Origin of the sequence: Vibrio sp. Y58_MX_L22 (assembly GCF_024181865.1) — a bacterium.
Classification (GTDB): Bacteria; Pseudomonadota; Gammaproteobacteria; order Enterobacterales; family Vibrionaceae; genus Vibrio; species Vibrio alginolyticus.
Genome location: NZ_JAMZAN010000007.1, coordinates 115,343 through 308,327, shown reverse-complemented (window position 1 = coordinate 308,327; position 192,985 = coordinate 115,343). Strand labels below are relative to the sequence as shown.

The 192,985-nt window shown below is 44.9% G+C and carries 175 protein-coding genes, 1 pseudogene and 1 riboswitch (1 of these 177 only partly in view); of the genes and pseudogenes, 81 read left to right on the top strand and 95 right to left on the bottom strand.

The window, feature by feature from the left end; genetic code table 11:
- Window positions 1–200: 200 nt before the first annotated feature.
- The 6 genes from NL626_RS17645 to NL626_RS17620 form a co-directional block, all read right to left on the bottom strand.
- A complete protein-coding gene (locus NL626_RS17645; RefSeq protein ID WP_005385892.1) occupies window positions 201–1,127 on the bottom strand; it encodes a LysR substrate-binding domain-containing protein in 927 nt (308 codons plus the stop codon).
- 247 nt (window positions 1,128–1,374) lie between these two features.
- Window positions 1,375–2,739 carry a TrkH family potassium uptake protein gene (locus tag NL626_RS17640; protein WP_025768536.1) on the bottom strand — a complete coding sequence of 455 codons (1,365 nt, stop codon included), beginning with the start codon at window positions 2,737–2,739 and terminating at the stop codon, window positions 1,375–1,377.
- A gap of 1 nt (window position 2,740) precedes the next feature.
- Window positions 2,741–3,394 carry a TrkA family potassium uptake protein gene (locus NL626_RS17635; protein WP_053320111.1) on the bottom strand — a complete coding sequence of 218 codons (654 nt, stop codon included), beginning with the start codon at window positions 3,392–3,394 and terminating at the stop codon, window positions 2,741–2,743.
- 151 nt (window positions 3,395–3,545) lie between these two features.
- Complete coding sequence (locus NL626_RS17630; protein ID WP_171342477.1) at window positions 3,546–4,244, bottom strand: response regulator transcription factor; 699 nt, start codon at window positions 4,242–4,244, stop codon at window positions 3,546–3,548.
- The gene (locus tag NL626_RS17625) at window positions 4,241–5,284 is read right to left on the bottom strand and encodes an ATP-binding protein (RefSeq protein ID WP_253657587.1); all 1,044 of its coding nucleotides are present in this window, start codon (window positions 5,282–5,284) and stop codon (window positions 4,241–4,243) included. Before NL626_RS17625 ends, NL626_RS17630 begins: the two co-directional genes overlap by 4 nt.
- Before the next feature lie 228 nt (window positions 5,285–5,512).
- Entirely contained in the window at window positions 5,513–7,366 is a 1,854-nt protein-coding gene (locus NL626_RS17620) for an ABC transporter ATP-binding protein (RefSeq protein ID WP_033906862.1), read from the bottom strand.
- A 145-nt stretch (window positions 7,367–7,511) separates the two neighbouring features.
- Between NL626_RS17620 and NL626_RS17615 the strand changes: the two genes are divergently transcribed.
- The 4 genes from NL626_RS17615 to fhuB are packed head-to-tail and all read left to right on the top strand — an operon-like array spanning window position 7,512 to window position 13,335.
- On the top strand, window positions 7,512–9,614 hold the full coding sequence (locus NL626_RS17615; protein WP_253657582.1) for a TonB-dependent siderophore receptor: 2,103 nt from the start codon (window positions 7,512–7,514) through the stop codon (window positions 9,612–9,614).
- A gap of 51 nt (window positions 9,615–9,665) precedes the next feature.
- Window positions 9,666–10,451: an ABC transporter ATP-binding protein gene (locus tag NL626_RS17610; protein ID WP_005383893.1), complete on the top strand. Its 786-nt coding sequence runs from the start codon at window positions 9,666–9,668 to the stop codon at window positions 10,449–10,451.
- The gene (locus tag NL626_RS17605) at window positions 10,442–11,371 is read left to right on the top strand and encodes an iron-siderophore ABC transporter substrate-binding protein (protein WP_151515354.1); all 930 of its coding nucleotides are present in this window, start codon (window positions 10,442–10,444) and stop codon (window positions 11,369–11,371) included. The genes NL626_RS17610 and NL626_RS17605 overlap by 10 nt, the downstream gene beginning before the upstream one ends.
- Window positions 11,368–13,335: a Fe(3+)-hydroxamate ABC transporter permease FhuB gene (fhuB, locus tag NL626_RS17600; RefSeq protein ID WP_213866737.1), complete on the top strand. Its 1,968-nt coding sequence runs from the start codon at window positions 11,368–11,370 to the stop codon at window positions 13,333–13,335. Before NL626_RS17605 ends, fhuB begins: the two co-directional genes overlap by 4 nt.
- Before the next feature lie 95 nt (window positions 13,336–13,430).
- Here the strand turns inward: fhuB and NL626_RS17595 are convergent, their stop codons facing one another.
- The 8 genes from NL626_RS17595 to NL626_RS17560 all read right to left on the bottom strand — a co-directional run bounded on the left by NL626_RS17595 (window position 13,431) and on the right by NL626_RS17560 (window position 22,331).
- A complete protein-coding gene (locus NL626_RS17595) occupies window positions 13,431–14,279 on the bottom strand; it encodes a mechanosensitive ion channel family protein (RefSeq protein ID WP_005375171.1) in 849 nt (282 codons plus the stop codon).
- Between the two features lie 95 nt (window positions 14,280–14,374).
- Window positions 14,375–15,715 carry an HlyD family type I secretion periplasmic adaptor subunit gene (locus tag NL626_RS17590; protein WP_005383906.1) on the bottom strand — a complete coding sequence of 447 codons (1,341 nt, stop codon included), beginning with the start codon at window positions 15,713–15,715 and terminating at the stop codon, window positions 14,375–14,377.
- Window positions 15,690–17,408 (bottom strand): type I secretion system permease/ATPase, encoded by a 1,719-nt coding sequence (locus NL626_RS17585; protein ID WP_053350060.1) that lies wholly within the window; start codon window positions 17,406–17,408, stop codon window positions 15,690–15,692. The genes NL626_RS17590 and NL626_RS17585 overlap by 26 nt, the downstream gene beginning before the upstream one ends.
- A 152-nt stretch (window positions 17,409–17,560) precedes the next feature.
- Window positions 17,561–18,151: a calcium-binding protein gene (locus NL626_RS17580; protein ID WP_005375168.1), complete on the bottom strand. Its 591-nt coding sequence runs from the start codon at window positions 18,149–18,151 to the stop codon at window positions 17,561–17,563.
- A gap of 206 nt (window positions 18,152–18,357) precedes the next feature.
- Window positions 18,358–19,014 carry a LuxR C-terminal-related transcriptional regulator gene (locus tag NL626_RS17575; RefSeq protein ID WP_005383910.1) on the bottom strand — a complete coding sequence of 219 codons (657 nt, stop codon included), beginning with the start codon at window positions 19,012–19,014 and terminating at the stop codon, window positions 18,358–18,360.
- Window positions 19,015–19,242: 228 nt separating this feature from the next.
- Window positions 19,243–19,911, bottom strand: a complete 669-nt coding sequence (locus tag NL626_RS17570) for a LuxR C-terminal-related transcriptional regulator (RefSeq protein ID WP_021707603.1) — start codon at window positions 19,909–19,911, stop codon at window positions 19,243–19,245.
- Window positions 19,912–20,157: 246 nt separating this feature from the next.
- The gene (locus NL626_RS17565; protein WP_005375165.1) at window positions 20,158–20,358 is read right to left on the bottom strand and encodes a restriction endonuclease subunit S; all 201 of its coding nucleotides are present in this window, start codon (window positions 20,356–20,358) and stop codon (window positions 20,158–20,160) included.
- Window positions 20,359–20,414: 56 nt separating this feature from the next.
- Complete coding sequence (locus tag NL626_RS17560) at window positions 20,415–22,331, bottom strand: methyl-accepting chemotaxis protein (RefSeq protein WP_253657581.1); 1,917 nt, start codon at window positions 22,329–22,331, stop codon at window positions 20,415–20,417.
- A 310-nt stretch (window positions 22,332–22,641) separates the two neighbouring features.
- Here NL626_RS17560 and NL626_RS17555 point away from each other — a divergent pair, with 310 nt between their 5' ends.
- Genes NL626_RS17555 through NL626_RS17530 form a run of 6 tightly spaced genes read left to right on the top strand, consistent with a single transcriptional unit; the run spans window position 22,642 to window position 29,414 of the window.
- On the top strand, window positions 22,642–23,598 hold the full coding sequence (locus NL626_RS17555) for a MoxR family ATPase (RefSeq protein WP_017635415.1): 957 nt from the start codon (window positions 22,642–22,644) through the stop codon (window positions 23,596–23,598).
- A 13-nt stretch (window positions 23,599–23,611) separates the two neighbouring features.
- On the top strand, window positions 23,612–24,538 hold the full coding sequence (locus tag NL626_RS17550) for a DUF58 domain-containing protein (protein WP_017821861.1): 927 nt from the start codon (window positions 23,612–23,614) through the stop codon (window positions 24,536–24,538).
- Between the two features lie 37 nt (window positions 24,539–24,575).
- Window positions 24,576–25,052, top strand: coding sequence for a DUF4381 domain-containing protein (locus tag NL626_RS17545; protein WP_017821862.1), 477 nt, complete (start codon window positions 24,576–24,578; stop codon window positions 25,050–25,052).
- A complete protein-coding gene (locus NL626_RS17540) occupies window positions 25,045–26,049 on the top strand; it encodes a VWA domain-containing protein (protein WP_025768550.1) in 1,005 nt (334 codons plus the stop codon). Before NL626_RS17545 ends, NL626_RS17540 begins: the two co-directional genes overlap by 8 nt.
- Window positions 26,042–27,763, top strand: a complete 1,722-nt coding sequence (locus NL626_RS17535) for a VWA domain-containing protein (protein WP_253657580.1) — start codon at window positions 26,042–26,044, stop codon at window positions 27,761–27,763. The genes NL626_RS17540 and NL626_RS17535 overlap by 8 nt, the downstream gene beginning before the upstream one ends.
- A 4-nt stretch (window positions 27,764–27,767) precedes the next feature.
- On the top strand, window positions 27,768–29,414 hold the full coding sequence (locus tag NL626_RS17530) for a BatD family protein (RefSeq protein WP_213901271.1): 1,647 nt from the start codon (window positions 27,768–27,770) through the stop codon (window positions 29,412–29,414).
- 129 nt (window positions 29,415–29,543) lie between these two features.
- Here NL626_RS17530 and NL626_RS17525 read toward each other — a convergent pair whose 3' ends face one another.
- From NL626_RS17525 to NL626_RS17505, 5 genes are all read right to left on the bottom strand, one after another.
- On the bottom strand, window positions 29,544–31,667 hold the full coding sequence (locus NL626_RS17525; protein WP_025768552.1) for a GGDEF domain-containing protein: 2,124 nt from the start codon (window positions 31,665–31,667) through the stop codon (window positions 29,544–29,546).
- 328 nt (window positions 31,668–31,995) lie between these two features.
- Entirely contained in the window at window positions 31,996–32,745 is a 750-nt protein-coding gene (gene pstB, locus NL626_RS17520; protein ID WP_005375156.1) for a phosphate ABC transporter ATP-binding protein PstB, read from the bottom strand.
- Between the two features lie 60 nt (window positions 32,746–32,805).
- The gene (gene pstA, locus NL626_RS17515) at window positions 32,806–33,669 is read right to left on the bottom strand and encodes a phosphate ABC transporter permease PstA (protein WP_005383923.1); all 864 of its coding nucleotides are present in this window, start codon (window positions 33,667–33,669) and stop codon (window positions 32,806–32,808) included.
- 22 nt (window positions 33,670–33,691) lie between these two features.
- The gene (pstC, locus tag NL626_RS17510; protein WP_005375154.1) at window positions 33,692–34,624 is read right to left on the bottom strand and encodes a phosphate ABC transporter permease subunit PstC; all 933 of its coding nucleotides are present in this window, start codon (window positions 34,622–34,624) and stop codon (window positions 33,692–33,694) included.
- Window positions 34,625–34,724: 100 nt separating this feature from the next.
- Entirely contained in the window at window positions 34,725–35,546 is an 822-nt protein-coding gene (locus NL626_RS17505) for a phosphate ABC transporter substrate-binding protein (protein ID WP_005375153.1), read from the bottom strand.
- A gap of 330 nt (window positions 35,547–35,876) precedes the next feature.
- On the opposite strand from NL626_RS17505, the gene NL626_RS17500 reads away from it, so the two are divergent.
- The gene (locus NL626_RS17500) at window positions 35,877–37,520 is read left to right on the top strand and encodes a methyl-accepting chemotaxis protein (RefSeq protein ID WP_154203997.1); all 1,644 of its coding nucleotides are present in this window, start codon (window positions 35,877–35,879) and stop codon (window positions 37,518–37,520) included.
- A 104-nt stretch (window positions 37,521–37,624) separates the two neighbouring features.
- Here the strand turns inward: NL626_RS17500 and NL626_RS17495 are convergent, their stop codons facing one another.
- The 6 genes from NL626_RS17495 to NL626_RS17470 all read right to left on the bottom strand — a co-directional run bounded on the left by NL626_RS17495 (window position 37,625) and on the right by NL626_RS17470 (window position 47,748).
- Window positions 37,625–38,200, bottom strand: coding sequence for a DUF1566 domain-containing protein (locus NL626_RS17495; RefSeq protein WP_031780859.1), 576 nt, complete (start codon window positions 38,198–38,200; stop codon window positions 37,625–37,627).
- A gap of 1 nt (window position 38,201) precedes the next feature.
- Window positions 38,202–39,653: a DUF1566 domain-containing protein gene (locus NL626_RS17490; protein ID WP_154203998.1), complete on the bottom strand. Its 1,452-nt coding sequence runs from the start codon at window positions 39,651–39,653 to the stop codon at window positions 38,202–38,204.
- Between the two features lie 25 nt (window positions 39,654–39,678).
- Complete coding sequence (locus tag NL626_RS17485) at window positions 39,679–41,931, bottom strand: proprotein convertase P-domain-containing protein (RefSeq protein ID WP_253657579.1); 2,253 nt, start codon at window positions 41,929–41,931, stop codon at window positions 39,679–39,681.
- A 9-nt stretch (window positions 41,932–41,940) separates the two neighbouring features.
- Window positions 41,941–44,082: a TonB-dependent hemoglobin/transferrin/lactoferrin family receptor gene (locus NL626_RS17480; protein ID WP_137283044.1), complete on the bottom strand. Its 2,142-nt coding sequence runs from the start codon at window positions 44,080–44,082 to the stop codon at window positions 41,941–41,943.
- Window positions 44,083–46,080, bottom strand: a complete 1,998-nt coding sequence (locus NL626_RS17475) for a prolyl oligopeptidase family serine peptidase (protein WP_033906726.1) — start codon at window positions 46,078–46,080, stop codon at window positions 44,083–44,085.
- A 324-nt stretch (window positions 46,081–46,404) separates the two neighbouring features.
- A complete protein-coding gene (locus NL626_RS17470; protein WP_253657578.1) occupies window positions 46,405–47,748 on the bottom strand; it encodes a DEAD/DEAH box helicase in 1,344 nt (447 codons plus the stop codon).
- Between the two features lie 550 nt (window positions 47,749–48,298).
- On the opposite strand from NL626_RS17470, the gene NL626_RS17465 reads away from it, so the two are divergent.
- A complete protein-coding gene (locus NL626_RS17465) occupies window positions 48,299–48,553 on the top strand; it encodes an Lpp/OprI family alanine-zipper lipoprotein (RefSeq protein WP_005375145.1) in 255 nt (84 codons plus the stop codon).
- 26 nt (window positions 48,554–48,579) lie between these two features.
- Here NL626_RS17465 and NL626_RS17460 read toward each other — a convergent pair whose 3' ends face one another.
- Genes NL626_RS17460 through NL626_RS17445 form a run of 4 tightly spaced genes read right to left on the bottom strand, consistent with a single transcriptional unit; the run spans window position 48,580 to window position 52,691 of the window.
- Window positions 48,580–49,506, bottom strand: coding sequence for a L,D-transpeptidase family protein (locus tag NL626_RS17460; RefSeq protein WP_005383933.1), 927 nt, complete (start codon window positions 49,504–49,506; stop codon window positions 48,580–48,582).
- A 6-nt stretch (window positions 49,507–49,512) separates the two neighbouring features.
- Window positions 49,513–50,928, bottom strand: a complete 1,416-nt coding sequence (phrB, locus tag NL626_RS17455) for a deoxyribodipyrimidine photo-lyase (RefSeq protein WP_213893276.1) — start codon at window positions 50,926–50,928, stop codon at window positions 49,513–49,515.
- A gap of 22 nt (window positions 50,929–50,950) precedes the next feature.
- Complete coding sequence (locus NL626_RS17450; protein WP_005375142.1) at window positions 50,951–51,751, bottom strand: MerR family transcriptional regulator; 801 nt, start codon at window positions 51,749–51,751, stop codon at window positions 50,951–50,953.
- A complete protein-coding gene (locus NL626_RS17445; protein ID WP_005375141.1) occupies window positions 51,741–52,691 on the bottom strand; it encodes a DUF1722 domain-containing protein in 951 nt (316 codons plus the stop codon). The genes NL626_RS17450 and NL626_RS17445 overlap by 11 nt, the downstream gene beginning before the upstream one ends.
- Window positions 52,692–53,089: 398 nt before the next feature.
- On the opposite strand from NL626_RS17445, the gene deoD reads away from it, so the two are divergent.
- The 9 genes from deoD to NL626_RS17400 all read left to right on the top strand — a co-directional run bounded on the left by deoD (window position 53,090) and on the right by NL626_RS17400 (window position 63,779).
- Window positions 53,090–53,800: a purine-nucleoside phosphorylase gene (deoD, locus tag NL626_RS17440; protein ID WP_253657577.1), complete on the top strand. Its 711-nt coding sequence runs from the start codon at window positions 53,090–53,092 to the stop codon at window positions 53,798–53,800.
- Window positions 53,801–53,870: 70 nt separating this feature from the next.
- The gene (locus NL626_RS17435) at window positions 53,871–55,340 is read left to right on the top strand and encodes a hypothetical protein (protein WP_005375138.1); all 1,470 of its coding nucleotides are present in this window, start codon (window positions 53,871–53,873) and stop codon (window positions 55,338–55,340) included.
- 166 nt (window positions 55,341–55,506) lie between these two features.
- Complete coding sequence (locus tag NL626_RS17430; protein ID WP_054729922.1) at window positions 55,507–56,991, top strand: hypothetical protein; 1,485 nt, start codon at window positions 55,507–55,509, stop codon at window positions 56,989–56,991.
- Window positions 56,975–58,558: a GGDEF domain-containing protein gene (locus NL626_RS17425; protein WP_213970649.1), complete on the top strand. Its 1,584-nt coding sequence runs from the start codon at window positions 56,975–56,977 to the stop codon at window positions 58,556–58,558. Before NL626_RS17430 ends, NL626_RS17425 begins: the two co-directional genes overlap by 17 nt.
- Before the next feature lie 244 nt (window positions 58,559–58,802).
- Window positions 58,803–59,183, top strand: a complete 381-nt coding sequence (locus NL626_RS17420; protein WP_005375135.1) for a DUF3302 domain-containing protein — start codon at window positions 58,803–58,805, stop codon at window positions 59,181–59,183.
- Window positions 59,183–60,313 (top strand): HlyD family secretion protein, encoded by a 1,131-nt coding sequence (locus NL626_RS17415; RefSeq protein ID WP_005375134.1) that lies wholly within the window; start codon window positions 59,183–59,185, stop codon window positions 60,311–60,313. Before NL626_RS17420 ends, NL626_RS17415 begins: the two co-directional genes overlap by 1 nt.
- Window positions 60,314–60,648: 335 nt before the next feature.
- Window positions 60,649–61,197 carry an ECF-type riboflavin transporter substrate-binding protein gene (locus NL626_RS17410; RefSeq protein ID WP_005375133.1) on the top strand — a complete coding sequence of 183 codons (549 nt, stop codon included), beginning with the start codon at window positions 60,649–60,651 and terminating at the stop codon, window positions 61,195–61,197.
- Window positions 61,198–61,203: 6 nt separating this feature from the next.
- A complete protein-coding gene (locus NL626_RS17405) occupies window positions 61,204–62,943 on the top strand; it encodes an ABC transporter ATP-binding protein (protein ID WP_047104520.1) in 1,740 nt (579 codons plus the stop codon).
- Complete coding sequence (locus tag NL626_RS17400) at window positions 62,940–63,779, top strand: energy-coupling factor transporter transmembrane protein EcfT (RefSeq protein WP_005383942.1); 840 nt, start codon at window positions 62,940–62,942, stop codon at window positions 63,777–63,779. Before NL626_RS17405 ends, NL626_RS17400 begins: the two co-directional genes overlap by 4 nt.
- Before the next feature lie 122 nt (window positions 63,780–63,901).
- On the opposite strand, the gene NL626_RS17395 is transcribed toward NL626_RS17400, so the two are convergent.
- The 4 genes from NL626_RS17395 to napG form a co-directional block, all read right to left on the bottom strand.
- Entirely contained in the window at window positions 63,902–64,183 is a 282-nt protein-coding gene (locus tag NL626_RS17395; RefSeq protein WP_025768568.1) for a YrhK family protein, read from the bottom strand.
- A 206-nt stretch (window positions 64,184–64,389) separates the two neighbouring features.
- On the bottom strand, window positions 64,390–65,571 hold the full coding sequence (locus NL626_RS17390; protein ID WP_206959048.1) for an MFS transporter: 1,182 nt from the start codon (window positions 65,569–65,571) through the stop codon (window positions 64,390–64,392).
- Between the two features lie 199 nt (window positions 65,572–65,770).
- The gene (gene napH / locus NL626_RS17385) at window positions 65,771–66,625 is read right to left on the bottom strand and encodes a quinol dehydrogenase ferredoxin subunit NapH (RefSeq protein ID WP_170894191.1); all 855 of its coding nucleotides are present in this window, start codon (window positions 66,623–66,625) and stop codon (window positions 65,771–65,773) included.
- Window positions 66,625–67,395, bottom strand: coding sequence for a ferredoxin-type protein NapG (napG, locus tag NL626_RS17380; RefSeq protein WP_064376387.1), 771 nt, complete (start codon window positions 67,393–67,395; stop codon window positions 66,625–66,627). Before napG ends, napH begins: the two co-directional genes overlap by 1 nt.
- A gap of 395 nt (window positions 67,396–67,790) precedes the next feature.
- On the opposite strand from napG, the gene NL626_RS17375 reads away from it, so the two are divergent.
- Window positions 67,791–68,291 carry a GNAT family N-acetyltransferase gene (locus tag NL626_RS17375; RefSeq protein WP_017820512.1) on the top strand — a complete coding sequence of 167 codons (501 nt, stop codon included), beginning with the start codon at window positions 67,791–67,793 and terminating at the stop codon, window positions 68,289–68,291.
- 46 nt (window positions 68,292–68,337) lie between these two features.
- On the opposite strand, the gene NL626_RS17370 is transcribed toward NL626_RS17375, so the two are convergent.
- Both NL626_RS17370 and NL626_RS17365 read right to left on the bottom strand, forming a co-directional pair.
- A complete protein-coding gene (locus tag NL626_RS17370; RefSeq protein WP_253657586.1) occupies window positions 68,338–69,315 on the bottom strand; it encodes an ecdysteroid 22-kinase family protein in 978 nt (325 codons plus the stop codon).
- Entirely contained in the window at window positions 69,312–69,587 is a 276-nt protein-coding gene (locus NL626_RS17365; RefSeq protein ID WP_213970652.1) for a GNAT family N-acetyltransferase, read from the bottom strand. Before NL626_RS17365 ends, NL626_RS17370 begins: the two co-directional genes overlap by 4 nt.
- Window positions 69,588–69,723: 136 nt before the next feature.
- Between NL626_RS17365 and NL626_RS17360 the strand changes: the two genes are divergently transcribed.
- A complete protein-coding gene (locus NL626_RS17360) occupies window positions 69,724–70,461 on the top strand; it encodes a flagellar brake protein (protein ID WP_005375123.1) in 738 nt (245 codons plus the stop codon).
- A gap of 123 nt (window positions 70,462–70,584) precedes the next feature.
- On the opposite strand, the gene NL626_RS17355 is transcribed toward NL626_RS17360, so the two are convergent.
- The 3 genes from NL626_RS17355 to NL626_RS17345 all read right to left on the bottom strand — a co-directional run bounded on the left by NL626_RS17355 (window position 70,585) and on the right by NL626_RS17345 (window position 76,246).
- Complete coding sequence (locus NL626_RS17355) at window positions 70,585–71,565, bottom strand: porin (RefSeq protein ID WP_213970654.1); 981 nt, start codon at window positions 71,563–71,565, stop codon at window positions 70,585–70,587.
- Window positions 71,566–71,963: 398 nt separating this feature from the next.
- Window positions 71,964–73,592, bottom strand: a complete 1,629-nt coding sequence (locus NL626_RS17350; protein WP_005375120.1) for a methyl-accepting chemotaxis protein — start codon at window positions 73,590–73,592, stop codon at window positions 71,964–71,966.
- A 293-nt stretch (window positions 73,593–73,885) separates the two neighbouring features.
- Window positions 73,886–76,246: a Lon protease family protein gene (locus tag NL626_RS17345; protein WP_005375118.1), complete on the bottom strand. Its 2,361-nt coding sequence runs from the start codon at window positions 76,244–76,246 to the stop codon at window positions 73,886–73,888.
- A 203-nt stretch (window positions 76,247–76,449) separates the two neighbouring features.
- Between NL626_RS17345 and NL626_RS17340 the strand changes: the two genes are divergently transcribed.
- Entirely contained in the window at window positions 76,450–76,947 is a 498-nt protein-coding gene (locus NL626_RS17340; RefSeq protein WP_005375116.1) for a hypothetical protein, read from the top strand.
- 85 nt (window positions 76,948–77,032) lie between these two features.
- Entirely contained in the window at window positions 77,033–78,664 is a 1,632-nt protein-coding gene (locus NL626_RS17335) for an ABC transporter ATP-binding protein (RefSeq protein WP_169628867.1), read from the top strand.
- 242 nt (window positions 78,665–78,906) lie between these two features.
- On the opposite strand, the gene NL626_RS17330 is transcribed toward NL626_RS17335, so the two are convergent.
- Both NL626_RS17330 and NL626_RS17325 read right to left on the bottom strand, forming a co-directional pair.
- Window positions 78,907–80,940, bottom strand: a complete 2,034-nt coding sequence (locus NL626_RS17330; protein ID WP_253657576.1) for a prolyl oligopeptidase family protein — start codon at window positions 80,938–80,940, stop codon at window positions 78,907–78,909.
- A 120-nt stretch (window positions 80,941–81,060) separates the two neighbouring features.
- Complete coding sequence (locus tag NL626_RS17325) at window positions 81,061–81,960, bottom strand: LysR family transcriptional regulator (protein ID WP_005375112.1); 900 nt, start codon at window positions 81,958–81,960, stop codon at window positions 81,061–81,063.
- 162 nt (window positions 81,961–82,122) lie between these two features.
- Between NL626_RS17325 and NL626_RS17320 the strand changes: the two genes are divergently transcribed.
- Both NL626_RS17320 and lldD read left to right on the top strand, forming a co-directional pair.
- Entirely contained in the window at window positions 82,123–83,814 is a 1,692-nt protein-coding gene (locus tag NL626_RS17320; RefSeq protein WP_005375111.1) for an L-lactate permease, read from the top strand.
- Between the two features lie 315 nt (window positions 83,815–84,129).
- Entirely contained in the window at window positions 84,130–85,269 is a 1,140-nt protein-coding gene (gene lldD / locus NL626_RS17315) for an FMN-dependent L-lactate dehydrogenase LldD (protein WP_005383962.1), read from the top strand.
- A 90-nt stretch (window positions 85,270–85,359) separates the two neighbouring features.
- On the opposite strand, the gene NL626_RS17310 is transcribed toward lldD, so the two are convergent.
- Entirely contained in the window at window positions 85,360–85,707 is a 348-nt protein-coding gene (locus NL626_RS17310; protein ID WP_005375109.1) for a helix-turn-helix transcriptional regulator, read from the bottom strand.
- 301 nt (window positions 85,708–86,008) lie between these two features.
- Between NL626_RS17310 and NL626_RS17305 the strand changes: the two genes are divergently transcribed.
- Window positions 86,009–87,112 (top strand): mechanosensitive ion channel family protein, encoded by a 1,104-nt coding sequence (locus NL626_RS17305; protein ID WP_005375107.1) that lies wholly within the window; start codon window positions 86,009–86,011, stop codon window positions 87,110–87,112.
- A gap of 72 nt (window positions 87,113–87,184) precedes the next feature.
- Here NL626_RS17305 and NL626_RS17300 read toward each other — a convergent pair whose 3' ends face one another.
- The 11 genes from NL626_RS17300 to NL626_RS17250 all read right to left on the bottom strand — a co-directional run bounded on the left by NL626_RS17300 (window position 87,185) and on the right by NL626_RS17250 (window position 100,898).
- Window positions 87,185–87,904, bottom strand: a complete 720-nt coding sequence (locus NL626_RS17300) for a carbonic anhydrase (RefSeq protein ID WP_042521660.1) — start codon at window positions 87,902–87,904, stop codon at window positions 87,185–87,187.
- A 141-nt stretch (window positions 87,905–88,045) separates the two neighbouring features.
- Window positions 88,046–89,014 (bottom strand): spore coat protein U domain-containing protein, encoded by a 969-nt coding sequence (locus NL626_RS17295; protein ID WP_158173227.1) that lies wholly within the window; start codon window positions 89,012–89,014, stop codon window positions 88,046–88,048.
- Complete coding sequence (locus tag NL626_RS17290) at window positions 89,011–91,419, bottom strand: fimbria/pilus outer membrane usher protein (RefSeq protein WP_253657585.1); 2,409 nt, start codon at window positions 91,417–91,419, stop codon at window positions 89,011–89,013. The genes NL626_RS17295 and NL626_RS17290 overlap by 4 nt, the downstream gene beginning before the upstream one ends.
- A gap of 17 nt (window positions 91,420–91,436) precedes the next feature.
- Entirely contained in the window at window positions 91,437–92,192 is a 756-nt protein-coding gene (locus NL626_RS17285; protein WP_025768578.1) for a molecular chaperone, read from the bottom strand.
- A gap of 20 nt (window positions 92,193–92,212) precedes the next feature.
- Window positions 92,213–92,710, bottom strand: a complete 498-nt coding sequence (locus NL626_RS17280) for a spore coat U domain-containing protein (RefSeq protein ID WP_017820521.1) — start codon at window positions 92,708–92,710, stop codon at window positions 92,213–92,215.
- A gap of 39 nt (window positions 92,711–92,749) precedes the next feature.
- Window positions 92,750–93,295, bottom strand: a complete 546-nt coding sequence (locus tag NL626_RS17275) for a spore coat U domain-containing protein (RefSeq protein ID WP_005375099.1) — start codon at window positions 93,293–93,295, stop codon at window positions 92,750–92,752.
- Window positions 93,296–93,684: 389 nt separating this feature from the next.
- Entirely contained in the window at window positions 93,685–94,716 is a 1,032-nt protein-coding gene (gene tdh / locus NL626_RS17270; RefSeq protein ID WP_005383983.1) for an L-threonine 3-dehydrogenase, read from the bottom strand.
- 44 nt (window positions 94,717–94,760) lie between these two features.
- Window positions 94,761–95,954 (bottom strand): glycine C-acetyltransferase, encoded by a 1,194-nt coding sequence (locus NL626_RS17265; RefSeq protein WP_005375095.1) that lies wholly within the window; start codon window positions 95,952–95,954, stop codon window positions 94,761–94,763.
- 212 nt (window positions 95,955–96,166) lie between these two features.
- Window positions 96,167–98,497 (bottom strand): bifunctional diguanylate cyclase/phosphodiesterase, encoded by a 2,331-nt coding sequence (locus tag NL626_RS17260; protein WP_005375094.1) that lies wholly within the window; start codon window positions 98,495–98,497, stop codon window positions 96,167–96,169.
- Entirely contained in the window at window positions 98,494–99,426 is a 933-nt protein-coding gene (locus NL626_RS17255) for a transporter substrate-binding domain-containing protein (RefSeq protein ID WP_005375093.1), read from the bottom strand. Before NL626_RS17255 ends, NL626_RS17260 begins: the two co-directional genes overlap by 4 nt.
- A gap of 62 nt (window positions 99,427–99,488) precedes the next feature.
- Window positions 99,489–100,898: an aminotransferase class V-fold PLP-dependent enzyme gene (locus NL626_RS17250; RefSeq protein ID WP_005375092.1), complete on the bottom strand. Its 1,410-nt coding sequence runs from the start codon at window positions 100,896–100,898 to the stop codon at window positions 99,489–99,491.
- Between the two features lie 541 nt (window positions 100,899–101,439).
- On the opposite strand from NL626_RS17250, the gene NL626_RS17245 reads away from it, so the two are divergent.
- Entirely contained in the window at window positions 101,440–101,955 is a 516-nt protein-coding gene (locus NL626_RS17245) for a superoxide dismutase family protein (RefSeq protein WP_047102368.1), read from the top strand.
- A 27-nt stretch (window positions 101,956–101,982) separates the two neighbouring features.
- Here NL626_RS17245 and NL626_RS17240 read toward each other — a convergent pair whose 3' ends face one another.
- The 4 genes from NL626_RS17240 to NL626_RS17225 form a co-directional block, all read right to left on the bottom strand.
- Entirely contained in the window at window positions 101,983–103,356 is a 1,374-nt protein-coding gene (locus NL626_RS17240) for a HAMP domain-containing sensor histidine kinase (protein WP_085569382.1), read from the bottom strand.
- A 116-nt stretch (window positions 103,357–103,472) separates the two neighbouring features.
- Window positions 103,473–104,204, bottom strand: a complete 732-nt coding sequence (locus NL626_RS17235; RefSeq protein ID WP_054574909.1) for a response regulator transcription factor — start codon at window positions 104,202–104,204, stop codon at window positions 103,473–103,475.
- Window positions 104,205–104,350: 146 nt separating this feature from the next.
- On the bottom strand, window positions 104,351–105,046 hold the full coding sequence (locus NL626_RS17230; protein WP_045413258.1) for a spondin domain-containing protein: 696 nt from the start codon (window positions 105,044–105,046) through the stop codon (window positions 104,351–104,353).
- A 9-nt stretch (window positions 105,047–105,055) separates the two neighbouring features.
- The gene (locus NL626_RS17225) at window positions 105,056–105,739 is read right to left on the bottom strand and encodes a spondin domain-containing protein (protein WP_005384002.1); all 684 of its coding nucleotides are present in this window, start codon (window positions 105,737–105,739) and stop codon (window positions 105,056–105,058) included.
- 288 nt (window positions 105,740–106,027) lie between these two features.
- Here NL626_RS17225 and NL626_RS17220 point away from each other — a divergent pair, with 288 nt between their 5' ends.
- The 3 genes from NL626_RS17220 to NL626_RS17210 all read left to right on the top strand — a co-directional run bounded on the left by NL626_RS17220 (window position 106,028) and on the right by NL626_RS17210 (window position 107,903).
- The gene (locus NL626_RS17220; RefSeq protein WP_253657575.1) at window positions 106,028–106,501 is read left to right on the top strand and encodes a hypothetical protein; all 474 of its coding nucleotides are present in this window, start codon (window positions 106,028–106,030) and stop codon (window positions 106,499–106,501) included.
- 77 nt (window positions 106,502–106,578) lie between these two features.
- Window positions 106,579–107,508: a LysR family transcriptional regulator gene (locus NL626_RS17215; protein ID WP_085569385.1), complete on the top strand. Its 930-nt coding sequence runs from the start codon at window positions 106,579–106,581 to the stop codon at window positions 107,506–107,508.
- A gap of 11 nt (window positions 107,509–107,519) precedes the next feature.
- Window positions 107,520–107,903, top strand: coding sequence for a VOC family protein (locus tag NL626_RS17210; protein WP_253657574.1), 384 nt, complete (start codon window positions 107,520–107,522; stop codon window positions 107,901–107,903).
- 51 nt (window positions 107,904–107,954) lie between these two features.
- Here the strand turns inward: NL626_RS17210 and NL626_RS17205 are convergent, their stop codons facing one another.
- The 6 genes from NL626_RS17205 to NL626_RS17180 all read right to left on the bottom strand — a co-directional run bounded on the left by NL626_RS17205 (window position 107,955) and on the right by NL626_RS17180 (window position 112,974).
- Window positions 107,955–109,394: a PepSY domain-containing protein gene (locus NL626_RS17205; RefSeq protein WP_253657573.1), complete on the bottom strand. Its 1,440-nt coding sequence runs from the start codon at window positions 109,392–109,394 to the stop codon at window positions 107,955–107,957.
- Between the two features lie 150 nt (window positions 109,395–109,544).
- Window positions 109,545–109,904, bottom strand: a complete 360-nt coding sequence (locus tag NL626_RS17200; RefSeq protein ID WP_063344780.1) for a hypothetical protein — start codon at window positions 109,902–109,904, stop codon at window positions 109,545–109,547.
- A 218-nt stretch (window positions 109,905–110,122) separates the two neighbouring features.
- Complete coding sequence (locus tag NL626_RS17195) at window positions 110,123–110,512, bottom strand: cytochrome b562 (protein ID WP_021035869.1); 390 nt, start codon at window positions 110,510–110,512, stop codon at window positions 110,123–110,125.
- Between the two features lie 156 nt (window positions 110,513–110,668).
- Complete coding sequence (locus tag NL626_RS17190; RefSeq protein ID WP_005375066.1) at window positions 110,669–111,421, bottom strand: phosphatase; 753 nt, start codon at window positions 111,419–111,421, stop codon at window positions 110,669–110,671.
- 83 nt (window positions 111,422–111,504) lie between these two features.
- Entirely contained in the window at window positions 111,505–111,951 is a 447-nt protein-coding gene (locus tag NL626_RS17185; RefSeq protein WP_005375065.1) for an SRPBCC domain-containing protein, read from the bottom strand.
- Window positions 111,952–112,050: 99 nt separating this feature from the next.
- Window positions 112,051–112,974, bottom strand: coding sequence for a DMT family transporter (locus NL626_RS17180; RefSeq protein WP_253657572.1), 924 nt, complete (start codon window positions 112,972–112,974; stop codon window positions 112,051–112,053).
- Between the two features lie 128 nt (window positions 112,975–113,102).
- Between NL626_RS17180 and NL626_RS17175 the strand changes: the two genes are divergently transcribed.
- On the top strand, window positions 113,103–113,996 hold the full coding sequence (locus NL626_RS17175; protein WP_033906699.1) for a LysR substrate-binding domain-containing protein: 894 nt from the start codon (window positions 113,103–113,105) through the stop codon (window positions 113,994–113,996).
- A 73-nt stretch (window positions 113,997–114,069) separates the two neighbouring features.
- Window positions 114,070–115,128, top strand: coding sequence for a trypsin-like serine protease (locus NL626_RS17170; RefSeq protein WP_213968248.1), 1,059 nt, complete (start codon window positions 114,070–114,072; stop codon window positions 115,126–115,128).
- A 16-nt stretch (window positions 115,129–115,144) separates the two neighbouring features.
- On the opposite strand, the gene fliJ is transcribed toward NL626_RS17170, so the two are convergent.
- The 8 genes from fliJ to NL626_RS17130 are packed head-to-tail and all read right to left on the bottom strand — an operon-like array spanning window position 115,145 to window position 123,168.
- Complete coding sequence (gene fliJ, locus NL626_RS17165; RefSeq protein ID WP_005384016.1) at window positions 115,145–115,585, bottom strand: flagellar export protein FliJ; 441 nt, start codon at window positions 115,583–115,585, stop codon at window positions 115,145–115,147.
- A gap of 24 nt (window positions 115,586–115,609) precedes the next feature.
- Window positions 115,610–116,956 carry a flagellar protein export ATPase FliI gene (gene fliI, locus NL626_RS17160; RefSeq protein ID WP_253657571.1) on the bottom strand — a complete coding sequence of 449 codons (1,347 nt, stop codon included), beginning with the start codon at window positions 116,954–116,956 and terminating at the stop codon, window positions 115,610–115,612.
- Window positions 116,949–117,704: a flagellar assembly protein FliH gene (fliH, locus tag NL626_RS17155; RefSeq protein WP_005375050.1), complete on the bottom strand. Its 756-nt coding sequence runs from the start codon at window positions 117,702–117,704 to the stop codon at window positions 116,949–116,951. The genes fliI and fliH overlap by 8 nt, the downstream gene beginning before the upstream one ends.
- Window positions 117,705–117,708: 4 nt before the next feature.
- Window positions 117,709–118,722: a flagellar motor switch protein FliG gene (locus NL626_RS17150; protein WP_005375048.1), complete on the bottom strand. Its 1,014-nt coding sequence runs from the start codon at window positions 118,720–118,722 to the stop codon at window positions 117,709–117,711.
- Window positions 118,691–120,442, bottom strand: a complete 1,752-nt coding sequence (gene fliF / locus NL626_RS17145; protein ID WP_005384024.1) for a flagellar basal-body MS-ring/collar protein FliF — start codon at window positions 120,440–120,442, stop codon at window positions 118,691–118,693. Before fliF ends, NL626_RS17150 begins: the two co-directional genes overlap by 32 nt.
- Window positions 120,443–120,445: 3 nt before the next feature.
- A complete protein-coding gene (gene fliE / locus NL626_RS17140) occupies window positions 120,446–120,802 on the bottom strand; it encodes a flagellar hook-basal body complex protein FliE (RefSeq protein ID WP_005375045.1) in 357 nt (118 codons plus the stop codon).
- Window positions 120,803–120,817: 15 nt separating this feature from the next.
- Window positions 120,818–122,149 carry a sigma-54-dependent Fis family transcriptional regulator gene (locus tag NL626_RS17135; protein WP_031778880.1) on the bottom strand — a complete coding sequence of 444 codons (1,332 nt, stop codon included), beginning with the start codon at window positions 122,147–122,149 and terminating at the stop codon, window positions 120,818–120,820.
- Entirely contained in the window at window positions 122,149–123,168 is a 1,020-nt protein-coding gene (locus tag NL626_RS17130; protein ID WP_253657570.1) for an OmpA family protein, read from the bottom strand. Before NL626_RS17130 ends, NL626_RS17135 begins: the two co-directional genes overlap by 1 nt.
- Before the next feature lie 379 nt (window positions 123,169–123,547).
- Between NL626_RS17130 and NL626_RS17125 the strand changes: the two genes are divergently transcribed.
- The 9 genes from NL626_RS17125 (at window position 123,548) to lafA (ending at window position 131,758) form a co-directional block, all read left to right on the top strand.
- Entirely contained in the window at window positions 123,548–124,366 is an 819-nt protein-coding gene (locus NL626_RS17125) for a FliM/FliN family flagellar motor switch protein (protein WP_206946679.1), read from the top strand.
- Window positions 124,363–124,734, top strand: coding sequence for a flagellar motor switch protein FliN (fliN, locus tag NL626_RS17120; RefSeq protein WP_005375038.1), 372 nt, complete (start codon window positions 124,363–124,365; stop codon window positions 124,732–124,734). Before NL626_RS17125 ends, fliN begins: the two co-directional genes overlap by 4 nt.
- A gap of 18 nt (window positions 124,735–124,752) precedes the next feature.
- A complete protein-coding gene (gene fliP, locus NL626_RS17115) occupies window positions 124,753–125,511 on the top strand; it encodes a flagellar type III secretion system pore protein FliP (RefSeq protein ID WP_005375037.1) in 759 nt (252 codons plus the stop codon).
- 12 nt (window positions 125,512–125,523) lie between these two features.
- Window positions 125,524–125,793, top strand: a complete 270-nt coding sequence (gene fliQ, locus NL626_RS17110; RefSeq protein ID WP_005375036.1) for a flagellar biosynthesis protein FliQ — start codon at window positions 125,524–125,526, stop codon at window positions 125,791–125,793.
- Window positions 125,793–126,569, top strand: coding sequence for a flagellar biosynthetic protein FliR (gene fliR / locus NL626_RS17105; RefSeq protein WP_005375027.1), 777 nt, complete (start codon window positions 125,793–125,795; stop codon window positions 126,567–126,569). The genes fliQ and fliR overlap by 1 nt, the downstream gene beginning before the upstream one ends.
- The gene (gene flhB / locus NL626_RS17100; protein ID WP_005375025.1) at window positions 126,566–127,693 is read left to right on the top strand and encodes a flagellar biosynthesis protein FlhB; all 1,128 of its coding nucleotides are present in this window, start codon (window positions 126,566–126,568) and stop codon (window positions 127,691–127,693) included. The genes fliR and flhB overlap by 4 nt, the downstream gene beginning before the upstream one ends.
- A gap of 31 nt (window positions 127,694–127,724) precedes the next feature.
- On the top strand, window positions 127,725–129,815 hold the full coding sequence (gene flhA, locus NL626_RS17095) for a flagellar biosynthesis protein FlhA (RefSeq protein ID WP_005375024.1): 2,091 nt from the start codon (window positions 127,725–127,727) through the stop codon (window positions 129,813–129,815).
- Between the two features lie 19 nt (window positions 129,816–129,834).
- The gene (locus tag NL626_RS17090; RefSeq protein ID WP_005375023.1) at window positions 129,835–130,605 is read left to right on the top strand and encodes an EAL domain-containing protein; all 771 of its coding nucleotides are present in this window, start codon (window positions 129,835–129,837) and stop codon (window positions 130,603–130,605) included.
- Between the two features lie 301 nt (window positions 130,606–130,906).
- Window positions 130,907–131,758, top strand: coding sequence for a lateral flagellin LafA (lafA, locus tag NL626_RS17085; RefSeq protein WP_005375019.1), 852 nt, complete (start codon window positions 130,907–130,909; stop codon window positions 131,756–131,758).
- A gap of 70 nt (window positions 131,759–131,828) precedes the next feature.
- On the opposite strand, the gene NL626_RS17080 is transcribed toward lafA, so the two are convergent.
- Window positions 131,829–132,116, bottom strand: a complete 288-nt coding sequence (locus tag NL626_RS17080; RefSeq protein WP_005375016.1) for a hypothetical protein — start codon at window positions 132,114–132,116, stop codon at window positions 131,829–131,831.
- 416 nt (window positions 132,117–132,532) lie between these two features.
- Between NL626_RS17080 and fliD the strand changes: the two genes are divergently transcribed.
- The 9 genes from fliD (at window position 132,533) to NL626_RS17035 (ending at window position 139,164) form a co-directional block, all read left to right on the top strand.
- Window positions 132,533–133,879, top strand: coding sequence for a flagellar filament capping protein FliD (gene fliD, locus NL626_RS17075; protein ID WP_031781075.1), 1,347 nt, complete (start codon window positions 132,533–132,535; stop codon window positions 133,877–133,879).
- Window positions 133,880–133,911: 32 nt separating this feature from the next.
- Window positions 133,912–134,298 carry a flagellar export chaperone FliS gene (gene fliS, locus NL626_RS17070; RefSeq protein ID WP_005375014.1) on the top strand — a complete coding sequence of 129 codons (387 nt, stop codon included), beginning with the start codon at window positions 133,912–133,914 and terminating at the stop codon, window positions 134,296–134,298.
- Window positions 134,282–134,602 carry a hypothetical protein gene (locus NL626_RS17065; RefSeq protein ID WP_005375013.1) on the top strand — a complete coding sequence of 107 codons (321 nt, stop codon included), beginning with the start codon at window positions 134,282–134,284 and terminating at the stop codon, window positions 134,600–134,602. The genes fliS and NL626_RS17065 overlap by 17 nt, the downstream gene beginning before the upstream one ends.
- Window positions 134,599–135,672 carry a flagellar hook-length control protein FliK gene (locus NL626_RS17060; RefSeq protein WP_206970606.1) on the top strand — a complete coding sequence of 358 codons (1,074 nt, stop codon included), beginning with the start codon at window positions 134,599–134,601 and terminating at the stop codon, window positions 135,670–135,672. Before NL626_RS17065 ends, NL626_RS17060 begins: the two co-directional genes overlap by 4 nt.
- A 22-nt stretch (window positions 135,673–135,694) precedes the next feature.
- Window positions 135,695–136,195: a flagellar basal body-associated protein FliL gene (gene fliL / locus NL626_RS17055; RefSeq protein WP_005375011.1), complete on the top strand. Its 501-nt coding sequence runs from the start codon at window positions 135,695–135,697 to the stop codon at window positions 136,193–136,195.
- Window positions 136,196–136,207: 12 nt separating this feature from the next.
- Complete coding sequence (locus NL626_RS17050) at window positions 136,208–136,936, top strand: FliA/WhiG family RNA polymerase sigma factor (protein ID WP_005375008.1); 729 nt, start codon at window positions 136,208–136,210, stop codon at window positions 136,934–136,936.
- Window positions 136,937–136,946: 10 nt separating this feature from the next.
- Complete coding sequence (gene motA / locus NL626_RS17045; RefSeq protein WP_005375006.1) at window positions 136,947–137,804, top strand: flagellar motor stator protein MotA; 858 nt, start codon at window positions 136,947–136,949, stop codon at window positions 137,802–137,804.
- Complete coding sequence (locus tag NL626_RS17040) at window positions 137,804–138,799, top strand: flagellar motor protein MotB (RefSeq protein WP_005375003.1); 996 nt, start codon at window positions 137,804–137,806, stop codon at window positions 138,797–138,799. Before motA ends, NL626_RS17040 begins: the two co-directional genes overlap by 1 nt.
- Before the next feature lie 77 nt (window positions 138,800–138,876).
- Entirely contained in the window at window positions 138,877–139,164 is a 288-nt protein-coding gene (locus NL626_RS17035) for a hypothetical protein (protein ID WP_005375002.1), read from the top strand.
- On the opposite strand, the gene NL626_RS17030 is transcribed toward NL626_RS17035, so the two are convergent.
- From NL626_RS17030 to NL626_RS17015, 4 genes are all read right to left on the bottom strand, one after another.
- A complete protein-coding gene (locus NL626_RS17030; protein ID WP_017634431.1) occupies window positions 139,161–139,379 on the bottom strand; it encodes a DUF6500 family protein in 219 nt (72 codons plus the stop codon). The genes NL626_RS17035 and NL626_RS17030 overlap by 4 nt on opposite strands.
- A gap of 10 nt (window positions 139,380–139,389) precedes the next feature.
- On the bottom strand, window positions 139,390–139,767 hold the full coding sequence (locus NL626_RS17025) for a PH domain-containing protein (protein ID WP_005386881.1): 378 nt from the start codon (window positions 139,765–139,767) through the stop codon (window positions 139,390–139,392).
- A gap of 112 nt (window positions 139,768–139,879) precedes the next feature.
- A complete protein-coding gene (locus tag NL626_RS17020; protein WP_054576599.1) occupies window positions 139,880–140,095 on the bottom strand; it encodes a TIGR02450 family Trp-rich protein in 216 nt (71 codons plus the stop codon).
- 138 nt (window positions 140,096–140,233) lie between these two features.
- The gene (locus tag NL626_RS17015) at window positions 140,234–140,707 is read right to left on the bottom strand and encodes an HPP family protein (RefSeq protein ID WP_064369614.1); all 474 of its coding nucleotides are present in this window, start codon (window positions 140,705–140,707) and stop codon (window positions 140,234–140,236) included.
- Window positions 140,708–140,806: 99 nt separating this feature from the next.
- Between NL626_RS17015 and NL626_RS17010 the strand changes: the two genes are divergently transcribed.
- Window positions 140,807–141,352 carry a TetR/AcrR family transcriptional regulator gene (locus NL626_RS17010; protein WP_064369613.1) on the top strand — a complete coding sequence of 182 codons (546 nt, stop codon included), beginning with the start codon at window positions 140,807–140,809 and terminating at the stop codon, window positions 141,350–141,352.
- Window positions 141,353–141,436: 84 nt separating this feature from the next.
- Here NL626_RS17010 and NL626_RS17005 read toward each other — a convergent pair whose 3' ends face one another.
- Together NL626_RS17005 and NL626_RS17000 are read right to left on the bottom strand one after the other, a co-directional pair.
- Entirely contained in the window at window positions 141,437–143,860 is a 2,424-nt protein-coding gene (locus NL626_RS17005) for a formate C-acetyltransferase/glycerol dehydratase family glycyl radical enzyme (protein ID WP_253657569.1), read from the bottom strand.
- Window positions 143,861–143,862: 2 nt separating this feature from the next.
- Window positions 143,863–144,804, bottom strand: a complete 942-nt coding sequence (locus tag NL626_RS17000; protein WP_237035907.1) for a glycyl-radical enzyme activating protein — start codon at window positions 144,802–144,804, stop codon at window positions 143,863–143,865.
- A 254-nt stretch (window positions 144,805–145,058) separates the two neighbouring features.
- Between NL626_RS17000 and NL626_RS16995 the strand changes: the two genes are divergently transcribed.
- Window positions 145,059–145,733, top strand: a complete 675-nt coding sequence (locus NL626_RS16995; RefSeq protein WP_253657568.1) for a fructose-6-phosphate aldolase — start codon at window positions 145,059–145,061, stop codon at window positions 145,731–145,733.
- Window positions 145,734–145,972: 239 nt separating this feature from the next.
- On the opposite strand, the pseudogene NL626_RS16990 reads toward NL626_RS16995, so the two are convergent.
- The 4 genes and pseudogenes from NL626_RS16990 to NL626_RS16975 all read right to left on the bottom strand — a co-directional run bounded on the left by NL626_RS16990 (window position 145,973) and on the right by NL626_RS16975 (window position 149,960).
- Window positions 145,973–146,405, bottom strand: a pseudogene (locus NL626_RS16990) (DUF2809 domain-containing protein).
- Window positions 146,392–147,732, bottom strand: a complete 1,341-nt coding sequence (gene creD, locus NL626_RS16985) for a cell envelope integrity protein CreD (protein ID WP_253657567.1) — start codon at window positions 147,730–147,732, stop codon at window positions 146,392–146,394. The pseudogene NL626_RS16990 and the gene creD overlap by 14 nt, the downstream one beginning before the upstream one ends.
- 75 nt (window positions 147,733–147,807) lie before the next feature.
- Window positions 147,808–149,250, bottom strand: coding sequence for a two-component system sensor histidine kinase CreC (gene creC / locus NL626_RS16980; RefSeq protein ID WP_213962502.1), 1,443 nt, complete (start codon window positions 149,248–149,250; stop codon window positions 147,808–147,810).
- On the bottom strand, window positions 149,250–149,960 hold the full coding sequence (locus tag NL626_RS16975) for a response regulator (RefSeq protein WP_213962314.1): 711 nt from the start codon (window positions 149,958–149,960) through the stop codon (window positions 149,250–149,252). The genes creC and NL626_RS16975 overlap by 1 nt, the downstream gene beginning before the upstream one ends.
- Before the next feature lie 259 nt (window positions 149,961–150,219).
- Here NL626_RS16975 and NL626_RS16970 point away from each other — a divergent pair, with 259 nt between their 5' ends.
- Complete coding sequence (locus tag NL626_RS16970) at window positions 150,220–150,732, top strand: DUF2799 domain-containing protein (RefSeq protein WP_005374970.1); 513 nt, start codon at window positions 150,220–150,222, stop codon at window positions 150,730–150,732.
- A 34-nt stretch (window positions 150,733–150,766) separates the two neighbouring features.
- Here NL626_RS16970 and NL626_RS16965 read toward each other — a convergent pair whose 3' ends face one another.
- Together NL626_RS16965 and NL626_RS16960 are read right to left on the bottom strand one after the other, a co-directional pair.
- A complete protein-coding gene (locus NL626_RS16965) occupies window positions 150,767–151,225 on the bottom strand; it encodes a GNAT family N-acetyltransferase (RefSeq protein ID WP_033906688.1) in 459 nt (152 codons plus the stop codon).
- Window positions 151,226–151,249: 24 nt separating this feature from the next.
- Window positions 151,250–151,720, bottom strand: coding sequence for a GNAT family N-acetyltransferase (locus tag NL626_RS16960; protein WP_033906687.1), 471 nt, complete (start codon window positions 151,718–151,720; stop codon window positions 151,250–151,252).
- A 132-nt stretch (window positions 151,721–151,852) separates the two neighbouring features.
- Between NL626_RS16960 and NL626_RS16955 the strand changes: the two genes are divergently transcribed.
- The 10 genes from NL626_RS16955 to NL626_RS16910 all read left to right on the top strand — a co-directional run bounded on the left by NL626_RS16955 (window position 151,853) and on the right by NL626_RS16910 (window position 163,052).
- Entirely contained in the window at window positions 151,853–153,043 is a 1,191-nt protein-coding gene (locus NL626_RS16955; protein WP_213873769.1) for an MFS transporter, read from the top strand.
- Entirely contained in the window at window positions 153,018–153,986 is a 969-nt protein-coding gene (gene yidZ / locus NL626_RS16950; protein ID WP_047102388.1) for an HTH-type transcriptional regulator YidZ, read from the top strand. Before NL626_RS16955 ends, yidZ begins: the two co-directional genes overlap by 26 nt.
- 141 nt (window positions 153,987–154,127) lie before the next feature.
- Window positions 154,128–154,997 carry a DMT family transporter gene (locus NL626_RS16945; RefSeq protein ID WP_047102389.1) on the top strand — a complete coding sequence of 290 codons (870 nt, stop codon included), beginning with the start codon at window positions 154,128–154,130 and terminating at the stop codon, window positions 154,995–154,997.
- 388 nt (window positions 154,998–155,385) lie between these two features.
- Window positions 155,386–157,560 carry an FUSC family protein gene (locus NL626_RS16940; RefSeq protein WP_253657566.1) on the top strand — a complete coding sequence of 725 codons (2,175 nt, stop codon included), beginning with the start codon at window positions 155,386–155,388 and terminating at the stop codon, window positions 157,558–157,560.
- A gap of 10 nt (window positions 157,561–157,570) precedes the next feature.
- Window positions 157,571–159,214: a TolC family protein gene (locus NL626_RS16935; protein WP_033906682.1), complete on the top strand. Its 1,644-nt coding sequence runs from the start codon at window positions 157,571–157,573 to the stop codon at window positions 159,212–159,214.
- Window positions 159,214–159,417 (top strand): DUF1656 domain-containing protein, encoded by a 204-nt coding sequence (locus NL626_RS16930; RefSeq protein WP_005374946.1) that lies wholly within the window; start codon window positions 159,214–159,216, stop codon window positions 159,415–159,417. The genes NL626_RS16935 and NL626_RS16930 overlap by 1 nt, the downstream gene beginning before the upstream one ends.
- Before the next feature lie 12 nt (window positions 159,418–159,429).
- Window positions 159,430–160,320 (top strand): HlyD family secretion protein, encoded by an 891-nt coding sequence (locus NL626_RS16925; RefSeq protein ID WP_047102391.1) that lies wholly within the window; start codon window positions 159,430–159,432, stop codon window positions 160,318–160,320.
- 16 nt (window positions 160,321–160,336) lie between these two features.
- Window positions 160,337–161,023 (top strand): potassium channel family protein, encoded by a 687-nt coding sequence (locus NL626_RS16920; RefSeq protein ID WP_017634413.1) that lies wholly within the window; start codon window positions 160,337–160,339, stop codon window positions 161,021–161,023.
- The gene (locus NL626_RS16915) at window positions 161,016–162,164 is read left to right on the top strand and encodes an AI-2E family transporter (protein WP_005386936.1); all 1,149 of its coding nucleotides are present in this window, start codon (window positions 161,016–161,018) and stop codon (window positions 162,162–162,164) included. The genes NL626_RS16920 and NL626_RS16915 overlap by 8 nt, the downstream gene beginning before the upstream one ends.
- Window positions 162,165–162,380: 216 nt before the next feature.
- Window positions 162,381–163,052: a DUF2057 domain-containing protein gene (locus NL626_RS16910; protein ID WP_017634411.1), complete on the top strand. Its 672-nt coding sequence runs from the start codon at window positions 162,381–162,383 to the stop codon at window positions 163,050–163,052.
- A 59-nt stretch (window positions 163,053–163,111) separates the two neighbouring features.
- Here the strand turns inward: NL626_RS16910 and NL626_RS16905 are convergent, their stop codons facing one another.
- Together NL626_RS16905 and NL626_RS16900 are read right to left on the bottom strand one after the other, a co-directional pair.
- Window positions 163,112–163,558: an RDD family protein gene (locus tag NL626_RS16905; protein WP_047102393.1), complete on the bottom strand. Its 447-nt coding sequence runs from the start codon at window positions 163,556–163,558 to the stop codon at window positions 163,112–163,114.
- A gap of 180 nt (window positions 163,559–163,738) precedes the next feature.
- Entirely contained in the window at window positions 163,739–164,503 is a 765-nt protein-coding gene (locus NL626_RS16900) for a ferredoxin--NADP reductase (protein WP_062730902.1), read from the bottom strand.
- A 210-nt stretch (window positions 164,504–164,713) separates the two neighbouring features.
- Here NL626_RS16900 and NL626_RS16895 point away from each other — a divergent pair, with 210 nt between their 5' ends.
- Window positions 164,714–165,166, top strand: a complete 453-nt coding sequence (locus NL626_RS16895) for a thioesterase family protein (RefSeq protein WP_005374933.1) — start codon at window positions 164,714–164,716, stop codon at window positions 165,164–165,166.
- Between the two features lie 435 nt (window positions 165,167–165,601).
- On the opposite strand, the gene NL626_RS16890 is transcribed toward NL626_RS16895, so the two are convergent.
- Complete coding sequence (locus NL626_RS16890; RefSeq protein ID WP_005396617.1) at window positions 165,602–165,820, bottom strand: VF530 family DNA-binding protein; 219 nt, start codon at window positions 165,818–165,820, stop codon at window positions 165,602–165,604.
- A gap of 150 nt (window positions 165,821–165,970) precedes the next feature.
- Between NL626_RS16890 and NL626_RS16885 the strand changes: the two genes are divergently transcribed.
- A complete protein-coding gene (locus tag NL626_RS16885; protein ID WP_020838235.1) occupies window positions 165,971–166,894 on the top strand; it encodes a LysR family transcriptional regulator in 924 nt (307 codons plus the stop codon).
- Here NL626_RS16885 and NL626_RS16880 read toward each other — a convergent pair.
- Together NL626_RS16880 and NL626_RS16875 are read right to left on the bottom strand one after the other, a co-directional pair.
- Window positions 166,891–167,181: a putative quinol monooxygenase gene (locus NL626_RS16880; RefSeq protein WP_025504417.1), complete on the bottom strand. Its 291-nt coding sequence runs from the start codon at window positions 167,179–167,181 to the stop codon at window positions 166,891–166,893. The genes NL626_RS16885 and NL626_RS16880 overlap by 4 nt on opposite strands.
- A 69-nt stretch (window positions 167,182–167,250) precedes the next feature.
- Window positions 167,251–167,904, bottom strand: coding sequence for an oxygen-insensitive NAD(P)H-dependent nitroreductase NfsB (locus NL626_RS16875; RefSeq protein WP_031411911.1), 654 nt, complete (start codon window positions 167,902–167,904; stop codon window positions 167,251–167,253).
- 167 nt (window positions 167,905–168,071) lie between these two features.
- On the opposite strand from NL626_RS16875, the gene NL626_RS16870 reads away from it, so the two are divergent.
- Together NL626_RS16870 and NL626_RS16865 are read left to right on the top strand one after the other, a co-directional pair.
- Window positions 168,072–169,535 carry an AraC family transcriptional regulator gene (locus tag NL626_RS16870; RefSeq protein WP_253657565.1) on the top strand — a complete coding sequence of 488 codons (1,464 nt, stop codon included), beginning with the start codon at window positions 168,072–168,074 and terminating at the stop codon, window positions 169,533–169,535.
- Window positions 169,536–169,664: 129 nt separating this feature from the next.
- Window positions 169,665–172,322, top strand: a complete 2,658-nt coding sequence (locus NL626_RS16865; protein ID WP_253657564.1) for an alpha-amylase family glycosyl hydrolase — start codon at window positions 169,665–169,667, stop codon at window positions 172,320–172,322.
- Window positions 172,323–172,406: 84 nt separating this feature from the next.
- On the opposite strand, the gene NL626_RS16860 is transcribed toward NL626_RS16865, so the two are convergent.
- Window positions 172,407–173,564 carry a D-alanyl-D-alanine carboxypeptidase family protein gene (locus NL626_RS16860; protein WP_005484191.1) on the bottom strand — a complete coding sequence of 386 codons (1,158 nt, stop codon included), beginning with the start codon at window positions 173,562–173,564 and terminating at the stop codon, window positions 172,407–172,409.
- A gap of 210 nt (window positions 173,565–173,774) precedes the next feature.
- Between NL626_RS16860 and NL626_RS16855 the strand changes: the two genes are divergently transcribed.
- Both NL626_RS16855 and NL626_RS16850 read left to right on the top strand, forming a co-directional pair.
- Window positions 173,775–175,070: an alpha/beta fold hydrolase gene (locus tag NL626_RS16855; protein WP_253657563.1), complete on the top strand. Its 1,296-nt coding sequence runs from the start codon at window positions 173,775–173,777 to the stop codon at window positions 175,068–175,070.
- A 464-nt stretch (window positions 175,071–175,534) separates the two neighbouring features.
- Window positions 175,535–176,515: a rhodanese-related sulfurtransferase gene (locus tag NL626_RS16850; RefSeq protein ID WP_017634441.1), complete on the top strand. Its 981-nt coding sequence runs from the start codon at window positions 175,535–175,537 to the stop codon at window positions 176,513–176,515.
- A gap of 68 nt (window positions 176,516–176,583) precedes the next feature.
- On the opposite strand, the gene NL626_RS16845 is transcribed toward NL626_RS16850, so the two are convergent.
- Window positions 176,584–176,889, bottom strand: coding sequence for a DUF6482 family protein (locus tag NL626_RS16845; protein ID WP_005374898.1), 306 nt, complete (start codon window positions 176,887–176,889; stop codon window positions 176,584–176,586).
- 108 nt (window positions 176,890–176,997) lie between these two features.
- On the opposite strand from NL626_RS16845, the gene NL626_RS16840 reads away from it, so the two are divergent.
- The 3 genes from NL626_RS16840 (at window position 176,998) to gbpA (ending at window position 180,995) form a co-directional block, all read left to right on the top strand.
- A complete protein-coding gene (locus tag NL626_RS16840; protein ID WP_253657562.1) occupies window positions 176,998–178,479 on the top strand; it encodes a cryptochrome/deoxyribodipyrimidine photo-lyase family protein in 1,482 nt (493 codons plus the stop codon).
- Window positions 178,480–178,559: 80 nt separating this feature from the next.
- Window positions 178,560–179,060: a fasciclin domain-containing protein gene (locus NL626_RS16835; RefSeq protein ID WP_005374896.1), complete on the top strand. Its 501-nt coding sequence runs from the start codon at window positions 178,560–178,562 to the stop codon at window positions 179,058–179,060.
- 272 nt (window positions 179,061–179,332) lie between these two features.
- A riboswitch (cyclic di-GMP riboswitch) is annotated at window positions 179,333–179,433 on the top strand.
- Between the two features lie 98 nt (window positions 179,434–179,531).
- Window positions 179,532–180,995, top strand: a complete 1,464-nt coding sequence (gbpA, locus tag NL626_RS16830; protein ID WP_064369594.1) for an N-acetylglucosamine-binding protein GbpA — start codon at window positions 179,532–179,534, stop codon at window positions 180,993–180,995.
- Window positions 180,996–181,047: 52 nt separating this feature from the next.
- On the opposite strand, the gene NL626_RS16825 is transcribed toward gbpA, so the two are convergent.
- Both NL626_RS16825 and NL626_RS16820 read right to left on the bottom strand, forming a co-directional pair.
- Window positions 181,048–181,920: a patatin family protein gene (locus NL626_RS16825; RefSeq protein ID WP_253657561.1), complete on the bottom strand. Its 873-nt coding sequence runs from the start codon at window positions 181,918–181,920 to the stop codon at window positions 181,048–181,050.
- Window positions 181,921–182,110: 190 nt separating this feature from the next.
- Entirely contained in the window at window positions 182,111–182,752 is a 642-nt protein-coding gene (locus NL626_RS16820) for a MarC family protein (RefSeq protein ID WP_005374889.1), read from the bottom strand.
- Window positions 182,753–182,946: 194 nt separating this feature from the next.
- Here NL626_RS16820 and nfsA point away from each other — a divergent pair, with 194 nt between their 5' ends.
- Complete coding sequence (gene nfsA, locus NL626_RS16815) at window positions 182,947–183,669, top strand: oxygen-insensitive NADPH nitroreductase (RefSeq protein WP_005384597.1); 723 nt, start codon at window positions 182,947–182,949, stop codon at window positions 183,667–183,669.
- A gap of 69 nt (window positions 183,670–183,738) precedes the next feature.
- Here nfsA and NL626_RS16810 read toward each other — a convergent pair whose 3' ends face one another.
- Window positions 183,739–184,632: a hypothetical protein gene (locus NL626_RS16810; protein WP_047102404.1), complete on the bottom strand. Its 894-nt coding sequence runs from the start codon at window positions 184,630–184,632 to the stop codon at window positions 183,739–183,741.
- A 458-nt stretch (window positions 184,633–185,090) separates the two neighbouring features.
- On the opposite strand from NL626_RS16810, the gene NL626_RS16805 reads away from it, so the two are divergent.
- From NL626_RS16805 to NL626_RS16795, 3 genes are all read left to right on the top strand, one after another.
- Window positions 185,091–186,209, top strand: a complete 1,119-nt coding sequence (locus NL626_RS16805) for a polysaccharide export protein (RefSeq protein ID WP_017820139.1) — start codon at window positions 185,091–185,093, stop codon at window positions 186,207–186,209.
- Window positions 186,210–186,338: 129 nt separating this feature from the next.
- Complete coding sequence (locus tag NL626_RS16800) at window positions 186,339–186,779, top strand: phosphotyrosine protein phosphatase (protein WP_017820138.1); 441 nt, start codon at window positions 186,339–186,341, stop codon at window positions 186,777–186,779.
- 51 nt (window positions 186,780–186,830) lie between these two features.
- Window positions 186,831–188,999, top strand: a complete 2,169-nt coding sequence (locus NL626_RS16795) for a polysaccharide biosynthesis tyrosine autokinase (protein ID WP_005374875.1) — start codon at window positions 186,831–186,833, stop codon at window positions 188,997–188,999.
- Between the two features lie 65 nt (window positions 189,000–189,064).
- Here the strand turns inward: NL626_RS16795 and NL626_RS16790 are convergent, their stop codons facing one another.
- Both NL626_RS16790 and NL626_RS16785 read right to left on the bottom strand, forming a co-directional pair.
- A complete protein-coding gene (locus tag NL626_RS16790; protein ID WP_158156064.1) occupies window positions 189,065–189,436 on the bottom strand; it encodes a hypothetical protein in 372 nt (123 codons plus the stop codon).
- 7 nt (window positions 189,437–189,443) lie between these two features.
- Window positions 189,444–189,752, bottom strand: a complete 309-nt coding sequence (locus tag NL626_RS16785) for a monooxygenase (RefSeq protein WP_005374871.1) — start codon at window positions 189,750–189,752, stop codon at window positions 189,444–189,446.
- Between the two features lie 109 nt (window positions 189,753–189,861).
- Between NL626_RS16785 and NL626_RS16780 the strand changes: the two genes are divergently transcribed.
- From NL626_RS16780 to NL626_RS16770, 3 genes are all read left to right on the top strand, one after another.
- A complete protein-coding gene (locus tag NL626_RS16780) occupies window positions 189,862–190,752 on the top strand; it encodes a LysR family transcriptional regulator (protein ID WP_213969262.1) in 891 nt (296 codons plus the stop codon).
- 280 nt (window positions 190,753–191,032) lie between these two features.
- Window positions 191,033–192,304, top strand: coding sequence for a DUF1835 domain-containing protein (locus NL626_RS16775; RefSeq protein WP_253657560.1), 1,272 nt, complete (start codon window positions 191,033–191,035; stop codon window positions 192,302–192,304).
- A 400-nt stretch (window positions 192,305–192,704) separates the two neighbouring features.
- A protein-coding gene (locus NL626_RS16770; protein WP_017820133.1) for a dicarboxylate/amino acid:cation symporter crosses the window boundary here: on the top strand, window positions 192,705–192,985 show its 5' end (the start). It continues 1,024 nt past the right edge of the window; the window shows 281 of its 1,305 coding nt (coding positions 1–281); its start codon is at window positions 192,705–192,707; its stop codon lies off the right edge, out of view.

Below are 192,985 nucleotides of genomic sequence, written 5' to 3'. Positions count from 1 at the left end.
TCATCAACTACAGTGAGTTTAAAAGCGAGGGAGTAATCGCGCTGAGTTCTTTTAGTTGTTGATTTCATAACACTCTCCAATTTTGGGGGTGGAAAGTGTCAACCTTATTTAGGACGGCACAATCAATTAAAACAAAGCGGGAACTGGTACTCCCGCTTTTTTAACATGACCAAACTCTGTTATTTTCTCTGCTTATTGATTTAGGCTAAACCTCGATCACCCACCTCATCTGGCAACTGTTGCAAAAGCCACTCTCTAAAACGCTTGACGCTTGCTGGGATTAAACCTCTATTTTTAGGTTCAAGCATAGAGAAATTGGAAGGTGTTGAAAGCACGTGTTCGACTGGCCTAACTAAAGCACCGCTTTGTAAATAGTCGTCCACTAATGATCCCCAGGCTAACGCGATGCCCTGACCATTAATTGCCGCTTGTAACAGCATTGGATAGTTATTGATGTTCATGCGATTACGAGGCGAAATATTTGGCAATCCTACACTCGCAAACCACTGCTCCCAATTCACCCAATCTCTTTGAGACTCCTCCAGATAGAGTAACGTTTTATTGAAGATTTCTTCTGGCTCACTAGGCTGGCCGATTTTCTCTAAATAAAGCGGGCTACACACAGGGAATACTTCTTCTGAAAATAGCGTTGTCACATCCATTTCCGCAGGTGGAGTGCGACAATAAAACAAGGCGAGATCGCAATCTAATCGGCGTAAGTCCAACACATTATCTGAGGCCAATATTCTTATATCGATGTCATCATGTTCATTTTGAAATTGAGCAACCTTAGGCAACAACCACAAGGCTGCCATTGCATTTGTCGTCGCAACCGTGATCTTTTGTTCGCCCTGCCACTTCTTCACTTCACCCGTGATTTGAGCAATATCGAGCAAAGATTGGCTGACAGCTTGATAATATTGAAGACCTGTAGGCGTTAAATTAATGCTTCGATTGGCTCGCGTGAACATAGCCTTGCCTAAGTATTCTTCTAATTGTCTAATTTGGCGACTGATAGCACCTTGGGTCACGTTTAGCTCGTCAGCGGCTAACGTAAAACTCAAGTGCCGCGCCGACGCTTCAAACGCAACGAGGCTATTTAAAGGTGGGAGGGGTTTGATTTTCATGTATCTTCCAGTAAGGCAGTATTGTAATTATTTTTATTCCCGGCAATCTTATGTTGCACGTGGATAATGCCATTCTGGACAACACCTCAAAAACGACAATTTATAAATGATAAAAAATAGAGATGAATCATAAATTGTTGTGAGAGAGACTGCCGTATACAGTTTCGTGGCTACAACGAGCACAAAAAGAGGAGCAGTTACTCCTCTTTTGTCTAGCCTTTTGCTCACTTTGTACGAGTTAGCCCATTTACCCTATTGCCAGTTTAGTGCTCGCGTAACGCGCTTTTTTCTTTCTTGGACTGGCTAAGAAGTACGCTAATGTAAGAGGCCCTAATCGTCCCATAAACATCATGAAGATGATCACTAACTCACCCGGTTCGGACAAACTGCCCGTTAAGCCTCGCGATAACCCAACCGTACCCAGTGCCGAGACCGCTTCGAACATAATGTCTAACATAGACGCTTTCTCTGTCAGTAACAGCGTGAATATGGCAAACCAAGTCACCCCCACCGAGATCAGAGTCAGCGCCAATGCCTTGCTGATGGTCTCTTTGGGAATCTCGCGTTGAAAGGCATAGGTTGCTTCATCGCGACGCAAATAGCTGTAAGTCGCCAAGACTAACACTATAAATGTCACAACTTTAATGCCACTTGCCGTACTCAATGATCCACCGCCGATAAACATCAACACCAGAATGATCGCCGTTGTGGCATCTTCCAACTGATCGATAGCTAAAGTGTTGAACCCTGCCGTTCTTGGCGTCACCGCTTGAAACCACGATGCCCACCATTTCCCTGCTTCGCTCAACGGGGCAAGCGTGTTGGGGTTGTCATATTCAATCAGATAAATCGCGATAAGTGCCACCACGTTAATGATCATCGTGCCTAAGATCATCATTCGACTGTAAACGGTGAGTCGATGCCAACGGCGATTGCGTTTTAAGTCAATCCAAACCGAGAAGCCTAAACCACCAATAATGAACAAACTGGTAATGGTGAAGTTAACGACCGGGTCGTCCACGTAAGGCATTAAGCTATCGGCACTCAACGCAAAACCTGCATTGTTAAACGCACTGATGGTGTAGAAGAAACCATGGAACAAACTGGTTTCCCAGCCCAGCTCTTCACTCCAATAAACGCTCAAAATAGTGAAACCAATAAGTTCAACGAGCAGAGCGAACATCAATACAGATTTAGCAGTGGCAATGAGTGTCGATGAATCAGTCTGGTTGAACGCCTCTCTCGCGACTGCTCGCTCCAAAAAGCCAATTTTTCCGCCCAGAGCCAGCAAGGTCACGATGGCAAACGTCATCAAACCTAGGCCACCACATTGAATCAGGAAAGCAATAACCACTTGCCCAAAAGGCGTAAACGCCGTGCCCGTGTCCACCACAACTAATCCCGTCACCGTAATGGCCGATGTTGCTGTAAACAGGCTTTGAATCCAAGTGATGGGCTCTGTGGTGGCAATCGGCAGTTTGAGTAAGACCGTGCCGAGCATGATCAAGCACGCAAAGCTGAGGCTAAGTATTAATGGCGGTGCGCCCAACAATTTTTTGCCCGCTTTGGGTTTTCGCTCGATCGGGATAATAGAGGGATGCCACAAAACCATGTTACACCAACCTTGGAGCGACGTATTTCAGCTCAGCGCGACTACCACAAAGCAACAGCGTGTCGAACTCATTAAGCACAAACTCATCATTGATATTGGTGTAGACGGCTTCTTCGCGCTTCACCAAGATAGGCTGAATGTTGTAACTGCCTCGGCTGATCAACTTAGAAAGCGGTGTATCGTGCAGATTGGATTTAACGTGGATTTCCACCACATACAAACCATGACCCATTTCCAAATAGTTGTTCACCATCGGATAGTTGAGTGCCTGCGCGACTCTTACGCCCATCTCCTCTTCCGGATGAATAATGCGTTGTACACCAAGCTTAGACACGATGGTGTGGTGCGCTTTGGTGCTCGCTTTGACCCAAATGGATTTCACACCCAGATTTTTCAGCGCCAGCGTACACAACAAACTGGCTTGCATGTCTTCGCCAATCGCCACCAACACCACATCACTGTTCGCTAACGCTAACTCTCTGAGTGCACCTTCGTCTGTTGCGTCACATATGACCGCTTGCGTTAACTCTTCGACGTATTTTTCGACGATTTTCGGGTCGCTATCCATCCCCGTTACGGTGTGTCCAAGATGAATAAGTTCTAAGCTGGCGGCAACGCCAAATCGCCCTAGACCAATTACTGTAAAGTGAGCCATATCAATACCTAACTGTGTTTTATGTATAGAAAATGCTAATGCGTTAAGGGTTAGACTGATTTTCCGTCACGGAAAATAGGCAACACGAATCCTGTTCGAGTGCCGATAACCAGCACTAAACCTTGGCATTAACGTTGATTAAATTTGGAATTTAGTGGTGCTTGGACGCCTCTAGCACTAAACGATAACCCAGCCCCGGCTCGGTTTTTAATAGCCGCTGTTCGTCAGCACTATCGTTCAGTTTTTTGCGTAGTTGACTCACTAGCACGCGTAAGTAGTGAGTATCTTCGACATGACTTTTTCCCCAAATCACCGCTAGCAAATGAGTTTGCTCAATGAGTTTTCCCGGCTTGAGAATCAATTGTTCAATGAAAGAAAACTCTTTCTTGGTGAGTGGAATTTCCCTCTGATCCAACCAAAATTGGTGAGTGCTTTTGATGATTTTGACTCGGCCAGCCACCAGCTCATCAGCGACGGTTTGCTCATCCACCAAATCTCGAACCAGCACTTTGATGCGCGCGATGAGCTCTTTTACGCCAAAAGGCTTGCTCAAGTAATCATTCGCGCCCGCTTCTAAAAGGCGGATTTTTTCCTCTTCTTGATCGCGAGCTGTCAGCACTAGCACTGGCGTTTTATAGGTCTGACGAAGCGTAGTGAGAAACTCCTTCCCATCGCCGTCGGGCAAGCCTAAATCTAGCAGAATGACGTGCGGCGAATGCGCTTCGAAACACGCTTTGGCTTCTGAAATGGTACTCGCGCCAATGTAATCAAACCCTTCAGCAGACAGCGAAATTCGAATAAAGGTATGAATGCGAGGCTCATCGTCCACGACTAAAACTTTGTAACTCACGCCTGCTCTGCTCCTTGATTGAGTGGAAGTCGAATGCGGATCAGCGTCCCTTCTGATACTGGCATAGATTGAATATATCCTTGGTGTGCGGTGATGATGCCTTTGGCAACCGCGAGTCCCATTCCGGTGCCTGAATCGGCCGATTTGTTGTTCGTGCCGGAATAGAAAAGGCTGAATATTTTTTCCGCATCTTCAGCTTTAATGCCAATCCCCATGTCCCGAACATCAATCACGCACGACGAACCCTGCTTAGAAAGTGAAACCTCAACAGATTCATTCTCTGGTGAAAATCGCATGGCATTATCCAACACATTAAAAATCGCTTGTTCGATGAGCGAACGACTTACTGACAAATAATCAACGGAATCATCCATATTCATGGACACTTTCTCGGTGTAATTTGGCAAACGAGAAACCGCATCCCGAACAATATCTGCAATCAACTCATCTTTTTTGGTAATTTTTAATGTGCCGTGCTGGAGCTTAGTCGCCTGTAAGAGGTTCTCGATATATTGATGCAAGCGATGGCTTTCTGAAGTCGCACTGTCGAGCAATTCTTTACGCTCTAAGTCATTGAGCTTGGGCATGTACTCGTTGAGTGTGGTCAATGTTCCAATAATGGTTGCCAGCGGCGTGCGTAAGTCATGGGACACCGATAGCAGGATGCTGTTTTGCAGCTTGGTTTGTTTTAACTCGCCCTGCTGGCGACGATAAAGATCCGCAAAGGTGCTGGTGATAAATGCCACCACCATAAACACGACTAAATTAAAAATGTCTTCCGGACGAAACATCTGCAAAGAGTAACGAGGCGTCGTGAAAAAGAAGTTGAAGCTCAACGCTTCGATCACCGCCGCCGCATAAGCGAATCGCGAGTTGCATTGAAACGCCACTACCACGACCGCTAACTGTAAAATCAGCAGGACTGCGGCTGTAGAGCCAAACAGTTGGTCTAACAACCATGAGACGACAACCGCGCCAACAATCACGGTAGTAGAAAAGAGAAAGGTGTTATCTCGCCATTGAACAAACATAAAATACATCAACCAAAATTCGATGTAGAAAACTTTAGCAAAAGCCCATTCGGAGTTCGCGTAAAAAAAGCGTAAAAAATTCAATAACGACAGTGAGTTATAAACATAATCATCATTAAGTTGGCCTAACTCAATGAATAATCACAAGTTAACGTTGCCCATTAACGCCTACTTACTCGGTATAAACGACAGACACAAAAAAGAGGAGCATTTGCTCCTCTTTCGTGTAGCGTCATATTAGATGACTTGCAGTTGAGCATCACCTTGCTCAGACAAAAATCCGCCGGTTTGATGCTTCCACAACTGAGCGTAAACACCACCCAATTGCAGCAGCTCGTAATGCGAGCCTTGCTCAATGATTTTGCCGTCATCCATTACAATCAAACGATCCATCGCGGCAATCGTTGATAAACGGTGAGCAATCGCAATCACTGTTTTTCCTTCCATCAGAACTTCAAGGTTTTCTTGAATTGCCGATTCTACTTCTGAATCAAGTGCAGACGTTGCTTCATCCATGATCAAAATTGGCGCGTTTTTCAGCAGAACGCGAGCAATCGCCACACGTTGACGCTGACCACCAGACAGCTTCACACCGCGTTCACCCACTTCAACGTCATAGCCAACGTTACCTTGCTCGTCTCGTAGAGATTGAATGAAATCATGAGCATGTGCTTTCTCAGCAGCTGCGATAACGGCATCCATTGAAGCATCTGGATCACCGTAAAGAATGTTCTCTTTAATTGAACGATGCAGCAAAGAGGTGTCTTGCGTGATCATACCGATGTGTTGGCGAAGCGACTCTTGTTCGACTTGAGAAATGTCCTGCCCATCAATACAAATCTTACCCGTATTCACATCGTAAAAACGCAGCAACAGGTTAACCAACGTGGATTTACCTGCCCCAGAACGACCGACAATGCCGACTTTTTCGCCCGGTTTGATAGTCAGATTCAAGTTCTCAAATACTGCCTTCTCATCACTGTAGTTAAAACCTACGTGATCAAAGCAGATCTCACCTTGAGAGATTTGCAAAGGCTTAGCATTTGGTACGTCTTTCACTTCAACATCGTTTGAAATCGTATTAATACCGTCTACTACTGTACCGATGTTTTCAAACAGTGCGCTAACTTCCCACATGATCCACTTCGACATACCTTGTACGCGCAACGCAATACTGATGGCAATCGCAATAGCACCAATTGTTACAGCGTGATCTAGCCATAGATAAACCGAAATGGCACTAATAGACATCAGCAGCAAATAGTTGATGGCATCCACACTAAACAGTAAACAAGTCACCATGCGCATTTGGCGGTAAACCGTCACCAAAAATTGCTTCATGCTGCTTTCTGCGTATTCCAACTCTCGTTGCGAGTGCGCGAATAGCTTTACGGTAGATATGTTGGTGTAAGAATCGACAATGCGCCCAGTCATTACAGAACGAGCATCCGCTTGCTCTGTCGCTACTTGTTTCATTTTAGGGATAAAGTAGAACTGGATAACCGCGTACATTCCTATCCAAATCACAATAGGCAACATTAGCAAACCATCGGCTTCGCCCATCATCCAGAGCATCGAAAGAAAATAAACGCTGATATAAACCAGTACATCCACCAGCTTCATGACCGTTTCTCGTACCGCTAACGCACTTTGCATCACTTTGGTCGCAACTCGGCCTGCAAAGTCACGCTGGAAAAATCCAACCGCTTGTTTTAGCAAGTAACGGTGAATCAACCAACGGATAGACATCGGGTAGTTACCCAATAACGTTTGGTGCATCACCATTGAGTGGACAAAACCGAGAGCTGGCATCACAACCGCCACTAAGAACAGCATCATTAGCATGCGATCACCCTGGTCTTGCCAGAATGTTGCGCGATCTTGATTAGAGAGAATATCGACGAGCTCGCCCATATAACGCAACAGCGTCACCTCTGTAATGGCAATAAGCGCACTGAACACAGCCATAACGAGTAAAGGGGCTTCAAAGCCACGAGTGTAAAAACGACAAAAGCCAAATAGCGTCTTCGGTGGCTTTTCGGTTTCCATCTGGGGAAAGGGTTGGGTCAGTTTTTCAAACCAATTGAACATAACAATGACTTTAGGTACCGCGAATGAATTTGCGAACGTTTTACTATCTTTTGATACAAAAGTCAGTAAAATACCGAAACAAAAGCTCAAATGATAATAATTACAATTAAGCTTAGCGTTAATCATAATTATCGGGAATAGATTTATGCAAAAGAATAACTCACTGACCATCGCTATCCGCAACGCGTTGGTTTGTGCTTTAGCACCTACAGCAGTGGTTGCATTCACAGCACAAGCTCAAGAAGACGTCGTACAAGATGACGTGATTGCCATGGAGACCATAACGGTCACCGCGCAAGCACTTAAAGTAGAAACCCCTGCGGCAGAAACGCCTCGCAGCGTATCTATCATTTCTGAAGATGAACTTCGTGTTCGTGCACCGAAAAAACTAGATGAAGCATTACGCTACACGTCTGGTGTAACCGCTCAGCCTTATGGCGCAGACAACGACACTGATTGGTTCAAAGTTCGTGGATTTGATGCAGCGACTTACCTAAACGGCAACCGCCTATTCCGCGATGGTTACTACACATGGTTGGTCGAACCTTACGGCCTAGAAAGTGTAGAAGTCGTTAAAGGTCCATCGGCTATTCTGTTTGGTGAATCGGCACCAGGCGGTATCGTGAATGCTGTTCAGAAAAAACCAACGTTTACGCCTCAAGGCGAAGTAAAAGTCGAAGTTGGCAACAACCAACACCAATCCGTAGGTTTTGACATTGCTGACGAAGCAAACGACGCAGGCACTGTGCGCTATCGTTTGGTTGGCTTGATGACAAGCCAAGATGGTGAACTGGACGGCACAAACAACGAGCGTTTCTACCTAGCGCCAAGTGTCGAGTTCGACATTTCTGACCGTACAATGCTGACCGTTTTGGCAACTTACCTTCGTGATGACGGTGTACCAACTAACCCATTCTTCCCAGCAGCAGGTACTCTGATTGGTTCTAACTTTGGCAAAATCGATCCTTCGACTAACCTTGGTCAGCCAAACTACGATAAATACGAACGCACGCAGTTTTCTCTGGGTTACTTACTAGAGCACGACATCAATGACACGTGGTCACTCTCGCAAAACCTCAACTACGGTTCGAATGAGTTGTACTTGCGCAGCTCTTACGCGTTCTCAAACAACGATCCAGCGAGAGAAGAATTAACGCAAGGCATCGTATTCCGTGACGGAAAAAACCAGAGCATCACGTTCGATAACAATGCTGTCGGCAACTGGATGACAGACAACGCAGAGCACACAGTGCTTATCGGTATGGATCTGCAATTCCACAAAACCGATGGCGACGAGCAAGACAACTATGCATTTGGCACTATCAACCCGTGGAACCCAGTTTACGGCAACTTCACCCCTCTTGATCCTGCCAACAACGTGAAACGTGAGATTGAGAAATCTCAAGCAAGTCTCTATTCACAATACCAATTGAAACTGCATGAACAGTGGATTGGTAACATAGGTGCTCGTTACGACTGGGTGAAAACAGAAAACTCTGGCAAAGGCGCTACCGTTGATCAAAGTGAATCTCGTGATGATGGTCAGCTCTCTCTAAGTGCGGGTGTGATGTACCTTGCAAACAATGGCCTGTCACCTTACGTAAACTACTCTCAGTCGTTTGAAGTGATCAGCACTATTGATGCGGCAACCAATGAACTTTACAAACCGCTGGAAGGCGAGCAAGTAGAAGTGGGTGTAAAGTATGAGCCAAGCTTTATGGATGGCTTTATCAACCTTGCATGGTTCGACATCACGCAAAAGAACGCGTTGGTCACAAACCCATCAACATGGATTGCGACACAAACAGGTGAAGTGACATCTCAAGGTGTTGAGCTAGAAAGCACGGCGCAGCTAACCGACGATCTAAAACTGATGGCAAGCTACACCTACACTAAAGCGAAAACAGATGAGAGCTTTGGCCAAGGTAAAAAACAAGCCGCACTTATTCCTGAGCACCAAGCTTCTGCATGGGTAGACTACAGCGCCTACAGCCTGATTCCAGGCCTCAATATCGGTACTGGTGTGCGCTACGTAGGTGAGTCAAAAGATAACCCTAAGAGCTCGCACCTAACGGTTCCTTCAGTCACTCTTTGGGATGCGTCAGTCACTTACGACATCACTTCACAGTGGCAAGCACAGCTAAACGTGAACAACATCCTAGATAAAGAGTTTGTTTCAGGTTGCGATTACTGGTGTTACTACGGCCAGTCTCGCTCTGTTATGCTAAACGCAAACTACCGCTGGTAATTGTACTTCTACTCCCCTCTATTGAGGGGAGTTTTCTCCTAAGAGCCATCCATGTTTCAACTGTCTAATATTGAGATCGTGCGAGGTGGACGTCAGATCCTCGGCATCGAACAACTTAACATCCCAACAAATGAGCTAACGGTCGTTTTAGGCCATAACGGTTCAGGTAAGTCGACACTGGTGAACCTGCTTTCTGGTCAAATGCCACCAGATAAAGGCACGGTAACACTAAACGATACTTCCCTTTCATCACTCAAAACCAAAGAGTTGGCAAAACAGATCGCCTATTTGCCACAAAAGCTGCCCTCTTCAGCTGGTTTAACGGTCGAAGAGCTAGTGCGCTTAGGTCGCTTTCCGTGGCGTGGGGCACTTGGTCGTTGGAAAACTGAAGACAAACAAATCATCACGCAGGCTATGGAACGAACAGGAGTTACACCTTTTGCTCAAGCTTTGGCGGATGACTTATCGGGCGGTGAGCGCCAACGTGCTTGGGTGTCTATGCTACTGGCTCAACAATCGCCAATTTTAATTCTCGATGAGCCAACCTCGGCGCTCGATGTTCACCATCAGTTTCAACTAATGGCGCTGCTGGCAGAACTGAATCGAACCGAGAATGTAGGCATTATCGTGATCCTGCACGATCTGAACTTAGCCCTGCGCTACGCCACCCACATTGTTGCGCTCAAAAAAGGTAAAATTGCCTTTGAAGGCAACGCCGACATGTTGTTAGACGAGGCACGCCTTTCTAAACTATATGAGTCACCAATTAAGCTGATTGAGCACCCAAGCCCGGCTAACACATTAGCGAGCCAAAAGGTGGCTGTTGTATGCGCATAATAGCTCGTTTACTTACTGTGGTTACACAATCTGCTTTTCTCCTCGTATTTTTTATGACCAATGCACATGCAGTCATCACCGTTACTGATGAATATGGTGAGCATAGTTTTGAGCAAGCGCCTCAACGCGTTGTTGCCTTAAACTGGGACATCTTAGAACAAGTTTTGGCGCTAAACGTAGAACCAATCGCAGCCCCAAATTTACCAGGCTACCGCCAATGGGTCGTCAATCCAACCGCACCAAAGTCAATTGAAGATATTGGAACCCGAGCAGAGCCCAACTTAGAAAAAATAGCCAGTTTAAAACCAGATGTCATTCTTGCTGCGTCTCCACAGCAAGACTTGATTCCGTTACTCAAACAAATTGCTCCGGTAATCTATTTACCTAATTTTTCTGAAAATGAGGCCGCAGCTGAAACGGCCATTCGTCACTTTCGTACGCTCAGCAAGCTATTCAATAAAGAGGCACTTGCTGAACAGAAACTGGCAGAATTAGATGCTTCATTTGCGCAGATGCGCCAGCGAATTCGCCACTATTACTCTTCTCCACTCAGCGTTCTTGTGATGCGATTTTCAACCCCGAATACTGTATTACTTGCAACCGAAAACTCCACCACTGACTACGTGGTTAGAAAACTGGGATTACAGGCTCCAATTAAAGAGGACCCACGTGCGTGGGGAGTAAAGCAAGATCGAATCAATCGGCTTCAGAGCCTTCAAAACAGCTACGTTCTCTACGTACAGCCTTTCCCAGAAGAACGAAAACTGAAAGAGTCGCCACTTTGGCAAGCGATGCCGTTTGTGAAAAAGCAGCGGGTAAATTCAGTCAGAGCAGTGTGGGCGTATGGCGGTGCCATGTCTTTGCAATACACCGCTGAAGCGATTACCGACAGTCTAATAGAGTTGGCACCAGAACAATGAGAACGAAACATTATATTGGTTATCTGGCGCTGATTACGTTACTTAGCGTCTTTAGCCTACAAATTGATACTAATTTATCACTTTTCGAACAATGGCAATTATTAACAAAACCAGAGGTAGCAACCGAGTTTCGTGACGTATTCTTTACGCAAGCGCAGCTTCCTAGGTTAAGTATGACCCTGCTTGTTGGTGCCATGCTTGGTCTCACCGGCAGCTTAATGCAGCAATTAACGCAGAATAACCTCACCTCGCCGTTGACTCTTGGCACCTCTTCTGGTGCTTGGCTTGCATTAGTCGTGGTAAACATTTGGTTCGTCGATTGGGTAGCCGATTACTCTGCATTAGCCGCAATGGTGGGGGCTTTAGTGGCGTTTGGCCTGATCGTATCAATTGCCGGCGTGCGTAATATGACAGGTTTGCCGCTGGTCGTTTCGGGGATGGTGATCAATATCTTGCTTGGTTCTATCGCCACAGCCATTATTATTTTAAACGCCCAGTTCGCACAGAATATTTTTATGTGGGGAGCAGGAGACCTCTCTCAATACAGCTGGGATTGGTTTGAGTGGTTATTACCTCGCTGCGCTATCGCAATCGTAATTTTGATCGTCGCACCACGTATTCTGACCTTAATGAAACTAGGACAAGAAGGCGCAGCAGCCCGAGGCTTAGCGGTATTACCCACGTTTGGTGCATTAATGGTGATGGGTATTTGGCTGGTATCTGCCTCAATCACCGCAGTTGGCATTATCAGCTTCATCGGATTACTGACACCCAATATTGCCAGAGCGATGGGAGCAAGAACACCGCGCGACGAATTGATCAGCAGCATGCTTTTGGGCGCAATGCTACTAATCATCACAGACTCTGCCGCTATCTCGCTGAGCTTATGGTTAGAGGAAACCATTCCTAGCGGCGTAGCGGCTGCAGCTATTGGCGCTCCCGCTTTAATTTGGTTTACTCGTAAAAAACTGACGGCAACCGATCAACTTAACCTTTCAATGAGCCAAGGAAAAACGGCGCTTTCTAAACGCGCGGTATGCAGCATTGCGCTATTCAGTCTGGTTGGGATTCTAGCTTACTCATTCGTTACCCATGGTATAAACGGAATTCAATGGTCTGTGCCAGGTGAGTTCCAATGGCAATTGCGCTGGCCGCGCATGTTAACCGCACTTTCTGTCGGTATTGCTCTATCCGTTGCCGGAATCATTTTGCAACGCATAGTTTACAACCCTCTGGCAAGTCCCGATATTCTCGGTGTGTCTTCCGGAGCCACGTTTGCCATTATTACGACAGGAGTCATCGCTGGGTCGCTTCTCTCCGCATTTAGCTGGGGTATCGCTTTTTTCGGAAGTATGTCCGTATTGATGTTATTGCTGATTATCGGTAAACGAAGCCATTTTAATCCATCTAACTTCGTGTTGTCCGGCATCGCACTAACGGCACTACTAGAAGCCCTCGTTCAATTTTCGCTAGCTCAAGGTTCTGGTGACAGTTACAAAATTTTATTGTGGTTAACTGGTTCAATTTATCGAGTCACAGCCGACACCGCACTGATGCTATGTTTGGCCATAATAGTTCTGCTTGCCGCTGTATTCTCGATTTCTCGTTGGCTAACACTAATTTCCATCGGGCGACAATTCTCAAATGCACGAGGGCTTAACCCTACCGTAGCCAATACGCTTATGCTCACCATCGTTGCTTTGTTATGCGCCTTTTCTACCGCTACAGTTGGTCCAATATCTTTTGTTGGCTTGGTCGCTCCCCATATGGCGATGATGTTAGGAGCAAGAAAAGTGAAAGAGCAACTGTGTGTCGGTGCCTTAATTGGCGCAACCCTAATGTTGTGGGCAGATTGGCTAGGACAAATCGCTATTTATCCAAGTCAGGTCGCAGCTGGCACGTTGGTCGCTATTATAGGCAGCACTTACTTCCTATTTTTAATGCTGAAGAGTAAATTCAGCTAAGTTGGGAATATTGTTACAGCCTAAAAATACGCTAAGAAAAGCAAACCCCGCTATTTTGATAGCGGGGTTTGAAATTAAAGGCGAAGTACGATGCTCTATTCTTCTCGCACTACAGGAAAACGTTGCTCATAAAGTTCCATAAAGTCCTTACGAATTAAGTGCTCTAAGTGGTTCGCTTTATCGGTTGGGCAGAAAATCATCACGTGCAGAATTTGTTCACCATTAATGTTGCTAGAAATATGCATATGTGGCTCAGAACCAGGAAGGTCAACACCGGCATGTTTTTCAATCATCGCATTGTAACGATGTGCAACATCAGCAAAGTAACTGCAATGTTCTTCAATTTTATCAGTTAAAATCGGTAACAGTGGATACAAATTGACGAAGTCTTTCACCACTACAGAAAAGTTGTGGTAAACGTACCGCTTCATGAAGTTGAGGTTCTTTACTGGATAGGTAAAGAACATACTATTAGGCAATGTCGCTGTTTTGCCGGTGTAATGATATTGCCCGTGATGCAGGTCGATCTCTTGAATCACCGTCGCCATCATATTGTGCTCAATCACTTCACCACACAACTTTCCGACCTCAATCCAGTCTCCAACGCGAAAAGAACGCGAACTTGCTCTTTGAATCGAACCCGTAAAACACAAAATGATTTCTTTGGATGCCACTACAATGGCAACGGCAATCGCCGTTACACTCAGAGCAAACTCGTTAATTTCTGATTGCCATAAAATAAATAAAATCAGTAATGTAACAGCGAAGGTGCCATTTTTAGTTCTGGACATCCAACTACGCTGATCTTCTGAGAGAAAAGCGTGATCACCACGAATCATCGATAAAATTGCACGACGAATTAACCACATAATCGCAAAGATCAGTGCGGTAAAAATCAATTTATGAGTGAGAAGAAAATCGACAACTAACTGCACTTTCTCCATTCCACGGCTCCCTCGAATAAAAATACGGCCCAGTAACAGCTAACGATAACAAATTATTTTGTCTGTTGTCCGTGCTCACTCAAGTCTTTTTGAAATTACTCCTCTCTAAAGGCGCGATTCATGCTTTCTGTAATTGGCTTTATTAGGTAGCTCAATGGCGTTCGTGGCTCAGATAAAATAAGGACTTCGGCATTCATGCCTGAGGTTAAACGATGTTTTGTCACATCTTCCGGTGAAATTGCAATTCTAGCGAGATAAAAATCTTCTTGGTTTTCTTGCGAGAGCTTATCGGCAGAAATCGTCAGCACAGTACCGTCTAAAGGTGCCAACGTCCGTGCATTCAGAGCGGTCAGACGAACATGCGCTTGCTGGCCTGGATTCACTAAATCAATATCCTGAGGATTAACACGAGCCTCGACTAACAACTTATCGTCTTGCGGGACCAGTTCTAGTAACGTTTCACCCGAGCCAATCACACCTTTCTCGGTAAACACTTGCATGTTGACTACGCGACCAGAAATAGGGGCGTTGATCGTTGTTCTTGCGACAATATCTTGAGCGGAGCGATATTCTTCCCGAATTGCGACAATTTCCGTTTTGGTATTTCGTAGTTCCTCGACAATCTCATTCAGCCTTTCAAGCTTCAACTCTTCAATTTGCGCTAGGTTCTCATCTAACCTTTTTCTAACGGTGAGCGACTGCCTGTCTAACTGGCTTAAGGTACTTCTCACCTCCGCTGCTAAGCGCTTGAGTTGAAGTAAAGTAGATTTTCCCGAGAAACCTTTTTGCACCAAGGCTTGGTTACTGTCTATTTCTTCAGCAATAAAGTTGAGCCGTTCCGTCTCAATCACTTTGGTTTGCTGAAGGTTTTCAAGCTCTAAATTTGCTCCAGAAATACTCTGCTCAATGATACTCAGTTTACTGTCAAAGAATCGCTTTCTCGCTTCAAAGATCTTGTTTTGAACCAGTTGTGCTTCTTGGACGATATCGACACGGGGAATGCTTTCAAGATCATCAGACCATACAATCGTTGGAAGCTCATCAAGCTCCGCACTTAAACGGTTTTCCTTTGCTAGAGTATGGATAAAACGACCACTTAACGAATCCAACTTAGCCATAGCTTGACGCTTAGAAAGTTGAATTAATAACTGACCTTTTTCGACTAAATCCCCTTCCTGTACATATAGCTTTTCAATAATACCGCCTTCTAAATGCTGAATTTCTTGTCGCTTAGTGAGAACTGACAAATCACCATAAGCAATCGCTGCACTTTCTAATTTGGCTGTTGCAGCCCAGTAGCCAAGGCCTCCAAGAAAAACACTTAAGGTCACCACACCGAGTAAAATTGGTTTTCGAAAGCTTAGTCTCGCTTTGGGGCTAAAACGATATACGATCTCGGTAGAACTCTGATTAACGGTTGGCAGTTGATTGCTCATTTCTTACCCTTGGGATATCTGTTCTTTCTTCGCCCATCAAACGTTTTAATACTTCATCTTTAGCGCCGTATAACTTGACTCGGCCGTCAGCCAAATACAACAGCCTATCCATTTGTCGTAACGTACTCGGATTGTGGGCAATGACGATAATCGTTGTACTCTGTGCTTTTAAATGGGCAATCAAACGTTGATACGCAGCCTCTCCCTCACCATCGAGGTTGGCGTTCGCTTCATCGAAAATCACAATAGATGGGTCGCCATAAACGGCTCTTGCAAGAGCGATTCTCTGCCTTTCCCCCCCAGATAAACCACGGCCATTTTCACCAATAATGCAATCATAGCCTTTGTTTTTCTTGAGTATTAATTCATGACATCCTGCTAGTTGAGCCGCCTTGATGACTTTAGCGGGGTCTTCTTCTTTAAAGCGCGCGATGTTCTCTCGAATTGTGCCAGGAAATAACTCCACCTCTTGAGCGAGATACCCAAAATGCACGCCGCGATCTTCAGATGCCCATACGGAGACTTCCATTCCATCAAGAGTCACTTTACCCGCTAATGGCTTAACCGTACCTAATAACAGCCGAGCAAACGTCGATTTACCCGTACCAGAAGGGCCAATCACCCCAACAGCAACACCCGGAGGAATCGATAAGCTGATCGATGAGAGCACTGGTTCGGTTGCTCCAGGATGGCGATAGGCCAGTCCGGTAAGCTCATAGTGTCCTTTTGGTTTAGGCAGTGGCATATCTGATTCATCTTGGCGCACGATCGCATCGATTTCTTTCAACCTTTTATAGGCGCCTTTAGCAGACATCGCGCTTCGCCACGTGCCTATCGCCTGCTCCATCGGCGATAATGCCCGACTCATTAATATGGAGCTCGCGATCATCGCCCCTGCCGTTATCTCATGTTGGATAACTAACCATGCACCACCTCCCAGTAAAAATATCTGTAATGAGCCACGTACAAACTTAGAAAAGTTAGCCATGTAGATGGACTTACCTGCAACTCGCTCTTCAAGCACATTCACTTCACTCACGCGCGACTGCCACTTCTCTAAAAATGCATTCATCATCCCCATTGCGAGAATTGAATTGGAGTTTTGCGTGGCTAATTCTGCGTTGTTGATATGAGAAATCGCTCTGACTTCGCTCTCTTGCATTGTTTTACGCGTCATCAGCTCATTGAGTAGACCTAGGCTAAACAATACGATAGATCCAAGTAACGCGATGTGACCTAGTATCGGGTGCAATAAATACACAAATAAAATAAACAGCGGTGTCCAGGGCGCATCCAACAGTGGATAAGGTGCTTGACTGCTCAAAAAGCTTTTGATGTTCTGAATGTCTCTCAGAGTTTGCGAGGTATAACTCTTCCCGGTATGTGATTGATATTGAATCGTGCGCTTGAGCATGAAAGCGGAGAGTTTTGTATCCATCCAATAACCAAAAGATTTACTCATTTGTGCTCGTGCAATGTCGATGATGGACATGGTTAACAGCGCGACAATTACGATGACAGTGAGCAAGAATAAAGTATCGGTTGAGTAGGAGGATATCACTCGGTTGTACACTTGAAGCATGTACAACGGAATCGAGAGAACCAATAAGTTGATAAAAAGGCTAAAAACGATCAGCAAGCCCGCAAGCGTGCATAGTTTTTGTTTCACTTCTTTGAAAACCGTTTTTTGCACGACTACTTCCGTTTAACGTGAAAATTGTAGGCGCCAGAAATACTAGCGCCTAGCTTAAGGTAACCTCAAATCGCTCTAGAGTGTCCGATTAGTTCACCTCAGCATGGCAGAGCCACGCAAACTAATTCCCATCCAGAGTTATTTTCAGTCGTTTAGATTACGAACAGATCTGCACCATAGGTGTTGATGTCAGTTTCAGTCACGCCAATAAGTTTCACTGTTAGATCAGCCCCATCGGTAAACACTGCATTCCCAACTGCATCGTAGCTAAAGCTTAAATCACCAAAGTCAGTGACAGAGTCGCTAATGATGTGCAAAGAGTCTTCACCAATGGTGAAGTCAACAACTTTGGCTTCGCCATGGCCACCAAACTTATCCGTGAACACAAACTTATCGCCATTGCTGCCGCCAACTAAAACGTTGTCACCAGAACCAGCAACAAGAATATCTTCACCGACACCACCATTTAATTTATTGTCGCCCAGCAAACCCAACAGCAAGTCATTACCGGTACCACCGCCGAGGTAGTCGTTTCCTGTACCAGCCCTAAGGATGTCATCTCCAGCACCACCAGTTAGGCGATCATCGCCGTCGCCGCCGATCACATAATCATTACCGCCACCGCCAACAAACGAGTCATTACCACCAAAACCGATAAACAAATCATCGCCGCCATCGAAATCAGCAAATTGGTTATTTACACCTGCATCGCCTAAATACGTGTCATTGTCACTTGCGCTCATTTTTATTCCCTCTTAGCTTATTAATTGAATAGACCTTCTGTTCCACGTCTGACTAGATTCGTCACGACATGAGAAGTCTAATAGTCAACTGAATAGGAATAAGTTTGAATATGGGATGATATTTCAGACTGACATTTTAATAATAAATATAAAATTTAGTACTTTATAGAGTATTTTCTTTTTATTACAGCAAGTTAATACTAGTACTACAGGTTTCTCTTAGCCCAACTTGTAGCTTGCGTACGGTTCTTTACTTCTAACTTTCTAAAAATATTGTATAGATGTGATTTAATAGTATGCTCGCTGATAAATAAAGAATCAGCGATTTCCATATTTGAACCACCTTCTTTCAACATTTTTAAAACCTGAACTTCACGCCGAGTAAGCTCAACCTCAATAGCAGGTTCGATAATGTTATTTGCTTCTCTACCTCGATAATAATTTACTAGCTGATCAAGTAATCTTCGAGACAGCCAGTTATCCCCTTTTATTATTGCTTTTAATCCCTGACAAACCTTGTCCATTGAATCTCCTGGACCAAATATACCTTTTACATGAGGCCAAGAAGCGAGTTCTTCTGTGTCTAAGTCATAACCTAGATTAAGCATTATGGTTCCTAGCACTTTATTACTATCTTTTAAATAAACTAAAGTTTCGGAAGGAATCTCAACTGAAAAATCAACAAGCAAAAAGTAGCGTTCCGGAATGAGTTCATGATAGCTAGGGTTTTTAGTATCAATGATAGTTATTTTAGTTTCTGTATTTTTAGAAAGCATTTCCTTAAAGTTTTCACTCTGTAAACTTTGTTGAGTGAGCATTAGGATTTCAGGCTTTTCCATATACTGTTCCATAATGTTTCTCATACTTTCAGTGACTTAACATTCTTAAATTAGTAGTTAATCGTCAGCACTTAGTTTGATATGTAAGTGCTAGTTCACAGAGTAAAGTTATTTGCTACTTTTTTAAATTCTAAAGTTATTAAAAAGAGAATCAAAAAAAGTGTTTCTCATAAAAGAAACACTTTTAACACATTCAGGTCACAGAAATTATTAAGAGTTTACTAAATTAGGCAACCTAATATTGCAATAGCATTACACCGTTAACGAGTTGTCTGAAATATTTTCCTTTGCCCAAATAAGTGCTTGAACTCTATTTTTCACATCAATCTTCTTGAAAATATTATGTAAATGCGTTTTTACCGTATTCTCGCTGACAAATAATTGTTCGGCGATTTGTTGATTGGACGCCCCCATGGAAAGAAAGGTAATTATTTGTTGCTCTCGTTTGGTCAGAATAGCGGAAACATTCTTATTTATAGGTTTGCAATGTCGACGAAGGTAAGTAATGTACTGCTGAGAAAACTTACGGCTGAACCACATATCTCCTTGAAGCACCTTACCAATACCAACTTGCAACGTTTTTATATCATCAGAGGTATAGAAAATACCGGCCAAAGTACGCCAAGCAAAGAGATCTTCTGTCGATATGGATTGCTCACAATTAATTAAGATTTCAAGCGTGTCTTTCTGCTTGGCCGCTTTAAACTCCGCATAACGGCGAAAAATTTCATCCGTGATCACGCTGCAATCAACAATAATGGCTGATGCAAGAGATTCATGTAACACTCCGTGAATCAGATTATCTGGCGTGATTAGAGCAACACTAATACCGAGTTTGGTCTCCAATACATCTTTCAACAGAGATGACTGTAGACTTCCCTCCGTGATTAAAATAACGTTTCTTTTTTTTTGCTGCTCCATCCTGATCGCATTCCCTTGGTCGTTTTTATTGAAATACGCAATAGATTTAGATAGAGCGGTAGTATTGTCAAGTATGAAAATCACTAGTACTAATTAATAACTCATTGAAGTGTCAATAATTTTTAAGTGGCAAGTATGTGAGAGGTATTAGCATTTTTCAGACATTAAAAAAGGGAGTATAAACTCCCTTTTTGTGTTTGAGCAGGTGATTTAATCACGCACGTTAGAGGCAAAACACCACCTAACTTAGTGGATTGGAACTGCGTTTTTTTGGTTAAACTTACCAAAGTGTTGTTCTAACACTTCTGGCGTCAGCTTACCTTCCGCTTCCAGCTTTTTCAGCTCAGCGACGATCGCTTTTTGCTCTTCTAGCGACGGCAGTTTTACTTCTGGCTCCTGAGCGGTTTCTTGAGAAATTTGCTCTAGTTCTTTTTCGAAGTCATTCATAGTACTTACCTAAAATTAATGATTGAACTTTTAAACTTCGCCTATTCTATCCAACTCTATAACTTGAAGCTACCAACCATCTTGTCCAAACGAGAAGAGAGCGCTTGAAGATCGCGACTTGCATCCGCCAACTCTTCTGCTGTCGCGGTTGTCATTTCATTTATCGCGTTGATTTCTTCGATATTTTGATTAATGGTATGCACCACCGTGGATTGCTCTTCCGTCGCCGTTGCAACCTGTGTATTACGATCAGAGATGTCGGTGATTCGTTCAGAAATACTGATTAATACCTCGACTGCTTCATCGGTAGAAGTAACCCCTTCTATGGTGACCGCTTTGCCCGCTTCCATAGCACTTACCGCGTCTTGTGCGTCACTTTGAAGCTGATTGATCATGCGCTGAATCTCTTCTGTAGAATCAGCCGTGCGTGAAGCTAGGTTTCTTACCTCATCAGCAACAACCGCAAAACCACGTCCCTGCTCACCAGCACGAGCAGCCTCAATTGCAGCGTTTAGCGCAAGTAAATTCGTTTGCTCAGAGATGTCACGAATTACACCCAGAATCGAGCCAATATCTTTGGTTGTCGATGCCAACTGCGTAACAACAATATTGGTTGTTTCAACATCATCGGCTAGGCGGCTGATCACCTCTTTTGCTTTCATCACAACTTCTCGACCAGTTTGAGTGTTATCTGAAGCCTGATTTGCCGTATCAGCAGCGGTAGCAGCGTTCGATGCAATTTCACTGATGGTCGCACCCATTTGGTTGATAGCTGCAACTACTTGAATGGTTTGATCACGCTGCTCTTGGCTGTTGTCGTGTGTGGATGTTGCTTTCGTTGACACACTTTCTGCCGCTTGACTTAATGAGCCACTGGTTAAAGCAACCTCTTTTATCGTGGCATGAATCTTCTCAATAAATCCATTAAAGCCTTTTGAAAGCTGAGCAATTTCATCATTACCCTTAATTTCAATACGCTGCGCCAAATCGCCTTCACCTTGCCCAAGGTCGGTAAAACGATCGGCAATCAGTCGGATTGGTTTCGTAATGCTGTTTGCTAACCATACGCCCATGAGGATGAATACAACGGCAACAATGATGGTCGTAAACAGCATTTTTTTAGCTGTCGCATTCAGGTCTGCGAATACTTCATCAACGGGAACCACGCCAATAACAAACCAGTTCATTGAAGGAACATACAAACTAGAAACAAAAGTATCCTGCCCTTCAAACTCCACATTAATTAGGTTGAAGCTATTTTTGTTCAACAGCGCACTTGCGTCACTACCAAATAGTTTAGTGATAGAAGTTTGGTTCTTACCTTGTTGGCGGTGTATTTGAATCTGGCCTTGTTCATTAGTGAGGAACACGTAACCCGTATCTTCAATTTTAAACCCATTGAGCAAAGTAACCATGTCTCCCATAGATTTAGAGAGACCTGACATTGATGTACCATTAAGATCTTGGAAATTGGCAAACATTTTCACTTCGCCATTTGCCTCTTGGAACACACTCACGGACGTTTCTTGACCAGACGACGTAAATCCAAAGAACCAAGCATCTTGCGTTCGGTTAAGTTGACGTAAGAATCCGTTTTGATTCCAGTAATATGCCGTTTGACGATTCGCTACCGACGCATCATTAAGACCATACTGTGATTTAACGTTATTGAGCTGCTGAACCAACTGAACTTCTACTGACGGATCACGGTCTGTATTAGATAGGGCTTCAACAATAAATTCGTTTGTAGCCAGCTGTTTTGCCGCTTGTTGCATTTCGACAACTTCGCGGTCAATTTCGGTATTGATTTGCTGCAACATCGCAGGTAGCTCGATGTCAATAAGACGATGGCTCAATACATCTCTCGCATGACGCTGAGCCATAACACCAACAATGATTGTTGATGCTAGAACAGCAAACGTAATGCCAAGTACAACCTTCTGTTTGATGCTCAAGGAATGAAGTTTCAACATATTCGGACCTTTTAAAAGAATCACTTGTTATTGGCCCCACAAGGGGAATCAGGTGCATATCTCATGACACGCACACCACGGAATCTTTATCGGCTCATATGTACAAAACTAGAGGCATTTCTCATTATATTATGAAAAATAAATGTAACACACTGTCAAATAAGCACTTTCAGAGATAGCACGTACTTGCAATTCTCTGTAGCGTCCCAATATTGAAAAGATAAATTGCAATAGAGCGTTGGAACTTTTTTCACATGGAAAATGACCAATACTCAACACGAAAATCACATGGATACCGAGAGTCCAAAGCATGCATAAATCTAACTTCGAAACTCTTCAGCAATACTTAGAGTCGCAGATCATCGGACAGCAAGATCTGGTAAAGCAACTGCTTGTTGCGCTTCTTGCGGATGGGCATATTTTAGTTGAAGGCCCTCCTGGGTTAGCAAAAACCCGTGCAGTAAAATCACTCTCAGACTGTGTTGAAGGCGACTTCCACCGCATTCAGTTCACCCCTGATTTGCTGCCAGCCGATTTAACCGGCACCGATATCTTCCGTCCCGAAACCGGAGAATTCACTTTCCAATCAGGTCCTATCTTCAACTCGCTTATTCTTGCGGATGAGATAAACCGTGCGCCAGCCAAAGTACAAGCGGCAATGCTTGAAGCAATGGCAGAGAAACAAGTCACAGCAGGTCGTCATACCTACCCGCTGCCAGAGTTGTTTTTGGTTATGGCAACTCAAAACCCGATAGAGCAAGAAGGGACCTACCCCCTTCCTGAAGCGCAGCTAGACCGCTTTTTATTGCATTTAGAAGTGGAATACCCAGATGCGGAGCATGAGCTATCTATCTTGCGTATTAACCGCGGAGAAGCAAAAGGCGAAGCAAAGGTTGAACGCCCAATGTTAAGCCAACAAGATATATTCACCGCACGTAAAGAAGTGTTGGATATTCATATGGCGGAAACGATAGAGCAGTACATCGTCCGTTTAGTTATGGCGACACGTCAAGCCAACAAATATGACACTGAGTTGGACAAGTGGTTGTCAATGGGTGTGAGTCCGCGTGCCACCATCGCTCTTGATCGCTGTGCACGTGCGCACGCTTGGCTTGCTGGTCGTGATTTTGTCTCTCCGGAAGATGTTCAAACCATGGCTTATCCGGTACTGCGCCACCGTTTATTATTGAGTTACCACGCTCAAGCTGAAGGCATTACGGCAAACCAGGTCATCGATAAACTGCTAAACCTTGTTGGCAGTGCATAAACGAGTGAGTGATATGTCCGCTACACATTCATTACCACCTCATGCGAATGGGGTGACATTAACCCTTGAAGAGCTGCTCCAATATCGCACTCAATCTGTACGTTGGTTACCACCAGCACAGAGTCTCTGGTCGCAGATGAGTGGTAACCATACCAGTCGCCAAAAAGGGCGAGGTATGGATTTTATGGAGGTGCGCCAATATCAACCTGGCGACGATATTCGCAGCATTGATTGGCGAGTCACCGCTAGGACCGGTAAAGCACATACGAAGTTGTTTGCAGAAGATAAAGAGCAAGCGGTCATTCTTTATCTTGATCTAAGTTCTAGTCTACATTTTGGATCTAAGTATGTACTCAAATCCGTTCAATTGGCCCACTTTGCCAGTGTTCTAATTTGGCTAACTCTAGCTAAAAAAGATCGCATCGGCGCAGTGATTGATGACGGACATCAATGTCTTGAATTTCGCCCCTCTTCTTTACAAAGACAAGGGCTGCGGATTCTTAACGCCATAGTCGACATACATAATGCGCAAGTAACTCGTACTGCAAGCAACGACACTCGTACACTACCGTATGCACAAGTATTGGAGACACTTCATACGCTCACCCCAAAAGGCAGCGAATTGATTATGCTCAGTGATTTTGCCCACGTAATACCAACGGAACTGGCACAACTACGTCGACTCAAACAACACAATAGCGTAAGGGCTGTTCAGTTTTATGATCCGTTAGAAAGAGGCGAAACAGACTTTAGAGGTCAAGTGAAAGCTTCGGATGGGCTGCATAGTCAATGGTTTAACTTTGGCTCTAAAGGACAACGAAGAGAACTCGAAAGCCATTTTACCCAACATCAAGAAACCATTAAGCAGCAATGCCATTCAATAGCAATTCCATTTAACACGCTATCAAGTGGCTGGCCCTTAATTTCACAATTAAGCTAACAAACTGACAAGCAGTATTTATTAAGCAGTAATAATAATGACAACAAACAACCAAAGCCTAGACCTTGAACCTTTGATTTTGCCAAACGCACCGGATTGGTTTCCGCTCGCTTGGGGATGGTGGGTGGTGCTTGCAGCCACCTTGCTCTTCGTTTTCGGCATTTGTCTTTATGTGAGATGGCGTAAAAAACACTTACGCGCAAAAAAGACAGCATTAACACTTTTAACTCAACCTACCGCGCCTCATACCCCCTCTTCTGCTCTGGAAATATTGCGCCAGGCAGCATTGAGTTACTTTCCGCGTGAAGAGATCGCACCATTAACCGGAATCGCTTGGTATGAATTTCTCGATAGCCATACCAAAGAAAGTCGATTCGTAGACAAACAACATCAGTGGCAAGAAGCGTTGTATCAGAATTCTTCCCAAGGGCAGCATCAAAGCTTGGTAGACGATTGTGTCTTTTGGATAACCTACGCTTTGCCACCAAAGAAAAAGGCAAATAACCGTGACTGAGCAAACACTCATAACCGATCTTGCCCAATGGCTAAACATCGAATTTGTCTGGTGGTGGGCACTGTTTTTGTTGCCCATCCCCTGGCTGGTATACAAGTTCCTGCCACAAGAATCTCAACAAGCCGAGATCAAATTGGCGTACTTACCAACTAATGAGAATAGCAGCAAACCTAAGCAAGCGCTGCAAAAAGCGCTTTCAATCGCGATCTGGGGCCTTCTTGTCGTCGCTTGTGCGCGTCCAGTTTGGTTTGGTGATCCCGTTGAATTCCAACCCAAATATCGGGACTTGATGTTAGTCGTCGATCTGTCCGGTTCGATGCAGCAGGAAGACATGGAACTCAACGGCGAATATATCGATCGCCTCACAGCAGTCAAAAAAGTTCTGTCTGATTTCGTAGCAAAGAGAAAAGGTGACCGTCTCGGAGTTGTTTTGTTTGGCGACCATGCTTATTTGCAAACACCACTCACTGCAGACCGAAAAAGCGTCATGCAACAGATTAATCAAACCGTCATCGGTTTGGTTGGTCAACGAACCGCCATTGGTGATGGTATTGGTTTAGGCACAAAAACCTTTGTAGACAGTGATGCTCCCCAACGAGTCATGATTTTGCTCAGTGACGGCAGCAATACTGCAGGGGTGCTCGAGCCGCTAGAAGCAGCGGAAATTGCGAAAAAATACAACGCCACTATTTACACCGTGGGCGTGGGCGCTGGTGAAATGATGGTGAAAGAGTTTTTCATGACTCGCAAAGTCAACACCGCAGCCGACTTAGATGAACAAACACTGACTAAAGTGGCAGAGGTGACAGGTGGACAATATTTTCGAGCGCGAGATACGGAAGAGCTCGAAAAGATTTATGACACAATCAACCAGCTAGAACCCGTATCTAGCGACACACAAACTTGGCGCCCACAGTCTGAATGGTTTCCATATCCATTAAGCGCTGCATTTGTATTATCGGTATTGTTATTCCTATTAAGGAGAAAACATGGCTGAGTTTATTTTCCTCAATCCTTATTGGCTTTTGGGGCTCATCGTGATCCCTATAGCACTCTTGCTTAATCACAAATTTAGAGCCCAAAAGTCCACACTGATTGCCCCTCACCTATCGCGGATGCTCGGACAAAACACGCAGTCTAAGCATTACTTCACTCTATGGGGTTTAGCTTGGGCAATAACTTGCATTTCATTAGCGGGGCCAAGCTGGCAGTCCAATGCTCGACCAAGCTTTGAGTTAAACCAAAACCGTATCTTGGTACTTGATATGTCTCGCTCTATGTTTGCTACAGACATCAAACCCAATCGGCTAGCACAAACACGTTATAAGGCGCTCGATTTGCTGCCAAAATGGAAAGAGGGAGCCACTGGACTTATTGCTTACGCTGGCGATGCCTATAACTTAAGTCCACTGACAACTGATTCCAGTACGCTTGCGGGCATTATCGAAAATTTGTCACCAGAGCTGATGCCTTTTCAAGGAGCAAACCTGCCTGCCGCGATTGAACTTGCGATCAACCAGTTTTCTCAAGCCGGCACGCAACAAGGCGATATCATCGTGTTAGCGGATGATCTTGATACGTCAGAGCTGTCTCGCGCGTTAGATTTAGTCCAAGGTACAAAGTTTCGCATTTCTGTTCTTGCCGTCGGGACTCCTAACGGTGCACCTATCGCGCTGCCCGACGGCTCTCTGCTAAAAACGGCACAAGGCACAACCGTCGTAGCGAAAACAAATCTGAAAAATCTACAAACGTTAGCGAATAAAACTGGCGGTCTATTTGTTCCTATTCAGCACACCAACCGTGATGTTGAAAATATCGCGGCCTTTACTAATAACATTGGTAGCCAGCTTTCTGCGACCCAAAGCGAAGAAGTTAAAACTGATTCTCGTCTCAACAGTGGCTTTTGGTTACTGCCGTTGTTACTTCTTCCTGCGGCTTTACTGTTTCGACGCGGCCTGATTTGGATGGTAGTTGCGACTTTAGTCCCAGTAACGTGGACACCGCATGCAGAAGCTAATCCGTTCTTAAATGCCGACCAACAAGGAGCGGAACTATACAAGCAAGGTGAGTATGAACAGGCGCAAAACCTATTTACAAACCCAAGCTGGAAAGGAGCCGCCAGTTATCAAAAAGGTGACTACGAAGCCGCTATCGAAGCATTTTCTCATGATGCCTCCCTTAACGGCCGCTATAACCTCGCCAACTCGCTCGCTCAAAATGGTCAATTAGAAGATGCGGCTGATTTGTATAAAAAACTGCTAGAGGAAAAGCCTAACTTTGAAGCCGCGAAGAAAAACCTATCGGTTGTAGAAGAAAAGCTAAAACAGCAACAGCAACAGCAACAGCAACAGCAACAGCAACAGCAACAGCAACAGCAACAGCAACAGCAACAGCAACAGCAACAAAAGTCTCAAAACGAAGGGAAAGAAGCGCAAGGACAACAGTCACAAAATCAGCAAGATTCTGAAAATAAAAAAGAAAAACAAAAAACGGAACAACATCAACCGCAACGAGATGACAAGCAAGTGAAGGATCAAGGTGAACCAATACAGGCTAAAGCGCATCCCGAAAAAATGCATCAGGATGATCCTGAGTTCCGTCGACTAGAAGCAGTAGAAAGTGCTCGCGACCCAAGCTTTTTGATCCGTGCGCAAATGCAACTTCAAGCGCAACAAAAACAACCTCCACAACAATCTCAAAAGGAGTGGTAAGCCTGTGATGAACAAAGGCGTAAAACTGGTCTTTATTTTTGTGGCCAGCCTAATATCCAGTTTCTCGGTGATGGCACAGACACTTCAAGCTAGTGTGAATAAAACACAAGTAGCCAAGAATGAAGTGATTAACCTCAGAATCATTTCAGATACTGAGCTCAGCTCAGACTCAATCGACTTCAATGTTCTAGAGAAAGACTTCTTCTTGGGTCAACCTCGTTATGGCCGCTCTAGCAATAACATTAACGGAAGAAAATCAGTGCGTACCGAGTGGAGTATCTCAATTGCACCAATGAAAGAAGGTGTTCTGACTATTCCAAGTTTTTCCGCTGATGGCATGAAAACGGAGCCGATCAAACTACGTGTCAACGCGAGCCAAACAGACCCCAATCTTGATGATCTATTTAGCTTTAATATTACGGTCGACAACAGTACGCTCTACCCTCAGCAATCTGCAACATTACGTATACAACTTCTAATTAAAGCGGACACTCGACGCCTAGATAACCCGCAAATAGTACCTCCGCAGATTGAAGGCATGAAGCTTGAGGCACTGGGTGGCTTACAACAAAGACAGAAGATCTTAAATGGGTTAGAAGTAGCGGTCATAGAGCAGTCGTTTCGCTTAACGGCCAATCAACCAGGCACTTATACCTTGATAGGTCCTAAACTGACCGGTTCTTATATTTATGGCGACAGCTTGACGGGCTCAACCAAAATAATGCCTATCAACACCAAAGCGGAACGCATGCCAATCACGGTCAAACCGATTCCGAGCGAATTTAAAGGTGAATGGCTTCCTGCTTCAGCGTTAGAAATGACACAGAGCTGGCAAGACGATCAAGGTAATCTACTGTCGATTAACGCGATCAACACAGTAAAGCAAGGTTCTTCACTCACTCGAACCATTCAAGTTAAGGCTCGCGGTACACAAGCCGAATATCTGCCACGAGTCAATATTAGTTACCCGAGTTCACTGCGCGTGTATCCCGAACAACCTAAGTTCGATAGCGCGAGAGATGGCACCGTTACCATGACGGTGAAGCAAGTCATTATTCCTACAGAGGCCAGGAAATATACCTTACCAGGATACGACTTGAACTGGTGGGACAGTCAAAATGATGAAGCGAAGAAAACAACGTTACCAGAGCTAACATTAGACGTAGAGAAAAATGACACTGGGCTAATCACGTTGCCGGAATCGCCTCTTTCAGCACCTTTAGTGTCAGCCCCTAGTCCTGAATCAAGCGGCGGTGTGAGCAGTCTCTGGCGAACATTAACCTTTGTTTTCTTAGGGCTTTGGATAATGACATTGGGAATCGCTATTTGGGCATGGAAAAAGCGGTCAATAACAGCGAGTGGAACGGTTTCAAATACTGAACAACCACTTTGCATCGACGCGCTAAAAAAAGTCATCGAAGAGGGCGATGCTGCGAAAATTGAACGCTCTGTAAATGAGTATTTAACCACTCATCAAGACAGGTTAAACCCTGGTGACGTACAAGCAATTAAGCAAGAGCTTAATGCCATGAATCAAGCGTATTTTAGTGCCAACCAACAACCTTGGAGCCCTGATTCGCTGCTAGCGAAAATTCAAAACCTTGGCAAAGCAAACGTAACGAAAACCGACCACCAACTCGAAAAGCTATAAATAACTAGATAACAATGGCAGCTCTCATGAGCTGCCCATTCTCTTATCCGGCCAAATTTGCTTTAGCGGTTTTATCTAGAGCACCAACCGCCGCCCCCTTCCCTATCAAGTTGCTCTTATGAACATCACTCACTCAACAAACACTTGGGGCTCGTATTCGTATCGCCTTACACAATTTCGCCCATGATTCTTCGCTTGATAGAGTGCCTTATCCGACAACTGATATAAATGGTCGAAATTAAAGTCTTTGCCTTTCGCTTTATAACAGGAGTAACCGACTGAAACGGTGAGTAACTCCCCTTCTGGGTTATGTCGATGCTTTATCCCCTCGCCCTCGATGCACTGACGAATGCACTCTGCTCTCAGTCGAACCTCCTCTTGCTCAGAACCAATCATGAGCAATGCAAACTCCTCACCTCCGATACGGCAAAAAACTTCATCTTCACCTTTGGTATGATGATCCAAGATATAGCCAATTCGCATCAATGCGATATCGCCTTCGAGATGACCATAGTGATTATTGAATAAGCCAAAATGGTCAATATCAATCAGGATCAGGCCAAACGACATGTCGTCTTCACACTCTAGGGCACAATATTTTTGCATCACATGTTCTAACATGCGGCGATTACCAAGACGCGTCAAAGGATCGAGCTTAGAAAGTACCTCAAGCTGTCGATTGGCTTCCTCCAACTCTTTTGTTCGGTTCTGAACCTCCAGCTCTAAGTTTTCGTTTAATTCGCGAATCGCCTCTTGAGCTTGAGTACGTTGCAATACTTCAGCTAAGCTGGACGCGAACATACGAATCACTTCACGTAACTGAGAAGTTAACGGCGCACGTGTCAGCAAATTATCAACAGCGATAAAGGCGATAGGACCACTGCTATTTGAAGTCAATACCGTCATCGCAGCCCAACCAAAGCCAACAATATTACAGTCATGATAAATAGGCACTGATTCTTCAAATGCGACTTCGTTTGGCATTGAGCGAGCCAGATTTATAAGAGAGAAATCTTGGGTTTCGCCAAAGAAGTAAGATTCATCCACCACATTACCTTGAATATCGGTACCCCACGTTCCTTGCATGTAAGAGCAATTTTCATCAGTTAAAAACACCGCCATTCGATCAATACCAAGATTTTTAATGGCGAAAGTGACGGCCGATTTGCATACTCCACTGACAGTAGTGCAACGTGATAACTCAACCATGCTTGAATGCAACATGCGTACGTTTTGTTCTTGGCGCTTACGAATGTAAATTTGAGAGAAGAGTGAACCAAACGAGTCCAACATCTGTTTTTGATATGCCGTTATCGGCTTACGATGAATAAAGTTATCTAGCGCGAACCACCCAAACGGTTCATTGCCATCGCGTAAAATCAACATCGCATTCCAGCCCTGCCCGATGACCTTGCCTGCTGTGTATATTGGCGCGTCTTCTACAATCACTAAGTTGCTCTCAAGGCTAGATAACGCGGTGATATACTCCTCGCTAAGTTGGTGTAAATCATATTGTGTGTGAAATTCATCAATCGTAATTCCTGACTCATCCGTACCGTATGTACCACTGAAGCTACGCTTTTTCATATCGAGAAGCATCAGTGTAGAGCGATCAAACCCAAGTCGTTCACGTAACGCTTCGACGGCTTTGTAGTACAAGTCCTTTAAAGAATCAGGATTAGAGATTTCGAGTGCAACTTGCTGAACTAACTTCATATTTTCGATAAAGCGCTCGCGTTGGCTAATCTCATCAACATATTGCGCTTCACGAATATCTCTGTGCCTGATCTCTTTCGAGGCATTTTTTTCAGCACGAATACATTGCCAACGCGCCGCTGCGAGCTGCATTGCGTCGTAACTTTCTTCATAGATATTATGTGCTGTGCGAGCATGTACAGATTGAATCAGTAGGTAGGTACGTTTGATAGGCGTGTTGTCGAGCATCATGATGTAACTATCACCGCCTAAATCTCGGGTGTGATTCCAGTTACAAGTGTTGATCGCCAGAGGTATGATGCTTTCAGAGGTATCAAACTGACTTGCCCACTCCCAGAATGTCTCAGGATAGTTTTGGGTTGGGTAAAGCTCTCCGCGAGAGAAGCTCATCGAATGACGAGGGTTAATTGAAGGATCTTCAAAAATAGCGAGGGCTTGAGGGGAGAACAGACTCTCTAAATGATCAAAGATTGCCTCCGCTAGCAACCGATGGTCCCTCGTTGAAGACACTTTTCTTGTAAAACTTCTTAAACTCACCCTACCAACCTAATCTACTTTTTTATCCTCGATAAAAAACTACTTAGGCCATGATATGCAATCAATACGTTCAAATTTGAGCTGTTAAGTCATTCGCAAAATTATCAGACTTAGTGTTACATTCGAGAGCTCTTCAGCACTTTTAAAGCCATGTTTCACATAAGTTACATGCTTTATAAACTGGGGAGGAAAGTTATGCTTATTTACAAGATTTTTTGTGTTGGTAGGCGTTATAAGCCCACGACTTAAAAAGAAAAAGGCCCCTCATCAAGAGGGGCAAAGTTACCATCGCTTATAGTTATTTAGTTATGCTTGTAAATACGGTGGATTAACCGAAATCACCATTTACGTAGCCTTGAGTACGGTCGTCTTGAGGGTTGCTAAAGATCACTTGCGTATCGTTGTGCTCGACCAGTTCACCCATTAGGAAAAACGCAGTGCGGTCAGAGATACGACGCGCCTGTTGCATTGAGTGAGTCACGATAACGATGGTGTAGTTCTTCTTTAGCTCTTCCATCAACTCTTCGATTTTGTGTGTCGCAATTGGGTCAAGTGCCGACGTTGGCTCATCCATCAGAATCACATCAGGCTCCATCGCGATTGTACGTGCAATACATAAACGTTGCTGCTGACCACCAGAAAGACCGAATGCGTGTGATTTAAGGCGATCTTTCACCTCATCCCAAAGTGCAGCACCGCGCAGCGAACGCTCTACCACTTCATCAATTGTCTTTTTGTCTTTGATACCTTGAGCACGTAAGCCGTAAGCCACGTTCTCGTAAATGCTCATCGGGAATGGGTTTGGCTTTTGGAATACCATGCCGACTTTGATGCGAAGGTCAGCAACATCAATGTTGCCGTAAATATCTTCGCCGTCCATCGCCAATTTACCTGTAATTTTCACGCCTTCGATTAGATCATTCATTCGGTTCAAACAGCGTAGAAGCGTTGATTTTCCGCAACCTGACGGGCCGATAAGTGCAGTTACTTGGCGAACTGGAATTGGTAAGTTGATCGATTTCAGTGCTTGGTTGTCACCGTAGAATAGGTCTAGGTTTTCAATATCAAATTTGTTCATTGTCTTAATCTCTTAATTCTTGAATTCGTGTCTTTTAACGTGCGTTCTTAACTAGTGTTGTTAGTAAGTTGCGGTGTTAAAACGTCGTGCAATCAGTTTCGTTACCATGTTGATCAAGAGAACAACCACGATAAGCACTGTTGCCGTACCGTAAGCCTGATTCCATTCTTCAACGGTAAACAGTTCGGTAGTCAGTTTGTATAGGTGGACGGTTAGCGTACGACCTGAATCTAATAAAGAATCCGGAATACGTGCAACCATACCTGCTGTCAGGAATACTGGAGCAGACTCACCAATGACACGACCAATACTCAGAATGACCGAGGTTAAGATACCTGGCATTGCGCTCGGAAGAATCAAACGCCAGATAGTGTAAATCTTAGAAGCACCGAGGCCATAAGAGCCTTCACGGTACGTTTGTGGTACTGCCATCAGCGCTTCTTCCGTTGTACGGATGATCACTGGCAGGATTAGGATACTTAGCGTCAATGCACCCGACAGAATCGAGAAGCCAAGGCCAAGAATCGCCACGAAGAAAGTCATACCAAACAGGCCGAAAATGATCGACGGGATACCCGCCAATGACTCGGTACAGAATCGGATGATTTTCACCAAACGACTGCCCACTTTCGCGTATTCGGTCAAGTAGATTGCCGTCATGATACCGAGTGGCGCTGCCACTGCGATAGAAGCGATAACCATGTAAATGGTCGCCACAATCATTGGGAAGATACCATGCTCTTCACCTGTGCGCGTATAGTTATCAGTAATGAAGTTCCAATCTACGTGTTGTAGACCGTTTGATAGGATGTACCAGATAATCCAGAACAAAAAACCTACCGTTAGTGCTGCCGAGATCCAGACAAATGCGTTAAAGACATTATCTTTGAACTGGCGTGCTTTTTTCAGTTTTGCGCGATCCATAATAGTCACCTTTAACGAGCGATTACTTCGCTTTTTCTCGGTTTAGGTACAGTAGTACAGCGTTCAACGACATGATGAAGACCAGAAGTACTACACCTGTAGCGTAAAGTGCGTTCGCGTGAACACCACTTGCGTAAGACATTTCAATAGCGATGTTTGCAGTTAGTGTACGAGCCGAATCAAGGATGCCTTCTGGCATTGCCGGCGCGTTACCCATAACCATGATAATCGCCATGGTCTCACCCAACGCACGACCGATACCCAGTATCACACCTGTCATGATGCCTGAGCGAGCCGCTGGAACGAGCAACTTAAAGATGGTGTAGATTTTCGATGCGCCCAGTGCCAAAGAACCTTCTTTATAAGTACGAGGGACAGCGCGGATAGACGTTTCAGATACCGTAATTACTGTTGGTAGAATCATCACACCAAGAACAATAATACCGGCCAAGATAGTGTTACCTGCAGGTACATCAAATACCTTCTGAATCAATGGAACGATAATAACCAGACCGAAGAAACCGTAGACCACTGAAGGAATACCGGCTAGCAGCTCAACCGCTGGACGGATAATGTCTGCTAATCGCTTTGGTGCGATTTCAGCGATAAAAATGGCGGTCAGAACACCAATTGGAACCCCAACAATGACAGCACCAGCCGTCGATACGATAGATGCCACAATCATCGTGGCGACACCGTAAAGCGCAGGTGGTAACCAGTTTTGTCCTAAGACAATGCCCGATACGCCTGCTTCTTGGAATGCCGGAATACTCTCTCGAACGATGAAGTATGCAATAACGGCTAATGAAACAATGCCGATTACGGCACTCGTTAGGAACAAGCCGTGGAAGATGCGCTCTTTCCAGTCTACACGACGCTTCTCGCGTAGGCCTGACTTGCTGATAGCTCTAGCGTCAGTATTCATAAGCTTTTCACTATTTGTTGCGATGGTCATTTAAAAATCTCACGGTTCTGGGCAATGCCGTTGAACACAATGGATAGAAAAGGCTCAGCCCGAAACGTTGGGCTGAGCAAACTTTAGAGTCCCGATGGGATTAGTTAACTGAGATGTAACCTTTTTGGTCAACTAGCGCTTGCGCTTCGTCAGTTAGCATCCAGTCTAGGAATTTTTGCGTTTCTGTTGATGGCTTGCCTTCTTTGTAAAGAACAAGGAATGGACGCGCTACTTTGTAAGAACCGTTTTTAACGTTAGCTACCGTTGCATCAACGCCGTCGATTGCTAGCGCATTAACAGTGTTGTCTACAGTACCAAGAGAAATGTAGCCGATTGCGTATGGGTTAGATGCAACCATTGTTTTCAGTGCGCCGTTACCGTTTGCAACTTGAGCACGTTGAGAGATAGCTGATACCTTCTTACCAGAAATCTTCATTTTTAGAGACATGATGTCTTCAAATGCGCCACGAGTACCAGAAGCTGTGTCACGAGTAATGGCTACGATTGGCTTGTCTGCACCACCGACCTCTTTCCAGTTTGATACTTCGCCTTTGTAGATTGCAGTCACTTGCTCGGCTGTTAGACCTGGCAGTTTGTTTTGTGGGTTAACAACCACTGCGATACCATCACGAGCAACCACTTCTTCGATTAGTGTTGATTCTTTTTCAGAGTCTTTTAGATTACGAGAAGACATACCAAGGTCTGCTGAACCATTTTTCGCTGCTTTTACACCAGCTGAAGAACCAGGACCTTGAACTTCGATAAATACGTTAGGGTTCTTCTTCATGTACGTTTCAGAGAAAACTTCCATCAGTGGAGTTACGCTGCTAGAACCCACTGCAGAGATAGTTTCTTTAGCAGAAACAGGAGTCACTGCCATTGCGCCTAGAAGTGCGATTGCACCGATTACTGTCTTTTTCATCACAATTTCCTTAAGTGGCTTTATTGCCGTTGTGTTTCACTTGAACGGTGCTCACTTTAGAATTTGAATATGACAGTTGTGTTTCACTTAGTTGAACCCTCTATGACACGTTGTCATTTCTAACTATTAATTCCGCGACTTATCCCTCTCTCAATTTGAACGTAACGTTTTTATAAGTTGCCTCATGTTCAAGATGATAACCCCATCGATTTTGGTACATTTCATAACAATTAGATATGAGTAACTCATTGATTTAGCGAATGTAACAATTAAAATCGAAATGCTTATTTATAAAAAAGATAATAATCAAACCGATAGAGGGTCAATCTCATGCGTCAATTTCTTAGTACGCTTTCTATTAAACTTCAGGTTTTTCTGCCTGTTCTATTCACAGTTATATTACTCATCATTGGACTGAGTGTCGGAATCGGTAAACTCGATCAAGCATTCAATAAGGTTTCGGCTTCCACCCATAAGCTAATCATTCACAAAGAGGAACTTAGCGGCATCGTAGACAACACTTACGCCATGCGCATCAAAGCCATTTATAGTCTATTTAGAGCCGAAGATGTTCAGTCTCTCAACCAAGAGCTTTCTGAGCGACAAAACAAAAACCGCGATTTTCTTAACTCCATCGACAATCTCCCTGGCGTTCAAAATGAAGTCAATGCTATGCGTAAGGCCATGAATCACTATGTTGATTTCACTCGCGTTACCATGACACCTCTGCTCACCACTAAACACTCTTCTGATTACACCACCTCTGATTTCAATCAAAAGTACGAATCTGCAATGGCTGAGTATCGATTAGCTGGCGAAGCGATGATCAACGCCATCGACAAACTATCTAAACAATTGAATCAAATCGTCACCGATGAAGTCGAAACGAATGGCGAACAACATTCAACCACGCTAACTTACAGCGCCGTCTCGCTTGCGGTGATCTTGAGTGCCGCTTCACTTATTAGTTGGGTACTCGCCAGCTACATCGTTGCGCCGATTCGTAACCTTCAAGTAACGATGCAGGAAGTCGCGAAGGGAAACCTACTAGTTAAGGCCGAAGCCATCGGGAAAAACGAAGTGTCTCAGCTGGCTCGAGATGTAAACCAAACCATAGAAAAACTGCGTGAAACTGTAAGCGCATTGGTTCGCATTAGTGAAGATGTGGCATCAGCATCAACAGAGTTAGCAACTGTTATGACTCAAAGCAGCGTCAACTCGGATCAAGAAAAGCAAGAAGTTGAGCAAGTAGCCTCGGCGATCAATCAGCTAGAGTCGACCGCAGCTGAAGTATCAACCAATGCACAAGAAGCCGATAGTGCATCAAATCAAGCACGTACGTTAACCTCACAAAGTATAAGCATGTTTGGGGAAAGCACTCGCGCAAGTGAAAAGATGGCGGAACAACTTAACGAAGCCGCTGCCGTCGTGACTTCACTAAAAGATCAATCAGAACACATTGGTCGCGTGATCGAAGTGATTGAAGGTATTTCTGAGCAAACGAATCTACTTGCACTGAATGCAGCGATTGAAGCTGCACGAGCGGGCGAAAGTGGCAGAGGCTTTGCGGTAGTGGCCGATGAAGTACGTATGCTGGCAGCACGAACTCAGGAGTCCACCAAAGAGATCCAAACCATTATAGAAGAGCTACAGCAACAATCTGGTCACGCAAATGAAAGTATGCATTTCAGCTTAGCCATGTTGTCAGACAACCAAGCTCTGACACAAGAAGTTAGCCAATCACTTGCTAATATCAGTAATGCTATCGCCGATCTGAATTCAATCAACACTCAAGTTGCGACCGCATCAGAAGAGCAGAAGCAGGTCACGGCTGATATCAACAACAACTTAACGAACATCTATGAACTAGTGAGCCAGAACGTCACTGGCATTACGCAATCCGCTGCTGCCGCTCAAGAGCTTTCTGGCTTAGCGGAAAACCAAAAACATCAGCTTAAGCAGTTCCAAGTTTAAATCTCTGAACAACACGATAAGCTCCAAAGGTCAGAAAAGAAAAAGCTCCGCACTGGCGGAGCTTATTATAAAGGCAAAGCTATCAACCCTTATTAACGTAATAATTATTCATCTGTCACTAACAAGAGAGAACTTTTGAAACTTGAGTTTAACGGATCTCTATTGAAAACCTCACCATTAGTCGTATCAAAAGTTGCAACATGCTTACCGTCGCCATTAGGTGTGTTGCTCCAGACATAACGCCCTAGAACATCATCTCCATCTGTCAGACTATAGCCGCTAGCAAACCCTGTACTATTTATGGCTGGGCTGTGGCAAGCTCGCTCAGTCAGAGATACCAGCTCTTTGATATTTGCTAGTCGCCAATTTTTTTTGTCAGCAAAATTGTGAAGAGGATGGTTGCCATCCTTATTACGAATTTGTTTGGCTGTGGAGAGAGCGAGTTGCCATGACATTGTAGATCGCGTCCCCTGGCATTCTTGATTTCCTACATTCCATGTCATACCAACTGGACAGCGCATCCATGTAAGACCTGTTTTTAAGTCAGTTACGGTACCGTTATCAGAATATGTATAACGCGTGTTAGGTGCCGTTTTAGCAAAGTCAGTAGAACACTCTTGTGCAGCAATTGCAGTTTGAGAAGCCAAAGCAAGAGATAGTACAGTTATTAATTTCTTCATCTTATTGGCCCTTTACTGCTACTAGACGGATTGGGAATTGGTATGAGTCATCGGCGTCTGCACTTGTGTTGCTTGAGCGAATATCGACGAGTGAAATAGTGCCTCTATCTACGCCCCGAGAGATAATTGCAGGAAAATAAACCTCAGCATCAACGAGCTGTGATGATGTATTCACAAACGTAAAGTCGCTATGCCAAAACGCACCATACTCTAAATAAGGACTGCCTATCGTTTGCTGTGGGAAGTATTTAACATTGAAACCATACACGTTGTGTGGCGCATATTCCTCGTTCGGAGCGAACAGTGTTTGTTCACCAAAATCTAATAAGTCATATGTTTCACGGTAAGTAGGCAAGCGCCAAACAGTGATTCCACATAACGATTGTTTGTTTATGTACTCAACATATTGGCTAGTGGTACAAACTTCATCACCAGCGTCTTTACAACCTGCAAGCTCTACATCTTTGCTAAATGGCTTAAATGTTTCAGACTCAAACGCAAACAGGCGATCTTTAAATTGAACCGAGCTCGCATCCGCACTCTTATTTTCCCAAACAAGACCAGTACGCTCGTCCATAGTACAAGCCCACTCAGTCGCATCTGCAGCTAAAGCTGCACCTTGTGAATCTAGCTTAACGAACTTAAAGCCAGCGCCTGTCGACGTTTGCTTGTCCTCTTTATCGAAGCCGTATTCCGCATCTTGACCAGGGTAAGACGCTTGAACCTCTGCTACGTCTGCTGCTCCTTCAGCAAAATAAAGAACGGCGCCCGTATCGTTACTACCAACCGTTTGTTCAGCAACCGCTACAATTTCTTCAGCAAATGCACTCACTTCCACTTCAGACAGAAGATCAGAGGCCAATGATTTACCCTGGAAGCTAAGGCTTTGAGCAAGCAGCGCTACGCCTTGGGTCATTTGTTGTGGCTGCATTGCAGCTAATAGTGCAACCGTGTTTTGCTCTAGCTTATCTAGCTCGCTGGCTTCTGCGTTAGACATTACCGTTCCAGACAGAGAAACACCGGCATCGGTGAGTTGTGCTTTCACAATCTCTTCAGCTTGAGCAACGGTTTTACCGTCAATTACAAGACCCGCGAGCAACGTTGTTACACCATTGACCGTGTTGCCCGTTGCTAAATTTTGGCCCGGAGCCGCAAGACGCAACGTTTGGTTTGAACCTTGATCAACTTGAGCAAGAATGGTACTGGTTAGTACGTTTTTGTCGCTTGAAGTCAGGCTAAATTTACCGGCATTATCCGTTTTAGCACTCGGTTCAGTAGTATCACAAACGTAGTTTTGGTTTAAATCGATGCAGACTGGCGTATCAAGAAGTGTACCTGCAGAAACGATGGTGCCAGCTACATCATAGGTCGGTGCCGACGTGTCACCACCAGAACCTCCGCCACAGCCAGCAAGGGCTAGTGACATAGCAACGAAAGAATATTGAAACTTCATAGATTTTATCTTCTTTTGATTTTAATTAACGAGAGCGAATCACTCTCACCATTGAAAGCAGGAAAAGTCCTAACAAGGTCCAAGGCGAACCACTGCCACCTGAACCACCGCCACTGCTTTCTTTAGTGGTATCAGCACTACACTGATACTGAGCAAAGTGACTCACACCCCACTCTTTCAACACCCCAGAGTTCCCTGACACGCGGTCAGACACTTCGAGACGCCAAGTACCCCAACTCGGTTGACCGACAAGTGCTTGTAACTCCTCGTCATACTGAGCGGTGAAGTAACCTTTAAATCCTTTGGTATTGCTTGATTGATGGCTAAGTAGCACAACCGATTTGCCTTGTGGAGACACTAGCGTCACTTGCAGATCTTGCAGTGAGTCATGTTCGATGTTCAGGTAAACCGCAAACGAATCATCAATCGTGCGTGACTTGTCCGATAGCGTCTGAGAGAACAGTCTGTCGCCCTGCTCCGGTAAAGCGGAATTCACTGATTGAGGCTGGATATCGAGCTCTGGCGTACCATTAACCAGCATCACCTTTTCACTCCACTGGTGAGTCTTTAGGCCTTCAGCAAATTGATAATCCAATGAAATAGAGGAATCGAATTGCGTGCCACATGTTAGACCGCTTGGTAACGCCACCTTCATTGAGGTCGAGTCAGAAAGCGTTTCATCAAAGTCGAAAACAGATGCGTTGTTTAGCTGCCATTGTCCTTTGATGCTCGCTTCGCGGCCAGTTTGGCTCAGGCTCAAACCAACGTCTTGACCTTGTGCGATGTATCGAGCGTCATAGCGAACACGAAGAGGCGCTTTAAGTAAGTTGTGTCTGTTGAAGCTGTCCGTCAGGAATTGGGCGTAGTCTTTATTTGGGAACAAAGTTTTTGCGGCAAACACGGTCGATTCCGCCAGATCATGCATTTTCACGCCACGACCAATGCCGTACATGCCTTCAAGTACAATGGCGTCAAACTCGCGGAACACGTTATCGGTATCATCACCGTATCGTTCAACCGATGCTTTAAGTGCTTGGAACAGTGGCGTTGACCATAACTCGTCGCCTAGTTCACCGCCCACACTAACGTGCGCTGGATACTCTGAACCCTCGAAGTAACGAGCTCTTTGGTTCCATAAGCTACGAGTTGTTTTGCGTGTTCCGAACACACCGTCCCAGTTGAACACCGTATCTAACTCGAATTCTTGACCACGACGCGAAGCATCCAAATATTGAGTGCGGTAGCTCGCGCTGCCCGCCCAGTAATCAGCAAAACCTTCTGCGATAGCACCAGTGTGGCCGTACGCCCAATCCGGTACGATTTGGTAATGAATACCATGCCCAAGCTCATGTATCACGACATCAGCATCGACTGCATCCGGAGAAACACCACCAACACCCAGCATGAGTGCTTTCGGACCGTAATAGTAAGTAGAGTTATCTTTTGATAAACCGCGAGCGTCAAAACGAAGCGGTTCGTCAAACAAGTCGTAAGTCAGGCTTGTCAGATATTGGATCGAGCTATCAAGATGATAAAAAGCCATCAACTGTGGGAACGCACTGTCACCAAACTCGGTGCTTTGCATCTCATCAACACTGTCAAACGCTTGAACTCCTTCTGCGCTGAGAAAGTCCAACGTATCAAGCACAGGTGCTTCACCAGGTGCTGGGGCTGCAAATAAACCCGTCGCATCCACTTGCTTTAATCTTGGGTTAGAGAGATAGAACTTACCTCCCGACTTTAAAACCTCAATCGACTTGGTTACGTACTCGATCGGCTGAGGGTAATCGGACAGTGCTGACCACGTCGATTCTGGTGCTGCTTGCTGTTGCATGGTGCGAAGATCTGGGTTGAATAAAGAAACCTCAACATCAACCAGACTTCCAGAGCTCAAAGCCGGTGGCTCTTGTGCTTGCAGTTGGCGAGGCGATTCCAATTCCATTGCAACCGTTGGTTTACCGTTGCGAATGATCGTATCGTCAAGGCTCTTAAACACTCGCACAACGTGATGATTTTTATCGGTTGTTACTACGAGGGCACGCTGTGCTTGATATTCACCGTTAACCCAAACATCAAAATTGTAATGCTTGCCAAGCTGAGACTGGGTTTTGTAACGGAACTTAAACTCGCCCGCTTCTGAGTAGTGGCTGTCTAGATAAGTTTTCGCTTGCGCTTCATTGGTCACCACAGAATCCGTTGAGGGATAATCCCACTCTGCAGCCAGCGCCGCAGGGGTACATGCAATAAGCAGTGAAAACGCCAATGGTTTTAGCTTCATGATTTCGTCCTAGAATTCGTATTTTGCAGTCAGCGTGAAGTAGCGCCCTGGCTCAGTTGAGTAACGCTTACTTTCCTCAACGATACCCGCTACGTCTTGGTATCGGATGTATTCTTTGTCGAATAGGTTGATGATGTTTGCGCTAACACGAAGGTCTTTGGAAACGTGGTAAGTTGCGCCAATATCAAACGTATTCCACGCACTTGTCTGCGCGCAATCTGTCGCTAGGCCAAGCGTAGTCTGGCATTTAGGAACGCGATCCATTGCCGCGGCCCAGTTCCAAGCCACGTAAGCATTGAAGTCTTGGTTGGCGTATTTCAGTTGAGCGTTACCTTCGAATGGCGTAATGCTTCGAACGTATTCACCTTCCGCGTCTTTGCCATCTACGTAACCAAACTTGGTGCTGATGTTCCATCGCTTAGTGATCGCGTAACCCGCAGAAAGCTCTGCACCATACGTCTCGACACCATCGAGGTTTTGGTATTGTTTAATGTAATTACCATTGCTTGAGTCAAAGCCCGTGGTCACAACGTCGATGAAGTTTTCAAACTTGTTGTAGAACAAAGACGCATAGACATACGCACGGCCGTTATCGAACTTGTTACCGATTTCAAATGAGTCGGAAGTTTCAGCTTCTAGATCCATGTTTGGTGCAATGACAAACGGCGTGAGCGGCACAAAGTCGTGGCTTACGAAGCCATACGCTTTATCGTATTCCGGAGCACGGTAACCATGGTTATAAGATACATAAGCGATGTTGTTGGCAAACATTTCACGAGAAACCGAAAGACTTGGAGATACCTCTGAGCTATCCATGTCTTTTAATGGGAAGCCGCCCACTTCACCCGCACCGTCTGGCGTGAGACGGTGCGCATCAAAGCGTAGGCCACCTGTGATGGTCCATTTATCCAGTTCCACCATGTCTCGGACATACAAGCCAATGTTATAAGCACGAGCAGGAGCGAAAGGTTGTTTGGTCGAAGGTGTTACTCCGTTCCAATCAATCTTGGAGTCGCTATCTGTGCGTTCGTAATAGTCAGTAGAAAGCTCGACACCGTAAGCCAATTGGTGCTCAGCATTTGCTGCATAAATCGTATTGGTGAAATCGCCACGGAAGCCAATTGTTTCGTCAATGAAGGTTTTGTGTTCCAGCTCGCGACGCTTGGTGATCAAACCATTGTGATCCACTTGGCGCATTAAACGGTTGGTGTCTTCCACCACTTCGGTGTGACGCCAGTAAACTTTGGTATCCAACTCTTCGAACCAAGTTGGATTAATCGGAGTCACCTCTGCACCAATATAAGCGCTGTACTCTTCCGTGGTTTCATCCTCAGCAAAGTCTTCAATATGCCAAATTCCATCAGGTTGAATGGACGGTGAACCCTCCAAACGCTCTTGGTTCTGGGTGTAGAGTTCCGCTTTGGCTTTCAACATCACCTCTTCATTGAAAAAGTGGTTGATCGTATAAGCACCGCTGTAACCATCGAGGTCGCGGTTATACAAATCTTCATCAAAGTTACGTGTCTCTTGTCCTTGCCAGTATGAAACGTTAAACAAACTCTCTGTATCACCGGAACGAAAAGCTAGATTACTCGTGCCTTTGTACTTGTTGCTGATATCGGTGTAAGTACCGGAAACATCGGTGTAGAAGTCTTTGTCTTTTAAGAAATCACCCGGCTGACTGGATTCTAAAATCACCACACCGCCGATCGCGCCAGAGCCATGCACCGAAGAACTTGCCCCTTTAATGATTTGCAGCGATTCAAAATTGGATAAATCAAAAGTATCTCGCCCAACGGCATCATTAATGTCATTCGCACCGAAGCCATCCGCAGAACGAATGCCATCACGAACGATCATAATACGGTTACCCGTCATACCACGGATGGTAATGTTTTGCGGACGTCCTGCACCGCCCGTCACGCTTACACCAGGTTCGTTACGCAGCACGTCATATAGCTCGGTCTCGCCTCTTTCTTCGATTTGCTCGTTTGTGATAACCGCGACACTACCTGCCACTTTTGACAATGGCTGATCGATTTTATTGGCGGTTACCACCACCTCTTCCATTGAGAAAACCTTAGATTCGGCGTGCACTTGACTGGCAGCAAGTACCGAAAGTACTGCCGCTGACACTGGGGTAAGCTTCATTTACTGCTCCGCTTTAGATGTTTTAATGAGTGATAGTAGAAATGCGTATTCTTTTGCTTGTTGTTCTTGCGCTTGTCGCGGGTCCATTTGGTGGCCCGAATTAAAATTAGTTTGCAACAAGTACGGCCCGTTGCGCTCACTTAACGCTGAAACTTTAGCGAGATACTTTGCGCCTTCCCAATATGGCACGCGCTGATCGATTAAACCGACTTGAACCAACATGGGTGGGTAAGCGTTTTTATGGATATTGAGAATCGGATCGTACGCCTTCATTAACGCCAATTGTTCAGGTTTGGTTGGGTTACCCCATTCGCCATACTGCTGTGTGGTAAGCGGAAGTGAGGTATCCGACATACTTGCAACCACATCAACAAAAGGCACTTTAAGTACGACACCTGAAAACAATTTAGGATCTTGATTAACCGCTCCGGCCACCAACGTACCACCAGCACTAGAACCGATGGCGAAAACCTCTCTATTGCCACGTTCGAATGTTTGCAGCGCCTTCGCGGCCGCGACAAAATCACCAATAGAATTGGCTTTTCGCACACCACGGCCTTGCTCGTGCCATTCATCGCCAAAGTACCCACCGCCACGGACATGGGCGATAGCGTAAATCACACCTTGGTCGAGTAAACTGATAACCTGAGGCATAAAGTACGGTTTCATCGTAAAACCATACGCGCCGTAACCGTAAATCAACACAGGAGATTGTGGGTGCAATTTGTCTTTGCGATACGCCAAAGAGACCGGGACAGAAACGCCGTCGTGCTTAATAAAAATACGTTGGGTTACATAACGCTGACTATCAAAGTCTTGGTAAGCATCTTGAGAGTACAAGGATTTATTCAGCGTTTTTACATCGAACTCTTCCCACTGAGGAGGCGTAGTCATCGACATGCTTCGGATACGAATTTTGTTTGATTCAAAATCGCCCAACGTGCTTAGCCAAGCGACATTACCATCGTGTTCCAATGGCAGTATCACTTTTTCCTGACCTTGGTAAGAATACACCGTCAAAGTCGACACATTGTTTGGCTTGCTAAGTGCCACAACTCCTGCATCATAAAGGTAGAACTGTTCAAGCGGCTCACGAGGATTGGTGAAGCGTTGCCATGTTGCGCCAAGCGGTGCGAGTTCGGCTTGGTAAAGGGCGAACTTTCCTTCAAAGTTGCTTTTCAGATAAATGTAACCTTTCGCCACATCCGCGTAATATTCCACACCCACTTCAGGCTTTCGCAATGAATCTGAGACAGTGCCCGTTTCTAGATCGACAAGCTTCTGCTCTGTTGTTGACTCGTTGTTGCTTTGCAGCACAGCATAACGGCTATCTGCCGCACGATAGAAAGAAAGTAACCAATCTGACTTGGGTTCATTCCATAGGACTGTTTTTGCCAAAGATTCAGTGGAGATACGTAAGATCTGATGAGGTCGCTGAGTGCGCTTTTCTTTTGCAACGAGGAATGCCACTTTCCCGTTAGGTGACAACAATACGCCACTATCGACGTGCGTCGCCAGTTCCGTAGATTGGCCGGAGAGTAAATCAACAACCACAGCACGATATTGTTCGCTACCGTCGATATCTTCCGTGAAAAGGAGCGTGTCACCATTCACTTGCCATTGACCAAGTTGGTAGTACTGATGCGCAGATTGTCGTTCATCGAAATCGAACACCACGTTTTCTGGTGCATGTTGACTCGCACGGGATAATAGTAAGTAACGACCATCGCGACGCGTTAGCGTCCACTCTCTTCCACTCATGATCGACCATGGCTTATCACCTTTGTCTGCCACCATGGTATCCCACTGCGTGAGTAGGTTTTTTGTCAACGTCTGATAACTTTTTTGGTGCTGTTCAGTTTTGTGGTTTTGTTCTGTTAGGTAGGTAAGAACTCGCTCATCTTTACGAGCATCATCTCGAAGCCAGTTGAAATCATCAGCAGCAAAGCCAGAACTAGAGGTAATTATGAGCCCTAAAAAAACATGAGTAAATTTCATATAGAGAGCGAATTCATTTATAGGATTAATACAATGGCGCGTATTCTGCCCTTAAATAAAAATGAGATCAATTATCATTTTCATAATCATGTGAGATTTTTATCTAGTGTGTGAGGAAAAACGTTTGCTTTGACCGAGGTAATAAAACTTAATAACTTCCTAAATTAGCGTTCTATGCTGTTTATATACAACCAGACAAATATAAAAGCTGACAAACGAGTGAGTATGGAAAGACGCTATTTCACCTAGCGACAGACATAAAAAATCCGAGTGCGAACACTCGGATTTTTAAGAACTAAAATCAATGGGAAACTACAGCAGCTTTTACTCTTCAGAGCTCGGTGCCGCTGGTTTTTTCTTAGGGATGAAGACATCATCACCCACAGATACGTTTTTGTAGAAGCTCTTGTCACGCTTAGCTGGTTTTTTCGCCGACTTTTTCGCTTGAGGGCGAGCTTTCTTTGCGGTCGCTTTCTTATTGCGAAAATCTGGTTTAGGTGGCTTAAGGCCTTTAAACTTACCTTTCAAATCTTCGAACACTGAAAACTCAAGATCTTGTTGTAGGTATGCTTCTACACGTTTAAAGCTATCCCAGTCTTTTGGACCAACAAGAGAGATTGCATCCCCTTTGTTTCCAGCACGACCAGTACGACCAACTCGGTGTACGTATTCTTCGGTATGCTTTGGCATATCGAAGTTGATGACGTGTGTCACAGTTGCAATATCCAAACCGCGGGAAGCAACATCAGTCGTTACAAGGATCTTAAACACTGCGCGCTCAAACTGACTCATAATGGTGTTACGTTGAGTCTGGTTCAAGTTACCACTTAGTGCTACAGCCTTCAGTTTCTTTTCGTTCAGCTTTTCTGTTAGTCGCTCAGTATCACCACGCGTTGCCGTAAAGATAATAACTTGACGGTATTCAGCCTCAGAAAGAACACGATCTAAAATTGCCTCTTTATGATCCAGGTGATCACACAAGTAAAATTTTTGCGTAATATCTTTATGTTCTTCGTTAGAAACGCCGATAGCAATACGCTTTGGCGTATTGAGCATTTCAGCCGCGATTTCATTGACGTCTGCATGATCTAATGTCGCAGAGAACATCAACGTTTGACGACGACGATGCTTGGCTGCTTTATGAATGCGACGAAGCTCTGGTGCAAAGCCCAAATCCAACATACGGTCTGCTTCGTCAAGAATCAGCGTTTCCAAACCATCCAGATAAAGCGAACGATGATCTAAGTGATCAGCCAAACGTCCTGGTGTCGCCACGATAAATTTCGGGTAACGACGCAGAGCTTTTACCTGATCGTTAAAGTTCTCACCACCCAAAATCAGTGCTGCTTCATAAGATAGGCCAGCTAGCATAGAACGAAGCTCACCATATACTTGTTTCGCTAGCTCACGAGTAGGAGCAAGGATAACCGCGCGAGGGTCTTTCGCAGAAAACGATTTTGTCTTTAAAGACTTATGAAGCATTGGCAATACAAACGCCAAAGTCTTGCCCGAACCCGTTTTCGAAGATGCCAATAGATCCTTGCCTGCAATCGCAACAGGAATCGCCTGCTGCTGAATGTCAGTCGCTTTTTTAAAATCGTAGTGTTTTAGGTTCTTCAACAATCGGTTGTCTAGGCCTAGATCTTTAAATTGCAAAGTATTCTCCAATAAATCAGTCAGCGTCTGAGCGCTCTGTAGTGTCGTTTCCGCTCTAACGCAGCAAAAAAATAAAGCTCGGTATAATACCGCAAATCATAGGAGTATAGATAGAGATCACACAAACTAATTCCCTGTGGTGAAGGTAAAACATCATTTGTGGCTCAGTTCAGAGTAAACCCTAGCCTTTTTGATATGCATCTGAACGTGAAGTTCAGTGAAAGGCCTTTCAGGTATGTCTTCTATTCTTCAACAAAACGACGTAAATAGCAGTTATTTGGGCCAATAAACTTTCATTTGTGTCAATATCGTCTAAATTATTGATATCAGGAACGTGGCAAATACACCTGCTATGAAAACTGTTGTGAGAGCGAGGGAGAAGATAGACTATTCACCTTTGTTAAGCTCAGGTAAAAGTTGACGTCAGGTACTCCATGAAATTCTTGGGTTTTTTTGACTTTTGCTACATCATGTACTGATAAAATGTAACCACATTTAACCTCGCTACTGTATAAAATAATAGTTGGTGGCGAGACTTTCACTATAAGCAAGGAGTTCTTATATGAACAAAACGTTGATCGCAGCTGCAGCAACTTCAGTACTTCTACTAGCCGGTTGTGCTTCTTCTGATGACGCAGCAACAGCAAACGCAGCAAAATTAGACGAACTAAGCAACCAAGTTAGCCAACTAAGCCAAGACGTACAAGCTCTTCAATCTGACGTTCAAAAATCAGGCGCAGCAGCAATGGCTGCTCAAGAAGAAGCTGAGCGTGCTAACGAGCGTATCGATAACATCGCTCAGTCTTACACTAAGTAAGATTTGATACCGCGTCTTAACGCCCGTTAAGGCGCGGTTATTTCGACAGGAACCCCATTCTGTGCAGCGATTGCTGCTTTAGCCTTCACGTTTTTCATACCGAATTCATCCAGCCACCACTTTAACTCTTTCGGCACTTTGAGTTCATCTTTCTCGCCATTACTACGAGTCAAAGGCTCATGTGCTTCTAAGAACACACTTCTGTCAGGTTCAAGTGTCATTTTGATAGGCTGATTAATGATGTTAACGTCTTCGCCGTTACGAACCTTGTCAAATAACCACTCAATGTCACTTGGGTCCATACGAATACAACCCGCGCTGACTCGCATACCAATCCCAAAGTCCTTGTTGGTACCATGAATTAGGTATTCGCCATTCCCGTAAGCTAAACGCAATGCAAACATACCAAGTGGATTATCAGGCCCCGCAGGAACAACGGCTGGTAGGTCAATGCCCTTTGCTTTGTACTCGGCACGAATAGAGGCTGGAGGAGTCCATGTAGGGTTCGGTCGTTTTTGGCTGATACGCGTTGTCATTACTGGGGTATCGCGCCCTATTCGGCCAATTCCGACAGGAAATACATGGACAATATCTTCTCCTTTCGGAAAGTAATACAAGCGCAGCTCGGCTAGATTAATAACGATACCTTTATAAGGTACGTCTGGGAGGATTAGCTGTGTCGGAATAGTAAGAACATGCCCCTCTTCTGGTAAGAAGGGATCCACGCCTTTGTTTGCGGCCATTAAACCTAGCATACCCACATCGTAGAGCTTAGCGATATTTGCCATGGTTTCGCCTTCTTGCACGACGTGGTTTTCAAGGCGACCAATTAAACGGCTTCCATCCTCTGGTAATTCGTACATCTTAGCGAATGATAGACCACTCACTAAAGATAACGACACAGATAGCAGGGTACGTTTTGCGAAACTCATTGATCGCTTTTTGCTAAGCATTTCACTCTATTCCTTGGCACTTTTAAAGAGCTGTAAGGTTATCTCTCTTTCTGTCTTGTGATCAACCATCGGCTTGTGATATTCCAGTAAAGAAAAGCCCTCCCAAGTCCAAGGTTTATGGATGTATTTGTTCGGTACACTTTTGATTTCTGGTACCCAGTGGCGCACAAATTCACCATTAGCATCGAACTTTTCGCCTTGGCTTATCGGGTTGAAAATACGAAAGTATGGCTGCCCGTCACAGCCCGTAGAAGCAGACCATTGCCAGCCACCATTGTTCGCTGCAAAATCGCCGTCCACCAGCTTACTCATGAAGTACGCTTCTCCCCATCGCCAATCAATATGTAAGTCCTTGGTAAGAAAGCTCGCGACAATCATACGTAATCGGTTGTGCATCCAGCCTGTTTGATTGAGCTGACGCATTGCTGCATCAACGATTGGGTATCCTGTTGTTCCTGTCTTCCATCGCTCAAAGGCTTTCTCATCATAGGACCACTGGATTTTATCCTCCCAATCGATAAATCCTTTGCCTTTGACGAGTTTTGGTTCGAAAACCAATAGGTGCTGATAAAACTCACGCCAAATGATCTCACTTAACCAAGTTGCTTTCCCTTCTGTAAGGTCATTTTGTTGATTTTCAGCATACAAACGAGCAATACACTGCCTTGGTGATAGCGCGCCAATCGCAAGGTATGGAGACAGTTGGCTAGTGCCATCAATAGCTGGAAAGTCTCGCTCGCTTTGATACGCGTCACTGCGCTCCCGTGCAAATTCCCTAAGCTGCATCAAAATATCATTAGTCGAAGCCAGCCAGTCTTCACTGGATTCTCGAGCATAGCTAAATGTGAAGCTTGAATTAAATCGAGCCGACTCTATTTGTTCGAGTACCTTTTTATTGAGTGGCGCTTGCTCGTGAGGTTTTACTACCGTCGGCATATGGAACTGCGTTAACCAAGCACGCTTGAATGGCGTAAACACCTTAAAATATTCGCCTTGCTTATTAAGAACCGTCGTTGGCGCGTGCACACATTTGTCATGAAACAGTTCAAATTCGATATCGTGAGAAGCTAACGCTTCACTTACTTGTGTATCGAGCTCTCGTTCGTTCACCTCATAGTGAATGTTTGCCATGACAGACGTGGCTTCAAGTGTTTCCGCCCACCCACTAATCACATCTGTACAATCGGAAAACGACGGTACCTCTTTGTACAAAAAGGGAATATTAAGGCTTTCAAGCTCCTCGTTAAGACAAGCTAAGCGACGAGCAATGAGGTCTGCCTGCATCGGCGCCATGTGATGCTCCCGCCACTGCTCTGGCGTCGCGATAAAGCAAGCGACGACAGGCTGACCTGAATCCAATGCCGCTTTGAGTGCCGTGTGGTCTAACGTACGTAAGTCACGTCGAAACCATACTAAAATCATGGTAGCTCCTATCTTTTGTCTACTAAGTTAGGTGTAATTTCTCTATCACTTCAGAGCACCCCATCCGATCACCTAGCTGTGCGTGAAGCATTTTGATGGACGCTACTTGTTTAGCAGCTAGTGCTTTATTGGAGAAAAGGTAGATAAACGAACCATTTTCAATGACCTCGTGATCTAGTAGACCAGAAACATCATCAACCTTATCGATCAAAGTCGTGTGATACCCTTGTTCACAAAGCTTCGCTGCTTGAATCCAACTCTCAGATTCTCTGTTTTGTTCAAAGCTAATGAGCAGACACTTTCCTTTGGAAGCGGCTTTGTTTTCAGAATCGATAACAAGGGCAAGTCGAGTGATTAAACAAGTCTGAAATAACCCCACCTGCAAGGATCGCAACGATCCTTTTACCATATCTAGCGCATCAAATACTGGGCTAATAAACTGATCAATAACGAGTTTTAGTGGGTACTCTTTAAGAACAGAGGCAAGTAAACTCTCTGCTTTTCCTCGATTCAGGGTAGACAGCGCAAGCAGCATGTTTTCAACTTCTTCGAGTGTGCGAACCTCGTTTTTGACTTCGACATCGGCGCTTTTTCCTAGCAGCCCCTTCACTTTACCAATCGAAATCCCCTTCGCGAGCCAACTCTGGACTTCGCGAATCGTATCGAGATCTTGCTGGCGATAGAGTCTGTGTCCTTTTTCAGTTCGCTGAGGCTGGATCAAGTTGTATCTTCGTTGCCAAGCTCTCAGCGTAACTGGTTTTACACCCGTGATTTCTGCGACATCTCGGATCGCGTATAGTTTTTCTTCTGAACTACAAACCATAGCGTAATCTCATCTCCTGCGGATACGGTTCTAAAAACTTCTGTTTTGCTAAATACTCGTCTGGGTAAGTATTTAAGTAATGCTTAATCAATGTAAGTGGTGCTAGCAGAGGCAGCATTCCGATGCGGTAGTCGTGAATCACTGTCGCTAACTCTTCTTTTTCTTCTTTAGTTAGTGAGCGTTTGAAGTACCCTTGTAAATGCATCAACACATTTGTGTTGTTTTTTCGGCTAGCCCGATTCGTTAACGCCTTCATCAGTCCTAAACGATACTCTTGGTAAAAGTCTTCAATTTCATAATTAGCGACATCAGCGACTAAGCGGCCAAGGGAGCGGTATGACTCTGGGTGGTGTGCCATTAACGTCAGTTTGTAGCGCGAATGAAAGTCGATGATTTTGCCACGAGTAGGCTCACCATCCATCGAGTCGTAAAAGTCATTTAGACAAAATACTCGAGTAATAAAATTTTCTTTCAATACAGGGTCGTTAAGTCTGCCATCCTCTTCAACAGGCAACCAAGGCATTTTTTGCATCAATGTTTGCGTATACAAGCCAACACCTTCTTTCGCAGCACTGTTCTTGCTGTAAACCTTGACTCGCTCCATGCCACAAGTTGGTGACTTGGCACAAACGATGTAACCACAAAGCTGCTCGCTTTGAAGTTCATCTACTTTATTGGCCGAGTAAGTGAGCATATTGTCGGTATGATCATTTTCTGGATTTTTGGTTTCAACCAATGCAACACGCTCTTCATTAGAAACAAGACGAATTGTTGGACGGGGTACTGGCATACCTACGCCGACTTCAGGGCATACCGAAACAAAGTCAAAATACGGGCTGAGCTCTTTAGTCACAAAGTTGCTCACCTTATGACCAGAGTCAAAACGCACTCGTTCACCCAAAACACACGAACTGATACCTACTTTGATTGAAGATTCCATGATGACGCATCCCTATACAAAAAGTTTTGTTGTATAACTTATAGCAAGCCTTTCCAGATTGTACAAGAAAATAAGTTGTACAATTTAATCGTTTTACTTCACTCGAAAGTATTTCGATCAACCAGCTTTCAGAAAAAAGTTTGGCCCAAAAACAAAGAATTTGTGCGCGCAATCGACAAACTGCTCAAAAGCAAATCGATTGCTCTTTTGGTTTCAACAGATTTAGTTATCAATAGGAGTTGCAGTTTCTAAATGCGTGGTTTTTGTGACTAAGCTCTCAAGGGGCTACTGTACGTCCCGATATTATTGCCTCAACGAAAACGAACAAGTTCAACAGAATTGGTAATAGCGTTCTATAATAGAGGCGTTTTATCAAAACAAAACTTTGGAGAGCACTTATGGCAACCCCACACATTAACGCACAACCAGGTGATTTCGCTGAAACAGTTCTGATGCCAGGCGACCCGTTGCGCGCTAAATACATCGCTGAAACGTTCCTAGAAGATGTGAAACAAGTTTGTGACGTTCGCAACATGTTCGGCTTTACTGGCACTTACAAAGGCAAAAAAGTTTCTGTAATGGGCCACGGCATGGGTATCCCGTCTTGCTGTATCTACGTACACGAGCTAATCGCTGAATACGGCGTGAAAAACGTTATCCGTGTGGGTAGCTGTGGTGCAGTACGTGACGACGTGAAACTAATGGACGTTGTTATCGGTATGGGTGCTTCTACAGACTCTAAAGTTAACCGTATCCGTTTCAACAACCACGATTTCGCAGCAATCGCTGATTACAGTCTTCTAGAAGAAGCAGTTAACCAAGCACGCGCTCAGGAAGTGCCTGTAAAAGTAGGTAACGTATTCTCTGCAGACCTGTTCTACACACCAGAAGCAGACATCTTCGAGAAGATGGAAAAACTAGGCATCCTAGGTGTAGACATGGAAGCGGCTGGTATCTACGGCGTAGCAGCTGACCTAGGCGCGAAAGCACTGACTATCCTGACAGTTTCTGACCACATCATCCGTGGTGAAAAACTAAGCTCAGAAGAGCGTCAGAAGTCGTTCAACGACATGATGAAAGTTGCACTAGAAACTGCAATCAACATCTAAGAACAAATAGTAAGTAATAATTTGCAGCCAGAGTTATGCTGGCTGCCCGAATTATCCCGAGGGGGCGATTGTGTCTAACGGCGAACTGCCAAAAGACGCAGATGGGTTACAACTCAACTTTTGTAAAACATTGGCGTGTGACAACTTTGGATTGAGTGATGCAAAGCGTTACGTTCTGCAACATGCGAACCCTAAGCGTCCGGCGATGGTATGCCGTGAATGTGGAGCTTTCCCCCCCTTACTTAATAATCGCGATGTCGTGAACGAACTTCATCGCCTGCGGCACGTCCACAGTGACGGGTTGCCTGCTTGCCGTAATGATGATTGCGACAACTTTGGACTTTCTGTCCACACTCACAAACACCTCTATCACGCTTTCGGTTACAGTGGCGATCGCCAACGTTACCGCTGTAAAGTGTGTCAAAGTACCTTTGTCGACAAGTGGTCTGGTGCCAACAAGAAGCTTCAGTTTCAAGAGAACTTGATGGGCTTGTTGTTTACGGGATATTCCGTACGAGAAATCTGCCGTAAGCTTAGTATTAACCCAAAAACCTTTTACGACCATGTTGACCATATAGCTAGCCGCTGCCGCCGCAAGCTTGCAACCATTGATGCGCGCTGGGTAAACCACGCAACGCATTATGAATTGGCCTCAAACTATATTGCATTGCAACCGAACAGCAATAACGGTGTGTATTGGATTGTTTCTGGCGAAGCGCATTCTGGCTATATTCTTTGCCAGCACGTCAATTATTCCGCTGATGAAGAGCCAATCGCAACGCTCGATCATAATCCTTACGATGAGGTGTCTCGTTTTGTTTCCCAGGAGTATGTAGCGGAAGCAAGTGAGCCGCTTGCGGAACCTTCTTATCACCTCAGAGAGCGAATTGACCAAAAATACCAAACAATTTTGGCTCGCGGTAACGTAGAAGACCCTCTTGGTAATCTATCTGTATTTCATTACCCTTCAAAAGGGGCATTAGTCCGTCCGCCATACACCTCGTATGCACACTATTTGCACGTACTTGATATGTGCTGCCCAAACAAACGTGTATCTCTATACATGCCTCAAGATCCCCTACTACGTTCAGCTGCATTGAGCGTTTGTTTACCTCGTATTAAAGAGAAAAGTGTCGACTTGATGTATGTAGAAGAGGACGCTAGTTGGGACATGAGCACTCCCTTTGGCAAAGTCGATATCGCCTATATGAGTTGGTGGCGCGATCGTTGGGCAATCTCTAGTCAAAACGAAAACCACAAAGGCATTTGCTACCTCGCTGGCGATCAAAATGAGCCTGAAAAATGGTTTAACGTTGCGACAACTCGTCATGTGAAGTTTTATCAAAACCGCTTTCAGATTCTTTTCGAAAGCTTCATTAACGAGCCACGTCGCAAATTACGACCTGCTGGTATTTTACCTCTTTTAGATATATTCAGAGCTTGGCATAATTTGTGCTATCAGGATAAACAAGGTCTTACCGCTGCACAAAGGTTGGAAGTCTCTGATGCACCTTTGACAATCAAACAGCTCCTATCGTAGCTATTCTATTGGTAATTTAGATGTAGTAATTAGGGGTTGTAACGGTATACATTACGGCCCCTGATCGTTTACCAAAACGTTATCCGCATCGCTTTGGTAAAGAAACATGCATCTAACCACTTAATATTAGGTGTGATTTCCAGTTCGATAGTCATGGATGTGAACGTTGGATAAAAACCAAATTCAGCTAGAAGATGATCTCACTAAGCTTAAAGGCCAAATAAAATCGGCCCCTAAACATACCTTTAATGTTGCGCAGCAATATCGTATCCGCGCGGAACAAATTTTATTTGTGGACGGAGAGATCAAAGCCTTACTCATCATGGCGCAATGCTGTTGGTGCCTAATGGATTACCGACAAGGCTTAAAACTCGTCAAAGACGCTTACAGCAAACAAACACAGCTTGAAACCGACGATCATCTCCCGGAAATTCTCCATCTTTTTGCACTCCAATATTGGGGCCAAGCAAAGTATTATTCCGCGCAACAATATTGGATTAATGCGCTCGAACAATCTGCTCTTGTTGATGATGTTGAAATTCAAATCGAATCTCTAATTGGGCTTGGTAATGTATGGCGCATCACTAATGAACACCAACTTGCCGCTTCAACTCATGAGTTAGCCGTTAAAGTGGCAAACAATGTTCGTATTGCTTGGTTAGAAGGCAAAGCGCGCATCCTATTAGCTTGGGACTATTACTTACTAAATAAGTTTGTCGAGATGCTTACGGTACTGGATGGAGCAACCGAAGTATTAAAAGATCATGATGACAGTACGTGGCAAGCCGAGATCTGGGACTTTAAAGGGTTAGCACTGCTTGGACTAGAACGCCTTGATGCGGCCGAAGAAGCCACCCAAAAAGCCCACCAGCTCGCCATTGAGCATGACCTCGTTTGGATGAAAGCACACTCTTTTATTAGCCGAGCAAGACTTGAGCTTTTGCGCCAAAATACAGACAGCGCTGCCAAGTTGCTACTTGCAGCAGAAGAGTCTGCACTCAGTTTCGACCACGGTGAGCTACTCAGCCAAATTTGCTTCCAACAATCACGAGTCGCTGAAGAACAAGGTGACTTTGAGTCTGCGTTTAACGCGTTCAAGAAATACCGTAAGCACGCACTCAAAATGCTCAAAGAACAAACTCATCGAATCAGCATGGATAAAGCAAGAGGCTCTAAACGCCAACTAGAGCAGCGAGCACGTAAGCTGATCAATCATATTCGCTCTCAACACGAATACGACCCTGAAAAACAGTTTTCTAATGTCGTTTCTGAGACCTACTGGTGGGAACAGTTAGTTTTGTTTAAAACGGAGCTCAAACGCTCTAACCACGCCATCATTATGATTCAGCATTCAAACCCCGAAGTTCTCGATGTTTGTACCGAGCTCGTTCATGCATTGACAACCTCCAGCGACCTCATCTCGAGAATTTCCAGTAACAGGCTAGCAATGTTAATTGCAGAAAAAGGTCAAGCAGCAGAAGAGGTCTACCGCACTGTCCAAGCGATGTTAGACATCTATCCATGGAAGCGACGCGGAATCAAAGGCCCGAAACCGATACTGTATTTGCAAGATATCCTGACCTTCCCATTCACGTTAGAACAGCTCGAAGAAAGTTATATTGAGGTAATGAAGAATGGAACAACTGCTTAGCAAGGTGACTGACGCAGGTATCGATCCTTCTTCCGTTTCAGGTGAAGAAGCGATTACGCTATGGGAACACATAGGGTTACATATTGCGTCAACAAACCGAGAGAAAGCGCATTGCTATATCATTAGCGCCGAGTATCGAAGAGAGATCAAACAGCTCAACGACAGCATTAGTGAATTGAAACAAGCCCTTGAGTTGCTTGTTTTACCAGAAGATGTGGAAGATATTCTTTCTGTGAAAGCAAGCTTGAGTGAGCGTTTAGTTGAATTAGGTGACTACAATGCGGCATTAACCGAGTATGTTGCTTCAACCAATATCGCCGTCGAGTACGGCTATATTGATGAGTACGTATTGGCCATTATTGGAATGGGTAATTTGTGCGATGCCTATGGGGATCACCAACGTGCATTACGTTATTATCAAAAAATAGATGCTATCGATCACGCTATTGGCAGTCGATCCCTACGCCTTCGTTACAAGCTGTACATGCTTGCCTGTTATATCAGCTTAAACCGTACCGCAGACGCCAAAGAGCTGCTGAGTGAATGTGAAGAACTGAGCATTCTCGTCAGTGATAAAAACCTCGCCGCACAAATTCACCTCTACCGAGCCAAATTACATCGTCTGCAAGAAGACTACCCCAATGCGTTGCTGGCTATTTCGAATGTTCAGTATACAACGGGTAGTGCCACGACATACTGGTTATCCACGATGGTCAAAATTGAGACTGCGTATTGTCTAAACGGTGTAGGGCACACTTCTTTAGCTAATTTAACGTTGGACTCCATCAGTAAAAGGATTCAAAAGCAGCTATCTCCTATCGTTACTCAGCATTTTTATAACGCGATGAGTCAAGTTTACGCCTCTCAAGGATTGTATCAAGAAGCATTAAATTGTGAAAAAAAAGCGCATAGAATCGAATCTGATCTTGTAAAACATATTCCGATCGGTGAGTTAGGATCTGCTCAACTACGCCGACTTTCACGCTTTGAGTTACAACTCAAACTCATTTTGTCAGAGCTAGAAAACAAAGAACTAAAAGAAACCACCAAGCAGCATAAAAATACTGTTGCTCAGCTACAGCAGGACGTCTTTACCGATCCACTTACGTCTTTACACAACCGACGCTGGTTAGAAGTTAAACTAAAAGATCTGCTGCTGCACGACACGCCATTTGCACTTATGGTGATCGACATTGACCACTTCAAATCCATCAATGACGAACTAAGCCACTTGGTTGGCGACAAAGCGATCAAAAGTGTGTCACAGGAACTGGCGTCCTACTTCAAATTTAAAAGCGCATCATGCGTTCGATTTGGTGGTGAAGAGTTCCTCGTGATCCTTGAGAATACCCAACTGGAACGCGCAGAAATGCATGCCGAGAATTATCGTGAACGGATTTATCAATATGGTTGGGACGATATTCTTGGTGAACGGGGGCTGACCGTATCCATAGGGATTACCTTGCATCGAGAAGGCGAGAATACTCAGCGAACTTTTTATCGTGCAGACAAAGCTCTTTATCGCGCCAAAGCCAATGGCAGAAACCAAGTCTGTACCGAACTTTAAACCATGCCCCGGTTGACACCTGGGGCTTTAGTATACTTTTTACTTATCCTTCCTATATCACTTCACTGCTTGTTTAAATAAGTACTCAGCAACACCTTAACTGCCAATAAACATCAGTGGATACTTACATCGCATAAACATAATTCCTACATAAAAACCGCTTGATTCATCTGTAGTTAAGACAAATACTTAAATTGTTAATTTACGTAGATTTTCCATTTCGCAATACGCACAGGTAGGTAAGATGTTTCTAGACTATTTTGCACTTGGGTTACTCATCTTCGTTGCTTTAGTGATCTTTTACGGAATCATTGTCATCCATGATATTCCATATGAAATCGCCAAAGAGAGAGAGCACCCGCACCAAGACGCAATTCACTACGCTGGCTGGGTCAGCCTTTTCACTTTGCATGCGCTGTGGCCATTTTTATGGATATGGGCAACATTATGGCGCAAGGAACGCGGCTGGGGTTTTAAACAACTAGAACAAGAAACACACGACATTCATCACCGCCTTGAAGAACTCATCGATGAAGTCAACGAACTCAAAAACGAAGTATCGATGTTGAAACAACAAAAGATTCAGCAAAAGCCTTTGCCTGAACAAAGTAAAGAGGACGAATAATGGACTTATTGCTGATTCTGACTTACGCAGCTCTTTGTATTGCCATTTTTAAAATTTTCAATATTCCTCTAAACAAATGGACCGTTCCAACCGCCGTACTTGGCGGCGTAGTGTTAGTGGGCACACTCGTGCTGCTTATGAACTACAACCACCCATTTACTCAATTAGGTAACCAAGTGTTCCCGACTACGCCTATCGTCTCTGGCGTGCGTGGCCGCGTGGTGGAAGTGCCAGTCCAGGCCAACCAACCGCTCAAAACGGGCGATATTCTTTTCAAAATCGATCCTGTGCCTTTTGAAGCAGAAGTTGCTCGCCTTGAAGCGAAAGTCAAAGAAGCAAGCCAAGGTGCCCTGGGTTTAGAGTCTGATCTAAGAGAGGCAGAAGCTGCTGTATTGAAAGCGCAAGCGGACAGAGATAAAGCACAAAGGGAATTTAGCCGATATCAAAGGGGCTTTGATCGTGGCGCGTTTACTGAACAAGATTTGGATACTCGACGCCAAGCGTATAAAGCGGCAGAAGCCATGTTAGACGTTGCGATTTTGCAACAAGAACAAGCGCAAATCGCTCTGGACTCTGAAATCGGAGGCGAAAATACCCAAGTCGCGCAACTTCTTGCCGAGCTGCGTAAAGCAGAGTTTAACCTAGAGCAAACCGTCGTTCGTGCGCCAACCGATGGTTACGTTACGCAATTGGCTTTGCGTCCTGGTGTTATGGCTGTGCCGTTGCCACTTGCCCCGGCAATGACCTTCGTACATACCGAAGACATTACGTACACCGCGGCATTCAGACAGAACTCATTACAACGCTTGAAGCCAGGCTTTGAAGCAGAATTTATGTTCCGCGCAATTCCGGGCAAAGTGTTCCGTGGCGAAGTCATTGACGTGATTCCAGCCATTGGTGAAAGCCAAATTCAAGCGCGAGGCGCTCTGCTTGGGACTGATGCCTTGCGCACGAGCGGACGTGTTTTTGCGAAGCTGAAAATTACCGACGACTTGAGTGGATACCACCTACCAATGGGTACTGCGGTTGAAGTTGCAGTTTATTCAGACAGCTTTACTCACGTATCAGTGATGCGCAAAGTGCTTATTCGTATGAAGAGCTGGCAGAACTATTTATACCTCGACCATTAATGAACATATAGCGCATTCATTTATTGGTAAAAATAACATCAAACCGTGTAATCAGGGGCTCACGATCAGCCCCTGATTCATTCTAGCCATCCAGATAGATAGCATTCCCACTTTTATTAATATTCTGTATAATACGCGCCTTATTTTTAATGCTTGCTAAAACCAAAGCCAGTCAAAGGGATGCGTGAATCAAATCACACATTTCCTGAAGAAAAATAGAGCAAACAATAAGCAGCTTGGTTGTTTTGAATATATGTTACACAATCAAATAACTAACGCTTTCCAACAATATAAATGAACGTTCTTTAAAATCGACTATTGAACTGAGGTTATCTATGAATCTTTCCGCTAAAACTGTTGTGGTTATTGCAATCGGTGCTGCTCTTTACGGTATCGGCGGCTTACCTATGTTTGGCATCCCTGTGTTTGCAAACACAACGCTAAAACCAGCAATGGCAGTATTAGCATTGTTCTCAGTACTATTTGGACCACTTGTTGGCTTCTTGGTTGGTTTTATTGGTCACTGGGTTACTGACCTATTTGCAGGTTGGGGCGTATGGCTCACTTGGGTACTTGGTTCAGGTATTGTTGGTTTGATTATCGGTCTATTCCCTTCTCTAACGCGCTACCGTTTGGAGAAAGGTGATTTCAATATGAAAGACTTCGCGTTATTCGTAGTACTTGCGCTATTAGGCAACGTATTTGGTTACGGTTGCTCTGCATTCCTCGACACGATTTTATACGCAGAACCGTTCACTAAAGTGTTTACCCAGCTTTCTATTATCGCGATCGGTAACACCATTCTTATTGCTATTGTTGGCTTCTTCATTCTTAAGTCTGTCGCTAAACGTAACAAGCAAAGCCGTAACTTAACAGAGGCTTAATGTCGAATGACAATCGAATTTTCTAACTTCTCTTTTAGATATGAGTCGCTGGACAAACCGACGCTAAAAAATATCAATCTAAGGATAGAGAAAGGAGAGAAAATCGTCATTATCGGTCCAAGTGGTAGTGGTAAATCTACCCTTGGGCAATGTCTTAACGGACTGATCCCACACGCAATCAAAGGGGAAACCAGTGGAACATTGACCATCAATGGTCAAGACACCGCCCCTTTCGACATGCACCAATACACTGAGCAAGTTGGCACCGTACTGCAAGATACGGACAGCCAATTTGTCGGTTTGAGCATTGGCGAAGACATTGCATTTGCGCTGGAGAACCAGCTAACTTCAAATATCGACATGTACCCATTGGTCAAAGCCACGGCCAAAATGGTCGACTTGGAACAGATGCTAGAACGCTCACCCCACGATTTATCTGGCGGGCAGAAACAGCGTGTTTCTTTGGCGGGCATTCTCGTCGATGATGTCGATATCCTTTTGTTTGATGAACCACTAGCTGCGCTTGACCCTAAAACGGGTAAAAAAACCATCGAGATCATCGATGATCTACACCGCGAAACGGGCAAAACCATCGTAATCATTGAGCATCGTCTTGAAGACGTTCTGCATTGCTCAGTTGACCGTATTATCTTGATGGAAAGCGGCAAAATCATTGCCGATACAACGCCAGATGAAATTTTAGCGTCGCCTTTGCTAGAAGATTACGGCATCCGCGAACCGCTTTATATTTCAGCACTGAAAGAAGCAGGCTGCGCGATTGAGGGCGATGCAAAACCTTCTAGCTTAACTACCTTACCGTTGGAGCAATATAAACCGGCAGTACAAGCATGGTTTGATGGTTCAACAGCACAACCGCCCAAAACGCCAGCCGAGACTTTGCTTGAAGTCCGTGGCCTCACCTATTCTTACGACGGTGAGAAAAACGCGTTAGAAGACGTGAGTTTTGACATCAAGCGTGGCGAGTTTGTCTCTGTACTTGGCAAAAATGGCTCGGGTAAATCGACCATCACCAAACTGATTATGGGCGTTATTGAAGCGGATAGCGGCTCAATGAGTATGAATGGTCAAGATCTTAACGAACTGACCATCTTCGAGCGCAGCCAGAAAGTGGGCGTGGTGATGCAAAACCCGAATCACATGATTTCCCATCACATGATTTTCGACGAAGTGGCCTTCGGCCTCCGTAATCGTGGCGTTGAAGAGAAACAAATCGAAGCTAAAGTACTTGAAGTCCTTGAGCTGTGCGGTTTGAGCAAATACCGCCACTGGCCAATCGAAGCATTGAGCTACGGCCAGAAAAAGCGCGTAACCATTGCGTCAATTTTGGTATTGGAACCAGAGCTTCTGATCCTTGATGAACCGACGGCAGGTCAGGACTATCGAAACTACACGTCTATGCTGAGTTTCATCGAAAAGCTCAATCGCGAGTTGGGCGTAACCGTGATGATCATCTCTCATGACATGCATTTAGTGCTGGAATACACCACGCGCTCTATCGTGATTGCAGACAGTAAATTAGTCGCGGATGCACCAATGACGCAGGTATTCAGCAGTCCAGAGCTACTAGACCAAGCAAACCTCACCACAACAAGTCTGTTTGAGTTGGCTACGAAAGTTGGCATCGAAGACACCAATGGCTTTATGCAGCACTTTATCAATGTAGAAAAAGCGCACCGCCAACAAAAAAGCGACGACGTAAACCAACTAGAGAAAGCGGTGGCATGAAAGACAATAAGATGAAGTTTGGTATCAACTACATCGATACCCAATCACCACTTCATAAGTTGAATGGCATTACTAAGTTCTTGCTTTTCATTGCTTGGGTAACGGTGGTGTTGACCACATTTGACTTGCGAATCATCGCACTGTTGATCGTGCTTGGTTTAGGCTTACTGAAAATGACCAAAGTGCCCTTTCATGTCTACAAACCGCTGTTATTCGGTACAGGCACGGTATTACTGATCAATGCCCTGTTTATGTTCGCGTTAGCACCGCAACAAGGTACTGAATTCATGGGCTCATCAACGGTTTTACTCTCGTTACCCGGTAATTACTCGCTCACTCAAGAGACGTTGTTTTACCTAGTAACAGTGACGTTGAAATACTTCAGCATGTTTCCAATCGCGTTGGTGTTTGTATTTACCACTCACCCGACGGAGTTTTCAGCCAGCTTGAACCGCTTGGGTGTACCTTACAAAATCGCCTATGCCGTAAGCTTAACGCTGCGCTACTTGCCGGAAGTGAAAAAGGACTTTGTTAACATCATGCACGCGCAACAAGCACGCGGAGTAGAACTGAGCAAGAAGGCTCCGTTGTTCAATCGTATGAAGAACGTCGCGAAGATTCTTGGACCTCTGATTTTCTCTAGTTTAGACAGAGCCGATCAAATCTCAAACGCGATGACGCTACGTGGTTTTGGCCGCCACTCCTCTCGCACTTGGTACAGCTTAAAACCACTGACCAAAGCCGATATGATCTGCATGGCTGGGATTGCGGTGATAGTGATTGCTGCGATCAGCAAGCGTGTGATGGACACACAACTGTTCTGGTATCCGTTTTAAATTCTGAAGCTTCAAACTGAACATAACGTGGTTAGTGTTGTGACCACGTTATCTTCCGTCTTTCCCCTCGATAACTCGCCTGTTGGCTTCTTGCTTGCAAGTATTCAAAAGAAGCGGTAATTTCAGCGGCTCGCTGATGTGCCAGAAAGTTGCTTATTCAAACGACCAACATGAACTAAACTCATCAGTTTTATCAGGGGCTTAATGATCAACTGCGCACTGCCTACAATGAAAAGCCAAGTACCACTTTCAATCAACGAATCATTCAAAAAGAAAAAGCTACCAATTAAAAACCAAATAGCAATGAGTAGGTCGTTTGCAGCACCTAACGCCTCATAGCGGCGCTGAATAACGATGTGACGGCTTCCTAGATCTAAATCCAACTCTCTGCCATGTATCTGCACTGTATAGCTCCCCTCTTATTGTTTCGCGTCAGTTATGCCCAAGTTATTTCGAAATACTTAGTTCTAAACCCTAACGGACGTGGCATGCATTGACAACCATTGGAGGGATTATCTATTTGCAATAAAAAGAAAAGGGCGCATAAGCACCCTTTTTAGCGAGTCTAATTACAGGTATTCGCTTTAATGATTAGATAGTGAGTACCAACTTAACTCCACTTCAACAAGCGAGTTTCGTTGCCTTCTTCCGGCTTCGCTGGAATATTGAGTGACAACAGCAAGCTCACTGCTGCCATACCAGCGCCGATGTAAAATACGCTAGCAGGTGAAACCAGCCAAATCACACCAAACGTAACAGGTATTACAACCGCCGCAATATGGTTAATCGTAAACGCAACGCCCGCGGTCGACGCCATATCTGCTGGGTCGGCAATTTTCTGGAAGTAGGTTTTAATCGCAAGCGCTAACGCGAAAAATAGATGATCGACAACATACAATGCTGCCGCCCACTCAGCCGTTTGCACCAAACCGTACCCGACAAACACGAAGATCAAACCGACGTATTCAAACATCAACGCTTTGCGCTCACCTACAACGCCGATAAAACGGCCTATTCGCTTCGCAAACAAGAAGTTAAAGACATAGTTAATCAGGAACAGCAACGTAATATCTGCGGCGGAGTAACCAAACTTTTCTACCATCAAGAAACCAGCGAACACCGTAAAAATTTGACGGCGTGCTCCACTCATAAACGTAAGCGCATAGTATAACCAGTAACGTTTACGCAGGATGAGCTTCTTGTTCTGAGGCACTTTTGTCTTAAATTGTGGGAAGGCAAATGCCATCACCAAAATGAGCACAAAACCTAAACCACCAGCCATTAAATAGACCGTTTTAAAATCAAGTTTGAGCTGTTCGAGCGAAACCCAAATGGCGCCGTAGGTAAACAGAGAAGCCAAAGCTCCAACAGAAATAAACTTACCCAGCATTTCTGGCGCTTCTTCTTTAGATAGCCATTGTAAAGACAAAGACTGCTTGAGTGTTTCAAAGTAATGGAAGCCGGTGGACATTAACAAGGTTGTAAAAAGTAGACCGTACAAAGTGGGAAAATAACCTGTTAATGCCGTACCAAGCGTAAGCATCGCCAAAGATACGAGCATAAAGCGTTGCTCTCGGATAAACAGCAATACAAACACGGCGGTAAAGGCCAAAAAACCCGGAATTTCGCGCACACTTTGCAATAGGCCTATGTCGGCACCATCAAAGTTTGCTTTCTCTATAACAAAGTTGTTCAACAACGCCATCCAGGTAGAAAAAGCAATGGGCACGATAATGGAAATTAACAGGAGGAAATTTTGCGGCGTTCTCCAGCCGTGCGATAAGGTAGTCATGATGTTTCCTTTAAATATGAAGGCATCATCATAGCTTTAAATGTAACAAATTCGCAATATCATTATTATTTTCAACCCAGAGCAAGCTGATATGGCTGAGGAATATTGTTATGAAGATAAACATCGCACTCAATTCCTTGGCTAAGCGCGATGTTCAAGTATCAAGAGAACTAAAGCATGAGTAAATGTGCTCAGTGGCTTAATCAATGACTTTTACTGATAGGCGATTTTTAAATTCAAACACATGTTCTGGACACACATCCAAACAACGGCCACAGCTAATGCAGTTTTGATCCATAACTCGACGATCTCCCTCTTTCAAAGGCTGCCGAAGCACTTCTGGTTCTGGGCAAACGTAAAAGCAATCCATGCATTTGGTGCAATCTTCGCGCCGAACAGCAGTAACGCGCAACAGGCTTTTTCGGCCTATCACGCCATAGGTAGCCCCCAGTGGACATAAGTGCCCACACCACCCATGCTCAACCAAGAGTAAATCCAACACAAACACTAGGGCGATTAGCACCCAACCTGCGCCCATACCAAACACCAACCCGCGATGCAGTGCCGCAACTGGATCTAACCATGTCCAAAGAATCGCGCCAGATAGCGCACTGCCCAACATCAAAACAGGGATCAGCCAATAACGAATCACGGGAGACCAACGATAGCTCGCTTTAATGTTGAACTTTCGACGCAACCACGCCGCCAAGTCTGTCACGATGTTCAACGGGCACACCCAAGCACAAAATGCGCGCGGCGCCAAAATCGCGTAAAACACCACGACAATCACTACGCCTAACAACGCATTAAACTCCGGAACATGCCCTGTCGCCAAAGCTTGAAGCACGATTAACGGGTCACTTAACGGCACGGTATCGAGCAACATACTTGATGACAGATTACCAGTTAGAATTCCCAGCGTCGGCCCAGCCATAAATAGCGCAATGATGGTGAACTGACATAGCCGACGTAAAATCAAAAACCGATGCGCGCGCCACCAACCAAGCTTTTCAAGCGCTTCTTTGCCAGCATTTTGAGCTAAATTCTTTGCCATTACTTACCTCCTTTTAGCGATTCAAGCGCACCTTCCGGCACAGGCGTCTCACTAGGGAGGATATTTTCGAGTGGTTTGTCGAGCTCTTTCCAACCAAAATTGTAGTGGCTGCCCACTTTGCCTTTCGCCAAATCCGTCGGGACGACTTTAATAGCAGCGACATCCAACACGCACGCTTGTTCACACTTACCACATCCGGTACACACTTCGGAATTCACTGTAGGGATAAGTTTGGCGTGATAGCCAGTTCGATCGTTGTGAACCATCTCTAACGTGATGGCTTCATCAATCAGCGGACAAACGCGATAACAAACGTCGCATCGTAACCCTTGCCAGTTAAGGCAAGTTTCATGGTCAATAAGAACCGCTGTACCCATTCGAGCATCATCAATATCGGTTAGTTTCGGATCCAGCGCCCCACTCGGACAAGCGACAACACAAGGAATGTCTTCGCACATTTCGCAGGGAATATCGCGTGCAGTAAAGTAAGGTGAGCCAGTCGCGACGGGTGAAAGTAATGTCGCAAGTTTCAAGGTATCGTAAGGACATGCCTGAACACACAAGCCACATCGAATACAAGCTGATTCGAAATCGCCTTCCGGCAGTGCACCAGGCGGACGAATAGGCACACCTTTGGTTTCTCGAGCTTGGCTTTGTAGCGATTGTAAGCCCAATACACACGCAGCTGCGCCAACACCAGCCGCAGTTCGAGCTGTATCACGCAAAAATCGGCGCCGACTTTGCGATATTTTAGACTGAGAGGATTTCATGCTATTTCCTCAACAAAACTCCCTTATCAAGTTAAGCATAAATAGCCCTAAACGTGTCGTTTCCCTATACCTCATAGGAGGTAACCCCATCCTCTATTGATTCAAGTCAACTGACGCACAGTGCCGTCGTCACAGTTTGACTAAATGCGTTTATTTACTGCGACATGAAATTCACCACGATACTCTGCAGTACGCGCCATTCTCAGTACAATAATTCAACACCTTTGCAATCTACTCGCTCAATTCGATGATAAATCACTACTAAAAATTCAAAAAATGACATCATAACAAGCTAATTTAAAAGGCATTTATCCATTAAACATAAAAAAACACTATCCAAATAAGAAAACTGTGGTTAGATTAAAAATTAAAACTAAAAAGCGAAGGAGAGAGGCATGGAAATTATCGTACGTCCAACGACCGTCGAAGACGCAGCGGCACTCGTAGAAATCTATTCACAACCAAAAGCACAACGTGAAACCCTGCAACTCCCAAAGCCTTCGCTCGCGATGTGGGTGGAAAGGTTGTCAAACATACCTGATGGTGTTTATAGCTATGTCGCTGAAATTGATGGTAAAGTCGTCGGAAATATTGGCTTTCACCACTCTCTACGTCCAAGAACGATGCACACGGCATCGTTTGGCATCGGAGTACATGATAGTTTCCATGGACTCGGTATTGGTAGCAAATTGATAGAAACAGTCACTGAACTAGCAGATAACTGGTTAAATGTGAGAAGAATTCAGATAGAGGTCAATGCCGATAACGACGCCGCCATTGGGCTTTATAAAAAGCATGGATTTCAAATTGAAGGTGAAGCGATTGACGGTTCCTTCCGTGATGGTGAATTCATCAATACCTATTACATGGCGCGCATCAGACCAGGCCAAAGATAAAACAAAGCCTCCTACTAATTGGAGGCTTTTCTTTTTAAACTTCGACTCACTTTCGTAAGTAAGCCAACGCTCTGCGAGTCAATGCTTCTGTGTAGGGATTGATCTTCCAGTGGTCGGGACTCCAACCTTTCACAAATCGCTGAAAGTCTGCCCAAGCCACAGCAAACAAAGGACGCCATTCACGCTCGACTTCATTAGGGTCAAGATTCGGTTGATAGCCCATTAGCGCGTGTTGCAACTGAGCAAAATACGTATCCAAAACCCAAACTTCCATCTCTGCACAACGTTCTGGCTTAACGGCACTACTCATAAACAGTGCCACATCTTTCATGGCACACCCACATCCAACGTATTGAAAGTCAACCGCAGCAACGTTTGATTCTTCTTCATCAAAACAGAAGTTCGCCAATTTGGCATCACCGTGTACTAGTGTTTTAAACTTAGCTTGCGAAAGCGTTTGATCAATCAATTGAGCCGCATTTTGTAGCTCAGTGTCTTGCAATGCTTCAAGCTCGTCGGGTCTGGTTGCTAAGTGCCAGTATGTACCGATATGCCACAACTTATCAGAACGAACATTGATGTATCGCGCATGAAAGTTCGCCAACCAAGTGAGGCAGGCTTGTAGATGCTTTAGCTGTGCATCTGTGATGACTTTTGGAAAGCCCACCTCGGCGAGATCTTCCATCACAATGAGCCATTCATTCTCCGATTGGAACGTTTTTAGACCTTGTGGTACTCGGCAGCGAGTATCCACCCCTCCGGAAAAATACTCATACCAATTCACTTCCACCTGATAAGAGTGCAACTTTCTTTGATGAGAACGGTCCGTATTCCAGCCTCTAGGATGCTCTGAAGGCTTAGGGAGTTTTACATGCTTAATGATCACCGAACGAGTAGAATAAGTAACTCGGACTAACTCTCCATAGCCTCCCCATAGCGATTGTATGACTTCTACAGAGCGGTAATTACCTAGATTGAGTTCCTGGCCAATATTTTGGTAGCGTTGGTGGTTGTTACTCATCATGCGAGCAGGTGTGACCACGTTTGGTTCTTCTCCATGTAGTGAATAACATATGGGCAAACTGGTTTGATTTGATAACCGAGTGACTCAATTTCTGGCAACACCGCTTCCATCATCACTTTTCCGTACCCCTTACCTCGCAGTGCTTCAGGAACAACCGTTGATGTAATGTGCATGACATTACCCTTAAGCTGATAAATTAACTTGGCTTTATAGCTCTGCTCTAAATCAACCCAGAATGTACTATTCGTGGCTTCATGAGTTACTTTATGCATATCTTGCTCTCTAATTTTTGTTACAGATTGATTGAATCAAACTATATCACTGAATAAAATCGATACCATGCGAGAGTGCTGCTTCGCCTCACGCGATTACCTTCTTACATCAGGTACGACAATTATAATGAGAAATATGAGCCCAATTGCCAGAGACGGCAAGCTACCTCTGCAAAGCAAGAAGGCACCAGAACGTCAGGCAAGTACATTAAATAGCACCGATGCAATGGCAATGGTCGAACATGGCAGTGAAGTGAGCTTAAACGTCACCACCCCCGTTGGTACAAAGTTTATTACAACCAGCACATTTGTTGGCTGTCACTCAAATAATACTGCATTGATAGAGGTTCCGAACATCTCCGATGAAGACTTGAAGTTCTATTTTCAAGAAGGCTTTTGGATCAATGTAAAAGCCTACTCTCATCGAGGTGAAGGGGCCGTTATCCCATTTCGGGCCCAATTACAGCATCGACTAGGCGATCCGTACCCAATTTTGGTGCTAGACCTACCCAACACTATGCAGGTCTTTCAGCTTCGCAAAGAAGTGCGTTACGAAGTAAATTTGAGAGCGCGTGTTTGTTTAGAAGCCTATCGAACTGAATGCGAAATAAGAGATTTATCTCGTAGTGGCTGTCGTTTTGTAACATCACCGATGAGCCGACCACTTCAGGTTGGTGACCACGTTTCATTGGATCTAACGATGCCCGGAGAAAGTCGTATGCTAGCGCCGTTGCGAGGTCGTATTTGTAATTTACAAAAATCAACGCACTATGCTCGCTACGGAATGGAGTTTGATGAGGTTGGTAAAAACAACGCTAAAAACCTCCTCAGTCACCTCAAATTTGATGGTACTAAGCTCACACTAAAAAGATAGATTTGATAACCCCTATCGCTTATCAAGAAGCTTTGAAGTGCTAGAAAACAAGAAACCCCTTACTTTTCAGTAAGGGGTTTTATTTACTAAGAATAAGGCAGTATCTTAGATAAGAGTCATGACTTAGAAGTCGTAACGTAGACCTAGCGCTAGCTCATCTTTTTCAGCCGCGCCTTCGTTATCCATTAGATCGAAGTTGTATGATGCGTAGCCACGGAAGTTAGGCTTGAAGTAGTAAGTTACATCAACAGCTAGGTTTTCTACAGTATCTGCGTCTTCTAGTTCACCTTTGTTGAACGTAGAAGTGAATACAGTTTGACCCATAGTGTAAGCAGCGGCTAGTTCGTAGCCTTTGTAATCAAGAGTCTTACCTGCAACATCCATATCCGCGCCAGTGTAGTTACCAGCGAAGTAGAAGTCACCTACAGAGTATGCAGCTACCAGCATGAACTCATCGCTGTCGTTTTGATCTGCGTAACCAGCACCTAGTTCAAAACCAGTGTTAGCAAACGCGTAAACACCAGATAGAGAGAAGCCATCTTCCTCGTTGTCTGTAAAGCCTTGTGCATCTGTTGTGCGATCAGCAAAACGGTAGCTAGCGCGTACAGCTAGTTGCTCGAATTGGCCTTTGTAAGACAGCATGTTATCTGTACGGTCAGAAACAGGCAGTTTAAGTGCTGCTGTGTTACCGTGGTAAGCCATAATGTCAGTAAAGTCAGTAAGAACCACTAGTGCGCCGTCGTTTTTACCGTAAGTTACTTCACCGTATTTGCCACCCAGACCCGCATAAGCGTAACGAGTTTCAAGACTATCTGTCTCACCAACTTTGTTACCTTTAGAATCAAATACATCATAAGTTTTAGTTACAAACTCACCTTCCCAAAAACCAACGCCGTATAGGTTTTCATTGATTTCCTGTTTGCCTAGGAAGTTAAGACGGATGCGAGTACGGTCTTCTGCCTTACCATCCATCATAGAAAGACGCGCTTCAGCGCGGCCGCCCATCTCAAGAGAAGTGCCATCTTGGTTGTATAGTTCTGAAGCGACAACTTGAGATCCTGATGCCATTAGCGCCACTGCTACAGCTAAAGTTTTTAATTTCATTGTTATTTTCCATATCATTGTTTTATATGTGTTTTCTCACCAGAAAAACAGGACTTTTCTGTACCAACGAGAAAACTGGCGGCATAGTAGCAGCTGTTATTTTTCACGCAACGTGTTGAATAAACAGCGCTTATAGAAGAAAACACCACTTAAAATGACGATATGAATACCTCTCAACCATCAAGTTATCGGTTGAGTTAAAAAAAATGTTCGCGTCAAAAAAAAATTGACGAAAAAAATGTAAAAACAATATCACAAAACGTGATATTGCCCGCAAAAAAAATCTTGTTAACTAACTGTTTTAGATAGACTTATTGATAATAAATCCGATTATTACAAACAAAAAAATCCCTGAGCATTCACTCAGGGATTTAGAGATTTGATAAGTAGATGATGAATTAAAGCTTAAAGAAACTTAATTGCTCTTTCTGCTTCTCTGCAAGTAATGAAAGCTCAGTACTCGCACTTGCACTCTGGCTGATGCCCGCTACGTTTTGGTTTACAAGCTCCGACATGTTAACCACGTTGCGATTGATATCTTGAGTAACTTGAGACTGCTCTTCGGCTGCGGTTGCTACTTGCGTGTTTGAATCGTTGATGTTGGCGACCGACTCGGTAATTCCAACCAACGCTTCATTCGCTTGTTGCGTCAGCTCGTTGTTGCGGCTAAGCATATCAAGGCTGACTTGCATACTGTCATTCGCCAGCCCAGACTGCGCTTGAAGCTCTTCAATGATCGTTTGGATCTCTTGTGTCGAGTCTTGAGTACGCGCTGCTAGCATGCGTACTTCATCAGCTACTACCGCAAAACCACGACCAGATTCACCAGCTCGCGCCGCTTCAATCGCAGCATTCAATGCTAGCAAGTTGGTCTGCTCAGATACGCCGCGAATCACTTCAATAACATCGTTGATCTGTACAGATTGCTCTTTTAGACGCAAAACAACTTGCGCTGCATCGTTCAATGCTTGAGACATTTGCGCACTTGCTTCCGCACTTTCTTGGAAGATAGCCAAACCTGATTGAGCAAGTCCATCAGCTTCACGCGCGGTTGCGTCAGCAGAGGTCGCGTTATCACTCACATTATTCGCAGTGCTTGCAAGCTCGTTAACCGCAGATGCAACTTGCTCGATCTCCGCCAACTCTTGTTGAGCGTTCGCTTCCGCTTGCGTCATTACCGCAGCCAATTCGGTCGATGCAGATGCAACTTCCTCACTAATACGGGTTAACTGGTCCACAGTGTTGTATAACTGCTCTGCGGTTTGGTTTACATCTTTGCTCAGCTTAGAGATCTCATTGTCCCCATCGACATCTGCACGTACTGATAGATTACCCATTGCTAACTGACGCATCACTTCTTGCAGCTTTTGGATTGGTGTAACAATCATGCCAGATAGGAACCAAGCGCCTATCAATGAGAAAGCAAATACCGCTAAAACCGTCAACATAGCGTTATTTTGCACACGCTCATTTTGCTGATGACTTCTGATAGTAGATTGTTCAGCTTGCTCGTTTACATGCTTTGATAGCGTGTTAATTTGTTGGACCATTTCTCGGCCAACATTGCGATACTCTTTGACAAATGCACGGTACTCGCTATCCGATTTCAAACCTTGATCGTATTGGTTGAAGAAAGCAACTGAGCGCTCTGAATATCGCACATAGGATTCAATTGCTTGGCGAACTTTAACGGCATCGTCACGGAATAGGTTTCGGGCTTCAATTGCGCTTAAATCGGCATCAACTTGCTTTAAGCCTTCTTTCAATTCGGTTAGAAAATTCTCACGACGAGAAGCATCGTAAATAGCGTAAACCGCGCTTATGCGCAGAGGGTAAATTTGGTCGTCAATACTCGCCAATGTGTCTTTGTGAAAAACCAAAGATTCTTGGTTGGAAGCAATAACATCTTGCTCTGCTTGAAGATTGTTTTTAGTAATCCAAAGAGCAATAAACAAAACAATCGCGGTAAATAATACCGGAACCAAAATTTGCGTTCGTACTGACAAATTTTTCAGTGATAACTGCATGACAGGGCCTCAGTTGTATGCGTGATGTCTATATCCAAACAAACTCGAGCAGTGCTTATAACAACGTTACTTTTCGGCAGTTTGAATATCTATGCTTCCTTGCGACGGGATAAATCCCAGACGAATAAACAAGCGGCGAATATTAGAGGTCGATCACACTTTTGTCTAGTACAAAAACTCTCCATTTTCAATCTGTTATTGACAATATCCCGACAGTAGCGTCGGGATATTGTCGTTATGATAAATTATGATCACTTATGATGAGATACATTCACATTTAGGACGGTTTCAGCCTATTTTCTCAACGAATTGAGCTTAGCTTGAGCAAGGCCAAAAATGGTATCGATTGGATAAGAACCTTCATCAGTTGGCTCACCAGCAACTTTCCCCGTAAACAATTCGATAGCTTCAGTAACATGGTCAATCGCCCAAATATTAAACTCGCCTTTTTCGACTGCTTTCACGATGTCGGAACGAAGCATTAGATTGTGAACATTAGAGCGCGGAATAATGACCCCCTGCCCGTCATGACGACCTTTAATTACACACACATCATAAAAGCCTTCGATCTTTTCGTTTACGCCACCAATAGGCTGAGCTTGGCCAAATTGATTCATCGACCCTGTTATCGCGATGTCTTGTCGGTTTGGTTGCTTTGAAAAAGCAGACACAACCGCACACAACTCAGCCATGCTGGCACTATCACCATCAACACCACCATAAGATTGCTCAAAGGTAATGGTGGTCGTTAATGGCACTCGTGCCGTTTTACCAAATACGGAAGATAAGTAGGCAGACAAAATCATCACGCCCTTAGAGTGAATACTGCCACCCAAATCCACGCTGCGCTCGATATCGATAACATCCCCATCACCGTAACACGTCGTCGCTGTGATGCGATTCGGTGCACCAAACATGTAGTCACTAGTGCTCAATACCGAAAGTGCGTTGACTTGGCCTACGGCTTCTCCTTCGGTGCGAATCAGCGTTGTGCCGTTAATAAAGGTTTCCATTACGTTATCGCGTAATCGGCTTACTCGCATTTCTTGGTTATTGAGCGCCTCTTCAACATGCCCAATACGAATCATGTTGGAGTTGGCTTGACGAGCTACGTAGTTCGACTCTCGAAGCAAGTTGGCGATATTAGCCGAATGTAGAGATAGCTTGGATTGGTCGCCAGACAAACGTGAGCTGTATTCGATGATTCGAGCAATGGCTTTGCGATCGCAATGCAGCATATTGTTGTCATGCACCACGCTAGAGATAAAGCGCGCGTAATGCAGCTCAGACTCCGGCGTACGTTTCATTTCGTCTTCGAAATCTGCCGTCACGCGGAACAACTCGCTGAACTCTGGATCGTAATGTTGGAGTAATTGGTAAGTTCGGTAATCACCAAATAAGATGATTTTGATATCAAGCGGAATCGGTTCAGGATCGAGTGATACCGCCCCCGTCAATGTGACTTCTTTTTCTAGAGACGTAAAACTCAATTGACGAGCACGCAATGCGCGCTTCAAACCATCCCAAACGTAAGGCTGTTCAAGTACTTTCTGAGCATCCATTAATAGAACGCCGCCATTCGCCTTATGCAAGCTCCCTGCGCGAATCAGCGAGAAGTCGGTAAACACCGTTCCCTTGAAAGTGGCAGTCTCAATCGACCCGAAGAGTGAATGATAGTTGGGGTTTTCTTCAACAACGATAGGAAATTCGCTGCTTTTACGGCTTACCAAGACGTTCACTTTATAACGACGTGGCAATTTTTTATCCAAGGATGCCGTCGCAATTTCGCCTTGCTCGCCACTTTGGTCAAGGAAGATATCTGCGTTTTCAACAATATCTTTTTGCAGCTCAGTTAAGTAGGTTTTGATTTCGGAATATTGCGCGTAATCCACTTTGAGTTTTTTGATGAAGTGAGTAATCACATCAAGTGTCACTTCATCATTGAGCTTTTTGATTTTATCGCTGTATGTCTCTTCCCACTCCGTAAGCTCACGAACCATCGAGCGCAATCGCACTTCGAGCTCATCAATAGCATCGCTGAATTGCTCTTGTTCTTTTTTGCTTAGTACATCAAAAGACTCTTCCGTATGAAGCTCATCACCGTTCATGGCGACAAACTGATAATCCCCCTGTGTAGTCAGTGTTAGGCTGATGCCTTTTTCTTTTGCCTCTCGGCTAATACGATCCAGCTCGTTTTGTTGCTTAGCTGCCAATTGATTTTTTAATCGCTCAGCGCGGCTAAAGTACATTTCATTGTCGAATGCTAGGGGTAAAGCATTCAATAATTTGCCCATTAAAGCTTCAATATCAACACGTAGCTTATTTCCGATACCACAAGGCAGCTTTAATACCTTTGGTGTACGGGTATCCTCAAAGTTCGCAACGTAACACCAATCAAACAGGGCTGCTGCATCGTGCTGGTGACGATTCAGATAGCGCAAGATCATGGTGCGTTTACCTAGCCCATTCTGACCAATGGCGTAGATGTTATACCCTTTCTCTTTGATGGACATCGCAAACTCGACCGCTTTTTGCGCGCGCTCTTGGCCCACGATTTCATCAATTGGAGGTAACTCCTTGGTCGACTTACATGGCATATTCTCTAGATCTGCTACAGAATATAGCTGCTTAGCTTCCAATCTTAGTATTGCCATATCCACTTCCTTTTTTCTTATTTTCTTATTTTCTTATTTTCGTTATTTGAGTGTAGAGATTATTTGCTTAATTTTAAGTGATTTACCTTCCACCCTAGATTGATTGGACATTTTATGAACACATAAGTGATATTAACACGCACTTGCAATTGATAATCAATTTCATTTAATATCTAAACAAATCAAATGTTGTGGAGATGGATATGAATATTGAGCAATGCTGGATGCGCTACTTAAAAGCGGAGCAACTGATGGAACAAGGCCATTGGCCAGAAGCTCATCGTTTATATGACGACGTGCTCAACAATCTACCCAACCACATTCATCTAGCGCTAGAAAATGCACAAACTAAACCTTGCCAGTTTGTATGTCTCATTACGGGGCTTAGAGATGCCAGCGTGACGCAATCAGAGATTCTCAACAAACTCGGCTTACAGCATGATGCGTTCTCAATACTCAATCAAACTTACGCGCTATTTCAATTTTTGCAGCTAGAGAGCCATGAACTGATTGAGCGCGTAGGTCACCTACTTGGTCAACAGAGCGAAGACTTGTTAGCTCACATGGCGGCATTTTGCTCTGCCCAACGTAATGCTCAATGGATGATAGAACTCGAGCACGTAACGCGCGCGCATGAGCAGTTCTTACATTTGCAAGCAATGAGTTCGGCAAAATCTTCGCCTTCTCACCTGTATAATTAATCTAAAGCTCAAGCATTGAGGCCAGCTAGGTTTGTGCTGTCCATTACTTGAGTATCATTTGCTTTATCAACCACAAGGATCTGTGATGTCTTCTAAAACCATTCTTTCGGTGAACAACCTATCAGTCAGCTTTACGACAAACGATGGGATCGTCGATGCAGTAAAGAATGTTAGCTTCGATTTAAAAGCAGGCGAGACGCTGTCCATCGTTGGCGAATCTGGCTCTGGCAAGTCAGTATCAACCAATGCACTGATGAAACTACTGCCAGACAACGCTATTTTGCATGAAAGCTCATCCATCATGTTTGAGGGTAGCTCCATCTTGGATAAAACAGAGCGTGAAATGCAAAGTATTCGCGGTGATCGCATTGGCATGATTTTTCAAGAGCCGATGACCTCACTAAACCCGTACATGCGGGTGGGTATCCAAGTCGCTGAGGCCATCATGTGTCACCGCCCGGTCGACAGACGAACAGCAAAAGCAAAGGTGTTAGAGCTGTTTGAATTGGTTCATATGCCAAACCCAGAAAAAGCGTACAACAAGTACCCACACGAATTTTCTGGTGGTCAATTGCAACGCATCATGATTGCGATGGCACTGATTAACGAGCCCGATATTTTGATCGCCGACGAACCAACCACCGCGTTAGATGTCACGGTTCAAGCAGAAGTGTTGCACCTGATTAAAGAAATTCAGGCTCAGATGGGCATGGCAATCCTATTTATTACTCATGACTTAGGCGTCGTAAAACACTTTGCAGACCGTGTCATTGTGATGTGTAAAGGAGAAGTCGTCGAAGAAGGCGAAACGCAAATACTCTTCGAGGACCCAAAGCACGAATATACACGTATGCTAATCAACTCGATTCCTAAAGGCAGTAAGGAGCCTATTAGCGAAAGTGCTACACAGCTTTTAAAGGCCGACGATATACGAGTCAAATTCTTGGTAAAGTCGCATTTTATTGCGAGCAAGAATGAGTACTTCGAAGCGGTAAAAGGCATTTCTCTTGAGCTTAAACAAGGAGAGACCCTCGGGATCGTTGGGGAGTCCGGTTCAGGTAAGTCTACACTCGGCCGAGCTTTGATAGGTCTACTGCCCTCAACTGGCAAAATAGAATATAAAGGCCAAGATATGGCCTTGCTGACAAACAAAGAACGTTTTGAGCTGAAAAAAGACGTTCAGATGGTATTCCAAGACCCTTATGGTTCGCTTTCTCCTCGTATGACTATCGGCGAGATCATCACAGAAGGATTAACTGTCCACCAACCAATGTTGAGTAAAAAAGAACGTATGCAGAAAGCGCGCGACGTGCTCCGTGAGGTCCGCTTAGATCCCGCGTCCATCAACCGTTATCCGCACGAGTTTTCAGGAGGCCAGCGTCAGCGTATTGCTATCGCGCGAGCACTGATCCTTGAACCTTCGTTTATTCTGCTTGATGAGCCAACCTCTGCATTAGACCGCTCGGTGCAACTGACAGTGATTGACCTTCTGAAAGATTTGCAGAAAAAACACAATATTGGCTACTTGTTTATTAGCCACGATCTATCAGTAGTTAAAGCACTCTCTGATCGTGTTCTAGTCATGCAAAAGGGCGAGGTCATGGAACAAGGTACGGCCGAAAAGATTTTCCAAAACCCTAAAAATGACTACACGAAAAAACTGATAGATGCCTCATTTGATCTTGAAAACAGTGAAAATCAGCACAATGCGGCTTAGGTTCATCACAGTTTCATATTCATAAACTAGGATTAAGAAAAGGTGATAAATTCATCTTGTCTTAAGAATGGCGTAGCTGCCTTTCGGTTTGGCCGCCGAGACTGGTTGGTTCAAGAGTCAGACTTAGTCAACCTGGCTCAAATACTGGCAAACAGTATGAATTGAGTTCCCCCAACCATGAAAAATGCCGCGACACTGTCGCGGCATTTTTTTATTCTCAGAAGCTTCGAACAACTAGGGCATTAAATCGACTCAATACCCATATTATGTAACGTAAATGCATACACGTCTGTGGTGAGGTCAATTTGCTTACTCAGCGGCATTCCTGCACCATGACCGGCATTAACATCAATGCGTATCAATACTGGATTAGCGCCTTGCTGTTTGTCTTGCAGCTCCGCAATAAATTTGTACGAATGTGCTGGCACAACTCGGTCGTCGTGATCAGCAGTTGTCACCAAGGTAGCAGGATATCGCACGCCTTCTTTTACATTGTGAACAGGAGAGTAACCAAGCAAGTATTGGAACATCGCTTCACTTTGCTCCGACGTGCCATAGTCATACTTCCAGCCTTCTCCAGAAGTAAACGTGTGATAACGCAGCATATCAAGCACGCCAACCGCAGGCAGCGCGACTTTGAATAGTTCAGGGCGTTGCGTCATACACGCTCCAACTAACAAACCACCATTAGAACCACCGCGAATCGCTAGGCGATCCGAGCTAGTGTAGTCGTTTTCAATCAGATATTCTGCCGCCGCAATAAAGTCATCAAACACGTTTTGCTTTTGCTGCTGAGTGCCTGCGTTGTGCCAGGCTTTACCGTATTCACCACCGCCTCGCATGTTGGCGACAGCGTAAATACCACCCAATTCTAGCCAGTTGGCTACATTGCCAGAAAACATTGGAGTGAGGCTGATGTTAAAACCGCCGTAACCATACAACATGGTTGGTGCTCTACCATCAAGTGCAATGCCCTTCTTGTATGAAATGATCATCGGAACTTGCGTGCCGTCTTTTGAGGTGTAAAACACCTGTTTTGATTCATACTCATTACGATCGAACGGTGCCTTTGATTCTTGAAACAGCGTCGATCCACCAGATTCGACATCAAATGAGAAGATCGTCGGAGGCGTCACGTAGTTAGTGAATGTGTAATAAAGTGTGGTTTCTTCTTTTTTACCCGCCAGACCATAAGCCGTGCCTTCTCCCGGCAATTGTACATCTCGAATCCACTCACCTTGGTAGTTAAACTGCTGCACTTTAGAAAGCACATCTACCATATAAGTCGCAAACAGATAACCGCCACCTTTGCTGATTTCTAACGGCTGTTCTTGTTCAGCAATCACGTCAGCCCATTGTTCTGTCTGAGTGTTGTAGCTGACAACTTTGCCATTCGGCGCGTCTAGGTTGGTGTAAAGCAGCAAGGTTGCGTCTTGGCTATCAATTAAGTAGGTGTCGCCTTGCGTTGTCTCGCGCAGCGTCACAATTGCCTGTAACTCAGACTGTAAATCAATATAAAACAGACGATTACCCGATGTAGATTCTGCGCCAGAGATAATGAGGAAGCGATCATCTGTCGTCGTCGTACCAGACACATAACGATGAACTTGCGTATCCAACTCACCGAAAATCACTTTATCTTCAGATTGAGGGGTACCAAGTTCATGATAATAAAGCTTGTGATGCTCAGTTCGAGCAGACAACTCGCTGCCTTGCGGCTTATCGTAGCTTGAGTAATAGAAGCCTTTGCTGCCCAGCCAAGAAATCGACGTAAACTTCGCATCAACAATCTCAGGCTCTAACTGTTCTTTGGTTTCCGTATCAATGACAAAGATCTTACGCCAATCACTGCCCCCTTCCGAGATGGAATACGCGACCAAACGGTAGTCTTTAGAGAAGCTGACTTCGCCAAGAGAGGTCGTGCCCTCTTCGGAGAAAGTATTTGGATCAAGGAAAACCTCGGCTTCTCCCTCGCCTTTACGTCGATACAATACGCTTTGGTTTTGCAAACCGTCGTTTTTGTAGAAGTAGGTGTAGTCACCACGTACAAATGGCTGGGAATATTTTTCGTAGTTTTGACTCTTCGCCACTAAGTCACGGATTTGTTGGCGGTACGGTATCTGACCAAGGAAATCGAAGGTGACCGAATTTTGACCCGAAACCCATTGAGCGGTTTCTTCACTGCGATCATCTTCTAACCAGCGATAAGGGTCGGTAATGTCGTGACCAAAATAAGTGTCCACGACAGAATCTTTACGTGTTTTTGGGTAATGCATAACGTCCGTGTTACTCCGTTGTTTTTATTAAGTTGTTTATCTTCAATCGTTTTATTGCGGTGATTACCTTAGAGCACCCAATTTTGATTTCAACGACATTGTTTTAAATCTATGAAGAACCTAGAAATAATGAGATATCGTTAAGTACCGGTCACGAATGTGCTCAATAAGCAGCTTCACTTTGTTCGGTGGTTGACGAGTAAACGGATACACCGCGTAGATACCCAACTTTTTACCTACTAATTCAGGAAAAATATCCACCAGTTGACCATTACGAATATCGTGATACACCAAGCAGCGCGGGACGTAAGCAATACCATGGCCGCCCAGAGCGGCTTTACGTAATGCGGTCGCGTTATCAGTAGAAAAGCAGCCCGATACTTTGACGATGTAATTGCCATCTTCTCCTTTAAACTCCCAATCCGTTGCACCTGTGGTTTGGTAAGCGTATTGCAGACAATTGTGCGTGGTGAGATCAATCGGCTCGATCGGTTTCCCATTTTTAGCGATATATGAAGGGGACGCGCATACCACCCATTGGGAATCGAGAATATGTCGTGCGATCAAACTGGAGTCGGCTAGGTAGCCAGTTCGAATGACTAAGTCGTAACCATCAGCCACTAAATCGACAAAGCGGTTATCCAATGACATGTCCACGGTCAGACCCGGATGAAGGTTACAAAACTCGGCAACAGCATCAGCAAGTATCAAATCTCCAGAGATACACGGCACGGACATTTTTATATGACCGCTCACATTCTCTCCAAAGCCTGCAACAGCATCCATAGCCTCCTGAGTGGCCTGCTTCACATTTTTAGCACTGTGGAGTAACACCTTACCTGCCTCGGTCAAGGTTAATTTGCGCGTTGTTCGATATAATAGCTGAGCCCCTATTTCTTCCTCCAACCTCGCCATTCTTTTGCTAACTACCGAATTTGTAAGGTTATTTGCCTCTGCAACCTTACTAAAGCTGCCAAGTTCGATTACTTGAGAAAATAGGATTAAGTCGTCTGCTCTCATACCATTATGTCACTTTTGGAATTAATTATTTTCATTATTTCCCTATATCAACAAAAAATAAAGGAGTAAATTCACGCCAAATTAACAAAACCATTACAACAAAAAGTCACCTCTACAGCGGATTGACACCGTTCGAGAAGTCAGCGTACGAAGGATGTACAAATGAGTGAAACCCTACTTGCCCTAGTGGCATTTTCGCCAATTGTTGTTGCCGCCATCTTATTGGTTGGTCTCAACTGGCCTGCTAAAAAAGCCATGCCTGTTGCGTTCGGTCTAACCGTCGCTATCGCACTTATGTTTTGGGATATGTCAGCCAATCGCGTACTGGCTTCCGTATTCCAAGGACTCGGCATTACTGTCTCTGTTCTATGGATCGTGTTTGGTGCCATCTTCTTGCTCAACACTTTAAAACACACTGGAGCGATCACCACAATCCGTAATGGATTTACCGATATTTCGGCTGACCGCCGTGTACAAGCCATCATCATTGCTTGGTGCTTTGGCTCGTTCATTGAAGGCGCATCTGGGTTCGGTACCCCGGCAGCAATCGCTGCACCACTGCTGGTTGCAATCGGCTTCCCTGCGCTAGCCGCTGTCCTAATGGGCATGATGATTCAGTCTACGCCTGTTTCATTCGGCGCGGTAGGCACGCCTATCATCGTAGGTGTAAACAAAGGTTTAGACACCCATAACATCAGTGAGTCGTTGGCCGCACAAGGTGCAACGTGGGAAATGTACCTGCAAGATATCACAGCGCACGTTGCTGTCATTCACGCAGTCGTAGGTACGATGATCCCAGTATTAATGGCGATGATGTTAACACGCTTTTTCGGCAAGAACAGAAGCTGGAGTGAAGGCCTGGATATTCTACCATTTGCGCTATTCGCTGGTGTCTCTTTCACCGTTCCATACGCGTTAACCGGCGTATTCTTGGGCGCAGAGTTTCCTTCACTTATCGGTGGTTTGGTTGGTCTGTCTATCGTTGTTACCGCAGCGAAAAAAGGCTTCTTAGTACCAAAGACTAAGTGGGATTTCGAAAGCGAAGACAAATGGCCTGCAGAGTGGTTAGGCTCGCTAAAAGTCGATCTAAACGACAATCCGGGCAAGCCAATGAGCATCGTAAAAGCTTGGGTTCCATATGTAATGCTGGCAGTTATTCTCGTCGCAAGCCGCGTTAGCCCTGAGCTGAAAGGCTTTGTACAAAGCGTAAGTTTGTCGTTCAGCAACATTCTTGGTGAGACTGGCGTTAGCGCTGCGATTCAGCCGTTATACCTTCCTGGTGGCATTCTGGTGTTTGTCGCACTACTTGCTGCAATGTTACAAAGCGGTAGTGTAAAGCCATTGCGTGAAGCGTTTGGCGAGTCAAGCAAAACACTGATTGGGGCGGGTTTTGTCTTGGTATTTACCATTCCGATGGTTCGTATCTTTATCAACTCAGGCATCAACGGTGCTGACCTAGCAAGTATGCCCGTCACAACCGCAAACTTCGCCTCTGACCTTGTTGGTTCTGCGTTCCCAGCGCTGAGTGCCACCGTTGGTGCACTGGGTGCGTTCATCGCTGGCTCAAACACGGTATCAAATATGATGTTCAGCCAGTTCCAATTCGAAGTGGCACAAACGTTGTCTATTTCGAGTGTGATTGTTGTATCACTCCAGGCCGTCGGTGCTGCTGCAGGTAACATGATTGCGATTCACAACGTTGTTGCCGCATCAGCCACGGTAGGTTTGCTTGGTCGAGAAGGCGCAACATTGCGTAAGACGATTATCCCTACGTTCTACTACATTGTAATGACAGGCATTATTGGATTGGTGCTGATTTATGGCTTCCAAATGACAGATGTCTTAATGAAGTAACGCGAAACGCAGGGTTTACAACCCTGCCTAATTTGACACAGCTGTCTGCACTACTACCCCGACATGTTGATTTAGCTTGCTACATCAATTCCCCCGACAGCTGTGTCATCCTTTCCAGTTTGCATAACTGATTGAGTGATTTAATAAAATTTTTCAACCAATTATGTAAATGGGTTACCAACATCACCGGTTCAAACGTAAGTGAACCATAGGTAACTATACTCATTTTGATGTCTTCACTGCTTTGCGATGAAGACTCAACGAAAGAGCAAATTGCTCCACAACTTTGCTTAGAATAACCGCTAGGACACCATTATGATTATCTCAGCTTCTACTGACTACCGCGCTGCCGCGAAAGCCAAGCTTCCCCCGTTTCTATTCCATTATATTGATGGCGGCTCTTACGACGAACGCACGCTGAAGCGTAATACTGACGATTTAGGTGATGTCGCTCTTCGCCAACGCGTCCTACGCGATATGACAGATTTGAGCCTCGAAACCGAGATCTTCGGTGAGAAACTGGCAATGCCAATCGCGCTAGCTCCTGTTGGTCTAACTGGTATGTACGCGCGCCGAGGCGAGGTGCAAGCAGCAAAAGCAGCCGAGAAAAAAGGCATCCCATTTACTATGTCGACTGTTTCGGTTTGTCCGATTGAAGAAGTCGCACCTGCAATTGAACGTCCAATGTGGTTCCAGCTTTACGTGCTTAAAGACCGTGGCTTTATGAAAAACGTACTTGAGCGTGCAAAAGCAGCAGGTGTAACAACGCTGGTGTTTACCGTTGATATGCCAGTTCCTGGCGCACGTTACCGTGACATGCACTCAGGTATGAGTGGTCCTAACGCAGCCATGCGTCGTGTATTCCAGGCGATGCGCCACCCAAGCTGGGCGCTGGATGTGGGTCTACTTGGTAAACCGCACGACTTAGGTAACATCTCAACTTATCGTGGCGAACCAACAAAGCTAGAAGATTACATCGGCTGGTTAGGCGCAAACTTCGACCCTTCTATCTCCTGGAAAGATCTTGAGTGGATTCGTGATTTTTGGGATGGTCCAATGGTTATCAAAGGCATTCTGGATGAAGAAGACGCGAAAGATGCGGTACGTTTCGGCGCAGATGGCATTGTGGTATCTAACCATGGTGGCCGTCAGTTAGATGGCGTACTTTCAAGTGCTAAAGCACTACCAAGCATTGCGGATGCGGTAAAAGGTGATCTTAAGATCTTCGTAGACTCTGGTATTCGTACTGGTCTTGATGTCGTTCGTATGCTCGCACTTGGTGCAGACTGTACGCTTCTTGGCCGTTCATTTGTGTACGCATTGGCAGCACAAGGCGGAGCAGGCGTTGAAAACCTACTGGATCTGTACGATAAAGAAATGCGTGTAGCAATGACGCTGACTGGTGCTAAGTCTATCGCGGATCTTTCACGCGATTCGCTAGTGAAAATCCCATAATCTTTGCAATCGAGCAAAACAGAAACGAAAAAACGAGCCAACAGTGGCTCGTTTTTTATTGCTCTTCAACCCGATAATTTGACGAGCAAGCTAGCTAACTTGGTGGACGTACTCGATCACGACTTGGTTTCCGTCGATAAACACGTTACTGATATCGCCATCCACCGTCACACGATTTTGTAAATAAACGGTACCAGATGCAGATAGGTCACGCTCCGTCAAAGACGGAATCACCTGACCAGGACGTACATGTAGCTGCTCGCATAGCTGTTTTACAAAACCTAGCGTCAGTGGAGAATTACCACGTAACAAGCCAGAAAACTCGTGTAGACTCAAACCAAGGCGCTTCGCCATTTCCATTTGAGTGATGTGCATTTTGGCTTTTTGTGACATCCAGATGTCGTAGAGCGCGTTTCGATCCAGCTCTGTAAATTCCATATCTGCCTCCGCTAATTCAAGAGCCAATACACTCTCACACTTACTTAAGATAAATGTTAGCGATAAGTCAGAGAAGTTATAATTGATCGTCCAAATATCAACCCTCAATCATTGGTAGCGTACCTCTGAACATGCATGCGGCGGTCGCTCAACAGAACATTGAGGTGACTCTCTTGTCATCGGAAGGAAAAGTCCATCTCGGACGGTTTAGACATAAGTAAATGATTTAAAGGAAATCACTGGGGTGAAGGAGTAATATCTGCTACCTTTCCTTCCATGGTTCACTAGAAATAAGTTACATATGCCACAGTGGTTTACCGAATTACAAAGCTACATTGAAACGTCTCATCAAAATTGGAGTGGAAGCGTCCTTTTCATTACGCTCGCTAGCTTTATAGCTTGGATAGCTTGGCGGCTGATCCGCTCTCGCCTCGCTGCGCTCGTAGAGAAAACGCCCTTCCACTGGGATGACATGTTGCTTGATGCGCTAAAAGCGCCAGTCAGTACACTCATTTGGTGTTGGCCAGCAACCGTCTCTATCGGCATCATATTAGAGAGCGAGCTCAACGATAAAATAAACTGGTTAAGTACGCTGAAACTGATTTTAATCATCAGCATCTTCGTATGGACCGTTATGCGGCTCATTACCAATGTTGAAGAGCATGTTCTCGAACAAAAGAACCGAGATGAAACAACAGTACAAGCGATAGCTAAGGTCGCGCGCCTGTTCTTTATTACCGTCGGAATTCTAACCGTAATGCAGGCATTTGGTCTGTCACTATCGGGCCTACTTACCTTCGGTGGTGTTGGTGGTTTGATCGTCGGTTTAGCGGCGAAGGATTTGCTGTCTAACTTTTTTGGAGGTCTTATGATCTACTTCGATCGTCCATTTAAAGTTGGCGATTGGATCCGTTCTCCAGACCGACAAATAGAGGGGACGGTAGAACGCATTGGCTGGCGTATGACCATTATCCGAACTTTCGATAAGCGTCCACTGTATGTGCCAAACTCAGTGTTTAGCAGCATTGTCGTAGAAAACCCATCTCGCATGCTGAACCGACGTATCTACGAAAAAATTGGACTTCGTTACGACGATGCTGAAAAAATGCCGCAAATTATCACCGCGGTAAAAGAAATGCTGAAAAATCACAAAGACATTGATGCACGCCAAACACTTATCGTCAACTTCGATACATTCGGTCCATCATCATTGCACTTCTTTATCTATACCTTTACTAAAACCGTGAATTGGGTGAGATACCATGAGGTTAAGCAGGACATACTGCTTAAGGTAATCAACATCATTAAAGAACACGATGCAGATATCGCGTTCCCTACTCAGACGCTTAAGCTTGATCCTATACAAATGGTAAAAGCGGAAGAGCAAGAAGATCACGGCTTCTAGTTTTCACCAATACCCAAATAACCAAGCCCGCTATGTTTAAGCGGGCTTTTTATTTTTCTTCGCATGAAGTGGTTATTGTTGCGTTAACACCATACGTGCATTCAGCGGTTGGATTGGGCGATTGTTTTTCCCCATTACTTCCGAAAAAGATTTTATCTGCTCAGGAGAAATAGTTTGTGCTTCTTTCATCACGAACCAACGTACACCTTCAGAGCATGGCGGTGTCGTTAGTGAGCCGTTAAAGCGGTAGTAGTCTTTATCACTTGGGATAAGGGCATCAGCATCAAATGGAACCTTGATGGTAACATCTTGATCTTTAGTTGGAATGTTAGCTAGCATCTTAGCTAGATCTGGGTTCGCGTCACCCAGTTTAAAGAACACCGCGACAACAGCTAGATGACCTACTTTGTCGGCATGCACAAAGTGTGCTTCTAGAGGGTATTCTTTACCGTCCACATGGTTTTCAGATGGCGTATGGAAGTGGAACTGTTTCAACGTAAACTCTTTACCATCAATGGTGAGTGTGTTTTTACCTTCTAAACCAGTCTGTAAAGTGTGACCGTTGTTCAGCAGTGAAATTGCCTTACCTTCGTAGTCGAAATTCAATTTTTCTAGCTTCGCTTCGGTCGCCGATTCAATGTTGATTGGGCTCTGGTTTTGACCTTTTGCGCACTCAGATGCAAACTCACCCCAATGAGCTGGCCCATGGTTTCCCTCGTAGCCCCAGCTTGCTGCATAAGCTGTTCCTGTAAATACCAGTGCCAAACCTAATGTTGTTAGTGACTTCTTCATCATTTTCCTTATTTCTGAAAGTTAAATTCCGTGAGAATAAAGCCATACTAATCTCACAAAATTAAGCAGTGACAGAGTGAAAACTATGATTACAAAAAATTTTTGGAATAGAAGCCTCTAATGATGTAATTGACATGATGCTCAAAATTGAACGTCAACGATTATTGAATCGGTGTAAGTACCTGCAGGAGGGGTCGTTTGGCTGGTTAGTATCTGCGCGCGATAATTATAATTCTGTGGAGTGATACCATCCGGAATGGAGCCGCCAGTATCGACGTCACCGTGTTCACGACGTTCAGAACTGGTGCCTCCCCAGCGCTCCATCGTTGATGACTTATAGATTTCATACTCCAAATAGTGACCACTAGAAATCATTCGCCGCTGACCGCCGGACGCATTTAGGCCGTCATTCAAGCCAATGGAGAAGGAACTATTCTTGGTACAAGTTAACGATATAACCTGACTGACTGGTTCAAAACCGGCCACTAATGGGGACGAACCAAAGTCAATATCTGGCGCCGTGATCATACAATCAGGGGTCACTTCTAACTCAACCGTAATCACGCTTTGAGCGCTGCCATTGGCGCGGCCAATGCATACCCCTAGAACCCCGATACCCTTACAGTAATCCCAAATCCAGGATACGGTGATTTGGTCTTTATAAGTCCCAGCGGAAAGATTACTACCCACTCCCGTCCGAGCATAAAGCGGAAACTCAGCTTGAGTGCCAAACAACCCGAGTAAATCGAGTAACCCGATTTCAAAAAAATTGTAAGTTTGGCCGAATACATACTCTTGTGAAAGACCTGGATCGCCAAAAATCTGATAGCTGAGCTCCGAACTCGGATCATCCTCATTTAATAGCAAACCATTATTTATACTGTTAAACGTTGCTGATACGTAGTCGCCACTTAACAAAGACACAAGTGTAGAAAAGTCACACGTAATCCCCGCATGAGGCTGAGCTGAGCTTTGCTGCTGAGAGCTTGAAACAGTAAACGAAGAAACATTGCCAAACAAGATTAAAGGTGTTGCCGCCGTGAGCTGACAAGCCATTGTCGAGCACGAGAAAAAGAGAAGTAGGCTAGCAAACCAGCTGCGCAAAATCATAGTGCGGTCTCTTCTTCGGCTTTGATACAAACCTGCTCAGGCAATGTTTGTATTTTTTGACTGTCACGCTGATACAACCCCTCAATAAACACTTTACATGGCGACTGTCCTTGAGGATAAAACGGAATATAGCGGCCTGGGTCAACGCCTTCAAAGTACGTAAAACCATCCCAACCAATTTGGCTTGTTAAGCCCGTTTCTGAGCGGCCATATGTACCAATCGGAAGGAACAAATGATTTTCGTCTACCACCGTCATGCTCAGTGCAATTTGTAGCTCTATTGGGAACTCTAACAGGTAGCCGTAGCCCGAATGTATCGAAGCAAACTGCTCTGTCTCAGAAAACGCAGCATTGGCTGGTAAATTAAGTGGATCGATTTCATATTTGGCGGTGTAATACGCCGTAGCCCAAGGAACAAGTAAGTAACCTTCATCGTCTGTCACTCCGACAATTTGATTCTCATATTTAACCGGAATACCTTCAAAACCACTGGTGCTCACTACCGCAAAGCTGTCATACACTTCATTCGCTGGGAATATTTCTCCATCCAACGTAGAGACTGAACCTGCCATTTCCGCAAAATAATCATAGTCGCCACTGGTGCCATTTAACCCCGCTCTGAACTGCGCCCATGACGCACGGTAGGTCAAATCGGCCTGTTTACGGTTTTCTGGGTCTTCGTTAATATCATGCGCTAAATTGACGCCCCACCCACCTCGTATTGGCGCAAGGCGGCTGTAACCCACTCGCCCTCTAACATCGCCATCGTCCTCTCTTTTCAGCGTTAGCCCCGAACTTCCCCCCAAAGAACTGAAAGGTAGAGAGAATTGCGCCAACGTAACACTCTGACCACCAATACTATGGTTGTAAGAAAGGGACATATTGATATTAAAAGGCAGAGCGTAGCTATAAGTAAGGTTTAGGGTACGTGAATCTGAGTCGGATTGTTGAATATCAAAGTATCCACCAGAAAGTGAGCCCCAATCTCCCAAACGGACTCCCATATTGATTTGTGATAGATGACGCGACGCGAGTGAAGCGTCCTTGCCTTCATCGAGCATTTCGTAATTTGGTAAATGAGATAAGGTATAAAAGTCGGCTTGTTCTACTTGAGTTCGAGCAGCGAAGCTAAACAGCCGAGACTGATAACTATAACCTAGCGCATATGAGGTAGATTGATCCTGAAAATTACTCACACGAAACGAGGCATCCACCGTACCCAAGTTGAAAGCATTGGTGACAAAGCCCAGCCCCGCAACGATCAGGTCGTCTTTTGCTTCAGCTTGAGCTTCTAGTGTTAACCAATCAGTCATGCCATGACGCAGAGCGGTAACCACGCCACCGTCTCCATAGTCGTTAGATGCATTACCGAAATTTTCTCTGATCGCACCAATACTCGCACTGTAAGATGTAAATCCGGTCTTGAGTAGATCGGAAGAGAGAAAAAATGGGCTGGTCATGACCGTTTGCTTACCTTGAGCATCCGTTGCAATTACCGTTGCTTCCCCAGCACCAGAGAGCATTGGAATATCGTTAATAATGAAAGGACCGGGCCCAACATTCATTGAGTCAGTTTTAAAGCCATTGATAAACAAATCTAACGTAGTGGGCGCTGTGACCTCACCGTAAAATGCAGGTAACGGCGTCGTCACGACATCCGGACGCATAGAGAAATCATGCGACAACTGAATACCCGCCAGTCTTACTGGTTGGCTCCAAGATAAAGGGCGAACAATATAGTCCCCTACCTCCATACGAATTCGCTTCTCTTGATTGACGTACTCGTAACTCGTATCAAAACGAGTGTACTGGCTGCTTTGCTGGGACTGAACATCGCGATGAAAGTTAGATTTAAATATCCCGGTAGTAGAAAAAACGCCAAACTCAGAAAAGGCTCTGACTTCATGATTTATAGAAACCTCCTTTTGTCGGCTTTCGTTCTCGTACACACCAAATACGTTGTAGTTAAGCAGGCCACCACGCCCAAACTGAGCCGGGGAAAATCGCCCCATATCCTGCGCTGATAAGCTCTGCATCGGTAACCAATTAGGCGGTACGTCAATTGTAAGTTGCAATGACGATTGCAAGTAACGCACGTTAACTCCTGGGATAGACGTAACCTCAAGTCTCTCTTCAGTTCCAGGCAACGACTTGGCGGTAACCCCAACTGAAATGAGGTCCTCCCGGAGCAAAAAGAACTGATCGCCAACTCGCTCAACTTTCGCAACAAGCCCTGTTGCTCTTTGATTGATCACCAACTCCAGATTGAGGCTAATATTCTCAAACTTTTCTAATGAGAAATTTTCAGGACTCGGTAGCTCAGAGAAGTGGTTTGCTGAATTTGCACAAAGACCAATACTGCTCCACGTTACGCTAAGTAATACCAACCAAAAGAAAGCATTCATTGTATTAAATCTATTCATTATTGCTTCAATGGTATTTGGTAACGTTTACCTCCAATATTCGCGCTCAAACTCAAGGGTCTGACATTACTATGGGGAATAGACCAAACCTTATACTGTTCAGGAAGAATATAGCCAGCTAGTCCATCGGAAATAACGACAGGATCTTTATTTGGTAGATTCAACTGTAAATTCACTAAGCGAACATGGTGTTTTCCTGAATTTTTAATGTGAACAAAACGCTGATTATTTTTCTTAATAAACTGTGCCTGTAAATCACCCCATAATTCACTGTCACGGTTTGGTTTTTGAGTATCAGTCAGCCCTTTCCCGTAAATAAACAAAGGTATCGAGTAACGCATTCGGACTTTTACAGCGAGTTCATTTTCCGTCAATTCTGTTTGAGGGTTTTGAGTTGGCGGTAATTCATCTATGATCACTCGGTATGCATACTCCTTACCTGCAGAGGCCTCATCTTGGTTGATGATGCGGATTAACTGCTTTTCACCTGGTTCAATTTTGACAAACGGAGGGGTTGCAATTAACTGGCTTTGACTTGAATAACTATCTTCTCCTTCGTTTTGTTCCCACTTAAAAATTCTCACCTGTAAATAAGAATCAACACTGCCTTTATTTACCATCCAAAGTGATGTTGCATTACTCTCCTCTGATATTTTGGGGTAAATCGGCCAAATTAATAATGAGTTAGCATTGGCATTTGAGAAAAAAACAAAAAGGAAGGTTATTAATAATAGTTTTTTGAGTATGAATTCCATTTCACCCCTCCAAAGTTCACTTACCACTCTAATGTCAGCGTAAGCGTATCCATATAAATTCCAGCCATTTCATTCCCATTTATTGTCGCCTTTGCCCAGATAGGAAACTGAATATTATCTGGGTCTTGGTCGGTATCGACGGAATATTGCGTGTCAATATCAAGCACCTGCGTATAATTTAGATCCTGAAACAAAAAGTAATCTACCGTTGTCGCTTCTTCACTGTGCTTTAGCTTACGTACACCATCCGATGCATTCATCCCGCCATTTACGGAAACATTCATCGTAATACCCGGAGTACAACTTAATGTGAGTGATGAACTGTAAGTGATGCTGCCTTGTACTTCCGTCGCGTAAACTGAAGAATGCTCACCAAAATCCAACGTGCCTATTTGCCCGGCTTGGGTTGCGCTTTCTTCTTGTACTGCGCCGTTAATCAAACAACCTGTATCTACGGTGGCAGACACCTGAAAAGTTTGTGTCGCATCAGCCAGCACAGTTAAAGAGCACAAACTCATCGCGACAAGTGAAAAGCCCCTAACAACCAGCGTCACGTTTTACCAGCTTAGCGTCACACTGATGGTATCGGAGTATGTACCGGCAATGCTGCTCGTACCGTAAGCTTTCGCAAAAAGCTCAATAGTTTGCGATGTTGCACTAGTAAATTCAGACAGAGCTACCGTCCCGCCTTGTATAATTTGTGTGCTTCGGTCTGAGTCGGTAAACAACGTATAATCAATAAATTGCGCGCCATTTGACATCGCGTAGGTACCAACGGTCGCACTTGCATCATACAATCCGGTGCCCAATGTAAACGTCGGTGTCACACCGTTACTACAAAGCACTTCAATACCCGTCGCACTACCACCATTTACCACACCATCTTGTTCACTGAAGATTGCAGGCACGTCTCCAAAGGCGAGTGAGCCAAAGCCAACGCCAGAAGCTGCATCTACCGCATTATTTCCATTAATCACACAACCTTGTACAAGGTTAATTGAAACATCAATCGTACCGCTCACTGACGCTCCACTCGCTTGCCAACTAAATGAGGTTAAGAGCAGAGGCATCATCAGATAAAATCTTTTCATATAAAGCTCCATTTTTACATTCCACTGTATATCGGTAACCTTTTTATTAGTTATAGCTCAATTATGACAAACCAAATGCATATAAAATGTAAAACAATAAAAAGAAGCAGGATAAGGATAAAGACGAACAGCAAATAAAAATATTAAACTTAAAAGTGACGATTTTTAAGCATGTAATGCTAAAAAATAACCACTAAAAACAAATGGTTATTATCTTGTTCCAAATACAGAATCGACAATGAGTTAGAAGGTAGGGTGAAGTTGAGTGGAAAAAATCTAAAAAAAGTAGCAGAACGACACGAGAAGTTTAGAAAAGATTGGCGACCATTTCTTCCCAAAACAAGAATCTTCATGAAACAAAAATGCGCCCCAAAAAGGAGCGCATTTCTTACTTGAATAAGTTATTCCCAATCAAGAATAACCTTGCCTGACATGCCGCTGCGCATTACGTCGAAGCCTTCTTGGAAATCGTCAATCTTGTAGTGGTGCGTGATGATTGGCGATAGATCCAGACCAGATTGGATCAGTGAAGCCATCTTGTACCAAGTTTCGAACATTTCACGGCCGTAGATACCTTTGATCACCAAGCCTTTGAAGATAACTTGGTTCCAGTCGATACCCATGTCTGATGGTGGAATACCTAGTAGTGCAATACGACCACCGTGGTTCATTGTGGTTAGCATTGAGTTGAATGCTGCTGGGTTACCAGACATTTCTAGACCTACATCGAAGCCTTCTGTCATGCCTAGCTCAGCCATTACGTCTTCTAGCTTCTCTTCTGCAACGTTTACTGCGCGTGTTACGCCCATCTTACGAGCAAGTTCTAGACGGTATTCGTTCACGTCTGTGATCACTACGTGGCGAGCACCAACGTGTTTTGCTACTGCAGCTGCCATGATACCGATTGGGCCAGCACCTGTGATAAGCACGTCTTCGCCTACTAGGTCGAAAGAAAGCGCGGTGTGTACTGCGTTACCAAACGGGTCAAAGATAGACGCTAGATCGTCAGAGATGCCTTCAGGGATCTTGAACGCGTTGAACGCTGGGATCACTAGGTATTCTGCGAATGCACCTTCGCGGTTAACGCCCACACCAATCGTGTTACGACATAGGTGAGTACGGCCGCCACGACAGTTACGACAATGACCACACGTGATGTGACCTTCGCCAGATACGCGGTCACCGATTTCAAAGCCACGAACTTCCTGACCAATCGCAACCACTTCACCCACGTATTCGTGACCGACAACCATAGGCACTGGAATGGTTTTTTGTGACCATTCGTCCCAGTTATAGATGTGTACGTCTGTACCACAGATAGCGGTTTTCTTAATTTTGATCAGAATGTCGTTATGGCCGACTTCAGGTTTATCAACCTCAGTCATCCAGATGCCTTCTTCAGGCTTTAGCTTTGATAATGCTTTAATTTTCATAATGTAACCTTAATTAAAGGCCCTATTGTCTAAGGCCTAGAATCTTAAATAAGACCCATGTCCTTACCAACTTGGATGAACGCGTCGATTGCACGGTCTAGTTGCTCGCGAGAGTGCGCCGCAGACATTTGAGTACGGATACGTGCTTGACCTTTTGGTACTACAGGGAATGAGAAGCCGATTACGTAGATGCCTTTCTCCAGCGCACGCTCTGCAAATTCTGCTGCTACTTTTGCGTCGCCAAGCATGATTGGGATGATTGCGTGGTCAGCACCACCCATTGTGAAACCCGCGTCTTCCATACGAGTACGGAAGTGTGCTGCGTTTTCCCATAGACGATCACGTAGGTCACCGCTCTCTTCTAGTAGATCTAGAACGCGGATAGAAGCGCTTACGATTGCTGGTGCAACAGAGTTAGAGAATAGGTATGGACGAGAACGCTGACGTAGCCAGTCAATCACTTCCGCTTTACCAGATGTGTAACCGCCTGAAGCGCCACCCATTGCTTTGCCTAGCGTACCAGTGATGATGTCGATACGGTCAACCACGTTGTGGTGCTCGTGCGTACCTGCACCTGTTTTGCCCATGAAGCCAACAGCATGAGAGTCATCAACCATAGTCAATGCGCCGTACTTCTCTGCTAGGTCACAGATAGCCGGAAGGTTTGCTACTACGCCGTCCATTGAGAACACACCGTCCGTTACGATAAGAATGTGGCGAGCACCTGCTTCTTTCGCAGCGATCAGTTGTTGCTCTAGCTCTTCCATGTTGTTGTTTGAGTAGCGGAAACGCATCGCTTTACATAGACGAACACCGTCGATGATTGACGCGTGGTTTAAAGCGTCAGAGATGATTGCGTCTTCTTTGCCTAGAATAGTTTCAAATAGGCCCGCGTTTGCATCGAAACATGATGTGTAAAGAATCGTATCTTCTTTACCTAGGAACTTAGAAAGCTTCTGCTCAAGCTCTTTGTGGATGTCTTGCGTACCACAGATAAAACGTACTGAAGCCATACCAAAGCCGTGCTCGTCCATGCCTGCTTTACCCGCTTCGATAAGTGCCGGGTGGTTAGCAAGACCAAGGTAGTTGTTCGCACAGAAGTTTAGTACTTCTTCACCAGTAGAGATTTTAACAGCCGCTTGCTGTTGAGACGTAATGACACGCTCTGATTTGTAAAGGCCTTCCGCCTTTACTTCTTCGATTTGCTGCTGAATCTGTTGGTAGAATGCAGAAGACATTTGAAATTCCTTCCTAGTTATTTTGGCGAGTATTTACTCGTTTAGAATTAGGTTGAGCCTTTATGTGACGGGCGTCACGGGCTATCACTCATCAATTAATTGTAGTGTAATTCAAGGAAGGAGGAAGGATTATACCTTAAGGTGGAAAAGCATTAATGAATCCGAGGCACAAATTCAATTAATGCTTTTCTATGAGTTTGTTATAAAAGGAATTATAGCCAGGTAGGCTTAGCCAAAAGTGCTTCAAAGTCCTTAGCAGGTAATGGTCGGCTATAGTGGAAACCTTGTCCGAACTCACAGTTTAGGTTTTTCAGGTAATCCACATGACGCTGTTCTTCGATGCCTTCTGCGACGATCTTAAGATCCAGCGCTTTCGCCATTGCTATGATTACGTTCACAAGCTCGCGGTCTGAGTCGTTCTCGAACATATTTTGCATAAAGCTACGATCAATCTTTAAGCGGTCGAACGGAAACTTCTGCAAGTAACTCAGCGCAGAATAACCAGTACCAAAATCATCAATAGTAAGTTTGGTGCCTAACGCTCGTAAGTTATTAAGCATGTCTAATAGCTCAGAATCGTGATTGAAGAGGAGACTTTCTGTCACTTCAATATCGAACTTATCTGACGGAAGACCAGACTCCTCAAGGCTGTGTTTAATAAACGTAAGTAAGCGCTCGCAGTACCTAAATTGAACACTAGAAAAGTTTACAGAAACAAACAACGGAGTCAGACTCTGCCATTGTGCCGCTTGTCGACACGCTTGTTGAATAGCAAACTCACCAATTTGATGAATTAAACCATTTTTCTCTGCAATAGAGATAAACTCTTCAGGGTTTACAAATCCGTACTTGTCATCATTCCAACGCATTAGCGCTTCTGCACCTACGATTTTACCACTACTCAGCTCAATAATTGGCTGATAATACAGCTCTAATAACTGATTGGAGATCGCACTTCTCAGACGATTTTCCAGATCCAAATAGCGTTGCAAATCTTGGTTCATATTATGGTTATAAAAACAAAAGCCATCACGCCCATCTTGTTTCGCCCGATACATTGCCATATCAGCACATGCAAGGAGCTGCTCAGCGTTGTCTCCGTCATCCGGGAACACAGACATTCCGACGCTGCTACTCAAGAAGAATTCATGGTTGTTCCAAACAAACGGATCGTTAAACGCCGAAAGTACACTTGAAGCAACTCGCTTTGCAGTATCATTATCAGGCAAATCAGGGATGACGAGTAAAAACTCATCCCCACCAATTCTCGCCAATAAGTCTGTTTTTCTCGCGACTTGATACAGTCGCTGAGCACTGAGTTTAAGGATTTCATCCCCAACAAAGTGTCCCATTGAATCGTTAATCTGCTTGAAGTGGTCTAAGTCGATGAACATCACCAAAACTTTAGACCCACTACGCGATGCCCTAATTAACTCCAAAGCCAATCGCTCGGAACCATAACTACGATTAGGCAAATTAGTTAATGTGTCATATTTAGCTTGGAAGGCGAGTTCTTTTTCAGACGCTTTTCGACGTTCAATTTCGTTCGTTAATTTTTTATTCTGTTGAGAAAGAATATCTTTACGCTTTTTTTCTTCCTCAAGCTTAATTTTCAATTCAATCCTATTATTGTTCGTGATGAATGCATAACATAAAGCAATGACGATCATAACGGCCAGAATACTCAAACCAATAATAAAGAGCCGTGATGTAAATATATCTCGTTCACTCAAAGGCTCGAACCACGCCATCAATTTGAAGTGATGTTTATCCACAGGCACTTCAAAGTAAATTTTTCCGTCTACAGCCTCAGAAACGAAATAGTTCTCATCCTTATTGTGAGAAGGTGTTTTATTTATGGTATCCCATACAACCATTTCCACGTCTTTTATTTTTAGCACCATTCGGCTATAACTATCTTCGTGTTCTTGGTTAGTAAGTTGGTCAATAACAATATTCTTATTAAGATCGGCAATTAAAAAGGCAACAGGCTTTCCGGAGAACTTAACTTGCTTAATGACTTGAATGCGAACGTCATCATTGTATCGCGTCGCACAAACCTCTTCGGGATGCCCGTGTTGAGTCATTAAGGTTTGTATGTCCATTTTGTGCTCGGCAAGGTTTTCAGATCCAGTGGTGACAATGGTGACTCCATCACTGCCGACCAGCGTGAGCTTTTTATAGATTTGGCTGCTATTAATTAGCTTACTGTCTATCTTCTCATCGAAGCGACGCTTTAAATTAATTAAACTGGCACCTAACCCATACTCCATTGACATTCCAGAAGCTAAATTACCAAAGAATGTTTGTATTGTTTTATCTGTAGCTAGGTTATCAACATCTTCACTCGCTATGGTAAATAAATTATCGAGTGTGCTTGCATAACTTTTAACTTTTAAATCTAGTTCTCTGTATTGAGATTCTTTTAATTTATTTTGACCTACGCTAGTCACAGTAATAAGCATAGCTAGGTAAATTGAAACTAATATTGCGCTTATTGTAATAAATCTTTTACTGGAAAATTTTTTAACGGCCTTATTCATCGGACTTTCTTTTTATCTTCTATAAAGTAATCGTTATAAAAGTAGTAAATAGATGGATAGTATTTTTTTACTAGTTTTTCGTATGAACCGTCTTTTTTTATCGAGTCTAAATAACGATCAAATGCTTTGCGTAATTCAGGGGAATTTTTACGGAATGCAACAGCCATTTTTTGATTTTCAGATATAGGGCCAATGACTTTTATTTCGCCCGGCCATTTTTCGAGGGCAATTAGCGTATCCGCAACATCTAATAATGTGCTTTCCGCATCATTTTTCATTATCGCTGGAACCATCTCATTAAGGAGACGCGCCCCATCAGGCAATATAACTTTTGCACCTGTGTCATATAAGTCATAAAGGTTAGGATCCAAGCAAGAATGTTCTAAAGCTAACACTTCGCGACCATCGATCAGCTGCTTGACGTTTTTAACATCTTCATCGACCGACCCACTTGGTTTAATCGGGCTCAGACTAGAGTCGGATCTGGAAACCAACCATACACCTGAAGGAAAATAATCTTGTGAAAAATCGACAACCTCAGAGCGCCAATCAAGAATAGTAACGCCATTTGCGATCAAATCACCTTCAATTGGAACACTTTCTCCGACAACAGCCTGCTTGTTGTGATATTGCACATTTTGCCCTGTCAACTTACCAACCACGTCGCTCCACTGTGCTGGAACATACTGGTACTGAACACCTAACGACTTGGCAAAACCTTTTATTATTTCTACATCCAAGCCAGTCAAAGTTTCCACTTCACCTTGTTCAATATAGGAGACAAAGTTAGCGTACGGGACACCAATGTGACGCAGTACACCACGTTCACGGATTTGTTGTAAATCGTCTGACCAAGCGGCAGACGACGCAACAGAGGTAACCATGAGCGCCACCGTCGCTAAAGTTCTTTTGAATGTTATGACTGACATAATAATATCCTTACCTTTCACAAAGCGCCCAATAATGGGCGCTTGAGTGATAAACAACGATGTTAGAACGACGAGTAATACAAATTCGTCATCGCCACTACGAGCCCTTCCACATCTTGTTCGTCATGGAACAAATGCGTAGAGATACGCAGCGCGTAAGTATCAAAGTCATCATCCTTATGCAGCTTAAAGCTAGTCGTACGGATGATGTAACCATACTCTTCACGTAAACGATCTCGGAATTCCGTCAGTATCTCTTCATTAGTTACATCGGAGAACGGGTTAACCGTCGTTAAGCCACTGGTTAAGCCTTCCACGTTTGGTGAATACATTTTGGCTTGTGGTAAGTACTCTTGAAGCAAGGTTTTACATAAACTACCAAGGCTTACAACTCGCTCTTCGATACGGTCTCGACCAATCTCATCCCACATTTTGCAACTATCAACTAGTGCTTGTTTCGCAGGATAGTTATCGTTACCAATGTATTGCATTTGCAGCTGTTTACCCAGGTAATCAGCATGAGAAAGTGAGGAGTTGATCAACCATAACGGGTTCTCTCGGTCACTCCAATACTCATTCAAACGGTTACCGTTATCACGAACATACAGAATACCCGTCGCGCCCGGACCACACTGCCACTTATGACCAGATCCTGCATAGAAATCACAATCCATATCGTGGAAATCAAGGTCAAACATACCGACCGTATGCGCGCCATCAACAAGAGTAGGTACACCATACTCTTTTGCTAAAGCACAAATGGCTTTTGCTGGTAGCGCGGTTCCTGTTTTGTATGTGATATGAGAGAAAACAATTAGGCGAACGTTTTGATTCGCATCAAGCGCGTCTCGGAACGCTTGAATGTAATCTTGCTCAGAAACGTTTTCGGTACCAGTAAATACTGGTAGTTGAATTTCTACCACATCCACACCAAAACGATGTTTCGCTACGTTCATAGGTGATGTTGCAGCAATATGTTCATGGTGTGTCGTTAGAATCACATCACCTGGTTCAAAGTGTAAGCCATTAATGATCGAGCATAAGCCATCAGTAGTGTTGCGGCTGAGAATGATCTCTTCTGGGTTAGCACCAAAACCTGGTGCGACGTCTTTAACCATCTCAGAAACATACGGCCAAGAGCCAAATTTGCCTTTCATATCCCAAGGGTATTTAGCCACCAGCTTGTTGTTATGCTCGTAATCTTCAAGAACATGTTTTGGCATTGAACCTGTTGTACCAATGTTCATGTAAGTGGTTCGTTTGTCCAAAACGAACTGTCTTCGCACTTTACGCCAGAAGCGCTTATCGTGTTTTCTACCTAGCCCGCGGCTGCTCCAATCAATTTTCTGTTCTCGTGCTTGAGCTACGCCTGAGAAAGCGGAAGCACTCACACCAGCAACAACAGCTCCTGTTGCGCCTTTCAGAAAATTACGGCGGCTGCTATTAGTCTGAATAGATTCCTTGTCTTTCATCTTTTTCAATCCTTGTCGGAAATTAGCCATATTATTAATTTTAAGTGCGTAACTATCTGTTACTAAAACATTATTACCCATTACAATCAGAGTTTAATTTTTTCCTCTGCCATTAAGTGACTTTAGTTCCAATTTTTTATCTTATTTGATGATATAAGCAACAGTTTGACCACAAATCTATAAACAACAATGTTCACATTAATATATTCGTTAATTTGATTATTCTTTATTGCGGACAATTCCACCAAATTCTTTATAAAACAATTATGAGCTTTGTTATAAAGTCATTAAAAATTTAACTTTGCGTTAATTTAAAAATATTCAGGCTATTTTAAGATTGGCGTCTATTCTTTTTATATCTTAACGATCTCAACATGTTAAGACTAAATAAAAGAAAGCTGATTTCGGACCGAGATATCAGTTTAAGACCATAAAGTGATACACATCACTCTATGACATAAACTCACCGCTCAACAGACATAAGTAAAACAGGTTTTCACTAATATGTGCTTGAGCGTACACCCTAAAAGAAGGAGGTCCCATGTTAAAAGGATTGCTATGCATTTCAGTTGCATCCGCTCTTGTCGCCGCCCCTAACGTGCTAGCAAAAACGGTAGAAATGACTGCTCTCAACACCAATGAGAGTGCGGGTACCATTGAGATTTCACAAAGTGATTATGGCGTTGTTTTTACGCCTCAATTATCAGGTTTGTCAGCAGGTGTGCACGGTTTCCATATTCACACTAATCCATCTTGCGATAGCATAGAAAAGGATGACAAAACCGTATTAGGCGGCGCAGCAGGTGGCCATTATGATCCTAACAACACAGGGAAGCATGGCTATCCTTGGACCGATGACAATCATTTAGGCGACTTGCCTCCACTCTATGTGGACATGGACGGCAATGCCAATCAGCCCGTTGTCGCGCCTCGCCTAAAATTATCGGATTTAAAAGGTCGAGCGTTAATGATCCATGCAGGTGGTGACAATCACTCCGATCACCCAAATAAGCTAGGTGGTGGTGGCGCTCGCGTCGTATGTGGTGTTATTGAATAAACATTAACTTATGTCTCACACTTCTCTTTAGATTGCGAGAAGTGTGAACTTCTGTTGATACTGAGAGGAGGTTGCATTGGTCTCAAGATAGCTGTGGTGAAGCATTAAGATCGATTGGACAATCTTCGTCCCGATCCCCAAAGAACCGCCCTCCGCTTCTTCCTCGATGTGATTGACGAAGGTAAAGTGGATACGCGACTTATCCTCACTCAAATGCGCTTGGCAATGCACTTCCGAGCCGATTGGGCTGTGGCGCAATGCATTTTCAAGCAGGTTCAATACCAACCTCTCCAATAGCCCCTTGTCACCCACAGTTTGGATTTCGTTATCGATATCCACTTTCAACACCACTTCTTTACGAGAAAACTGGCTCTGCATCGTTTCGGCACATTCTGCCATCAACGCGCCAAGATCCACGGGGCGGTACTCGTAGTTTGGCATTGGTGCTTCTTTGCGCGCGGCGTCTAACAAAGAATGCAATTGAGTTGAGAGCTTCTCACAATTTCGGAAAGCAACGTCAATCAAAGGGTCGGATTCCGGATGTTGCAAACGCCACGTTTCCAAATAGCCCAGCACGCTCGATAACGGCGTTTTTAAATCATGACTAAGCTGCAACAAGCTTTGACGACGATGAGACGATTGATACTCCAACTGTAAAAACTGTTGCTGAATGTGCTTCGCCATCATCTGATAAGAGTGCGCAATCGGCACGAGCTCCGGCACTTGGTGAGTAAAATCAGGTTGCAGGCGGAAATCATGTTCGGCTTGCTGTTGAAGTTGCTTGGTCACACGCTCAATCGGGTTCAATAGGCTACGTTTCACCAGCACATAAGCCCCAAGAGCAAAGCCTAAGATGGAGACTAAGACCAATCCTGCCAGCGCGATATAAGGAGTATCGACTTGAGCATTGGCAATGGCGTCATGTCGGGTACTGCCAATCACCACGTAGAGATAACCGACCGTAGAGCCTAATTCCTCTATCGCGGCGACAGAAAAGACTTTGTGTTCACCACGATTACGTGGGTCTTCACCCAAAATAGGAAAAGGCTGGTCATTTAAGAATTGCTTAATGGGATTGAGATCCACCTTCCCCATGATCTCCGCCCCTTCCGGTGCTGCATGAGTGGTGATATTGCCTTGGCTATCGAGGAAGTAGATTTCAAAATCAGGGCCGATCAGCATGAGCGTGTGAAAAATCGACTTGAGCGCTTTAGGGTTGTAATCCGTTCCGATCATCAGCGGATTATCATCACGCATGTGGCTGGCTAGCTCTTTATGCAGGCTTTGCTTGGTGCGTAACTCAATGGTTTCTTTTTGCCAATTGTAAGTCAGTGCAATCACCACCGCCGCGAGACAGAACCACAAGCTAGTAAATACCACTAAGCGAGATTTGAAGCTCATCCTATCGCCTCCTTAAACAGCGATGTTTTAGAAACACCCGTGATGATTGAAAAGTGACGGTGAAAACAACTGCCGACTTACTGTCTTGGCTTGATGTTTTGACTTACTTTCTTGCATTAGTGTCTTGGCTGAAACTTATACCCAACACCCCAAACAGTTTGAATGAAGTGATGATCAGAATCAGACAAAGACAACTTGCTGCGTAAACGGTTAATGGTGCTACACACAGTGTGGTGATAACCAGAATGACTGGTGTTCCAAACGTGATCGAGCAATTCATCTTTACTGTAGACTCTGCCCGGACGAGTCGCGAGAAACTGCAGCAAAGTAAACTCTGTCGCGGTAAGAGTGACATCCTTGTCGTTTAAGGATACTTGGTGCAACTCCGGAATGATTCTCAGCGGACCAAAATCCATCGCATCATTGAGGACTTCATTTGCTACTTTGGCTTCTACGGTTTGGCTGACTCTGCGTAGCACGTTTCGCACTCGTGCTTGGAATTCTAATACGCTAAATGGCTTAGTGATGTAGTCATCAACGCCCGCTTCTAAACCATCAACCTTGTCCATTTCACCGTCTCTGGCTGTCAGCATAAGCACTGGGCTCCAATCTTGTTGCTGGCGCAAATAATGGCAGATGTCTAAGCCATCACCATCTGGTAAACCTCGGTCCAGGATCAATAAATCAAAGGGTTGTTGCTGATATTGCGCTTTAGCATCGGCGACATTTGTGGCTCGCGACACTTGGTGTCCTTGAAACTTGAGATGCATCTGAACCAGTTCTGCCAAATCATCGTCATCTTCCACCAACAAGATGTTCGCGACTAAATTGATTGCCTGTTGTTCCATGGTCCTTTCCTTGCCTTCGAGTATCCTCACTTTGCACATGACCGGAACAAATTAGAAATTCTTTCAAAAAAGGTTCCGATGACGCCATGAGGGATAAAGCGCTCGGCTACAAGCGCTTTGGAAAGGAGACGTCATCGGAGCCTGTGTTACTCGACTCGAGTGATGGTGACTTTCGCACCTGGGTTCAAGAAACGATGGTTCGCAGAAAGTGCTGAGTTTGCTAATCCATCATCTTGGCTAACTACCCCCGCATGGAATGCAACAACGTCATTGCTGTCATTACGGGCGGCATTGAAGCCCTCACCGCCACCTGCTGGGCCCGGAATGGTTGCAGCAAGCTCATCGTTTAGCTCTGTACCGGAATCCCAAACGTTCATGCTCATTTCATAGCTTTCACCTACTGCGAGCGATTTGAGCGATAACCCCGTTTCGCCAACAAAGGCATCATTGGTATTCACAAACATAGACGCCACAGACAAGTAACCGTAACGACTAGGGTCAACCGTGATGGTGACTTCGTCCGATGCACCCGGCAACACCAATCCATTACCCGAAATGCCTTGGTAAACACTGTCATTGCTGTTCATCAATTCAATTAGCTCTGCGTTACTACCGCCTTCGGCAAGATGCTCAAGTTCAACAGATGCCGCTTGGCCAATTTCAAACAGTTGGTAATCACCATTGTGACTGAGTACCGCGAGCGGAGACATAGGTTGATTCGCAGTCAAGTTCGCCACGTTGACGGTGTAGCGGTACGATTTCACTACGTCATTATCATCATCGCTTGGACAACCGGCGAGCAAGCCGACTGAAGCTGCTACTAGTAAGATTCTGTATTTCATACATCCCCCTTACTTCACAACGATTGTGATGGTTGCAACTGGGTTTAACCAACGATGGCTGCTGCTGTCTAAGTCACTGATGCCGCCAGTTGGATCGCTATCACCAAGGTTACCCGGATGCACGTGAACTTTGTCGTTAGTTACCGTTGCTTCAACGCCTGTGCCGCCAGTGCCAAAGGTAATGAAAGGTGGGTTTGGCATGCTAGACGCAAGTTCATCGTTCGCTTCTGTACCAGCATCGTAACTTCTTAGCGTTGCTCGGTATGTACCCGCTTCCGTTGGAATCTTCCAACTATCTAGACCGACAAAACCGTCATTAGTTGGCAGCAACATCGCGCTCAGAGAAAGATATCCGTGGTCGCCACTGTCCAAGGTGAAGGTGGTTGCAACACCCGGATTCAAAATGCCACCAGCAGGGTTCTCTACCACCGCACCACCAGCGTTACCAATCACACTAGCAAGCCCAGAGATATCACCGCCTTCTGCCATTGCTTCAAGTTCCGGAGTCGCTGCTTGACCCGTTCTGAACATTTGAAGGTCGGAGCCATGTGCAGCAACAATAAGTGGCGTAAAGTAGATGCCTTTGGTTGCGTTTGTCACGGTGATTTCCAATTCCGCCGCATTCACTGATGCAGAGCCTAGTGCCATAGCGACTGAAGTCATGACGAGTCCGAGTTGGGTACGTTTTTTCATTGTGATTCCATCCTTTAATGAGGGTTGAACTACCCAAGCCCATGTGTACGGCTTTACTTCTTTGTTCGTGACTTGAGTAGGTTAAGCATTACGTTTCGAACGTTTTGCGTTCTTGCCTCTAAGAATGACGAGCAAATCTATCAGCAACTTCATCGAATTCTCATAAAATTCTCACAAGTTCTGTTCGAATTCTGTCAGCAGCACTTTTTTACTCTTAATCAGGTGTTTACACGTCGCGCTTTCCCCTCCTACAATGCGGTATTCTCTGTTTAAATCACGATTCTCACCATGATTCATAACGTTCTGTCTGCCTACTATGGCGAAATCTACGGCATCGCTTTTTTCAACCACTACTTGAGCCATTACGCCCAAAGTGAACAACAAACGCTGTGGCAAACCTTGATTGAAGTGGAAGAACTCACCGCAGAAAAGCTCAAACCTGTACTGCTGACAAATGGCATGGATATCGAAAGTCGATACCAAGAGATGCTGGATAAAGGCTTGGCAGATGCAACCAAGTGGATTGGTTTACCATGGCAAGAGTTGGTAGCGACTCTTCTGAAGTGGGTAGAACCTTATGAGGTCAAATATCGAGAGTGGCATGAAGAAGTGAACGCTTCACAGCAGTATTCAAACGCTGAGCGAGAAGCTATCGAGTTGATTGCAGACCACGAAACGGCCATTTATCACTGTTGGCAGCAATACCATACTGGTGAATCTGGCTTGCCTGAACTCAATGCATTTTTGGCAAAATATCGTTAAAGCGAGACGGTGACACTTGAACCTCGTGAAACCGTACCAGACAATATCGTTATTCCGCTGCGCAGAACTGAACAATTATGGTTAATCCAAAACTCATTGCCCTACTTCCTGATCTTGCTTCGTTTATCCTAGTGGTAAACGAAGGCAGTTTTACCGCTGCAGCCAAACAACTCGGCGTAACGCCATCGGCTTTGAGTAAGTTGATCACACGGTTGGAACAAGCCCTCTCGGTCAAACTGTTTGAGCGTACGACTCGTAAGTTGATCATCACTCAAGCTGGGCAAAAGGTTTACGACCAAAGCATTGCAATGGTAAATGCCGCGCAGCAAGCCGTTGAGCTATCTGCGGAAGATCATGCCGAGCCAACAGGCGCACTCACAGTGGCAGCCCCTGAAGCATTTCTTAATTCGGTGCTCCAACCGTTTGTGTTGCCATTCCTAGAACGTTATCCAAATATACAGCTTAAGCTGCGTGCAGCAGATGGTGAGATCGATCTGTTCCGCCAAGGTATTGATGTCGCGTTTAAGCTCACCGACAAACCTGATGAGAATCTGGTCCTCAAAGAGATCAGCAAGACCAATCTTGTTTTGTGTGCTTCTCCAGATTACCTCACCAAACACGGTATGCCTGAGCACCCAACCGAGCTTGAGCAGCACGACTGTATTTACCTTGCCGAGAACGACAAAGACAACATCTGGTCATTCTTTAAAGAAGAAGCCTTTCATTCGATTGCAGTAAGTGGACGCTACGCCGTCAACCACTCTCAAATGCGCTTGAACGGGGTTAAGTCTGGCTTGGGAATTGGGATCTTCCATGACTTCGTGATCAAAGACGCGTTAGAGCAAGGAGAAGTGGTGGAGGTTCTGCCGGATTGGATGATCAAGAGTAACTACCACGGCGCTATCGCGATGCAGTATGCACAAACCAAATACATGCCTGCTCGTCTGCGCGTGTTTATCGACTTCGTTAAGGAGCACTTAGTCTCCGGAGAGGCTAACCATGTTTGAAGAGACTAACCATGTTTAATGCCATTCACCACGTCGCCATCATTTGCAGCGATTACCCAACATCAAAACACTTTTACACCCAAGTCTTGGGGCTAAAAGTCATTGCCGAAAACTATCGTGAAGCCAGAGACTCCTACAAGCTTGACCTCGCTTTACCTGACGGCAGCCAAGTTGAGCTGTTTCGCTTTCCGGGCGCGCCAGAGAGACCGAGCTTTCCTGAAGCACAAGGGTTACGACATCTCGCGTTTTTGGTTGATGATGTTGAACAAGTGAAAGCCTACCTAGAATCGAATGATGTTGAAGTTGAGCCAATTCGTATTGACGAATTCACAGGCAAAGCCTTTACCTTCTTCCAAGACCCAGATGGCTTGCCGCTGGAGATTTACCAGAAATAAAAAGAGCCAGCACTTCGCTGGCTCTTTTACTATTTCATTCTTTGTCTGTTACTAATTCAACGCCGTTTTCAGCTTCTCAACGCGGTTAAACAACAACCAATCCAGTGCGAGAACCGTAACAATCGCCAAACCGCCCATCGGGAACGCCAGACACAATACTACCAACGTTACTAAGCCAAGCTTCCAAATACCGTCTTGCTGAAACTTAGGTGGTGCGCCCAATGCGGCACTGCGACTTGGTCTACGAATCCACCACATCACCACACCTGTGATTGAGATTAAGATGAACGCCAAACAGAACACCACGTTGAGTACTTTGTTAAGCACACTGACATCACCTTGGTGTAGTGACACACCTGCCGCCATGAACTTGGCAAATAGGCTGTAATCTTGCCATGTGACATCCACCAACAAGCGACCGGAATATTGGTCAAAGTGGCTGGTGCGATCTTGTCTTGGGTCGGAAATGTCGCCGCCCATAGAGTTAGCTGCAACGGTGTAAACGCCCGTCTCAGAGCGTGGTAAAAACAGCTTATAACCAGTGAAGCCCATCATTTCAGCCTTGAGGATGATATCATCAATGGAGAGCGCATCATGACTGCCTGCGTATGCCATCTCTTCCTTCATATTGGCATGATCATGAGCGGGCTTATCTTTCGATTCTGGCACAGCAGCAAGCTCTAAGTTCCATGGCATCTCTTCTGAAGCACCGTGGTTAAGATCTTTATGTGTCAGTGTGGATTCCGGTTTCTCACCCCATGTGTAATAGGTTGGGAAGGTATTCCAAGCTTGCACCATTTTCGCTCCCCAGATCCCTGCCCACGACAATCCTGAAATCAAAAAGAACAACAGTACAATCGACAGCACACCACCTAAATTCGCATGTAGGTCACGCATCAAAATCCGAGGACCATTGTTAAGGCGAATTTTCAAAAAGCCGGCGCGACTGGCGTTGTCTCTCGGTAACCAAAGGTACAAACCAGACACCAACAGCAAAATCCCCAAACTTGCGGCGATTTCAATTAAACGGTCGCCTAGGTCGCCGATGAGCAACGTGCCGTGAATGCTGTTCATCAGTTCATAGATGCTATCACTACGGTTAATTGTGCCTTGTACGTCTCCTGTGTAAGGATTTACTGCAACAATCAGCGAGCTGCCTTCTTGGTTTTGAATCGAGAATCGGTTGGCCATATCGGCCGTTTTAGCAGGTACAAATTGAGTGACATTAAAATCGGGATACGCCTGCTTTACGGTTTCCAATTGTGCAGAGACGGGAACCATTTGCTCTTGTGGTGAAACTTGTAATGTCGCTTCGTATCGAGCCAGTTCGATTTCATCATCAAACAACATCACTAACCCCGTGAGGGAAAGTATCAGCATAAATGGAATGACGAACAAACCTGCGTAGAAGTGCCATCGCCAAGTCATGAAGTAGATGGATTTTGCGCGTGAGGCTTCCTTGAGTTGAGGCTTTGCCGAGTTTCTCAACATGTGTATTTTCCTTTTTTCATTGTTGAACACCCAAATTGAGCCAAACGCATCCTGCTCATACGCATTCGTATGCGGCGCGATTTGACTTAGATTCGGGAGTACCACTGCTCGAATGGCAGTGTTATGTGACTTTACTTGTTATTGTTTTCGTTATGAGAAAAGGGAAACTGGCGGCGCTCGAGGAACTGGTGTTTCAAATCGCACACTTAGAGCCAAATAAGCGTAGCTGTCAGAAATCACCAAGCTCAGTCTTGAGAGTATTGGTGTCGTTGGAAGTGTATCGTGATGAAAAGTCGAGAAGTGGCTAAACGGACAAGGCTTACCTTTGTGGCTGACCGAATTGTCGCCTTCTTCTATTTGAACCAATTCAAAACCGTTAAGCGTACATAGCGTTGCCCACACGCCCATGCTGTTACCATGAGCATTGATAACAGGCATCAGCGTCACTAGCACCCAACTGAGAGCACTAGCAAATAACATCGAGCGGTAAAAAGGAATTAATCTACGCATAACGGTGACTTAACAAATTTCACACAGCGTAACTAATTCTGAGTGGTAGCTCAAAAACAGGATCAATAAGTGGCTGCTACCTCACAGGTTTTCTTGAATGCATCGATTGACAGGCGCAAAAAAGCCCGCCGAAATGGCAGGCTGATAATGTGTTCATTCATTACTTAGAGATAACGCGTAATCCACTGCCACGAGCAAATGCTCCGCTCAGTAGATAATTAGCCGAACAACTTGCTCCAAATGCTTGGATTGCGCTTGTCGTGGTACTCTTCACGAAGACTATCGATTTCACGCAGTTGAGCTTTTGCTTCTTGTAGCTTGCCTGCATCAAGATCCGCTTCAATCTTATCTAGCGTTACCGTCAGCTTGTTAAAGCCTTCTAAGTAAGTATCAAACTTCTCTGGTGGGTAATTACCACGCTTAGATTGTTCAACAATCGCTTGCAAGCTATCAATCGCAGATTTCATGGTTTCAACATCAGACGCTTCCGCCGCCTGTTTGAATTCCATCTTCATCTGTTTCATGTTTTGTTTTAAATCAACCGCTTCTGCCATTGCGTATGTTGAGCCAAACGCAATCGCACACCCTAGGACTAAAGGACGTAACATTTTTCACTTCTCCATTTATAGTGCCGAATTCTGTGTCGGCTTTATTCACCCAAATAACCTACGCCATAAGAGGCGAAAAACTAGCTTAGTTGAGTATTTCCGGGTCGCAGTGTAAAGCAATCTGGCGTCGGGTGCATACCTTAAATGTAATCAAGTTTATGCGTTGAGAATGCTGTCATATTCTGCAATTGGTTTACGGCCTCTCAAAGCTAAGAAAGACAAAAACTGCTGAGCGGTGTGAGTAATCACTTTCTTGCTATCAATACCCACTTTGTCCATTAACTCTCCAACCAAATCCAGATTACCAACATCGTGACAGAAATGCGCGTCACTGCCCGTGGTGAAGAAAACACCGAGATCTTTCCCGATTTGTGCAATCTCGTGGCAACGGTCTACGCTGCCTACTCGGCTGTTGCCTTTCAGCGTGGTGTTATTAATTTCAATCGCGACATTGTGCTCTTTCGCGCACGCTAAAACGGTCTGAAAATCAAAGTCGAAATTTGGATTACCAAGATGACCGAGCGCATCAATACGACCACTCTGAATGACATTAACAAGTGCTTCCGTGTGAGTTTGCTTGTTTGCAGGACGAAAAACGGGTTCATGAAAACTCGCGATCACCCAATCTAAGTTGCGGTCCACACTCAGTGGAATATCAATGTCGCCTTCGGTATTCATAATGTTAGATTCAACGCCACGAATAATCGCAACGCCTTCAAGAAAGCGAGGCAGAATTTTCTGGTTCGAGAAGAACCAGTAATGAGGCGCACCCGGCATTGATTCTGCGTGATCGGTCGTGCAGAACATATCCAGCCCGTTCTCTTTTGCCAACTTTGCATTTTCAATCAAGGTACTGTACGCGTGACCACTTGCGTACGTATGTGTATGGGTATCAACTTTAAATTCCATCATCCACTCTCTTAGGTGCGCTATCTTGCGTGCTATTGTATACCTTCAGGCAACGCATCGTCAGCCCAAGATAAGCAAGAACCCTAAGCTTGCTCTTCACTAATGGCTTTTATCAAGGGTAAAGCTTTTTCCCATCCGTGATTAAACATGGAAACAAAGTCGTTGTGAGTATGAATGGTAACATTGAGTAGTAAACGATCGTTGTTGGTATCGATCTGGTAGATCTCTCGCGATCCGATCCACCTAGATGCTAGGTCAGCATCGAGTTGTTGACGATTATCCGGATTAAAAATGGCAACATGATGAAATTCAAGTTTTTGAAGCGGTAGCACCGTATCTATGATCGCCCTTGTCCCGCCCATATCTGGATCAAAAAAAGTGATGCCACCTCCTTCTTCCCAAGCTCCTTCAAATTGAGACTGCGGTGAAAAGGCTTGTGCCCAACGTTTATACAACTCAACATCGGTTAGCACTTCCCACACTCGTTGCGGTGTCGCCGAAATTTCGACGTAATAATTTAGCGTAAGCATGATTTCTCTCCCTGAACCTTTCTTGACGCTAGCCCATACTCAGGAAAAATCAAACCACACGACCAATTTATCTACCTGCCCCCTTCATTTTCCGACAGACTAAGAAGTTTTCGCTTGTAAACCGCCACTGCGATGCGCCGTAAAGCGAACCCAACATGTGTTCAGTATGATTGCGAGCACTATTAAACTCATCCCAACAATTTGACTTTGACTCATTCGGTCTTCAAAAAACAGGCTCTGCCAAACCGCAGTGAACAATAAGTTAGTAAAAATGAGTGGCGCAAGTTGAGAGCCACTGCTTGCCAGTTTATATGCTTTGGAGCGAAAAACTTGGGTGTTAATGATCATCAGAGACATCATACCGATCCACAGAGTATTTGAAGAAATCTCAGGCGCCATAACACTCATATTAAGTAACACGTCGAAGTCGTTAAACAAAGTTAGCGGCAACAGAAATACGGCGGCAAAACCAAACGCCCAAAAGTTGATTTCTAGCGGCGACATATTTGTTTTACTCACTTTATATAACGTAAGCTGAGAACCAGAATTGAAGAGTCCACCAGCCAAGCCGAGCAATAAATCCGCTCGCCATGTAATCTCACTTCCACCGCCCGCCAACATAACCACACCAGTGAACGCCATTGCTAAAGCCGCCAATGTTGAAACACGAATGCGCCCCCTCATGAACAGCTTTTCAACCAAGGGAATAAATAATGGGCCAGTAGCAAACAAAACGACCCCCTCAACGAGCGTTAACGTTTGTAATGACGCGATAAAGCAAAGTTGTGACAAACCGATACAAAGAGCACGCAATAAAATAGGCTTTAGCGTGCCCGCTTTAGGAAAGGTAAGGTTTTTCACACGAAGTAAGATAAGTAAGATAAGCGCAGGCACCAAAAAACGTAAGAAGCTAAATAGTGTGACGGAAAGTTCGCCTGACAACTGCTTTGCTAACAGTCCAGTAACAGATAAGCTTAACGTAGACATCAACATGAAAAGGATAGATTTATTTACAGCATTCATTCAATACTCCTTAATATATGGAGCATTTTAAAAGACATCACTTATCGTAAATAGCGAGTAATATTAACCATTGATGTAAGAAAAACTTACAGTTTAACTTATCTATCACCAGCTACGGTTTTTAAATTATGCGGAAACTAGTCCCCTTAAAGTCCATCTACGCATTTGTTGCAGTAGCTGAGTCTGGCAGCATGACAGAAGCAGCACAGATATTAAGTGTGAGCCACTCAGCCGTAAGTCAGGCAATTAAATCGCTGGAGAGTCAAGTCAACAAGCCTCTATTTGATCGCATAGGCAGACAAGTTCAACTCAACGCGGACGGTAAAAAGTATTACAGGAAGGTGGCACCCGCTTTAGAGCAAATTGTCGATGCAACGGAAGCACTCATCCAAGATCAGAACTTGCAACGTGTTACGCTCAATATGGTGAATTCGTTGGCTCTTCACTGGTGGATTCCTCGAATGTCAGATTTACAAGGGTTTGCTCCTCAATTAGACGTTCGTTTATCAAACCTGTCTGGCAGATTCAATTTAGAACAAGAAGGTATCGACGCGGCCTTGGTGCATGGAAACCCCGAAGAATGGCAGGATTACTACTGCGAAAAGCTCAGTGAAGATGAACTGGTTTTGGTGTGCAGTCCTGAATTGATAGCGAAGACAAAGGACTCAAACATCACTCAACTCTTAAAGCAGTATCCCATCATTGAAGTTACTAACGAACGAAGAAAAAATGACTGGAACGTGTGGCTGGACGCGACGGGTATCCAGCGACCTAAAAATAAAAAACCAATCACTTTTAACATGTCGATACAAGCCGTCCAGGCCACAACTCGTCGTTTGGGGTTATTGGTCACTCATCGCTTGTTTGTGAAGGATGACATCAAATATGGTCAGCTAATCGAGCTGGGTGAACCCGTCATTAATCCTCATCAACAGCTTTACTTTGTATGCCCGCCACACAAGCTAAAGCTTGAATCGTTTCATCTGTTGCGATCTTGGCTACAACAATCATTCAACTACTAGAAACTTTTGTTAAGCACATTCACTGAAAAACTAGTATAAAGTTAGAAGAGCACTTTTCATCCAAGGATGGTTTATGAAGCAGTATCAAATATGGCTAAGCGCACTCTGTTTTGCAGTATCTTTGAGTGCGACCGCAGAAGCAGAAAATGATAACCGCCTTTCAGAACAAGGGATCTCCACGGCAATTATTGGGGGGCAGCAGGCTACCCAAAACCAACTTCCTTTTTTTGCACGTCTTATTCTACATAAAACTGGCGCTAATCAGTTTGCCAATATTTGTGGGGGAACCATTGTAAACGACCGCTTCATTTTAACTGCGGCTCACTGCGTAGAACCAAGCGTTTTTACTGACGGCTGGACAATCAACGACCTACGAGTGTTAGTCAAAAACCCTACGATGAATGACGTGTTTGTTGAAGAATTCAAAGATGTTCGCTCTATCACGATTCATCCTGATTATGTGCCTAGCGATTTATGGATTAATGACATCGCTGTCCTTGAATTGACTCGCCCTATTACCGATAACGTTCAATCCATCACTTTACCGCAAGACTTTGGAGACTACAGCAGCAAGACGGTTTATCAGATATTCGGTTTAGGTCAGACCTCGACTAGTGATGAAAACGGGCCAAACTATTTGCGCTGGGCAGAAGTGAAACCCCTTACCGACACCCAATGCGCTTCGCTGGTAACAGGGTTTAATGCTCAGGAAAGTTTGTGTGCGAATGGATTTCCTGAGCGAAGCTACACTGGTATCTGCCGCGGTGACTCAGGCGGTCCTCTCACTTATCAAGACAATAATGGCATGTATCAGCAAATCGGTATTGTTAGCTATGGTTCTTCTGTTTGTGAATCTGCTGCGATTCCGAGTGTGTTTACTGAGGTTCTAAATTATACAACGTGGATTGAAGCCCAAACCAGTTCGGGAGTGAAAACTCGTTATAACCCCCTCTTAGCAAGTACAGAAGATTATCATAGTGAAGGCGATTCCGGCTTTGAACCAGAAGATACTAACACGTCGGGCTTTGACGATAACGGCAGCAGCGGCGGCGGTGCTCTCGGATCAGGGTTGATCATGCTTGGAGGCTGGTTTGGTTGGCTAAGACACCGCAGAAATGATTCGCGCTCCTAGTTGCGTCAACAAGACATCATAATATCTTGCGCTTAACGCGAGAGTTAATGATGTCTTCAATCATCTTTTGCTCTTTTTTCGCTTTTTCATAGTTCTGCTTAGTACGCCAACGCTCAAGCACTTTTTCTAACCCTTGAACGCGTGCGTGCTTGTGTTCTAGTGTTTTCTGTACAGATGCACATTCCGCTTGCATAACGGCTTGCTCTTGCTCGTGGTGACGAAGCATTCTTTGTAGCATTTGGTCAACACGATTAAAGTTCATCAAAGCCGCGCTCGTCAGCGTCGGGCCGGTTCGGGTTGATTGTCCAGCGTGGCCTTTCAACGCCGATAACTGTTCCAATTGCATTGAAAGATGGGAGTGACGCTGACGCATGGCATCAAGTTGTTGACCCACACGATCACGCTGTTTTTCTTCCATTTGCTGTAACTTGCCTACGGCTTTTAACTTGGATTTCATTTCAGCCTTGTCACTCCCATTTGATTAAGCACTTTGAAAAAGCTGAGCGAGCTCGGTCAAACTGGTTGGGTAATCTACAGACTCATTGGCAGCTTGTTGTAGATATGCACGCAAGTTTGGATACATAGCAACAGATTGATCTAACTCAGGATCTTGTCCTGGTTGATAACCCCCTAATGGCAGTAACTCTTTAACCTGAAGGTAGTTGGAGTACATTTGACGGAAGTTATTCGCAATCGTGCTGTGTGCGTCCTGCGTACAAGTATTCATACAACGGCTAATAGACGCGTTGATATCTATCGCGGGATAATGCCCTTGCTCAGCCAGTTGACGCGATAAAACAACATGCCCATCTAAGATGGCGCGCGCGGAATCCACGACAGGATCTTGTTGGTCGTCCCCTTCTGCCAATACGGTGTAAATTGCCGTTAAGCTACCATATTGATTTTCACTGTTACCCGCTCGCTCTAGGAGTTGAGGTAACACGCTGAAGACAGAAGGCGGATAACCACGAGAAGCTGGAGGCTCACCGAGCGAAAGAGCAATTTCGCGCTGTGCCATGGCGTATCGGGTTAGAGAGTCCATCAGAAGTAGAACGTCTTTGCCTTGGTCTCGGAAATACTCTGAAACGCGATGACAAAGTAGTGTCGCTCTTAACCTCATTAGCGGGGATTCATCAGCAGGAGCCGCGATAATAATCGCTTTCTTGCGCGCTTCTGGGGTTAAGTTTCTCTCAATGAACTCACGTACTTCTCTGCCTCGCTCACCGATAAGCCCGACCACAATTACATCGGCCTCCGTGTTTTTGGTGATCATCCCCATTAACACACTTTTACCGACGCCACTGCCAGCCATCAAACCAATACGTTGGCCTTTGCCTACCGTCAATAGTCCATTAATCGCTCGCACGCCCACGTTGAGTGGTGTATCAACTGGGCGTCGCTTCAGTGGGTTAATCGGTTTTGGTTCAAGTGAAACTCGATCTCCCCCCTTAAGCGGTGCCCCATCATCTAACGGCTCACCTAAACCATTCAGTACGCGTCCTAACCACTGAGAGCTTAGCTGTACTGTACTGTCACCATCAAGAGGGATGACTTTTGCACCTGCAAACAGACCGCCTAAACGGCGGATAGGCATGAGGTAAGCAATAGTGTGTTCAAAACCCACAACTTGCGCTTCGATCATATCGCCTTCCGCGGTTTCTACGAGACAACGCTGCTCAAGCTTAAACCGACACCCTACGGCTTGTAACATTAAGCCGTTTACTTTTATCAATCGCCCTGTTACGCGAGCAACAGGGATTGAATCGAGCGAAGCCAAGGCTTCGCTCAAACGCTCACTTAATAGTTCATGGCTTAGGGTATTACTCATGCTCAGACTCTACCTGTGGAATACTGACTTCATCCAAAAGGTGTTGCTTTACATTGTCCATACAGGCTTCCAAACGAGAGTCGCAGCTCGCATCCGCTTCTGCGTCATCAGTCACTAACTGACAGCCACCAATAGGAAGCTCCGTATTAGGGACCAGTTTCCAAGATTGCGGCAAATCAGCATTGATGTGAGTAATGCGCTCTAAATCTTGCGGATTTAAATGCACAGTTACTGTTTCCGCTTTACCAGGCATGGCAGACAATGTCTCGTCCACCAAAGCTAGGATCTGCTGAGGCATTAAAGTGAGCTCGGCACGAATCACTTGCTGAGCTACCTTTTGTACCAGTTCACAAATCATATGGCGTTGTTGCTGTTCTTTTTCATCTTGCCAACGAGAAAGGGCGTGAAAAAGTTCATTGACAGGCTTCGCCGCCTCCAAAAAGCCTTGCTTTCCAGACTGCTCACCGGAAACAAAGCCTTTTTGGAAACCTTCTTTTTGGCCTTCCAACAGACCTTGTTGCTTGCCCTGTTCGATACCTTGGCGTAAGCCTTCCTCATGTCCTTGTTGCAAACCTTGTTGAAAACCTTCTTCAAGTTGCTGTTGGATATCAATTTGAGGTTCTTGCCAGCCTTGGTTATCTAGCCCGAATTCGTCTTCGATAGTCTTAGGTTGCGCTAAAGGCGGAAAACGGTGTAAACGATACCCGCTCGGAGGCAATCGCATAGTACTTGATTTTGTCTCTAGCATGGCCTTACTCCACCGTTGGCTCTTCATAGAGAAGCAGCTGAACTTCACCAGATTCATCTAGCTCACGTACCATTTGCATGATGTCTTGACGTGCTTTTTGAACTCGACTTAACGCAACAGCGCCGCGTGCGTCCATGTCATCTTCTAGCGCTTTCACCATACGTTGCGGCATTGAACGCTTAATAGCTTGTTGTAAGGTAATATCGGAACCTTTTAGTGCGACTGCCCACAACTCTAGCGGGATCTGCTGCACCAACATGTCCATAGTTTCTTCGCGTTGTCGGCCAAGAACCATAAAGTCGAACATGTTTTCTTCGATTGCATTAACAACATCTTCATCATGCAACTTCAGCATTTCCATCAATGAACCACGGTCACCTTCAAAGCGGTTAATGATATCTGCTGCTTGCTTAACACCTGATAACGGCGTGCTTTGACTTGCGGATACTTTTTCGATGCAACGCTCAACGAGTTCATGCAAATCAACGGCAACTTGATGATCAATATCTTGCAATTGAGCAATGCGGAACAAGATTTCGTCATGGTAATCTTGTGGCAAGTGCTTCAATACCGCTGAAGAGCTGTCTGCTGGCAAATACGCTAGAAAAATTGCTTGCATTTGTGGGTGCTCGTTCACAATGAAACGAGCGAGAGTTTCTGCTTCCACCCACTGTAAGCGCTGCATATTGTTGCGAATTTCATCGCCATATAAGGTATTTAATAACCCTTTTGCCAAATCGTTACCCAATGCTTTACGCAATGTATTAGATAGGTATTCCTTAGAGGCTCCTCGAATACCGCTGTGCTCACGGAAATCTTCAAAGAAAGTTTGAATAACACCACGAGCAGAATCGCTCTTAATGCCATTTAACTTCGCCATTGCACGAGTCACACGCTGGGTTTCATCACGGCTAAAGTGTTGCAAAACCTTCGCTGCGGCATCCTCGCCCATGCCTAATAGCACGAGCGCGGTTTGTTCAACATAACTAAGCGTCTGCTTTGATAGAACTGTGTTCATTGATGTTTACCCATTGTTTCAGTATTTCGGCTACGCGCTCTGGCTCTTCATTAGCAATAAGCTGTAGGTGTTTCAATTGAATTTCTAATGGCGAACCTGCTGGTGGTAGCATGTCGCTGTTTACATCTAAACCTGAAGAGGCTGAGATGCCTTTTTCAGATAGGCGGCGATCAAGTACTTCTTCATGCTCGCGCTCTTCACGCGTTTGCAAGTTTTCGTAGTCAGGCTCTTCCTGAGGCTCAGCAAAATTTAGCTCAGGCACAGGTTTATCAACGCCAGTTAGGTGCATGATTAATGGACGCAGTACGAAGAAGATCATCGCCAAGCCTAACAAGCCACCAATAACGTAGCGTATTGGCTGCTGTACTGTAGGGTCTTGCCACCACGGCAGTGCAGGAGGAGCATCAATTTCAATTGGGGTGAAGTTGAAACTCATTAAACTTAAGCTGTCACCTCGTGTGGCAGAGATACCAACAGCATCCATGATCATGTTTGAGATTTGCTCTTTATCGGCTTCACTCCACGCCACACCATCTGGCGAAGCTTTCGAGTTCAACAGAACCGAGACACTAAGCTTTTCTATTTGGCCTTGTTGGTATTGAGTACGACGAACACTACTACCTACAGCATATTGACGATTCACTTCAGATCGCGCATTCGTGTTTTGGCTGTCGTTCGTTTCCACTTCACCAGATCCTGTCACTGGCGGTTGGTTACTTAGAGAACCTGGAACACCCAACGCAATTTGATCAACCGAGTTGTTATGAATGGTGTGCTCATTACGCACAACCGGCGCGTTATCCAAAATTTCTTGTGTTTCTTCAACTTGGCTAAAGTCCAGATCGGCAGCGACTTGTACGCGGAAGTTACTCGGCCCCACAATCGGCGTAAGCATGTCTGCTGCGCGTTGGATGATCTGTTTTTCAACACTCTTCTGGTATTCAAGATATTTCGCGTTTACTTTACCGGCTTCCGCAGAAGCGACATCCGCACTAAGAAGACGGCCGTACTGGTCAATGACAGAAACAAATTCTGGCTTCATTGCCGTGACACTGCCAACCACTAGGTTAATGATCGCTTCAACTTGTTCAGGCTTTAAGTCTTCACCAGGTTTGAGCTCAAGCATGACAGATGCTGAAGGATTCTCACTGTTTTGGCGGACGAATAGAGTTTGACGAGGTATTGCTAAATGAACACGCGCGTTCGCTACTGAGTTCAAAGACATGATAGTACGTACTAACTCACCTTCTAAACCATGACGATAACGCGCCGTTTCCATAAATTGGCTCGTACCAAGAGAGCTATCTTCCTTGAGCGAATCCAAACCTGTCGGCAGCTTAGCTTTAACACCTTTTGATGCAAGCAACATGCGCACCTTCGCAACCTCACCTTCAGGTACAAGAACTTGTCCATTTTGCTCTTGCATGCGGTAGCTTACGCCTTCGCTTTCTAATACCGACACAATTTCGCCGATATCAAAACGCTCTTGTTGGCTATATAGCGGACGAAAGCTCTGCGAGGAACTCCATAGTGCAACCACAATAATCGCTGCAACAATCGCAGCTAACACCGCAGATAGCACTAAGTTTCTCTGACTGCTAGACCAGATTTGCTTCAGCTTCGTTGTCACATCGTCCATGCCGTTGGCAGTAGAAAATGTCTGTGCTGTGCCGGTAGCCATAGCTGTGTTTCCGGCGACTTGGGGGGTTAGTTCTGACATGAATTACACCGGCATCTTCATAATATCTTCAAATGAGGTCACGACTTTGTTGCGCACTTGCATCAAAGCATTAAAGGACAAGCTGGCTTTTTGGCTCGCGACCATTGCACCAACTAGGTCATCACTTTTTCCTGTTTCTACAGCCGTCATTTTTTGACTAGCCACTGATTGATGTTGATTCACTGTATCCAACACATTTGTCATCGCTTGTGAGAACGATAAAGGTGCGTTTAGTGATTGTTGATCTAAAGGATTTGCACTCACGATAAACTCTGGCGGCTGCACTTGTGCCTGCATCGCCTGCATTTTTGACAACATAAGTTGCTCTGCCGAGACCGCATGAGTAGGTTGACTTGCCATCTATTTTTTCTCCTATTAGGCAGCCGAGCCTAGTGCCGACTGTAAATCAATACCATGTTCTCGCATTGCTGCGAGCTTGTAGCGTAGCGCTCGAGTAGAGACTCCAAGCGCGTTTGCGGTTTTCGTTCGGTTTCCACCAAACTGACGTAACTTTTCCAAAATAAACTGATATTCAGCTTGCTTCTTCGCTTCTACATGACCAAAACTTGAAGTTGGCTCTGCTGTAGGAACTGACGCGACAAGCTCAATAGGCAGCATCAGGTCATGGGCTGTAATGTAATCACCATGACGCATGACCAAAGCGCGTTGAATGACATTTTCCAACTCACGAATATTGCCCGGCCAGTGATACTGACTCAGCGCACTAATCGCATCTTGGGATAGGTGACAGCGGCTGCTATCTTGATACTTTTCAATAAAGAATTGGCTAATCGGTAGAATGTCCTCTTTTCTTTCACGCAAAGGCGGCCAGTGCAGAGGCAGCACGTCTAATCGATAATAAAGATCTTCACGGAACGTGCCTTTTTGAACTTCCTCACGTAAGTCTTTGTTGGTTGCCGCAATAACACGAATATCGAGCTGAACGGCTTTATGGCTACCAACACGTTCTACTTCACGCTCTTGAAGGACGCGTAACAATTTCGCTTGAACCGCAGGTGACATTTCACCAATCTCGTCAAGCAGAATCGTCCCGCCATTTGCTTCTTCAAACTTACCGCTTTGAGAATTTGTCGCTCCGGTGAACGCGCCTTTTACATGACCGAATAGCACAGCCTCTAACATTGACTCTGGAATGGCGGCACAGTTAACCGCCACAAATGGACCATTGATACGCGGAGAGTGCTCATGCACATATCGCGCCAGCACTTCTTTACCCGTTCCCGATTCACCTGTAATAAGCACACTCGCGTTAGTACATGCTGCACGATGCGCCAATTGCAGAACTTGTTTGCTTCTCCAAGACTCCGCAACAATGTTGGCCATTGGCTTACCTAACGCTTCAACACGTTTAAGCAGATTAACCAACTGATTAGATTCAAATGGGCGTAATAGATAATCAGTAGCGCCCGCTTTCATCGTCTCAGCAGCCAAGATGCCTTGTTCTTGGTCGACAATCGCAATAACAACACCCGAATTTCGCTGCTTTTGGTGACACGCGACAAACTCACGAACACACATATCCGGCAGCGTAGAGCTCACTAAAGTGATTTCTGCTCGCTCTTCAAGCAAAGCGCCTCGACCAGTACGAGTGTGTTTCGCGGTGTAACCTGCATTTTGCAACACATCCAATACTGGTTGAGCAAGAGCTTCATTTGGCTCAACCAACAAAATTTTCGTTTTCGTCATCATTGAACCTTAACTTTCGTTTGTTGATTTTGTGATTGTAGATCTGGGTGGTGTTTCGCAGCCGTATACTCGTTGTCCCTCACTAAACGCAGGGTGACACGTCGGTTTTTTGCTTGGCCATTAACCGAGTTATTGCTGGCAAGTGGGTAACGTGAACCATGAGCTCGTGTTTCGATCATCGACTCGTCGACCCCAAGATCAATCAAAGCATTGGTGACTTGCTCTGCTCGAGTACGTGACACAGAAAGGTTCGTTAAACTTGAACCAACGTTATCGGTGTGACCGTCGATGAGGATTTTGGTCACTCGATCATCCACAGATACATAGCTATACAGCGCTTCTAGTGTTGCTTTCTGTCCACGACTTAACGTCTTCTGACCAAACTCAAATGAGAGCGCCATATCCCTTGCCTCTGAAAAAGACAATTTAGGCAATCGCGCGCGACACGCATTAAATGATTTCAATGCGTTTTGAATTTGAAGAGTAGGAATCACAATCTCTGAAACAGAGGAAGCATTACTTCCTTTAAGTGACAGCGTCACCCAACTACCCGAAGCAATTGAATCCATGAATTCTTCAGCGCCTTTATTAAAGATGAAACGCTGAGACGGCTTAGTAAATTCAAGGGAGCCAAATTCTTTTCTATAAAGCTCATCACTCCAAGGAGCATTTTGAGTTGTTAAAGCAATCGTTTTCCATTTATTGTTTTCATATTCTATATCGGAAATAAAATAGAATTTATTATTAGGTTCCGCTAGGAAATAAAACTTCCCATAGTCATTATTTGATTGCAACAAGTTGCATTTGAATTTATTTCCCTCATATGTCCATTCAGAGAGGTCCATAGGGATTGTTAAGACTTCTTCTGAATATGACACTTTTGAAAAAATAAAACTGATAACAATAATTGTGTTACAAATTATCAAACGGACATGATTCATGTATATCTTACATTCCCATGACTTAAACCGTTTAATTAAATATGCCACCAAGCCGAGAGAACTGGCATAGCTAATCATTTTAATTACCTATTCTGAATATTAAAATTGTTTACAAAACGCTCAAGAGAGCACGCTTAGCCTCCGTCGGAAGCTTTAAGCATAAAAAACAGTATCTTATAATTTATTTATTTGAAGTTATTGTTACGCCATAAAGGCAATTTAAAAAATCCATAACAACTAAAACGCTCAACATTGTTATTTTATTTATTAAGCGATTTATAAAGAAAACTAACTCTTTTTAAATTTCATTAAAAGATTATGACTATATGAACAAAGCAACATGTGAACTAAAGTCACAATCTTAGAGTTTGGAGCTAAAAGATCATTAAAATTTCTGTGTAGACTACACGCCATTAAGTTAAAACACTTTCGATTGTTAACGCACGGTAAAATATAAATGGAAAATAGAGTTAGCGAGCCTATTTCTGATAGTCAACTACTTGATGTAGAATTATTAGGCAAACCTATTCATATCATTCGTGAGAAGCTCGATAATTTAATTTCAGAATCTTGCTCAAACCTTACGAATGAATTACAAAATTGGCTCAGCACAGGAAAAGTGGAAGCTAGCTTAACCTCAGTAGACTTGCACCGCTTTACATCGGTTGAGATGGACAAAGAGCAAACGTCGACCTATCAACATCAGGAAGGCGGCATGGTATTCATCCATGGTAACCCCCACACGCTAATAAAGTTGGCTGATAGATTTTATGGTGCAAGTGCAGAGCGTTCAGCCGCTACTCTGACGGCCAGTGACTTACGTTTACAAGAGCGCATCAGTCGAATCATCATCGGTTGGCTTGCTCCTGGTGAAATGTGGGACACGGGTGAGTATGAGACCCCTAGAGGTATTGGCATTAACGTTCAATTAAACATTGCATTTGACGATCATCAAGGCTCAATTCATCTCAAGCTAGATGGTCATCTTATTCAAACGCTGATCGAGCAGCTTGAACTGCAGCCTGATACCGATTTGTTTCAACCTTTCTGTCGTTCTTTAGAGACGACCCCCGTTCGACTGAACGTTGTTCTAAGTAAAAAGAAGATGCCTTTAAGTGATGTGGTTGGCTTACAACCCAACGATATTTTACCTATTGAGCTTCTTAACACGGTTCCAGTAAGCATTGGCAACCAATCTCTATTTACAGGTCGTATTGCCGAGCAAGACGGCCAACTTGTTTTGATCTTTAACCCTGATAAGGAACCGCAGCGATGAGCGAAGCGCTAGAAACTAATGCATTCGACGCAGAAGAACTGAACTTTGATGATTTTCAATTAGAAGACTTTGAAGCCGAAGATACGCTCCAACAAGAACCAGCCACTGCGGAACGTGACCTTAGCTTTTTCAAAAGCATTCCTGTCACAGTCACGCTGGAAGTTGCGAGTAAGGAGATCCCACTTGGGGACTTAATGAAAGCGGGTGAAGGCACGGTTATCGAGTTGGAAAAGCTCAATGGCGAGCCTTTAGACGTGAAAGTAAACGGTTCTCTTATGGGCCACGCTGAAGTTGTCGTTGTCAATGATAAGTATGGACTTCGTCTGATCGATGTACATGACTCTGCATTGAGTGGCGTTGGTCAATAATCTTAGGTAGGCATCACAATGAAAAATCTGAGCGCTTGGCACCGTTGGTTACCTCTTTTGGTATTGGTGTCACTTTTGTTTGCTTTCCCAACAATGGCGGCTGACAACGGCTTAACTATCTTGTCCGTTTCTGATGGCGACACACAACAAGAATACAGCGTTAAACTGCAAATTCTGTTGTTGATGACGGCGCTCAGTTTTCTTCCAGCATTTATTTTGATGGCGACGAGCTTTACTCGAATTGTCGTTGTCCTTGCGATTTTGCGCCAAGCTCTTGGTCTTCAACAAAGCCCACCTAACAGAGTGTTGGTCGGGATCGCTCTCGCATTGACGTTACTGATTATGCGCCCTGTCTGGAGCGATATTTATGAAAATGCGTTTCAGCCATACGACAACGGCGAAATCACGCTAATACAGGCTTTTTCTGTTGCAGAGAAACCAGTGAGAGAGTTCATGTTGGCACAGACGCACCAAAGCTCTCTTGAACAAATGTTACGTATTGCCAATGAGCCTCTCGACCAAAACGTTGAGGATATTTCATTTGCCGTTGTCTTGCCTGCATTTGTCATTAGTGAACTAAAAACCGCCTTCCAAATTGGTTTTATGCTTTTCATCCCGTTTTTGGTCATCGACTTGGTTGTCGCCAGTGTCCTGATGGCAATGGGTATGATGATGCTATCACCTTTAATTGTCTCACTTCCCTTTAAGTTGGTGGTATTTGTACTCGTGGATGGTTGGGCAATGACAGTTGGCACCTTATCTGCCAGCTTCGGTTAACTAGGAGCAGTTATGACCCCAGAACTAACCGTAACGTTATTTTCCGATGCAGTATGGCTGATCATTTTGATGGTTGCCGTATTGGTTGTTCCAGGCTTAATTGTCGGTTTGTGTATCGCCGTATTTCAGGCTGCCACACAAATCAACGAGCAAACACTCAGCTTTTTGCCACGTTTGCTCGTTACCTTATTAATGGTGATTTTTGCAGGTCACTGGATGCTCCGTAAGATCATGGAACTGTTTGATTTCTTGTTCCACAACATACCAGGGATGATTGGCTAATGGCCATCACATTTGCAGAGCTCTCGGCGATACTCGGTCAACTCTGGTGGCCGTTTTTTCGTGTGGGAGCCGTATTTATTTCAATGCCTTTCTTTGGTGATGCGATTATTCCTGTTTGGGTTCGTACTTTACTGGCCCTCTCGATCGTTGTCATTACTGGACCGTTAATGCCACCCATGCCACAAGTCGAGTTATTCTCTATGACTTCTCTGTTCCTTGCTTTTGAGCAAGCTATTTGGGGGGTAATGTTTGGGTTAATTTTGCACATGCTCTTTAACGTTTTCACCATGCTTGGTCAGGTGATTTCTCTGCAAATGGGCTTAGGTATGGCGATGATGAATGATCCTATTAACGGGCTTTCTGTCGCCATTTTGGGACGCATATTTCTGATTTTCTCAACCTTGTTGTTTCTTGCGCTAGAAGGACACTTACTCGTCATAGATATCGTGATTCAAAGCTTTGTTGTTTGGCCAGTCGGATCTGGTATCACATCGCTTTCTCTGCAAGGTGTTGTCAATATTTTCGGTTGGATGTTTGCCTCTTCACTAGCTTTGGCTTTGCCCGCTATTGTTTCCATGCTTCTAGCCAACATCAGTTTTGGTGTAATGAACCGAGCCGCACCATCACTTAATGTCTATGCGTTAGGTTTTCCTATGACGATGCTGCTGGGTCTATTCAGCGTATTAATCTCAGTTTCTGGTGTTCCTGGTCGCTACACGGCGCTCGTTCACGACACCATTAGACACTTGAGTAACTTTATGTTGGGGGGAGCATGAGCGATCAATCTTCTCAAGACAAAACTGAAAAAGCCTCACCGCAGAAGGTAAAGAAAGCCCGCCAGGAAGGACAAATTCCTCGCGCGAAAGAGTTTACTACTGCGGTGATATTTCTAGCGGTGGCGCTCTACTTTTACTCTCAGCTTAATAGTATTTGGGAAAGCATGTCGGGGATCTTTCGCTACAACATGATGCTGACGCGAGCCGACCTAGAAAATCCTAAACAACTTGTCGAGCAATTGGGACAAAGTTTAGCGGTCATCATCGACATGCTATTACCATTGTTTACCGTCATTATTATCGTGACCTGTGGTAGTAGCCTTGTGCTAGGCGGCTGGATGTTCCGTCCCGCGAACGTGATGCCAAAGCTCAGCAAAATTAATCCTTTGAGCGGGATAAAGCGTATTTTTTCGACCCGCTCAGTGGTTGAGCTCTTAAAGTCGACGTTCAAAGTAGCCGTCATCTTCGGCATCTTATATGGCTACTTAGACAACCACTTACAGCCATTACTTGGCATGCAAAATCTCCCGCTCAGCCAAGGTTTTTCTCTAGTAATGTCAATTCTGTTTGAAGGCTTACTCTTAATGGGCTTTGCATTGTTGTTATTTGGGGTTATCGACATTCCTTATCAGCGTTGGGAACACCTAAAAGAACTCCGCATGACGAAACAAGAATTGAAAGAGGAATTTAAAAATAATGAAGGTCGTCCGGAAGTAAAGCAACGTATTCGTCAAATACAGCAACAGTTTGCGCGCCGTAAGATCGATAAAATGGTGCCGACGGCTGACGTGATCATCACAAACCCAACGCACTACGCAGTCGCACTGAAATACGAGCCTTCGCTTTCTGACGCGCCCTTTGTCGTCGCAAAAGGCGTAGACGAAACTGCTATGCACATTCAACGTATCGCCCGAGAAAATAAAGTGGAAATCATTAACTCCCCGCCACTTACCCGTTCGATTTATCACACGACGGCGATTGAACAAGCAATCCCAAGCCAACTGTACATCGCAGTGGCACATATTCTTACTTACGTTTTGCAATTGAAAGCCTTTCGTAAAGGTGAGGGAAAAGAGCCAATTCCTTTACCTCATTTTTCGATTCCAAAACATTTGCAGCACTGATTAACCCGCGTTTATCCAAGGACACGAAAGTATGCTTAACCGGTTAAAACAACTTCAAACATCAACCAAAGGCTACGTTGGCATTCCAATCGTCTTGCTAATGATATTAGCAATGGTGATTCTTCCTTTGCCTCCTCTGCTACTGGATGCGCTGTTTACCTTTAATATCGTCTTAGCAATCCTAGTATTGCTGGTCAGCACAACCGCAAAGCGACCATTAGATTTCTCTGTTTTTCCAACTATTTTGCTGGTCGCTACATTATTACGTCTCACATTGAACGTGGCTTCTACGCGAATTGTACTCTTAGAAGGACATAATGGTGGTGACGCAGCGGGTAAGGTCATTCAAGCATTCGGTGAAGTCGTCATTGGCGGTAACTACGTCGTTGGTATGGTGGTGTTCGTCATCTTGATGATCATCAACTTCGTCGTAATCACCAAAGGTGGTGAACGTATTTCTGAGGTTTCAGCCCGCTTTACGTTGGATGCTTTACCAGGCAAACAAATGGCAATTGATGCCGACTTAAACGCTGGCCTTATCGATCAGGAAACGGCTCGCTTACGCCGTAAAGAAGTCGCCAACGAAGCCGATTTTCATGGTTCGATGGATGGTGCATCAAAGTTTGTGCGTGGCGATGCCATCGCAGGTTTGTTGATTCTGTTTATCAATATCATTGGTGGTATTAGTATTGGTGTCTTCGAGCATGGACTCGCTGCGTCTGACGCCTTTAAAACTTATGCCCTACTCACAATCGGTGATGGTCTAGTTGCTCAAATTCCTTCACTACTATTGGCAACGGCTGCCGCGATTATCGTTACGCGAATTAATGATAGCGATAATGGCATGTCGGAAACCATGCAAAAGCAATTACTGGCAACTCCTGCAACGCTATTTACTGTCGCAGGTATTATGGCGGTAATCGGTATGGTACCGGGTATGCCACACCTAGCCTTTTTTGCGTTTGCTGGCGCATTAGCGTTCGCAGGGTGGCGTCAAACCAAGAAGCCAGTGCAAGACTCCCAGATTGAAGAGGTCGAAGCACTTTCACAAGCGATGCAAGACGATGATACACCGCTGACATGGGATGATATTCCTCACGTCCAAACATTATCACTTGCGCTTGGTTACCGACTCGTCCATCTAGTCAACAAAGAACAAGGGGCTCCTTTATCACAACGTATCCGCGGTGTGCGTCGAAACCTTTCTGAACAAGTTGGCTTTTTATTACCTGAAGTTCGTATTCGTGACAACCTGAGCCTCAAGCCAAACCAATACACAATTTCTCTAAATGGCGAAGTCATTGAGCAAGGTTTTATTGAACCAGAGCGTTTAATGGCGATAGCGGTTGGCGAAACTTACGGTGAGGTAGATGGCATTTTGGGTAGCGATCCTGCTTATCAGTTGCCAGCTGTGTGGATTGAGCATCAAGATAAAGCAAAAGCACTTAATATGGGTTACCAAGTTGTCGATGATGGCACTGTTATTGCCACTCATATTAGTAAAATCATGAAGACAAACCTTGCAGAATTGTTTACGCACGACGATGTGGAAGCAATAACCCAGCGTTTGACACAACAAGCCCCGAAACTAGCAGAAGCATTAGCAGCAGCACTTAATCCAGCGCAGCAGCTGAAAGTATATCGTCAGCTTTTATTGGACCAAGTTCCGCTAAAAGATATTCGCACGATTGCCAACACAATGTTGGAATCCGCGGAAAATACAAAGGACCCGATCCTACTTGCATCTGATGTGCGCTGTGCACTAAAGCGTACGCTTGTTAACTTAATTGCAGGACAAAAGAACGAGTTAAATGTCTACGCACTGTCTGATGAGCTAGAACAAATGCTACTAACTTCACTGCAACAAGCACAATCTTCTGGTACGGTAACACTAGATAGCTTCCCAATTGAGCCAAACATTCTTGGTCAGTTCCAACAAAACTTGCCATTGATCAGACAACAGCTTAAGCAACAGGGGCTACCTCCGATCCTTCTCGTTATGCCACAGCTGCGCCCTCTTCTAGCGCGTTACGCTCGCACATTTACACAAGGGCTGGCAGTATTGTCTTACAACGAAATCCCAGAAAACAAACAAATCAATGTGGTAGGAAACCTTGGTTAATCTTATTTCAACACATGCGATGTACGAACATTTGGTTGGTCTCGCAGTACAACACATCGTCACGGATGACGATCAATTAGTCTTTGATGCTTTAAAACACAATGATGTCCAACACGCATGCCAAGCAATTAGGGAAGCTCAATCAGGGGAAGTAGAATTCCAACACCTGACGTTGAGATTTGGTATGCGTGGAGAACAAAGTGTCTATCAATTCAAACTCTCTGAACAAATGCAGTACTGCCTGGATTTGTTCAGCCTTTACCTTGCACTAAGACAAACACAATTTCAGTTAGAAGCCTTTCATCACGACTTGATTAGTAATGTTGTCGTGCCGATTCGCGTGGATGCATTACTTTGGGAGCCTGGGGTTTATTTTCTCGAACAGACGATTCAATTCCACTCTTCTGCTTTTCAACATGTGATTCCTTCTCTTCAAGCTGATGAAACGTTATGTGATCGTGATAAAGTCGCCACACTCACCAAAAAGTTAAAAGAGAATGCATATTCACTTTGGTTTGAAGTCGCGACATCGCAAGTGAACTTCGAGCGCGTCGCAGACTTTAGTCCCGATATGATCAAATTGTCAGTCACACTAGAGGATAAAGAAGAAAGACACGCTTTCCTACCTATTGCTAAGTTCTTAAGAAAGCATAAATATACTTGGGTTGCCGGACGTGTAGCGAGTCAAACGGAACTTAACCGCTATCGTTTATTGGGTGCCAGTTATTATTTTGGTTATTTCAGCGATATCCCAACCTCTCTCTCCTTTCAGTCTTTTGATGAGGAATAGTTGAAACTCAACCATTTATATTTAAAACAGCACGATTTATTCGTGCTGTTTTTTTATTTATAACGGATAACCACAAGATCATTGGGCAATAGTTTCTTTAACTTAACTAAAAAATTTAGGCTTATATGATGATTTTCTCGGTTTTCATGGAATACAAATCACTAAAAATCATCAATTTTTATCTTTTTTAGAAATTTTTTAATTTTCAAATTAATCATTAAAGCCGACCGACCGCCTCTAGTTAGTGACAAGGGAATATCCCGAGGCCTGAAAGATATAGTGACTAACTAAGGAGACTAAGATGGCTTTATCAATGCACACTAACTACGCTTCGCTTGTAACTCAAAACACAATGAACACAACAAGCGGACTTCTAAACACAGCAATGGAACGTCTAAGCACAGGCTACCGTGTGAACTCAGCTGCTGATGACGCTGCTGGTCTTCAAATTGCTAACCGTCTAGAAGCGCAAACACGCGGCATGTCAGTAGCAATGCGTAACGCACAAGACGGCATCTCTATGATGCAAACTGCTGAAGGTGCGATGGATGAAATGACAAACATCGTTTACCGTATGAACGACCTTGCTACACAATCGTTGAACGGTTCAAACAGTGCAACAGACCGTGCGTCTCTTAACAAAGAGTTCACACAGCTTACTGCAGAACTAAACAACATCGTAGACAACACTAAGTTCGGTGGTCAAAACCTTCTTAAAGGCGGCGGCTTCGGTGCAGGTGACGTAACATTCCAAATCGGTGCATCTTCTGCTGAAACATTGACTGTAAGCGCAAGCGCAGGTATCGGTGAAATCACTACTATTCTTGCTGATGCAGCAATTACAGATGGTATCGATGACGCGACTAAAGCAAAAGCAGCACTAGACAAAATCAGCGGCGCTGACGGTCTAGTAGAAAAAATTGGTAGCTCTCGTGCAGACTTCGGTGCGAACATCAACCGTCTTGAGCACACTATGGCTAACCTTGGTAACATGGTAGAAAACGTTACAGCATCTAAAGGTCGTATCATGGATACAGACTTTGCAGTAGAGTCTTCAAACATGACTAAGAACCAAATGTTGATGCAAGCAGGTACAACTGTTCTGTCTCAAACTAACCAGCTTCCAAGCATGGCAATGTCACTACTACGCTAATTACTTAGTTAATAGTGCGCTTAATTTAAATCGTCTTAATTATAAAGCCTTCCTATGGAAGGCTTTATTTTTATCTACGAATATAAATAGAGCTCGTATTATCTTTGTGAGATTCAGGCACTCTGAATCCGAATTTCAACATAATATTAAATAAAACCTTATTAAACAGTTCTAATTCTATCGTCTCTAATTTGCTTCCTATTTTACTATCTCTAAGTTCAGGAAAATTGAACTTAGCTTCCTTTAAGATACTAGCTATCTCATCAGAATTGATGCTCTGTTTACTTAATAGTTTTTTGTTAATGAACTCTTCATATGCACGAGCACATTTCATCAATCGCAACGCAAATTCATTCATAACTGACATTCTTTGAAACGTAAAAAATTTAATTTTTAGTGAGAACACTTGCACATCGCACTATCAAAAATAATATCAGAACGCAATTAATGCACTCTGTAAGAATTATCTGAATCAAGCTGAAGTAAAGGCTGAATATAACGTCTAATTAAAACATCTCTCCTAATTAGAACCGTCAATACAATTAAATATTTTCTTTGTTTAGGTCGCCTTTTCTTATAAGGAAATTACTTTTTCCATGGAGGAAGGCGGAACAAACAAGGTGGAAACACCACTTCCTCCCAAGAAAACAAAATAGCTTTAAACCTTTGTTTTAATTGAATTTAATATACGGCACGCATCTTGCCACTGATAATTAAACTAAGGCGTAGCATTCAAAGTATTCAAGCCAATAAGAGATGAGAGGAGCACACCTCATGAGTTCTTTAGACCCAGTAAAAATGGCAACCCAATTCGCACAATTGGACACAAACCCATTCAAAAACCGTTACCAAGCGCAAGCTAATGTGTACCAGTCACAACTGTCAGCTTTTAATAAAGTTGAAAGCGCACTACGTGATTTTCGTACTGCAATGAAAGAGATGAATAACAGCACAAACAGCATCATCAAAAACAGTGCGACACTCTCTCAAGAAGGTAACTTTACTGCAAACGCGGATGCTAAAGCGCTAACGGGTAACTATCAGATTTTTGTAGAAAAAGTGGCAACGGCGCATCAAGTATCTACAGGTATGCCTGCAGACCTTGAGGCAACGACAGAAGTACCAACAACTGGATCTTTAGAATTCACCATCAACGGTGAAACAATGACTCTAGACTTGTCCTCCGTTGATGTTAATGGTGACGGCACTGCAACGATCAGCGATTTAGCCAGTGCGATTAACAATCACACGGATAACCCTGGCGTTAACGCCACTCTAGTTCGCTCGAATGGTCAAACACACTTTATGCTATCGAGCACTGAGACTGGTGTCGAAAATAAGATCAACGTATCTGCAACGGGTACTGGCCAAGCGTGGTTTGAAGACGCCTTCACCAACCTCAAGCAAATTAACGCTCCGCAAGATGCGGTTATGTGGCTAGGTGCAAAAGACTCAGGCCTGAAACTAACCAACGCAAGTAATACTTTTGAAGGTGTCATCGACGGTGTTGACATTACCGTATCTAAACCGCAAGCCGCGGGAGATTCGCCAATCGGTTTAAAAATTGGAGCTGATAGCGAAGGCACTAAAGAACAACTAGATAAGTTTGTGGAAACCTACAATGCCCTTGTTTCGACTATCGATCAGTACACCCAAATTGGCGGTGAAGATCAGAAACGCGGCGTGCTCGCTAGCGACTCGACATTGCGTTCTATTGAGAGTCAGTTAACGGGGTTAATCCGAGGTGAACACAATGGTATGCGCCTAAGCGAAATCGGCGTGAGCCTAGACCGCAACGGTAAAATGAAAGTTGATCAAGAAAAGTTCAAAGAAGCTCAACAAACAAACAGCGCAGGCTTAGAGGCGTTGTTTAATGGGGATGACGCTTTGCTAGATTCTCTTGACGCGATGGTAGAGCCTTTCTTGAAGTTCTCATCAGGTACCTTCAGCACGCGTAAAGACGCAATACAGTCAAGCTTAGACCGAATCAAAGATAAACAAACCAATTTAGAGCGTAAGTACGAAATGTCGTACAACCGCTATCTCAAACAATTCACTCAAATGAATTCAATTATGACCCAAATGAACCAAACCATGTCCATGTTTAATGCTCAAAAATAAGACATTTGGTTCCAAATTTAGGAGAAATATTCATGCTTATGGATTCTGGTTACGATTCGTACCAACAAGTCGATCTCGACGCTCAAGCGGCAGCAGCAAATCCACACCAATTAGTCATCATGTTAATCGATGGCCTACTCGATGAAGTTGAACGTATTCGCGGCCACCTAGCCGCAAATCGTTTGGCCGAGAAAGGGAATGGAATCAACAAATGCATGAACATCTTGATTGGACTAACAAGTGCTCTAGATGATGAAAACGGCGGTGAAATTGCGGAAAACCTACGCCAGCTTTATGACTTCTGCCAAGTCGAACTTTATTACGCTAGCGTGCAAAACGATGCAAATCGCTTGGTTAACGTTGAGCGTGTAATGGGTAACATTCGTGAAGGTTGGATGAATTTTGGACAACAAGCATAAAGTATCGCCAGAGCGATTCCGTCATTTATCTCAGCTCATCCAGTTCGCCGCAAAAACGGCCGATTGGCATGCGCTCAAGCGGTACGACTTGCAGTTGCGAGAGCTTTTGATCAGTCACAAGCCTTTTTTGAAAGATCCTAAGCTTGCACCTGAAATCCAGCGAGCGAAAACAGTGCACGCTAATGCCTTCGCAGTATTAGAGAAGTCGACCAACGAGTTGAAAAAAGAGATGAACATGGTCAATGACCATCAAGAACGCGCTATGGCCTATCAATTAGCAATGACCATGGAGCTAACTCAATGATCATACCTTCTTCAACTCAGCACTCGGGTAATTCGCCAGCTAACAATGAGGGTCACATCAAGCAAGCGAACTCGGTACACGGCTTTTCTCATGGTTTTAAATCAGGGAACAAGCAGAATGGTGAGCAAGACTTTAACTCTGCGTCAGCGGTACCGAGTTTTCACCTTACGGCCTCTACTTTGAACAGCGCAAACAAAGTACAAAGTCATGGTTTTGATACTGATGACCGCTCAGCTTCAGATCCGGATGCCAACTTGACCAGTACACTAGGGTTAACAGAATCGACTGATCTTGCAGCGCAAGCTCAAGCTTTAACCCAGGGTATGATTACCATGGCAGAGAAGCAGGCTGAGAAACTAGGAAAAGCGTCATCTTTAATGACTGCGAGCGAAGTTAAGTCTGTTACTCAAGATTCGTCTAACGCTATGTTAAACACATCATCAAAACAAGATGTGAAGCAAAGTCTGCCGACTTCATCGAGTTCGCGTTTGCCTATCTCCGGTGCTGAGTTTCAAACTCTCTTGAATCAACCTGTTCAAGGGCAACCAACCGCATCTCTACTTCAAGCACAAGCTCCTACAACACAATCTGCACATTCACCGGTTGCGACGAGTCATGTTCAAGCTCAAGGCTCTGAGTGGGCAGCGGTGCGTGTTGATACCACTGCCGGAAAGTGGGGGGAGCAAATGATGCAAGTTTTACATGATCGCGTGACGCTCCAAGCTCAACAAAATGTACAAGAAGCAAAAATCCGCCTAGACCCACCAGACTTAGGGAAATTGGATTTACTTGTACGTGTTGAAGGTGACCGATTGAGTGTCCACATCAACGCCAATGCCGCAGCAACACGAGAAGCTTTAATGCAAGTTTCGGAACGATTGCGTACTGAGTTACAAGAGCAAAACTTCGTTCATGTCGATGTCAATGTTGGCTCTGATCAAAACCAAGGTCGAAATGACCCACACGCAAACGAAGAAGACACCAATATTTTCGCCGCACGAGAATCTGGTGCATTCCAAACCACGACAACAACTAACTATTCAGAACACTGGCTAAGCACTCAAGCTTAGTGAATCTTCGAGGAAAAAGGTTATGACCAAACAACAAATGATCGCCCTGTTTATCGCCATGATCATCACCAGTGCCCTCGTTTCGGCCGTCACAATTATGGGCGGAATCTGGTACTTAAACAAACACGCTCAAGAGTCACCTGACTCTGGTTCACTGATCGAAGACTCTCCACTGTCTTTTTTGGTCACAGAACAACCGACAAGTAAAGGTCCTAGCTTCCATCCTTTGGACAAAGTCGTTTTGACCGTTAAAGGCAAGAAACAGACTCACTTTGTGATGCTAGAACTGGCAATTGAGACACGCCGCCCAGAGCGTATCAAAGAGATCGATGAATACATGCCTATGGTACAAAACTCTCTATTAAAACTGTTTAGCGACAAAACGTTTGATCAGTTACAGCAAGCGGGTGCCATCGATATTCTGCAAGACGAAGTGAAGCAAACGCTTCTACTCGCTTTTGCTAAAACAGACATCGTCCGAGAAATCGACGATGTTTTGTTGACTAAATATGTTGTGCAATAACGGAGCACAACCATGTTAGACATGAATGTACAAGACACTTACACCACAGAAGAGGAAGTGACAACACCGTCACGACCAATTGATGAAAACGCATTGCTACAACGTCATCAGGTCATGGTAAAACGCGTAGTTAACCAGCTGCGCGTTCATGCCACTTCTCACTGTAGTATTGAAGATATGCAGCAGATAGGCCTTATCGCTCTAGTCGAGGCTGGACGCCGATATGGCGATGTTGACGATCCTCACTTTCCTGCTTTCGCCGTTTGTCGAGTTCGGGGAGCTATTTTAGACGAATTACGCCGACTAGATTGGCGTTCACGTAAGACTCGTCAACAAGCCCACGAGCTCAACGACGTGACTCGAGATCTCACTCGAACGTTAGGTCGAATGCCAACGGATGCCGAAATCATCCAGGCTTTAGGGACGAATGAGCAAGATTATTACAACCGCCAAAATGCCGCTCTCGCAGGCGAGATGCAAAGCCTTGACCAACTGATGGAGAGCAGCGGTGATAGCTACATTGGCGGGCAATACGATGGCATGGAACATGAACATATTCGTCGTAGTTTAGACAGTGCTTTGGGTAAATTACCTAAGCGCGATCAACTGCTCCTGACTCTGTTCTATCAACATGAACTCAACTTACACGAAATAGCTCTGGTATTGGATCTGACACCACCTCGTATATGTCAGCTTCACAAACAAGCGCTGAAACAACTCAACCAATTAATGTCCTCTTAGGAGTCACAAGATGCAAAAGTTTTTTGGAGTGCTCACTATCCTGGTGTGCGTCTTCGGTGGATATATGTGGGCCGGTGGTAGCTTAGGTGCTATCTGGCAGCCAGCCGAATTCCTTATCATTATTGGCGCCGCTGCTGGTTCTTTGATCATCGGTAATCCGCCTCATGTACTGAAAGAAATGCGTCGCCAAGTGCCAGCGACCATTAAAGGTCCAACAGAAGAGCATGAGTACTACATGGAATTAATGGCACTACTCAACAACTTGCTAGAGACAGCGAGAAACCGCGGATACAAGTTTCTGGATTCTCATATTGAGGCTCCGGAGCAAAGCTCTATGTTCCTCGCTTACCCGACGATCGCAGAAGATCATCGCCTAATTTCTTTCATTACTGACAATTTACGTTTAATGGCAATGGGACAGATGTCGCCTCATGAATTAGAGGGACTGCTAGAGCAAGAAATCGAAGCAATACAGAACGAAATGCTTTTACCTTCACGCTCACTACAGCGTACAGCTGAAGCACTACCTGGCTTCGGTATTCTTGCAGCAGTTGGTGGCATCATTATCACCATGCAAGCTATTGATGGCTCAATCGCTATGATTGGTTATCACGTTGCGGCAGCTCTCGTTGGTACATTCATTGGTATTTTCGGTTGTTACTGTGGCTTAGATCCACTAAGTAACGCCATGGCTCAGCGAGTAAAACGTAATATGACTGCTTTTGAGTGCGTTCGTGCAACCTTGGTTGCCTACGTAGCGAAAAAGCCGACATTGCTCGCCATTGACGCTGGTCGTAAACATATTCAGCTAGACATCAAACCAACATTCAACCAAATGGAGAAGTGGTTAGCTGAACAGGAGGGATAATGCAAAAACAAGAGCATGTAGTGTTCAAACGTGCCAAAGTATACAGCCATGATGAGTCGTCTCATGGCGGCGCGTGGAAAGTCGCGTTTGCTGACTTCATGATCGCCCTAATGGCGCTGTTTCTTGTACTTTGGGTTATGCAGGTGGTAGACAAAGAAGAGCGTAAAGCGATTGTTGCCCACTTGCATAGTTCAAGCGTATTCGACAAGAGTTACGGCAACCCATTTGATACGTCACAAAGTATTTCTCCTATCGACTTGGCACAGGACTCTTCTGTGCCAAGTAAACACAACTCCAACCATGTAGTAAGCTCTTACTTTAAAGGTGATGGGGATGGACCAGAAATTGATTCTTTGATTCCTGGTAACTTCGATACTCAAGAGCAACTTGCCGCACTAGCAAAAGTAATTGAGCAAATGACTGCCCAAATTAATGCGCAGGGAAATGTAAACGTCACGGTGACACCACAAGGTTTGCGTATCGTCCTTCAAGATGATTACAAACAGCATATGTTCAGCCGTGGTGGTGCAGAACTTACTCCTTTTTTTGAAGATTTACTGCTCGCACTAGCACCTGTATTTCATCGTGTTAACAACCCTCTGATCATCAGCGGACACACAGATGCAATTCCATTTAAAAAGCGTTTTGGTCGTCAATCTAACTGGGCGTTATCAGCCTCTCGAGCAGACGTAGCAAGAAATACGTTAGTTGAAGGCGGTATGCCGGACGATAGAGTAATGCAGGTAACGGGTATGTCAGATAGAGCGCTGCTTAATCCTGATGAGCCAGATTCTAGCGAAAACCGTCGTATTGAGCTGTTTGTTTTAACGACTCCTGCCGCTAAAGTGCTTGAAACCCTTTTTGGCAACCACCAAGAAAGTGAACTGCAAAAAGCGAAAGATAAGGCTGAATTTAACCAACCAGTCATTCGTCAAGAAGTCATCAATTACTCCGGCGATACCGCCACCAGCGAAGTAAAAATTCAAGAATTATAATCTTAAAAGGTCACCACTCTGATGGTGACCTCTCTAACCAAAGCCTCTGTTACTGTGACTTTTTAGTTGAGTTCTATATGCACATAACATCATCCGAAAAAAGAAAAAGCGACTTACTGAAGAAAGCCTTTTTATGGCTCATTGTCTTCGATTACCTTTTATTGGCGTTTTTCTTAACTCAGCTATCAAGTATGACACTAAACAGCGGAACCATGATCAGCTTGTTACTTGTTGTTTATAACGTCTTACTTGTTTCGCTATGTTTTCAACGAACCAACAAGCAGGACTCTTACATTATCTACCCTGTTTTGTCCGCAACGTTATTAGCATTTGTCTGCTTTCTTTACTTCTTTTTTTTAATTTAGCTCCCCGACTCGACCATTGATTTTATTTTTACTGCTTTTTCGAAGTGGTCGAGCTGATGAGTCTGAATCCACCACGTAGCCGCTTCCATCAACAGCTCTGGGTCGTCATTTTTATTAGCGAAAAACGCATAAAATGAGAGACCAACCAATTCACCTTTACTCGCGATCTTTTTGTCACAGACCTCTATAATTTTGTCTCTCAGCGAAGCTCTCATTTCTAACCCCTTAACCTAGTACATACTCACTAACCATACGGTTGAAAGAAATCAAATCAAACGAGCCTTTAATTTCAAAACGCACTCTTCCCACCTCACTCATGAAGAACTCGATTTCACAATCCAAATCAAAAGTACCAGAGGTCTCGATAGAAAATGCATTGATCTTACTGTAAGGCAAAGAAGTGTAATCCACTTTTGAGCCGGTAATCCCTTGCACATTTGCCGCTATCACTCGCTTGTTCGTAAACACCACTTGGTCACGAACTGTTTTAAAAGCAGCGAAAATAGTCTCACCATCAATCAAGAACTTAAGGAAGTCTTCTCTGGCATTAGAAACGTCAATCGGCTTAAGCTTAAATACAGAGGAATTGTCGAAATCAATCATAATTAATCCTTTGAGTGGGCGTTAGAACGAATTATCAACGTATCAGATAGCACCACTTTTGCCTACTCGCAACGCACGTTTCTGCTTGATTCGCCCAACAACGAAGCGTCACTCACTTCCACCCTTGCATCCATTGCTCAGAGTCTTTTAGGTCTTGCCAGTTCATCTCTTGGTCGCGTTTACTCATGACTGCCTCGATGACACATCTCACAACGTTACCATCTTCATCTAGTTCCATTTCCGTCACGACAAAATGCTTCTCTTTGTTTTTAGGTGAAATTGCCGTCCATTTACTGTGCAATAGTTTCTTAGGGTGGATTCTGTTCATCGCATTGTACCAATTTAACTACCATGTTGATGTATACGACTGAATACCAAGAGAGAATCAGATTTTGTTTTTGCAAACCGACAAAAGATAAAACCGCAAAAGAGATCACTCCCTTTCGCGGCTCTAACTACAATCCGACTAGGTCTTCTGACCATTCAATCGAGGATTTAAGTACTGACTTTGTAGCAACTGTAACCCTTTACCGACCAGAACAATCACTATCGCGCCAATCAGGACAGGCGTGAAGAGAAAACTCCATCCCTGCCCAGACGCCATGATCAAAATTGGATTTGCACCCGCAGGTGGATGAGTGGTCTTCGTAATCAGCATCGCAGACACACCCAGCCCCGTCGCAATCGCGAGCGTGACCGGCGTGACGTCAACATACTGGCTAAACGCAATACCGATAGAGGCCGTGATGAAGTGACCAATGATCACGTTTTTGGGTTGAGCAAGAGGGCTGCCTGGCACCCCAAACACCAGTACTGCGGTAGCACCAAATGGTGCCATCAGGAGTACTACCTCAGTAAGAGATACCTCGGCGTAAGACAACACACCAATAGCCAGCGTAGCGCCAAGTCCGGCAACCAACGATAAAATTAAATTATTCATAAACACCTCAAAAGTAGACCAAATTGTCTACAAAATAAAATAGACAAACCTGTCTACCTTTGTCAATATGTGTTTATGGAACTTTTTGAGGACGTAGTTATGAACAAAAAGAAACAGTTATTGATCGACACAGCTTTGTCACTGTTTTACAAACAAGGCATCAACTCTATTGGCATCAATGAAGTTCTCAATGTTTCCGGCGTGGCTAAACGCACGCTATATAACCATTTTGAGAGCAAAGAAGCGCTTATCATCGCCGCATTAGAACAACGCCACCAAATATTTATGGAATGGTTGGAGGAAAAGCTTTCTTCAGCACAAACGTGCGCGGAGGTGATCGATCAGTTATTTACTGCACTCAACGGCTGGTTTCATGGCTCTGAAGAAAAATTGGGCGAGTTTCGCGGTTGCTTTTTCATCAATACGTCCGCGGAATTCAGTGACGACAGTGGCGAGATCGCAACGTATTGCCGCTACCATAAGCAGCAAGTCAGAGAGCTAATTCAACGCTATCTCAAATCAGACAACGCTGCATTACTCGATGCCATTTGCATCATGAAAGAGGGCGCGATCACTACCGCTTACATGACGAAAGAGTACGACAACGTCACGAAAAAATGCGTGACCATTTTGCACAAGCTGTAATGCGGTCAGGTATAGTCATTTGCGGATTAAGTATTCAAACGAAAGGCACCAATCGGTGCCTTTTGTTTTACTTAGTGAGTGTACTTACAGTTCGTGCTCAGTACGTGCGATGATGTCGTCTTGCGCATCTGGTGATAGTGCAGTGAAGAAGGCTGAGTAGCCTGCGACTCGCACAACAAGATCACGATATTGTTCAGGGTTCTTCTTCGCAGCTAGCAAGGTCTCACGAGAGACGATGTTGTACTGCACGTGCCAACCTTTGTGGTGGTTGAAGAAGGTGCGAATCAACATAGAAAGCTTGAGCTTATCCCCTTCAGACTCAACCGCTGCCGGGCTTAACTTCTGGTTAAGCAGCACGCCACCAAGGATCTTATTCGCTTGAATCTTACCAACCGAGTTGTACACAGCCGTTGGACCTAAACGGTCTGAGCCAGATGACGGGCTTGCACCTTCAGCTAACGGCGTTTTCGCTTTACGACCATCTGGCGTTGCCATGGTTGAAGCACCGAATGGGACGTTTGCCGAAATACTTGATGTACCTGCGTAGTAACCGCCGCCAATTGGACCACGCCCATGACGCGTATTAACGAACTGCTCTAGCTCATCAATGTACACTTGGTAAGCGTCTGCCAGTAGTTGGTCTACTGCGTCATCATCATTACCGTATTTTGGTGCAAAGTTGATAAGACGTTGGCGAAGCTGTTCGTTCTCCATGCCGTCGAAATCTTCTGCCAATGCTTTTGCCAGCTCTGGCTGAGTGATTTGCGCGTCATCGAAAACAAGGTGCTTGATGGCGGCTAGGCTGTTACCCAAGTTTGCGATACCGACTTGCAAACCAGATACCCAATCGTATTTCGCGCCACCTTCTTTCACGGTTTTACCGCGAGCCAAACAGTCATCCACCAGCGTTGAACAGAAAATGTCTTGAGCTTGCTGTTCAAGTACGCTGTCGACTACAGTATCAATCTCAATCGATTTACGGGTGTAGTAGCGGATTTGCTCTGCCCAAGAAGCGGTCACTTGCTCAAAGTTCTCAAAGTTGCCTTTTGCTAATGACTTATCGTGTGGCAAGAAAGCTTTACCCGCTGTTGCATCCACACCTTCGTTCAATGAAGCTAGCAAGATACGAGCGAAGTTAATAAAGCTCATGCCCGTACAACGGTAACCCCATTTGCCCGGAACTGCGGTCTCGATACAGCCGATAGATGCGTAGTTGTAAGCGTCTTCTTTCTCTACACCAAGCTTGATGAATTCAGGAATAACAATCTCATCGTTGTTGAACGCTGGCATACCGAAGCCGCATTTAATCACTTCAATACAGCCCATTAAGAACTCTTGGTTTAAACCTTCATGGTAACGCACACTCAAGTTAGGTTGCGTCGAACGTAACTGACCACAAGATTCCAGAATCGCCCAAGAAAGTGGATTCACTGCATCTTCAGGCTCACCCTTTTCATTCAACTTCTGACCGCCGATACACACGTTTTGATACAGCGGAGAACCTGCCGATGCTTTTGAGTGTGCACCAGAGCGAATCTTGTTTACTTCAAGCAACTTCAACCAGCAGCTTTGTAAAAGCTCTAGTGCGAAGTCTTTCTCAATCGTGCCGTTTTCGATATCGCGAACATAAAATTCGTTGAGGAATTGGTCCATACGACCGAAAGAAACCGAGTGACCGTTCGATTCGATTTGTAGCATCAATTGAACGAAGTAGCTCAATTGCAGTGCTTGCCAGAAGTTTTCCGGCGCATCACTCGCGACATGACGACAGTTTGCCGCGATGCTTTCTAACTCAGCTTTGCGCAGCGGGCGCGTCTCTTCTAACGCCATTTTTGCCGCCAATTCAGCGTAGCTCACCATGTGATCTTGAATGACAAGCAGTACAATTTCGACCGATTTGTAGAACTGCTCTTTCTTCAAGCCTTCAAAGGTCGAAACATCATTGTTAGCACGGTGCTGACGAACATCCTCTAGCAAACCGTTCATGCCTAGCTTAAGGATTTTCTCGTTATCCACCGCTAGGTGTGCGTCACCCGAAGTCATGTTGCCTTCGGCTTTAATGATGGTGCTGGCTAAGATTTCTTGCTGCTCATCAGTAAACAAGCCATAACAACGGTCTTGAACGGTTTTACCGCGCCAGTACGGTGTGATGCGGTGGATGCTTTGCTTATCTTCTTCAGTGACCGCAAAGCCTGCACCAGGACGGTCGGCTAGCTCATCAATTTCCGCTTCAATCCAACGTACAGTGTATTCTGGGAAAATAGGCGCAGCGCGTACTTTGCTCGCTTGGTTACCGACGATTAACTCATCATGCTTAATCCAAATCGTACGAGTGCGTAAGTGCTCTTGCAGTGCTAGCGCACGTTGGACAATTACAGGTTTGTCTTCGTTCGCTTGATAAGCACGAGTGTATGCCTCTGCACGCTCGGTACAGACAGGTGGCGTTACGATGTTTACCAGTGCCGATTTGTGCGCTTTGATACGCTCAGGAAGGTAATTCAGGTCCATAGTTAACCTCTTACAATCACGTTAAGTTGGGTGTTTTCGCTTGCGTATTGCATGGCGCTTTCTAGCAGTTCTGGTTTGTTTAATGGCTTGTCAGAACACTCGTAAGGCATATCGAGCAAACGGTATTTATTGATGCCGAGCGTGTGGTACGGCAGCAAGTGAAGTTCTTGGCAGCTTTCTAGTGAAGCCGCAAAATCGATGATGTCTTTCAACTCTTCGATGGTGTCATTGAACCCCGGCACAACGGGAACGCGAATCACAATGCGTTTCGCGATAGGTGCCAGTTTTCGGAAATTGTCTTTGATGCGTTTTAGTGAACCTTTCGCCCAGCTAAGAAACTTCTCTTCATCGGTATGTTTTAAATCCGCCAACCAGCAATCAATATGCGGCGCGGCTTTTTCGACGTTCTTCCACGGCACATGCATGCACGATTCAATAGCGGTAGAGACTTGGTTGTCATGCAGACGCTGTGCGAGTTCTGCTACCAAATCCGCTTGCATGAGTGGCTCACCACCGGAGAAGGTCACACCACCTTGGCTTTGGTCGTAGAAAGGTTTGTCTTTCATTAAGGTGTCGAACAGCATGTCTGATTTCGCTTCTTCACCGCAAACGGTCAGTGCTTGCGTCGGACAGACGTTTCGCAGCGCGATCAGTTGGTCTTCTTTGATGGCTTTGCGATTGATGATGATCTGGTTGTCGATGCGTTGAATACCATCACCCACCGTTTCACTACCCGCAGTAGATTGAGTTGTAGCTTGATAAGCAGAAACGCACAGTTGGCAATCTTCCATACAGCTTCGCTGATCAAACAACAGTGAATGCTTTTCGCTGCGACTTTCTGGGTTTTGACACCAAGGGCAAGACAAGCTGCATCCTTTAAGAAAAAGAATGGAACGAATGCCATCGCCATCATGGGTAGAGAATCGTTGAATATTGAAATACATCTCTGCTTGCCTCTTGGTCTGTGCTACCGCTGTGTACTTAATCCGTTTCTTGCTGGTTAAGTCTTATGAACGGCTTTTCTTTGTTCTAACTGAAAGCTTCATTTGAACGTTTACAAGTTCCACTTAACTTTCACTTAATGAAATTATTATAGTTTCAAATGAAATTTCAATTGATCAAAATCAAGATCTCGTTCGATTGTCAGATCTATAGTGATCCCATCATCAAAACGAAGATTTTGTTTAAGGTAGAAACCATGATTGAACTTTATTTAGATACTGCTGATGTGGCAGAAGTAAAACGCTTTAACCAGTGCCTACCGCTAAAAGGCGTGACGACAAACCCAAGCATTTTGGCGAAGTCAAAACAGGGGCTGAATGAAACCCTAGCAGGCATGCAAGATGCACTTGGCGGTACACCTCGCTTTCACGCTCAAGTCGTGAGTTCAACCGTCGAAGGTATGCTGGCAGAAGCGCGCCAACTGAATGAATTGCCTTACGATATGGTGGTAAAAGTGCCAGCAACAGAAACCGGATTAGCGGCAATTAAGCTAATGAAAAAAGAGGGAATTCAGGTTCTTGCCACCGCTATCTATTCAGCTCAACAAGGGTTCCTTGCAGCACTGTGCGGTGCAGACTATCTAGCACCTTACGTAAACCGCATTGATGCGATGAACGGCAACGGTGTTGAAGTGGTCGCGGATCTTCAATTGTTGCTCGATCAAAACCAACTACCAGCGAAGATTTTGGCAGCCAGCTTCAAGAACACTCAACAAGCGATGGAAGTGATGAAGCTGGGCATCGAAGCCATTACATTGCCAACCGATGTGGCGGCACAAATGTTCGCTCACCCAGCAGTAAAACCGGCGGTTGAGCAGTTCGATAAAGACTGGAGAGAGACGTTCGGCGAGAAACTTTCATTTGAAAGTTAATTAAAAGTAAGAACTCAATATCTTAGTCAATAATAAGGGAATCTTAACTCACCCTGTGCGCCGGTGAGTTAAGATTCCCTTTTTGTATTTCATATAAAGAGGCGAGGTTTACAGCCGTTCTCTATTGGTCAGTGACCAAAGGTACACGCGTTTGAGTAAACTGATTTTGAGCCTCTTACGAATACCTCGTTTGGAATGGCGGAGTCGGTTTGGTAGCACAATGGCTCTCATCTCGGTTTTCATTTCTTTTCCATCCACCAACACAGTAGACCTCCGATACAGTAAGCCAGCAGATCTTTCCAATCAAATGTGGCGCCCAAAATCACAGCCAGAGGCGATGAAGATTCGATACCAAGCCAAACCGCGACCTGTAACAATTGCCCTAACTCAACAGCGAACGCAATCAACACCACCAATGAAACCAGCCAGTTAACGGGCATAGAGAACATACTTGCAAGAAAGTAGTAGAGCCAAACCACAACGAGAACATCACCAAATGTCGGACGAATAAAGCTGTCTCGAACATAGAGTGCAATAACGACCAATGCGATAAAACACACCAAGCTTTTCTTTCAGTCCATTTTTTGCAGAAAATCGCAGGTGGATAGCGGATGTCTCTTCCACCATATCACTTGGCTGACCAGTGAGAATTGCTCGTTTAAACATCTTCATGATTCGCCTTTGCGCTTTCTTCTGCTTTCTTATTTCGTGCGTACCAGTCGATGTTGCGTGTAATAACCATAGTGAAGCTCAAAATCGCGAAACACAGCAATGCCCCCATAACCAATGCGTAGCTTTCTGCTTGTAGCAAGCCAAACAGTAATCCGTAGAGAGTGAGCAAACACGCTCCGAATATCGCGCCGTGCTTGGTGTTGCTCAACATACCGCTCACGTACACACTTAAAAGCCCCGTCGATGCGACTGCCGACACCACATACGCCCAGTTAAAGCCTAGGTGTTCACTCATCGAAATCAGCAACAGATAGAAAAGCGCTAAAGCCAGACCAATAAAGCCGTATTGCACTGGGTGAACCGGACGCGCTTGGAACAGCTCCAGTAAGAAGAAACTCGCAAATACTAATGTGATAACCAACAGTGAATAGTTCACAGCTCGGTGAGATTTCAAATAGTGGTCCACGGGATCAATCAAATCTACGCCCATTTGTCGCTGTTCAAGCTCGTGACAAGCGTGATTCGATGACAAACAGCTTTGGAACAGCTGCGCGATATTGGTAGAGAAGTTATTGCTCGCCCACTGTGCATTAAATCCATCTTCAGATACCTCTGACGACACTGGTAAGTAATCACCGATAAAGCTTGGATGTGCCCAAGTTGAAGAGAGTTCAACCGTTGTTTGACTGCCAATTGGTGTGACTTGAAGCTGTCCCATCCCTTGTAGCAAGAAGTTAAGATCGAATGCCAAAGGTTGTGCTGGGTTTAGGTCTGCAAGTGTCAGATCACTGTGGAAGCCTTGTGGTAACTGATTTAACCCCGTCCCCGGTGCGACTTCGATATCAGAGCTCGCCATGGTCATGTCATCCAAACGAATCAATCCACGGCTGTCTTCAATGCCAACCACTAGACTCATGTTTTCAATATCAAGCCCCTGCAATGCCGTGAGATCGTCTGCATCGAAAGTGCCTTTCAGTGCCACTTGTGCTTTGTATAAACGCGCACGGTAAATGCCTCGGTACTTTTCAAAACTGTCCAGATTCGCGCTCATATCAAAAGTGCTAGGTAGGAGGAATTTACGACGCTCTTTAATCTGTACTTTGTCATCTCGGTAACTGGTTTCGGTGTAGTTAACCATGATGAATGGACCAATGATGCGCTGCTCGCCGCTGCTGCTGCGTGCGATGTCGTTTCTGACTTCATCTTGGCGATATGAGCGCTCTGAGATTAGCCCTGTGACCATTGAAAGCGGGATTTGCAGTAAGACAAACAAAAACAGCACGAAGGCGAACTTCGTGCCGAGTTGGTTGTTGAGGATCTTTTTCATGTTTCATTCTCCATTTGCTGATGGAAGTAATCTAAATCAGCAATTTGGAGAACGAATGGAGCTAATGTGGAGTTTCTATGGAGTTGGTAAAACCAGCGTCACTTTCACGCCAGAATCGACGTTTTCGACTTGCAACTTACCCTTGTGCAGCTTGATCACTTGCTCAACAAAATTCAGCCCGAGCCCAGTGCTCTTAACACCATTTTCCCGAGCGAGGGAGTAGAAGCGCTCGGTCAAACGAGGCATCGCGTAGTCAGGAATGTGAGGACCTGAATTGAAAATCGACAAGCACACTTTCTCTTTCGCGACCTCAGCTTTCCATTCAATGCATCCCTCCGAATCAACAAAATCCAGCGCATTGTCCATCAAGTTAAAAACGGCTTGTTTCAGCAAGAAGGCATCACCAAGCACGGTGAAATGTTCATCAATTTGAGTGTTGGCAATCACAGACTTAGCACTCAAACGCGCATCCGCCGATTCAACCACTTCATTGACCATTTGTTTTAGCGAGATAGCTTCGACTTGTTCTAGTTCAGGGCGCTTTTCAAGACGAGCCAGTTCTAGCAGCTTATCAATCAATGACTGCATGCGATCGCTTTCTCGCTCAATGTTGCCAGCAAAGCGTGTGACCTTTTCTTCAGGCAACGGCATTTGCAATATTTCACTCGCGCCTTTAATCGCTGATAACGGACTTTTCAGCTCATGAGTCAGCGTCTGTACGTACTCTTCCACATATTGTTTGCCATCGAGCTGATTGCGCATTTTCTCTAATGCGTCGCTTAGCGTGCCGTACTCGTAAAAGATACGAAATGTTGGCTTAGAGACCTTTTCACCCTCACCCATTTTGGTCGCGTAGTCTTCTAGCTTGTTCAGTGCCGAGTGAATTCGCCAAGCAAACAATGCCCCTGCCAATAGCACTAAACCACTCATCCACACCATCCAAAACAGCACATTGCGTTTAGAAAGATCGATGAAGGGTTGTACTGAGCGATTGGATTTTGCCACCGTCACGCTGCCAATGATTTCGCCTTTGTGATAAATGGGTGCAGCAACGTGCATAACGGTTGAGAGCGGATCTTTCGGGTCTTCGATGGTACTGCGCGCGCCGTATTGACCACGCAACGTGAGATACACATCGTTCCATTGCGAGTAGTCTTTGCCTACGTCTTGCTGCCAAGAATCCGCAATCACAATGCCTTGTTTATCTGTGATGTAAATTCGATGGTTGATCGCTTTTTTGCCAATTTCCCAAATGCGCGCTTGGGGTTCTCGCTGCCCATAAGCCGCTAGTAGTTTGGAGAAGCGACTCTCAGACAACTTTCCGTTCGCAACATCTTCTTCTGCCAATACCGCAAACAAGTTCGCCATATCCACCAGCGTCTCTTCGGTGGTTTGGCGCACGGTTGGCTTAAGTTCTTGGACAACGGTTTTGCTCACCATGTAAGCCGTCATCCCGACTAAGATGAAGTAGAGAAAAAACAGTCTGAGTCCAAGTGGGATCTTCGGCCAGCGATTCATCATTCACCTTTAATGCAGTAAAAGTAACCAAAGCCACGCTTGGTACAGATGCGTTCAGACATCTCAAACGGCTTCAACTTATGGCGAATGGCTTTGATGTGGGTATCGATATTGCGCTCGTATGCAGCCTCTGGCGCCATGTCTGCCGCGACCATGAGCTGCTCTCGGCTCAATACATTGGAAGAGACGGAAATCAGCTTATCGAGGATCTTAAATTCCACCGCAGTTAACCCAAGCATTTGTCCACCGACACCGTAGTCGAAGTTCTGCGCAACCAAATCTTGACTAAATTGAGGTTGTTCTGGAACAGCTACAGGCTCTGGTTTGTGCTCCATCATTGGCGCTTTAGCTTTGATTCGAAGTTTAATGCGAGCCAACATTTCGCGCGGGCTAAATGGCTTAGTCACGTAATCATCCGCGCCAATCTCCAAGCCGACTACACGGTCAATTTCATCGCTTCTTGCGGTGAGAAAGATAATGGGAATATCAGAAAACTCACGGATGGTTTTGCACAATTCAAAACCATTGCCATCCGGTAAGCCTACGTCTAACACAAGTAACGATGCTGAGTTATGCTGCAAAAAGGCCAAGCCCTCTCCTGCTGTTACAAGCCACTCTGCGTGGTAGCCATCCATCTCTAATACATGAATCAGGTTCTCTGCGATAGCAGATTCATCCTCGATAATAAGGACGGTGGGTTGTTCGCTCAATGTCTTAGCCTCATTGACGGTGTTTATCTTTATGTTGGTATTATCACTTAATTTGGGGCCAAGGCTAGTGGATTGATGCAGCAAAGGCGCAGTTCGTGGATAATACTAATCAAACACACTTCTATTCAGCATAATAAATTTATCACTTAGATTAATGAGTCACCACAATTGTGAATACAATGATTTCAACCATTGATATGAACAGTGTTCATTTTAAACTCAAGTTATCAATTCGATTTTATTTAAAGGACAGTCACTGATGAAAAGAGCGCTAATCCCCCTGGCTTTACTGACTTTGCTCTCAGGTTGCGCCAGCATGTCTCCGGATGAGTGCAAAACGGCGAACTGGTACAACGTAGGTTATCAAGATGGCCGAGATGGCAACGATCCAAACATTATCAATAGCTATACCGAAGACTGTGGTGAAGCGGGTGTGACACCCGACCGAGCGAAATGGAAAGAAGGCTTTGATAAAGGCACTATCCAATATTGCTCACCAGACAATGGGTACACTGTCGGTATCGAAGGCAAAGAATACTACGGTGTGTGCAGCAGCAAAGAGTTCATTGAGAACTACCAGTTAGGTCATCAAGAATATCAACGCCAGCAACGCATCCAACAAATCGATACTGAAATCTCGGTCATCGATAATCAGCTTGATGGCAATCCAGACAAAGACAATGCCAAGAGACTGAAAGAGAAGAGAAAGCGATTGGCTGACGAGCGTTCAAGCCTCCTATCGCCAACCATCAACTTGAATCTGAATTTCTAAATCGATTGGATTTAGCTTCTAAAAATTCATGGCCCTAGCTCAGTTCTAGGGTCATGAATTGACTGTTCGGATCGAGTTCGTAATCCCCGAACGGCTCGCAGTACACAAAGCCATGCTTTTCATACAACAGGCGCGCTGGTTTAAAAAACTCCATCGAGCCCGTTTCTAAACTCAAGCGCTGCAAACCTTTTTGCTTCGCTTGCTCAATCACATGAATCAATAATTGAGATGCCACACCTTGGTTTCTTGCCGTAGGCGTGGTGCGCATGGATTTCAGCTCCGCGTGTTGGTCATCCAACTCTTTAATCGCCGCACACCCAAGCAGTTGCTCACCTTTCCATCCGGTCCAAAACGTCACTTCTGGCGCTTTGAGCTTATCTAAATCTAACGCATGCACGCTTTCTGGTGGCGATGTAGCGTACATGTCCTGTAAATGTCCTTCCAACATCGCAATCACTTGCGGCCGTTCTAAATTGTCGATTTCAATTCTCATCTTTCCATCCTTGGTTTTTCATAGCTAAAGCGGCTGTCTCATAATGTGCTGCGGTCCAACTGGGCCGCCGTGGTAAAGCTCATTGGTATCTTCAAACCCTGATTTTAAATAGCACTGATAAGCAGGTATGTTGCGGCAATTCACAGTGAGATAAAGCGCATCAAACTCGGGATAATGGCGTTTGGCGAAATCGGCAAACTGTTGAATGGCTTGCTTGGCGATGCCTTTGCCTTGATGACGGTGATCCACCAGCAAAGCCCGCACGCCTAAACTGTTTTCCGGGCAAAAATCGTATTTCTCACTGTAAGCTGCATCAAATAGAAAAAAGCCAACCACATCATCGTCTGTCAAAATCAGATGCGGAAGTTCTGTAGGTTCAAGACGCGTAAGCATTTCACCCACATCCGCGACCGTAAACTGCGATTGCTCTTCTAGCACGCTAAGTTCGCAAGTTTGTTCATGTCGCTCAGGCGAATACTTTTCAATGGTAATCATAATCTTCCTTGTTGTTTTTATGCTCAATTCATACAGGGTATGTCGTAAATAGAAATACCTGGTGTCGTATTTCCCACTCGCAGGCAAACGTTTAGCACTCTATTATCCTCGCCATTCGATAGAGAGGTTTCCATGTCCCGTTTTTTACTTTGTAGTTTTGCACTCGTTTTACTCTACCCTACTGCCATTGATTTGTATCTTGTTGGTTTGCCTCAAATTGCGTCAGATCTCAACGCCAGTGAATCTCAGTTGCATATTGCATTTTCGATCTATTTAGCTGGCATGGCTACCACCATGTTATTCGCGGGGAAAATTGCAGACTCTGTGGGACGAAAGCCTGTTGCCGTCGTCGGCGCGATGATCTTCGTGCTCGCGTCTTTTCTCGGCGGGATGGCTGAGCAACCAAACACTTTCTTGATTGCTCGCTTTTGCCAAGGCATCGGGGCTGGATCTTGCTATGTCGTCGCATTCGCGATTTTACGCGACACGTTAGACGATGAACGCCGCGCGAAAGTATTGTCGATGCTCAATGGCATCACCTGTATCATTCCAGTGATCGCACCCGTGATTGGTCACTTGATTATGCTGAAATTTCCTTGGCCGAGTTTGTTTACCACGATGGCAGGAATGGGCATTCTCGTCAGTGTATTGGCCATTTTTGTTCTCAAGGAATCACTACCCAGCCAACAATGTGAAGAACAGACAACGCCAGAGAGCCATCAAGAGACTTTCTTCGAGCGATTTTTTATCAGTAGGCTGATCATTACTGCACTTGGAGTGACCACCATCCTGACCTTTGTTAACGCTTCACCAATTGTTGTGATGAGTATGCTTGGTTTTGATCGCGGTGGCTATTCTTCCATCATGGCGGGGACTGCGACGATCAGTATGTTGATTTCGTTCTCGGCGCCATTGGCATTGGGGATTTTCAAGCAGCGAACCTTAATGATGAGCTCTCAAGGATTGCTCGTTTGTTCAGCCATCGTGCTCAGTGCAGCCCATTTCCATGATGGACAACCTTTTTACTATGTGTTCGGACTTGGGCTGATTTGCGCAGGCTTCGCTTGTGGCTTTGGCGTGGCCATGAGCCAAGCGCTCAGCCCATTCTCTCAACAAGCTGGCGTGGCAAGCTCGTTACTGGGCATTGCTCAAGTTTGTAGTTCCGCGTTCTATATTTGGTTTATGGGTTTCATCGGCGTTACTGCACTGAATATGTTGGTGTTTATCTTAGTGCTAGGTAGCGTAATCAGCCTTGCTCTAATACTATTGATTCCAAAGCCTGTTCACGATACCCATTATGAAGAAATCCCTAGCGCGACTTGATTTAAACTTACTGTTCACTCTGCAATTATTGTTGCAAGAGCAAAGCGTCTCGAAAGCCTCGAAAAAGCTGAACGTTACGCCCTCTACCGTAAGTAAGTCGCTCAACAAACTTCGTCATTGGTTCGATGATCCTTTGTTTGTCAAAACACCTAAAGGTCTTGCGCCAACGCCCTTGGCGCAAAGCATGGAGCAAGATCTTGCAGAATGGCTGCAAATTGGCTGCCAGATTGCAGAAAAACGCAGCGATATTACGCCTAAAGGAGTGCGTTTTGATATCACGATTGAGTCGCCATTAGTGCTCACAATGCTGGACAGACTCATCGTCGCTATCCACCAGCGATACCCTGAAGCGAAAGTAAAAACCAGTAACTGGGATTACGACTCACTCGACGCCATCATTCGAGGCGAGGCGGATATCGGTTTTACCGGCCGAGAAAGCCACCCTAGATCGAAAGAGTCGTTGGATCTTCTGCCTTATTTCTTGGATTTTGAGATTCTATTTTATGACCTGCCGATGGTGTATTTACATAAAGATCATCCGGCATTACAGCAAGAGTGGAATCTCGAGACCTTTCTGAGCTACCAACACATCAATATTGTTTGGGAAAAAAGTGAAACTTGGGCGTTGGATGAAGTATTAACGGAACTAGGGCTACAGCGCTCTATCGGGCTGACGATGTCCAACTTTGAGCAATCTCTTTTTATGGCAGCGCAGCCGACGCATGACATGATCACCACCGCGCCGCACTATTGCAAAAGTTACACAGAAAAGCTGCATCTCGATTTGGTGTGCTTGCCAATTCCATTAGACCAAGCTCAACAAGACAAGTTACTGATTCCATTTACCATGATTTGGCATAAACGCAATGCGTACAATCCCAAATTGCTATGGTTGAAAAACACCATTAAGTCATTGTACAAACAACCTTCCCAACCACAGTAAGACTCAGGCTAAGGTCAGGTTTTCTCTGGTTATTTTTAATGACTTTCTTGCTCTGATAGCTATAACTAATCACTTTATCAACTAATAAAAATGTTCTTTTGGATCTACACTAGCTGTTCATTTACACGCTAAGGATCAAGGATGTCGACCTTTTTACTCACTGCCATTGCAATGCTGGCGTTCGCTGCCAATTCATTATTGTGTCGAATTGCCTTGGCAGAAGGGTTAATTGATGCAGGAAGCTTCACGCTCGTTCGATTGATATCTGGCGCGATTACCTTAATCGCAATGCTTGTCGTGAGAGGCCAGTGGAAAACCGATCGGCCAACTTCTCGCTTTCGCTTTTTTGCTGGCGTGGCGTTATTTGGTTACGCTGCCCTTTTCTCTTTCGCGTACTTACAACTGGCGACAGGAACCGGTGCTTTGCTTTTGTTTGGTGCCGTGCAACTGACGTTACTGGCAATCTATTGGTGGCAAGGTGAGCGCTTTCAGTTTCTCGAAATCATCGGTATCGGCCTTTCGATTGTTGGCTTTGTTTGGTTAATGTTGCCATCTGCCACTCGCCCCGATATCAGTTCTGCACTTCTCATGTTGATTTCTGGCGTTTGCTGGGCTGCGTTTACTGCGCTCGGCAAACAAGCGCCTTCTCCAAGTAGTGGCATCACGTGGGGATTCATCGCTGCATCTATAATTGGCATACTCCTATCACCATTGATGCTGTCCTCAATCCACCTTTCTTTGAGCGGAGTGTTGCTCGCTATCGCATCTGGTGCCATTGCCTCTGGCCTTGGTTATACGCTTTGGTACCAAGTCGTACTTAAGCTCTCTTTGCTTCAAGCCGCCGCCAGCCAACTTTCCGTGCCAGCCATTGCTTTGCTACTCGGCAGCATCGTACTCCACGAGCCTCTTTCACTGCATATTCTTTTAACCAGCGGCATCATTCTTGGTGGGATCGCTTTGGTTTTTTTATCTCGATCCAAAAAAACAAACGAACAATCGGCAAGCCGATAAAAAGTAATAACTTTCCCTCTCAAGTACCCATTCATCATCTATGCTTTTTAAAGCATTAAAGCTCATTGCAGATGGTACAAGTGGTCTGCTTTGGTACCAGGCGAAGAATATAAGGTGAGAATTGGCTCACACAATGCAGCGATTTTGTTTCAAAAGTGAGAATCATCACAGATCGCGAATTTGCTCGTTTTAGGCGTTTCACCAATAACGCCAAGGGCTAGCACGAGATCAAGCCAAATACGCACTTTTTGTTTTGACAAAGGGTTTACAAAGCACACTTTTTCACCCGCTATATTCCGCCCCCCGAATTTATTCAGAACAAGATTCTGATTATTCATATAAGAAATTCATCAACTTATAACGATAAGCCTGAGCAAACTTTGACACTATGAACGACAAAATAAAATTCGCTATTAAAGTATCGCTTAGCCTAACTCTGGCTTATCTGATCCCGTTTGCCATGGGTTGGCCGCAAGCATCGACGGCCGCAACCACAGTGATGCTGATTGCATCCACAGGCAGTCGTCGTGAATCCCTCGCCAAAGGTACCTTACGCGTGTTAGGTACATTGGTTGGTGCCGTGGTTGGCTTGTTACTGGTGGGGTTGTTTGCTCAAGATCGCTTGCTGTACATGCTGAGCGTGTCGGTTGTGGTCTCTTTCATTTTTTACTTCCGTAATGCCTATCAAAAAGATCCTACGCTACTCATGCTGACCGGTGTGATGACACTGATGATGTCCAATGGCGGTGACGCAGAAGGTGCGTTTCTTTATGGCGTTGACCGCGCCTATATGACGGTGTTTGGGGTGGTGGTTTACACACTCGTGGGGACTTTCTTATTCCCGACCAAAACAGAACAAAACCTAAGACAGCTCATCGAACAACTCAACCAAGCACAACGCGCGTTGTTCACCGCTATCTTGCAAAATTTCGAGCAAAAATCGGCAGGGCAAATCTCTCCTCAAGAAGGCGGAGAAGAAAATCCAGAAGCTGAAGAGCCACAACCTAGCGTGGACACTCTCATCGAACAGATGTTTGCCGCCCAAAATGCGCTCGAACAGCGCTTTGCTACGGTCAGTGTGGAATGCAGCGACGTGTCGGCCTACATGAAAGAGTGGCGCTTGGCAGTTCATTTGAACAAGCAGGTAACGCAACAATTGACCGTCGCGGCGCACAGCCACTTTAGCCACCAGCAAGACCGTGAAAGCATCAGCAACTTTGATCAAGCCGTGGCGGAAATTGACGCGCTATTTGATACCTGCCAACAAGTCTGGGAAAAAAAAGAACCCGCTTATCGTGCTCAGGAATTCAAAGTCAAATACAACCAAGCGTTGCTAGAAGACGCAGCTCACCTAGAGAAAGGCTCTGCGCTTACGCTTGGTCACCTGTTGGAACTGATGCATCAAAACTTGTCGCGTTTAGCGGAGAGCATTAGCTGTATTGACTCTGTGACGAACAATGTCTCCTTTGACGTGCCACTGCCGAAACCGAAAGGCAAGTTTCTATGGTGGGACGCAGAAAACTTTAAAACCGCGGTCAAAACCTTTGTCACTTATTGGGTTGCTGGACTGATTTGGATTTATTTCAATCCACCAGGCGGCTATTCATTCGTGGTCTTCTCGACCATGTTTATGTCTTTGCTGTCGTTCGTGCCTGTGCACCCAATTTTGTTGCTTGTGCTGTTCACTTTCGGCTTCTTGTTCGCGGTGCCTTCTTACGTCTTCATTCTTCCGCAATTGGATCTCGGGTTAGAACTTGGCCTGTTCATCTTTATCTACACCTTTATCGGCTTTTATCTGTTTAACGGGCCAGTGACGATTTTCTATATGATTGGCTTGTTTGTTCTTGGTTTAGACAACAACATGTTTTATCACTTCGGGATCCTCATGACGATCATGCTGTTGTTCTACATGGTGGTGTTCATGATTATTTTCGCGCACTACTTCCCGTTTAGCTCACGACCAGAACACCTCTTTTTGACCATAAAAGAACGCTACTTCCGACATACCCGAGAGCTGTTCACTACCTATCAACAGCAGTCCAGCTCGGTTATTACGCCGCTCAAACGGGCCTTGCACTTGGTGACGCTCAATGTCTCATCGAAAAAGCTCAAAGTCTGGGGTTCGAAAATCAACCACAAACACTTTGATAAAACCACGCCAGAAGCGATTGGCGCGTTTAGCAAAGCGTGTGATGTACTCAGTAATCACATCAACATCTTAATGGCCGCCGAGAAAAAGTTGATGGCCAATCCGCTGATTACTCAGCTTCGTCAACAACACCGCGATTCCATCATTCCTTTGATGGCAGGCGCTTTAGCCAGCCATCAAGCAACACAAGAACTCGACTCCGTATTCGACCAATACAGTCAGGATTACCAAACATTCGAAGATAAACTGGAAGATTTTTTTAGTGAGTTGGATTTATCTGACTACTCTTATTCAGAGATAGCCGGTTTTTATATCTTGCTGAATTTAAAACGGAACGTGTTCGAAGCAATCAAGCATTGCAAGCAAACCTACGAGGATATCGATTGGGTGAACTTACAACAGAAGCGTTTTTAAAGGTGGGGATATGATGCTTCCAAAACTAACCAAACCAAGCCTCGCCATACTTTCTTTGCTCGGACTAAGTGCGTGTACCACGGTAGGACCAGATTATGTTCATCCAAAGCAGGCGCCACTGCCAAGTGACTGGTCGGTGCAAAAAGCAGCCAAAGATACGCAGCAATCAGAGCAACAGCTACAACAATGGTGGCAGCAATTTAATGACTCAACTCTTAATCAGCTGGTTGAGTTGGCGAGCAAACAAAACCTCGATTTAGAAGCCGCAGGGCTACGAATTGTCCAAGCACGTTCATTGCTTGGTATTTCGACTGGCTTGCAATACCCACAAGTTCAAACCGTGTCAGGAAACCTAGCGCGTGCCTACGTAAATGATCAGGGCGTGAATAACGCCACTTTGTCGTTTGATGCTGCTTGGGAAATGGACGTTTGGGGCAAGTATGCTCGCGGTATTGAGTCGGCAGAAGCGGGTTACTACGCATCCATCGCATCGTATCACGACATCATGGTCACTATAACCGCCGAAGTGGCGCGCAATTACATCAACTATCGCACATTCCAAGAACGTATTTTGCTGTCTCGCCGCAATATCGAGATTCAAGAGCGTGTCGTACGTATTACTCAGGTGCAGTTCGACTCTGGCAACGTTACAGAATTGGACGTTCAACAAGCTAAAAACCAACTCTACACCACCAAAGCAGCGTTACCGAGCCTCGAAGTGGCAATGAAGCAATCACGTACTGTGTTGGCTTTGCTACTGGGTCTGTTACCAGAAGAAGTAGATCGACTGCTACAGTCGGATGGGATGCACAAGCAAATCGCTGAGTACGAAGCCCAGTTCAAATCGACGGGCAGAAAATCGGCGCTATCGGGCACCGACGAGCGTTCCATTGTGCCACGTCCACCGCTTTTGGATACGCAAGTGGATGCTAACTTAGTGATGCGACGTCCGGATTTGCAAGTCTCTGAGATGCAAGCTCGCGCGCAAAGTGCGCAGATTGGCGTGGCAGAAACCGCTCTGTACCCAAGCTTTTCGTTGTTCGGTTCCATCGGTATCGACAGTACGGTTCCCGATGGCAGCAGTTTCAGTTTTAGCGATTCGCTCACCATGGTGGTTGGCCCAACGTTCAGTTGGAACATTTTCCAATACGGACGCGTGAAAAATAACATTCGTTTCGAAGATGCTCGCTTCCAAGAAACGCTGACGAACTACAACAAAAAGGTACTGCAAGCCGTTAATGAAGTCACCAATGCAATCGAAGCATATGACCTGTATTTGCAGCAAAAAGATTTACGCTTGCAATCGGTCAACTCTTCCATTCGTGCGTTCAACATATCCATGACACAGTACGAAAACGGACAAATTTCATTCGAACGTCTGCTTAACTCGGTAGAAAAAATGACCCGCGCAGAAGACAGCTACGCAACGATCAAAGGTAATGTTGCGAACCAAGTTGTCGCGCTCTACAAAGCCCTCGGTGGAGGCTGGCAAACCCAAACAGGCAAACCTTTCATCAGTGAATCGATTGCCACGCAGATGACAGAGCGCACTGACTGGGGAAGTTATTTAAATGAAGAAAACCGCGTATTGCCGCCTTTGCGACTCGAAACTCCGGCTGAGACCAGTGATGAAAACAAAACGGAGGATCGGTAATGCCTCATGAACTCTCTTGGGGAGACGTTTACTTTTCTCCTACGCTACTCGTGCTCTTTCTCGCCGTCACGGCCACGTGGATAACGGTGATGATATTGAACAAGACACGTTTGTCTCGCTTCATCGCTTTTCCGTCTCTGACGTTTATTGCCATCATGGTCGGTTATGTGGTGGCCATCGACAGCTTTTATATTCAATTTTAGGTGCCAAACAAGATGAAAAAACTATTCGTAATCGCACTCAATCTTGTCATTCTTGGTGGCGCAGCTTGGCTCGGCTATCAAAAGTTTGAGGAATACTTTAATAACCCATGGACACGAGATGGGCAAGTGCGTGCTAACGTCATCAAAGTGGCTCCTCGCGTATCAGGCCCAATTGTAAATGTCGCGGTGCAAGACAACCAAGAAGTAAAAACGGGGGATTTACTGTTTGAAATCGACCCTGCGACTTACCAGGTTGCGTTATCTCAAGCCGAAGTAGCACTGGAGCGCTCCATTGTTAGCTCTCGCGGTAAAAAAATCGAATATGACCGCTTAAAAGACATTCGTGCCAAAGACCGTGGCGCAGTTTCTCATAAGGATCTGATTCGTCGTGAAATCGCTTACGAAGAATCGCTACTGCAAATCAAATCTGCAGAAGAACAACTAAAATCAGCACGCCTTAACCTCAGCTTTACCAAAGTTTATGCGACCGTCGATGGTTTTGTATCTAACCTCGATATTAGAAACGGTACGCAAGCGGTCGCAAACCAACCACTGCTCGCACTGATCGACAAAAACAGCTTTTGGGTATTTGGTTTCTTCCGTGAAAACCAACTTGCGCAAATCGAACCTGGCAGCCAAGCGCGTGTCACTTTGATGTCTCACCCAGACACGCCAATTGACGCGACGGTTGACTCGATTGGTTGGGGTATTGCGCCCAAAGACGGCACGGTCGGCTACAACCTTCTTCCAAACGTAAACCCTGTTTTTCAGTGGATTCGCTTAGCACAACGTATTCCGGTGCGAATCTCCCTACAAGAACTTCCTGAAGATGTTGATCTTCGATTCGGGCTTTCTGCGTCCATCATGGTGATGAAAGAGTCATCCGCAGACAGTGAACAATAACTAAGTGAGAAGAGCCATGGTCATTGGTAAAAACCTCAAAAACATTAATGAAGAAAACAACTTCTTCTATCTAACCTTAGCGCTAGTGATTTTGTTGCTAGGGAGTGCGATGGCACAAGTAGTAGGTGAAGGGACGATTGAACACATACTTCAGGCTTTCACGGTTCTGACGTTTATCGTCTGTTTTGCGAGCCTTCGCTTTGACAAAACCTGGTCTCGTTTCCTCTACAGCCTGTTTGGTGTTTGGGTTCTTGTGATTGTGATCAAGACCGTTTTCGACATCAGAGAGATGAATGTGGTGATGCTTGCCCTCACCTTTGCGTTCTTTTTCGGCACTTTCAAATCCATCGCAAGACAGATTCTTTTCACCGGCCATGTCAACAGCAACAAAGTCATTGGCTCGGTAGCGCTTTTCTTGCTGCTTGGTCTGATGTGGGCGATTGCCTACCTCATTCTGCTTGAGTTTTCGCCTGAAGCCTTTACCGGTATGGAAGCGATTTCTTGGGGGCAGAACTTCTCCAATGCAGCGTATTTCAGTTTCGTTACCTTAACCACGCTCGGTTATGGCGACATTAGTCCTCTAACACCACTGGCTCAAGTCGTGGTGTATTTAGAGGCCATCACAGGTGTTTTTTATATGGCGATTGTTGTTTCAAGTCTCGTCAGTTCTAACATTGATCATCAGGTAAACAAAAATGGATAAACAATCGGTAAAAATCGACAGTAAGCTTTTCATCAGTAATATGGTGGAATCGGCAATACGCATTGGCTTGATCTTTGTCTTGCTGATGTTTACGTACGACATCATCAAACCCTTCATCCTTCCGGTTATTTGGGGCGCTATTATAGCCGTCGCTTTAATGCCGCTTACCCAAAAATTGCAGCGTGTATATGGTGGTCGTAGAGGCTTGGCAGCCACAACCATTGCTTTACTTGGTATTGCCCTCCTTGTCACGCCACTTGTTATGGTATCAGGCTCCATTGTGGATGGTGCAACGCACGCGCTTGAAGTACTACAAAATGGACAAGTGAAAATACCAGGGCCAAAACCTTCCGTAGCGGATTGGCCTATCGTGGGTGATAAGCTCTACGAAGTGTGGACCCTATTCGCTACTAATCTTGAACAAGCTATTCAAACCTTTATGCCACAAATAAAGGCAGGACTCACATCTTTACTGGGTACACTGGGGGGCGTATTGGGAAGTTTACTGCTTTCAATCTTGTCACTTGCGATTGCAGCAGGTTTCATGACGTACTCTGAATCTGCAGCATCAGGCTTAAGAACCATCGCGATTCGAACCGCTGGTGAAAACGCAAAAAGCTGGACCACGCTTATCGCTGCGACAATTAAAAGCGTACTGCTTGGCGTAGTCGGTGTAGCGGCAATTCAAGCACTGTTGATCGGTGCTGGTTTCTTCGTATTTGGCGTTCCGGCAGCAGGTTTACTCACACTGCTTCTAATGATTTTATGTATCGCTCAGCTCCCGGCGTTGCTCGCAGTGCTACCTGTGATTGGCTTCATGTACATGACCCAAGACACCTCAACAGCAACCATGTTTACTGTTTGGGTCGTAGTTGCGGCTCTTTCTGAAAACCTGTTCAAACCAATGTTAATGGGACGTGGCGTCGACGTGCCAATGCCTGTGATTCTGCTCGGTGCCATCGGTGGTATGCTTTTCTACGGCATCGTTGGTCTGTTCTTAGGTGCCGTTATCCTAGCAATTTGGTATGAGTTATTTGTTTGGTGGTTGAGCATTGAGAAAGCACAACAGCAAGAAGAAATGGCAGAACAACAAGACGCTTCTGATGACCAATCAGAACCTGGACACGGTGCTGGCATTTAATAAATCAATAAGTTAGAAAGAAATTTAATCTATAACTTATGATATCAAACCGCTGCATTTCAGCGGTTTGATTCTATTTGGATCACAGTTTCGTCGTAATAAATGCGATAAAAATGACGTTCTTGTTAAATTTTCATACTTATTACACTTGGGAGTTGCAATCGGGCAATGAACGATGCACTCTCGATGACCACTAATTTGCTTAGGATAAAAACAATGAAATTGATCAAGCCTTTAACTTGTGCGCTTGCTCTCGCAATGAGTGGCATGGCATTCGCAGATGTAACCGTGAGTGTTCCTGACAACGTTTCAGTATTGGCGGCTAACGGTGAAAAAGCAGATCTTTCGGGTGGTTTTTTCGCCTCTGAAAGAACACTGACGTTACCTGATGGCCTTAACCAAGTCGTATTTCGTTTCGCCCCTTACTTCAACCAAGGTAATGACCGTTTAAGTGTTGAAAGCGATGTTATCGTTACACGATTTGACGCGACCAATGCCGAACTCACTCTACAAATGCCAGAATACCGCAACCTACGTGATGCGGAAGAGAAGATCAAAGACTTAGATTGGAAACTGGTTGATGATTCTGGCAACGCAATCGCGGTTGACCAGGACAAGTTGCTCAAACCGGGTATGCAAATCGGTCGTGATTACGTACGTGAAATCGAAGATTATAACCAAGCTGGCGGTGCAGCAGCCGTGGCTTTTGCTGGCGCAGCAACCATGCAGCCAGTCACGCTTCCTGCAAAGGTTCCTGCGGATATGAAGCAAGTGAGAGCAACTGCGGTTAAAGCGGATTCGACAGCTGAAGAGATGCTGCACTTCTGGTACCAAAAAGCAGACGCAGAAACCAAAGCTCGCTTTAAGAAATATGTTAATCAACAGTAAATCTGGTTAACTTTATCGATATTAAAAAAGCCACTTCACGTGGCTTTTTTGATCAAAAATTAGGAAGCTTGGACAACTTTAGTATTGGCGATCAAGTCATGCAACAAACGTCGCTCCGGATGAAAGAACAACAATGCCAAATTTACCAACGGGATCCCCGGAATGAGCATCTCCAGCAAGTAGCTAATAACAAGCCTTAACCCTGCTGTAACTTTCGTTGCCTTACTATCATTTTTCATTACAACTTTAATACCAATCATGCGCATACCAATGGTTTGCCCATGACTCAATGCATTCCAGTTGATCATTAAAACCGTTGGTAAAGAAAGCAAGTAAAACGCCTGAGTTTCACGAACAAGCGTGAGGTTATCTGCTAAAGAGAGCTGAAAGTCGTTAAGAAAAGAGTTAATACTCAATGCGATGATTAACACGACCACCATCGTAAAGAGCAGGTCGATAAAACCAGCAATGATTCTCTGTTGCTTGCTCGCGATAAAAGCATACATGGACTTCAGTCACCTCAATGTAATTGGTTAAGCGAGAATGACTGAGTGTACAGACGCGCAATGGTGAGCGCAGTTTAGGTATTGCCAACATAATATTCAACTAAGAACATACTAAATCGCGGTCGTATCTCAAAAGTAATCATTACATCTTGAGCATAACCGTATCAATTTAACAAAACGCTACCAGTAACGTTCGTAAATGATATTTCCCCCGGTTTGATGGCGATACTTTTCCAAGCCTAGCTCTTGTAAGACGGGCACGGTATCTTTGATCATTTGTGGATTCCCACACATCATGACAAAGCTACGCTGAGCTGAGAATGGCGCATCAGCGGCGTTGGACAGTAAACCCGATTCGATGAGTTCAGGAATTCGGCCTTGTAATTTACCATCAACCACCTCCCTGCTGACTATCGGTATATACTTTAATCTGCCTTCATATCGTTGCTGAAGCTGTTCAATTAGGTATTTATAAACCAGATCTTTTTCGAAACGAACGGCATGAACCAGCACAATGCGCTCATTGTGAGGCGGTAAGTTTATATCATCCAGCAGCGATAAAAACGGTCCAATCCCCGTACCTGTAGATAGCAGCCACAGGTCATGAGCCTGTTTAGGAATAGAATCATGGGTTAAATCGCCATGTGCAGTGGCACCGACATAAATGCTATCACCAGATTTAAGCTTTTGGAGCCGTGGAGAAAGTTGTCCTTGAGGGTCGGCTACTATTAGAAATTCCAACCAATCGAATTGCTCGCTTGGCGCATTAACCACGGAGTAAGCACGGCTGATCGGCTTACCTTCATCATCAAGCAAAGCAAGCTTGGTGAATTGGCCAGCTTTAAATGAAAGAGGCGCGCCAGATATTCTCAAACTGAACAGCTCACCTGTCCAATCAATGCGTTTCTCAACTCTTGCGAGGTTGAAACCTTTGAGTTCAATCATGAGACACCTCCTATCTGGTTACTCTTAGTTAAACTTACGCCTTCAAATCGATTATGTAAAGTTTCTAGTTTACATAATCAAACCACCATTTCATTTCACATTTTAAAAACAATTTTATTACATATTAAATGATTACATCTAGAATAAATGCTCAAAGTGATAAGTCGCGTCGCAATTTGTGGCAAAGCAGATGAAAAAGGAGCAATAAAAATGGACACACTGTTAAAGGACTTTCCCGTTATCACAGAGATAAAAGTCGCATGGGGTGAAATGGATGCTCTGCAACACGTTAATAACGTGGTCTATTTTCGCTACTTCGAGACCGCACGTTTAGATTACTTCAACAAAATTAACCTGCTGGTCGACCTGCAGACCTCGCAAATTGGACCAGTACTGAGCGAGACTCAATGCCGCTACAAATTGCCTGTTACTTACCCAGACACGCTATTAGTCGGTTCTCGCGTAATCGACATGCAAGAAGATCGCATCACGATGGAGTACCAAGTGCTGAGTAAGAAGTGGGGTAAAATTGCGACCATCGCGACCGCCACTGGTGTGATGTTTGATTTTAAGAACAACGTTAAAGCTGCGATTCCAGATCACGTTCGCCAGTCGATTTTAGACTTGGAAGGAACCGTGGGTAGTACGCATCATTTGGAGTAGCAAGAAACGAGAGATTAAAGGCGAGGTTCCCGACAGCGCTTCTTCATCGCTATCGGGAATGATGCTGAGGTACCATTCCAGCCCGCGTGATAAGAAAACTAGCGTCATTCTAGCGAGCCATAGCGAGAGTAAGAATCTACTTACCGCTTGCTGCAGACCATAAAGCCATGAATAAACTCAATACAATCTGAGAGTAGATTCTGAATCACGCTCGTTCCTCGCTGTTCAGAATGACGGTTCGAGTTTGGCTCTGAGCTCTACAAAACCATCTAAAAAAGCGATTCCAGACAAGCCTAAGTGACCATCCGAAATCTCGCTTGAGACGCATCAGCAGCGCGACTCTTCCAGCCTACGCGATAAGAAAAGCTACGTCATTCTAGCGAGCCAAAGTGAGACTAAGAATCTACTTGCCGCTTGCTACAGACCATAGAGCGGTTAGCAGAATGTCTCGATGTACAGCGCTTCCACCTTATCTCTGGCCCATTGCGTTTTACGCAAAAACTTCAGAGAAGATTTGATCGACGGATCTTTCTTAAAACAGTTCACTCGAACGCGCTCATACAGGCCATTCCAACCAAAGTGTTCAACTAGTCGGGTGACGATTTTTTCTAAACTCAACCCATGCAGAGGGTTATTCGGCTGTTCGTTGCTCATGTTGTTGATCCAGTAACGATGTAAGTGGCGGGCTAATCTAACTCAAAGTGACCACTTAACCTAATGTTTTCACCTTCAAAGGCGTTTAGCTTGAATTACTTTGCTCATCTCCCCTATAGTAGCTCAAACTTCACAAACATCCTTTTCACGATGAAAGCCCTCAACGACCTCAATATTTTTGTCGAAACCGCGCGCCAAGGCAGCTTTTCAAAAGCCGCTAACAGCATGGACATGACACCTGCCGCCATTAGCGCTTCGATTAAGCGTCTTGAAGGGCAAATCGGTTTCCCGCTGTTTGTGCGTTCCACCCGAAGCCTGCGTTTAACCTCAGAGGGCGAACTGTTTTTAGACAAAACCACGCAAGCATTGGCTACATTGCAAGAGGGGTTGGATCAGATCTCAAGTGCGCGTGGTGAGTTATCTGGTCAACTGCACATTACTGCGCCCTCCGATTTTGGTCGCAATATGTTGCTCGATTGGGTGGATGAGTTCATCGATCTCTACCCAAATGTTTCCATCAAACTAGAGCTGTCCGATAGCTTGACGGATATGTACACCAAGCCTGTCGATATTGCGATTCGCTACGGCGAGCCGGCCGACTCTAATCTGGTCGTGTTGGCATTGTGTGGGGCAAACGAACGGATCTTATGTGCATCGCCAGAGTACGTAGCTACACATCCAGAACTCACCTCTCCTGCCGATTTAACGCAACACAACTGTTTGTGCTATATGGTCGCGGATTCGGTCTACAACAAATGGACGCTCACGCGTGACGGCGAGAAAGAACAAGTCGTGGTCAGCGGTAACTTGATGAGCAACGATAGTGACTTGCCACATCGGTTAGCGATCAAAGGCAAAGGCATTGCGAATAAATCGTTGATGGACATCAGCCGAGACTTAATCGAGGGAAGATTGGTGCGAGTGTTACCAGAGTGGGATTGCGGCCCAGTACCGCTCTACATGGTGTGCGCCGATCGTCGCTTACTGACGCCAACGATTCGGACTTTCCGCGACTTTATCCAACAAAAATGCTGCCAACAACGCGCCAACGTGCTGGCAACCTTCTGTCATTAGGCGATAAATCGAAGAGGACGAATCTGGGTATACTCAACCCAATCGTTCTCTTCCAATGTTTCAAGAAACGCCGCCATGTGCGGGCTTTGCAAATGCTTATCCAAGGCCTCTTGCGATGCCCAAATCTCTTGGAACATAAATAGGCCTTCAACTTTCTCGTCAAGATACAACTCGTATTGGCAACAGCCTTCTTCTTGACGAGTTGGCTCTAGTAAACCAGCAAGCAAATTCACCACCTGATCCTTGCTGTCTGGGTAGGCTTTCACTTCTGCAACTAAGTGGATCATCGTTTTATCACTCTTTTGCGATTTATATATTGATTACAGGGTTCTACGTCACCTGTAAGTAAGCTCGAATTAGATCTCGGTGAATACGGTTTCTGTGTCCCAGCGAGACTTTGGCGTTTTCGCGTTGAAGTCATCTTCCGCGTGGTAGCCCAGCGGCACGATCACAACGCTGGTGTAACCTTTTTCACGCAAGCCAAATTCTTCATCCAGCACTTTGGGATCAAACCCTTCAATTGGCACTGCATCAATTTCTAGCGTCGAAGCTCCCAGCAGCAACGTACCCACGTTGAGGTAAACTTGTTTCTCCATCCAATGGTTCGCATCTTTCAGATCAAAACGGTGCATGTTTACAAAGTAGCTACGACCACCGCGCACAGCCGCTTTCGCTTCTTCAGTTGGGAATCGACCATCTTTTTCTTCTTGCACCATTAGCGCTTCAATGTAGTCGTTATCGATGCCTGTTTTTGCACAAAACACCAATACGTGAGAAGCATTGAGAATCTTCGCCGCGTTAAACGCGTAGTTCTCTTGCGCCGCTTTAGCGATGCGCTGTTTGCCTTCTTCTGTGCTTGCCAGAATGAAATGCCAAGGTTGAGAGTTCACACTCGATGGACTAAAACGAATCAGCTCTTTAACTGCGTCGATTTTTTCTTGAGGTAGCTTGCGCGTTGGGTCAAACACTTTCGTTGAGTAACGAGATTTTGCAGCTTGTACGATATCCATGAGGTTCTCCAATTAATGAACTTAAGCTGTGTAACAGCATAACCTCATGAGATAAAGGGAAAAACCGATTTCGATTAAAAACATTTTCAAAATAAATTTGAAAATAAAACGATAAGAAAGGCTTTGAGCGTTCTCACTGAACTTCTTCATCTTTTTAGCAATAATGCATGTTTGCTCGCAACCAAACTCAACTCATGCTGCCTCAAAATAACGTTATTACATCCTTTCTGTGCAAAAAGCTCGGTCACAATCACCTTCGAATTGCCGGCGAATATTGGCACATTAAGAAGTTGGTTGCCTTGCAATGCATGATGTTGAAAGAAGCGCCTAACCTCCAAGAAGGGCTGCTTTGGTGGAGTAAAAGTGTTTCATTATTCGACCGCCGTTTGTACGTCACATTGCAACATGGTGATGCCCAAATCCATCTGCAAGTCGAATGCAGAACGGCCGATATGCCAAATTGGGCGGAGTCGGTGTTTGGCTTGCTCAAAATGCAATTGGAAATGCTTGAGCTAAGCGAATCAATACAGGTACAAATTCAAGCCAGCAATCCACTCGCGGCCGATATTTTTCTAGGGGAAACGCGAGATTCTAAAACGAGTTCAAGCGTGTTTGACCTGGTGAAACATGTTTATTTGCTGCTTTCTCACCAGCCAATTGAGCAACCAGAATTACTGAGTGTTTTGAACGCCTTGTTCATCAAAAACAGCAATTACGCGCTCAAGTTAGAGCAAGCGGCAAGGCAACTGGGCGTCTCCAAACGCACCTTGCAACGTCGACTGCAAGAGAAGCAAATGAGCTACTCTCAATGCGTTGATTTCGCGAAAAGAAAGCAAGCACTCACTTTGCTTGCCGACACCCAACTCACAACGCAGCAAATCGCCTATCAACTTGGTTACGAAGAACCATCGAACTTTCACCGCACTTTTCGTCGTTGGTATCCGTTTTCACCCATGCAGTATCGCCAACAATGTTTGGATAACCGAACTCAGCTAAATCAGCAACCGATCCGCTTGTACTACGCCAAAGCCAATACCTTCGACGATAACCACATCGACCAACCTGTCGGCAAAATCTGGATGGAAGTGGACAATATTGCGTTTGAAAAAGTGGTCTCGGTAGAATGCCGTGACCGTGATGGCGCATGGCGGCGCTACCCCGCCTTCTTCGAGCGTTTTTTAAGTCATGGCACCGAACTCTGGGCAACGACCGAACTTCCGGTGGCGCATCCCCTTACCTTTCGCCTGTGTTACGAAGTCGATGGGGAGCGTTACATTGAGAATAACCACCAGCGTGATTATGTAGTTTCTAAGGGGCTTTTAATTGGCGCAACGGAATATATTGTCCCGACTCGGCAACTTATTAACATTGGGGCGCAATATACGCTCTTTATCGAACTGGCATGCCGACTTGAAAACGTTGCGAGGATTGACTGTTACGCCGATGATGACCCCACACCTCACGCAATGCGCTTAACCAAACACTCGCTACATTATGCTTGTTGGGTGCTGCAATTATCGCTCACTCAAACTACAAAGCAGTGCCGTTTCCGCCTTTATGATGAATCCGGCAACGAGCTCGCGAAAGAGCATTACCCGATACAATATCCTATTGTGCAACCGCTCAATTAAAACTGTCGGTCAGATCAAAATCGTCTCTTCGTGACATCATTTCACGTCTTTTTTGGCGTGAAATGACACTCTCAATTTCAAACCTTTGCTTTATCGTTTCTGCATTACTGCATAACGGAGGCAGAAACTGTGTTTGAAACTCTACCTAACCCAATGAATAAAATAAAAATACTTCCTTTAGCGATCGCTCTTGCTCTCTCTGGCTGTGGAAGCGACGAAACCACACCAATCGATACAGGCAGCCACGTGGCATCTCCTGATTGGCAAGATCAAATCATTTACTTCCTGATGATCGACCGTTTTAACGACGGCGACAGCGCTCTCAATGATCAAGGGCAAAACGAATTCGATCCGACGTCGGATAAAAAATTCAGCGGCGGCGACCTCGTTGGCGTGAGTGATAAGTTAAGCTACATCGAAGATCTCGGTGCCACATCGATCTGGATTACTCCGCCAGTTGCTAACCAATGGTGGGATGCAGAGCAAAACTACGGCGGCTACCACGGGTACTGGGCGCGCGATTTCCAAAAAGTGGATGAACACTTTGGCGACATGGAAAGCTACCAAGCGTTAGCACGCGAAGTGCATGCGCGTAACATGTTCTTAATTCAGGACATCGTGACCAACCATGTAGGCAACTTCTTCACCTACGATGATCCTTACAGTTATGATCCAAGCCTACCTTGCCAAGGCTTCCGTTTGATTGAAAATGCGCTACACGCCGGGCAAGAACTGCCATACCCGCTCAACATGAACGAGTGTAAAACAGACGGCACAGGCAGCTACCACTGGACGCCAACCATCACCGACCACAACGATCCGGTACAAGAAAAAACCTGGCAACTCTCTGATTTGGATGACCTTAATACGTCCGATCCCGAAGTGCGCGCTTACTTAAAAGAGAGCTACCGAAAATGGATTCGCGAAGTCGGCGTCGACGGATTCCGTATCGATACGGTGAAGTTTGTTGAACACGATTTCTGGAATGACTTCCTACACGCCGACGATGGTGTGATGACGCAAGCGGTTGATACCGGTCGTGACAACTTCCTCACTTTTGGTGAAGTATTCGAAACATCGACGCCTTACCACACCGAAGGCGAAGAGAAGATGCTGACTTACATCGGTGAAAGTGGCTCGCCGAAACAGCTAACCTCGGTACTGAACTTCCCATTGCAAGCGACCATGACGCGCGTATTTGCATCAGGGCAACCGACCGATTACTTACGCTTCCGTCTTGAGAAAATGATGGAGATGTTCCCAAATCCATACATCATGCCGAACTTCATTGATAACCACGATATGCCACGTTTTCTATCGCAAGGCAGTGTCAACGATATGAAGCAAGCTCTGATCACCATGATGAGCGTACCCGGTATTCCTGTGATTTACCAAGGTACAGAGCAAGCGATGCCAGCAGCGCGCGATGCGATGTTTGCTGGCGGTTACCGTGAAGACGGCGACTACGTAGATTCATTCGACCAAAACAGCGAGATGTACTTGTTCATCCAAGAGCTTGCTAAGTTACGTACCGAAAACAAAGTCATGACACGCGGCGAAATGAAAGTCATTGGCAGCGATAAAGCTGGTGCAGGTGTGTTCGCCTTTACCCGCACTTTGGATAACGACGAAGTCTTAGTGGTAATGAACACATCTAACTCCCCAATGTTGATGAACCAACTCGATGTAGAGCAAGCGGGCGGCACCGTCTTCCAACAACAAATCATGTCGAATTGGGCGGACGCTCCAGAGCAGTTAATCGCCGATGAAAACGGTCACGTAACCCTTGAGTTGCCAGCCAAGTCAGCAGTGATTTACTCAAAAACAAGCAGCAATCAATCTGTAGATACCCCAGACCTCAACATCCAACTAGCGCAGGATTGGGAAGGACAAACCATCACTGGTGATATTGTTATCGCGGGTAGTGCGAACGCCAACGAGAAGTTGAACCTCGTCGTCGATGGTAACTTGGAAACAGCGCAAACCATTACTGTAGGTGCTGATGGTCAGTTTAGTGTCACGCTGTCGACTCGTCATTTTGCGATTAGCGAGCAACAGCACCGCTTCGCGATTTATTCCACCGAGAAAAAAGCAGGCATCGAGGACGTGAATTTTGTCTCCAACCTAAGCTGGTCAAACACGCCGGACGACACCATTGATGATGCGGGCGATGCACAAGACGGCGTGGGCGGCCCTAATGGCAACTACTCATTACCAACGGATCCAACGTTCGACAAAGACAACAGCCAACTCGCGATCAACAAAGCAGAAGTGTTTACCGTTGGCAGTAACGTACGTTTGACCTTCACTATGGACAAAATCACCGACACTTGGTTGCCACCAAACGGTTTCGACCACGTGGGTTTCACCATCTTTATTGATTTACCGGAAGAAGCCGCAACCAACTTGTCTGAGCTACCGAAGATCAACGCTTCTATGCCAAACGGAACCTGGAGTCGCAATGCGGTTGTTTTTGGCTGGCAAAGCTCGATTTACAACACCAAAAGAGCAAATGCGACGACATGGGGAGAAGCCGTAACGCCAGCACCAATAGTCACGGTAGACAAAGCCAACAACACCATTTCGATGGACTTTGCTAGCGATGCACTAGGCCGCCCAGATTCGCTCGATGGTATCCGCTTCTATGTCACGACTTGGGACTTAGACGGCCTTTCGGCAACTTACCGTCCGCTAGAACAAGACAAAGGCCCTTGGAACTTCTCCGGTGGCGCATCGGATGAAAGTAAGATTTGGGACGATTTACCAATCATCACCTTGTCGGAATAAACCGTTAAATAAAACACCGCCCAGCGTTTAGCTGGGCGGCCATCAACAAAAAAATGCAGAAAGACACTTCTGCTCGTTTTTATTCTAGTTAAAGAACGATTTCACCCACAGCACCAGACTGTCCCAAAGCTGACCGAACCACGAGCCCTCTTCTACCGCTTGGCTGCTGACCAAGGGATAACTCGCCACGGTACTGTCATCGCTTTTCCAAACGACCTTACCAATCTCGTCTCCTTGCGCGATCGGCGCAATCAACGGTTCATTTAACACCACACTCTTATCAAGCCCAGCCGTCATTGAACGAGGCAGAGTGAGATAGGCATCTTTAGCGAAGATCGCTTCAACTTGATTAGCATTTCCCTTCCAAACGCGAACTTTAGACTCAACTTCCCCCTGTTTAGCAACTTGCTTGGTGTCATAAAAGCGAAAACCATAGCTGAGTAGATTCTTCGATTGGCTGATCCTAGCCTGTTTACTTGGCGTACCCATCACCACCGAGATAAGGCGCATTCTTCCTTCTTTGGCCGAGCTCACCAAGCTGTATCCAGCATTGCTGGTGTAGCCGGTTTTGCCCCCGTCGACATCAATGGAATTGTCCCATAACAACTTATTGCGGTTGTACTGCGTAATGTCGTTCCACTTGAAGACTTTCTCACTGTATAGCGCGTACACATCAGGAACATCGCTGATGATCGACTGCATGAGTTTTGCCATATCGGTTGGTGAGGTTTGGATGCCATCACTATCAAGACCATGGGAGTTCACAAAATAGGTGTCTTGCAGTCCTAATTTCTCCGCCCAACCATTCATCAAGGCGACAAAGCCGCGTTCACTGCCTGCAACATGCTCAGCCAGTGCAACGCACGCATCATTTCCTGATTGGATGATCACGCCGCGCATTAAGTTCGCAACACTAATTTCATCTTTCGGTTTGATGAACATTTTAGAAGAACCGGGAAACTTGGCCGACCACGCGTTTTCGCTCACGGTGACAACATCATCCCATTTCAAACGCCCCGCTTTGATTTCTTGTCCAACTACATAAGCGGTCATCAACTTGGTTAAACTCGCCGGAGCAAGGCCTGCTCGCCCGTTATGCTCGGCAATAATGGCACCGGATTGAAAGTCCATTAATACGTAGCCTTTTGCCTGTAACTGAGGTGGGTTGGGCGTAACAACGGCAAAAGTAGGTACGCTTATTAAACAAGTCACAATTGTCCATCGAGCCAGTGACACTTTCATCCGACTTCCTCCATGCTCTTACTTTGTCGCAACTCTATTGAGCATAGCTCACTCAACCAGTTGCACCAGTCGCTAATCGTTTCATTTTCTTGAACTTACATTGATTTGACCAAGGTATAGAACTGAAGAGGCAATTGGGAAATAGCATTGGTTCTTCGCGCCATTCGCAGTAAAGTAGCGCTACCCCTCAATAAGGAAATAAAGATAACAATGAACGCTCAATCATTTATCGACGCAGGATTGCATTACACTCCCCACAGTTTTACCGTTCCTCTGGATTACCAAGACGCGAGCAAAGGCACCATTGAAGTCTTCGCCCGTGCGGTTTGCCTAGTTGGCGATGAAGAATCGACCAAACCTTGGTTGGTTTACTTTCAGGGCGGACCTGGCTTTCCCTCTCCGCGTCAAAACGGCAATAACGGCTGGGTAAAACGCGCGCTGCAAGAGTACCGAGTTTTGCTCCTCGACCAGCGCGGTACGGGCAATAGTTCGGTGATTAATCATCAGACTCTGGCTCATTTCACACCGCAGCAACAAGCAGACTACTTAAGCCACTTCCGCGCAGACAACATTGTTCGTGATGCGGAATACATTCGTGAGCAATTTGGCGTCGAAAAATGGGCGATCTTAGGTCAAAGCTTTGGTGGGTTTTGCTCCCTCACCTATTTGTCTTTGTTCCCAGACAGCTTGCTACAAAGCTACATCACAGGTGGCGTGCCATCAGTCTCGCGTCATGCCGACGATGTGTATGAAGCCACCTTCAAACGCACCATGGAGAAAAACCAAGCGTTCTTCCAACAATTTCCAAGTGCGCAACAACTTTGCCAAAACATTGCGAATCACTTGCTGGAAAATGAAGAGTACCTACCAAATGGTCAACGCTTCACGGTGGAGCAATTTCAACAAATCGGCATCAACTTTGGTGTGAGTGATACTTTCTTGCCGACTTACTATTGGCTAGAAAGTGCGTTGATTGAAGTGAACAGCAAACCACAACTTCGCTATGAGTTCTTGAACGATATGTTGGCGCAGCAAAACTTCCAAACCAACCCGATCTACGCCATTTTGCATGAATCGATTTACTGCCAAGGCTTTGCGTCGAATTGGAGTGCGCACCGTGTTCGCCAAACCCGAACAGAGTTTAATTATGAACCTGGCCAGCCGTTTTACTTTACGGGGGAAATGGTCTTCCCGTGGATGTTCGACCAATACGTCAACCTCAAACCACTAAAAGACGCCGCAGAAATATTGGCAGCGAAAAAAGATTGGACTGCGCTGTACGATCAAACACAACTGGCTCAGAACAAAGTGCCTGTCAGTTGCGCCGTTTACGCCGATGATATGTTTGTTGAAATGGATATCAGCCGAGAGACGCTCGCGTTAATCCCAAATTCAAAAGCGTGGATCACCAATGAGTACGAGCACAACGGTTTACGTGCCGACGGTGAACGTATTCTCGATAGGCTCATAGCCATGGGCAAACAGACCGCAGCTACGTTGAAATAAGCACGGCAGACGTTAGAAAAACGCCTTTTCAGTATGTGGTGAAAAGGCGTTTTATAGCGGTTTATGAACAATGGCGATCAGTCATTCACTCTTTGTCCCTAAACCTTTATCCCTCACAACCTCATGTATAAAACTGCGACATGTCCTTTCCTTGTCAATGACTCCGGTGATTACTTGGTGCTTCTTGCGCCTAACTTTTTTGAAGGGCCTAAAAGAGAATAACAGCATAAATTTAAACCAAAAGTATCGGCTCCAACCTACCTAACCCACTATAATTAATGCTTATAATTTGAACACATAGCGGCTTCACCTGCGGACATGCTCCCCCTATCAAAGACCGCCAGGCCCCGCCTACTCATAATATCCGTATAATCTGTCCGTATTTCCGACTAGTTTAGTCAGGTATACTTCGTGCCGCTAAAATTTTAAGGTCGTTGACCACCTGTATTTTTAAAGGAAACCTCATGAGTCAGTATGTAGTTTGTGCGCTGTACAAGTTTGTTGAGCTGAATAACTATCAAGAGCTACGCGAGCCATTACTTGCGTTGATGGAAAAACACCATATTCGCGGAACATTACTACTGGCAAGTGAAGGTATCAACGGTACTGTTGCATCTGATCGTGCAGGTATTGATACGCTACTGGAGTGGCTAAACAACGAACCTCGTTTGACTGGCACCGTATACAAAGAGTCGTATTCTGAGACCCAGCCATTCAATCGCACCAAAGTGAAACTGAAAAAAGAGATCGTAACATTAGGTGTTGAAGGTATAGACCCTCGCCACGTAGTGGGTACTTACGTGAAACCTCAAGAGTGGAACGATCTTATTGCTGATCCTGAAGTGTTTGTTGTCGATACACGTAATGATTACGAAATCGAGATCGGGACATTCAAAGGCGCTGTAAACCCAAATACTGAAACCTTTCGTGAATTCCCAGACTATGTAAAAGAAAACATGGACCCGGCAAAACACAAGAAAGTTGCGATGTTCTGTACCGGTGGTATCCGCTGCGAAAAATCAACGGCTTACATGAAAGAACAGGGCTTTGATGAGGTCTACCACCTAGAAGGCGGCATTCTTAAATATCTTGAAGAAGTTCCTCAAGAAGAGAGCATGTGGGAAGGCGATTGTTACGTATTTGACGGGCGTGTTGCAGTGAACCACCAGCTAGAAAAAGCAGATTACGATTTATGTAACGCTTGTCGTCTACCGATCACTGAAGAAGACAAACAGTCAGAATTGTTCGAGCAAGGCGTGAGCTGTCCAAAATGTCACGGCACACACTCAGAAGAACAAATTGCTCGATTCCGCGAGCGTGAAAAACAAATTGTTCTTGCAGAGCAGCGAGGCGAGCAGCATGTTGGTGGTGAAAGTGCCAAGCAAAGAGAAGCCCGACGTGCCGCTAAGTACGCGCAAAAAGAAGCGCAGCGTAAACAAGACTAAGCCCAACTCTCCTTATATTTAGCGAGCTGCCGTATGGTGGCTCGCTTTTACTACGCACCAATACTCTTTCAATACAATTTTGTATCCCTCACCAATACCTCTAGTTGATTGTCTCTTTTGCCTTCGGGTAGCCCCACCATTTCATCATAAGCACTTTGATGCACTAGAACCTGCTTATTTGCTTTGATATTCCTGCACTTCTTTTGCATCTCGATCAGGGAATGAGCCCTCAAAAAGATACCGTTGTCATCAGTGATAAATTGCGCTTCTCCATCAATCACGACAGATGCCTGGTACAATGCGAGATCAAGCGAATGAATGACCAATTTGTCTACATAGAAGTATTTTTGTAACTTACTCAATGGTATTGCCATGTGTCACCTCCCTGAAAGTTACCTCTACGTTTTGTAGAATAAAACCGATCATTGGATGAGATTTCTTCGGTTTACTTGCGTACAACATCGGAAACAAAGAGGATTCCGATGCAAACAATCAATGTCGTGTGGTTAAAGCGAGATTTAAGGCTGACTGACCATCAACCACTCACTCAAGCATTATCAACAAAGCACCCAACTGTGCTTTTGTATATTGTTGAACCATTGCTATTGAACAACCCACACTATTCTGAGCGCCACTGGCGATTTGTTTGGCAATCACTGCAAGACATGGATGAAACGCTCAAAGCGTATGGGCATCGAATCACGGTGCTGTTTGACGATGCCTTAGCATGTTTCCAATCAATTCAAGCGCAATATCAAATCAACGCTGTTTTTTCTCACCAAGAAATAGGACTCAACTGCACCTTTGAACGAGACCGACAAGTTGCCGCTTGGCTGTATGAGCAGAACATCGACTGGTTTGAATTCGAACACGGTGCTGTAATCAGAGGTGCAATAAACCGGCAAGGTTGGGACAAACATTGGGACTCTGTCATGAGAGCCTCAATAAGCCCTATTGAGCTCCAAACCGACTTATTGCATTCATTGGATGCAGAAGCTCTCGGCTGTTCGTTTTCGCCACCATCATCCTGGCTATCAAAATGCAAAGGAATGCAAACGGGAGGAAGCCGGCTCGCTTGGAAAACACTAGAGGATTTTTTTCATCGTCGAGGTCGTGATTACTATCGAAGCATTTCTAGTCCCACAGCCTCACGCACAGCCTGTACTCGACTTTCTCCATATCTCGCTTGGGGTAACATATCCTTGCGTGAAGTTTATCAATACCTTTTGAAACACTGGCAAGTCGCTGGGTTTCGTCGCAGCTTAATTGCATTGTCTTCACGGCTTCATTGGCACTGTCACTTCATCCAAAAATTCGAATCGGAATACGACATGGAGTTTTACTGCGTTAATCGGGCTTACGAACCATTGATTAGACAAAGTAGTACTTTCGATGAAGAAAAGTTAGCAGCATGGAAATCCGGGCATACTGGCGTACCTTTGATTGATGCCTGCATGCGCTGTTTGCACCACACTGGTTACATTAACTTTCGCATGCGTGCCATGCTGGTTAGCTTTCTTACTCACCACATGAACATGGATTGGCGAGTAGGTGTAACGCATTTAGCGCAACTGTTTCTCGACTTTGAGCCTGGAATTCATTACCCACAATTCCAAATGCAAGCAGGAGTAACCGGGACTAACACAATACGTATTTATAATCCGATCAAGCAAGCCCAAGAACATGATCCTAACGGTACGTTCATCTACAAGTGGGTGCCTGAGTTACAAATGGTTCCTCCCCCTCTTTTATTCGAGCCCTGGACAATGACCCAGATGGAAGCTGTCATGTATCAGTTGCAGCCAGATAGCCGTTACCTTGCACCTATTATCGCACCAGACAACGCAGCTAAGGCAGCAAGAGAGCGCTTATGGGCGTGGCGGAAACGAGCCGATGTGAAACAAGAAGGCAGACGAATTCTTGCGCGACATGTTAGACCCTCAAAAGAAAGTAGGACGCGATGATCATCTTTCAATCACAATGCGTACAAATGCAAACACACTCCAGGGAACCCGTTGTACCCTCAACTAGTAAGGAACACACTATGTTCAAACGTATCTTAGTTATCGCGGCGACACTGATGGCGACATTATCTTTTATGCTTCCCGTTCAGGCTCATGAGCATGGCATGATGAAAGCCGATATTGTCGACGTTGCCGCTGAAAATGGCTCTTTCAATACGCTTGTTGCTGCGGTGAAAGCAGCGGGCCTGGTTGACACTCTCAAAGGGGAAGGCCCATTTACTGTTTTTGCACCAACGGATGACGCTTTTGCAAAACTGCCAGACGGCACAGTCGACATGCTCTTAATGCCGGAAAACAAAGACAAGTTAGTATCTGTTTTGACTTATCACGTCGTCCCAGGGAAAGTGATGGCTGCCGATGTTGTTAAGCTAGACAAAGCGACTACGGTTCAGGGGCAAGATGTGATGATTAAAACCATGGGCGATAAAGTCATGGTTAACGATGCAAATGTCATTGCAACCGATGTGAAAGCTAAAAACGGTGTCATTCACGTGATTGATACTGTCATCATGCCGAAATAACACCATTCAAAGGGCGGGACACTCCGCCCTTTAGACAGAACTTCTTCCACCCTTAGCACGATTCCTCTCCACTTATCCCCAACAAACCTCCACCCATTCACCATGACTATAAAAAAGATAAAAACAAAATTAAAATCAATGCCTTGCAAGACGACACTGCACAATATTGACGAGGTTAAGATATCGTTATCTTTCAATTTGAGAACAGGATTCCATGTCAGTGACGTTTACTTTTCCACATGTAAATTCTTAAGCTAAATTTTGGCTGCTCAATCACATTTCGGCAAACCATTCGAAAGGGTGGGACGCAAAGCTTCCGGTCTGTCTGCATTTAAAAATCTAAAAGAATGCTCATGATAGCGGGGTTACCATGACACAGTGTTACAGAAGTCCAATTTCTGTAGCGTTGCTTTATGCTCAGCATGCGCCGGGGTGTGACACTAGTTTGTCAGCCATAACAGAGGACATGTGATGAAATCATTTCCAACCAAATCCGTACTCGCGTTAGCACTTGCAAGCATTAGCTCAGGTGCTGCGGCTCACGGTTATGTATCAGAAACCAATGGTGGTGTCGCTGCAAGTCGCTCGGCACTATGTAAGTATCCAACGCCAGATACTAACGAAAAAAATAATAACTGCGGTGCGATTCAATATGAACCGCAAAGCGTTGAAGGCCCTGATGGCTTTCCCGAAACAGGGCCTCGCGATGGTAAAATAGCGAGTGCCGAAACCGCTTTAGCAGCTGCCCTTGATGAGCAAACTGCCGACCGTTGGGTAAAACGCACTATTCAAGCAGGTACACAAACTTTTGAATGGACATTTACCGCTAACCACGTGACGCGCGACTGGAAATATTACATCACCAAGCCTGATTGGAACCCAAACGCTTCACTATCACGAGACTCTTTTGATCTAACTCCTTTCTGTGTCGTCGACGGCAATATGGTTCAACCCCCGAAACAGGTAAGCCATCAATGTAATGTGCCTACTCGCGAGGGATACCATGTCATCCTGGCAGTATGGGATGTTGGCGACACTGCAGCCTCATTTTATAACGTGATCGATGTGAAATTTGATGGTGACAGTCCCGTTATTCCAGATTGGAAGCAAGGCGGTCAAATTATTCCTACAATGGATTTAAATATTGGGGATTCAGTTTATACGCGCGTATTTGATCAAGCAGGTGAAAACGTGGCGTATAGAACTGAACTAGAAATTACCGATGCAGCAATGGGCCAAGCGAAAAACTGGTCTTACGCACTCGCGACTAAGCTAAACCAAGAACAAGCAAAACTGCAAGCCGGGCAGTATGCAGAGGACAAATTCACTCCTGTTTATGGTACTAATCCGGTGTATCTGCAAGCAAATAGCGGCCTTGAGCGAGTAGAGATCGGCTATAACATTGAAACTCCTGTTCCAGAATACTCACTCACAGTAGATGGCTTAGCAGACGAATATATCATTGAGTCAACACCGACAACGTTGGATCTGACACTAACTGCTGAAGGCGATTTAAATGCAGAACTCACCGTTTACAATCACCATCGCGAACCACTTGCAAGTTGGGCAAACGAAATGAAAGACGGCTCGGTAGAGGCGATATCGCTCGCTTTAAGTAAATCGGAGCCGGGTCACCATATGCTCGTAACACGTATTAAGGATAAAGATGGCAACTTGGTGGATCAGCAAACACTCGACTTTCACTTAAAAGAAGAGTCAGTTACTCCACCACCATCTGATGAGTACGATTTTGTCTTCCCTGAAGGACTATCTAGCTACACGGCGGGCACAAAAGTGCTTGCCAGCGACGGGGGCATTTATCAATGTAAACCTTTCCCATATTCTGGTTACTGTATGCAGTGGAAAGAAAGCGCAAATCATTACGAGCCTGGAATAGGTTCACACTGGGAGATGGCTTGGGATAAAGTCAACTAAATCACCCTTTGAACGTTACGCAAAAGAGCCTCACTATGAGGCTCTTTTATAATCAAATGCAAAAATGACAATTTTCCCGGTCTAAACCATAAACACCAGATAAACTAGAGAGATGCGCTCGCCCCTCAATCAGCCCCATTTCATACCCTTCTAGTAAAACGGATTGTCGCATTGATAAGCGCTGAACATGAAAATTATCTGGTGGGGCAATTACCCTAACATGTGTTCCTGGTGGAGGGTTACGAATAAACTCCAATGATTGATTATAGTTATCTGCACGTCTTAACATCGCATCCGCCATTTTGGGGTGCTCCGCAAAAAGTTTCTTCATCAGCCATGTGGTCTTAACTGGCTTTTTGGCATAATTCAGCGGGTGAGAGAGTACTACGGTTATGTCGCGAGCCCCTCGACGATAAGCCTCACGCACTGGTATAGAGTCAGCGACCCCACCATCGGTATAACAACCGCCAGAAAAACAAGGGGTATGCTTGTAGGCAATCGGCAATGCTGTTGTCGCTTCAATCGCATGGTGAAAATTATCACGTGTCACGCGATAGTAATCTGCTTGCCCTGTATCTACATTTGTTGTCGCTGCGAGAAAAGGAACGCCATTAAACAGTTTATTTTCATCGACGGGATACAAGCGATTAGATTCTTCAAACAGCCACTTCACATCAATGAGGTCCCCACCTTTAACGAAGCGAGTTGGGTCAAAAAAGCGTTTGCTTGTGGCCAGCTTAGTAATGACGTTAATACTGCGATGCGGGTAGTCGGTCAAATACCCAATCAAATTTGATGCACCAGCAGATACACCGATTGCAAAATCAAACGGTTTATAACTCTGCTCTAAAAACGCATCTAACACTCCGCTTGCGAAGACGCCTCGCATCGCGCCACCTTCTACTACAATTGCTTTTGTTGCCATATTTCCCCCATTCTCCTTGCCAAAAGAGTAATGAAATTCGTGCAATCACAACAATTGAATATTCTTATTATTGAAATAGGTGAAGTCTATTTATTTCTCTCTTAGAAAATGAAAACTAAAGTTCAAAAAATCCGTACCCGTTAGAAATGTAATTGCGGGCTTAACCAAGGTGGCAAGGTCTAAGAGAAATCTAGGAGAAAACCGTTTTATAGGCTTCGCCCGCGCCATCAATGAACATTTGAGTACCAATAACCGCTAGAATTAAGCCCATCATTTTAGTCACAACATTTAGAGCACTTGGTCCAACCGCTTTGACCAATTTGTCTCCAAATAAAAACAGTACATAGGTGATCACACAGAGGACAGCGAAAGAAACGATAGTAATAATGGTTTGATCGAAACCACCCGCTGTCGCAAAGTTCATCGCGGTAGCAATCGTTCCAGGCCCAGCTAATATTGGCATCGCCAGTGGAGACACTGCAATACTCAATGCCGCCCGTTGCTGAGCTGGTGAATACGCCTTCTCTTTGGTTTTCTGATGCGTCGAATCACCTTGAAGCATGTTAAAACCTATCAAAAACACCAAAATGCCGCCTGTTATTCGCAATGCATAAAGCGTGATACCAAACAAATCAAAAATTAACTTACCGGCAATAGAAAATATCGCGATGATAATAAATGCAATAAAAACCGAGCGGAGCGCAATGGAACGGATGGTTTCTTTATCTTCATCAGCAGTTAAACTCAAAAAGATGGGAATATTGGCGATAGGGTTCATGATGGCAAAGAAGCCCATAAACACCGTAACTGTATGAACAATGAGTTCTTTCATATTTTCCACTGCATTTAAATTATTGATTCTAAAAACAGTATATACGCTCTCAAACAGAACGAGTGGTGTATTCTCGATTCGTCTTCACACTTATGCACCAAGCATTGTTTTTCTTTTGAGATAGTTTACCGACTCATCAAATGTCGCTAAGGTGAGTCTTCAGCCTTTAACGTAACAGGGGATGTTAAGTCACCATGAACAGCACGATTCAAACAATTCTCAATCACCGCTCAATTCGAAAATTCACCTCACAACCGATTGAGAGCGAACAATTAGATGCCATTCTTCAAGCCGGCCTTGCGGCGTCCTCATCAAGCATGTTGCAAGTCGTTTCAATTATCCGCGTGACCGACAAAGAAAAACGTACGCTATTAGCTCAATATGCCGGAAATCAAGGGTACGTTGAAAGCGCGGCTGAGTTCTTGGTGTTTTGTATTGATTACCAGCGCCACGCCAGTATCAACCCAGATGTTCAAGCTGATTTTACCGAGTTAACGCTAATAGGCGCTGTAGACTCGGGCATCATGGCACAAAATTGCTTGCTTGCGGCGGAGTCGATGGGACTAGGAGGTGTGTATATTGGTGGTTTACGAAACAATGCCCAAAAAGTAGACGAATTATTAGGTTTACCTAAAAATACCGCCATTTTATTTGGTATGTGTCTTGGTCATCCAGATCAAGCCCCTGAAGTAAAACCTCGCCTACCTAAGCATGTCGTGGTGCATGAAAATCAGTATCAAGACCTAAACTTGGATGACATTCAGACGTATGACCAAACTATGCAAAACTACTATGCAAACCGTTCGAGCAATCAAAAACAGAGTACTTGGTCACAAGAAGTCACCAGTAAACTGGCTGGCGAATCACGTCCGCACATCCTGCCTTACTTAAACAGAAAAGGGCTCACTAAAAGGTGATGACTACAATACGATAGGATCAAAAAAGGCCTCTGAAGAGGCCTTTAGAATTTATCAGCAAAAACTTGCTTAGTTACCGCCTGAACCGCCTGATGGTGGAGCAACCGGATCAACTGGCTTACCAGGCTTCGCATCTGGAACTGGTGGAACGGTAGGTTTGATTTGGTCTACAGGCTTACCTGCAGCAATGTCTTTTTCAACCTGCTCAACAACGTTCTTCGTATCTTCTTCAGAGATTTCTACGTAAATCACTTCTTCAGAATCCGCGCCTGCTTTAGGGTAATGCGGGTATTTCGCAATCACTTCTTCTGCCATTGATTTTGCAGCTACAGCCACGGCTTCAGGTGCAGCTGTTGGGTTCGCTTTAATGATATCAGACACGATATTTGCCGTAGCAACTAGCTTCGTAGCAAGTTCACTATTGCCGCCTTCACTTTGAAGGTTAGCAACTACAGACTCTGTATCACGAAGGATTTCGTCAACTGTTTTACCACTTGCATTGATATCGATACCTAAATTGGCAAATACTTTTTCAGCAGTATCTGATGAGTATACCTCTCCGTCATCTAGAGAGTTAGCTACCAACGTTGTAAATGGAGAACCTGTAACTAAAGAGTCAGCTTGGGCAAGACCTTTAGGAATCTTGTAATCAGACGTAATAGGTTTTCCGTTAGATGCATCTACACTCTTATCAGTATGCTTCAATGTGAAAGTACATTCACCTGGTGCACTCACTACGTCGATATGGCTAATGCGAGCTTTACCAACCATGCCTTCATAGTTTGTTGTTAGCTCATCAGCCTGACCTTTTAAGTCTCCACCACAGTCATAAGATACTTCCATGCCGATAACAGCTGGGTCATAAGCCTGTACTGAGTATGTTTTTACCTCAGGATCGCTGTCACTACCACAACCTGCTAGTAGAACAGCAGCCACACTTGCCGTTAAAAGTTTGATTTTCAAAATTAGCTCCAATATTTGTTGTTATATCCGACCGCAACACGAAGCATAACGGCAGTTGCATATAGTGTAAATAGGATGCATACAACTTTGGCATGAGTTTTTTCACATTACTGCCTGTTTGCTTGTGCAAAATCATGCATTCATCTCAATAACGCTAAATAGACACAATTTTGTCATGTATTCGTCAGTATTTTTTCGAGTAACTTGTTGCCTTTATTGCAACCAGATGGATAATAGTTGACTATTTTTTGTGGGTCGGATTTTCACACCTTCATTAATAAAACTAAGAGCTCTAAGTCGCTAGCAGCCATTTGGAGTGTTTATTACACAAATAATTCTGAATGGACTCGCTTTCTAAAGGCTTAAAACTGCAGTAAATCGTCAATATTGATGAAACTCAGTTCAATTAGAATGAATCAATTTCAGTCGGCAAACTTTCTTTCGGTAGTTATAAACCAATGAACACATTTAATAAATTTTTGGGGATATCAGTACTTCCAATCCTTCTTACAGGGTGTACTTTGCCTGGTAGCCACCTTTCGGTCAGTGACAAAACAGTCATGAGCACTGAATCGAGTGATATAGAGTCTCAGGTTACCGTTTATCCCTTAACTTTGGAGCGCGTAACGTCTTTAAATTCAGTGGACCCTTTTTCAAAACCAAACCCAGAGTTAGATATTGAAATCGCAAAATATGAATACGAAGTAGGACCTGGCGATATCCTAAATATCACTATTTGGGATCACCCAGAGCTAACGATCCCAGCGGGCTCATACCGAAGCTCAGCCGAAGCGGGTAACTGGGTGCATTCGGATGGCACGATCTTCTACCCTTACATAGGTGTCGTACATGTTGAAGGCAAAAACGTACGTCAGATTCGTGCAGACATTGCAAGCCGCCTTGCAAAATACATTGAGAGCCCACAGGTCGATGTAAGCGTTGCGGCATTTCGCTCTAAAAAGACTTATGTAACTGGCGAAGTTAACAAGCCAGGACAACAACCAATTACAAACATCCCCCTTACACTTCTAGATGCTGTGAATAGAGCTGGCGGACTGGCTGCCGAGGCTGATTGGCGTAATGCGACACTGACACGCAATGGCGTTGTTGAAAACGTCTCTTTGTATGCTCTGATGCAACAAGGCGATTTAACTCAAAACCGCCTTCTAAAGCCTGGTGATATTGTTCATATTCCTCGAAACGATGCGCAAAAAGTATTTGTTATGGGCGAGGTTAACGATCCGAAATTACTCAAAATTGATCGTAGCGGCATGAGCCTTACTGAGGCTCTTAGCAGCGTTGGTGGTATCAGTGAAATCTCCGCAGATGCTACCGGTGTGTTTGTCATCAGACGTTCAAAAGAAGAAGCTAAAATGGCGGACATTTATCAGCTAGATGTTTCTGACGCTTCTGCTTTGGTGATTGGTACTGAGTTTGATCTCAACCCTTACGACATAGTCTATGTGACGGCTGCACCTGTTAGTCGTTGGAATCGTGTGATTGCTCAGCTCGTTCCAACCATTTCCGGCTTTAATGAACTAACCGAAGGTGTACTACGAGTACGCACTTGGCCGTAAAACAACGTGCCGCAAGAAAATTATCTCTTGCGGCACGTAATCGATAGCTACTCAGCTCAATTGCGCAATATAAAGAAGCCAGCAATTCAGTTGAGATCATAAGCATACAACTTAAAGTAGGGTAAGCATTTGTTTTCTAATATTCTTGTCGTCTGTGTCGGTAATATTTGCCGCTCTCCAACAGGAGAGCGGCTTTTGCAGTCTTTACTACCAAACAAACATGTCGCATCAGCAGGAATCGCAGTAGATAAGAGCCATCTAACGGGAAAAGCTGCTGACGAGATGGCAACCACTATCGCGAACGAACATGGCGTAAGCTTAGATGGACACGAAGCACGACAATTAACACCTGAGCTTTGCGCTCAATACGATCTGATATTGGTTATGGAAAAAGGTCATTTAGAAGCCTTAACCAAAATCGCTCCTGAGGCACGAGGTAAAACGATGCTGTTTGGACAGTGGATAAATGAACAAAACATCCCTGATCCATACAGACAAAGTAGAGAAGCTTTCGAACATGCATATACGCTTATAGAAAAAGCAGCAAAAGCGTGGTCTCAAAAACTATAAGCCGCAAGGCTAAATAAACGCCAATGGCAAGGTATTTAAGAAGTTAAAGTAATGACAACACAAACTATTAAGCAATCACGTCAAGCCGACGATGAGATCGATTTGGGAAAGTTATTTGGGATCATTCTCGATGCCAAATGGCTCATTCTATGTACCGTAGTCCTATTTTCAATTATAGGCGTCGGCGTTGCCATTCTATCAACACCTATCTATAAAGCTGACGCTCTTATCCAAATCGAAAGTAAGAGTTCAGGTGGTATTTCAGCGATGGTTGGTGATATGGGAGAGCTGTTTTCAGCAGAATCATCAGCGACAACAGAAATAGAGATCATCAAATCTCGTATGATCTTGGGCGGTACTGTTGATAAGTTCAACTTAACGACTGTCGTTTCTCCAAACTACATGCCAATTATTGGTAAAGGCCTAGCTCGACTACAAGGTGAGCAAATCAGTCTGAGCGTTTCACGATTTAATGCTCCTTCTTACGCAGTTGGCGTTCCTTTAACTCTTGAAGTTATTGATTCTGAAAAACAGACGTTCAGGCTCTTAGAAGATGACAATAACGTCATTTTAGAAGGTAAAGTTGGTGAACTGCTTGAGAAGAATGGATACCAATTTTTGGCGACTGAACTTGTGGCTCAAACTGGTGACTCATTCACGGTCAGCAAAATCAGTAAATTAGATGCAATTAATAAACTTCAAGAAAACTTATCGATTAGCGAACGTGGTAAGCAAACCGGGATTATATCTTTAAGCTTCTCTGGTGAAGACCGCGCTAAGATTCAAGATATCTTGAACGACATTAGCCAAAACTACTTCTTACAAAACGTTCAAAGAAATTCTGCAGAGGCAGAGCAAAGCCTCGAGTTCTTGAAAGGTCACCTCCCAGACATCAAAACAAAACTGACCGCTTCTGAAGACGTTTTAAATCGATTCCGTCAAGAAAATGAATCTATCGATTTAGGCCTTGAAGCTCAGTCAACGCTGAAAGTAATGGTTGAGTTAGAAGCACAGCTAAATGAGCTTACATTCAAAGAAAGTGAGATCAGCCAACGCTTCACACAGGATCACCCTGCTTATAAGTCGCTACTTGATAAACGTGAAACACTACTAAAAGAGAAAGAACGTCTTAATAAACAAGTTCAAAAGTTACCGAAAACACAGCGTGAAGTTCTACGTATGACACGCGATGTAGAAGTAAACCAACAAATCTACATCCAACTATTGAACAAGGTTCAAGAGCTCAACATTATTAAAGCCGGAACAGTTGGCAACGTTCGAATCTTAGATAACGCTCAATCTTTCTCTAAGCCAATTAAGCCGAAAAAAGCGCTTATCGTTGTGCTAGCAACACTGCTTGGCGGTATGGCAGGCGTTGCTTTCGTATTAATTCGTGCAGCATTCCACCGTGGTGTGGAAACACCAGATCAAATTGAACAGATTGGCATGCCAGTTTACGCAAGCGTTCCAAAATCTATTCAACAACTGGAATTTGCAAACAAGCTTAAGCGCAACAAAGGCAGCAACAATGAGCTAGTCCTTCTAGCGGAAGCTAACCCAGCCGATCTTTCCATTGAGGCTCTACGTAGTCTTCGCACTAGCTTGCACTTTGCAATGATGGAGGCGAAGAATAACGTTCTTATGATTTCAGGTCCTGCACCATCTATCGGCAAAACATTTGTATCGACCAACTTTGCGGCCGTCGCTGCGAAAACCGGTCAGAAAGTGCTGCTTATTGATGCGGATATGCGTAAAGGTTATTTGCAGCAATGCTTCGGTCTACGTTGGGACAACGGTCTTTCTGATTACTTGAGCGGTAAGACATCCCTTAGCAACATCATTAAATCTACATCCATTGATAATTTAGATGTTGTGACTCGCGGCCAAGTACCACCAAATCCGTCAGAACTTCTTATGCACCCTCGCTTCAAGAGCTTTGTTGACGAGATGTCTGCACAATACGATCTAGTCATCATCGATACGCCGCCTGTACTCGCAGTTACCGACCCAAGCATTGTTGGCGCGCTTGCAGGAACAACTCTGATGGTCGCTCGTTTTGATCAAACGACTTTGAAGGAGATTGAAGTCGCGCAAGGTCGCTTCGAGCAATCAGGCGTTGAAGTTAAAGGTGTGATTCTCAATGCAGTTGAGAAAAAAGCATCTAACTCATACGGCTATGGATACGGCTACTATAACTACGCGTACAAAAGCGAATCATAACTTGAATTTAGATCGCTAATTAAACCAAATATGACAAAGCCCTGCTAGAAACAGCAGGGCTTTTTCTATTGCACTCTTAATTGCTTGTACGTAATCCAACTAAGCAAGACAAAGAATATTGGGTCACTCCAACCAAAACCGACAAATACTCCGATAATGCCGGCATAGGTAGTAATCACTGCCCCTAAGCCATTAGTAATCAATAATGCTTTAAACAGCTGTTTCGCAGTATGCCCTGATTCCACATTACGTAACATCAAACTCACCGCAGCGATTCCACCTAAAAAGATCGAAGTATGCTGCGATAAAAACAGCGCGTACTGGTCGTTAATTTGTACTCCATAGATCGGCCACATTATGGTTGGTACAAAAAACAACGCAAAAGCGAATACCGTATATACGACACCATGAACGGTTAGAAAAGTGCGGTTGGTCATCATCTCCTTATCCTCTAATAGGCCCTTGATTGAGCGTAGTTAACGGCACATTGATATCGAAAATTTGACCTCGTACTTCGACTACGCCCATTTTTCGTAAGCGTGCGGCATGCATTTCGAGATAAGCTTGCGCCGTGGCTTCATCTTCAAAAAGATAGATACCACCACCGAGTTTGTCTTTTTCGCTTTCCGTCCAGATTTTCCAAATCATGCCCGGCTCTTGGTTAATCGACTTAGCTAAGTCGACCAGAGCATTCGACATCTCGTCACCAAACGGACCATGAAATTCAAAATCAACTTGCAATAATTTCGCCATCTTGAGTCTCCTCTTCTTATTGACTCGTTTTCGATGACAAGATTATTACCTTTATAAAACTGACAGAAAAGTTCATAATTTCGCCATTAACTGTCTAAAAAATTGACTCATGAGACTAAAAACGACCTTAGAACAATGGCAAACGCTACAAGCGATTAATCAAGAAGGCAGCATTCAATCCGCAGCTTTACTGCTCAACAAGAGCCATACCACATTGATCTACTTGGTGAGGAAGTTAGAAGACCAACTTGGTATTCAACTTATCGAAGTACGAGGGCGCAAAGCGGGTTTGACAGAGCACGGCAAAACCATACTGCGTCGTGCACAATCCATGCTTGAACAAGCGCGGGAACTGGAGGTCATCAGCGAGCAGTTAAAAAGTGGGGTGGAATCTCAAATCACGGTCGCAGTAGATCATCTTTGTGACCCTTGTTGGCTTTATGCACCACTCAGTCAATTTTTGGAGGACAACAACACGACCTCCGTTCAAGTGGTTGAAACGTCACTGAGCAAAACAACCGAAATGGTCGTAAATGAGCTCGCTGACATCGCAATCATCAACTTACCGATAACCAACTACCCTGCCGAAGCATTTGGCGTAACAACCATGCTGCCTGTAATCGCAGCACACCATCCGCTCGCTAAAAAGCCGCATGTTTCCATCGACGATTTTGCAACCACCAGCCAAATTGTCATCCGTGACTTAGGCGATTCAGACAAAACAAAAAGAGATGTGGGTTGGTTACGCGCACGTCAGCGTATTACCGTCGATAACTTCGACCACGCTTTTCACGCCGTAGAGCAAGGCGCTGGATTTTGTCGGCTACCAGCGCACTTAGTCGCAGCCCGCAAGAGCGATAAAATTAAAGTATTGGAAATCGAACACTCCCATCAATATCAAGTTGCGCTGCACCTCACTTTACCCAAAGGAGCCAAAAGTGGTCCTGCGACTCAAGCGCTTTATCGTACTTTACTCAAAAGTGTAGAAACTCGAGCCTAGCTACAGTGGTATTGAGTTGAATCGCTAGTGTTATCGCCTATTGATTCTCCCTAAATATAGAGAAACGGCCATTTTGTGACGCTACACTCTCACAAAAGGTTGCACGGAGGATAGCGACCACCTACTATCAATCTGCTCATGCCTAAAGCACCCAACACTCGCGGAAAGAACTCGGTTCACGGCAATATCCTCACCTGCTTGGTTTAGCAGGCACAATCTGTTTTTACCTTCTTTTTAGCTTCTATTTAGGCGAGTGTGGAAGAAATAAGAAAGGTGAAATATGAACTCTACAAATAGCTTCTCGATCAATATCAATCAGCAAAAATCCATTGCTAAAAAAAGGCTCAAAGCTATCCGCCTATACGATGACGCTACGTTGGAGTTAGTTAAGCGATTTCACTCCAAACCAGAGTCATTGACTCCCAATACAATTCAATTGGCTGACGTTCAACATGCACTCGCAAGAGAACTGGGCTTATCCAGTTGGAGTAAACTAAAAGCTCATGTCGAAGAGCTAGAAGCGCACAAACTAGCCATCAAAGAACAAAAACCGCCCCTAGATGCGAAAGTAAAAACGCTACACGTTCGTTGTGGCCACGACATTCAACAACAACTTAAAGCCAGCGGATTTGAAGGGACATTTTTAGCCCTGATCGATCCGCTTTGTATTGGCCCCATACCAGCAACACCGCAGAACTTCCTTGCCATTCGTGCCCAATATGTCGTAGAGACTCTGCTGCCCGTGATGAAGCGTGAAGACTCGGTTCAAGATATAGTCACATTGGAACAATCAAACCTCGATCTGTTGCAAAGTGATGTATTTGAACGAATCGTCTTTTGGGTCGAACATGACAGCTATGATCAATTGATGCTAATTCGTGCTCTAACACTGTTAGAGAATGTAGAGAACAAAGTGATAGAGATCATTGAGTTGAACCAGTTCCCGGGTACTGAGCGATTCATCGGCTTTGGGCAGTTGCCTGAAGAAGCTATTCGTTCTTGCTGGCGATACCGTAACCCCGTATCTGCTAAGTTATTGAGCCAAGCAAAGCAGTGTTGGCAAGCAGTGTCATGTTCCTCACCAAAAGCTATCGTCATTTTGATAGAGCAACATCAACTGGATTGCTTACCGAACATGTCCGATGTGCTTAGGCGTCTCTTGCAAGAACTGCCTCATACCAATAGCGGTTTGAGCATGACTCAACAGCTTGCTTTAAATGTATTGAGTTCACAGCGTTCACCCATCTCTGTAACAGAGTGGTTCAAGCGGTATCAGCAAATTGAACCGCTACCTTTTTTAGGTGATGTCATGTTTTACGCCCTACTGTTTCCACTGACTCAATCCGAAGTGCCGCTTTTCGCTATCGACTCATTAGAGAAGAATTGGTGGGAACAAAAAGTTACGCTGACCGAATTTGGCAAAGCGTGTTTAGCAGGCCAAAAGCGAGCAAAGCAATGTTACTGGGTGGGCGGAATGCGAATAAGCGAACATAATCATTGGCGTTGGGATCACAAACGCATCTCCTCACTATCTCACTACAAAAAATCGTAATTACGCAACCTTGAGCTGTGATGCTATTGACTGTAGTGAGCATTAGCATCGCCGTCTGGATCCAAATCCTATTACGACCTATCACCTATTTCACACTGCATAAACCGTAACTATTTATGCAAAAATCAGTTTCCGCCTCGAAGATATGCACATCATTCCTTATTTAACCGAAATGTAAGAATTCATTTCTATCGGTTGTATGTTCGATAAAAGTGTTAAAACTTGAAGTTTTCAACCAGCCATTTCGTTACAATTTAGTTAAAGTTCTATTTTTTATAGTGACAAGGTTCACATCTATTAATCAATCAGAGGATTATTCTTTCGTATTTTCCCACTCCACTGCTACTCTGCTCGCCGCTTTGAAGTGAACTCAAGGTGCATAACTATAAGGAGTGTTCTCATGAATACCAAGAAACCGATGTCGCTCACCAGCCGAGTAATTTTAGGTATGGTTGCGGGTATCTTGACAGGATTTGCAATTCGCACACTTTTTGCCGACAACGGATTTGTCGACGCATACATTGTTAATGGATTATTCGAAGTTGGTGGACAGATCTTCGTTGCCAGCTTAAAAATGCTTGTTGTACCGCTAGTATTTGTTTCGTTAGTTTGTGGTACTAGCTCTCTCAAAGACCTCTCTACACTGGGTCGCATGGGCGGTAAAACCCTCGCTTTCTACGT

What these genes read in the sequence shown, in the direction of transcription:
- NL626_RS17645 (WP_005385892.1), bottom strand. Translation starts at nt 1,127, where the DNA reads ATGAAAATCAAACCCCTCCCACCTTTAAATAGCCTCGTTGCGTTTGAA.
- NL626_RS17640 (WP_025768536.1), bottom strand. Translation starts at nt 2,739, where the DNA reads ATGGTTTTGTGGCATCCCTCTATTATCCCGATCGAGCGAAAACCCAAA.
- NL626_RS17635 (WP_053320111.1), bottom strand. Translation starts at nt 3,394, where the DNA reads ATGGCTCACTTTACAGTAATTGGTCTAGGGCGATTTGGCGTTGCCGCC.
- NL626_RS17625 (WP_253657587.1), bottom strand. Translation starts at nt 5,284, where the DNA reads ATGTATTTTATGTTTGTTCAATGGCGAGATAACACCTTTCTCTTTTCT.
- NL626_RS17620 (WP_033906862.1), bottom strand. Translation starts at nt 7,366, where the DNA reads ATGTTCAATTGGTTTGAAAAACTGACCCAACCCTTTCCCCAGATGGAA.
- NL626_RS17615 (WP_253657582.1), top strand. Translation starts at nt 7,512, where the DNA reads ATGCAAAAGAATAACTCACTGACCATCGCTATCCGCAACGCGTTGGTT.
- NL626_RS17610 (WP_005383893.1), top strand. Translation starts at nt 9,666, where the DNA reads ATGTTTCAACTGTCTAATATTGAGATCGTGCGAGGTGGACGTCAGATC.
- NL626_RS17605 (WP_151515354.1), top strand. Translation starts at nt 10,442, where the DNA reads ATGCGCATAATAGCTCGTTTACTTACTGTGGTTACACAATCTGCTTTT.
- fhuB (WP_213866737.1), top strand. Translation starts at nt 11,368, where the DNA reads ATGAGAACGAAACATTATATTGGTTATCTGGCGCTGATTACGTTACTT.
- NL626_RS17595 (WP_005375171.1), bottom strand. Translation starts at nt 14,279, where the DNA reads ATGGAGAAAGTGCAGTTAGTTGTCGATTTTCTTCTCACTCATAAATTG.
- NL626_RS17590 (WP_005383906.1), bottom strand. Translation starts at nt 15,715, where the DNA reads ATGAGCAATCAACTGCCAACCGTTAATCAGAGTTCTACCGAGATCGTA.
- NL626_RS17580 (WP_005375168.1), bottom strand. Translation starts at nt 18,151, where the DNA reads ATGAGCGCAAGTGACAATGACACGTATTTAGGCGATGCAGGTGTAAAT.
- NL626_RS17575 (WP_005383910.1), bottom strand. Translation starts at nt 19,014, where the DNA reads ATGAGAAACATTATGGAACAGTATATGGAAAAGCCTGAAATCCTAATG.
- NL626_RS17570 (WP_021707603.1), bottom strand. Translation starts at nt 19,911, where the DNA reads ATGGAGCAGCAAAAAAAAAGAAACGTTATTTTAATCACGGAGGGAAGT.
- NL626_RS17565 (WP_005375165.1), bottom strand. Translation starts at nt 20,358, where the DNA reads ATGAATGACTTCGAAAAAGAACTAGAGCAAATTTCTCAAGAAACCGCT.
- NL626_RS17560 (WP_253657581.1), bottom strand. Translation starts at nt 22,331, where the DNA reads ATGTTGAAACTTCATTCCTTGAGCATCAAACAGAAGGTTGTACTTGGC.
- NL626_RS17555 (WP_017635415.1), top strand. Translation starts at nt 22,642, where the DNA reads ATGCATAAATCTAACTTCGAAACTCTTCAGCAATACTTAGAGTCGCAG.
- NL626_RS17550 (WP_017821861.1), top strand. Translation starts at nt 23,612, where the DNA reads ATGTCCGCTACACATTCATTACCACCTCATGCGAATGGGGTGACATTA.
- NL626_RS17545 (WP_017821862.1), top strand. Translation starts at nt 24,576, where the DNA reads ATGACAACAAACAACCAAAGCCTAGACCTTGAACCTTTGATTTTGCCA.
- NL626_RS17535 (WP_253657580.1), top strand. Translation starts at nt 26,042, where the DNA reads ATGGCTGAGTTTATTTTCCTCAATCCTTATTGGCTTTTGGGGCTCATC.
- pstB (WP_005375156.1), bottom strand. Translation starts at nt 32,745, where the DNA reads ATGAACAAATTTGATATTGAAAACCTAGACCTATTCTACGGTGACAAC.
- pstA (WP_005383923.1), bottom strand. Translation starts at nt 33,669, where the DNA reads ATGGATCGCGCAAAACTGAAAAAAGCACGCCAGTTCAAAGATAATGTC.
- pstC (WP_005375154.1), bottom strand. Translation starts at nt 34,624, where the DNA reads ATGACCATCGCAACAAATAGTGAAAAGCTTATGAATACTGACGCTAGA.
- NL626_RS17505 (WP_005375153.1), bottom strand. Translation starts at nt 35,546, where the DNA reads ATGAAAAAGACAGTAATCGGTGCAATCGCACTTCTAGGCGCAATGGCA.
- NL626_RS17500 (WP_154203997.1), top strand. Translation starts at nt 35,877, where the DNA reads ATGCGTCAATTTCTTAGTACGCTTTCTATTAAACTTCAGGTTTTTCTG.
- NL626_RS17495 (WP_031780859.1), bottom strand. Translation starts at nt 38,200, where the DNA reads ATGAAGAAATTAATAACTGTACTATCTCTTGCTTTGGCTTCTCAAACT.
- NL626_RS17490 (WP_154203998.1), bottom strand. Translation starts at nt 39,653, where the DNA reads ATGAAGTTTCAATATTCTTTCGTTGCTATGTCACTAGCCCTTGCTGGC.
- NL626_RS17485 (WP_253657579.1), bottom strand. Translation starts at nt 41,931, where the DNA reads ATGAAGCTAAAACCATTGGCGTTTTCACTGCTTATTGCATGTACCCCT.
- NL626_RS17480 (WP_137283044.1), bottom strand. Translation starts at nt 44,082, where the DNA reads ATGAAGCTTACCCCAGTGTCAGCGGCAGTACTTTCGGTACTTGCTGCC.
- NL626_RS17475 (WP_033906726.1), bottom strand. Translation starts at nt 46,080, where the DNA reads ATGAAATTTACTCATGTTTTTTTAGGGCTCATAATTACCTCTAGTTCT.
- NL626_RS17465 (WP_005375145.1), top strand. Translation starts at nt 48,299, where the DNA reads ATGAACAAAACGTTGATCGCAGCTGCAGCAACTTCAGTACTTCTACTA.
- NL626_RS17460 (WP_005383933.1), bottom strand. Translation starts at nt 49,506, where the DNA reads ATGCTTAGCAAAAAGCGATCAATGAGTTTCGCAAAACGTACCCTGCTA.
- phrB (WP_213893276.1), bottom strand. Translation starts at nt 50,928, where the DNA reads ATGATTTTAGTATGGTTTCGACGTGACTTACGTACGTTAGACCACACG.
- NL626_RS17450 (WP_005375142.1), bottom strand. Translation starts at nt 51,751, where the DNA reads ATGGTTTGTAGTTCAGAAGAAAAACTATACGCGATCCGAGATGTCGCA.
- NL626_RS17445 (WP_005375141.1), bottom strand. Translation starts at nt 52,691, where the DNA reads ATGGAATCTTCAATCAAAGTAGGTATCAGTTCGTGTGTTTTGGGTGAA.
- deoD (WP_253657577.1), top strand. Translation starts at nt 53,090, where the DNA reads ATGGCAACCCCACACATTAACGCACAACCAGGTGATTTCGCTGAAACA.
- NL626_RS17425 (WP_213970649.1), top strand. Translation starts at nt 56,975, where the DNA reads ATGGAACAACTGCTTAGCAAGGTGACTGACGCAGGTATCGATCCTTCT.
- NL626_RS17420 (WP_005375135.1), top strand. Translation starts at nt 58,803, where the DNA reads ATGTTTCTAGACTATTTTGCACTTGGGTTACTCATCTTCGTTGCTTTA.
- NL626_RS17415 (WP_005375134.1), top strand. Translation starts at nt 59,183, where the DNA reads ATGGACTTATTGCTGATTCTGACTTACGCAGCTCTTTGTATTGCCATT.
- NL626_RS17410 (WP_005375133.1), top strand. Translation starts at nt 60,649, where the DNA reads ATGAATCTTTCCGCTAAAACTGTTGTGGTTATTGCAATCGGTGCTGCT.
- NL626_RS17405 (WP_047104520.1), top strand. Translation starts at nt 61,204, where the DNA reads ATGACAATCGAATTTTCTAACTTCTCTTTTAGATATGAGTCGCTGGAC.
- NL626_RS17400 (WP_005383942.1), top strand. Translation starts at nt 62,940, where the DNA reads ATGAAAGACAATAAGATGAAGTTTGGTATCAACTACATCGATACCCAA.
- NL626_RS17390 (WP_206959048.1), bottom strand. Translation starts at nt 65,571, where the DNA reads ATGACTACCTTATCGCACGGCTGGAGAACGCCGCAAAATTTCCTCCTG.
- napH (WP_170894191.1), bottom strand. Translation starts at nt 66,625, where the DNA reads ATGGCAAAGAATTTAGCTCAAAATGCTGGCAAAGAAGCGCTTGAAAAG.
- napG (WP_064376387.1), bottom strand. Translation starts at nt 67,395, where the DNA reads ATGAAATCCTCTCAGTCTAAAATATCGCAAAGTCGGCGCCGATTTTTG.
- NL626_RS17375 (WP_017820512.1), top strand. Translation starts at nt 67,791, where the DNA reads ATGGAAATTATCGTACGTCCAACGACCGTCGAAGACGCAGCGGCACTC.
- NL626_RS17370 (WP_253657586.1), bottom strand. Translation starts at nt 69,315, where the DNA reads ATGATGAGTAACAACCACCAACGCTACCAAAATATTGGCCAGGAACTC.
- NL626_RS17365 (WP_213970652.1), bottom strand. Translation starts at nt 69,587, where the DNA reads ATGCATAAAGTAACTCATGAAGCCACGAATAGTACATTCTGGGTTGAT.
- NL626_RS17360 (WP_005375123.1), top strand. Translation starts at nt 69,724, where the DNA reads ATGAGCCCAATTGCCAGAGACGGCAAGCTACCTCTGCAAAGCAAGAAG.
- NL626_RS17355 (WP_213970654.1), bottom strand. Translation starts at nt 71,565, where the DNA reads ATGAAATTAAAAACTTTAGCTGTAGCAGTGGCGCTAATGGCATCAGGA.
- NL626_RS17350 (WP_005375120.1), bottom strand. Translation starts at nt 73,592, where the DNA reads ATGCAGTTATCACTGAAAAATTTGTCAGTACGAACGCAAATTTTGGTT.
- NL626_RS17345 (WP_005375118.1), bottom strand. Translation starts at nt 76,246, where the DNA reads ATGGCAATACTAAGATTGGAAGCTAAGCAGCTATATTCTGTAGCAGAT.
- NL626_RS17340 (WP_005375116.1), top strand. Translation starts at nt 76,450, where the DNA reads ATGAATATTGAGCAATGCTGGATGCGCTACTTAAAAGCGGAGCAACTG.
- NL626_RS17335 (WP_169628867.1), top strand. Translation starts at nt 77,033, where the DNA reads ATGTCTTCTAAAACCATTCTTTCGGTGAACAACCTATCAGTCAGCTTT.
- NL626_RS17330 (WP_253657576.1), bottom strand. Translation starts at nt 80,940, where the DNA reads ATGCATTACCCAAAAACACGTAAAGATTCTGTCGTGGACACTTATTTT.
- NL626_RS17325 (WP_005375112.1), bottom strand. Translation starts at nt 81,960, where the DNA reads ATGAGAGCAGACGACTTAATCCTATTTTCTCAAGTAATCGAACTTGGC.
- NL626_RS17320 (WP_005375111.1), top strand. Translation starts at nt 82,123, where the DNA reads ATGAGTGAAACCCTACTTGCCCTAGTGGCATTTTCGCCAATTGTTGTT.
- lldD (WP_005383962.1), top strand. Translation starts at nt 84,130, where the DNA reads ATGATTATCTCAGCTTCTACTGACTACCGCGCTGCCGCGAAAGCCAAG.
- NL626_RS17310 (WP_005375109.1), bottom strand. Translation starts at nt 85,707, where the DNA reads ATGGAATTTACAGAGCTGGATCGAAACGCGCTCTACGACATCTGGATG.
- NL626_RS17305 (WP_005375107.1), top strand. Translation starts at nt 86,009, where the DNA reads ATGCCACAGTGGTTTACCGAATTACAAAGCTACATTGAAACGTCTCAT.
- NL626_RS17300 (WP_042521660.1), bottom strand. Translation starts at nt 87,904, where the DNA reads ATGAAGAAGTCACTAACAACATTAGGTTTGGCACTGGTATTTACAGGA.
- NL626_RS17295 (WP_158173227.1), bottom strand. Translation starts at nt 89,014, where the DNA reads ATGATTTTGCGCAGCTGGTTTGCTAGCCTACTTCTCTTTTTCTCGTGC.
- NL626_RS17290 (WP_253657585.1), bottom strand. Translation starts at nt 91,419, where the DNA reads ATGAATGCTTTCTTTTGGTTGGTATTACTTAGCGTAACGTGGAGCAGT.
- NL626_RS17285 (WP_025768578.1), bottom strand. Translation starts at nt 92,192, where the DNA reads ATGGAATTCATACTCAAAAAACTATTATTAATAACCTTCCTTTTTGTT.
- NL626_RS17280 (WP_017820521.1), bottom strand. Translation starts at nt 92,710, where the DNA reads ATGAGTTTGTGCTCTTTAACTGTGCTGGCTGATGCGACACAAACTTTT.
- NL626_RS17275 (WP_005375099.1), bottom strand. Translation starts at nt 93,295, where the DNA reads ATGGAGCTTTATATGAAAAGATTTTATCTGATGATGCCTCTGCTCTTA.
- tdh (WP_005383983.1), bottom strand. Translation starts at nt 94,716, where the DNA reads ATGAAAATTAAAGCATTATCAAAGCTAAAGCCTGAAGAAGGCATCTGG.
- NL626_RS17265 (WP_005375095.1), bottom strand. Translation starts at nt 95,954, where the DNA reads ATGTCTTCTGCATTCTACCAACAGATTCAGCAGCAAATCGAAGAAGTA.
- NL626_RS17260 (WP_005375094.1), bottom strand. Translation starts at nt 98,497, where the DNA reads ATGAATAAGGCCGTTAAAAAATTTTCCAGTAAAAGATTTATTACAATA.
- NL626_RS17255 (WP_005375093.1), bottom strand. Translation starts at nt 99,426, where the DNA reads ATGTCAGTCATAACATTCAAAAGAACTTTAGCGACGGTGGCGCTCATG.
- NL626_RS17250 (WP_005375092.1), bottom strand. Translation starts at nt 100,898, where the DNA reads ATGAAAGACAAGGAATCTATTCAGACTAATAGCAGCCGCCGTAATTTT.
- NL626_RS17245 (WP_047102368.1), top strand. Translation starts at nt 101,440, where the DNA reads ATGTTAAAAGGATTGCTATGCATTTCAGTTGCATCCGCTCTTGTCGCC.
- NL626_RS17240 (WP_085569382.1), bottom strand. Translation starts at nt 103,356, where the DNA reads ATGAGCTTCAAATCTCGCTTAGTGGTATTTACTAGCTTGTGGTTCTGT.
- NL626_RS17235 (WP_054574909.1), bottom strand. Translation starts at nt 104,204, where the DNA reads ATGGAACAACAGGCAATCAATTTAGTCGCGAACATCTTGTTGGTGGAA.
- NL626_RS17230 (WP_045413258.1), bottom strand. Translation starts at nt 105,046, where the DNA reads ATGAAATACAGAATCTTACTAGTAGCAGCTTCAGTCGGCTTGCTCGCC.
- NL626_RS17225 (WP_005384002.1), bottom strand. Translation starts at nt 105,739, where the DNA reads ATGAAAAAACGTACCCAACTCGGACTCGTCATGACTTCAGTCGCTATG.
- NL626_RS17220 (WP_253657575.1), top strand. Translation starts at nt 106,028, where the DNA reads ATGATTCATAACGTTCTGTCTGCCTACTATGGCGAAATCTACGGCATC.
- NL626_RS17215 (WP_085569385.1), top strand. Translation starts at nt 106,579, where the DNA reads ATGGTTAATCCAAAACTCATTGCCCTACTTCCTGATCTTGCTTCGTTT.
- NL626_RS17210 (WP_253657574.1), top strand. Translation starts at nt 107,520, where the DNA reads ATGTTTAATGCCATTCACCACGTCGCCATCATTTGCAGCGATTACCCA.
- NL626_RS17205 (WP_253657573.1), bottom strand. Translation starts at nt 109,394, where the DNA reads ATGTTGAGAAACTCGGCAAAGCCTCAACTCAAGGAAGCCTCACGCGCA.
- NL626_RS17200 (WP_063344780.1), bottom strand. Translation starts at nt 109,904, where the DNA reads ATGCGTAGATTAATTCCTTTTTACCGCTCGATGTTATTTGCTAGTGCT.
- NL626_RS17195 (WP_021035869.1), bottom strand. Translation starts at nt 110,512, where the DNA reads ATGTTACGTCCTTTAGTCCTAGGGTGTGCGATTGCGTTTGGCTCAACA.
- NL626_RS17190 (WP_005375066.1), bottom strand. Translation starts at nt 111,421, where the DNA reads ATGGAATTTAAAGTTGATACCCATACACATACGTACGCAAGTGGTCAC.
- NL626_RS17185 (WP_005375065.1), bottom strand. Translation starts at nt 111,951, where the DNA reads ATGCTTACGCTAAATTATTACGTCGAAATTTCGGCGACACCGCAACGA.
- NL626_RS17180 (WP_253657572.1), bottom strand. Translation starts at nt 112,974, where the DNA reads ATGAATGCTGTAAATAAATCTATCCTTTTCATGTTGATGTCTACGTTA.
- NL626_RS17175 (WP_033906699.1), top strand. Translation starts at nt 113,103, where the DNA reads ATGCGGAAACTAGTCCCCTTAAAGTCCATCTACGCATTTGTTGCAGTA.
- NL626_RS17170 (WP_213968248.1), top strand. Translation starts at nt 114,070, where the DNA reads ATGAAGCAGTATCAAATATGGCTAAGCGCACTCTGTTTTGCAGTATCT.
- fliJ (WP_005384016.1), bottom strand. Translation starts at nt 115,585, where the DNA reads ATGAAATCCAAGTTAAAAGCCGTAGGCAAGTTACAGCAAATGGAAGAA.
- fliI (WP_253657571.1), bottom strand. Translation starts at nt 116,956, where the DNA reads ATGAGTAATACCCTAAGCCATGAACTATTAAGTGAGCGTTTGAGCGAA.
- fliH (WP_005375050.1), bottom strand. Translation starts at nt 117,704, where the DNA reads ATGCTAGAGACAAAATCAAGTACTATGCGATTGCCTCCGAGCGGGTAT.
- NL626_RS17150 (WP_005375048.1), bottom strand. Translation starts at nt 118,722, where the DNA reads ATGAACACAGTTCTATCAAAGCAGACGCTTAGTTATGTTGAACAAACC.
- fliF (WP_005384024.1), bottom strand. Translation starts at nt 120,442, where the DNA reads ATGTCAGAACTAACCCCCCAAGTCGCCGGAAACACAGCTATGGCTACC.
- fliE (WP_005375045.1), bottom strand. Translation starts at nt 120,802, where the DNA reads ATGGCAAGTCAACCTACTCATGCGGTCTCGGCAGAGCAACTTATGTTG.
- NL626_RS17135 (WP_031778880.1), bottom strand. Translation starts at nt 122,149, where the DNA reads ATGACGAAAACGAAAATTTTGTTGGTTGAGCCAAATGAAGCTCTTGCT.
- NL626_RS17130 (WP_253657570.1), bottom strand. Translation starts at nt 123,168, where the DNA reads ATGATTAGCTATGCCAGTTCTCTCGGCTTGGTGGCATATTTAATTAAA.
- NL626_RS17125 (WP_206946679.1), top strand. Translation starts at nt 123,548, where the DNA reads ATGGAAAATAGAGTTAGCGAGCCTATTTCTGATAGTCAACTACTTGAT.
- fliN (WP_005375038.1), top strand. Translation starts at nt 124,363, where the DNA reads ATGAGCGAAGCGCTAGAAACTAATGCATTCGACGCAGAAGAACTGAAC.
- fliP (WP_005375037.1), top strand. Translation starts at nt 124,753, where the DNA reads ATGAAAAATCTGAGCGCTTGGCACCGTTGGTTACCTCTTTTGGTATTG.
- fliQ (WP_005375036.1), top strand. Translation starts at nt 125,524, where the DNA reads ATGACCCCAGAACTAACCGTAACGTTATTTTCCGATGCAGTATGGCTG.
- fliR (WP_005375027.1), top strand. Translation starts at nt 125,793, where the DNA reads ATGGCCATCACATTTGCAGAGCTCTCGGCGATACTCGGTCAACTCTGG.
- flhB (WP_005375025.1), top strand. Translation starts at nt 126,566, where the DNA reads ATGAGCGATCAATCTTCTCAAGACAAAACTGAAAAAGCCTCACCGCAG.
- flhA (WP_005375024.1), top strand. Translation starts at nt 127,725, where the DNA reads ATGCTTAACCGGTTAAAACAACTTCAAACATCAACCAAAGGCTACGTT.
- NL626_RS17090 (WP_005375023.1), top strand. Translation starts at nt 129,835, where the DNA reads ATGTACGAACATTTGGTTGGTCTCGCAGTACAACACATCGTCACGGAT.
- lafA (WP_005375019.1), top strand. Translation starts at nt 130,907, where the DNA reads ATGGCTTTATCAATGCACACTAACTACGCTTCGCTTGTAACTCAAAAC.
- NL626_RS17080 (WP_005375016.1), bottom strand. Translation starts at nt 132,116, where the DNA reads ATGAATGAATTTGCGTTGCGATTGATGAAATGTGCTCGTGCATATGAA.
- fliD (WP_031781075.1), top strand. Translation starts at nt 132,533, where the DNA reads ATGAGTTCTTTAGACCCAGTAAAAATGGCAACCCAATTCGCACAATTG.
- fliS (WP_005375014.1), top strand. Translation starts at nt 133,912, where the DNA reads ATGCTTATGGATTCTGGTTACGATTCGTACCAACAAGTCGATCTCGAC.
- NL626_RS17060 (WP_206970606.1), top strand. Translation starts at nt 134,599, where the DNA reads ATGATCATACCTTCTTCAACTCAGCACTCGGGTAATTCGCCAGCTAAC.
- fliL (WP_005375011.1), top strand. Translation starts at nt 135,695, where the DNA reads ATGACCAAACAACAAATGATCGCCCTGTTTATCGCCATGATCATCACC.
- NL626_RS17050 (WP_005375008.1), top strand. Translation starts at nt 136,208, where the DNA reads ATGTTAGACATGAATGTACAAGACACTTACACCACAGAAGAGGAAGTG.
- motA (WP_005375006.1), top strand. Translation starts at nt 136,947, where the DNA reads ATGCAAAAGTTTTTTGGAGTGCTCACTATCCTGGTGTGCGTCTTCGGT.
- NL626_RS17040 (WP_005375003.1), top strand. Translation starts at nt 137,804, where the DNA reads ATGCAAAAACAAGAGCATGTAGTGTTCAAACGTGCCAAAGTATACAGC.
- NL626_RS17035 (WP_005375002.1), top strand. Translation starts at nt 138,877, where the DNA reads ATGCACATAACATCATCCGAAAAAAGAAAAAGCGACTTACTGAAGAAA.
- NL626_RS17030 (WP_017634431.1), bottom strand. Translation starts at nt 139,379, where the DNA reads ATGAGAGCTTCGCTGAGAGACAAAATTATAGAGGTCTGTGACAAAAAG.
- NL626_RS17025 (WP_005386881.1), bottom strand. Translation starts at nt 139,767, where the DNA reads ATGATTGATTTCGACAATTCCTCTGTATTTAAGCTTAAGCCGATTGAC.
- NL626_RS17020 (WP_054576599.1), bottom strand. Translation starts at nt 140,095, where the DNA reads ATGAACAGAATCCACCCTAAGAAACTATTGCACAGTAAATGGACGGCA.
- NL626_RS17015 (WP_064369614.1), bottom strand. Translation starts at nt 140,707, where the DNA reads ATGAATAATTTAATTTTATCGTTGGTTGCCGGACTTGGCGCTACGCTG.
- NL626_RS17010 (WP_064369613.1), top strand. Translation starts at nt 140,807, where the DNA reads ATGAACAAAAAGAAACAGTTATTGATCGACACAGCTTTGTCACTGTTT.
- NL626_RS17005 (WP_253657569.1), bottom strand. Translation starts at nt 143,860, where the DNA reads ATGGACCTGAATTACCTTCCTGAGCGTATCAAAGCGCACAAATCGGCA.
- NL626_RS17000 (WP_237035907.1), bottom strand. Translation starts at nt 144,804, where the DNA reads ATGTATTTCAATATTCAACGATTCTCTACCCATGATGGCGATGGCATT.
- NL626_RS16995 (WP_253657568.1), top strand. Translation starts at nt 145,059, where the DNA reads ATGATTGAACTTTATTTAGATACTGCTGATGTGGCAGAAGTAAAACGC.
- creD (WP_253657567.1), bottom strand. Translation starts at nt 147,732, where the DNA reads ATGAAAAAGATCCTCAACAACCAACTCGGCACGAAGTTCGCCTTCGTG.
- creC (WP_213962502.1), bottom strand. Translation starts at nt 149,250, where the DNA reads ATGAATCGCTGGCCGAAGATCCCACTTGGACTCAGACTGTTTTTTCTC.
- NL626_RS16970 (WP_005374970.1), top strand. Translation starts at nt 150,220, where the DNA reads ATGAAAAGAGCGCTAATCCCCCTGGCTTTACTGACTTTGCTCTCAGGT.
- NL626_RS16965 (WP_033906688.1), bottom strand. Translation starts at nt 151,225, where the DNA reads ATGAGAATTGAAATCGACAATTTAGAACGGCCGCAAGTGATTGCGATG.
- NL626_RS16960 (WP_033906687.1), bottom strand. Translation starts at nt 151,720, where the DNA reads ATGATTACCATTGAAAAGTATTCGCCTGAGCGACATGAACAAACTTGC.
- NL626_RS16955 (WP_213873769.1), top strand. Translation starts at nt 151,853, where the DNA reads ATGTCCCGTTTTTTACTTTGTAGTTTTGCACTCGTTTTACTCTACCCT.
- yidZ (WP_047102388.1), top strand. Translation starts at nt 153,018, where the DNA reads ATGAAGAAATCCCTAGCGCGACTTGATTTAAACTTACTGTTCACTCTG.
- NL626_RS16945 (WP_047102389.1), top strand. Translation starts at nt 154,128, where the DNA reads ATGTCGACCTTTTTACTCACTGCCATTGCAATGCTGGCGTTCGCTGCC.
- NL626_RS16940 (WP_253657566.1), top strand. Translation starts at nt 155,386, where the DNA reads ATGAACGACAAAATAAAATTCGCTATTAAAGTATCGCTTAGCCTAACT.
- NL626_RS16935 (WP_033906682.1), top strand. Translation starts at nt 157,571, where the DNA reads ATGATGCTTCCAAAACTAACCAAACCAAGCCTCGCCATACTTTCTTTG.
- NL626_RS16930 (WP_005374946.1), top strand. Translation starts at nt 159,214, where the DNA reads ATGCCTCATGAACTCTCTTGGGGAGACGTTTACTTTTCTCCTACGCTA.
- NL626_RS16925 (WP_047102391.1), top strand. Translation starts at nt 159,430, where the DNA reads ATGAAAAAACTATTCGTAATCGCACTCAATCTTGTCATTCTTGGTGGC.
- NL626_RS16920 (WP_017634413.1), top strand. Translation starts at nt 160,337, where the DNA reads ATGGTCATTGGTAAAAACCTCAAAAACATTAATGAAGAAAACAACTTC.
- NL626_RS16915 (WP_005386936.1), top strand. Translation starts at nt 161,016, where the DNA reads ATGGATAAACAATCGGTAAAAATCGACAGTAAGCTTTTCATCAGTAAT.
- NL626_RS16910 (WP_017634411.1), top strand. Translation starts at nt 162,381, where the DNA reads ATGAAATTGATCAAGCCTTTAACTTGTGCGCTTGCTCTCGCAATGAGT.
- NL626_RS16905 (WP_047102393.1), bottom strand. Translation starts at nt 163,558, where the DNA reads ATGTATGCTTTTATCGCGAGCAAGCAACAGAGAATCATTGCTGGTTTT.
- NL626_RS16900 (WP_062730902.1), bottom strand. Translation starts at nt 164,503, where the DNA reads ATGATTGAACTCAAAGGTTTCAACCTCGCAAGAGTTGAGAAACGCATT.
- NL626_RS16895 (WP_005374933.1), top strand. Translation starts at nt 164,714, where the DNA reads ATGGACACACTGTTAAAGGACTTTCCCGTTATCACAGAGATAAAAGTC.
- NL626_RS16890 (WP_005396617.1), bottom strand. Translation starts at nt 165,820, where the DNA reads ATGAGCAACGAACAGCCGAATAACCCTCTGCATGGGTTGAGTTTAGAA.
- NL626_RS16885 (WP_020838235.1), top strand. Translation starts at nt 165,971, where the DNA reads ATGAAAGCCCTCAACGACCTCAATATTTTTGTCGAAACCGCGCGCCAA.
- NL626_RS16880 (WP_025504417.1), bottom strand. Translation starts at nt 167,181, where the DNA reads ATGATCCACTTAGTTGCAGAAGTGAAAGCCTACCCAGACAGCAAGGAT.
- NL626_RS16875 (WP_031411911.1), bottom strand. Translation starts at nt 167,904, where the DNA reads ATGGATATCGTACAAGCTGCAAAATCTCGTTACTCAACGAAAGTGTTT.
- NL626_RS16870 (WP_253657565.1), top strand. Translation starts at nt 168,072, where the DNA reads ATGTTTGCTCGCAACCAAACTCAACTCATGCTGCCTCAAAATAACGTT.
- NL626_RS16860 (WP_005484191.1), bottom strand. Translation starts at nt 173,564, where the DNA reads ATGAAAGTGTCACTGGCTCGATGGACAATTGTGACTTGTTTAATAAGC.
- NL626_RS16855 (WP_253657563.1), top strand. Translation starts at nt 173,775, where the DNA reads ATGAACGCTCAATCATTTATCGACGCAGGATTGCATTACACTCCCCAC.
- NL626_RS16850 (WP_017634441.1), top strand. Translation starts at nt 175,535, where the DNA reads ATGAGTCAGTATGTAGTTTGTGCGCTGTACAAGTTTGTTGAGCTGAAT.
- NL626_RS16845 (WP_005374898.1), bottom strand. Translation starts at nt 176,889, where the DNA reads ATGGCAATACCATTGAGTAAGTTACAAAAATACTTCTATGTAGACAAA.
- NL626_RS16840 (WP_253657562.1), top strand. Translation starts at nt 176,998, where the DNA reads ATGCAAACAATCAATGTCGTGTGGTTAAAGCGAGATTTAAGGCTGACT.
- NL626_RS16835 (WP_005374896.1), top strand. Translation starts at nt 178,560, where the DNA reads ATGTTCAAACGTATCTTAGTTATCGCGGCGACACTGATGGCGACATTA.
- gbpA (WP_064369594.1), top strand. Translation starts at nt 179,532, where the DNA reads ATGAAATCATTTCCAACCAAATCCGTACTCGCGTTAGCACTTGCAAGC.
- NL626_RS16825 (WP_253657561.1), bottom strand. Translation starts at nt 181,920, where the DNA reads ATGGCAACAAAAGCAATTGTAGTAGAAGGTGGCGCGATGCGAGGCGTC.
- NL626_RS16820 (WP_005374889.1), bottom strand. Translation starts at nt 182,752, where the DNA reads ATGAAAGAACTCATTGTTCATACAGTTACGGTGTTTATGGGCTTCTTT.
- nfsA (WP_005384597.1), top strand. Translation starts at nt 182,947, where the DNA reads ATGAACAGCACGATTCAAACAATTCTCAATCACCGCTCAATTCGAAAA.
- NL626_RS16805 (WP_017820139.1), top strand. Translation starts at nt 185,091, where the DNA reads ATGAACACATTTAATAAATTTTTGGGGATATCAGTACTTCCAATCCTT.
- NL626_RS16795 (WP_005374875.1), top strand. Translation starts at nt 186,831, where the DNA reads ATGACAACACAAACTATTAAGCAATCACGTCAAGCCGACGATGAGATC.
- NL626_RS16790 (WP_158156064.1), bottom strand. Translation starts at nt 189,436, where the DNA reads ATGACCAACCGCACTTTTCTAACCGTTCATGGTGTCGTATATACGGTA.
- NL626_RS16785 (WP_005374871.1), bottom strand. Translation starts at nt 189,752, where the DNA reads ATGGCGAAATTATTGCAAGTTGATTTTGAATTTCATGGTCCGTTTGGT.
- NL626_RS16780 (WP_213969262.1), top strand. Translation starts at nt 189,862, where the DNA reads ATGAGACTAAAAACGACCTTAGAACAATGGCAAACGCTACAAGCGATT.
- NL626_RS16775 (WP_253657560.1), top strand. Translation starts at nt 191,033, where the DNA reads ATGAACTCTACAAATAGCTTCTCGATCAATATCAATCAGCAAAAATCC.